This window comes from Variovorax sp. DAIF25 (genome assembly GCF_050711835.1).
GTDB lineage: Bacteria > Pseudomonadota > Gammaproteobacteria > Burkholderiales > Burkholderiaceae_C > Variovorax.
Window position 1 is genome coordinate 2420850 of the sequence record NZ_CP136636.1, and the last position, 227788, is coordinate 2648637.

General features: G+C 69.5%; 199 protein-coding genes, 1 tRNA gene and 3 pseudogenes (2 of these 203 only partly in view). 84 read left to right on the forward strand and 119 right to left on the reverse strand.

All coding sequences use genetic code 11. The features are described 5' to 3' along the window. The 7 genes from badH to R0232_RS11080 form a co-directional block, all read left to right on the forward strand. On the forward strand, positions 1-330 hold the end of the coding sequence (gene badH, locus R0232_RS11050; protein ID WP_296735818.1) for a 2-hydroxycyclohexanecarboxyl-CoA dehydrogenase. 438 nt of this gene lie to the left of the window's left edge; 330 of the gene's 768 nt are visible here — the last part of the coding sequence; its start codon lies beyond the left edge, outside the window; the stop codon is at positions 328-330. Positions 331-364: 34 nt separating this feature from the next. Next, the gene (badI, locus tag R0232_RS11055; RefSeq protein WP_422097655.1) at positions 365-1147 is read left to right on the forward strand and encodes a 2-ketocyclohexanecarboxyl-CoA hydrolase; all 783 of its coding nucleotides are present in this window, start codon (positions 365-367) and stop codon (positions 1145-1147) included. A 22-nt stretch (positions 1148-1169) separates the two neighbouring features. Continuing rightward, the gene (gene aliB / locus R0232_RS11060; protein WP_431512125.1) at positions 1170-2321 is read left to right on the forward strand and encodes a cyclohexanecarboxyl-CoA dehydrogenase; all 1152 of its coding nucleotides are present in this window, start codon (positions 1170-1172) and stop codon (positions 2319-2321) included. Positions 2322-2368: 47 nt separating this feature from the next. Then, positions 2369-4033, forward strand: a complete 1665-nt coding sequence (gene aliA, locus R0232_RS11065) for a cyclohexanecarboxylate-CoA ligase (RefSeq protein WP_431512126.1) — start codon at positions 2369-2371, stop codon at positions 4031-4033. Positions 4034-4089: 56 nt separating this feature from the next. After that, entirely contained in the window at positions 4090-5082 is a 993-nt protein-coding gene (locus R0232_RS11070) for a Bug family tripartite tricarboxylate transporter substrate binding protein (RefSeq protein WP_431512127.1), read from the forward strand. Between the two features lie 16 nt (positions 5083-5098). Further along, a complete protein-coding gene (locus R0232_RS11075) occupies positions 5099-5878 on the forward strand; it encodes an enoyl-CoA hydratase-related protein (protein ID WP_431512128.1) in 780 nt (259 codons plus the stop codon). 89 nt (positions 5879-5967) lie between these two features. Next, positions 5968-7146: an acetyl-CoA C-acetyltransferase gene (locus tag R0232_RS11080; RefSeq protein ID WP_208508608.1), complete on the forward strand. Its 1179-nt coding sequence runs from the start codon at positions 5968-5970 to the stop codon at positions 7144-7146. Positions 7147-7158: 12 nt separating this feature from the next. On the opposite strand, the gene R0232_RS11085 is transcribed toward R0232_RS11080, so the two are convergent. After that, the gene (locus tag R0232_RS11085; RefSeq protein ID WP_431512129.1) at positions 7159-7539 is read right to left on the reverse strand and encodes a hypothetical protein; all 381 of its coding nucleotides are present in this window, start codon (positions 7537-7539) and stop codon (positions 7159-7161) included. 1 nt (position 7540) lies between these two features. Continuing rightward, the gene (locus tag R0232_RS11090) at positions 7541-8341 is read right to left on the reverse strand and encodes a phosphodiesterase (protein WP_431512130.1); all 801 of its coding nucleotides are present in this window, start codon (positions 8339-8341) and stop codon (positions 7541-7543) included. A gap of 136 nt (positions 8342-8477) precedes the next feature. Between R0232_RS11090 and R0232_RS11095 the strand changes: the two genes are divergently transcribed. Further along, positions 8478-10118 (forward strand): long-chain-fatty-acid--CoA ligase, encoded by a 1641-nt coding sequence (locus R0232_RS11095; protein WP_431512131.1) that lies wholly within the window; start codon positions 8478-8480, stop codon positions 10116-10118. A 194-nt stretch (positions 10119-10312) separates the two neighbouring features. Here the strand turns inward: R0232_RS11095 and R0232_RS11100 are convergent, their stop codons facing one another. From R0232_RS11100 to R0232_RS11110, 3 genes are all read right to left on the reverse strand, one after another. Further along, on the reverse strand, positions 10313-11581 hold the full coding sequence (locus R0232_RS11100) for an acyl-CoA thioesterase/bile acid-CoA:amino acid N-acyltransferase family protein (RefSeq protein WP_431512132.1): 1269 nt from the start codon (positions 11579-11581) through the stop codon (positions 10313-10315). 35 nt (positions 11582-11616) lie between these two features. Next, entirely contained in the window at positions 11617-12396 is a 780-nt protein-coding gene (locus tag R0232_RS11105; RefSeq protein WP_431512133.1) for an APH(3')-II family aminoglycoside O-phosphotransferase, read from the reverse strand. Between the two features lie 116 nt (positions 12397-12512). Next, positions 12513-12779, reverse strand: a complete 267-nt coding sequence (locus R0232_RS11110) for a hypothetical protein (protein WP_093343280.1) — start codon at positions 12777-12779, stop codon at positions 12513-12515. Positions 12780-13002: 223 nt separating this feature from the next. Here R0232_RS11110 and R0232_RS11115 point away from each other — a divergent pair, with 223 nt between their 5' ends. From R0232_RS11115 to ligD, 5 genes are all read left to right on the forward strand, one after another. Continuing rightward, the gene (locus tag R0232_RS11115; protein WP_093343278.1) at positions 13003-13272 is read left to right on the forward strand and encodes a hypothetical protein; all 270 of its coding nucleotides are present in this window, start codon (positions 13003-13005) and stop codon (positions 13270-13272) included. Between the two features lie 121 nt (positions 13273-13393). After that, the gene (locus R0232_RS11120; RefSeq protein ID WP_093343276.1) at positions 13394-13621 is read left to right on the forward strand and encodes a hypothetical protein; all 228 of its coding nucleotides are present in this window, start codon (positions 13394-13396) and stop codon (positions 13619-13621) included. Positions 13622-13705: 84 nt separating this feature from the next. Continuing rightward, the gene (locus R0232_RS11125) at positions 13706-14713 is read left to right on the forward strand and encodes a lysylphosphatidylglycerol synthase domain-containing protein (protein WP_431512134.1); all 1008 of its coding nucleotides are present in this window, start codon (positions 13706-13708) and stop codon (positions 14711-14713) included. A 155-nt stretch (positions 14714-14868) separates the two neighbouring features. After that, positions 14869-15471, forward strand: coding sequence for a DUF4142 domain-containing protein (locus tag R0232_RS11130; RefSeq protein WP_431512135.1), 603 nt, complete (start codon positions 14869-14871; stop codon positions 15469-15471). Positions 15472-15484: 13 nt separating this feature from the next. Beyond that, complete coding sequence (gene ligD, locus R0232_RS11135) at positions 15485-18043, forward strand: DNA ligase D (protein WP_431512136.1); 2559 nt, start codon at positions 15485-15487, stop codon at positions 18041-18043. Between the two features lie 18 nt (positions 18044-18061). On the opposite strand, the gene R0232_RS11140 is transcribed toward ligD, so the two are convergent. The 5 genes from R0232_RS11140 to R0232_RS11160 are packed head-to-tail and all read right to left on the reverse strand — an operon-like array spanning position 18062 to position 23257. After that, positions 18062-19288, reverse strand: coding sequence for a porin (locus R0232_RS11140; RefSeq protein WP_431512137.1), 1227 nt, complete (start codon positions 19286-19288; stop codon positions 18062-18064). An 11-nt stretch (positions 19289-19299) separates the two neighbouring features. Then, positions 19300-20271, reverse strand: coding sequence for a quinone oxidoreductase family protein (locus tag R0232_RS11145; RefSeq protein WP_431512138.1), 972 nt, complete (start codon positions 20269-20271; stop codon positions 19300-19302). A gap of 31 nt (positions 20272-20302) precedes the next feature. Continuing rightward, the gene (locus R0232_RS11150; RefSeq protein WP_431512139.1) at positions 20303-21274 is read right to left on the reverse strand and encodes a Bug family tripartite tricarboxylate transporter substrate binding protein; all 972 of its coding nucleotides are present in this window, start codon (positions 21272-21274) and stop codon (positions 20303-20305) included. A 22-nt stretch (positions 21275-21296) separates the two neighbouring features. Beyond that, on the reverse strand, positions 21297-22355 hold the full coding sequence (locus tag R0232_RS11155) for a 3-keto-5-aminohexanoate cleavage protein (protein ID WP_208508896.1): 1059 nt from the start codon (positions 22353-22355) through the stop codon (positions 21297-21299). Positions 22356-22408: 53 nt separating this feature from the next. Next, complete coding sequence (locus tag R0232_RS11160; RefSeq protein WP_431512140.1) at positions 22409-23257, reverse strand: TauD/TfdA dioxygenase family protein; 849 nt, start codon at positions 23255-23257, stop codon at positions 22409-22411. Between the two features lie 156 nt (positions 23258-23413). On the opposite strand from R0232_RS11160, the gene R0232_RS11165 reads away from it, so the two are divergent. Beyond that, the gene (locus R0232_RS11165; RefSeq protein WP_296778501.1) at positions 23414-24406 is read left to right on the forward strand and encodes an AraC family transcriptional regulator; all 993 of its coding nucleotides are present in this window, start codon (positions 23414-23416) and stop codon (positions 24404-24406) included. On the opposite strand, the gene R0232_RS11170 is transcribed toward R0232_RS11165, so the two are convergent. From R0232_RS11170 to R0232_RS11200, 7 genes are all read right to left on the reverse strand, one after another. After that, on the reverse strand, positions 24393-24626 hold the full coding sequence (locus R0232_RS11170; protein ID WP_281081207.1) for a hypothetical protein: 234 nt from the start codon (positions 24624-24626) through the stop codon (positions 24393-24395). The genes R0232_RS11165 and R0232_RS11170 overlap by 14 nt on opposite strands. A 221-nt stretch (positions 24627-24847) precedes the next feature. Further along, complete coding sequence (locus R0232_RS11175; RefSeq protein WP_422097640.1) at positions 24848-25243, reverse strand: ester cyclase; 396 nt, start codon at positions 25241-25243, stop codon at positions 24848-24850. 20 nt (positions 25244-25263) lie between these two features. Continuing rightward, the gene (locus R0232_RS11180) at positions 25264-25722 is read right to left on the reverse strand and encodes a nuclear transport factor 2 family protein (RefSeq protein WP_208508900.1); all 459 of its coding nucleotides are present in this window, start codon (positions 25720-25722) and stop codon (positions 25264-25266) included. Positions 25723-25934: 212 nt separating this feature from the next. Beyond that, positions 25935-27044, reverse strand: coding sequence for a phosphatidate phosphatase App1 family protein (locus R0232_RS11185; RefSeq protein WP_431512141.1), 1110 nt, complete (start codon positions 27042-27044; stop codon positions 25935-25937). Further along, positions 27041-27550, reverse strand: coding sequence for a dihydrofolate reductase (locus R0232_RS11190; RefSeq protein ID WP_431512142.1), 510 nt, complete (start codon positions 27548-27550; stop codon positions 27041-27043). The genes R0232_RS11185 and R0232_RS11190 overlap by 4 nt, the downstream gene beginning before the upstream one ends. 16 nt (positions 27551-27566) lie before the next feature. Then, positions 27567-29441, reverse strand: coding sequence for a M48 family metalloprotease (locus R0232_RS11195; RefSeq protein WP_431512143.1), 1875 nt, complete (start codon positions 29439-29441; stop codon positions 27567-27569). A 33-nt stretch (positions 29442-29474) separates the two neighbouring features. Next, entirely contained in the window at positions 29475-30308 is an 834-nt protein-coding gene (locus R0232_RS11200) for a thymidylate synthase (RefSeq protein WP_431512144.1), read from the reverse strand. Positions 30309-30451: 143 nt separating this feature from the next. Between R0232_RS11200 and R0232_RS11205 the strand changes: the two genes are divergently transcribed. From R0232_RS11205 to R0232_RS11230, 6 genes are all read left to right on the forward strand, one after another. Next, positions 30452-30991 carry a sigma-70 family RNA polymerase sigma factor gene (locus R0232_RS11205; protein WP_431512145.1) on the forward strand — a complete coding sequence of 180 codons (540 nt, stop codon included), beginning with the start codon at positions 30452-30454 and terminating at the stop codon, positions 30989-30991. Then, a complete protein-coding gene (locus tag R0232_RS11210; RefSeq protein ID WP_431512146.1) occupies positions 30988-32004 on the forward strand; it encodes a FecR domain-containing protein in 1017 nt (338 codons plus the stop codon). Before R0232_RS11205 ends, R0232_RS11210 begins: the two co-directional genes overlap by 4 nt. Positions 32005-32117: 113 nt before the next feature. Further along, entirely contained in the window at positions 32118-34544 is a 2427-nt protein-coding gene (locus R0232_RS11215; protein ID WP_431512147.1) for a TonB-dependent siderophore receptor, read from the forward strand. 24 nt (positions 34545-34568) lie between these two features. Beyond that, the gene (gene nthA, locus R0232_RS11220) at positions 34569-35195 is read left to right on the forward strand and encodes a nitrile hydratase subunit alpha (RefSeq protein WP_431512148.1); all 627 of its coding nucleotides are present in this window, start codon (positions 34569-34571) and stop codon (positions 35193-35195) included. Continuing rightward, entirely contained in the window at positions 35192-35851 is a 660-nt protein-coding gene (gene nthB / locus R0232_RS11225) for a nitrile hydratase subunit beta (RefSeq protein WP_431512149.1), read from the forward strand. The genes nthA and nthB overlap by 4 nt, the downstream gene beginning before the upstream one ends. After that, positions 35848-36219 carry a nitrile hydratase accessory protein gene (locus tag R0232_RS11230; RefSeq protein ID WP_413764044.1) on the forward strand — a complete coding sequence of 124 codons (372 nt, stop codon included), beginning with the start codon at positions 35848-35850 and terminating at the stop codon, positions 36217-36219. Before nthB ends, R0232_RS11230 begins: the two co-directional genes overlap by 4 nt. Before the next feature lie 7 nt (positions 36220-36226). Here the strand turns inward: R0232_RS11230 and R0232_RS11235 are convergent, their stop codons facing one another. The 3 genes from R0232_RS11235 to R0232_RS11245 are packed head-to-tail and all read right to left on the reverse strand — an operon-like array spanning position 36227 to position 39131. Then, positions 36227-37264, reverse strand: a complete 1038-nt coding sequence (locus tag R0232_RS11235) for a PDDEXK nuclease domain-containing protein (RefSeq protein WP_208507674.1) — start codon at positions 37262-37264, stop codon at positions 36227-36229. Positions 37265-37290: 26 nt separating this feature from the next. Then, the gene (locus R0232_RS11240) at positions 37291-38727 is read right to left on the reverse strand and encodes an FAD-binding oxidoreductase (RefSeq protein ID WP_431512150.1); all 1437 of its coding nucleotides are present in this window, start codon (positions 38725-38727) and stop codon (positions 37291-37293) included. Continuing rightward, positions 38724-39131 carry a DUF2069 domain-containing protein gene (locus R0232_RS11245; protein WP_093343246.1) on the reverse strand — a complete coding sequence of 136 codons (408 nt, stop codon included), beginning with the start codon at positions 39129-39131 and terminating at the stop codon, positions 38724-38726. The genes R0232_RS11240 and R0232_RS11245 overlap by 4 nt, the downstream gene beginning before the upstream one ends. A 76-nt stretch (positions 39132-39207) precedes the next feature. On the opposite strand from R0232_RS11245, the gene R0232_RS11250 reads away from it, so the two are divergent. Further along, positions 39208-40419, forward strand: a complete 1212-nt coding sequence (locus tag R0232_RS11250; RefSeq protein ID WP_208507649.1) for a YihY family inner membrane protein — start codon at positions 39208-39210, stop codon at positions 40417-40419. 9 nt (positions 40420-40428) lie between these two features. Here the strand turns inward: R0232_RS11250 and R0232_RS11255 are convergent, their stop codons facing one another. After that, positions 40429-40785, reverse strand: a complete 357-nt coding sequence (locus R0232_RS11255) for an Mpo1-like protein (protein ID WP_398498111.1) — start codon at positions 40783-40785, stop codon at positions 40429-40431. A 101-nt stretch (positions 40786-40886) separates the two neighbouring features. Here R0232_RS11255 and R0232_RS11260 point away from each other — a divergent pair, with 101 nt between their 5' ends. Together R0232_RS11260 and R0232_RS11265 are read left to right on the forward strand one after the other, a co-directional pair. After that, positions 40887-41282 (forward strand): thioredoxin family protein, encoded by a 396-nt coding sequence (locus tag R0232_RS11260; protein WP_209541066.1) that lies wholly within the window; start codon positions 40887-40889, stop codon positions 41280-41282. A 46-nt stretch (positions 41283-41328) separates the two neighbouring features. Continuing rightward, complete coding sequence (locus R0232_RS11265) at positions 41329-42000, forward strand: NAD-dependent epimerase/dehydratase family protein (protein ID WP_431512151.1); 672 nt, start codon at positions 41329-41331, stop codon at positions 41998-42000. A 12-nt stretch (positions 42001-42012) separates the two neighbouring features. On the opposite strand, the gene R0232_RS11270 is transcribed toward R0232_RS11265, so the two are convergent. Together R0232_RS11270 and R0232_RS11275 are read right to left on the reverse strand one after the other, a co-directional pair. Beyond that, positions 42013-42819, reverse strand: coding sequence for an alpha/beta fold hydrolase (locus tag R0232_RS11270; protein ID WP_431512152.1), 807 nt, complete (start codon positions 42817-42819; stop codon positions 42013-42015). 4 nt (positions 42820-42823) lie between these two features. Next, positions 42824-44134 (reverse strand): O-acetylhomoserine aminocarboxypropyltransferase, encoded by a 1311-nt coding sequence (locus R0232_RS11275; RefSeq protein WP_431512153.1) that lies wholly within the window; start codon positions 44132-44134, stop codon positions 42824-42826. 145 nt (positions 44135-44279) lie between these two features. On the opposite strand from R0232_RS11275, the gene R0232_RS11280 reads away from it, so the two are divergent. Then, a complete protein-coding gene (locus R0232_RS11280; protein WP_093343237.1) occupies positions 44280-44729 on the forward strand; it encodes a CBS domain-containing protein in 450 nt (149 codons plus the stop codon). 27 nt (positions 44730-44756) lie between these two features. Here R0232_RS11280 and R0232_RS11285 read toward each other — a convergent pair whose 3' ends face one another. The 13 genes from R0232_RS11285 to R0232_RS11345 all read right to left on the reverse strand — a co-directional run bounded on the left by R0232_RS11285 (position 44757) and on the right by R0232_RS11345 (position 61171). Continuing rightward, positions 44757-46310, reverse strand: coding sequence for a sugar ABC transporter ATP-binding protein (locus R0232_RS11285; protein WP_431512154.1), 1554 nt, complete (start codon positions 46308-46310; stop codon positions 44757-44759). Then, on the reverse strand, positions 46307-47410 hold the full coding sequence (locus R0232_RS11290; protein WP_431512155.1) for a strictosidine synthase: 1104 nt from the start codon (positions 47408-47410) through the stop codon (positions 46307-46309). Before R0232_RS11290 ends, R0232_RS11285 begins: the two co-directional genes overlap by 4 nt. After that, on the reverse strand, positions 47410-49524 hold the full coding sequence (locus R0232_RS11295; protein ID WP_431512156.1) for an ABC transporter permease: 2115 nt from the start codon (positions 49522-49524) through the stop codon (positions 47410-47412). The genes R0232_RS11290 and R0232_RS11295 overlap by 1 nt, the downstream gene beginning before the upstream one ends. A gap of 22 nt (positions 49525-49546) precedes the next feature. Further along, on the reverse strand, positions 49547-50569 hold the full coding sequence (locus tag R0232_RS11300) for a sugar ABC transporter substrate-binding protein (protein WP_296778460.1): 1023 nt from the start codon (positions 50567-50569) through the stop codon (positions 49547-49549). Between the two features lie 94 nt (positions 50570-50663). Next, positions 50664-51641, reverse strand: a complete 978-nt coding sequence (locus R0232_RS11305; protein WP_431512157.1) for an ABC transporter permease — start codon at positions 51639-51641, stop codon at positions 50664-50666. Between the two features lie 17 nt (positions 51642-51658). Beyond that, complete coding sequence (locus R0232_RS11310) at positions 51659-53938, reverse strand: AMP-binding protein (RefSeq protein WP_431512158.1); 2280 nt, start codon at positions 53936-53938, stop codon at positions 51659-51661. Between the two features lie 174 nt (positions 53939-54112). After that, positions 54113-55258 (reverse strand): acyltransferase family protein, encoded by a 1146-nt coding sequence (locus R0232_RS11315; protein WP_431512159.1) that lies wholly within the window; start codon positions 55256-55258, stop codon positions 54113-54115. Further along, a complete protein-coding gene (gene blaOXA, locus R0232_RS11320; protein WP_431512160.1) occupies positions 55255-56073 on the reverse strand; it encodes a class D beta-lactamase in 819 nt (272 codons plus the stop codon). Before blaOXA ends, R0232_RS11315 begins: the two co-directional genes overlap by 4 nt. A gap of 110 nt (positions 56074-56183) precedes the next feature. Further along, complete coding sequence (locus tag R0232_RS11325) at positions 56184-56555, reverse strand: VOC family protein (protein ID WP_431512161.1); 372 nt, start codon at positions 56553-56555, stop codon at positions 56184-56186. Between the two features lie 36 nt (positions 56556-56591). Next, entirely contained in the window at positions 56592-57314 is a 723-nt protein-coding gene (locus tag R0232_RS11330; protein WP_431512162.1) for a helix-turn-helix transcriptional regulator, read from the reverse strand. Between the two features lie 44 nt (positions 57315-57358). After that, positions 57359-58984 (reverse strand): phospholipase D family protein, encoded by a 1626-nt coding sequence (locus tag R0232_RS11335; RefSeq protein ID WP_431512163.1) that lies wholly within the window; start codon positions 58982-58984, stop codon positions 57359-57361. A 67-nt stretch (positions 58985-59051) separates the two neighbouring features. Continuing rightward, on the reverse strand, positions 59052-60047 hold the full coding sequence (locus R0232_RS11340) for a Bug family tripartite tricarboxylate transporter substrate binding protein (protein ID WP_431512164.1): 996 nt from the start codon (positions 60045-60047) through the stop codon (positions 59052-59054). An 8-nt stretch (positions 60048-60055) separates the two neighbouring features. After that, on the reverse strand, positions 60056-61171 hold the full coding sequence (locus tag R0232_RS11345; protein WP_431512165.1) for an adenosine deaminase family protein: 1116 nt from the start codon (positions 61169-61171) through the stop codon (positions 60056-60058). A 76-nt stretch (positions 61172-61247) separates the two neighbouring features. Between R0232_RS11345 and R0232_RS11350 the strand changes: the two genes are divergently transcribed. The 6 genes from R0232_RS11350 (at position 61248) to R0232_RS11375 (ending at position 67843) form a co-directional block, all read left to right on the forward strand. Beyond that, positions 61248-62267: a LysR family transcriptional regulator gene (locus R0232_RS11350; protein WP_431512166.1), complete on the forward strand. Its 1020-nt coding sequence runs from the start codon at positions 61248-61250 to the stop codon at positions 62265-62267. A gap of 80 nt (positions 62268-62347) precedes the next feature. Continuing rightward, positions 62348-62707: a hypothetical protein gene (locus tag R0232_RS11355; protein WP_431512167.1), complete on the forward strand. Its 360-nt coding sequence runs from the start codon at positions 62348-62350 to the stop codon at positions 62705-62707. Positions 62708-62843: 136 nt separating this feature from the next. Then, positions 62844-63524 carry an aspartyl/asparaginyl beta-hydroxylase domain-containing protein gene (locus tag R0232_RS11360; protein ID WP_431512168.1) on the forward strand — a complete coding sequence of 227 codons (681 nt, stop codon included), beginning with the start codon at positions 62844-62846 and terminating at the stop codon, positions 63522-63524. Beyond that, positions 63524-65014: a Mur ligase family protein gene (locus tag R0232_RS11365; RefSeq protein ID WP_431512169.1), complete on the forward strand. Its 1491-nt coding sequence runs from the start codon at positions 63524-63526 to the stop codon at positions 65012-65014. The genes R0232_RS11360 and R0232_RS11365 overlap by 1 nt, the downstream gene beginning before the upstream one ends. After that, a complete protein-coding gene (locus R0232_RS11370) occupies positions 65011-66036 on the forward strand; it encodes a hypothetical protein (protein WP_431512170.1) in 1026 nt (341 codons plus the stop codon). The genes R0232_RS11365 and R0232_RS11370 overlap by 4 nt, the downstream gene beginning before the upstream one ends. 91 nt (positions 66037-66127) lie before the next feature. Further along, positions 66128-67843 carry a Mur ligase gene (locus tag R0232_RS11375; RefSeq protein ID WP_431512171.1) on the forward strand — a complete coding sequence of 572 codons (1716 nt, stop codon included), beginning with the start codon at positions 66128-66130 and terminating at the stop codon, positions 67841-67843. A 1-nt stretch (position 67844) separates the two neighbouring features. Here the strand turns inward: R0232_RS11375 and R0232_RS11380 are convergent, their stop codons facing one another. Next, the gene (locus R0232_RS11380; protein WP_431512172.1) at positions 67845-69065 is read right to left on the reverse strand and encodes a polyhydroxyalkanoate depolymerase; all 1221 of its coding nucleotides are present in this window, start codon (positions 69063-69065) and stop codon (positions 67845-67847) included. 131 nt (positions 69066-69196) lie between these two features. Here R0232_RS11380 and R0232_RS11385 point away from each other — a divergent pair, with 131 nt between their 5' ends. Next, the gene (locus R0232_RS11385) at positions 69197-69853 is read left to right on the forward strand and encodes a glutathione S-transferase (protein ID WP_057592442.1); all 657 of its coding nucleotides are present in this window, start codon (positions 69197-69199) and stop codon (positions 69851-69853) included. Position 69854: 1 nt separating this feature from the next. Here the strand turns inward: R0232_RS11385 and R0232_RS11390 are convergent, their stop codons facing one another. After that, the gene (locus R0232_RS11390; protein WP_431512173.1) at positions 69855-70682 is read right to left on the reverse strand and encodes a helix-turn-helix domain-containing protein; all 828 of its coding nucleotides are present in this window, start codon (positions 70680-70682) and stop codon (positions 69855-69857) included. A 122-nt stretch (positions 70683-70804) separates the two neighbouring features. Between R0232_RS11390 and R0232_RS11395 the strand changes: the two genes are divergently transcribed. Next, on the forward strand, positions 70805-71791 hold the full coding sequence (locus R0232_RS11395; RefSeq protein ID WP_057592464.1) for a tripartite tricarboxylate transporter substrate-binding protein: 987 nt from the start codon (positions 70805-70807) through the stop codon (positions 71789-71791). 20 nt (positions 71792-71811) lie between these two features. Beyond that, positions 71812-73149 (forward strand): Rieske 2Fe-2S domain-containing protein, encoded by a 1338-nt coding sequence (locus R0232_RS11400; protein WP_431512174.1) that lies wholly within the window; start codon positions 71812-71814, stop codon positions 73147-73149. Here R0232_RS11400 and R0232_RS11405 read toward each other — a convergent pair. The 6 genes from R0232_RS11405 to R0232_RS11430 form a co-directional block, all read right to left on the reverse strand. Continuing rightward, complete coding sequence (locus R0232_RS11405; RefSeq protein WP_093343195.1) at positions 73129-73476, reverse strand: DOPA 4,5-dioxygenase family protein; 348 nt, start codon at positions 73474-73476, stop codon at positions 73129-73131. The two genes, R0232_RS11400 and R0232_RS11405, sit on opposite strands and share 21 nt — an antisense overlap. A gap of 28 nt (positions 73477-73504) precedes the next feature. Continuing rightward, a complete protein-coding gene (locus R0232_RS11410) occupies positions 73505-74143 on the reverse strand; it encodes a DUF4166 domain-containing protein (RefSeq protein WP_431512175.1) in 639 nt (212 codons plus the stop codon). After that, positions 74140-75207, reverse strand: coding sequence for an SRPBCC family protein (locus R0232_RS11415; protein ID WP_431512176.1), 1068 nt, complete (start codon positions 75205-75207; stop codon positions 74140-74142). Before R0232_RS11415 ends, R0232_RS11410 begins: the two co-directional genes overlap by 4 nt. A 37-nt stretch (positions 75208-75244) precedes the next feature. Next, entirely contained in the window at positions 75245-76177 is a 933-nt protein-coding gene (locus R0232_RS11420; RefSeq protein ID WP_431512177.1) for an SAM-dependent methyltransferase, read from the reverse strand. Between the two features lie 35 nt (positions 76178-76212). After that, positions 76213-76644, reverse strand: a complete 432-nt coding sequence (locus R0232_RS11425) for a thiol-disulfide oxidoreductase DCC family protein (RefSeq protein ID WP_431512178.1) — start codon at positions 76642-76644, stop codon at positions 76213-76215. Positions 76645-76707: 63 nt separating this feature from the next. Further along, positions 76708-77295: a GbsR/MarR family transcriptional regulator gene (locus R0232_RS11430; RefSeq protein ID WP_057592450.1), complete on the reverse strand. Its 588-nt coding sequence runs from the start codon at positions 77293-77295 to the stop codon at positions 76708-76710. A 123-nt stretch (positions 77296-77418) separates the two neighbouring features. On the opposite strand from R0232_RS11430, the gene R0232_RS11435 reads away from it, so the two are divergent. Next, entirely contained in the window at positions 77419-78516 is a 1098-nt protein-coding gene (locus R0232_RS11435) for a PA0069 family radical SAM protein (RefSeq protein ID WP_093343187.1), read from the forward strand. Here the strand turns inward: R0232_RS11435 and R0232_RS11440 are convergent. The 3 genes from R0232_RS11440 to R0232_RS11450 all read right to left on the reverse strand — a co-directional run bounded on the left by R0232_RS11440 (position 78467) and on the right by R0232_RS11450 (position 84572). Further along, positions 78467-79960, reverse strand: coding sequence for an efflux transporter outer membrane subunit (locus R0232_RS11440; protein ID WP_431512885.1), 1494 nt, complete (start codon positions 79958-79960; stop codon positions 78467-78469). The two genes, R0232_RS11435 and R0232_RS11440, sit on opposite strands and share 50 nt — an antisense overlap. A gap of 2 nt (positions 79961-79962) precedes the next feature. Next, entirely contained in the window at positions 79963-81246 is a 1284-nt protein-coding gene (locus R0232_RS11445) for an efflux RND transporter periplasmic adaptor subunit (RefSeq protein WP_431512179.1), read from the reverse strand. A 119-nt stretch (positions 81247-81365) separates the two neighbouring features. Then, on the reverse strand, positions 81366-84572 hold the full coding sequence (locus tag R0232_RS11450) for an efflux RND transporter permease subunit (RefSeq protein WP_208507682.1): 3207 nt from the start codon (positions 84570-84572) through the stop codon (positions 81366-81368). A gap of 520 nt (positions 84573-85092) precedes the next feature. On the opposite strand from R0232_RS11450, the gene R0232_RS11455 reads away from it, so the two are divergent. After that, the gene (locus tag R0232_RS11455) at positions 85093-85539 is read left to right on the forward strand and encodes a DUF2000 domain-containing protein (RefSeq protein WP_431512180.1); all 447 of its coding nucleotides are present in this window, start codon (positions 85093-85095) and stop codon (positions 85537-85539) included. Between the two features lie 13 nt (positions 85540-85552). On the opposite strand, the gene R0232_RS11460 is transcribed toward R0232_RS11455, so the two are convergent. Next, complete coding sequence (locus R0232_RS11460) at positions 85553-86119, reverse strand: N-acetyltransferase family protein (protein WP_431512181.1); 567 nt, start codon at positions 86117-86119, stop codon at positions 85553-85555. Positions 86120-86480: 361 nt separating this feature from the next. On the opposite strand from R0232_RS11460, the gene R0232_RS11465 reads away from it, so the two are divergent. The 4 genes from R0232_RS11465 (at position 86481) to R0232_RS11480 (ending at position 101829) form a co-directional block, all read left to right on the forward strand. Beyond that, positions 86481-87080 (forward strand): hypothetical protein, encoded by a 600-nt coding sequence (locus R0232_RS11465; RefSeq protein WP_431512182.1) that lies wholly within the window; start codon positions 86481-86483, stop codon positions 87078-87080. Between the two features lie 230 nt (positions 87081-87310). Beyond that, complete coding sequence (locus R0232_RS11470; protein ID WP_431512183.1) at positions 87311-90187, forward strand: hypothetical protein; 2877 nt, start codon at positions 87311-87313, stop codon at positions 90185-90187. Positions 90188-90438: 251 nt separating this feature from the next. Further along, entirely contained in the window at positions 90439-97581 is a 7143-nt protein-coding gene (locus R0232_RS11475; protein ID WP_431512184.1) for a hypothetical protein, read from the forward strand. 156 nt (positions 97582-97737) lie between these two features. Next, entirely contained in the window at positions 97738-101829 is a 4092-nt protein-coding gene (locus tag R0232_RS11480) for a prealbumin-like fold domain-containing protein (RefSeq protein WP_431512185.1), read from the forward strand. Between the two features lie 63 nt (positions 101830-101892). On the opposite strand, the gene gnd is transcribed toward R0232_RS11480, so the two are convergent. After that, on the reverse strand, positions 101893-103317 hold the full coding sequence (gene gnd, locus R0232_RS11485) for a decarboxylating NADP(+)-dependent phosphogluconate dehydrogenase (RefSeq protein WP_208507688.1): 1425 nt from the start codon (positions 103315-103317) through the stop codon (positions 101893-101895). A 201-nt stretch (positions 103318-103518) separates the two neighbouring features. Here gnd and R0232_RS11490 point away from each other — a divergent pair, with 201 nt between their 5' ends. Then, a complete protein-coding gene (locus tag R0232_RS11490; RefSeq protein ID WP_431512186.1) occupies positions 103519-104553 on the forward strand; it encodes a helix-turn-helix domain-containing protein in 1035 nt (344 codons plus the stop codon). An 83-nt stretch (positions 104554-104636) separates the two neighbouring features. Beyond that, a complete protein-coding gene (locus R0232_RS11495) occupies positions 104637-105374 on the forward strand; it encodes an alpha/beta fold hydrolase (RefSeq protein ID WP_203205197.1) in 738 nt (245 codons plus the stop codon). Here the strand turns inward: R0232_RS11495 and R0232_RS11500 are convergent, their stop codons facing one another. The 12 genes from R0232_RS11500 to R0232_RS11555 form a co-directional block, all read right to left on the reverse strand. Continuing rightward, positions 105375-105986: a 3'-5' exonuclease gene (locus R0232_RS11500; protein ID WP_093343165.1), complete on the reverse strand. Its 612-nt coding sequence runs from the start codon at positions 105984-105986 to the stop codon at positions 105375-105377. Continuing rightward, positions 105983-106480, reverse strand: coding sequence for a TfoX/Sxy family protein (locus R0232_RS11505; protein WP_431512187.1), 498 nt, complete (start codon positions 106478-106480; stop codon positions 105983-105985). Before R0232_RS11505 ends, R0232_RS11500 begins: the two co-directional genes overlap by 4 nt. Then, positions 106477-106794, reverse strand: a complete 318-nt coding sequence (locus R0232_RS11510) for a YciI-like protein (RefSeq protein ID WP_093343162.1) — start codon at positions 106792-106794, stop codon at positions 106477-106479. Before R0232_RS11510 ends, R0232_RS11505 begins: the two co-directional genes overlap by 4 nt. A gap of 16 nt (positions 106795-106810) precedes the next feature. Then, the gene (locus R0232_RS11515) at positions 106811-107200 is read right to left on the reverse strand and encodes a VOC family protein (RefSeq protein WP_093343160.1); all 390 of its coding nucleotides are present in this window, start codon (positions 107198-107200) and stop codon (positions 106811-106813) included. 23 nt (positions 107201-107223) lie between these two features. After that, entirely contained in the window at positions 107224-107718 is a 495-nt protein-coding gene (locus tag R0232_RS11520) for a GNAT family N-acetyltransferase (protein ID WP_093343159.1), read from the reverse strand. 10 nt (positions 107719-107728) lie between these two features. After that, positions 107729-108604 (reverse strand): S-formylglutathione hydrolase, encoded by an 876-nt coding sequence (fghA, locus tag R0232_RS11525; RefSeq protein WP_431512188.1) that lies wholly within the window; start codon positions 108602-108604, stop codon positions 107729-107731. Then, entirely contained in the window at positions 108601-109509 is a 909-nt protein-coding gene (locus R0232_RS11530) for an alpha/beta fold hydrolase (protein ID WP_431512189.1), read from the reverse strand. Before R0232_RS11530 ends, fghA begins: the two co-directional genes overlap by 4 nt. A 17-nt stretch (positions 109510-109526) precedes the next feature. Next, positions 109527-110633 (reverse strand): S-(hydroxymethyl)glutathione dehydrogenase/class III alcohol dehydrogenase, encoded by a 1107-nt coding sequence (locus R0232_RS11535; protein WP_057594524.1) that lies wholly within the window; start codon positions 110631-110633, stop codon positions 109527-109529. 73 nt (positions 110634-110706) lie between these two features. Beyond that, a complete protein-coding gene (locus R0232_RS11540) occupies positions 110707-111357 on the reverse strand; it encodes a glutathione S-transferase family protein (RefSeq protein ID WP_431512190.1) in 651 nt (216 codons plus the stop codon). Further along, positions 111354-112217 (reverse strand): aromatic ring-hydroxylating dioxygenase subunit alpha, encoded by an 864-nt coding sequence (locus tag R0232_RS11545; protein WP_431512191.1) that lies wholly within the window; start codon positions 112215-112217, stop codon positions 111354-111356. Before R0232_RS11545 ends, R0232_RS11540 begins: the two co-directional genes overlap by 4 nt. A gap of 10 nt (positions 112218-112227) precedes the next feature. Then, positions 112228-112911 (reverse strand): Rieske 2Fe-2S domain-containing protein, encoded by a 684-nt coding sequence (locus R0232_RS11550; protein ID WP_431512192.1) that lies wholly within the window; start codon positions 112909-112911, stop codon positions 112228-112230. Positions 112912-112928: 17 nt separating this feature from the next. After that, entirely contained in the window at positions 112929-114008 is a 1080-nt protein-coding gene (locus R0232_RS11555) for a BMP family ABC transporter substrate-binding protein (RefSeq protein ID WP_431512193.1), read from the reverse strand. Between the two features lie 184 nt (positions 114009-114192). Here R0232_RS11555 and R0232_RS11560 point away from each other — a divergent pair, with 184 nt between their 5' ends. Beyond that, positions 114193-115164: a LysR family transcriptional regulator gene (locus R0232_RS11560; protein WP_431512194.1), complete on the forward strand. Its 972-nt coding sequence runs from the start codon at positions 114193-114195 to the stop codon at positions 115162-115164. A gap of 39 nt (positions 115165-115203) precedes the next feature. After that, positions 115204-115644 carry a type II 3-dehydroquinate dehydratase gene (gene aroQ / locus R0232_RS11565; RefSeq protein WP_057594519.1) on the forward strand — a complete coding sequence of 147 codons (441 nt, stop codon included), beginning with the start codon at positions 115204-115206 and terminating at the stop codon, positions 115642-115644. A gap of 7 nt (positions 115645-115651) precedes the next feature. Here the strand turns inward: aroQ and R0232_RS11570 are convergent, their stop codons facing one another. The 25 genes and pseudogenes from R0232_RS11570 to R0232_RS11690 form a co-directional block, all read right to left on the reverse strand. Next, positions 115652-117226 carry a SpoVR family protein gene (locus tag R0232_RS11570; RefSeq protein ID WP_431512195.1) on the reverse strand — a complete coding sequence of 525 codons (1575 nt, stop codon included), beginning with the start codon at positions 117224-117226 and terminating at the stop codon, positions 115652-115654. Then, positions 117223-118515 (reverse strand): YeaH/YhbH family protein, encoded by a 1293-nt coding sequence (locus tag R0232_RS11575; protein ID WP_093343149.1) that lies wholly within the window; start codon positions 118513-118515, stop codon positions 117223-117225. The genes R0232_RS11570 and R0232_RS11575 overlap by 4 nt, the downstream gene beginning before the upstream one ends. Before the next feature lie 60 nt (positions 118516-118575). Further along, a complete protein-coding gene (locus R0232_RS11580; RefSeq protein ID WP_093343147.1) occupies positions 118576-120498 on the reverse strand; it encodes a PrkA family serine protein kinase in 1923 nt (640 codons plus the stop codon). A 611-nt stretch (positions 120499-121109) separates the two neighbouring features. Further along, positions 121110-122132 carry a hypothetical protein gene (locus R0232_RS11585; RefSeq protein WP_431512196.1) on the reverse strand — a complete coding sequence of 341 codons (1023 nt, stop codon included), beginning with the start codon at positions 122130-122132 and terminating at the stop codon, positions 121110-121112. Between the two features lie 40 nt (positions 122133-122172). After that, positions 122173-123312 (reverse strand): molecular chaperone DnaJ, encoded by a 1140-nt coding sequence (dnaJ, locus tag R0232_RS11590; RefSeq protein WP_057594515.1) that lies wholly within the window; start codon positions 123310-123312, stop codon positions 122173-122175. 120 nt (positions 123313-123432) lie between these two features. Further along, positions 123433-125376, reverse strand: coding sequence for a molecular chaperone DnaK (gene dnaK, locus R0232_RS11595; RefSeq protein ID WP_057594514.1), 1944 nt, complete (start codon positions 125374-125376; stop codon positions 123433-123435). Positions 125377-125500: 124 nt separating this feature from the next. After that, entirely contained in the window at positions 125501-126064 is a 564-nt protein-coding gene (gene grpE / locus R0232_RS11600; protein ID WP_093343144.1) for a nucleotide exchange factor GrpE, read from the reverse strand. 239 nt (positions 126065-126303) lie between these two features. After that, entirely contained in the window at positions 126304-126654 is a 351-nt protein-coding gene (locus R0232_RS11605) for an FKBP-type peptidyl-prolyl cis-trans isomerase (protein WP_057594512.1), read from the reverse strand. A 280-nt stretch (positions 126655-126934) separates the two neighbouring features. After that, positions 126935-127237: pseudogene (locus R0232_RS11610) on the reverse strand (winged helix-turn-helix transcriptional regulator); the annotation flags it as partial. Positions 127238-127432: 195 nt separating this feature from the next. Further along, a complete protein-coding gene (asd, locus tag R0232_RS11615; RefSeq protein WP_208509370.1) occupies positions 127433-128284 on the reverse strand; it encodes an archaetidylserine decarboxylase in 852 nt (283 codons plus the stop codon). 140 nt (positions 128285-128424) lie between these two features. Further along, positions 128425-129414, reverse strand: a complete 990-nt coding sequence (locus tag R0232_RS11620) for a Bug family tripartite tricarboxylate transporter substrate binding protein (protein WP_093343141.1) — start codon at positions 129412-129414, stop codon at positions 128425-128427. Positions 129415-129447: 33 nt separating this feature from the next. Beyond that, positions 129448-130533 carry a lactonase family protein gene (locus tag R0232_RS11625; protein ID WP_431512197.1) on the reverse strand — a complete coding sequence of 362 codons (1086 nt, stop codon included), beginning with the start codon at positions 130531-130533 and terminating at the stop codon, positions 129448-129450. After that, positions 130530-131510, reverse strand: a complete 981-nt coding sequence (locus tag R0232_RS11630) for a Bug family tripartite tricarboxylate transporter substrate binding protein (RefSeq protein ID WP_431512198.1) — start codon at positions 131508-131510, stop codon at positions 130530-130532. Before R0232_RS11630 ends, R0232_RS11625 begins: the two co-directional genes overlap by 4 nt. Before the next feature lie 69 nt (positions 131511-131579). Then, positions 131580-132341 carry an SDR family NAD(P)-dependent oxidoreductase gene (locus tag R0232_RS11635; RefSeq protein ID WP_431512199.1) on the reverse strand — a complete coding sequence of 254 codons (762 nt, stop codon included), beginning with the start codon at positions 132339-132341 and terminating at the stop codon, positions 131580-131582. Between the two features lie 58 nt (positions 132342-132399). Then, positions 132400-134415 (reverse strand): hypothetical protein, encoded by a 2016-nt coding sequence (locus R0232_RS11640; RefSeq protein ID WP_431512200.1) that lies wholly within the window; start codon positions 134413-134415, stop codon positions 132400-132402. An 85-nt stretch (positions 134416-134500) separates the two neighbouring features. After that, a complete protein-coding gene (gene garD / locus R0232_RS11645; protein ID WP_431512201.1) occupies positions 134501-136060 on the reverse strand; it encodes a galactarate dehydratase in 1560 nt (519 codons plus the stop codon). After that, complete coding sequence (locus R0232_RS11650; RefSeq protein WP_431512202.1) at positions 136060-137355, reverse strand: TRAP transporter large permease; 1296 nt, start codon at positions 137353-137355, stop codon at positions 136060-136062. Before R0232_RS11650 ends, garD begins: the two co-directional genes overlap by 1 nt. A 9-nt stretch (positions 137356-137364) precedes the next feature. Then, positions 137365-137853: a TRAP transporter small permease gene (locus R0232_RS11655; protein ID WP_093343131.1), complete on the reverse strand. Its 489-nt coding sequence runs from the start codon at positions 137851-137853 to the stop codon at positions 137365-137367. 157 nt (positions 137854-138010) lie between these two features. Then, entirely contained in the window at positions 138011-138988 is a 978-nt protein-coding gene (locus R0232_RS11660) for a TRAP transporter substrate-binding protein (RefSeq protein WP_093343129.1), read from the reverse strand. 64 nt (positions 138989-139052) lie between these two features. Continuing rightward, complete coding sequence (locus R0232_RS11665) at positions 139053-139943, reverse strand: SMP-30/gluconolactonase/LRE family protein (RefSeq protein WP_431512886.1); 891 nt, start codon at positions 139941-139943, stop codon at positions 139053-139055. Positions 139944-139957: 14 nt separating this feature from the next. Next, positions 139958-140770, reverse strand: a complete 813-nt coding sequence (locus R0232_RS11670; protein WP_431512203.1) for an NAD-dependent epimerase/dehydratase family protein — start codon at positions 140768-140770, stop codon at positions 139958-139960. 13 nt (positions 140771-140783) lie between these two features. After that, positions 140784-141578: a transporter substrate-binding domain-containing protein gene (locus R0232_RS11675; protein ID WP_093343126.1), complete on the reverse strand. Its 795-nt coding sequence runs from the start codon at positions 141576-141578 to the stop codon at positions 140784-140786. 57 nt (positions 141579-141635) lie between these two features. Next, positions 141636-142415: an amino acid ABC transporter ATP-binding protein gene (locus R0232_RS11680; protein WP_281077332.1), complete on the reverse strand. Its 780-nt coding sequence runs from the start codon at positions 142413-142415 to the stop codon at positions 141636-141638. Between the two features lie 19 nt (positions 142416-142434). Beyond that, positions 142435-143091: an amino acid ABC transporter permease gene (locus R0232_RS11685; protein WP_209540986.1), complete on the reverse strand. Its 657-nt coding sequence runs from the start codon at positions 143089-143091 to the stop codon at positions 142435-142437. Next, positions 143088-143837 (reverse strand): amino acid ABC transporter permease, encoded by a 750-nt coding sequence (locus R0232_RS11690; protein ID WP_431512204.1) that lies wholly within the window; start codon positions 143835-143837, stop codon positions 143088-143090. The genes R0232_RS11685 and R0232_RS11690 overlap by 4 nt, the downstream gene beginning before the upstream one ends. Before the next feature lie 114 nt (positions 143838-143951). Here R0232_RS11690 and R0232_RS11695 point away from each other — a divergent pair, with 114 nt between their 5' ends. The 7 genes from R0232_RS11695 to R0232_RS11725 all read left to right on the forward strand — a co-directional run bounded on the left by R0232_RS11695 (position 143952) and on the right by R0232_RS11725 (position 151266). Beyond that, a complete protein-coding gene (locus tag R0232_RS11695) occupies positions 143952-144782 on the forward strand; it encodes a FadR/GntR family transcriptional regulator (protein ID WP_093343120.1) in 831 nt (276 codons plus the stop codon). A gap of 122 nt (positions 144783-144904) precedes the next feature. After that, positions 144905-145894 (forward strand): Bug family tripartite tricarboxylate transporter substrate binding protein, encoded by a 990-nt coding sequence (locus tag R0232_RS11700; protein ID WP_057594498.1) that lies wholly within the window; start codon positions 144905-144907, stop codon positions 145892-145894. A gap of 55 nt (positions 145895-145949) precedes the next feature. Beyond that, a complete protein-coding gene (kdgD, locus tag R0232_RS11705; RefSeq protein ID WP_431512205.1) occupies positions 145950-146861 on the forward strand; it encodes a 5-dehydro-4-deoxyglucarate dehydratase in 912 nt (303 codons plus the stop codon). A 49-nt stretch (positions 146862-146910) separates the two neighbouring features. Beyond that, complete coding sequence (locus tag R0232_RS11710; RefSeq protein ID WP_093343115.1) at positions 146911-147366, forward strand: nuclear transport factor 2 family protein; 456 nt, start codon at positions 146911-146913, stop codon at positions 147364-147366. 16 nt (positions 147367-147382) lie between these two features. Further along, on the forward strand, positions 147383-148369 hold the full coding sequence (locus R0232_RS11715) for a Bug family tripartite tricarboxylate transporter substrate binding protein (protein WP_431512206.1): 987 nt from the start codon (positions 147383-147385) through the stop codon (positions 148367-148369). 58 nt (positions 148370-148427) lie between these two features. Then, complete coding sequence (gudD, locus tag R0232_RS11720; protein WP_431512207.1) at positions 148428-149774, forward strand: glucarate dehydratase; 1347 nt, start codon at positions 148428-148430, stop codon at positions 149772-149774. Positions 149775-149829: 55 nt separating this feature from the next. Then, a complete protein-coding gene (locus R0232_RS11725; protein WP_431512208.1) occupies positions 149830-151266 on the forward strand; it encodes an aldehyde dehydrogenase family protein in 1437 nt (478 codons plus the stop codon). A 145-nt stretch (positions 151267-151411) separates the two neighbouring features. On the opposite strand, the gene R0232_RS11730 is transcribed toward R0232_RS11725, so the two are convergent. Beyond that, complete coding sequence (locus tag R0232_RS11730; RefSeq protein WP_431512209.1) at positions 151412-152611, reverse strand: CynX/NimT family MFS transporter; 1200 nt, start codon at positions 152609-152611, stop codon at positions 151412-151414. Positions 152612-152715: 104 nt separating this feature from the next. Between R0232_RS11730 and R0232_RS11735 the strand changes: the two are divergent. Then, positions 152716-153609, forward strand: a pseudogene (locus tag R0232_RS11735) (LysR family transcriptional regulator); the annotation flags it as partial. Here the strand turns inward: R0232_RS11735 and R0232_RS11740 are convergent. Continuing rightward, positions 153605-155176: a glycine betaine ABC transporter substrate-binding protein gene (locus R0232_RS11740; RefSeq protein ID WP_431512210.1), complete on the reverse strand. Its 1572-nt coding sequence runs from the start codon at positions 155174-155176 to the stop codon at positions 153605-153607. The pseudogene R0232_RS11735 and the gene R0232_RS11740 overlap by 5 nt on opposite strands. A gap of 109 nt (positions 155177-155285) precedes the next feature. Between R0232_RS11740 and R0232_RS11745 the strand changes: the two genes are divergently transcribed. Then, positions 155286-156431, forward strand: coding sequence for an ROK family protein (locus tag R0232_RS11745; protein ID WP_431512211.1), 1146 nt, complete (start codon positions 155286-155288; stop codon positions 156429-156431). On the opposite strand, the gene R0232_RS11750 is transcribed toward R0232_RS11745, so the two are convergent. From R0232_RS11750 to R0232_RS11760, 3 genes are all read right to left on the reverse strand, one after another. After that, a complete protein-coding gene (locus tag R0232_RS11750) occupies positions 156432-157823 on the reverse strand; it encodes an MFS transporter (protein ID WP_398496618.1) in 1392 nt (463 codons plus the stop codon). It lies immediately after the preceding gene. A 128-nt stretch (positions 157824-157951) separates the two neighbouring features. Then, positions 157952-158905, reverse strand: a complete 954-nt coding sequence (locus R0232_RS11755) for a tripartite tricarboxylate transporter substrate binding protein (RefSeq protein ID WP_431512212.1) — start codon at positions 158903-158905, stop codon at positions 157952-157954. 56 nt (positions 158906-158961) lie between these two features. After that, the gene (locus R0232_RS11760) at positions 158962-160089 is read right to left on the reverse strand and encodes a TauD/TfdA family dioxygenase (protein WP_431512213.1); all 1128 of its coding nucleotides are present in this window, start codon (positions 160087-160089) and stop codon (positions 158962-158964) included. Positions 160090-160183: 94 nt separating this feature from the next. On the opposite strand from R0232_RS11760, the gene R0232_RS11765 reads away from it, so the two are divergent. Next, positions 160184-161083 (forward strand): LysR family transcriptional regulator, encoded by a 900-nt coding sequence (locus R0232_RS11765; RefSeq protein WP_057595686.1) that lies wholly within the window; start codon positions 160184-160186, stop codon positions 161081-161083. A 34-nt stretch (positions 161084-161117) separates the two neighbouring features. On the opposite strand, the gene R0232_RS11770 is transcribed toward R0232_RS11765, so the two are convergent. The 6 genes from R0232_RS11770 to R0232_RS11795 form a co-directional block, all read right to left on the reverse strand. Then, positions 161118-162869: an Ig-like domain-containing protein gene (locus tag R0232_RS11770; protein ID WP_431512214.1), complete on the reverse strand. Its 1752-nt coding sequence runs from the start codon at positions 162867-162869 to the stop codon at positions 161118-161120. 226 nt (positions 162870-163095) lie between these two features. Next, positions 163096-164619, reverse strand: a complete 1524-nt coding sequence (locus R0232_RS11775) for an efflux transporter outer membrane subunit (RefSeq protein ID WP_431512215.1) — start codon at positions 164617-164619, stop codon at positions 163096-163098. Positions 164620-164651: 32 nt separating this feature from the next. After that, positions 164652-165770, reverse strand: coding sequence for an ABC transporter permease (locus R0232_RS11780; protein ID WP_093343099.1), 1119 nt, complete (start codon positions 165768-165770; stop codon positions 164652-164654). A gap of 13 nt (positions 165771-165783) precedes the next feature. Then, positions 165784-166914 carry an ABC transporter permease gene (locus tag R0232_RS11785; protein ID WP_431512216.1) on the reverse strand — a complete coding sequence of 377 codons (1131 nt, stop codon included), beginning with the start codon at positions 166912-166914 and terminating at the stop codon, positions 165784-165786. Continuing rightward, positions 166911-168689 carry an ATP-binding cassette domain-containing protein gene (locus R0232_RS11790; protein ID WP_431512217.1) on the reverse strand — a complete coding sequence of 593 codons (1779 nt, stop codon included), beginning with the start codon at positions 168687-168689 and terminating at the stop codon, positions 166911-166913. The genes R0232_RS11785 and R0232_RS11790 overlap by 4 nt, the downstream gene beginning before the upstream one ends. Continuing rightward, a complete protein-coding gene (locus tag R0232_RS11795) occupies positions 168686-169702 on the reverse strand; it encodes an HlyD family efflux transporter periplasmic adaptor subunit (protein ID WP_431512218.1) in 1017 nt (338 codons plus the stop codon). Before R0232_RS11795 ends, R0232_RS11790 begins: the two co-directional genes overlap by 4 nt. Positions 169703-169795: 93 nt before the next feature. Here R0232_RS11795 and R0232_RS11800 point away from each other — a divergent pair, with 93 nt between their 5' ends. After that, a complete protein-coding gene (locus R0232_RS11800) occupies positions 169796-170542 on the forward strand; it encodes a TetR/AcrR family transcriptional regulator (RefSeq protein ID WP_431512219.1) in 747 nt (248 codons plus the stop codon). On the opposite strand, the gene R0232_RS11805 is transcribed toward R0232_RS11800, so the two are convergent. From R0232_RS11805 to R0232_RS11815, 3 genes are read right to left on the reverse strand one after another with little or no spacing between them, the layout of a single operon-like run. Beyond that, a complete protein-coding gene (locus tag R0232_RS11805; protein WP_431512220.1) occupies positions 170520-171899 on the reverse strand; it encodes a phospholipase D-like domain-containing protein in 1380 nt (459 codons plus the stop codon). The two genes, R0232_RS11800 and R0232_RS11805, sit on opposite strands and share 23 nt — an antisense overlap. Before the next feature lie 46 nt (positions 171900-171945). Beyond that, a complete protein-coding gene (locus R0232_RS11810) occupies positions 171946-172611 on the reverse strand; it encodes a glutathione S-transferase family protein (protein ID WP_431512221.1) in 666 nt (221 codons plus the stop codon). A 27-nt stretch (positions 172612-172638) separates the two neighbouring features. Further along, on the reverse strand, positions 172639-173760 hold the full coding sequence (locus R0232_RS11815; RefSeq protein ID WP_431512222.1) for a 5-methyltetrahydropteroyltriglutamate--homocysteine S-methyltransferase: 1122 nt from the start codon (positions 173758-173760) through the stop codon (positions 172639-172641). Between the two features lie 156 nt (positions 173761-173916). Between R0232_RS11815 and R0232_RS11820 the strand changes: the two genes are divergently transcribed. The 8 genes from R0232_RS11820 (at position 173917) to R0232_RS11855 (ending at position 181668) form a co-directional block, all read left to right on the forward strand. Beyond that, positions 173917-175023 (forward strand): Rieske 2Fe-2S domain-containing protein, encoded by a 1107-nt coding sequence (locus R0232_RS11820; protein WP_398496591.1) that lies wholly within the window; start codon positions 173917-173919, stop codon positions 175021-175023. Beyond that, on the forward strand, positions 175020-175796 hold the full coding sequence (locus tag R0232_RS11825) for a GntR family transcriptional regulator (protein ID WP_093343085.1): 777 nt from the start codon (positions 175020-175022) through the stop codon (positions 175794-175796). Before R0232_RS11820 ends, R0232_RS11825 begins: the two co-directional genes overlap by 4 nt. Positions 175797-175831: 35 nt before the next feature. Then, positions 175832-176821, forward strand: coding sequence for a PDR/VanB family oxidoreductase (locus R0232_RS11830; protein WP_431512223.1), 990 nt, complete (start codon positions 175832-175834; stop codon positions 176819-176821). A 163-nt stretch (positions 176822-176984) separates the two neighbouring features. Next, positions 176985-178169: an ABC transporter substrate-binding protein gene (locus R0232_RS11835; RefSeq protein ID WP_093343082.1), complete on the forward strand. Its 1185-nt coding sequence runs from the start codon at positions 176985-176987 to the stop codon at positions 178167-178169. A 164-nt stretch (positions 178170-178333) separates the two neighbouring features. Continuing rightward, complete coding sequence (locus tag R0232_RS11840) at positions 178334-179206, forward strand: branched-chain amino acid ABC transporter permease (RefSeq protein WP_057595671.1); 873 nt, start codon at positions 178334-178336, stop codon at positions 179204-179206. Next, positions 179206-180204 carry a branched-chain amino acid ABC transporter permease gene (locus R0232_RS11845; RefSeq protein ID WP_431512224.1) on the forward strand — a complete coding sequence of 333 codons (999 nt, stop codon included), beginning with the start codon at positions 179206-179208 and terminating at the stop codon, positions 180202-180204. The genes R0232_RS11840 and R0232_RS11845 overlap by 1 nt, the downstream gene beginning before the upstream one ends. Then, positions 180201-180971, forward strand: a complete 771-nt coding sequence (locus R0232_RS11850) for an ABC transporter ATP-binding protein (protein WP_431512225.1) — start codon at positions 180201-180203, stop codon at positions 180969-180971. The genes R0232_RS11845 and R0232_RS11850 overlap by 4 nt, the downstream gene beginning before the upstream one ends. Beyond that, entirely contained in the window at positions 180964-181668 is a 705-nt protein-coding gene (locus R0232_RS11855) for an ABC transporter ATP-binding protein (protein ID WP_261213685.1), read from the forward strand. The genes R0232_RS11850 and R0232_RS11855 overlap by 8 nt, the downstream gene beginning before the upstream one ends. A gap of 27 nt (positions 181669-181695) precedes the next feature. On the opposite strand, the gene R0232_RS11860 is transcribed toward R0232_RS11855, so the two are convergent. The 5 genes and pseudogenes from R0232_RS11860 to R0232_RS11880 all read right to left on the reverse strand — a co-directional run bounded on the left by R0232_RS11860 (position 181696) and on the right by R0232_RS11880 (position 188310). Next, positions 181696-184086 carry a TonB-dependent siderophore receptor gene (locus tag R0232_RS11860; protein WP_431512226.1) on the reverse strand — a complete coding sequence of 797 codons (2391 nt, stop codon included), beginning with the start codon at positions 184084-184086 and terminating at the stop codon, positions 181696-181698. Positions 184087-184230: 144 nt separating this feature from the next. Continuing rightward, positions 184231-185541, reverse strand: a complete 1311-nt coding sequence (locus tag R0232_RS11865; RefSeq protein ID WP_431512227.1) for a sigma-70 family RNA polymerase sigma factor — start codon at positions 185539-185541, stop codon at positions 184231-184233. Positions 185542-185673: 132 nt separating this feature from the next. Then, the gene (locus R0232_RS11870; protein WP_431512228.1) at positions 185674-186402 is read right to left on the reverse strand and encodes a DsbA family protein; all 729 of its coding nucleotides are present in this window, start codon (positions 186400-186402) and stop codon (positions 185674-185676) included. Then, positions 186396-187283, reverse strand: a pseudogene (locus R0232_RS11875) (MBL fold metallo-hydrolase); the annotation flags it as partial. The gene R0232_RS11870 and the pseudogene R0232_RS11875, both read right to left, overlap by 7 nt. Before the next feature lie 121 nt (positions 187284-187404). Beyond that, a complete protein-coding gene (locus tag R0232_RS11880) occupies positions 187405-188310 on the reverse strand; it encodes a LysR family transcriptional regulator (RefSeq protein ID WP_057590428.1) in 906 nt (301 codons plus the stop codon). Positions 188311-188441: 131 nt separating this feature from the next. Here R0232_RS11880 and R0232_RS11885 point away from each other — a divergent pair, with 131 nt between their 5' ends. From R0232_RS11885 to R0232_RS11895, 3 genes are read left to right on the forward strand one after another with little or no spacing between them, the layout of a single operon-like run. Then, entirely contained in the window at positions 188442-189410 is a 969-nt protein-coding gene (locus R0232_RS11885) for a hydroxymethylglutaryl-CoA lyase (protein WP_431512229.1), read from the forward strand. Next, the gene (locus R0232_RS11890) at positions 189407-190609 is read left to right on the forward strand and encodes a CaiB/BaiF CoA transferase family protein (RefSeq protein ID WP_431512230.1); all 1203 of its coding nucleotides are present in this window, start codon (positions 189407-189409) and stop codon (positions 190607-190609) included. Before R0232_RS11885 ends, R0232_RS11890 begins: the two co-directional genes overlap by 4 nt. A 39-nt stretch (positions 190610-190648) precedes the next feature. Next, complete coding sequence (locus R0232_RS11895; RefSeq protein ID WP_431512231.1) at positions 190649-191635, forward strand: tripartite tricarboxylate transporter substrate binding protein; 987 nt, start codon at positions 190649-190651, stop codon at positions 191633-191635. Between the two features lie 12 nt (positions 191636-191647). Here the strand turns inward: R0232_RS11895 and sugE are convergent, their stop codons facing one another. The 5 genes from sugE to dnaG all read right to left on the reverse strand — a co-directional run bounded on the left by sugE (position 191648) and on the right by dnaG (position 199198). Further along, entirely contained in the window at positions 191648-191968 is a 321-nt protein-coding gene (gene sugE, locus R0232_RS11900; protein ID WP_093343472.1) for a quaternary ammonium compound efflux SMR transporter SugE, read from the reverse strand. A gap of 29 nt (positions 191969-191997) precedes the next feature. Next, positions 191998-193134, reverse strand: coding sequence for an HPP family protein (locus R0232_RS11905; RefSeq protein WP_093343066.1), 1137 nt, complete (start codon positions 193132-193134; stop codon positions 191998-192000). Positions 193135-193186: 52 nt separating this feature from the next. Beyond that, the gene (locus R0232_RS11910) at positions 193187-194422 is read right to left on the reverse strand and encodes a multidrug effflux MFS transporter (protein WP_093343064.1); all 1236 of its coding nucleotides are present in this window, start codon (positions 194420-194422) and stop codon (positions 193187-193189) included. A 108-nt stretch (positions 194423-194530) separates the two neighbouring features. Beyond that, positions 194531-196906, reverse strand: a complete 2376-nt coding sequence (gene rpoD / locus R0232_RS11915) for an RNA polymerase sigma factor RpoD (protein ID WP_093343063.1) — start codon at positions 196904-196906, stop codon at positions 194531-194533. A 309-nt stretch (positions 196907-197215) separates the two neighbouring features. Then, complete coding sequence (gene dnaG / locus R0232_RS11920; RefSeq protein ID WP_431512232.1) at positions 197216-199198, reverse strand: DNA primase; 1983 nt, start codon at positions 199196-199198, stop codon at positions 197216-197218. A gap of 86 nt (positions 199199-199284) precedes the next feature. Here dnaG and R0232_RS11925 point away from each other — a divergent pair, with 86 nt between their 5' ends. Further along, on the forward strand, positions 199285-200232 hold the full coding sequence (locus R0232_RS11925) for a YihY/virulence factor BrkB family protein (protein ID WP_093343060.1): 948 nt from the start codon (positions 199285-199287) through the stop codon (positions 200230-200232). On the opposite strand, the gene R0232_RS11930 is transcribed toward R0232_RS11925, so the two are convergent. After that, entirely contained in the window at positions 200180-200938 is a 759-nt protein-coding gene (locus R0232_RS11930; RefSeq protein WP_057590419.1) for a 3-hydroxyacyl-CoA dehydrogenase, read from the reverse strand. The genes R0232_RS11925 and R0232_RS11930 overlap by 53 nt on opposite strands. A gap of 155 nt (positions 200939-201093) precedes the next feature. After that, positions 201094-201648 carry a phasin family protein gene (locus tag R0232_RS11935; protein WP_057590418.1) on the reverse strand — a complete coding sequence of 185 codons (555 nt, stop codon included), beginning with the start codon at positions 201646-201648 and terminating at the stop codon, positions 201094-201096. A 246-nt stretch (positions 201649-201894) separates the two neighbouring features. Between R0232_RS11935 and R0232_RS11940 the strand changes: the two genes are divergently transcribed. Continuing rightward, positions 201895-202350: an acyl-CoA thioesterase gene (locus tag R0232_RS11940; protein WP_093343058.1), complete on the forward strand. Its 456-nt coding sequence runs from the start codon at positions 201895-201897 to the stop codon at positions 202348-202350. A 60-nt stretch (positions 202351-202410) separates the two neighbouring features. On the opposite strand, the gene R0232_RS11945 is transcribed toward R0232_RS11940, so the two are convergent. Both R0232_RS11945 and R0232_RS11950 read right to left on the reverse strand, forming a co-directional pair. Beyond that, positions 202411-202818 carry a hypothetical protein gene (locus R0232_RS11945; protein ID WP_431512233.1) on the reverse strand — a complete coding sequence of 136 codons (408 nt, stop codon included), beginning with the start codon at positions 202816-202818 and terminating at the stop codon, positions 202411-202413. Positions 202819-202866: 48 nt separating this feature from the next. Continuing rightward, positions 202867-203100: a CsbD family protein gene (locus tag R0232_RS11950; protein WP_057590415.1), complete on the reverse strand. Its 234-nt coding sequence runs from the start codon at positions 203098-203100 to the stop codon at positions 202867-202869. 193 nt (positions 203101-203293) lie between these two features. Here R0232_RS11950 and pncB point away from each other — a divergent pair, with 193 nt between their 5' ends. From pncB to R0232_RS11990, 8 genes are all read left to right on the forward strand, one after another. Next, positions 203294-204514, forward strand: a complete 1221-nt coding sequence (gene pncB, locus R0232_RS11955) for a nicotinate phosphoribosyltransferase (protein WP_093343057.1) — start codon at positions 203294-203296, stop codon at positions 204512-204514. Between the two features lie 47 nt (positions 204515-204561). Further along, the gene (locus R0232_RS11960) at positions 204562-205983 is read left to right on the forward strand and encodes a sodium:proton antiporter (protein ID WP_431512234.1); all 1422 of its coding nucleotides are present in this window, start codon (positions 204562-204564) and stop codon (positions 205981-205983) included. Between the two features lie 13 nt (positions 205984-205996). Further along, entirely contained in the window at positions 205997-206977 is a 981-nt protein-coding gene (locus tag R0232_RS11965) for a 2-hydroxyacid dehydrogenase (protein WP_431512235.1), read from the forward strand. 47 nt (positions 206978-207024) lie between these two features. Beyond that, positions 207025-208398 (forward strand): DNA recombination protein RmuC, encoded by a 1374-nt coding sequence (locus R0232_RS11970; RefSeq protein ID WP_431512236.1) that lies wholly within the window; start codon positions 207025-207027, stop codon positions 208396-208398. Next, the gene (locus R0232_RS11975) at positions 208395-209573 is read left to right on the forward strand and encodes an MFS transporter (RefSeq protein ID WP_431512237.1); all 1179 of its coding nucleotides are present in this window, start codon (positions 208395-208397) and stop codon (positions 209571-209573) included. The genes R0232_RS11970 and R0232_RS11975 overlap by 4 nt, the downstream gene beginning before the upstream one ends. A 127-nt stretch (positions 209574-209700) precedes the next feature. Beyond that, the gene (locus R0232_RS11980; RefSeq protein WP_431512238.1) at positions 209701-211239 is read left to right on the forward strand and encodes an MFS transporter; all 1539 of its coding nucleotides are present in this window, start codon (positions 209701-209703) and stop codon (positions 211237-211239) included. Positions 211240-211336: 97 nt separating this feature from the next. After that, positions 211337-211792, forward strand: a complete 456-nt coding sequence (locus R0232_RS11985; RefSeq protein WP_093343048.1) for a hypothetical protein — start codon at positions 211337-211339, stop codon at positions 211790-211792. Positions 211793-211801: 9 nt separating this feature from the next. Continuing rightward, positions 211802-212503 (forward strand): TetR/AcrR family transcriptional regulator, encoded by a 702-nt coding sequence (locus tag R0232_RS11990; RefSeq protein WP_431512239.1) that lies wholly within the window; start codon positions 211802-211804, stop codon positions 212501-212503. Between the two features lie 27 nt (positions 212504-212530). Here R0232_RS11990 and R0232_RS11995 read toward each other — a convergent pair whose 3' ends face one another. The 3 genes from R0232_RS11995 to earP all read right to left on the reverse strand — a co-directional run bounded on the left by R0232_RS11995 (position 212531) and on the right by earP (position 215336). Further along, positions 212531-213397: a TIGR00730 family Rossman fold protein gene (locus tag R0232_RS11995; RefSeq protein ID WP_431512240.1), complete on the reverse strand. Its 867-nt coding sequence runs from the start codon at positions 213395-213397 to the stop codon at positions 212531-212533. A 108-nt stretch (positions 213398-213505) separates the two neighbouring features. Then, positions 213506-214060, reverse strand: coding sequence for an elongation factor P (efp, locus tag R0232_RS12000; protein ID WP_007830687.1), 555 nt, complete (start codon positions 214058-214060; stop codon positions 213506-213508). Positions 214061-214232: 172 nt separating this feature from the next. Then, positions 214233-215336: an elongation factor P maturation arginine rhamnosyltransferase EarP gene (gene earP / locus R0232_RS12005; protein WP_431512241.1), complete on the reverse strand. Its 1104-nt coding sequence runs from the start codon at positions 215334-215336 to the stop codon at positions 214233-214235. Positions 215337-215433: 97 nt separating this feature from the next. On the opposite strand from earP, the gene R0232_RS12010 reads away from it, so the two are divergent. After that, the gene (locus R0232_RS12010; protein WP_431512242.1) at positions 215434-216888 is read left to right on the forward strand and encodes a M20/M25/M40 family metallo-hydrolase; all 1455 of its coding nucleotides are present in this window, start codon (positions 215434-215436) and stop codon (positions 216886-216888) included. 24 nt (positions 216889-216912) lie between these two features. Here the strand turns inward: R0232_RS12010 and ggt are convergent, their stop codons facing one another. Beyond that, positions 216913-218961, reverse strand: coding sequence for a gamma-glutamyltransferase (ggt, locus tag R0232_RS12015; RefSeq protein WP_431512243.1), 2049 nt, complete (start codon positions 218959-218961; stop codon positions 216913-216915). Positions 218962-219107: 146 nt separating this feature from the next. On the opposite strand from ggt, the gene uvrC reads away from it, so the two are divergent. From uvrC to R0232_RS12030, 3 genes are all read left to right on the forward strand, one after another. Continuing rightward, positions 219108-221093: an excinuclease ABC subunit UvrC gene (gene uvrC / locus R0232_RS12020; protein WP_431512244.1), complete on the forward strand. Its 1986-nt coding sequence runs from the start codon at positions 219108-219110 to the stop codon at positions 221091-221093. A gap of 83 nt (positions 221094-221176) precedes the next feature. Next, the gene (gene pgsA / locus R0232_RS12025) at positions 221177-221743 is read left to right on the forward strand and encodes a CDP-diacylglycerol--glycerol-3-phosphate 3-phosphatidyltransferase (RefSeq protein WP_057590401.1); all 567 of its coding nucleotides are present in this window, start codon (positions 221177-221179) and stop codon (positions 221741-221743) included. Then, positions 221740-222624: a DMT family transporter gene (locus tag R0232_RS12030; RefSeq protein WP_093343038.1), complete on the forward strand. Its 885-nt coding sequence runs from the start codon at positions 221740-221742 to the stop codon at positions 222622-222624. Before pgsA ends, R0232_RS12030 begins: the two co-directional genes overlap by 4 nt. Positions 222625-222642: 18 nt before the next feature. On the opposite strand, the gene R0232_RS12035 is transcribed toward R0232_RS12030, so the two are convergent. Further along, on the reverse strand, positions 222643-223590 hold the full coding sequence (locus tag R0232_RS12035) for a LysR family transcriptional regulator (RefSeq protein WP_431512245.1): 948 nt from the start codon (positions 223588-223590) through the stop codon (positions 222643-222645). A gap of 70 nt (positions 223591-223660) precedes the next feature. On the opposite strand from R0232_RS12035, the gene R0232_RS12040 reads away from it, so the two are divergent. The 5 genes from R0232_RS12040 to R0232_RS12060 all read left to right on the forward strand — a co-directional run. Continuing rightward, positions 223661-224575: an alpha/beta fold hydrolase gene (locus tag R0232_RS12040; protein ID WP_431512246.1), complete on the forward strand. Its 915-nt coding sequence runs from the start codon at positions 223661-223663 to the stop codon at positions 224573-224575. Further along, positions 224572-225657, forward strand: coding sequence for a tartrate dehydrogenase (locus R0232_RS12045; RefSeq protein WP_093343032.1), 1086 nt, complete (start codon positions 224572-224574; stop codon positions 225655-225657). The genes R0232_RS12040 and R0232_RS12045 overlap by 4 nt, the downstream gene beginning before the upstream one ends. Positions 225658-225889: 232 nt before the next feature. Beyond that, positions 225890-226162 carry an HU family DNA-binding protein gene (locus R0232_RS12050; RefSeq protein WP_007830705.1) on the forward strand — a complete coding sequence of 91 codons (273 nt, stop codon included), beginning with the start codon at positions 225890-225892 and terminating at the stop codon, positions 226160-226162. A gap of 38 nt (positions 226163-226200) precedes the next feature. Further along, positions 226201-226276 (forward strand) — tRNA-Val (locus tag R0232_RS12055). A gap of 76 nt (positions 226277-226352) precedes the next feature. Continuing rightward, positions 226353-227788 carry the 5' portion of a SurA N-terminal domain-containing protein gene (locus R0232_RS12060; RefSeq protein ID WP_431512247.1) on the forward strand. It continues 484 nt past the right edge of the window, so 1436 of the gene's 1920 nt are visible here — the first part of the coding sequence; the start codon lies at positions 226353-226355; its stop codon lies off the right edge, out of view.

Sequence of the window (227788 nt, forward strand, 5' to 3'; positions counted from 1 at the left end):
GTGGGCTCCTCGGGCGAGGCCGTGTACGCGGCCTGCAAGGGCGGCCTGGTCGCGTTCACCAAGACCATCGCGCGCGAGCATGCGCGCCACGGCATCACCGCGAACGTGGTGTGCCCGGGCCCGACCGACACCGCGCTGTTCGCCGACTACAAGGAAGGCGCGGGCAATCCCGAGAAGCTGATGGAGGCCTTCACGCGCTCCATCCCGCTGGGCCGCATCGGCCAGCCCGACGACCTGCCGGGCGCGATCCTGTTCTTCGCGAGCGACGACGCGGCCTTCGTCACCGGCCAGGTGCTCAGCGTCTCGGGCGGCCTGACGATGAACGGCTGACCCCGGCCCCCTACGGATTCCCAAGGAGCAACACATGCAGTTCGAAGACATCCTCTACGACGTGCGCAACCGCGTGGCGTGGATCACCATCAACCGGCCCGAGAAGATGAATGCCTTCCGCGGCCAGACCTGCGACGAGATCATCCGCGCGCTCAACCGCGCGGGCTACGACCGCGAGGTCGGCGCGATCGTGCTGGCCGGTGCCGGCGAGAAGGCCTTCTGCACCGGCGGCGACCAGTCGGCGCACGACGGCAACTACGACGGCCGCGGCACCATCGGCCTGCCGATGGAGGAGCTGCACGACGCGATCCGCAACGTGCCCAAGCCGGTGATCGCGCGCGTGCAGGGCTTCGCCATCGGCGGCGGCAACGTGCTGTGCACCATCTGCGACCTCACCATCGCCTCCGAGAAGGCCGTCTTCGGCCAGGTCGGCCCGAAGATGGGCTCGGTCGACCCGGGCTACGGCACCGCCTTCCTGGCGCGCGTGGTCGGCGAGAAGAAGGCGCGCGAGATCTGGTACTTGAACCGCCGCTACAGCGGCGCCGAGGCCGTGGCAATGGGCCTGGCCAACGCGGTGGTGCCGCACGAGCAGCTCGACGCCGAGGTGCAGAGGTGGGCCGAGGAGATCTGCGAGCGCAGCCCCACGGCGATCGCGATCGCCAAGCGCAGCTTCAATGCCGACACCGCGCACCAGGCCGGCATCGCGGGCATGGGCATGTACGCGCTCAAGCTCTACTACGACACCGAGGAGTCGCGCGAGGGCGTGAAGGCGCTGCAGGAACGGCGCAAGCCCGAGTTCCGCAAGTACGCGAAATAGCCGCGCAGCGAAGAGCACCGCGATGAACCCCTACATCGACGACGACCTCGCCGCGCTGGCCGAGCATGCGCGCCGCTTCGCCACCGGCCGCGTGGCGCCGGGCTTCCTCGAGCGCGACGCCGCGCGCGTGCTCGACCGCACGCTGATGCGCGAGATGGGCGAGCTGGGCTTCATCGCGCCCGAGCTCGCCGAGGAACATGGCGGCCAGGGCATGGGCTGCCTCGCTGCCGGCGTGATCCACGAGGAGATCGCGCGCGCCGACCTGAGCCTGAGCTACATCAACCTGCTGGCCTCGCTCAATGGCCAGATCCTGGCCGAGCACGGCCGCCCCGAGGTGGCAGGGCCGTGGCTCCAGAAGCTCACGCGCGGCGAGGCGCTGTTCGCGATCGCGCTGACCGAGCCGCGCGGCGGCTCGGACGCGGCCAACCTGCGGCTGCGCGTGGAGCGCGCGGGCGACCACTACGTGATCAATGGCGAGAAGACCTCGATCTCGGCGGCCGACCAGGCCGACGCGGTGGTGGTGTTCGGCCGCACCGGCTCGGTGGAATCGGCCGCGCACGGCGTGACCGCGCTGCTGGTGCCCGCCGATGCGCCCGGCCTCACGCGCAACCGCTTCGACTGCCACGGCCAGCGCGCCATCGGCCGCGGCTCGCTGTTCTTCGAGAACGTGCGCGTGCCGCTCGACCACCGCCTGGGCGACGAGAACAAGGGCTTCGTGCAGGTGATGCAGGGCTTCGACTTCTCGCGCGCGCTGATCGGCCTGCAGGTGCTGGCGGTGGCGCGCGTGGCGCTCGAGGAGACCTGGGACTACGTGGCACAGCGCGAGGCCTTCGGCAAGCCGCTGTCGGCCTTCCAGGGCGTGTCGCATCCGCTCGCCGACTTCGACACCCAGGTCGAGGCCGCGCGCCTGCTGTGCCTGCAGACGCTGTGGCTCAAGGACCGTGGCGCGCCGCACACGGCCGAGGCCGCCATGTGCAAGTGGTGGGCGCCGAAGCTGGCCTACGACGCGATCCACCAGTGCCTGCTGATGTTCGGCCATGGCGGCTACGACCGCGGGCCGATGGAGCAGCGGCTGCGCGACGTGCTGGGCTTCCAGATCGGCGACGGCACGGCCCAGATCATGAAGACCATCGTGGCGCGCACGCGCGCCGGGCGCTCGGCCGTGCCGGCCTGAGCCTGGTCTTGCCCCGGTTTCGCACGACAACGAGGAGACACGACATCATGGAATTCGACGCCGTACTGCTGCCGCCGCGCCGCGCGCGCATGATCGCCGAGGGCCTGTGGCACGACCGCACCATCAACGACGCGCTCGATGCCTGCATCGCGGCCACGCCCGACAAGTTGGCGCTGAGCGCGATGCGCATCGAGGACGGTTCCATCCAGCGCTTCAGCTACCGCGAGCTCGGCCGCATGGCCGACCGCATCGCGGTGGGCCTGTCGCGCCTGGGCGTGGGGCGCGACGACGTGGTGGCCTGCCAGCTGCCCAACTGGTGGCAGTTCACGCTGACCTACCTGGCCTGCTCGCGCATCGGCGCGGTGATCAATCCGCTGATGCACATCTTCCGCGAGCGCGAGCTCTCGTTCATGCTGAAGCACGGCGCGGCCAAGGTGATGATCGCGCCGGCGCGCTTCCGCGGCTTCGACTTCGAGGCCATGGTCACGGGCCTGCAGCCCGAGCTGCCCGCGCTGCGGCAGGTGGTGATCGTGGGCGGCGCGGGGCCGGACAGCTTCGACGCCCTGCTCTCGGGACCGGCCTGGGAAGACGCGCCCGATGCCGCCGCGATCCTCTCGCGCGGCCGGCCCGGGCCCGACGACATCACGCAGCTGATCTACACCTCGGGCACCACCGGCGAGCCCAAGGGCGTGATGCACTCGGCCAACACCACCATGGCCAACATCGTGCCCTATGCGCAGCGCCTGGGCCTGGGCGCGGACGACATGGTGCTGATGGCCTCGCCGATGGCGCACCAGACCGGCTTCATGTATGGGCTGATGATGCCGATCATGCTCGGTGCCTCGGCCGTGCTGCAGGACATCTGGGACCCGAAGCAGGCCATCGCCGCGATCAACGCCGAGCGCGCGAGCTTCACGATGGCTTCCACGCCCTTCCTCTCGGACCTCGCGAAGACGGTGGCCGAGACCGGCACCGAGGTGCCATCGCTCGAGGTCTTTCTCTGCGCGGGCGCGCCGATTCCGGGCGCGCTGGTCGAGCAGGCGCGGCGCGCGCTCGGCGCCAAGATCGTCTCGGCCTGGGGCATGAGCGAGAACGGCGCGGTCACGCTGACACGGCTGGACGACGACGACGAGCGCTCGATCCAGACCGACGGCTGCCCGCTGCCCGGCGTGGAGATCCAGGTGGTCGACGTCGACGGCCGGCGCCTGCCCGCGGGCGAGGTGGGCCGGCTGCTGCTGCGCGCCTGCTCCAACTTCGGCGGCTACCTGAAGCGCCCGCAGCTCAACGGCACCGATGCCGACGACTGGTTCGACACCGGCGACCTCGCGCGCATCGACGAGCGCGGCTATGTGCGCATCGCGGGCCGCACCAAGGACGTGATCATCCGCGGCGGCGAGAACATCCCGGTGGTCGAGATCGAGTCGCTGCTCTACCGCCACCCCGGCATCGCGATGGCCGCCATCGTGGCCTATCCCGACGAGCGCCTGGGCGAACGCGCCTGCGCGGTGGTGGTGCCGCGGCCCGGCTGCCAGGTCGACCTGCCGTCGATCTCGGACTTCCTCAAGGCGCAGAAGGTGGCGCTGCAGTACATCCCCGAGCGGCTGGTGCTGCGCGAGACCATGCCCTCGACGCCCTCGGGAAAGATCCAGAAATTCAAACTGCGCGAGCTGTTGCGCGCGGAAGAGGCGAACGAGGCGGGCACGGCGGGCTGAGCCCGCCGCGGGACCCGAGAACGACAGCACCCCCCAAAACACAACGGAGACAAGACATGGCTATTTCGTTCCTGGCCCCGGCGCGCCTGCGCCGGGCCTTCGTCGCGCTCGGCTGCCTCGCGCTCGCGGGCGCCGCCTCCGCGCAGTCGCCCGCGGCCTGGCCCACCAAGCCGATCCGCGTGGTCGTGGGCTTCGCGCCCGGCGGCAGCACCGACGTGATGGCGCGCATCCTCGCGCAGTCGCTGACCGAGTCGCTGGGCCAGACCGTGCTGATCGACAACAAGCCCGGCGCCAGCGGCAACATCTCGGCCGCCGAAGTGGTGCGCGCCGCGCCCGACGGCCACACCTTCCTGATCGCGCCGACCTCGGTCGAGACCGCGAACCCGTCGCTGTTCAAGTCGACCCTGCTGCCCTCGCGCGACCTGTCGCCGGTGGCGACCGTGGGCCGCACCCAGATGTACCTGGTGGCCAAGCCGCAGATGAACGCGAAGGACGCGCGCGAGCTGGTCGCGCTGGCGCGCGCCAAACCCGGCACCTTCTCGTACGCCTCGGCCGGCACCGGCACGCCGCCGCACCTGGCCTGCGAGCTGTTCAAGCAGGCCACCGAGGTCTCGGCCACCCACGTGCCGTACCGCGGCGCCGCGCCCGCGCTGCAGGACGTGCTCTCGGGCCAGGCCGACTTCGTCTGCGACCCGGGCATCGCCTTCCCGCACATCCGCACCGGCAAGGCCAAGCTGCTGGGCATCGTGAGCGCCAAGCGCTCGCCGTTCTTCCCCGAGGTGCCGACCATCGGCGAGCAGGGCTTCCCGGGCGCCGACCTCGACATCTGGTTCGGCATGTGGGCGCCCAACGGCACGCCGCCCGAGGTGCTGGCGCGCATGAGCCGCGAGATCGGCAAGGCGCTCGCGCAGCCCGCGCTGAAGTCGCGCTATGCCGACCTGGGCGCGGAGCCGGTGGCGATGGACACGCCCGAGTTCCGCAAGCTGCTGGCCGAGGAGGGCGCGGTGCTGTCCGCGCTGATCGCCCGGCAGAAGATCGTGGTCGACTGAACGGGAGCCGGCCCGCATGCAGCTGGAAGCACCGATCCTCGTGCGCACCGAGGGCCGCGTCGGCGTCGTGACGCTGAACCGCCCGCGGCAGATGAACGCGCTGAACGACGCGCTGATGGACGCGCTCGGCGCCGCGCTGCTGGCCTTCGATGCCGATGCCGGCATCGGGGCCATCGTGCTGACGGGCGACGAGCGTGCCTTCGCGGCCGGCGCCGACATCGCGGCCATGGCCGAATGGGACCATGCCGAGGTGGTCGCGCAGGAGTTCATCACGCGCAACTGGGAAACCATCCGCCGCGTGCGCAAGCCCGTGATCGCCGCGGTGGCCGGCTTCGCCTATGGCGGCGGCTGCGAGCTCGCGCTGGCCTGCGACATCGTGCTGGCGGCCGAGTCGGCACGCTTCGCGCTGCCCGAGGTCAGGCTCGCGATGCTGCCGGGCGCGGGCGGCACGCAGCGGCTGCCGCGCGCCATCGGCAAGGCCAAGGCGATGGAGATGTGCCTGGGCGCGCGCGTGCTCGATGCGCACGAGGCCGACCGCTACGGGCTGGTGTCGCGCGTCGTGCCTTCCGCCTCGCTGATGGACGAGTCGCTGGCGCTGGCCGCGCGCATCGCCGGCTTCTCGCTGCCGGCGCTGGTCGCGATCAAGGAGTCGGTCAACCGCGCCTGGGAGTCCTCGCTGTCCGAGGGCATCCTGTTCGAGCGCCGGCAGCTGCATGCGCGCTTCGCGACCGAGGATGCGCGCGAGGGCATGCGGGCCTTTCTCGATCAGCGCGAGCCGGTGTTCCGGCATCGCTGAGCCGCGCCCAAAATCGTCCGATCCGACGACGCCCGCCGTATCCTGGGGGCCAACAATTCCCCGAGTCACACCAAGTCCCAGGAGAACCCATGCCCGAAGCCTACATCGTCGCCGCCGCCCGCACCGCTGGAGGCCGCCGCAACGGCCGCCTGGCCGGCTGGCATCCCGCCGACCTCGCCGCGCAGGTGCTCGACGCGCTGGTCGCGCGCACCGACGTCGATCCCGCCGCCATCGAGGACGTCATCATGGGCTGCGTCGGCCAGGCCGGCGAGCAGTCCTCGAACATCGCGCGCAACGCGGTGCTGGCCTCGCGCCTGCCCGAGTCGGTGCCGGCCACCTCGGTCGACCGCCAGTGCGGCTCCTCGCAGCAGGCGCTGCACTTCGCGGCCCAGGCCGTGATGTCGGGCAGCATGGACGTGGCGATCGCGGCCGGCGTCGAGAGCATGACGCGCGTGCCCATGGGCCTGCCGACCACCTTGCCGCTGAAGAACGGGCTGGGCTTCTACGTCAGCCCCGGCATGCAGAAGCGCTACCCCGGCGTCGAGTTCAGCCAGTTCACGGGTGCCGAGATGATCGCCGCCAACTATGGCATCGCGCGCGCCGAGCTCGATGCCTATGCGCTGCGCAGCCACCAGCTCGCGGCCGCGGCCACGCGCGCCGGCCATTTCGAGCGCGAGATCGTGCCGGTGGCGGTGCGGCTGGCCGATGGCAGCGAGCCCGGCGAGATGCACCTGGCCGACGAGGGCATCCGTGGCGACGCGACGCTCGAGAGCATCGGCGCGGTCAAGCTGATCGCCGAGGGCGGGCGCGTGACGGCCGCGACCGCGAGCCAGATCTGCGACGGCGCCAGCGGCGTGATGGTGGTCAACGAGCGCGGCCTCAAGACCTTCGGCCTGAAGCCGCTCGCGCGCATCCACCACATGAGCGTGATGGGCCACGACCCGGTGATCATGCTCGAGGCACCGATCCCGGCCACGCAGCGCGCGCTGCAGAAGGCCGGCATGAAGATCTCCGACATCGACCTGTTCGAGGTCAACGAGGCCTTCGCGCCGGTGCCGCTGGCCTGGCTGCAGGTGACGGGCGCCGATCCCGAACGGCTCAACGTCCACGGCGGCGCCATCGCGCTCGGCCATCCGCTGGGCGCCTCGGGCACGAAGCTCATGACGACGCTGGTGCATGCGCTGGGCCAGCGCGGCAAGCGCTACGGGCTGCAGACCATGTGCGAGGGTGGCGGCATGGCGAACGTGACGATCGTCGAGCGGCTCTGAACGCGGGCCGCTTCAGCCCAGGCCGTTCCAGTCGCAGCGCAGGCGGTAGCGGCGGCCCGCGAGGGTCAGCGTGCCGCGGGCCTGGGCGATGCGCAGCGTTGCGGTGCGAGACGGCCGGTCGACGCTGGTGCCGCTCGCCTGCACGGTGTGGCGCGCGTAGTCGATGGACCGGCGCCGTGGCGTGAATCGTTCGGATGAAAGATCGCCGTGCTGCTCGCGCGCGACGATCAGCCCGGTCAGTTCGCCGGTCGACAGGCTGAACTGCACCTCCACCGCATAGGGCCGTCCTGCGCAGGACAGGCTGCCGTTGGCGAAGGCCGGCGCGGCGCAGGCCAGCCAGGCGGCCGCGCAGAGGATCGAGGCACGCAGTCCCGCGATGGTCGGCATCCGCATGTCAGGCAAAGGGGTAGGGCCCCTGCATCGGCCCGATGTGGCTCAGGTGGCTCACCATGCCGTGCGCCTCGTCCCACAGGTGCAGCAGGCAGCCGGGCCGGCCCAGGTAGGAGGCCGGTGCCGCGTCGCTCGCGAGCCGCAGCGCGATCTCGGTGGTGGTGCTCGGCGCGCTGCACACCACGGTGCCGGCCCAGCGCCGCAGCATGCCGCGGTGCACGTGGCCGCACAGCACGCGCTCCACGTTGCCGGCCGCGCGCACCACGGCTTCGAGCGGCTCGGTGTCGATGCAGCGGTAGGCATCCATGTACGGAATGCCGCTCATGAACGGCGGGTGGTGCAGCATCAGCAGCGTGGGCCTGGTGCGGTCGGCCTCCAGCGTGCGCTGCAGCCAGGCGAGGCCCTCCGCGTCGGCCAGCCCATGGTGCAGGCCGGGCACGCAGACGTCGAGCGCGACGATGCGCACCGGGTGGTCGTCGATGCAGTAGTGCAGCGCGCCCGTGGCCGGCAGGTAGCCGTGGTCGGCGAAGGCCGCGCGGAAGTGCTCGCGGTGGTCGTGGTTGCCGGGCATCACGAGCAGCGGCACTTCGAGCGCGGCCAGCAGCCGGCGCGCCTGCGCGTATTCCTCGGGCCGGCCCTCGTCGACCAGGTCGCCGGTCAGCAGCACCAGGTCGGGCCGGCGATCGAGCGCATGCAGGTGGGCGATGGCCTCCTCGAGCATGCGGTTGGAATCGACCACGCCCTGGTAGAGCACGCCGGCGGGGCGCACGTGCGGGTCGGAGATCTGGGCGATGAGCATGGACATGGGGCGGGCATCCGGTGGTTTCGCATCATCACGCAGATTCCGTTCCCGCCGCGCGCCCTCAATCGTCCGTTCCGACGATGCCGCCCCGGCGCGCTGCTGCCACGATGCGGCGGCCCCCAGCACAGGAGACGACCCCATGTTCGGATTGATGCAGGACCGCCCGCTCTTGATCTCGTCGCTGATCGAGCATGCCGCCACCTTCCACCCGCACACCGAGATCGTGGTGCGCAGCGTCGAGGGACCGATCGTGCGCACCGACTACGACGCGGTGCACCGGCGCGCGAAGCAGGTGGCCCACGCGATGGCGCAGCTCGGCATCGCCCCCGGCGACCGCGTGGGCACGCTGGCCTGGAACACGCACCGGCACCTGGCGCTGTACTTCGGCGTGTCGGGCGCGGGCGCGGTGCTGCACACCGTCAACCCGCGGCTCTTTCCCGAGCAGATCGACTACATCGTGAACCATGCCGAAGACAAGGTGCTGTTCTTCGACACCAGCTTCGCGCCGCTGGTCGAGAAGCTCGCGCCGGGCCTGCGCTCGGTGCGCGCCTTCATCGCGATGACCGACCGCGCCCACATGCCGGCCATCGACGTGCCGAACCTGCTGTGCTTCGACGAGCTGATCGATGCGCAGAGCGAGGACTACGACTGGCCCATGTTCGACGAGCGCACGGCCTCGTCGCTGTGCTACACCTCGGGCACCACGGGAAATCCCAAGGGCGTGCTCTATTCGCACCGCTCGACCGTGCTGCACTCGCTGATGGAGTGCACGCCCGACACCTTCGGCGTGAACTCGGGCATGACCTTGCTGCTCGCGGTGCCGATGTTCCATGCCAATGCCTGGGGCATGCCGTACGCGGCGGCGATGGCCGGCGTCAAGCTGGTGATGCCCGGCCCGCACCTCGACGCGCAGAACCTCTACGAGCTGATGCGCGACGAGAAGGTCAGCATCTCGCAGGCCGTGCCCACGGTGTGGCTGATGCTGTTCCAGTACTTCGATGCCCATCCCGAACTCGATCCGCGCGCGCTGGGCCTCAAGCGCATCGGCCTCGGCGGCGCCGCCACGCCGCGCAGCATGATCGAGCGCTTCGAACGCGACTTCGGCGCCGACTTCGTGCAGGGCTGGGGCATGACGGAGACCAGCCCGATCGGCGTGATCGGCAACCTGTTGCCCAAGCATGCGGCCTTGAGCGAGGACGAGAGGATCGGCATCAAGATGAAGCAGGGCCGCGGCGTCTGGGGCGTGGCGCTCAAGATCGTCGGCGAGGACGGCCGGCGCCTGCCGCACGACGGCAAGGCCTTCGGCCACCTGCATGTGCGCGGGCCCTGGATCGCGAGCGGCTACTTCCGCGGCGAGGGCGGCAGCGTGCTCGATGCCGAGGGCTTCTTCCCGACCGGCGACGTGGCCACCATCGATGCCGATGGCTATGTGCAGCTGGTCGACCGCGCGAAGGACGTGATCAAGTCGGGCGGCGAATGGATCTCCTCGATCGACCTCGAGAACGCGGCCAGCGCCCATCCGGCGGTGGCCGAGGCCGCGGTCATCGGTATCCCGCATCCGAAGTGGACCGAGCGGCCACTGCTCGTCGTGGTGAAGCGGCCCGGCAGCGAAGTGACCGCTTCGCAGTTGCGCGATTTCCTCGCGCAGCGCGTTGTCAAGTGGTGGCTGCCCGAGGACGTGGTCTTCGTCGACAGCCTGCCGCATACGGCCACCGGAAAGTTGCTCAAGACCCGCCTGCGGGAAATGTTCAAGGGATATGTCGCGACCAAGTCGGTTTGATGACTTGTTCGATTTTTCTGTGGACAACTCTGTGGGTTGTGCGGGGAGCGGATGGGCGAAGCGAGGATTGGCGGGGCTTCCCACCACATTGCCTGTTGAATAGGCAGGGGCTCCCGACCGTGCAAAAAAGACTGCGCCACCCCGCGGTTCCGTCCAAAAAATCGTGGTAGAGCGACGGAAATCCGGGGGCGGTTTCAGCGCTGCAGCGCATCACGCAAGAAGGCGAGCATGCGCGGCCACGAATCGCTGCGCGCCCGCGCATTGCCCTCGGGCGTGCCGCCCATGTCCATCGTTTCGCCGGATATCGCATGGACCGAGCGCGTCATGGTGGTCGGCGCGTTCGGCCAGGCGATCGAATGGCCGGCGCGCGGGTAGCTCAGGTGCTCGGCGCGGTGCGCGAATTTCTTTTCGAGCAGGCGTTGCAGCGCGAAGTCGGCGAGATCGGTCGAAGGCCACAGGCCATCGGCCTCGCCCGAGATCAGCAGCACCGGGCCGTTGATCTTCTCGACCTTGATCGAGCTTCGCTCCAGCAGCGCGGGATCGCGCAGCGGGATCAGGTACCAGTCGAAGCTGTCCTCGTGCGCGAGGCCCTGGGCGACGGCTTCGTCCCATTGCGCGTGCGTGAGCGTCGATGCGAAGGCGATCTCCTCGCCGCCCAGCGTCCATGCGCCATGGCCGCTCGCGGGATAGGCGGGCCACACGATGCCGCTGGGCACATAGCCGATCACGCAGCCGATGGCGGGAAAGTGCGCGCCGAGCAGCAGCGCGAGTTCGCCGCCGCGCGACACGCCCACGGTGCCGATGCGGTCGGCCCGCACGCCGGGCTGCTCGGCCAGCCATTCGAGCGCCGTGCCGAAGTACTCGAGCGGAATGCGGTCGAGCGTGGGCGGCAGGCCGTCGGCCGCGAAGTAGGCCAGCGCGAGCGCGGCGAAGCCATGCGAGGCGAGCAGCGCGGCCATCTCCTGCGACCACGCCAGGCCGCCGTTCGATCCGCCGAGCACGAGCACGGCCGGATGCGGACCCGGGCCCGCGGGTTCGAACAACTGGCCGACCAGGCCGCGTTCCCTGAGCTCCCTTTGACGCACACCGTCGCCGACATACACGCGGCGGATCGAGACCGAGACCGCGCTGCCGTCGCTCTCGCGCACCGCGCTGAGCGTGGCGGTCAGCGGATCGTCGTGCAGGCCCGCGATGCCGCCGACGCGCTCGGGCGGCACCAGCGCGCGCGACCAGAACAGGCCCATCGCGTCGGCGCGCTCGTAGCTGCCCGCGACCGGCGACTGCCGCGCGGGATCGACCGTGCCGCTGGCGTCGGCCACGAAGTAGGCCTCCGATTGCGTCACCTGGTGGCCGAAGCGGTTGCACAGTTGTAGCACGACGCGCTCGCCGGGTGCGAGACCGCGCAGGCGGATCTCCAGCGATTGGTCGACGAGGCACTGCGATGGCAGGGGATCGAATTTCATGCCCGCATTCTCCCCGCGCCACCTTCGGCGCACCTTCAGAAGAACTCGTCGAGCAGGCAGTAGAACGCGATGCGCTCGGCATCGGGCGCGATGCCGTAGCGTTCGAAGAAGGGCGCGGTCCATCCCTCGCCGAGGTTGAAGCCGATGCTGCGCGCGGCCAGCGCGAGGTCTTGCCAGCGGTCGGCCACGCCGACGCGGCCGCAGTCGATGAAGCCCGTGAAGCCGTCGGCCGTTGCCGTCAGGTTCGGCAGGCAGGCATCGCCGTGGGTCACGACGAGGTCTTCGTTCGCGGGCCGCGTCGCGCGCAGTCGCTCGAACAGATCGAGGGCGGTCCAGCCCGCGCGCTCGTCGTCGAAATCGCTCTCGTCGACCAGGCCGGCCACGGCGCGCGCGTGCGCGTCCTCGATCCGGTGTGCCAGGCGATGGTCGAAGGGGCAGGTGGCGACCGGCACCCGGTGCAGCAGGCGCAGCGCATCGGCCATGTGCACGACGATCTCGGCCGGGCGGAACGGGCCCGATGCGAGATCGCGGCCCGGCACGGCGCTCATCAGCAGCCAATGGCGATCGTGTTCGAGGGCCTGGTCGAGCACTGCGGGCGCGGGCAGGTCCTGGCGCGCGAGCCATGCGAGCCGCGCGATCTCGCCCGGCAGTTCAGCGAGGGGCGCCACGGGCTCGGACTTGAGGAACAGGAGTTCGCCATCGGCGGCCTCGATGCGAAACACATCGGCGCCCGATTCGCCGATCGTCTGGCGCTGCCAGTGGGCATCGGCCAGGCGGGCGCGCCAGGCGTGAGGAAAAGGGGGCAGGGGATTCAAGCGCGAAAGGACTCCAGGGCATGGCGCGGATGGCGCGGCACGCATCGTCGTCGCTCGCGCCCGCCTTTTCAAGCAAGCCACCACCGGCCCGCGGGCCGTTGCGCGCTAGTCCTTCGCTAGTCCTTCTTCGGCGCGTCGGCGTCGTCCTCTTCCGCGTGGCCCAGCACGATCTGGCCCTCGGTGACGAAGCGGTCGAACTCGATGCGCGGGATCGCGGCGGTCAGCGGATTGCCGTCCTCGGTCCAGGTCAACACCACGCTGTCGTCCGCGACCAGCGCCTGGCAGACGCCTTCGGGAATGCGGATCTGCGGGCCATCGCCCGCGCGGAACTCGACCACGCCGGCGATGCGGGCGTCGAGGCGTGAAGTGGCGGTGGTATTCATGGTCGTGGAGGTCCTCGGGTTGGAAGTCCAAAGCCTCGCCGAAGACAGGGGGAGGCCCGCGTGGGACGACATCGCCGATGCGCGCAGGCGCAGCGTCGCGAGGCCTTTGGTGTTGTAGGAGAAGTCCTGCATCGGGACTGGATTTCGTCCTCGCGAGCGCGCCCGCGCGAAGCGCTCTAGTCGGCGCGACGAAACAAGATGCAACCCGCTGGAGACAAGAGAGATGAACTTCGAAGGAATCTATTGCTTCGACACCGCCACGGTGCGTTTCGCGTTCTACCCGAACGGTCCGCAGGGCCAGCGCGTGCTGGCGGAGATCACGGAAGACGCGCTGCACGATGAATTCGGCGTGCGCGAGGGCGGCCCCCAGTTGCTCGAGGCCTGCCGCGCCTACTTCGACGCGATCGAGGCCAAGGCCCGGGAGCGTTATCGCGACGAGCCGCGCTGCCTGATCTCGCTGACCTCGGAAGACTTCATCCGCATTCCCCGCTGAGGCGGTCGCTCTCGCGGCGACGGCCCACGGCGCGTGTTGTCCTACGCGCCGGGGCGGGCCGCTTTCCAGAATGGGAGACGCACCGCGTGCTTTCCCTCTCTCTTTCTGGAAGGAGAACCCCATGGCCTCGAAGACCGATACCCGCGACCCCAAGGACACCAGCAAGCCCTTTCCGTTTCCCACCGCCGAGTCGCACGGCAAGCCCGCTCCCGAACACGACAAGCCCACCCACGAGGCACCGAGCGAGGATGCGCTCGACAGCGGCGTGGAGGAATCCTTTCCCGCCAGCGACCCCGTCTCGGTGACGGTCACCAAGGTCAAGCTGCCGCCGGGCAAGGCCGGTGCGTGATCCGGGGCATCGTTCCCGGACTACGCACACAAGCGCTCGCGGCGACTGTCGGGCATCCGGATCGGTCCCGATGATCGGTCCACGATGCCACAGACCGCCGCCACAGCCACACTCTCCCGCGAGGCGGACCACACCGACGCCGCCTCCGTTCCCCAAGGCCTCTGGCGCCGCTGCAAGCGTTGGGCACTGCCCGTGCTCGGCATCGTGGTGCTGGGCCTCTTGCTCTCGCACGCGCACAAGGTCGACTGGGCCGGCGCCTGGCATGCGCTGCAGCGCTATCCGTTGTGGTTGCTGCTCGGCGTGCTCGCGCTCTCGACCGCCAGCCATGCGCTCTACGGCTGCTTCGACCTGCTGGGGCGGATGCACACGCGGCACAAGCTCGCCGCCTGGCGCACCTGGGCCATCGCGGTCACGAGCTATGCCTTCAACCTGAACCTCGGCTCGCTGGTGGGCGGCGTCGCGATGCGCGCGCGGCTCTATGCGCGCGCGGGGCTCGACGAGGCCACGGTGGCGCAGATCGTCGGCCTCAGCCTTGCGACCAACTGGCTGGGCTACGGCCTGCTGGCCGGCGGCCTGTTCGCCGCGGGCGCGATCGACCCGCCGCGCCAGGCGCACCTGGGCGTGGTGGCCTTCCGTGCCATCGGCGTGCTGATGATCGCGCTCGCGATCGGCTACGTGATCGCCTGCGGCGTCGCGCGCGGCAAGCGCTGGACCCTGCGCGGGCGCAGCGTACAGTTGCCCTCGGCGCGGCTCGCGCTGCTGCAGATCTCGCTGTCGGCCTGCAACTGGGCGCTGATGGGCGCGGCGATGTACCTGCTGCTGGGGCAGAAGGTGCCGTACGCGACCACGCTGTCGGTGCTGATGGCGGCCTCGATCGTGGGTGTGTTCACGCCCATTCCCGCGGGGCTCGGCGTGCTCGAGGCCGTGTACCTCGCGCTGCTGTCGGGCAGCGTGCGGCAGGGCACGCTGATGGGCGCGGTGCTGGCCTACCGCGCGCTCTACTACCTGCTGCCGCTGGGCGGCGGGGTGCTGCTGTACCTGATGCTCGAGCGCCATGCATCGAGCCACCCGGCCGCGGCCGAGGCGGGGTGAGCGCGGCGGTGTGCGCCTGGGCTTGTGCGCGCAAGGGGCGACTTCCTACGTTCGCAGTCGCATGGTGGGCGCAGCGTGGTCCCAGGTGGTCATCGCCGGCCCGTGGCGAGCCTTCCGATGGCCTTGTCCTCCCATTGCAGATCGCGAGGTCCGGCATGCATTCCATTTCGACGCTCCGCCATTCGTCCCGAGGACGGGCCTGCGCGATCGCGTGCACCATCGTGCTCGGTGGCGTGGCATCCGTGCCCACGGCCTTCGCGGCCGAACCCGCCGTTCAGATCGCCCAGGCCGGCGCGGTGAGCGCCCCCGACCGCAGCCTGATGACCCTGGCCGCGGGCGCCGGCCTCTACGAGCTCGATGTCTCGAAGCTCGCCGCCTCGAAGGCCGTGAGCGCCGAGGTGAAGGACTACGCGCTGATGCTCGCGAAGCACCACGGCGAATCGAACGAGGCGCTGCGCCAGCTGGCTGCGCGCAAGTCGGTGCAACTGGTGGCCGAGATCCCGGCCGACAAGAAGGCGCGCATCGAGGCGCTGCAGGGCCTGTCGGGCGAGGGCTTCGACCGGGCCTATGTGGACCGCGTCGGCATCCAGGACCACGAGGCCGACATCCGCCTGTTCGAGAACATGGCGCGCGACGCCAACGATGCCGACCTGCGCGCCTTCGCCGAGAAGACGCTGCCGGTGCTCAGGACGCACCTGGACGCCGCGAAGACGATGGCGAGCAACCGGCGGCAGGCGCAGACGCCGGCACCGCAGTGACACCCGCCCCCGCATGGCGCGCACCGCCGCACTGAAGCGCTACAAGGAAAAGCGCAACTTCGACATCACGCCCGAGCCCGCCGAGGGCGGCGAGTCGCTGCCCGGCGCATTGCAGTTCGTGGTGCAGAAGCATTGGGCGCGCAGCCTGCACTACGACTTCCGCATCGAGATCGACGGCACCATGAAGAGCTGGGCCGTGCCCAAGGGGCCGAGCTACGACCCGCACGACAAGCGCATGGCGATGCATGTGGAGGACCACCCGGTGTCGTACAACGCCTTCGAGGGCGAGATTCCCGCGAAGCAGTACGGCGCGGGCAAGGTGATCGTCTGGGACAAGGGTTTCTGGGTGCCGCTGGGCAATCTGCGCAAGGACTACCGCGCGGGCCACATCAAGTTCGAGCTGCATGGCCACAAGCTGCGCGGCCGCTGGGCGCTGGTGCGCATGAAGGCGCGCAAGGAGGGCAGCGGCGATCCGTGGCTCTTGATCAAGGAACGCGACGAGTTCGCGCGCGAGGCCGCGGAATTCAGCGTGGTCGACCAGTTCCCCGACAGCGTGGCCGCGCTCGCGATGCCGCGGGCGAGCACAGTGTCGAAGCCCGCCGCGAAGAAGGCGGCGCGAAAGCGTTCCGAGTGGCCCGAAGAAGCCGTCGAGGCCGAGCCTCCGCCCAAGCTCGCGCCGGTGCTCGCCACGCTGGTCGACGGGCCGCCGCCCGATCCCGGCGACTGGGTCTACGAGATCAAGTTCGACGGCTACCGGTTGCTCGCGCGCATCGAGGGCAAGACGGTGCGCTTGTTCACGCGCAACGGCCACGACTGGAGCGATCGCATGCCGCACCTGGTACGCGCGCTGCAGCGCATGAAGCTGAAGCCGGGCTGGCTCGACGGCGAGATCGTGGTGCTCGACGAGGCCGGCCGCACCGACTTCCAGGCACTGCAGAGCGCCTTCGACAGCACGCGCACCCAGGACATCGTCTACTTCCTGTTCGACCTGCCGTACTACGACGGCCACGACCTGCGGGCCGTGCCGCTGGTCGAGCGGCGCGCGCTGCTCGAGCGGCTGCTCGCCGATCCGCCGCCCGAGATCCGCTTCAGCGCGGTCTTCGACGCACCGCCCGAGGACATCGTGGCCTCGGCCTGCCGCATCGGGCTCGAGGGCGTGATCGGCAAGCGGCGCGGCAGCGCCTACCGCTCGCGCCGTTCGCCCGACTGGATCAAGCTCAAGTGCGCGCGCAGGCAGGAGTTCGTGATCGCCGGCTACACCGACCCGCAGGGCTCGCGCACGGGCTTCGGCTCGCTGCTGCTCGGCGTGCATGACGAACACGGCGAGCTGGTGTTCGCGGGCGGCGTGGGCACGGGCTTCAACGAGCGCTCGCTGGCCGAGATCTTCGCGCGGCTGAAGCCCCTGGCCATCGACCAACGCCCGTTCAAGCAGCGTATCGAGAACGAGCGCCGCGCGCACTGGGTGAAGCCGGTGCTGGTGACCGAGGTCACGTTCTCCGAATGGACGCAGGACGGCCATGTGCGCCACCCGGTGTTCCATGCGTTGCGCGACGACAAGCCCGCGAAGCAGATCGTGCGCGAGGCGCCGGTGCCCGCGCGCGCGGCGGACCGGGAGCAGGCGAAGACCAAGGCGAAGACCCAGACGAAAGGCCCGGCCGCCACCTTGCCCGCGAATTTCAAGGTCTCGAATGCCGAGCGCGTGGTCGATGCGTCGACCGGCATCACCAAGGTCGAGGTGGTGCGCTTCTACGGCCTGGTCGCGCCGCTGATGATGGAGCACCTGCGCGGCCGGCCGGTGTCGCTGGTGCGCGCGCCGCGCGGCATCGGCGGGCAGCTGTTCTTCCAGAAGCATCTCGAGGACGGCAGCATCGAGGGCATCCGCCAGCTCGATGCCGCGCTGTGGCCCGAACATCCCGCGCTGATCGAGGTGGCGGCAGCGCTCGGCCTGCCGGGCGCGGCGCAGATGAACGTGATCGAGCTGCACACCTGGAACGCCGTCAAGTCCGCGATCGACAAGCCCGACCGCATGACCTTCGACCTCGACCCCGGCGAGGGCGTCGACTGGCCCGCGATGCTGCAGGCGGTGGAACTGATGCGCGTGATCCTGGTCGAGCTCGGGCTCGTGCCCTTCTGCAAGACCAGCGGCGGCAAGGGCCTGCACGTGGTGGTGCCGCTGCGCCGCGTGCACGGCTGGGACGCGGTGAAGGATTTTTCGCAGGCCATCGTGCGCCACATGGCGCGCACCTTGCCGCAACTGTTCGTGGCGAAGAGCGGGCCCTCGAACCGCGTGGGCCGCATCTTCATCGACTACCTGCGCAACGGCTTCGGCGCGACCACGGTCAGCGCCTGGTCGGTGCGCGCGCGGCCGGGCATGGGCGTGTCGGTGCCGGTGGCATGGGACGAGGTGCCCGACCTGCGCGGCGGCGCGCACTGGACCTTGCGCGACATCCACACGCGGCTCGATCGCGGCAATGCGCCGTGGGAGGGCTATGCGAAGGGGGCGCGCAGTCCGAATGCGGCGATGAAGATGCTCGGCTTCGACGCGAAGAAGGCCGGCGGCCGCGGGCGCTGACCCGCGGGTCCCGCGCGATCAGAAGGCATGCCGGATGCCGACGTCGTAGCCGGTCGCGCCGCGCGGTTCCATGCCGCCCTTGGTGACGTAGGCCGCCTGCGGAAAGATCGCCGGCAGGCTCAGCACCAGCGGGGTGACACCCATCACGCCCGGATTGTTGTGGCCGTCGCGGATGCCGATGCGCGCCACCGTCGCATAGAGCGCGGTGCGCCTGGACAGGTTGTGCACGTAGCCCAGCGCCAGCTTGTCGACCGAGGCGTTGCCGCCAGGCACGCCGTTGCCGTTGCTGAAATTCACGCGCGCGAACGAGGCGCGCACGAGGCCCGGCCCCACCGGCATGTTGAGGCCGGCGACGAAGCCGTCGTAGCGGTCGGTGGCCCGGCTGCCGAACAGGCCGGCGTCGTCGCGCGCATTCCGCACGCGGGACCATTCGCCGAACAGCTTCACCGCGCCGAAGTCGTAGGAGCCGCCGAGGTTCAGGCTCCTGATCTTCTCGCCGCCGGGCGCGGCGCTCACCAGCGTGCTCTCGCCGTAGCCCAGCGCCACGTCGGCCGGACCGCCGGTCCATCCCACGCGCGCGCCGGCATAGCGGCCGCGCCCGGACGGGCTGTCGCTCGCGTCGCTCGCCTTCACGTTCTCGTGGAAGGCGTACTGCACCTGGCCGTAGAAGCCGCCGAGCCCCGGCGGCAGGAAGTAGCTGAGGGCGTTGCTGGTGCGCAGGTGGCTGTCGGTGCCGGCGGAGAGCGCGCCGTTGAGCAGGCCGCCGGTGGCGAGCGCCCGCGAGGCGGCGAGGTTGCTGTTGACCACGGCGATCAGATTGGTGCCGACGCCGTTGACGCCGAAGGGATCGAACACGCCGTCGTTCCAGAACGAGGCGGTGTAGTCGCGGCCCAGGCGCAACTCGCCGAACGGTCCCGAGAGGCTCAGGGTGGAACGGCGGCCGAAGTTGCCGATGCCGCCGCCGTTGTCGTTGGCCAGCGGCGCCTCGAGCCAGAAGCCGGCCGCGAGGCCGCCGCCCAGGTCCTCGGTGCCGCGAAAGCCCAGCCGGCTGGACGCGTAGCCCGAGGGCGAGAGCGTGGTCTGGCTCTGCCTGACCTGGCGCGGCGCCGCGAGGCCCCAGGACCGGCTGCGGGTGCTGTAGTGGCTGATGCCGGCGTCGACGACGCCGAACACGGTGAGGGCGGATTGCGCGGCGGCACCGCCCGTGGCGGCCAGCAGCGACAGGGCCAGCGTGGTGGTCTTCATGGCGGGCTTCCTCAGGGGACCAGCACGGTCGATCCGGCCGTCTGGCGCGACTCGAGCGCGCGATGGGCCTGCGCCGCATCGGCGAGCGCGAAGCTGCGTTGCGGCTCGCTGACGATGCGCCCGGCCAGCACGTGGTCGAACAGCTCGCGCGCCATCTCGAGCATGTGGGCGCGCGGCTGGATGTAGTGCGCCATCGCCGGCCGCGTCATCCACAGCGAGCCCTTGGCCGCGAGCAGCTGCGAGTCGATCACCACCGAGCCCGAGGAGGTGCCGTTGCTGACCAGCGTGCCGCGTGGCTGCAGGCAGTCCAGCGAATCCATCAGCGTGTCCTTGCCCACCGAGTCGTAGACCACCGGCACGCCGTGGCCGCCGGTGATCTCGCGCACGCGCTCGACGGTGTTCTCGCGCGCGGTCACGATGACGTGGGCGCAGCCGGCGGCCCGGGCGAGCGCCGCCTTCTCGTCGGTGCTGACGGTGCCGATCATCGTGACGCCCAGGGCGCGCGCCCACTGGCAGGCGATCAGGCCGACGCCGCCGGCGGCCGCGTGGTAGAGGATGGTCTCGCCGGCCTGCAGCGGACGGACCTGGCGGAACAGGTACTGCGCCGTCATGCCCTTCATCATCAGCGTGGCGGCGGTGCGGTCGGGGAGGCCCTCGGGCAGCGGGATCAGCACCGCGGCGGGCATCACGCGGACCTGCGAGTAGGCGCCCTGCGGACCGATGAGATAGCCCACGCGGTCCCCGGCCTTGACCTCCGTCACGCCGGGGCCGACGGCCTCCACCACGCCGACCGCGTCCGAGCCCAGCCCGTCGGGCAGCGCCAGCGGATAGCGGCCGGTGCGGAAGTAGATGTCGATGAAGTTGACCGCGATGAAGCTGTGGCGCACGCGCGCCTGGCCGGGACCGGGGTCCGCGACCTCGACGTTCTCGAGCCGCAGGACCTCGGGACCGCCGGTCTCGTGGAAGCGGATGGCTTGGGGCATGGCGATGTCTCCTCGTTGTTCTGGATGGTCTTCAGTTCAGGCGGATGTCGTAGCGCTTGACGATGCCGGCGTTGCGGACGAACTCCTCGCGCAGTGCCTCCTGCGCCTGCACTGGCGTGCGGTCCGCCATCGGCTCGAAGCCGGCGTTGGCCACGCTCGCGCGCACCGCCGGGTTGGCCGCGACCTTGCGCAGCACCGCGTGGATCTTCTCGACCAGCGGCGCCGGCATCTGCGAGGAGGCGATCACGCCGGTCCAGTTGGCGAAGTCGAGCGCCGGGTAGCCCAGCTCGGCGAAGGTGGGCACGGCGGGAAATTCGGGCAGCCGGGCCTGGGTCGCGACCGCCAGCAGCCGGACCCTGTTGGCGGCGATCAGCGGCCGGGCCGTGACCGAGCCGTCGAACATCAGCGGCACCTGGCCGCCCATGACCTGCGCCAGCGCGGGCGCGGAACCGGGGTAGGGCACGTGCTGCATGTCGAGCCCGGCCGCCTGGTTGAGGATGGCGCCCGCGTACTGCGAAGCCGTGCCCGCGCTGTAGGAGGCGTAGGAGACCTGGCCCGGATGGGCCTTCACATAGGCGATCGCCTCCTTCGCATCCCTGGCCGGGAACTGCGGCGAGGCGATCAGCAGCAGCGAGGAGCGCGCCATCAGCGCGACCGGCTGCACGTCCTTGAGCGGATCGAAGCCGCCCTTGAGGACGTGCGGCACCTCGGTGAGCACGTTGCTGGCGGTCATCATCAGCGTCTGGCCGTCGGCCGGCTGGGACAGCAGGTACTTGACGGCGATCGCCCCGCCGGCGCCCGGCCTGTTCTCGACCACCACCGGCTGGCCGATGTCGCGCGAGAGCTGGTCGCCCACGATGCGCGCGAGCACGTCGATGGTGCCGCCCGGCGGCGCGGGAACGATCATCTTGACCGGCTTGTCGGTGTAGGCGTGGGTCCAGGGCGAGCCCAGCGCCGACGCGGCGGCGACGAGCAGGGCGGCGAGATGCGTGAGGCGCGGCATGGCTGCTCCGGTGCGTGGAGGTTCAGGCGGCCTTGCGCAGGAAGCCCTGCTGGCCGCCGTTGCGGTTGGGCGCGAAGCCGTTGGCCCGAAGCGTTTCTTCCACCGTGTCGTGGAACACGCCGATCTGCGAGATCTCGCGCGCCTGTTGCGCGGTCGCGATCGGGCGGCCGAATTCGCGCGCGATGCGCACCAGCTGTTCGACCTGCGCGGCGGTGCCGATCTTGGCGGTGCGCGACTGGTTCCAGAGGTTGTCCTCGGTGCCGCAGCGCACGTGCAGGCCCATGGCGATGCCCATCATGTTGACCGGCAGCACGTTGAGCACCGAGCTCTCCACCGTGAGCACCGCGCCGTCGGGCACCGCGCGCACGAAGTTGGCGAGGTTGTAGATGTTCGGCGCGTCCATGCCGCCGCCGATCGCGACCCAGTTGAGGACCAGCGGGCCTTTGTAGATGCCGCGGCGCATCAGCCGCTCGACCGACTCGAAGCTGTTGATGTTGTAGCACTGGAAGGCGCTCTGGATGCCCGCGGCGCTGAGGCGGCGGATGTGCTCCTCGGCCCAGCCCGGTTGCGCCGGCACCGTCATCTCCTTGTAGGCATTGAAGACGACCGGGTCCTCCATCGAGGTGCCGCGGATGTCGCGCAGGTCGAACTGCTCGAGGATGTTCATCTGCGAGGTGTTGATCGTCACCGTGACCTGGTCCGGCCTGGGGTCGAGCTCGGCCAGCATGTGGCGCGTGTCGTCCGACAGCCACTTGGCGGCCGCGCCCTCGCTCTCGGGCGCGAACGAGATCGAGCCGCCGACCTGGATGATCATCTCGGGCACGCGCGCCCGCACGCCGGCGATCAGCTCGTTGAACTTGGACAGGCGCTTGGAACCCTTGCCGTCGAGTTCGCGTACATGCAGGTGCAGCACGGTGGCGCCGGCTTCGTAGCAGTCCACCGCCTTCTGGACCTGCTCCTCCATCGTCACGGCGATCTCGCCGGGGAAGTCCGAGGGCAGCCAGGACGGTGCGTAGGGGGCGGCGGTGATGATCAGCGGCTGCTGGTTTTCGGGGAACAGGTGACCGTCTAGGAAGTTCATCGAGGGCTCCGGGGATGCGGGTGGTGCGAAGGGGGAAAAGCGGGTCAGGCGGATCAGGCGGTCGGCGTGCCGACGATGCCGGCGCGTTCCATCTTGCGGTGGCAGGGCGGGTAGTCCATCACCGCGTAGTGCTGCGTGGCGCGGTTGTCCCAGATCGCCACGCTGTCGGGCTCCCAGCGCCAGCGCACCTGGTACTCGGGGATGGCGGCCTGGTTGACGAGGTACTGCAGCAGCGCCGACGTGCCCTGCGTGAAATCCTGGCCGTAGCGCACGTTGGCGGGCGTGTGGAAGTTGGTGAAGTGCGTCGTGAAGCCGTTGACGTACAGCACCCGCTCGCCGGTTTCGGGATGGATGCGCACCACGGGGTGCTCCGCGTCGGGATAGCGGGCCTTGAGCGCGAGGCGCTGCGCGATCGGCATCGCCGCGCCGAATGTGCACTCGATGCTGTGGCGGGCGCGCAGCGGCGCGATCAGCTCCTTCACGTGCCCGGGCAGGCGCTCGTAGGCCAGCGCCATGTTGGCCCACATCGTGTCGCCGCCCACGGGCGGGCACTCGACGCAGCGCAGCACGCAGCCCATCGGCGGCGTCTCGCGCCAGCTGGCGTCGCTGTGCCAGCTGTTCTCGTAGCGGTCGTTGGGCGCGTCCGGCGTCTTGTAGATGCGCACCAGCCCCGGGTGCTCCGGATCGCTGCCGGCGACCGGGTGGTCCTCCAGTTCGCCGAAGCGCCGCGCGAAGGCCACGTGCTCGGCCCGGCTGATCTTCTGGTCGCGCAGGAACAGCACCTTGTGCCGCAGCAGCAGCGCCCGGATTTCCTCGAACAGGCCGTCGTCCCGGGCCGCATCGGCCAGGCTGACGCCGCTGAGCTGGGCGCCGATGGCGCAGGTCATCGCTTCGATGCGCATGTCTTGTCTCCGTTCTTTTTTGCGGTCTGCCCGCCCCGGCCTCCGGGGTGCGGGCATGGGGCAACTGTAGGAGCGGGCCCTCGGCGGCGCTTTGCATTCGGTGCCAATCGCTGTGCATTTGATGCCAGAATTCCCGCCATCCTGGAAAGGCTCGGCATGACGGCACTGGTGCGCGCGGCGGCGTTGACGAACTTCTCGGAGGTCGCGCAGGAGCTTGGCCACGACCCCGGCGCGGCGCTGCGCAGGGCCGGGCTGCGCGCCAGGATGCTGCGCGAGCCGGACCAGTTGATCGAGGCCGACCGCGTGGCCCGCCTGCTCGAGGACGCGGCGCGCGACACGGGCTGCGAGTCCTTCGGACTGCGCATCGCCGCGCGGCGCCAGCTATCGAACTTCGGGGTGCTCAGCCTGCTGCTGATGCACCAGCCGACCTTGCGGCAGGTGCTGCTCACGCTGATCGAGCACCTGCACCTGCTCAACGAAAGGCTGGCGATCCAGGTCGAGGACGTCGGCAAGCTGGTGCTGCTGCGCGAGGAACTGGCCGTGTCGGTGCCGGCGCGGCAGTCGATCGAGCTCGCGATCGGCGTGCTCTACCGGATGTGCGCGGCCTTGCTGGGCGACCGCTGGCGGCCCGCCAGCGTGAGCTTCAGCCATGGGCCGCCGGCCGATGCGTCCTTTCATCGCCGCTTCTTCCAGTGCCCGGTCGAGTTCGACGGCAGCTTCAACGGATTGGTGTGCCGCGCGGCGGACCTCGACGTGCCCAATCCGGGCGGCGATCCCGTGCTGGCGGCCTATGCGCGCAAGCTGATCGATGCCGTTCCCGGCGAGCGCGAGCGCTCGATCGACCAGGAGGTGCGCAAGGCCATCTACCTGATGCTGCCGGCGGGGCGGGCCACCTGCAAGTCGGTGGCGCAGGGCCTGGGGCTCAGCATGCGCACCTTGCAGCGCCAGCTCGATGCGCGCGAGCTGACCTTCAAGCAACTGGTCAACGACGTCCGTCAGGAACTCGCGCGGCGCTACGTGGCCAATGGCCGCCACAGCCTGGGCGAGGTGGCGGCGATGCTGGGCTACAGCACGCACAGTGCCTTCACCCGCTGGTTCGGCACCCAGTTCGGTTGTTCGCCCGAAGCCTGGCGTGCTACAGCTCGATGAACGCCGAGGTCGCCTTGTTGAGCGCCAGCATGCCCTTGGCCGTGATGCTCTCGACCTGGGCCAGCTGGCGGATCGCGCGGCCTTGGGGATGGCGCTCGGACGGGGGAATGAAGGCCGTCACGAGGTCCGCGGCGCGCAGCACGCGCAGCTTGTCGATCTCGGCGGGCGCGTGCACGACGTATGGCAATTTCTGCTCGGCGATCGTCCGAAGAAACTCCATGGACATGTGCCTTCTCCTTGAACGTTGATGGCAATGGGTCCGTGACATTGTGCGCAGAAACTCTTAGGACAGACTAAACCCTGCGCCGCTCGTGCCTATGTCAGCTGGCAGTCCGGCAGTACGGAAGCACTCTTTTTCGTAAAGCGTCGCGCGTGGCGCGGCGCTTCGTTTCCAGCGGTGTCGCTTGGGGGCAGGGAGGGGGCTCGGCCGTGGCCGAATCCTCAACCCTGGAGCTGCCGCATCAGCGTCGAGAAGTCCGCGACCTCCCAATGCTCAGCGAGGCGTCCGTCCTCGATCCGGTAGAGCTGGAAGGCCGGCGCATCGATGGTCCTGCCCGTGGCCGCGAGGCCCGCGAAATCGCCGTGGTGCGTTCCGCGTACGGCATTCAGCACCGCCACCTTGTCGCCTTCGGCGACGAGGGCCGAGATCGGCAGCTTCAGATCGGCAAAGGCCGAATGCAGGCCCCTGAAATACTGCTTGAGGGTTTCGCGTCCCCGGCCTTGCCCGGGCAGGTGATCGTCGTAGTCGAGCGCGACGATGTCGTCGAAAACGCCGAAGTCGGCGCTCTCGATGGCGGCGAAGAATCGTTGAACGAGTGCCTTGTTCTTGTCCAGCATGGTTCGTTGCCTCGTTCCCGTCAGAACATGCCATTCGAATTGGCGCGCGGAATATCCGGTGCGAGCCAGGGGGCCGAATTCCCGGGATTGCCCACGGGCTGCAGCGTGTCCCAATGCTCGATCGCTTTTCCGTCAGCATCCATCTTGTAGATATCGACGCCGGCGATTCCCGTGTCTTCCGGATCGTCATTGAAGAGATTCAGGAAATTCACGTGGGCCCACACATGGTCGCCAATGGCCACGATCTTGTGGACCACGACGCGTGCCAGGATGCGTTCCCTGGTGATCTTGCCGAAGAATTTCCCCAGGGCGTCCGCGCCATCGCCGATCAAGGGGTTGTGCTGGACATAGGCGGCGCTGACGAACCGGTGCACAGACTCTTCGGCCTTCTTCTGGTTGATCACCAGGTCGTAGAAGCCCAGGATGTTGTTCTTGTTGCGAACGGCGCGGCTGTCGCTCATGTCGACGAATTCGAGCATGGTTATTTCTCCTTGCATATGAAGCGTTAATCAATTGAAGGAATCCAGAATTACTCTTTTCGAAAGTTTTTCTGGAGACCGTCAACGAAGCTATCACCGCAATTGGCAGGAGGAGATGGCCTATCGGCCGCGTGCACGCATCGACCGTGAGGGCCGTCACGATCGGGCATTGGAATTCTTGTGCACCGCGCGAGCACGCCGCGCGCAAGGCTCTAACGCGCGGCCTGGGTCTGGGCCTGCATCGGCCACGCCGTCGTGTCGGGCGCGATGAGGTGCCACAGCACCGGATCGATGCCCTCGAAGGTGGCGCGGTAGCGTTCCGACAGCCGGCCCTCGCCGGTCACGTCGCGGATCACGATGCCGTCGATGCGCCCGGGGTTGTCGCGGAACACCTTGGCGTAGATCTCGGGATCGGCCTCGCCCGAATCGCCGACCAGCACGAAGCGGCGCTGCGGGAAGTCGGCCAGCAGGCGCGCGATCACGCCGAGCTTGTGCGCGCGCGAATCCTCGTCGCCCGGGATCAGCGTGCGCCAGGTCGTGCTCTCGCGCAGGTGCATGCTGCCCGGCGGAAAACCGGCCTCGCGCACGAACTCCGCGAGCGGCGGATAGAGCTGGATCGGGCTGGCCGACAGGTAGTGGAAGCGCGTGTCGGGCGCACTCGCGAGCGCGCGGTACCAGCCGGCCATGTGGGGCGCGGGCTCGAAGCGGCGCGCGAAGGTGTTGAGCAGCATCTCGCGCCGCTCGCGCACCTGGGTGCGCTTGATGGTGTCGTCGATGTCCGAGATCACCGACAGGCCCTGTGCCGGCACGATCAGCGCGCGGCCGCGGAAACGGTGCAGCAGTTCGCCGGGGCCGGTGACCGCGTGGAACTCGAGCCACTGCTGCGCGGGCGACAGCCGCGGCACCTCGATCACCTGCCGCACGTTGACGCGGCCATCGGCGCCCGAGGGCGGCATGGTCTTGCGCCCGGGGCTGCCGTCGAATTCCACGTCGAACACCTTGCCGTCCTCCGACTCGGCATGGAACAGCGCGGTGCGCTGGTTGAAGCGCAGCTGCGCGGCCGGCGAGAGCTTCTTGAGATTGAGACCGAGGTAGCGCGCGAACGCGGCATTGAGGCCCCAGCGGCGCTCGCGCTCGTAGACCCAGGCATGGATGTCGACCTCGAGCCGGCCGTCGTCGGTGGGCCGCGCGGTGCCGTTCATGAACAGCGCTTCCTCGTCGGGCTCCATCGGCTCGGCCGCCAGCGCGGGCGCGGATGCGAGGCTGCCGGCCGCCAGCGCGGCGCCGGCCAGCAGCGTGCGCCGGCGCAACGCCAGTGTCATGCGCCGGCCGTGACGCGCTCGTACGTCACGAAGCTGAAGGCCAGGCCCTCCTTGGCCGACACGTGCGACTCGCGCTGCGTCTCGCGCCAGGCGCTGGCGTCGAGCACCGGCGCGAAGGCATCGCCCTCGTAGTCGCGCGCGATCTCGGTGACCAGTGCGCGCCGCGCGAAGGGCTCGGCCTCGGCATAGATCTGCGCGCCGCCGATCACCCAGACATCGGGCGCCTCGAGCCGCTCGCAGGCCTCGAGCGCCTCGCGCAGGCTGCCCACGCGCTGCGCGCCCTCGGCCTGCCAGCCGGCCTGGCGCGTGACCACGATGTTGCGCCGCCCCGGCAGCGGCCGGAAGCGCGGCGGCAGCGAGTCCCAGGTCTTGCGGCCCATGATGACCGGCGCGCCCAGCGTGCGCGCCTTGAAGTGCGCCATGTCCTCGGGCAGGTGCCAGGGGATGGTGTTGGCGGCGCCGATGACGCCGTTGGCGGCGCGCGCGAAGATGAGGTTGAGGTTCATGGCAGGCGGGACGTATTCAGAGCGAGTCTATTCTGACCACGTCCACGTTGATCGGCCGCGTGGGCCGGCGGATTTCGCAGCCGGGAAGGCGCGCGAAGCGCTCGAGCAGCGGCGGATGGAAGACCTCGGTGTCGAAGCGCAGCAGGACGCGCGCGAGTTCGTTGTGCGGGAACAGGGTGCGCAGGTAGCTGCCGTAGCGCGCGGCCAGCAGGTCCTCGTCGACCTCGTCGGCCGCCATCAGGTCGTGGCACACGCGCGCCACGAAGATGTTGAGCGTGAAGCGCTGCCCCGCGTCGTTGCTGCGCTCGGTGCGCAGCACCCAGCAGGCGTCGAGCGCGCGGTCCTCGGCGATGGCTTCGAGCAGCAGCGCGCGGGCCCAGGGCGGCGGGGCCGCGAGCTCCTCCTTCAGCAGGTGCTGCCACAGGCCGGTGTCCAGCGATTCCAGCTTCTCGGCCGCGAGGGCGCGGCGCCTGGTGAACTCGCTGAGCTCGGCCTCGCTGCCGTGCAGCTCGAGCTGCGACAGGATCGCGCCATAGCCGGCCACCGCGAAGCGCCGGTCGAGCCGGATCGCGACGCGCACCTGCTCGATGCCTTCGGGCCGTTCGCGCGCCAGCAGCGCGAGGCCCAGCGCGTACTGGGCGGGGGCGTCGTCGGGCTGCGACTGCGCATGCTGGCGCAGGGCCGCGAGGCTTTGTTCGGAGGCGGCGATCTCGTCGTCGGCCTGCAAGCGCTGCAGCGTGTACTGGCGCGGGTCGATGGCGGTGTTGGCCGGATCGGGGCCGGCACGCAGTGCCGCGAGGTGCAGGTGGCGCAGCCGCCATGCCGGCGCGATCTGCTCGGACCAGCGCGCATTGGCGCCATCGAAAGTCTCGCGCCAGAGCGGGCCCAGCAGGCTTTCGCCGGCACAGGGAGCGTCGGTCCAAGAGGGCGGCGCCACCGGCTCGCCGAGCGCGTCGGCCCGTTCGGCCAGCGGTGGATGCGAGTCGTTGCGGCGTGCCGGGCGCCGGCTGCCGGCCTCGAGAGCCGCGGCCTGGCGCGCCGCGGGTTCGTCGCGCAGGCTGTCGGCGACCAGGTCCCAGAAGGCGGCCGGCGGATGGATCGAGGCTGCCTGCAGTTCGTGCAGCCGCGTGCGCAGGCCGTCGCGCATCAACGCATCGGCCAGCTCGAGCCGGGCCAGCGATTGCACCAGGCTGGTGGCGTCGCAGGCGCGCGCGGCCAGCGCGTCGGCCTCGAACTCGCAGGCGCGCGAACGCTGCATCGACAGCCGGATGAAGCGCGGCAGGAAGGCCGAGGCGATCCAGCGCCGCAGCCGGTCGATGCCCGAATCGTGCGCGGGGTCGCTGTCGAGGTAGACGTCCCACTTGGCCCGCACGATGTAGATCCAGTGGCCGAGGCGCCCGTGGTGGCGCGAGAAATGGCCGAGCTCGTGCGCGATCACCGCCAGGGCCTCCTGCGGGCCGAGCAGCCGCAGCAGCGGCACGCCGAGCAGCAAGGTGCGGCGGCCGCCGACCAGCGAGAGGAAGCCGCCCGACAGCCGGGCCGCGGCATTGAGCTCTTCGACCAGCGCCACGCCATGCAGCGGCGGTGCGTCCAGGCGTTCGCGCAGCGCGTCGAGCGCCGCGAACAGCGCCGGTGCCTGCTCGCGGTGCAGCAGGACCGGGGCCGGCGGCGCCGGGGGCTGCACCACCCACCAGGTGCCGAGGACGAAGGCAATGCCCACCACGGTGGCCACCGTCGGGCCGAGGAAGATCGCCTGCAGCAGGATGAGCGGCGCCCACGCGAGCATGGAGGCGCCCACGAAGCTCAGTTCGGCCAGCACGGCCATGAAGGCCAGCGCGGCGCGCGGGCCGGGGGAAGGGGCGGCCGGATGGTCCTGCGCGGCCGTGCTCAAGGGAGCGCCCGGTTCAGCGGGAGGCCACGGGCCTCAGACGGCCACCGGCGCCTTGATCGGGTCGTGGTGCCGGTAGTCCTCGAACGCGAAGTCCTCGTACCGGTAGTCGAAGATCGAGTCGGGCTTGCGCTCGATGCGCAGCGTGGGATAGGGGTAGGGCTCGCGGCTCAGTTGCAGAGCGACCTGCTCGGCGTGGTTGCTGTAGATGTGGCAGTCGCCGCCGGTCCAGATGAAGTCGCCGACGTCGAGGTCGCACTGCTGCGCCATCATGTGCGTGAGCAGCGCGTAGCTCGCGATGTTGAAGGGCACGCCGAGGAAGATGTCGGCGCTGCGCTGGTAGAGCTGGCAGCTGAGCCGGCCGCGCTCGCCGTCGTTCTGCGGCGGCGCCACGTAGAACTGGAAGAAGGCGTGGCAGGGCATCAGCGCCATCTTCGAGAGCTCGGCCACGTTCCAGGCGCTCACGATGATGCGGCGCGAATCGGGGTTGGACTTGAGCGTCTTCACGACCTCGGCGATCTGGTCGATGTGGCCGCCGTCGGGCGTGGGCCAGCTGCGCCACTGCACGCCGTACACCGGGCCCAGGTCGCCGTCCTCGCGTGCCCACTCGTCCCAGATGGTGACGCCGCGTTCCTTGAGCCAGTTGTTGTTGCTCGAGCCGGTCAGGAACCACAGCAGCTCCTGGATGATGGACTTGACGTGCACCTTCTTCGTGGTGACCAGCGGGAAGCCCTCGTTGAGGTCGAAGCGCATCTGGTGGCCGAACACGCTCCTGGTGCCGGTGCCGGTGCGGTCGCTCTTGTACACGCCGTGGGTGTCGACGTGGCGCATGAAGTCTTCGTACTGGGAGCGGATGGGGCGTTGGGTCATGGCGGTGGAGGGCGGCGGCAACGGCGCGCCCGGGACGGCGGGGCTGGAGCCCCGAATCTTATTCGGATGAGGGGCCGGCGGCTGGCCGGGCAGGCCAAGACTATAAGATGAGAACTATTCTCAACATTCCGCAAGCGCAACCCGTGTCCGCCCCGGCCCTCGACGACAGCCTCCAGGTGCTCTACCGCAGCCATCACGGCTGGCTGCAGGCCTGGCTGCGGCGCCGGCTGGGCTGCGCCGAGGATGCGGCCGACCTCGCGCACGATGCCTTCGTGCGGCTGCTGGCCGCGCGGCCGCCGCAGGCGGCGCCGGTCGAGATGAAGGAGCCGCGGGCCTACCTGACGACGGTGGCGCGCGGCCTGCTGATCGACCGCTTCCGCCGTGCCGACCTGGAGCGTGCCTACCTCGCCGACCTCGCGGCGCTGCCGCCGGCGCTCTATCCCTCGCCCGAGGAGCAGCTGCAAGCGGTGCAGGCGCTGCGCGCGCTCGATGCGCTGCTCGCGAGCCTCACGCCCAAGACCCGCGCCGCCCGGCTGCACAGCCGGCTCGACGGCATGACCCATGCCGAGATCGCGGCGCAGCTCGGCGTGTCGGTGCCGCGGGTACGGCAATACCTGGCGACGGCCGCGCGCCGCGGCTACGAACTGCGTTTCGGCGTCGCGCTGCCGGCAGCGTCGGCATGAGCGCGCAGGCCTCGGCCTCGCTGCCGGTGTCCGCGGCCGTGCTCGACGCGGCGATCGGCTGGCAGTTGCGCATGGGCTCGGGCGAGGCCGACGCGCGCGATGCCGAAGGCCTGCGCCGCTGGCTCGACGCCCACGCCGACCACCGGCGCGCCTGGGCCCAGCTCGGCGAGCTCGACGCCCAACTGGCGCCCGCGCGCAGCGAGGCCGTGCGTTCGGCGCTGGTGCGCAGCGGCGCCGCGCGGCGCTGGAAGCAGTCCGCGGGCGTGCTGGGGCTGCTGGCCGCGCTGCTGCTGGGGCTGGTCGCGGTCGACCGCTTCGAGCCGCTGGCCACCCTGAGCGCCGACTACCGCACCGGCACCGGCGAGCGGCTCACCGTGGTGCTGCCCGACCGCAGCGTGCTGCACCTCGACACCCGCAGCGCGGTCGACCTGGCCTTCGATGGCAGCCGGCGCGCGATCGTGCTGCGCGCCGGCGGGATCGCCATCGAGACCGCCCATGGCGACGCGGCCGAGCAGCGCCCCTTCGTCGTGCTGACACCAGAGGGCAGCCTGCGCGCGCTGGGCACGCGCTTCGTCGTGCGCCGGTTCGACGACGGCGCCGGCACCCGGCTCACGGTCACGCAGTCCGCGGTGGCGGCACGGCCGGCCGGCTGCGCGGCCGATCCGGCGCAGGCCTGCGAAGGCGAACGCGTCGTGCAGCAGGGCCAGAGCCTGGAACTGCATGCGGACGGTGCAGGCACCCCCGGCCCCGCGCGCCCCGACACCGATGCCTGGAAGGACGGCATGCTGGTGGTCGACGACCAGCCGTTGTCCGAGGTGGTGGCCGAACTCGCGCGCTACCGGCCCGGCCACCTCGCGGTCGACCCGCGCGTGGCCGGCCTGCGCGTGACCGGCACGCTGCCGCTGGACGACACCGACAGGGCGCTGCTGGCGCTCACCGCGGCGCTGCCGGTCGAGCTGGTGGGCAGCACGCGCTGGTGGCTGCGCATCGAGCCGAGGCAGGCGCCGCGCTGAAGCCTGGATCGGGGCGGCGCCGGATTTTTTTTCGGTCACCCCCTCTCACTTTTCGAAGCTCGTCCGGCAAGCAGGAAGAGAAACCTCGTCCTTCCCCTGCCTGGAGTCCCGTCTTGTCCTCGTCCTTCCCGTTCCGTCCGACCCCGCTCGTCGCCGCGCTGCTGTTCGCCACCGCCATGCCGGCCCTGCTGCCGACGGCAGCACGCGCGCAGGCGCAGGCCGCCCCCATGCTGCGCGACTACGACCTGCCGCCCGGCCCGCTCGGCGCCACGCTCAACCGCATCGCGCGCGAGGCCGGGCTGGCGCTCACGGTCGATGCCACGCTGGTCGGCCAGCGCGCCTCGGCACCGGTGCGCGGCCGCTACGACGCGCCGCAGGCGCTGCGTCGCGCGCTGGCCGACAGCGGCCTCGAGCTGCTGCCGACCGACGCGGGCGGCTACACCGTGCGCGCGGGCGCGCCGGCCGCGCCCACCGCGCCGCAGGTGGTGGCGCCCGCGCCGTCGGCCATGCTCGCCGAGGTGCGCGTGAATGCCGAGCGCGCCGCCGGCGGACCGGCCGACGGCTACATCGCGCGCCACAGCACGGCCGGCACCAAGACCGACACGCCGATCCTCGAGACGCCGCAGTCGATCTCGGTGGTCACGGCCGAGCAGATCGAGGCCCAGCAGCCCACCAGCCTGGTCGACGCCTTCAACTACACGGCCGGCGTGAGGCGCTCGGAAGGCGCCGACCGCACCACCGACTCGTTCGTGATCCGCGGCTTCCAGGCCGGCGCCGGCACGGGCAGCCTCTACCGCGACGGCTCGAAGTTCATGGTCAACGCCTACGACGGCCAGCAGGAGCTCTACGGGCTCGAGCGCGCCGAGGTGCTCAAGGGCGCGGCCTCGCTGCTCTACGGCACGGCCGCGCCCGGCGGCGTGGTCAACACCGTCACCAAGCAGCCCACGGCCGAGCCGCTGCGCGAGCTGGGCGTGGAGCTCGGCAACCGCGACCGCCGCCAGATCAAGGGCGATTTCGGCGGCAAGCTCGACGAGCAGGGCACGCTGACCTACCGGCTCACGGGCCTCGTGCGCGACAGCAACACCTTCATCGACCACGTGCCCGACGACCGGCGCTTCCTGTCGGGCGCGATCCGCTGGCAGCCGAGCGCGGCGACGTCGCTCACGCTGCAGGCCGAGTACCTGCGCAACCGCACCGACTACGTGTACGGGCTGGCCGGCGGCGTCACGATCCTGCCGAACATCCACGGACCGGTGCCGAGCAGCCGCTACACCGGCACGCCGGGGCGCGACCGCTACGCCGGCACCAACACCGCCGTCGGCTACCGCTTCGAGCATGCCTTCAGCGATCGCCTGAAGCTGCGCCACAGCGCGCACGCCTTCCGTTCGGAGGTCGATTTCCCGAGCACCGCCGCTGCCGGCGTGAGCCCCGACGGCGCCAGCTCCACCTTCCATGAGTCCTACGACCGCCGCGACCGCTCGCGCGCGCGCACCACCGACACCTCGCTCGAGTACCGCGTCGACACCGGCCCCGTCGCGCACACGCTGCTGGCCGGCGTGGACACCACCTACCAGTCCTACACCACGCGGCGCGCGTCGCGCGAGATCGCCACGCAGTTCAACTACTACGCGCCGAACTACGTCTACGTCGCGGGTGCGCCGGTGCCGAACACCTACTTCCCCGACATGGCCGGCAACGCCACCGGGCTGTACCTGCAGGACCAGATGAAGATCGCCGGGCGCTGGGTGTTGGTGCTCGGCGCGCGGCACGACCGCGTGACCGACCGTCAGGTGCCGGTCGACGGCGAGACCCCGAACTCGAAGGAGAAGACCTCGGCCACCACCGGCCGCGCCGGCCTGGTCTACCTGGCCGACAACGGCCTCGCGCCGTTCGCGAGCTTCAGCCAGTCGTTCCAGCCGCAGAGCGGTGTCGACCGCATGGGCGCGCGCTTCGAGCCCACGCGCGGCGAGCAGTACGAGCTCGGCCTGCGCTACCAGCCGCGGGGCAGCGACACCCTGCTGAGCGCCGCCGTCTACCAGCTCAGGCAGCAGAACGTGCTGTCGACCGACCCCGTCGACACCGGCTTCTCGGTGCAGACCGGCGAGGTGCGCTCGCGCGGGCTGGAGATCGAGCTGCGCACGCGCATCGGCCGCTCCGCCAGCCTGATCGCCGCCTATGCCTACACCGACGCGCGCGTCACCGCCGACACCACCGCCGCCAACGTCGGCAAGCGCCGCGGCAACGTGCCCTACAACACCTTCTCGGCCTGGGGCGAGTACGACTTCGGCGCGGCCGGCGCGCCGGGCCTGCGCGCGGGGCTGGGCGTGCGCTACGTGGGCGCCTCCACCGGGCTCTACGTGAACGGCATCGTGCCCTCGTACACCGTGTTCGACGCGATGGTGTCGTACGACACGGGCCACTGGCGCTACGCGTTCAGCCTCACGAACCTGGCCGACAAGGCCTACATCGCCTCGTGCACCTACGGCTGCTTCTACGGCGAGCGGCGCAAGGCGGTGGCGTCCGCGACCTACCGCTGGTAGGTCGCAGCGCTTAGCATGAGGGGCATGAGCGAACACACCCACGACCACGGCGATGACCACAGCGAGCTCGATGAGATGGACCTGCGCGTGCGCGCGCTCGAGAGCGTGCTCACCGAGAAGGGCTACATCGAGCCGGCCGCGCTCGACGCGCTGATCGACACCTACCAGACCCGCATCGGCCCGCGCAACGGCGCGCGCGTGGTCGCCAGGGCCTGGGTCGACCCGGCCTTCCGCGACTGGCTGCTGGCCGACGCCACCGCGGCCATCGCCTCGCTGGGCTACACCGGCCGCCAGGGCGAGCACATGGTGGCGGTGGCCAACAGCGACGATCAGCACCACATGGTGGTCTGCACCCTGTGCAGCTGCTATCCGTGGCCGGTGCTGGGCCTGCCGCCCACCTGGTACAAGAGCGCGCCCTACCGCTCGCGCGCGGTGCGCGACCCGCGCGGCGTGCTCGCGGACTTCGGCACCGTGCTGCCCGAGACCACGCGCATCCGGATCTGGGACTCGACGGCCGAGGCGCGCTACCTCGTGATTCCGCAGCGGCCCGCGGGCACCGAGCACCTGGGCGAGGAGGAACTCGCGGCGCTGGTGTCGCGCGATTCGATGATCGGCACCCGGCTCGCCGATGCGCCGGGGAGCCCGGTATGAATTACCAGACCCAGGCCGACCTCGGCGGCCGCACCGGCTTCGGCGCGGTGCTGCCCGAGCCCGAGGGCGAGCTGTTCCATGCCGACTGGGAGCCGCGCGCGCTCGCGCTGGTGCTCGCGATGGGCGCCACCGGTTCATGGAACATCGATGCGAGCCGCGCCGTGCGCGAGACCTTGCCGCACTACCTGCAACTGAGCTATTACCGGATCTGGCTCGCGGCGCTCGAGCGGCTGATGATCGAGCGCGGCCAGTTGTTCGAGGACGAGATCGCGCAGGGCCGCATGCTGCATGCGCCCGCGCCTGTGAAGCGCGTGCTGCATGCGGCCGACGTGGCCGCGGTGCTGGCCAGGGGGGCGCCCACCGAGCGGCCGGCCGCGGCGCCGGCGCGCTTCGCGATCGGCCAGGCGGTGCGCATGCGCGCGGGCCGCGTCGACCATCACACGCGGCTGCCGGGCTATGTGCAGGGGCGGCGCGGCACCATCGAGCGGCTGCATGGCGCGCACGTGTTCGCCGACAGCAACGCGCAGGGCGCGGGCGAGGCGCCGCAGTGGCTCTACACGGTGGTGTTCGAGGAAGCCGAGCTCTGGGGCTCGCAGGCGCAGCGGCTCTCGGTGTCGGTCGATGCCTGGGAAAGCTACCTGGAGGCGGCCGAATGACGCAGTACCCCGACGGGATGCTGGCCCCCGGCATGCCACGCGACGCCGACGGCCCGGTCTTCGGCGCGCCGTGGCAGGCCCAGGCCTTCGCGATGACGCTGGCGCTGCACGAGAAGGGCCTGTTCAGCTGGAGCGAGTGGGCCGAGACCCTGGCCGCGCAGATCCAGGCCGCGCAGGCCGCTGGCGACCCCGACGCGGGCGACACCTACTACCGGCACTGGCTCGCCGCGCTCGAGACGCTGGTGGCGCGCAAGGGCGCGAGTTCGCACGACGAACTGGCGCGCTACCGGGAGGCCTGGGACCACGCGGCCGACCGCACGCCGCATGGGCAGGCGATCGAGTTGCGGCCCGGGGACTTCGGGCATTGACGCTGATTCAGGATCTCCCGCCCAATTCACGCTCGATCTGCTCGATGCTGGGCAGACTCGTTTGCAGTTCTTCGGGCAGGGATTCGATCAACTGGTATTCCGCCACGCCGATGGGCTGAGTCTTGTCGCGCAATGCGTATTCGGCCACCACGGTGTTCTTGCTCTTGCACAGCAACAGGCCGATGGTGGGGTTGTCCTGTTCGGCCTTGACCTGCATATCGACGGCGGTCAGGTAGAAGCTCAACTGGCCGAGGTGTTCCGGCTTGAACTTCTCGGCTTTCAGCTCGATGACCACGTAGCAGCGCAGCTTGAGGTGGTAGAACAACAGGTCGATATGGAAGTCGTCACCGCCGACTTCCAGGTGAACCTGGCGGCCGACGAAGGCGAAGCCCGCACCCAGCTCCAGCAGGAACTGGGTGATGTGCTTGACCAGTGCCGCCTCGATTTCCCGCTCGTTGGCCTCCTGGCCCACATCCAGGAAGTCGAACAGATAGGGATCCTTGAGGGATTGCCGGGCCAGATCGGTCCCTGGTGCGGGGAGGCGGTCGGCAAAGTTGGTGATCGCCTGGCCTTCTCGCTCGAGCAGACGGGTTTCGATGTGGATTTCGAGCGTGGCGCGTGACCAGCCTTGCGCCACGGCGCGCCTGGCATAGGCCAGCCGTTGTTCCGGCTGCTTCATCCTGGCGAGCAAGACCAGGTTGTGGCCCCACGGCAATTGTCCAACAGCCTGTTGGACGATTGCCGCATCCGGCCAGGCGTCGGCGAAGGAGCGCATGTACATCAGGTTGGCGCGGGAAAAGCCTTTCATTTCGGGAAAGGCTGTTCGCAGGTCGTGCGCCAGTCGCTCGATGACCTTGGCGCCCCAGCCTTGCTCGGCCTGCCGCTGCAGGATGTCGCGGCCGATCTGCCAATACAGCAGAACCAGCTCGCGATTGACCGCCAGCGCGGCCCGCTGCCGGGCGCTGTGGATGCGGTTCTTCAACTCGCCCAGCCAGTTGGCGTAGCCTTCCGGGACTGGGTTGAGAGATACGGGTTTGTCGCTGATAAGAGCCCCCGAGTTCGGAAAAAACCTCAGACCCGGATCACCCGCCCCGGATTCAGGATGTTCTTCGGATCCAGCCCGCGCTTGATCGCGCGCATCATCTCGAGCGCCACCGGCGACTTGTGCTTCTCGAGCGTTTCGACCTTGAGCGAACCCACGCCATGCTCGGCCGAGAACGAGCCGCCGAACTTCTCGACCGCCTCGTAGACCAGCGTGTTGATGCGGTCTTCCTCGTTCTTCAGGAAGGCCTTGGTATCGACGTTCTCGGGCGCCTGCACGTTGTAGTGCAGGTTGCCGTCGCCGAGGTGGCCGAAGTTCACCAGCCGCACGCCGGCGATCTCGCGCGCCAGCAGCGCGTCGGTCTCGGTCACGAAGGCCGGGATGCGCGAGACGGGGATCGAGATGTCGTGCTTGATGTTCAAGCCTTCCTCGGCCTGCGCGAGCGGGATGCTCTCGCGGATGTGCCAGAGCTGGTGCGCCTGCGCGAGGTTCTCGGCCACCACGGCGTCGGTCACGCAGCCGTTCTCGAACGCCGTTTCGAGCAGGGCCTCGAAGCGCGCGCGCGCGTGGTCCTCCGATTCGCTGTCGGAGTTCTCGAGCAGCACGCAGTAGGGCACGTTCTCGTCGCCGATGAAGGGCACGCGCAGCTGCGGCATGTGCTTGTCGACCAGGCTCAGCGCGAACTTGCCCATCACCTCGAAGCCCGTGAGGCCCGGGCCCAGCTGCTTGTGGGCCAGGCCCAGCAGCGTGACCGCGTGGTCGAGCGAGGGCACGGCGGCCCAGGCCGTGAGTTGCGCGGCCGGCAGCGGGTAGAGCTTCATCGTGGCGGCCGTGATGATGCCCAGCGTGCCCTCGCTGCCGACGAACAGGTCGCGCAGGTCGTAGCCGGTGTTGTCCTTGCGCAGGCCGCTGGTGCCGTGCCAGATCTCGCCCTGCGGCGTGACCACTTCCAGGCCCAGGCAGAGCTCGCGCGTGTTGCCGTAGCGCACGACCTGCGTGCCGCCGGCATTGGTCGCGAGGTTGCCGCCGATGGTGCAGCTGCCCTCGGCCGCGAGGCTCAGCGGGAACAGGTAGCCGGCCTTTTCTGCGGTCTCCTGCAGGGTCTGCAGGATGCAGCCCGACTCCACCGTCATCGTGAGGTTGGCCGCGTCGATCTCGCGGATGGCGTTGAGCCGTTGCAGGCTCAGCACGACCTGGGTGCCGCTGTCGTCGGGAATGGAGCCGACCGCCAGGCCGGTGTTGCCGCCCTGCGGGATCACGGCGGTGCCGGCCTCGGCGCAGGCCTTGACCACCTCGGCCACCTGCTGCGCATCGGCCGGGCGCACCACGGCCAGCGCCTTGCCGCGCGAGCGCTTGCGCCAGTCCTGTTCGTAGGCCGTGAGGTCGCCCTCGTTGAGCAGGTGGTTGGCGCCGACGATGGCGCGCAGCCGCTCGATCAGGGCGGCGGAAGAAGCGGAAGTGGTCATGGGGTGGAAGCCTCCAGGGGACGGGCGGCGGCCTTGGCGTGGCGCAGCCGCAGGCGGACGTGCCAGGCGCAGGCGACGAAGAGCACGAGGCACAGCAGCACCTCGACCAGCGCGAGCAGCTGGCTGATGCCGTTGGTGTCGCTCCAGGCGCGCACCACGCCCTCGGTGAAATAGAGCCAGACCATCAGGCTGACCCAGCGGTAGGTGTACATGCGGTTCTTCAGCAGGCCGGCCAGCGGGATCGCGAGCGGCAGCACCTTGAGCGCCATCAGCGAACCGCCGGGGCGCAGCGGCGCCAGCCAGAGCTCCCAGGCCAGGCCCAGCACGATCAGGCCGACGAGGCTGCCGACCGCGAGCCAGCGGGTGGCGGCGACGGAGGAGGGCGGGGGCGAGGCGATGGGCACGGGCGGGCGACGGTGAAGAAGGACAGGGGAAGCGATCCCGGGGGCGCCGCGTGGCGAAACGGAAAAGGCGGATGGCATGATACCGGCCATGAATCGTCGTCAGCTCTGGAGGGATCTCTCCCGTTTCCCCTGGCGAAACACCGCCGCGGTGCTCAGCGAGCGTTTTCGCGAAGACCGCCTCGGGCTCACGGCCAGCAGCCTGACCTTCACCACCACCATCGCGATGGTGCCGTTCTTCACGGTGGCGCTCGCGCTGTTCACCGTGTTCCCGATGTTCGCCAAGATGCAGGGCCGCCTGCAGCGCTGGCTGATCGAGAGCCTGATCCCCGAGAACATCGCGCGCCAGGTGCTGGGCTACCTCAACCAGTTCGCGAGCAAGGCCAGCGGCCTGGGGATCGCGGGCCTGATCGTGCTGCTGATCACCGCCATCGCGCTGATCCTCACCATCGACAAGACGCTCAACAACGTCTGGCGCGTGCGTTCGCCGCGCCCCTTCGCGCAGCGGGTGCTGATCTACTGGGCCACGATCACCCTCGGGCCGCTGATCCTGGCGGTGAGCCTGTCCACCACCTCCTACGTGTTCGCGGCCTCGCGCGACGTGGTCGGCGTGAGCGTGGTCAAGCTGTTCTTCGACGCCTTCGAGTTCGTGCTGCTGGCCGCCGGCATGGCCTCGCTCTACCACTACGTGCCCAACACCAACGTGCGCTGGTCGCATGCCTGGGCCGGCGGCGTGTTCGTGGCGGCGGCGATCGAGATCGCCAAGCGGGTGCTGGGTTACTACCTGAGCCTGGTGCCGACCTACTCGGTGCTCTATGGCGCCTTCGCCACCTTCCCGATCCTGCTGGTGTGGATCTACGTGGCCTGGGTCATCGTGCTGCTGGGCGCGGTGATCGCGGCCTACCTGCCGAGCATCCTGACCGGCGTGGCCCGGCGCGGCGGCGGCGCCGGCTGGCCGCTGCAGCTCGCGATGGAGGTGCTGCAGCAGCTCGCCCGGGCCCGCGCGACGCCCGACAAGGGCGTGGGCGCGGCGCGGCTGGTGGCCTCGATGCGGGTCGACGCGCTGCAATTGGTGCCGGTGCTCGAGACCCTGGTGGCGCTCGACTGGATCGCGCCGCTGGCCGAGGACGGCGATGGCGGCGATCCGCGCTACGTGCTGCTGGCCGATCCGTCGACGCCGATCGAGCCGCTGCTCGAGGCGCTCCTGATGCCCAAGGCCGAGCCGCTCGAGGACCTGTGGCAGAAGGGGCCGCTGCGCTCGCTGCGGCTGGGTGACGTGCTATTGATCTAGGAGCAAGGCTCAGATCTTGACCCGCCCCAGCCAGATGTCGCGGTACATCGCCCAGTCGCCCATGAAGCTGTAGAGCGGCCGCTTGAACGAGGCCGGCTTGTTCTTCTCGAAGCCGAAATGCCCGACCCAGGCGAAGCCGTAGCCGACCAGCAGTCCGGCCAGCAGCCACAGCGGATTGAGCGTCAGCACCAGCATCGCGAGGCAGGCCAGCGACAGCGTGGAGCCCGCGAAATGCAGCCGCCGGCAGGTGCGGTTGGCGTGTTCGGTCAGGTAGAAGGGATAGAACTCCGCGAAGCTCTTGAACTGGCGCGGATCGACGCTCGCGGGCGCGGCGCTGCCAGGGGTGGTGGCGGTGGAGGTGTTCATCGTGCGTCTCCTGCGCCCCGGAGGGGCTTTGTCCATAATAGCCACGACCTTCCGGGTGCACCACCCGGGTCTTTCTTCCCCCTTCTGCCCACGTACGAGCCTTGAGCGCCCTGCCTTCCACCCCCGATTCCGCCGCGCCGGCCGGCGGCGCGCCCTGGGTCGTGTGCCTGTGCGCCGAGTGGTGCGGCACCTGCCGCGACTACCGGCCGCTGTTCGAGCAGGTGGCGCGCGCGCACCCCGGGCTGCGCTTCGCCTGGGTCGACATCGAGGACCACGCCGACATCGCCGACGAGTTCGACGTCGAGACCTTCCCGACCCTCCTGGTGGCCGATGCCGCGGGCACGCGCTTCCTCGGTCCGCTGCTGCCGCATGCCGAGACGCTGTCGCGCATGCTGACCGCGCTGCCGGCGCCCCAGCCCTCGAGCCTGCATGCCGAGCTGATGGTGGCGGTGCTCGAGAAGAAGCCCGCGCTCTTTACAGTGCCGCGGGCGGCCTGATCTACTCGGCCTGTCCACACACGCGGCCCGCGGGGCCGGCCCTCCCATGAAAGTCCTCGTCTTCGGCGCCACCGGCATGGTCGGTTTCGGCGTGCTGCGCGAATGCCTGCTCGCTCCCGACGTGGCGGAGGTCGTGGCCGTCGGCCGCCGGCCCAGCGGCCAGCAGCATCCCAAGCTGCGCGATCTCGTGCTGAGCGACATGTACGACTACACGGCGGTCGAGCCGCAACTCACGGGCTTCGACGCCTGTTTCTTCTGCCTCGGCGTGTCCTCGGTCGGCATGAAGGAGGACGCGTACCGGCGCGTGACCTACGACCTCACGCTGGCCGCCGCCACCGTGCTCGCGCGGCTCAACCCGCAGATGACCTTCGCCTACGTGACCGGCTCGGGCACCGACAGCAGCGAGCGCGGCCGCAGCATGTGGGCGCGCGTGAAGGGCGCGACCGAGAACGCGCTGCTGAAGCTGCCGTTCAGGGCCGCCTACATGTTCAGGCCCGGCGCGATCCAGCCGCTGCACGGCGCCAACACGAAGACGCCGCTGTACAAGGCGGGCATCGTGCTGCTGACGCCGCTGTTCGGGCTCGCGCGGCGGCTGTGGCCGCACCTGGTGACCACGACCGAGAACATGGGGCTCGCGATGCTGGCGGTGGCGCGGCACGGGGCGCCCAAGCAGGTGCTCGACCCGGTCGACATCAACGACCTGGCCGCGCGCGGCTAGCGCGGCTTCGCTTCAGCGCGAGACGAAATCCCGCAGCGCGAACAGCACCGCGTCGGGCGCCTCGCTCATCAGCGCGTGGCCCGCGTGCACCGTCACCGTCCGCCCGTCGCGTGCCTTGGCGGCCAGCGCCTTCACGGCGCGCGGCGGCGTCATCTGGTCGGCGTCGCCGAGCAGGAACAGCACCGGGCACTGCAGCTTCTCCATCGCCGCCTCGCCGCCCGCATAGTCGTTGCAGGCCTTGAAGCCGACATGGAACACGTTGACCTCGCGGTTGCTCGCGAGCACGCGGCGCATCAGCGCGCGCGAGCTGCCGTAGAGCCAGGTGCCCGGGCCGAGCGCCGAGGGCGGCGGCGCCAGCAGCGCATGCGAGAAGGTGTTGACCATCGCGATCGCGCGCTGTGGGTCGTTGAGCGAACTCTCGAGCAGCGCCGGCGACACCACCATCGGGTAGGCGCTGCCGACCATCGCCAGGTGCGTCACGCGCTCGGGCGAGCGCGAGGCCGCCTCCAGCGCGATCAGCGAGCCGAAGCTGTGGCCGATCAGCGCCGCCTTCCGCACACCCGCCGCGTCGAGCAGCGCGAGCACGAACTGCGCGGCCTCCTCGACGCTGGCCGGCGGCGGGCCCTCGCTCTTGCAGTGGCCCGGCAGGTCGACCGCGAGCACGTTCCAGCCGTGGTTGGCGAACCAGCGGCTCTGCAGGATCCAGACGCTGTGGTCGTTGAGCACGCCGTGGACGAAGACCACGGTGGGCTTGGCGGCATCGAAGGGCTTGCCGCCCGTGTAGCAGTAGGTGGAATGGCCGTTGACGGTGTAGTGCATGGTGTCAGGCCCCCGCTTTCTCGGCCGCCTTCAGCGCGCGCTTCAGGTCGTCGATCAGGTCGGCCGGATCCTCGAGGCCGATCGACAGCCGGATCGTGCCCTGCGAGATGCCCGCGCCCGCGAGCGCCTCGTCGGTCATGCGGAAGTGGGTGGTGCTGGCCGGATGGATCACCAGGCTGCGGCAGTCGCCCACGTTGGCCAGGTGGCTGAAGAGCTTGAGCGATTCGATGAAGGCCTTGCCCTGGGCGCGGCTGCCCTTGATGTCGAAGCTGAACACCGCGCCCGCGCCGCGCGCGCCGTGGCGCAGCAGCTTCTGCGCCAGGGCGTGGCTCGGGTGCGATTCGATCAGCGGATGGCCCACGCGCGAGACGAAGGGGTGGGTGGCGAGGAACTCGACGATCTTCTGCGTGTTGTCGATGTGGCGCTCCATGCGCAGCGGCAGGGTCTCGATGCCCTGCAGGATCAGCCAGGCGGTGTGCGGGCTCATCGCGGCGCCGAAGTCGCGCAGGCCTTCGCGGCGCGCGCGCAGCAGGAAGGCGCCGACCGTGCTCTCCTCGCTGAACACCATGTTGTGGAAGCCGTCGTAGGCCTGGGTCAGCTCGGCGAATTTGCCCGACTTCTCCCAGTCGAAGCTGCCGCCGTCGACCACCACGCCGCCGATCACCGTGCCGTGGCCCGAGAGGAACTTGGTGGCCGAGTGGTAGACCAGGTCGGCGCCGAAGTCCAGCGGCTTGATCAGGTAGGGCGAGGTCAGGGTGGAGTCGACCAGCAGCGGCACGCCGGCCTCGTGCGCGATCTCGGCCACGGCCGGGATGTCGAGCACGTCGAGGCCCGGGTTGCCCACGGTCTCGCCGAAGAACAGCTTGGTTTCGGGCCGCGCCGCGGCGCGCCAGCCGTCGAGGTCGTCGGGCTTGACGAAGGTGGTCTCGATGCCGAAGCGGCGCATCGTGTAGTGCAGCAGGTTCTGCGAGCCGCCGTACAGCGCGGTGCTGGCCACGATGTGCGAGCCCGCGCCCATCAGCGTGGCGATGGAAAGATGCAGCGCCGCCTGGCCGCTGGCGGTGGTGATCGCGCCGATGCCGCCCTCGAGCGCCGACACCCGCTGCTCGAGCACCGCGTTGGTCGGGTTGCTGATGCGCGAGTAGACGTGGCCCGAGCGCTCGAGGTTGAACAGGGCGGCCGCATGGTCGCTCGACTCGAAGACGAAGGAGGTGGTCAGGTGAATCGGCACCGCGCGCGCGCCGGTCGTGGGGTCGGGCGAGGCGCCCGCGTGCAGCGCGAGGGTGTCGAAACCGGGGTCGGAATAGCCGGGCATGGGGTCCTTTCTGGAGCGGCGCTTTTGGCCGGTTGCGTCCGCTGCGTGACAGCGACAAACCGGGCCGTGGAGGTCGGCGCCGATTGTGGGCTATATTCAAAAAAGGCAGGCCGCCAGGAAAGACAGAGTCCGAGAGGAGCACACGATGAAAGTCACCGACATCCTTCGCGTCAAGGGCAACACGCTCTTCACCATCACGCCAGACGATCTGCTGGCCGAAGCAGTCAAGACGATGGCGGACAAAGACATCGGCTCCCTCGTCGTCATGGAGCATGGCGACCTGGTCGGCATGCTGACCTTCCGGGAAGTGATCGTGGCCATCGTCGCCAACGGCGGCCAGGTCGGCGGCACGCTGGTGCGCAAGGCCATGGACGACGCCCCCGTCACCTGCACCCTCGAAACCGACCTCGACGAGATCCGCCGCATCATGCTCGAGCGCCATGCCCGCTACATGCCGGTGATGGACCGGCGCATGCTGATGGGCGTGATCAGCTTCTACGACGTGGCCAAGGCCGTGGTCGACGCGCAGAACTTCGAGAACAAGATGCTCAAGGCCTACATCCGCGACTGGCCGGCGGAAGACGAGAAGAACTGAAGCGCCGCAACGCGGCGATCGGCGCGGTCAGTGGATGGCCGCGTACATGATCGCCTCCTGCGTCGCCTCGGTGGCCGAGAACTCCGTCACCACCTTGCCCTGCTTGGCCACGAGGATGCGGTCCGACAGCGCCATCACCTCGGGCAGGTAGGAAGAAATCACCACCACCGCCTTGCCGGCGTCGGCCAGCCGGTTGATCTCGGCGTGGATCTCGGCGATGGCGCCCACGTCGACCCCGCGCGTGGGCTCGTCGAAGATCACGATGTCGGGTTCCTGCACCAGCGACTTGGCGATCACCACCTTCTGCTGGTTGCCGCCCGACAGCTCGATCACCTTCACGTCCTTGCCGATGGCGCGCACGTTGAGCAGCCGGCTCCAGTGTTCGCCCACCGAACGCGCCTTCGCGCCCGACACCAGCCCGCGCGCGCCGGCCAGCTTGCCCTGCAGCCCCATGTAGATGTTCTGCGCGATCGACATGGTCTCGAAGAAGCCCTCGAACTTGCGGTCCTCGGTGATGTAGGCGATGCCGTCGCGCACCGCCTGGCGCGCGACCCGGTAGCGCACCGGCCTGCCGCGCAGCAGGATCTCGCCGCCATGGAAGAAGTCGCGCTTGATCAGCCCGGCCACCACCTTGAAGGTCTCGGTGCGGCCCGCGCCCACCAGGCCGAACACGCCCGTGATCTGGCCCGCGAACACCGACAGCGAGTTGTTCTTGACCATCGCCGCCATGCGCAGGTTGCGCACCGACAGCAGGCATTCGCCCTGCGGCCGCACCTGGGTCTTCTTCTGCCCGTAGAGCGTCTGCGAGAGATCGCGCCCCACCATCGCCTGCACGATGCGCTCGCGATCGAAATTCGCCTTGTCGTCGGTCACCACGTGGCGCCCGTCGCGCAGCACCGTGATGCGGTCGGCCAGCAGCAGCGCCTCCTCGAGCGCGTGCGAGATGAAGATCACCGACACGCCGCGCGCCTTGAGGTCGAACACCAGGTCGAAGAAGTACTTCTTCTCCTCGGGCGTGAGGCTGGCCGTGGGCTCGTCGAAGATGATGATGCGCGCCTTGTGCAGCACCGCGCGCGCGATCTCCACCATCTGCTTCTTGGCCGCGCCGAGCATGCCCACGGTGGCGGTCGGGTCGACGTCGAAATTGAGCGACTGCAGGAACTGCTGCGCCGAGATGTAGACGCCGCGCAGCCGGTTGAAGAATGACTCCTGGCCCAGGAACAGGTTCTGCGCCACCGTCATCGTCGGCACCAGGCTGGTTTCCTGGAACACCATCGCGATGCCCTCGTGGCGCGCCTCCAGCGGCGTGCGCAGCTGCACCGGCCGGCCTTCCACCAGCATCTGACCCGCGCTCAGCGGCACCACGCCGGCCATCACCTTGGTCAGCGTCGACTTGCCGGCGCCGTTCTCGCCGAGCAGCGCATGGATCTCGCCGCGGCGCAGCGTGAAGTCGACCGCCTCGATGGCGGGCACGCCCGCGTATTTCTTGGTGGCCTGGCGCAGCTCGAGCATGGTCTCGACCGTGGCGGGCGCGGCCGGCTCGGCGGCCACGGTGTCGGCAGTGGTATCGCGGGCATTCATCGCGCGGCTCCCTGTTCCTCGGCGGTCATGCGCACCCGCAGCAGCCGGCCGCCGCCCTTCGAGGCCGCGAACAGCGCGCCCCCATGCTCGGCCACCGCGGTGATGCCGTGGTGCCGGCCGTCGACCTGGCTGTGCAGCGAAGACACGACCTGGCCCTGCGCATTCACGCGCACCACCAGCCCGTAGGAGCGCGGCGGCGCCCAGGGCTTGAGCACGCCCATCTGCTTGACGCCCGCGCCCTGCAGCGGCTCGAGGAAGCTGTGGCCCGACGAGAGCGCCGGCGCGATCCAGTAGCGCGGATCGATCTCGGCCACCATGCGGCGGCGGTAGGCCTCCTCGCGCAGCACGAATTCCACCAGCTGCGTGCGGCAGACGAAGCAGCTGAGCCAGAAGCCGCCGCCGGCCGCCGCAGCCATGCGCGAGGGATAGCCGGGCAGGTCGGCCACGTGCGGCGCGGTGCCGTTCGGCCCCAGCGCGAGCACGCGGTGCGCCCAGCTCTCGCCGACCAGCACCGTGCCGCCGGCCTGCGGCAGCACGCCGAAGGCATGGCGCAGCCCGGCCGCGAGCTGCTGCGCGGCACCGCCGCCCGGCGCCCAGGCGCAGACGCGGCCGCTCGCGCCGTGCGCCATCAGGTCGTGGCACCAGCGTTCGGGCGCATGCTCGGCCGAGCCCTCGGTGAGCAGCCAGCGCCGGCCGGCTTCGTCCCAGGCCAGCGCATTGACGCAGCGCAGCGCGCGGCCGCCGGCCTCCGCGAGCGTGTGGGCGGTGGCGCCGTCGGGCGCGAGCAGCAGAACCTGCGTGCCGCCGAGCGCCAGCGCGAGCCGTCCGCCGGGGGCCGCGGCCAGCGCCGTGATCGGGCGTTCGAAGCGCCGCACCTCGACGGGCACGCCACCGTCGAGCCGGTACAGCGCAGGTCCGGCCGCGATCCACAGCACGCCGTCGGCCACCGCGAGGTCGTCGATGTCGGCGAGCTCGGCCACCACCTCGGCGTTGTCGAGCGCTCGGTTGGGCTTGAGCACGCCGTCCATCACCGGCACCGTGATGGCGGCGCTGCCGCGTCCGAGCAGGCGGTCGGTGAAACCGCGAAGGGTGTCGAGCATCAGGCCGTCCTCCAGCGCCGTTCGTACTGCACGAAGTCGGGGTCGGCGCCCTCGAGCTTGTAGCGGCCGATGCGGTTGTTCGAGATGCCGCCCAGGTAGAGGTGGCCGCGGTGCTCGCGCATCGAGGTGATCATCGGGTGGTTCTCGCCGCCCAGGTCCCACAGCGTCTCGAGAATCTCGCCGGCCTCGCTGAACTTGAGCACGCAGCCGGTGTTGATGTTGGGGAACAGCCATTCGTCCACCGGCACGCGCGTGGCCATGCGGCGGCGAAAGCCCGGCATGCGCATCGCGAGGTCGTAGGCCGGGCAGCGCATGCCCACCAGCGCGAGCCAGTAGTGGCCGTCGGAGGCGAGGTTGATGTTGTCGGGATAGCCGGGCAGGTTGTCGATCACCATCTGCACCTGGCCGGCCTTCGGCCCGTCGAACCAGTAGCGCTTGATGCAGCAGCCCCAGGTCTCGGCGAACAGGATCGACTGGCCGTCGCTCGCGATCGCGATGCCGTTCGGAAAGCGCAGCCCGCGCAGCACGGTGCGCGTCGAGCCGTCGCGCGGATCGAAGCAGACGATGCGCCCGTTGCCGCGCGCTTCCAGCCCGTCGACCGGCCACTCGTGCATCTCGTAGCGCACCGTGGCCTCGCTGAAGAAGATGCGGCCGTCGTCGGCGATGTCGAGGTCGTCGGCCAGCCGCAGCCGGCTGTCGTCGTTGATCGAGGTCCAGCTGCGGTTGGTCTCGTCGGTCACGCGCTCGACCTTGCGCTCGGGCGTGACGCGGTACAGGCCCATGCCGCCCACGCACACGTGCAGGTTGTCCTCGCGATCGAAGGCCAGGCCCAGCGGCTGGCCGCCGATGTGGGCATAGACCTCCATGCGCTCGTAGTCGGGCGCGAGGAAGCGGATCACGTCGCCATGGCGCGAGCCGGCATAGAGGTTGTCGCCGCGGTCGAGGATCACGTCCTCGGGCGACTCGATGCGGCCCAGGCCGATCAGCGTGACGTCGCGCAGCTTGTTGTTGACCGCGTAGACGCCCGCGCCGTCGCCGCTGCTGGCCGGTGCCGGCGGCAGCGCGAAGTAGGTCGGGCTCACGTAGACCTTGCTGATGATGCGCTGGCGGTTCTTGAGCCAGCGCACGTCGATCACGGCCGCCAGCACCAGGATCGCGGCCAGCACCATGCGGATCACGCCGCCGGGCGCCGACATCGAGGTCAGGCCGTTGGTGATCAGCAGCACCAGCAGCGTGCCGACCAGCGCCTTGGCGACCGAGCCGCGCCCGCCGCCCAGGCTGATGCCGCCGAGCACCGCGGCCGTGAGCACCAGCACCTCCATGCCCACGCCGATGTCGGCGCCGGCCGTGGCCAGCCGCGAGGCGAAGAAGCAGCCGGCCGCGCCGCACAGCGTGCCCGAGGCCACGTAGCACAGCGCCACGGTGCGCCGCACCGCGATGCCGCTGTTGTAGGCCGAGCGGCGCGAGCCGCCGATGGCCATGATGTGCCAGCCCGCGCGCAGCCGCGTGAGCAGCACATGGCCCGCGATCGCCACCGCCGCATAGGCCCAGGCCACGGTCGGCAGGCCCAGCAAGGTGCCGTTGCCCAGGAAGTCCCAGGCCGGCGAGTCGGGCAGCGAGCCCGCGATCGCGGTCGAGTACTGCAGGCTCAGGATCTCGTAGAACGAGCGGAAGATGATCAGCGTGATCAGCGTGGTGAGAAAGGCGCGCAGCCGCAGGTAGCCAATCAGCACGCCGTTGACCGCGCCCAGCAGCGCGCCGACGGCCAGCGTGGCCAGCACCGACGCGCCCATCGGCCACTTCAGCACGTGCATGCACATCAACGCGCAGAAGTTGGTGAGCGCGAAGATGGAACCCACCGACAGGTCGATGCCGCCCACGATCATCACCAGCGCCAGGCCGAGCACGATGAAGCCGATCTCGCCGGCCTGCCGCAGCGTGTCGGCCAGCACCACCGGCGACCAGAAGTTGCCGATCAGCTGGCCCGAGGCCAGCAGCACCGCCACCAGCAGCAGCACCGGGATCGCAGTCTCGGTCCAGCGCTTGGACAGGATCTCGCCGACCCAGTGGTCGGGCCACCAGCGGTAGCGCAGGCGCGTCAGGGTCTCGTTCATCGGTGCGGCTCCGGCGGGGCGGTCACTTGGCGGCGGTGAGCTTCCAGCAGGTGCCGTCGGCACCCGCGTTCTCCTTCGTGATCGGGATCAGCGTGGTGTAGATGTTCTGCTTGGCCGCGCCGGGCTTCATGCCGCCCTGCACCAGCCACTTGATCATGGCGGCCATGTTGGCGGCCTGCGTCGGCACGTCGTAGCTCACGTCGAGGTCGAAGGCGCCCGACTTGACCTGGTCGCAGGCGCCTTTCTGCTCGCCGCCGCCCGAGGTCGCGAGATAGACCTTGCCGGTCAGGCCCGCTTCCTTGATGGCGGCCGCGGTGCCGATGTCCATGCCGTCCCAGAAGCCGACGATGCCGCACAGGTCGGGGTTCTGCTTGAGCACCGTCTGCGTCAGGCCCTTGGCCTTGGCCGCGTCCCAGTCGGCGGCCTGGTTCGACACCACCTTGATCTGCGGGTTCTTCGCCAGCACGTTCTCCACGCCCTTGAGCGTGTAGGCGCTGGTGGCCGCGGTCGGCGCGCCCTGCACGATGGCGATCTTGTTCGACTTGCCCTTGCAGGCCTGCACCACGGCCTCGGCATTGCGCTCGCCCACGTCGACCCAGTCGGCGCCCACGAACACGGTCGAGGGCTGCACCGAGCGCATGTTGATCTGCACCACGTAGATGCCGTCCTCCTCGGCCTTCTTGATCAGCTTGGCGTAGGTCTGCACGTCGGGGTTGTGGATCACGATCACCGCGGGCTTCTCGGCCATCAGCGCGGTGAAGGCCTGCGCGCCGGCGTTGGTGTTCCAGTTGGGATCGCGCGCCACCACCTTCATGCCGGCGGGCTCGAGCTCCTTCTTGAGGCCGTTGTACCAGCCTTGCGCGAGGTCGAAGCCCATGGCCACCGGGATGTAGCCCACGGTCTTGCCGGCCAGCGCCTTCTTGTAGCCGTCGCGGAAGGGCTCGTCGAGGCCCTTGCCCTGGGCGGCCGCGTGTTGCGAGGCGGCCAGCGCCAGCGCGATGCCCGCGAGCTTCGCGGATGCGGCGAGTGTGCGAACGAAGTGCATTGCATGTCTCCTTTTTTCGGTGGTCTCGGATGACGCCAAAATCGCCTGGCGCCCGGCTTCGGAAAACGAGGGGGGCCGCTCGCGGACCCCGGGATCAGATGTCGCCCTGCTGCGCGGTCTCTTCGTTGCGCGGGTTGAGCATGGAGTCGATCAGGATCGCGGCCAGCAGCACCACGCCCTTGACGATGTTCTGCACGGAATAGGAGAGGTCCATGATCGTCATGCCGTTGAGCATGGTGCCGATCAGCAGCGTGCCGATCACGACGTTGAACACGCCGCCGCGGCCGCCCGACAGGCCGATGCCGCCGAGCACCACCACCAGCACCACGTCGTAGATCATGGTGGAGTTGAAGATCCGCGTCGGCATGCTGCTGACCGAGGCCGCCATCACCACGCCCGCGAACAGCCCGATCAGCGCCGCCAGCACGTACTGCAGCAGCACCATCGGCCGCGTCGGCAGGCCGGTGGCGCGCGCGGCGAAGGGGTTGTCGCCGATCGCGTAGACGAAGGCGCCCGCGCGCATGCGGCGCAGGAAGAAGGCCATGGCCGCGGCCGCCACGCCGAACATCACGACCGGTGTCGGCACCCCGGCCAGGGTGCCGCGGCCCAGCCAGGCCGCGGGGTCGAGCGCGGCCGGCCACTGCACCACCTCGAGCTGGAAGAAGTAGGCCTGTCCCAGCCCCGCGAGGAAGAGCCCCGAGGCCAGCGTGGTGAACAGCGACGGCACCTCGGCATAGGCGATCAGCCAGCCGTTGACCAGCCCGAAGGCCAGCGCCAGGCCCAGCGCGATCGGGAAGGCCGAGCCGAGCGGATGGCCGTTCTGCACCAGCTGCAGCAGCAGGCCCGAGGGCACGGCCAGCGCGGCGATCATCGAGATGTCGATGCCGCGGCCGATCACGATCACCGCCATGCCCAGCCCCAGGATGCCGAGGAAGGCCACGTTCTGCACCAGCGTGAGCAGGTTGTCGATCTGCGCGAAGCCCGGCAGGAACGCCGCGAAGCCTGCGAACAGCAGCGCGAACAGCGCCGACACGATGCCCTGCTGCGTGGCCTTGAATTTCTTCGTCGTCATGGTGGGGGCGCCTCGTTTCAGCTCAGGGCCGCATGCAGCGACTGGCGCAGCTCGCGCTTCATGACCTTGCCGTTGAGGTTGCGCGGCAGCGCCTCGGTGCCGATGGTCCAGGTCTCGGGCACCGCGTAGTCCGACAGCCGCTCGGCGCAGAAGGCCTGCAGGGCCGCGGCCTGGGTGCGCTCGTCGAGCTCGCTCACGCAGACGAAGGCATGCACGCGCTCGCCGAGCACCGCGCAGGGCACGCCCACCAGCGCGGCCTCGACGATCCGCGGATGCTCCATCAGCGTGTTCTCGACCGTGGCGCAGAAGATCTTGTAGCCGCCGCGGTTGATCACGTCCTTCTTGCGGTCGAGGATGCGCACGTAGCCGTCGGCGTCCATGCTGCCGATGTCGCCCGAGCGCCAGTAGCCGCCGCGGAACTCGCTGGCCGTGGCCTGCGGGTTGCGCCAGTAGCCAGGCACCACCATCGGGCCCGCGATCCAGATCTCGCCGACCTCGCCGCGTGCCACCTCGTTGCCGTTCTCGTCGACCACGCAGATCTCGCCGCAGGGCACGGCCAGGCCCACGCTGTCGCGGTGCTCGGCCGTCATGCCGGGCGGCATGATGGTCGCGGGCGAGCAGGTCTCGGTGGCGCCGTAGGCGTTCATCAGGGTGAGGCCCGGCAGCCGCGCCGCGATGCCCTCGATGGTGGCGGTGGGCATCGAGGCGCCGCCGTAGGCACCGATGCGCCAGGCCGAGAGGTCGTGCGCCTGCAGGTCCGGCAGCAGCAGGCACAGGTTGTACATGGCCGGCACCATGATCGTGTGCGTGATGCGCTCGGCCGCCGCCAGCCGCGCGAACTCGGCCGCCTTGAACTGCGTCATCAGCACCGCGCAGCCGCGCGCATGCAGCATGGTGTAGAGCTGCGCCACCAGCCCGGTGACATGGCTCAGCGGCACCGCGACGATGCTGCGGTCCGATTCGCCCAGGCTCATCGCGTGCACGAAGTGCATCACCGAATGCGCGATGTTCAGGTGCGTGAGCATCGCGCCCTTGGGCTTGCCGGTGGTGCCCGAGGTGTAGAGCAGCACCGCGAGGTCTTCCTCGGCGGCCGCGTGCGCGCTGGCCAGCGGCTCGGCCTGCATCAGCGCCGTGAAGGATTCGAAGCCCGGCTGCGCGGCGCCGGTGCCGAAGCGCAGGCGCAGCAGCGGCAGCGCCTCGGGCGAAGGCACCAGCGCCTGCAGCTCCTGCGAGCAGACGATCGCCACCGCCTCGGCGTCGGCCAGCGAGAACTCGAGCTCGGCCGTGCGCGCCCGCGCGCTCACCGGCATCGCCACCGCGCCGAGCCAGGCGCAGGCGAACACCGCGATCGCGAACTCGGGCCCGTTCGAGAGGTAGAGCGCCACCCGGTCGCCCGGCCGTACGCCGCGCCGTGCGAGGCCGCCCGCGCACTTGGTGGTGGCATGGTGCAGCTCGCGCCAGCTCAGGCGCAGCGTGTCGCAGACCAGCGCCTCGCCCTCGGGCGAGAGCCGCACCGCGTCGGCCAGCATCTGGGCCACGTTGGCGGGCCGCTCGGCGAAGCAGCGCACCACGCGCTCGTTGAAGTGCACTTCACGTCGCATCTTGGGCATGGAATCTCCCCACTGGGACCACGAGGACGCGGAGCTCTGCGAGGGCCGCAGCTCCGTCGGGGCGCTGAGCACGCCGTGCATGAGCATCTCGATGCAGTGCCGCACGGCATCCTGCAGGCTGCGCGCCGGATGGCTGTCGGGCCGGTACCAGCGGCCGATGCCGCTGAGCGCGCCGACCACCGTGTACGAGGCCATCGCCGCGTCGCCGCGCGCGATCCAGCCTTCGGCCATGCCGGCCTCGATCAGCGCGCGGAACTCGGTGTCGATCTCGCCCTTGAGCGCGCGCAGCTCGCGCCGCCTGGGCTCGGCCAGCGGGTCCTCGCCGACGCGGATCACGCACAGGCCGAAGTCGCTGGTCACGATGCCCGCGTAGTTCTCCATCGCCACGCGCAGCCGCTCGCGCGGCGGCAGCCCGCGCCGCGCCGCCTCGAGGATGCCCGCGCGCAGCGCCTCGAGCCCGCGCTGCACGCACTCGAACAGGATCTGTTCCTTGTTCTCGACGTAGTGGTAGACGGTGGGCTTGGTCACGCGCAGGCTGCGCGCGATGTCGTCGAGCGAGGTGCCCTGGAAGCCCTTGGTCGTGAACAGCCGCGCCGCCGCCAGCAGCACCGCGTCCTTCTTGGCATGGCGGTCCTGCTGCCGCTCTCCGCGGCTTTGCCAAGGCGATTCGACCAGCTCGGTAGACATTCGACTCCTGCGGCGACGACCAGGGACCGATGCCGCGCGGAGGCCGCGTGGCGCATTGAAAACCGGGGGTTACTCGAAAGTACCCTGGTTGACTGGCGCGATTATTCGGAGCGACCGGGAAGGGTGGTTCGGGGAATTTCCCTTAGCTGCGGCGCACCAAAAAAACCGCGGGGTTCAGGCGCGTGAAGCGGACAAGCGGCTTCGCAGCCAGCGGTTCAGGGGCTCGCTGTAGCAGCGCGCGATGGCATCGCACAGCGCCATCGACAGCAGCATGTAGCCACCGAGCAGCCACATCCTGTCGCCGCCGCTCGCGAGCGCGGGCGGAAACAGGGTCCGCAGCAGACCGAGCACGATCAGGTGGAACAGGTAGAGCTCGTAGCTGCGCCGGCCGAACCATCCGAAGGCGGTGGAGAGCCAGCGAAGGCGTGCGGGCGCCGTGCCGTCTGTGGATCGATCGCTCATCGTCGCCAGCAGCACGGCCGTGCCCAGCGCCATCGCCGTGACGCCGAGCACATGGCTCTGCGCGATCGGCCATCGCAGGTAGAGGACGACCATGGCGATCGCCACGGTCCACGACAGCAGCGTCTTGAGTCGCGTGGAGAGAACGACCGAGTCCGCGAGCAGCGCCGTGCAGCAACCGATCGCGATGCCGTCGAAGGCCGCGAAGTAGGCATAGAGGTAGCCGCCTTCGTCGTCCTGGCGATGGAAGCGGTAGACCGGTGCCAGCACCGCGATCGCGAGCCAGAAGGCGATCAGCCGGCGCTCCCGGCGCAGCAGCGCGCAGAGCATCGGGAAGAAGAGATAGAAGACCTCCTCGACCGACAGCGACCACAGCACGCCGAGCGCGTAGTTGGTCCAGCCGTACTTGTCGACCACCACGTTCATCCAGAAGGTCAGCGAGGCGAGGTTGACCAGCCACAGCGGCAACGGGGTCGCGCCTGCCGGCGCCCGGTTCTGGAAGATGGCCACGCCCGCCCAGGCCAGCAGGTTGACCGCGACCAGCAGGAGCAGCAGGCACGGCACGATGCGCGCCACGCGCAGGCCGTAGAAGGCGCGCGCCTTCACGTCCTGCAGCGCGCCCCAGCGGCGCCGCGCGTTCGAGGTGATCAGGAAGCCCGAGATCACGAAGAACATCGTGACGCCGTAGTTGCCGTTGCGCGCCACCGCGCGCACCGCTTCCCAGCCGAAGAGTTGCGACAGCACGGTGCCGTCGAGCCGGTAGGCGATGTTGAAGTGGTGGAACAGCACCAGCAGGATCGCGATGCCGCGCAGCACATCGATGCGCGTGCTGCGCGGCCCGAGGCTCGGTGCCGTCGTCATCTCGCGGCGGAACCGATCAGCGCGGGCAGGGCCGGCAGCAGCGCGTCGCGCGTGCGGACGCCCGGTGTCGTCGCCTGCTTCCGGTCGTCCTGCGTCAGCCGCGCGAACACCACCGTGCGCTCGCCGCGCGTGGCCCAGCCGACATACCAGCCATAGCCATGGGCTTCATCGAGCGAGCCGTCGGCCTTTTTCGGGTAGGCAGCGCCGGTCTTGCCCTGCACCGTCCAGCCCTCGGGCAGCTCGGTCGTCTCCATCGAACGCCGCGTCATCTCGATCGCATGCGGCGATACCGGCAGCCGGTTCGACAGCAGCTTGCGCAGGAACTCGACCTGCTCGCGCGGCGAGATGCGCAGCGAGGAGGCGACCCATGAACGCTCGAGCCCGTTGTGCTTGCCCGGGTCGCCCGATACATCGGCGTTGCCATAGTCGAAGTCCTTCGCATAGCGCGCGAAGCGCTCGGCGCCCAGCGATTCGGTCACCCGCTGCGAGAACCAGAAGACCGACAGCTTGAGCCAGCGCTGCGGATCGGTCGGCTGCTTCCAGCCCTCGACCCAGGCCGGATAGCCTTCCTTGAAGGGCAGCACGGGGTCGTGCTCGTTCTTGAGGACGCCCGCGTCGAAGCCCATTAGCGCGATCGCGATCTTGAAGGTGGAGGCGGGGGTGACGCGTTCGTCGCAGCGGCCTTGCTTCACGATGAACTGGCCGGTGGTCGCGTCAGCGATGGCGGTGCAGAGGGTGCGGGCGTGGGTGGTGGCTGCGAGGGTGGCGAGCAGTGCGAACAGGGCGATGGGCAGGAGGCGAAGCGGACTTTTCATGGAAGGGACGGGGAATGGGTCGCCATCGTAGAAAAGACCGGCGTTCATGTCCTCCGACTGGCAAGCGAGGGACGTCTCGGCCGTAACGCGTGTAACGCCGACGGGCCTCGCTAGCCCGCCGGCCTCGAAAACACGTTCACCAGACTCCCATCCGGATCGCGAAGCAACAGCGACCGGTTGCCCCACGGCATCGTGGTCGGCCGCATCACGACCTCGGCCGCTTCCTCCATGTGCGCCAGCGTGCCCTCGACATCGGCGACCTCGAACTCGAGGATTGCCGAGCGGTTCGATGCGGCCGTCGCGGCCCCGACATTGAAGCGCTGCACGAGATGCTCTTCGGAGATGGCCAGCGTCGCGCCCTCCAGCCGGATCTCCGCGAAGCCGTCGGCCAGCCGGGTGGCCTCGGTGCCCGACAGGCGCGCGTAGAACGCAACGAGGGCTTCGAATTGTTGAGTGACTAGACGCACGGATGCAAACTTCACGCCGATCTCCTGAATGAATGAACGATGGGCGCGAGCTTAGGGAGAGGGCATGTCAGATTCCGGCAGTATCGTGCGGCCGCTTTCCTTCACGCGCTGCTGCCAGGCCTTGAGCAGCGCCTGGCGACGCTGGGGGTAGCGCGCATCGAGCATCTCGGCGGCGACGATGCGGTCGGCGCGGAAGTTGCGGAAGTCGTTGCGCAGTTCGCACCAGGCGCTGAGCACGCGCGACTGCTCGAAGTACACGAGCGCGAAGGGCCAGATGACGCGTTGCGACGCGGTCCCGTCGGGATCGCTGTAGCCGATCCGCAGCTTGTGCTCGGCACGGATCGCGGCGCGCAGCAGATCGGGTTCGACCGCGGCCGGCACGCGCTTCGCTCCCACGGCCACGAGCAGCGCGGAGGCTTCGAGCTCGCGCTTCAGTTCGGGCGGCAGCACGGCGGCGATCTTCGCGAGTGCATCGTTCGCGCCGCCGGACAGGGCCTTGTCGCCGCGGTCGGCCACCCAGCGCAGGCCCAGCGCGAGCGCCTCGATCTCCTCGGGGCCGAACATCAGCGGTGGCAACACGTAGCCCGGCTTGAGCACATAGCCGAGGCCGGGCGAACCTTCGATCAGCGCGCCCTGCGACTGCAGGCTCGCGATGTCGCGGTACAGCGTGCGCAGGCTGATGCCGAGCTGCTCGGCCAGGGCCTGGCCACTGATGGGCCGGCGATGGCGGCGCAGGGTCTGGAGCAGAGCGAGCAGGCGTTCGGAGCGGGACATGCGGGCATGGTAGTGGCCCGTCGCCTGGATGCGGCGCGCGCCGGCTACAACTGGCTCTGCGGAATCAACGGCCCCAGCAGCCTCAGCTTGAAGCGCTGCCACGCCGTCGTCTCGGGTGGCACGTCGAACACGCGCGTGTCGTCGTCCTGGTCCACCCATTCGACGTTTAGGCCCTTCGCATCGAGCCGCAGCCGGTAGAAGCTGCGCGTGTCGGCAAAGCTCTCGAGCTGGCGCGCCATGTCGGGGCTGTCGATGATCAGGCCCAGCTCGGTGTTCAGCCGTGCCGAGCGCGGGTCGAGGTTCATCGAGCCGAGGAAGACCTGGCGATGGTCGACGATGCCGTTCTTCATGTGCAGCGCGCCGGTGCCGTGGCCGAACAGGCCGAGCTTGCCGCGGTGCACGCTCAGCGAGGGGCTCAGCTCGTAGATGTCGACGCCGGCCTCGAGCAGCCGGTGGATGTGCGGCCAGTAGCCGACATAGACCCAGGGCTCGTCGGTGGAGGCCAGCGAGTTGGTGACGAGCTCGACCTGCAGGCCCTCGGCGCGCGCTTCCGCGAGGCTGACGACGGCGGCGTCGGAAGGCACGAAGTAGGGCGACACCATCTTGATGGTGTGCTGCGCGGTCCGGAACCAGCGCACCACGGATTCGGTGACGGTGCCCTTGTTCGAGTTCTCGCGCTCGTTCCAGCCTTGGGTCTTGGTCAGCGGATCGAACAGCACGCGCGCGTCGGCCATGAGCAGCGGGCTCAGCCTGCGCTCGGCCAGCTCGAAGGGCAGGTTCATCATCGGCACCATCTCGAGCGGGATCGAGGCCGGCTCGCCCTCGGTCGCGTTGGGGATGATGCCGTCGGCCGGGATGCGCGGCGCCTGCGGCGGCTTGGCGGTGGCGGTGCGCTCCTCGAAGGCCTGCCGCAGCTGCGCCGACGACAGGCTGCTGCGCGCGATGCGCTGCACGGGATAGACGGCCTCGCTGTTCCAGTAGTGGTCGAAGGCGTCGGAGAGTTCGCGCACCACCGGGCCCGCGGCGAACACGTCCATGTCGATGAAGTTGCTGGCGCTGGCGTTCATCACGTACTCGTCGGCCATGTTGCGCCCGCCGGCCACGGCGGCAGCGTTGTCGGCCACGAACAGCTTGTTGTGCATGCGCCGGTTGATGCGCTCGAAATCCATGGCCGAGGCGGCGAAGCGCGTGAGGTCGCTGCCTCGGCCCGCCGGGAAGGGATTGAACAGGCGCACCTCCACGTTCGGATGGCTGGCCAGCCCGAGCAGCAGGTCGTCCTCGCCGGTGGTGTAGAGGTCGTCCACCAGCAATCGCACGCGCACGCCGCGCGCGGCGGCATCGCGCAGCGCGCGCATCAGGGCGCGGCCGGTGTTGTCGCCGGCCAGCAGGTAGTACTGCACGTCGAGGCTGCGGGTGGCGAGCTTCGCGAGTTCGATGCGGCTGGCGAAGGAGGTCGGGCCGTAGGGCAGCAGGCGAAAGCCCGATGCGTTGCCCGGTGCCAGTGCCTGCTGCGCGATGGCGTTCAGCGGCGTGGTGGCGTAGTCGCCGATCGCGGCGACGGGCGCCTGCGCCACGGGCGGCGGCAGGCTGGCGCAGGCGCCGAGCAGGGCGGGCAGCAGCAGGGCCGCGAGCAGCAGGCGAAGGCGCGGGAGCAGATACGCGGTCGGCATGGGGTCGATCTCCGAAGGCCGGTGACGGTGCGGCGATCGATCATGCGCCATGGCGGCCGCGCCGCGCTCATTCCTTGATGTTGGCGGTCTGCACGATCTTCTGGTTGCGCGCGTACTCGGCCTGCACGAAGCGGCCGAAGGCTTCGGGCGTGCCGCTGCCCGGCAATGCGCCCTGCTCGGCGAGCTTGCCGCGCACGCCTTCCTCCTGCAGCACGGCCTCGAGTTCCTGGTTGATGCGCGCGACGACGGCGGGGGGCGTCTTCGCGGGCGCGAAGATGCCGGTCCAGCTCACCATGTCGAAGCCCTTGAGGCCGGGCATCTCGTCGAAGGTGGGCACGCCGGGCAGCGAGGGCAGCCGCTTGGTGCCGGTGATGCCGAGCGCCTGCAGTCGCTTGCCGTTGACGTGCGGGATGGCGCTGGTGCTCACGAGCATCGCGAGGTCGACCTGGTCGCCGATCACGTCGGTGGCGATCTGCGCGCCGCCGCGGTAGGGCACGTGGGTCACGAAGATGCCGCTGCGCTGCTTGAGCAGTTCCATCGCGAGCTGCAGCACGGTGCCCACGCCCGAGGTGGCGTAGTTGTACTTGCCGGGCGCGGCCTTGGCGAGCTGCACGAAGTCGGCATAGCTCTTCGCGGGCAGGCCGGGGCGCGCCACCAGCACCATCGGCGCGGTGTTGAGCAGGCCGACCGGCGCCAGGTCCTTGAGCGGATCGAAGCGGAAGGCCGAGGGGTTGACCAGCCGGCCGATGGCGATCGCGCTGTCGGGGCCGACCACCAGCGTGTAGCCGTCGGGCGCGGCGGCCACGGCCTTGGCCACGCCGATGGCGCCGCCGGCACCGGCCACGTTGTCGATCACCACCGCCTGCTTGAGCCGCTCGGCCAGCCGCGTGGCGACCAGGCGCGCATTGACGTCGACGCTGCCGCCCGCGGTGTAGGGAACGATCAGCGTGATCGGCTTGGCCGCGGGCCAGGCCGGCTGGGCCGAGGCCATGGTGGGCAGCAGGGCGGGCAGCGTGGCGCAGAGCGTCGCGGCCACGAGCAGGGGACGGCGGAGGTGGTTCATGGCGGGCTTCAGGCGTGGGCTTGGGAAGAGGGCGGCGCATCGCCGAGGCGGCTGCGCAGGTGGTCGAAGGCGTCGCTCCATTGCGCGCGCCAGTCGCGGCGCTGCGTCTCGTCGATCCAGGCGCCGTCGAGGCCGTTGAGCATGAAGTCGCGCAGGTCGTCGAGGCCGAAACCGAAGTCGCGCACCATCATCAGCCAGGCCTGCGTGGGCGTGACCTTGTGCAGGGTCGGATCGTCGGTGTTGGGATGGATGCGCAGGCCCAGGCCCGGCATGCGGCGGATCGGATGGTCGAGCGCCCAGCGCTCGGGCGGCAGGGTGCGCAGGTAGTAGGAGTTGGTCGGCACCACGGTGAACAGCACGCCGCGCTCGGCGCATTCGCGCGCGAAGTCGGGCGCGTCGACCACGGTGTAGCCATGGTCGATGCGGTCCACGCGCAGCACGTCGAGCGCGGTGCGCACGTTGGTCCAGGGCATGCCGAACTCGCCGGCATGCGCGGTGGTGCGCAGGCCGACCTGCCGGGCGCGCGCATAGGCCTCGGTGAAGAGCTCGGGCGGGCGGTCGACCTCGCGGTAGTCGATGCCGATGCCGATCGCTTCGTCGCAGCGGTTCGCTGCCATCCACTCGACCATCTCGAGCGCGGCCGCGGGCGAGGCCTCGCGGTCGATGGCGCCGATCAGCCGACCGTCGATGCCGAACTGCTGCTTCGCATCGCGGATCGCGCGCACGATCGCGCCCTGCGCGAGCGCATAGGGGATGCCCGACACCTGCACCGTGCCGGTCGGGTTCCACGAGAACTCCGCATGGCGCACGTTGTGCTGCGCGGCATCCTGCAGGTATTCGAGCGTGAGCTGGTGCAGGTCGTCGGGGCCGCGCACCAGCTCGGCGTCGAGCGCGCGCAGCACGCGCAGCACGCCCACGGGCTTCTCGCCGCGCGTGTAGAAGCCCTCGATCTCGTCGGCCGCCAGCGGCGAGCCGGCGCGCAGGTTGAGCTGCTTGAAGGTCTCGTGGCGCACGGTGCCGAACAGGTGGCAGTGCAGCTCGACCTTGGGAATGGCGCGCAGCAGGGCTTCGAGGTCGAAGCCGTGGGCGGCGGAAGACGGGCTGGCGGAGGGGCTGGCGGTCATGCGGGCCAGTCTAGTGAGGGCGAGGCGATAAGGAAAATTTTGAATTTCTATAATTTGATTCGCCCGATCTATAAGCATGGCCACCTCCCCGCGCGCTCCCAAGCCCTTGCCGGTGCCCGAACCGGCTGCGTCCTCGCTGCCGCTGCGCGCGCTCACGCTGCGCCAGCTGCAGTGCTTCTCGGTGCTGGTCGAGGAGGCGCACTTCGGCCGTGCCGCGCGGCGGCTGGCCATCACCCAGCCCGCGCTCAGCAATGCGATCAAGCAGGTCGAGAAGCTGCTGGGTGCGCAACTGCTCACGCGCTCCACGCACCGCGTCGAGCTCACGCCGCTGGGCGCCGAGGTGCTGGCGCGCACCGACTTCCTGGTCCACACGGTCGAGGTGGCGCTGCGCGACATCGAGAGCACGGTGCGGCGTGGCCGTGCCTTCGTGCGCATCGGCGTGATCCCCTCGGCCGCCGCGCGCGTGGCCGCGGCTGCGAGCGAGTTCGCGGCGGCGCATGCCGAGCGCCTCGGCGAGGTCGAGCTGTCATGGCGCGACGCGCCCTCGACCGCGCTGCTGGCCGAACTGCGCAGCGGCCAGCTCGACATGGCGGTGGCCGCCATCACCGAGCCGCCGGGCGGGCTCGAATGCGTGGACCTGTTCCGCGACCCACTGGTGCTGGTGGTGCGGCGCGACCATGCGCTGGCCGCGACCGGCGAGACGGACTGGGAGCGCATCGGCCGCGAGCGGCTGGTGCTGTTCGAGAGCGGCAGCATGCCGGCGCTCGGCAATCCCGCGCGCGCCCAGTTCGCGCAGGGGCTCGAGCCCTTGCGCGTGAGCTATTCCGAAACCCTCTATGCGCTGGTGCGCGGCGGGCAGGCGCTGGGGCTGATGCCGCGCCTGTACACGGCCTCGCTGCGCGATCCCGAACTGGTGGTGCTGGCGCTGTCGAAGCCGCGCATCGAGCGCCGCGTGGTGCTGGCCTACCTGCCGGGGCCGATGCGCAACGTGGCGGCGCAGGCGCTGATCGACTTCCTGCGCGAGCGCCTGCCGCAGGCCGGCGAACGGCCGGTGCGGCGGGTCGCCAAGGGCGCGAGAACCCACCGTAAACCGTAGTTCTCAGTGCGCCGAATACCTGCGTAAAGGTCAACGAATTGTTTCTTAGACAGGGTATCTGCCGCTAAGATTTCGCGGTCATGTCTCGCCCGCTCATCGCGCTCGTCCTCGCGGTCCTTCTGTGCTGTCAGGCCGTGGTGGTGTTCGCGCAGATCCTCGTCGAAGCCGGCCTGCATCACGACCTCGTCGCGCAGACGCTGTGGTCGGATGCCTCGGCCTCCAGCGATGACTTTCCGCGCGGCGCGGGCACCTCCGTGTCCGCCTCGGTGTCCACCGACGACACGGACATCGGCCACGGCATCGAGGTCGCGTTCGACGGCTACGCGCTCGAACTGATCGTGCTGCCCGGCGTGCTGCCGCGCTCCTTCGCCTCCTTCTCCTCCTCGACCTTCCTCGCGCCGCCCAAGCGGCCGCCACGGATTTCCGCCTTCCTCGCCTAGGTCCGGCCCCGTGCCCGGATCGCGCTGCCGCTTCGGCGTGCAGCGCCTGCGCAGCCATTGCGCATCGCCCGCGCGCGCGGGCCGGCGCCATCGTCCGCGATGGCCATTCATCCAGAGGAACCGAGGAGAGAGAGCCGTGAACCAATCCAAGGACGTCATGTTCGCCCGGCTGGCGAACTTCAAGATCGACATCGACGCGCTGCGCGCGCATTTCCTGGACCACGTGAAGACGTTGCCGTCGATACCCTACCGAGACAACCGCGTGGACTACATCGGCTGGGCCGTGACCAGCCGCGACGGCACGATAGAGGATGGGATCCGTCGCATCTCCGGTGGCCCGAGCGTGCGCGGCGTCACACCGACCGACGCCTGCTCCGGCTACCTGGGCCGAACGATGGACGCGTTGCTCAATTCCGGCCTGAAGCCCTACCGGGCTCGCATCATGCAGCTCGAGAGCGAGGGCGTGGAGATGCCGCTGCACACCGACGCCAACAAGGAAACCTGGCGACTGCACATTCCGATCATCACCAACCCCAACTGCTTTTTCGAATGGCAGCGTGCCGACGGGCGCATCGAGAGCGTGCACCTGCCGGCCGACGGGTCGGCCTGGCTGGTGCGGGTGGACCTGAGCCATCGCGCCGTCAACCGCAGCAACGAGCCGTCAAATCGGGTTCACCTGCTGATGGGATTGGGCATCACGCCTCCGTTCAGGGCGCTCGCGCAGCCGTGGCTGCCCGCGGACGAGCAGGCCAGCCCGGTCGAACTCGGTGCCTTCTCCGCCAATCCACAGCCTCTCCGGCAACCGATGGCGGCGTGATGACGCAGATGCAAGAGATGCCGCCACCGGTCAGCGCCGCTCCTGGCGGCGCATCCGGCTGGTCGGCCGCCGAGTTCGCCCATGCGGCGGGTGGTCAATGGGTGATCCCGCCAGCGAGCGACGCCTGGCGCGGTTTCGGTATCTGCGTGGAGCCGAGCCAGTTCAGGACCGGGCAGCTCATGCTCGCAGCCGCGGGCGGCGACGGGCTGACGCACGCCGCGATGGCGCGCATGCTCGAGCGCGCGTCAGGCATCGTCGCCCGGATGGACATGGCGCCGGCCTATGCGCGGGCCGGCCTGCCAGTGCTGGCGGTGGCGGATCCACGCGAAGCCATCGCCAGCCTCGCCGGCGATGCGCGTCGCCGCTTCGCCGGCACGGTGGTTGCCGTGACGGGGAGTGTGGGCAAGACCTCGACCGTCGCCATGGCCGCGCATGCGCTGGCCAGCGCGGGCGAGAGCGACCGCAGCCGCACCACCGCCAATTCGCCCCATGGCATCGGCTGGAACTTCGCGTCGATGAGCCGCAGCGCCGCCTTCTGGGTGCAGGAAGTGGCGGTCGCGCGCATGGACGTCAGCAGCCGGCTGATGCAGGCGCACGTGGCCATCGTGACCGCCATCGCGCCGGCCCACATCGGCCGCTTCGGCAGCACGGAAACCATCGCGAAGCAGAAGGCGCAGGTCTATGGCGGCATGGCACCGGGCGGCATCGCGGTCATCAATGCCGACATGCCGGAGTGCGGGATTTTCGAAGCGGCGGCATCGGCCGCGGGCCTGCGGGTGGTGCGTTTCGGCAGCCATCCAGGTTGCGACGCGCGCCTGCTCGGTGTCGAGGGCGCGATGGTGCGTGCCGAGATAGAGGGCACCCGCCATGCCTTCGCGCTGGGTGCGGCGGGACGCCACATGGCGATGAATGCCACCGCCGTGCTGGCGGCCGTGGCGGCGCTCGGGCTGCCGGTGGCGCCCGCGGCGGCGCGGTTCGCGAGCTTCGAACCGCTGCGCGGACGCGGACGACGCCACGATGTGCTCCATGCGGGCAAGCGGGTGCAGGTCTGGGACGAGTCCTACAACGCCAACCCGGCGTCGATGCGGGCGGCGCTGCAGATGCTGCGCGATGCGGGCGACACGGTACCGCCGGCATCGCGCGTGCTGGTGCTGGGCGACATGCTGGAGCTGGGGGGCGCTGCCCAGGGCTTGCATCTCGCGCTCGAGAACGATATCCGCGACCTGCGCCCGGACCGGGTACTGCTGTGCGGCCCGCAGATGCGAGCATTGTGGGAACGCCTGCGGACGGACATGAAGGGCGACTGGTATCCGGACATCGGGGCGCTGCTGCCCGAGGTGGGGGCGTGGCTGCGCGACGAGGACGTGGTGCTCGTGAAGAGTTCCAACGGCACTGGCCTGGCTCGGGTCGTGGGGCTGTTGACGGGCCCGCCCCGAAGCCCGGCGCGGACCATCGAAACCGGCCCGTCGACGGCCGTGCACATCGCGTGAGCGCGCGTTCGCGGGCGCGATGGCTGGCATGCATCGCCGCCTGCATCCTCCTGCCCGCCGCTGCGCAAGAAGCCGCGAGCGCCGATTGCCGCGAAGGGCGCAATGCGGTGCTTTCCGGGCTGAGCCGCAGCCACGTGCGCGAGGAGTTCCGCATCTTCTACGCGCTGGAAGGCCCGCATGCCCTGCCGGACACCCGCGACCTCGACGGCAATGGCGTCCCCGACAAGGTGGAGGACGTGGCAACGCAGCTGGTCGTGGGGCGGCGACTGTTCACCGAGGTGATGGGGCTGACCCATCCGCTGCGCCAGCCGCGCTATGCGCGCGCAGCCTCGATCGACGTGTTCCTGCTGAAGATGGAGAAGGGCAACGGGCTCTCCTACGACGAACCGATGAACTACCGCCTGGACGGCGACGGGCCGGCGGGCCGTTGCGCAACGCGCATCGACCTGCTGAACAGCCATTCGAACCAGAACGTGACGCCGATCCACGAACTCTTCCATCAGTACCAGTACGCCTACACCATGTTCAAGCCGCGCTGGTTCCTCGAAGGAACCGCGCGCTGGGCCGAGCATGCATTGCGCGCGGGGGAGGCGCCGCAGCGGCAACTGCCCGCCACGCCGCAGGCGCTGCGGGAGCAGGTGTTCTCGCAGACCTACGCGACCAGCGGAATGTGGAACCGGATCGCGGCCATCCTCGATCCGGCCGGTCGGATCGATCTTCCGCCGGACCTGGCCCGCGCCACCTACGTGGACGGCAGCCCGGTGGTCCATGACGGCCGGTTGCACGGCGCTGCCTTCGTCAAGGCGCTGCTCGAGGCGCTGGGCCCGCTCGACCACCGGATCGCCGCGCGCAACGGCTGGCGCGTCTTCGGCTGGCGCGAGGACGACCAGCGCTCGTCCGTGAACGACGGCGAAATCTTCAGGCAGGTGCTCCAGGTGGTACGCGACCAGGCCAGGGTGTCGGGCGTGCCCCGCTCCGGAGAGCTGGAGGACTTCCTCGCACTGCAGGCGGCCTTGCCGTGAGGCGCGCAACGGCACCGCACGCGGTCCATCGCTGTCAGTCGCGGGACACCTCGCATATCCTCGCATCCAATGATCTCTCTCCTCGAATTCCATGAGCCTCGGTGAACTGCTGGCCTCGGCCAAGCCCGCGTCGGCCATTGCGTGGGACGAATGCATGGGCGCTCGCGCTGGCGGCGACGACGCCGGCGCGGGCGTGCTGTTCCTGTCGGCCTGCAACGGCAAGGAGCGCGCGCACGTGGTGACGGTGCGCGGCAGGAACTTCGACGAGGTGTGGCGCCGCGGCGCGCAACTGCTGCAGACCTGGCTGCGCAAGCAGAGCACGGCGCCGATCTGGCTGCGCGCGGACGTGGTCCACACGGTGCAGGCGATGCACTGGAAGGGGCTGCAGCAGGCCTTGCTGGCCACCAAGCGCAACTACTTCCGCAGCGGCATCGCCTTCGACGCCGACCTGTCGGTGGCCATGCTCGAGCAGGACATCGGTGCCCATGCCGTGCTCTACGACGGCAAGTTCGACGAGGCCACGCCCAACGCGGCGAACCTCCGGCTGTTCGGCCAGCACCGCTACGGGCGCGAGCTGAGCTGGCCCACCGATCCGCAGCAGCCGGTGTGGGTGTTCGACACGCGCGCCGTGTTCACCGACGGCAAGGAGGCGCACCGCATCGAGCACGAGGGCGTGGGCCGCGGCTACCGCCGGCTGCCGGCCTGGGACGCGGCGCGCGTGCGCCGGATCGTCGAGACCAGCACCGCCTACCTCGCGCGCCAGGTCAAGAGCTCGGGCGCCTACCACTACGGCTGGTTTCCCTGCTTCGACCGCACCATTCCCACCTACAACGCGCTGCGCCACGCGAGCTCGACCTATGCGCTGATCGAGGGCTGGGAGCTGACGCGCAAGCCCGAGCACAAGGCGGCGATCGACCGCGCGCTGGGCCACCTGACCGGCGAGCTGATCCGGCCCGCCACCTTGCCCGATGGGGCGCAGGCCGCGTTCCTGGTCGATATCGAGGACGAGATCAAGCTCGGCGGCAATGCCGTGTGCCTGCTCGCGATGGTCAAGTACACCGAGCTCACGGGCGATCGGAAGTACCTGCCGCTGATGGAGCAGCTCGCGCTCGGCATCCTGCACATGCAGGACCCGGCCAGCGGCCGCTTCGTGCACGTGCTCCACCATCCGGACCTGCGCGTGAAGGAGGAGAACCGGATCATCTACTACGACGGCGAGGCCGCCTTCGGACTGATGCGGCTGTACGGCCTGACGCGCGACGAGCGCTGGCTGCGCGCGGTGGAGAAGGCCTTCGCGCACTTCATCGAGGCGCGCCACTGGGAGGCGCACGACCACTGGCTCAGCTACTGCGTCAACGAGCTCACGCTGTACCGGCCGGAAGAGCGTTATTTCCGCTTCGGCCTGGACAACGTGCGCGACCACCTCGAGTTCGTGCTCAACCGCATCACCACCTTCCCGACCCTGCTCGAGCTGATGATGGCGGCGCAGAAGATGGTGACGCGGCTGCAGGCCGACCCCGCGCATGCGCACCTGCTCGAGGGCTTCGACATCGAGAAGTTCTACCGCGCGCTCGAGCAGCGCGCGCGCTACCTGCTGAGCGGGCACTTCTGGCCCGAGCTCGCGATGTTCTTCCGCAATCCGCAGCGCATCGTGGGCAGCTTCTTCATCCGCCACCACAGCTTCCGCGTGCGCATCGACGACGTGGAGCACTACCTCTCGGGGTACGTGGCGTACTGGAAATACCTGGAGGCGGGAGGGCGACCGGCGCAGCCGGCCGCGGTGGAGGCCGCGCTGCCGCAGCCGTAGCTCAGTGCAGCTCGGCCGCTGCGTGGATGGTTTCGCGCACGCGCGGATAGATCTGGGCGTTCCACTTGCTGCCGCTGAACACGCCGTAGTGCCCCACGCCGGCCTGCAGGTGGTGGGCCTTGAGGTAGGGCCGCACGCCGGTGCAGAGGTCTTGTGCGGCCACTGTCTGGCCCACCGCGCAGATGTCGTCGCGCTCGCCCTCGACCGTGAGCAGCGCGGTGCGGCGGATCGCGGCCGGGTTCACGGTGCGCTCGCCCACGGTGAGCTGGCCGCGCGGCAGGTCGTAGGTCTGGAACACGCGCTCCACGGTCTCGAGGTAGAACTCCGCGGGCAGGTCGTTGACCGCCAGGTACTCGTCGTAGAAGTTGCCGATGGTGTGCGCCTTCTCGAGCTCGCCCTCGACCAGGTGGCGGTACATGTCCTCGAACTGCTTCTTGTGGCGCTCGGGGTTCATGCTCATGAAGGCCGCGAGCTGCAGGAAGCCCGGGTACACGCGCCGCATCGCGCCCGCATGCGGCCACGGCACGTGGCTGATGAGGTTGCGGCGGAACCAGTCGATGGGCCGGTCGGTGGCGAGGCGGTTCACCGCGGTCGGGTTGATGCGGCAGTCGACCGGCCCGGCCATCAGCGTGAGGCTGCGCGGGGTGGCGGGGTTGTCGTCCTCGGCCATGAGCGCGGTGGCGGCCAGCGCGGCCACGCAGGGCTGGCACACCGCCACCATGTGGACGCCGGGGCCGACGGCCTCGAGGAAGGCCATGAGTTGCAGCGTGTAGTCGTCGAGGCCGAAGCGGCCTTGCCACAGCGGCACGTCGCGCGCGTTGTGCCAGTCGGTCAGGTAGACGTCGTGGTCGCGCAGCAGGGTGCGCACGGTTTCGCGCAGCAAGGTGGCGAAATGGCCCGACAACGGTGCAACCAGCAGCACGGGCGGGTGCGTGGGATGGTCGCCGTCCTTCCTGAAATGCAGCAGGGTGCCGAAGGGCGCGCTCAGCGCCACCTCCTCGTGCACCGCGACCTCGTCGCCGTCGACCGGCACGCTGGCGATGCCGTAGGGCGGCCGGCTGTGGGTGAGCCGCATGCGCGAGAACACCTCGCACTGCGCCGCCAGCCGCCGCTGCATGGTGCGCTCGCTGCCGTCCTGCCAGAGCGCGCGCGCCATGTACTGGGAGGCGAGCCGCAGCGGGGAGAGCAGGTCGGCCTGGTTCTGGTAGACGCGGTAGAGCATGGTTGTGGTGCGTTGCAGTGGCAGAGGCAAGTTGCGGGCCAAGGCCGGGCGCACCGGGATGGAACGGGTGGCACAGGGCTTGCACGTCGCAGGCCACCGGCGGCGCTTGCCGGCACCAAGGAGCACACCCGATGGCCAAACCCGTTCTCACCATCAGCAGCAAGAACTACGGCGCGTGGTCGCTGCGCGGCTGGCTGATGTGCAGGCTGGCGGGCCTGGACTTCAGCGAGAAGATCATCCCGCCCGACGACCCGGCCATGAAGGCCGAGATGCTGCTGCTGTCGTCCTCGATGCTGGTGCCCTCGCTGCAGCATGGCTCGGTCAAGGTGTGGGACACGCTGGCGATCGGCGAGTACCTCAACGAGATCAAGCCCAAGGCCGGCCTGCTGCCCGCCGACGTGGCGGCCCGCGCCCACTGCCGCGCGATCTGCGGCGAGATGCATTCGGGCTTCGCGGCCATGCGCGGCGCGCTGCCGATGAACATCAAGGCCCGTTTCAAGAACTTCAAGGTGTGGTCGCGCGCGCAGGCCGACATCGACCGCATCGTGGCGATCTGGCGCGAATGCCTCAAGGCCTACGGCGGCCCCTACCTCTTCGGCGAGCAGCCGGGCATCGCCGACGCGATGTACGCGCCCGTGGTCACGCGCTTCCTGAGCTATGACGTGGCGCTCGACAGCGCCTGCACGGCCTACTGCAAGCGCGTGATGGAACTGCCCGCGATGAAGGAATGGGTGGCGGCGGCGAAGCAGGAGCCCGACGAGATCGACGAGCTCGACGCGGAGTTCTGATTCAGCCCGGGGGCGGCGCCGGCTCGAAGCCGGCCTGCCGCAGCTTGCGCTCGATGCCCTGCGCGGCCGCCTGCAGGTCGGCCAGGTGCTGCGCCACCATCTCGCGCTCGCTGCGCACCGAGGGCAGCCAGGCGCAGCTGATGCAGCCAACCACGCGCTCGTCGAGTCGTACCGGCACCGAGATGGCGCCGAAGCGGTCGGGCGAATCCATGCTGGTGGCGGTGGGGTCGCGCGACACGTAGCCCTGGGCGCGCGCGTTCGCCACCATGCGGCGCACGTTCTCGGGCCGCCGCGCGTCGCGGTCGACCTGGTGCGGCGAACGCGCGAGCGCCGCGAGGAGCTGGCGCCGTTCGTCCTCGGGGCAGAAGGCAAGGTAGCAGCGCCCGAGCGATGACATCAGCATCGGCGGGCGAAAGCCCAGCACCCGGTAGTTCACGGCCAGCCCGTTGATCGGGCGGTGCGCGTCGAGGATCAGCATCGCGCTGCCGTCGCGCACGCCGAGGTCGGTGGGCCAGGGCACCTTGCGCTGCAGCGTGGCGCGCGGTTGCGCCGCCAGCGCCGACAGCCGCGCGCGCCACTCGACGAGCGGACCCGGGGCGCCGGCGGCGGAGGTCGGCACGTAGCGCTTCTCGAGTTCGTTGCGCTCCACCCAGCCGGCCTGCTGCAGCGTCTTGAGGATGCGCAGCAGCGTGGCCTTCGACAGCCCGGTCTGGCGGCTGAGTTCCGACAGCGTGGCGGCCGAGGAGCGCTGGATCGCGAGCATCACCTCGAGCCCGCGGCGCAGCGCGTCGATGGATTTCACGCCCTGCGCGCCCTGGGTGTCCGACATGCCGCGGCCTCCGAAGTGGTTCACTCAGTGAAACTATATCTTCTGGCCCCGCGCCCGGCTTCCTACATTGCACTGGCCCCGATCCCGTGGCTCCACGCACAGGCAAGAAAGGAAAGCCCATGATGAATCCACTCCGGCGCCGGACGATGGCGGCCGCGACGCTGTTCTCGGCGCTGAGCGCGTTCGCCGCCACCGCCACCGCCGAGACCTGGCCCGCGCGGCCGATCACCATCGTCGTGGCCTACCCGGCCGGCGGCGACACCGACGCCATCGCGCGCACCTATGCCGAGAAGCTGTCGCAGCGCGTCGGTCAGCCGGTGCTGATCGACAACCGGCCCGGCGCGAGCGGCATGATCGGCAACGCCTGGGTGGCGAAGGCGCCGGCCGACGGCTACACGCTGCTGTTCACGCCCAGCACCTTCCCGATCGCGCAGCACGTGCTCAAGGCCGGGCCCGGCGTGGCGCACGACGTGGTCAGGGACTTCACGCCGATCGTGAAGACCGGCGACATCCCGCTGCTGCTGGTGACGGCGCCCTCGACCGGCCTGCAGAGCGCGACCCAGCTCGTGGCCGCCGCGAAGGCCGGGCGCGCGCTGACCTACGGCACGCCGGGCGCGGGCTCGCCGATGCACATCGCGGGCGAGCTGTTCAACCGCGACGCCGGCATCGCGCTCGTGCATGCGCCCTATCGCGGCGTGGCGCCGGTGGTCAACGATGCCCTGGGCGGCCATGTGAGCGTGGGCTGGATCACGCCCGGTGCCGTGGCCAGCCACATCGCGGCCGGCAAGCTGCTGCCGCTCGCTGTGGCGCAGCGCCAGCGCGCGGCCCTGCTGCCCACGGTGCCCACGCTGTACGAGCTCGGCTGGCGCGACGTGGACCTGAACGCCTGGATGGGCCTGCTCGGGCCGCGGGCGATGCCCGAGGCGATCGTGCAGGCGCTCAACGCGCACTTCAACGAGATCCTCCGCATGCCCGAGGTGCAGGCGCGCATGGCCACGCTGGGCATCGAGCCGGTGGGCGGCGCGCCCGCCGTGCTGGCGCGGCAGATCGCGCAGGACGACCAGCGCTTCGGCCGGCTCGTGCGCGAGTTCGGCATCCGTGCGGATTGACCAGGAACCAGGAGACGACGATGCTGAGCGAAGAGAAGAACCGCCTGCTGACCGAAGTGGGCCCCGGCACGCCGATGGGCGACTACCTGCGCCGCTACTGGCACCCGGTCGCCGGTGCGAGCGAGTTCGATGCGCAGGCGGTCAAGCCGCTGCGCATCCTCGGCGAGGACCTGGTGCTCTACAAGGACCTCGGCGGCCGCTACGGGCTGGTCGACCGGCGCTGCCCGCACCGCAATGCCGACATGGCCTACGGCTACGTCGAGCAGTGCGGGCTGCGCTGCAGCTACCACGGCTGGCAGTACGACGCGGGCGGGCAGTGCGTGCACCAGCCCTTCGAGGAGACGCTGGACCCGGGCGCGCGCATGCGCCGCAGCACGCGGATCAAGGCCTACCCGGTGCAGGAGAAGGCCGGCCTGCTGTGGGCCTACATGGGGCCGCAGCCCGCGCCGCTGCTGCCCGACTGGGAGCTGTTCAACTGCGCCAACGGCTTCGCGCAGGCGGTGTTCGCCGAGATCCCGTGCAACTGGTTCCAGTGCCAGGAGAACTCGATCGACCCGGTGCACTTCGAGTGGACGCACAACAACTGGACCACGCGGCTGCAGGGCGAGGAAGGTCCGTACGTGCCCACGCACCTGAAGCTCGCGTTCGAGGAGTTCGAGCACGGCTTCGTCTACCGGCGGCTGCGCGGCGGCGAGCGCGAGGACAACCCGATGTGGACCGCGGGGCGCGTCACGCTGTGGCCCAACGGCTTCTTCCTCGGCCATCACTTCGAATGGCGCGTGCCGATCGACGACCACCACACGCTGAGCGTGCTGTGGGTGTTGAGCCGCGTGCCGACCGAGCAGGAGCCCTATGTGCAGGAACGCATTCCGTCGTGGTACGGGCCCACCCGGGATCCGGTCACGGGCCGCTGGATCACCAGCCACGTCGCCAACCAGGATTTCGCCGTGTGGGTGGGGCAGGGTGCCGTCACCGACCGCACGCGCGAGAAGCTCGGCCAGAGCGACAAGGGCATCGTGATGATGCGGCGCCGCTTCTTCGAGGAACTGGAGGCGATGCAGGCCGACCCGGCGCACGAGCCCAAGGGGCTGATCCGCGATCCGCAGAAGAACCGCGACGTGTTCCTGCCCTCGGCCTGTCGCGAGGAGATGGCCAAGGGCCTGCCGCGCCGGGAGCTCGCGGCGCATCCGTTGCTCGGCCCCTATCTCAAGGATTTCTTCGGCCAGGCCGGGCAGCCCGAGGCGGTGCGCGCGGCCTACGAGCAGGCGATCGGGCAGAAGGTGGAGGGGGCGCGCTTCTTCAAGGTGCACGGCGCGGCGGAGGACGCGCCGTCCCGGTCAGTGCCGGAACATCCTTAGGTCGAGCGCGCTCTCGTTGCCCAGCCACATCGCGTGGTCGGTGTGGTCGGCGAGGTCGTTGCCGGTCACGCCGTGCACGAACACGTCGAGGCCGTCGCGGTGGCTGTCGAGCCAGCCGATGACCGCGTCGAACTCGGCCGCGTCGAAGGCGAGCTGGCAGCTCCAGTGCGGATGCGGGCCGACCGGGCGCTCGTGCACCCGGCCCACCACCACCATCAGCTCGCGGCCCGCCTGCTCGCACAGCGCGCGGGCCTGGGCCACGGTGGCGGGGCCGAAATAGACGTGGGCGTGGTACTGCGGGTAGAGGTTCTCGGGGCGGCGCGGCATGGTGGGGCGATTGTGGCGCCGGCGCGGATCACCTGGGGCCGGGAAGGTCGTCGGGCAGGCGGAAGCTGCCGCTGTAGCGGAACACGTCGCCGAACCAGCGGTGGCGCAGCAGCATCCGCATGCTGAAGGCGTCGGGGTCGCGCGGGTCGGGCCGCTCCTCGACATAGGCCGTGCCCATCAGCAGGCCCAGCGGCAGCGGGATGCGCAGGCCGGCCACGCGCCAGATGTAGCCGCGGTCGCGGAACACCAGCGCACCGTCCTCGGCGCTCACCGCCAGGCGCATGCCGATACCGAAGCGCACGTACTCGATCACCAGCGCGCCGTCGGCCGCGTCGTGCTCCATGTGCGAGCGGAAGTGGAAGGGCGCGCGGCCCGCGAAACGGAAGATGCGGTCCCAGTAGAGGTGCGGGTCGTCGGGCCGGCAGCGGTAGTGGACCTCGATCGGCACCTCGCGCCCGGTGTAGGGCACGAGGGCGCCGAACAGCCGGCCGAAGGGCATCAGCAGCGCGGCCCAGGGCGCATGGTGGACCTCGTGCATGGTGCCGCGCACGCAGACGTGGTCGTTCGAATGCGGGGCCATCGTGTAGTGGCGGCGGATCGCGTCGCCCAGCCGGTCCCAGGCGGGGCCGAGCGCTTGCTGGAAGACCGGGCGGGTGTCCTTGTTCATGGACGGATCATGGCGCCTGCCGTGGCCGTGCCTTCGCTGCGGGCCTTGTAGAAACGCAGGATGTTCTCGGACGCGTCGTCCAGCAGCAGGTGCATGACGCGGTCGGCGTACCAGTTGAAGCTGGTGCTCAGCCGCCACGAGACCTCGACGCGCAGCTCGGTGCCGCCGTCGCGCGGGGTCAGCGTGTAGGTGGCGTCGCGCAGGTCGAAGTACTGGCCGCCGATCATCACGTGGTCGTCGAGCGCGCCGGCGGGAAAGGAGTCGGGCGAGAAACGGAAGCGCCATTGCAGCCGGCGGTTGGGCTGCCAGTCGGTGATGACCTCCTCGAAGTGCACGTTCTTCTGCCACTGCACCTGGCGCACGCGGCCCTCGGGCGTGTCGACCGTGACGCCCGACACCGGCATCGGCACGCCGACCTGGTAGGCCCAGGCGCCGTCGACCTCGGCGGGGCGGATGTCGCGCGCGGCGTTGAGCTCGTGCCACACGCGTTCGGCCGGCGCGGCGATGAAGAGCGTGCGCGAGGTGTTCGAGAACCGGTCGGGGTTGGGCAGGTTCGGCTCGATGGCACCGAGCACCAGCGGCAGCAGCGCGAAGCCGTAGAGGGTCTGCTTCGGCCAGTGGGTGATGCGGCACACGATGCCCATGGCCAGTCCGCCGATGCTGCCCATCACCGCGAACAGCGGCACGATGAAGGCGGCGCAGATCAGGCCCTCGATGAACACCGCCAGCGTGCCGCCGACGAACAGCGCGGCCGCCACCCAGGGCGCCCAGAGGTAGTAGCCCCAGCTGCGCCGCTCGATGCGCTCGGCCATGTAGACCGTGACCGCGCCGCACAGCGCTGGCGTCAGGTAGACGAAGGAGCCCAGCATGGCCGAGTAGAGCTGGCCGGGGCCGCCGCTGAAGATCAGGCGCAGCACCAGCGCCATCGCGGCGCCGATCCCCATCGGCCAGAACCAGCCGAAGGGCATGCCGTGCACGGGCTTCCTCGCCGGCGGCTCGTCGCTCGCGGCCGGTTCGATGGGCGCCAGCTCGACGAGCCGGCTGTCTTCGGGATCGGTGTGCATGGAAGTCCTCTTCTCCTCGGTGCGTTTGTTCGTGTGTTCAGTCGGCGCGCCGCGTGGCGCTGACCATGCAGTAGTCGAAGTCGCGCCAGAACAGGCCCAGCGCGAGCGCGCAGTAGCTGGCCACGATGTGCTTGCGGCGCCACGGGCTCAGGCGTCCGCGCGCCTTCCAGAGTTCGGCCAGCGTGAAGCGGGTGGCGAGCGCGGGGATGTGCAGCGCGCTCGGCGCGACGCGCCAGCGCAGCGAGCGCAGGTCGATGTCCTCGAAGCCGTGTTCGCGCAGCGCGGCCACGAAGTCCGCGCGCACGGCGAGCGTCGGCACGGCCCAGCTGTCGGCCCACAGGCGGTGCAGCCAGCGCGCGAGGCGGCCGGGCTCGCGGCGCAGCAGGAAGCCGTCGACCACCACCAGCCGCGCGCCGGGCTTGAGCAGGCGCGCGGCCTCGCGCACGAAGTCGGCCTTGGCGGTGCCCTCGGCGTAGCAGGCGCTCTCGAGCGCCCAGGCGCCGTCGGCCTGCGCGGCCGGCAGGCCGGTGCGCGTGTAGTCGGCCTCGAGGTGCGCCATGCGGTCGGCCACGCCGGCCTGCGCGTCGAGGCGCGCGGCGATGCGGTTCTGCACCGGCACGTTGGTGACGGTCACGGCATAGAGACGGCGGTCGTCGCCCACCAGCGTGCGCGCGGTGGCGCCGGCGCCGCAGCCCAGGTCGAGCACGCAGTGGCGGCCGTCGGCCGTGGGGCGCTCGCCGAGCCGCAGCGCGCGGCCGACCTCGCGGTTCATCTCGACCAGCATGCCTTCGCGGCGCAGCGGATTCAGGCCCGCGCGCCAGTAGCCGAAGTGCATGTTGTAGCTGGGGCTCCAGGCGCCGTAGTCGGTGGCGACCTCGGTGAAGTAGTCCTGCGTGTCGGCACGGCTGACCGGGGCCGAGGCATCGGCGGTGTGCGGCAGGCGGAAATCGGGCTGGAAGACGCTGGGCATGCGATGAACTCCTCGTGGGGAAGGCGGTGCGGGTGTCAGAGCCGGCACTGGCCGTCGGCGCAGGTGCGCGAGGCCTTCGCGGCCGGGCCGGCGAGCAGGGTCACGAGCCAGCCGGGCAGGCGCTGGCGGTTGCGCGCCAGCGCGGCATAGGCGCGATCGGCCAGCGGCGCGACCAGCGGCAGGTCGAGCAGGGGTCCCCCGTTGGGCAGGCCGACCGCCTCGCGGCAGGCGCGGATGGCGGGCACGCCGACCTGCACGCGGCCGGCGGCATCGACCACGTGGATCGCGGTCATCAGGGCCTCGCGCGGCGCCGGGCCGGCATCGAAATCCGGCGGCGAGCAGTCGACCAGAACGAGCCGCGCGGCCGCGTCGCGCGCCTTCATCGCGCCCATTTCGGCGCTGCACAGGCGGCAGGTGGCGTCGTAGTAGACGGTCAGCGGGTAGGCGATGGCGGTGGGACGGGGCATGGTGTTCTTTGTTCTCGATATTTCTGTCAAAAGAGAAATTGATGGGCAAAAAAAGAGCCGACCTCAGATCATCGGCAGGCTCGCATGGTGGGCGTCGGGATCGTCCTTGCCGGTGGCGGGCGCGGGCGCATCGCCGCGAACGAACTTCTGCACGCTCGCGCCCAGCGTCAGCACCTTGTCGAGCGTGCCGGGCGACAGCCGCAGCATCTCGTCGGCCCAGGTCGCGAGCTTGGCCATCAGGTCCATGGTGGAGCGGATGCGGTCCTGCGCATCGGCCGATTCCTTCTGGAAATCGGGGCTCGCGACGATCTCGCGCAGCACGCGGATGGTGGGATCGAACTCGCGTTCCTTGCGCTCGCGCACCACGGTGCGGAACAGCTCCCAGACGTCGACGCTGGTCTCGAAGTAGTCGCGCCGGTCGCCCAGCATGTGGGTGACGCGCACCAGGTTCCAGGCCTGCAGTTCCTTCAGGCTGTTGCTCACGTTGGAGCGCGCCACGCCCAGCGTGTCGGACAGCTCCTCGGCATGGATCGGCTTGCCGTGCACGAACAGCAGCGCATGGATCTGCGAGACGGTGCGGTTGACGCCCCACATGGAGCCCATCTCGCCCCAGTGGAGGACGAACTTGCGTTGGATGTCGGTGAGTTCCATGCGCTGGAGTCTAGGACTTCCGAAATTTCTGTCAAGAAAGAAATAGAAAAATCGCCGTGGCCCGGTGGAATGGTGAAATACTGTATGTTTAAACAGTGATCCGATCCGCGAAGGAGTTGCGCCATGCCACCCGCCGCCTACATCCCCATCCAGGCCATCAAGGGCCGCGGCGCCGCCACGCGGCTCGCGCACCGCTTCTCGAAGGACGAGCGCGATGCCTTCGACGATGGCTGGGGCACGCTCGAGGAGAACGCCGCCGAGGCCGACGAGCTCGAGCCGCTGGCCACCGAGGTGCGCTTCGAGGACGTGAAGTCGGCGATGAACGAGAACGACTCGCCCGACATCTACTTCGACCGCTCGATCAACCCCTACCGCGGCTGCGAGCATGGCTGCATCTACTGCTTCGCGCGGCCCACGCACAGCTACCTCAACCTGTCGCCGGGGCTGGACTTCGAGACCAAGCTGATCGCCAAGCGCAACCTGGTCGAGGTGCTGCGCCGCGAGCTGGGCCGCAAGAGCTACCGGCCCAGCCACATCGCGATCGGCACGGCCACCGACTGCTACCAGCCGATCGAGCGCGAGCTGCGCATCACGCGCTCGCTGATCGAGCTGCTGTCGGAGGTCAACCACCCCTTCGGGCTGGTGACCAAGTCCAGCGCGATCGAACGCGACCTCGACCTGATCGCGCCGGCCGCCGCGCGCGGCCTGGCGGCGGTGTACGTGACCGTGACCACGCTCGACGGCGAACTCGCGCGCAAGCTCGAGCCGCGCGCCGCGGCGCCGCACCGGCGGCTGCGCACCATCCGCACGCTGGCCGAGGCCGGCGTGCCGGTGGGCGTGAGCGTGGCGCCACAGATTCCGTTCGTGACGGAAGACATGGAGCAGGTGCTCGAGGCGGCCTGGGAGGCGGGCGCGCGCAGCGCCTTCTACACCATGATCCGGCTGCCCTGGGAGGTGGCGCCGCTGTTCAAGCAATGGCTGGCGCTGCACTACCCGCAGCGCGCGGACCGCATCATGGCGCGCATCCACGACGTGCGAGGCGGCAAGGACTACGACGCCGACTTCGCCACGCGCATGAAGGGCACCGGCCTGTGGGCCGACCTGCTGCGCCAGCGCTTCGAGAAGGCGACCGCGCGCATCGGCTTCAACCGCGAGCGCATCGCGCTCGACCTCAGCGCTTTTCGGCCACCTGGCGCGCCGGGGCAGGGCAGCCTGTTCTAGATGCGAGCGCGGCGTCCGCGTTGCCGTCGCCGCACCAGTCGCCGCCCAGCGCCTTCACGAGGAACACCGAGGTCAGCAGGCGCTGGCCCTGCAGCTGCGCGGCCTGGCGCTCCACCGTCAGCAGCGACTGCTGCGCGGTGATCACGTCGAGGTAGGTCGAGGCACCGCCCTCGTAGCGGCTGTTGGCCATGTCGAGCACGCGCCGCGCGGCCGCCACGGCCGACTGCGCCTGGGCGGTGGCGCGTTCGAGTGCCGCGAGGCCGTCGATGCCGTCCTGCACCTCCTGCATCGCGGTCAGCACCACGCGGCGGTAGTTGCCGACGGTGGCGTCGTAGCCGGCCTTCGCGAAGTCCACGCCCGCGCGCACGCGGCCGCCGTCGAACAGCACCTGCGTGGCCGACACGCCGACCGACCACAACAGGCTCGGCGCATCGAACAGCGATTCGATCAGCCGGCTGTCGACGCCGACCGTGGGCGCGATCAGGATGCTCGGATAGAAGGCCGCGGTCGCCACGCCGATCTGCGCATTGGCCGCGGCCATCGCGCGTTCGGCCGAGGCCACGTCGGGCCGGCGCTCGAGCACGTCGGAGGGCACGCCCAGCGGCACCGCGGGCGGGCGGATCTCGCGCAGGTCGGTCGCCAGCGCGAACGAGGGCGCGGGCGTGCCGGTCAGGGTGGCGAGCGCATGCTCGTACTGCGCGCGCTGCTTCTTGAGCACGTCGACCTGCGTCAGCGTGGTCTCGAGCAGCGCCTGCTGCTGCGCCACGTCGAGGCCCGAGACGGCGCCCAGGTCGTGCCGCGCCGTCACCAGCTCGAGCGCGCGCCGCTGCAGCGCGATCGAGCGCGTCAGCACATCGAGCTCGATGTCGGTGGAGCGCAGGTTGAAATAGCTGCTCGCCACGTCGGCCGACAGCAGCAGCCGCGTGTTGGCGAGGTCGGCCGCCGACTGCTCGGCCGAGGCGCTCGCGCCTTCCACGCTGCGCTGCACGCGGCCCGCGAGGTCGAGCTCGTAGCTGGCGTTGAGCGAGAGCGCGAAGTCGTTCTGCACCGTCGAGGCATTGGCGGTGTTGTAGTTGGTCAGCGGCCGGTTGGCCGAGATCTTGAGCCGCGAGGCACGCGTGCCCAGGCCGAGCTGCGGATACTGCGCGGCCGAGCTCGAGGCCAGCGTGGCGCGCGCCTGCGCGAGCCGCGCGCCGGCGATGGCGAGCGTGGGGCTGCCGGCCACGGCGCGGTCCTGCAGCGCATCGAGCTGCGCGTCGCCGTAGCGCTTCCACCACGGGCCCTTGTCGGCGATGTCGTTGGGCGTGCCTTCGCGCCACGGCGCCTCGAGCTTCCAGCTCACGGGCAGCGGGGTTTCGGGCGCCTTGTAGTCGGGGCCGACCGCGCAACCCGCGGCCAGCATCACGGCGGCGAGCGCGATCGCCGCGAAGGCGGGACGGCGCATGCTCACGCGGGTTCCTTCTTGGCCGCCGCCGGTGCTGCAGCCGGTGCCACGCCGGGCTTGGCGCCATCGGCCGGCGCATCGGGCGCCACCGCGACCACGTCGCCATCGGCCAGCGAGTCGGAGGGATTGAGCACCATGCGGTCGGTGCCCGCGAGCCCGTCGACCACCTCGACGTTCTCGCCGTAGTTGCGGCCCAAGGTCACGGGGCGCAGGCCGACGCGGCCCTGTGCGTCGACGATCGCCAGCCGCGTGCCCTCGGCACGGAACAGCAGCGCGTTGGCCGGCACCGTGAGCGTGCCGCTCGCGGCCAGCGGCAGCTCGACCTGCACGTAGGCGCCCGGCAGCAGCGCGCCGTCGCGGTTGGGCAGCGAGACCTCGACCTGCATCATGCGCGTCGTGGTGTCGATGGCGCCCGCGGTGCGCGCGACCTGGCCGCTGAACTTCTGGCCGCGCAGCTCGGCCTGCGTCACCACCACCGGCTGCCCGGCCTTCACGAGCTGGGCATAGGCCTGCGGCACGTTGATGTACACGCGCAGCGGATCGGTCTGCGCCAGCACGAACAGCGCGCGGCCCGCGCCGCCACCGGCGCCGGCATCGATCAGGTCGCCGGTGTCGACGTTGCGCCGCGTGATCACGCCGGCGAAGGGCGCGACCACGCGCTTGAAGCCCTCGGTCTGCCTGAGCCGCTGCACGTTGGCATCGGCGGCCGCCACGTTGGCGGTGGCCTGCGCGACGGCGCTGCGGCGCTCGTCGAGGTCCTGCTGCGAGACCACGTCCTTCTTGCGCAGGTTCTCCCAGCGCGCGGCCGTGCTCTGCGCGAGCTCGAGGCCCGAGGCCGCCTGGTTGCGCGCGGCGATGGCCTGCGACAGCTGCTGGTCGATCTCGGGCGTCTCGATCTCGGCCAGCAGCTCGCCCTTCTCGACGCGGCTGCCGATGTCCTTGGTCCAGCGCTTGAGGTAGCCGCTGGCGCGCGCCGAGATCGGCGACTGCACGTAGCCCTGCAGCGTGCCCGGCAGCGCCAGCTTCTGGCCCGCGGTGGGCGTGCGCGGCAGCGCGGTCTGCACGTACTGCTTGGCGTGCTCGACCGTGCTGGCCTGCAGCTCGCGCGCGTTGGCGATGCGCACGAACACCGTGCGCGCCGCGCCGAGCGCCAGCAGCACGAGCACGATCAGCACCAGCCAGCGGGTGCGCCGCACGATCTGGCGCCGCCGCAGCAGCTCGGGGCCGTCGCCGTCGTCGGCGGCGATGGGGTGGATGGCCAATGCCGAATGGCGTTGCTCTGTCATGCGCTATACGGCGCGGGGCCGTTTCCGTGGCGGGCCGCGCGGCCGTGGGAGGGCTGGGTGCGCGGCAGGTACAACAAGTCGAACATGGTCTCGAGACGGTCGGATGGCGCGGGCATCGCTCAGTGCTCCTGCGCGGTGGCGCCGGCCGGCGGATGGGCGCCGCCGCCGTGCGCGGCGCGCCGGTGCGCGAGCCAGCTGTGCACGCCCGCATAGACCGCGGGCACGAAGAACAGCGTCGACACCGTCGCGAACAGCAGGCCGCCGATCACGGCGCGGCCCAGCGGCGCGTTCTGCTCGGCGCCTTCGCCCAGGCCCAGCGCCATCGGGATCATGCCGATGATCATCGCCAGCGCCGTCATCAGCACCGGGCGGATGCGGGTGGCGCCGGCCTCGAGCGCAGCCGACAGCGGCGGAATGCCCGCGGCCAGCCGCTCGCGCGCGAAGGACACCATCAGGATCGAGTTGGCCGTGGCCACGCCCATGGTCATGATCGCGCCCGTGAGCGCCGGCACGCTCAGCGTGGTGCCGGTGATGAACAGCATCCAGGCGATGCCGGCCAGCGCGGCGGGCAGGGCGGTGATGATGATCGCGGCGTCGAGCCAGGACTGGAAGGTCACGACGATCAGCAGGTAGACCAGCACGATCGCCATCGCCAGGCCCACGCCCAGGCCGATGAACGAGGACTGCATGGTCTGCACCTGGCCGCGGATGTCGACGCGGCTGCCGCGCGAGAGCTTGGGCCGCATCTCGTCGACCAGCGCCTGCACCTTGCTCGCCACGCTCGCGAGGTCGGTGCCCTGCACGCTGACGTAGACGTCGATCACCGGCGCGATGTTGTAGCGCGACTGGATCGCCGGCTGGCGCGCCGCGCGCGCGTCGACCAGGTTGCCCAGCAGCTGCTGCGCCCCGCCGGCCGCGGCCGCGCCGCCCGCGCCCACCGGAATGTTGAGCAGCGAGTCGAGTGAGTCCACGTTGTACTGCGGCGTCTGCACCGCGATGCTGTAGACCACGCCGTTCTGCGGATTGAGCCAGTAGGCCGGCGCCGTCTGCGAGCTGCCCGACAGCGCGATCAGCACGTTCTGCCCCACATTGGAGGCGGTCAGGCCGTACTGCTGCAGCCGCGAGCGGTCCATCGTCAGGTCCACCGAGGGCCCGTCGAGGCGCTGGTGCACGTGGGCGTCGACCGCGCCCGGGATCTGCCGGATCGCCTTGGTGAGCTCGGCCGCGCGCGCCGCGTTGCCCGCGATGTCGTTGCCGCTGAACTGCACGTCGATAGCCGCCGGCAGGCCGAAGTTGAGGATCTGCGTGACGATGTCGGCCGGCTGGAAGAAGAACTCGATGCCCGGGAAGCGCTTGGGCAGCTCGGCGCGCAGCGTGGTCACGAACTCCTCGGTCGGCCGGTGGCCGTCCTTCAGCGACATCAGGATCTCGGCGTCGAAGGTGCCGATGGTGCCGGCATTGCTGTACGACAGGTTGATGCCGCTGTTCGGCACGCCGAGGTTGTCGAGGATGGTCTCGAGCTGGTCGGGCGGCACCAGCTCGCGGATCGCGGCCTCCACCTGGTCGGTGAGGCGCGCGGTCTCCTCGATGCGGGTGCCGGTGGGCGCGCGCATGTGCAGCCGGATCTGGCCGGCGTCCACGGTCGGGAAGAAGTCGCGGCCCAGTGCCGGATAGAGCAGGCAGGACAGCAGGCAGAAGCCGAGGAACACCGCGATGAAGCCGCCGCGGCGCGACAGCAGGGCCGACAGCAGCAGCGTGTAGGCGCGGCGCACGCGCTCGAAGCGGCGGTCGAAGGCGCGGTACACGCGCTGCAGCGCGCTCGGCCTGGCGTTCTCGTCGGCCTGCTGGCCATGCACGCCGCCCATCAGCAGCATCACCAGCGTGGGCACCAGCGTGCGCGACAGCAGGTAGGAGGCCAGCATCGCGAACACCACGGCCTCGGCCAGCGGCACGAACAGGAAGCGCGCCACGCCCGAGAGGAAGAACATCGGCACGAACACGATGCAGATGCACAGCGTGGAGACGAAGGCCGCGTTGCCGATCTCGCCGGCGCCGACCTCGATCGCCTCCTTGAGCGGCGTGCCCATGTGCAGGTGGCGCTCGATGTTCTCGATGGTCACGATCGCCTGGTCGACCAGGATGCCGACCGAGAGCGCGAGCCCGCCCAGTGTCATCAGGTTGAGCGTTTCTCCCAGGCCGTAGAGCACCAGGATCGAGGCCAGGATCGACAGCGGGATGGTCAGGCCGATGATCAGCGTGCTGCGCCAGTTGCCGAGGAACAGCAGCACCATCGCGGCGGTGAGCGCGGCGGCCAGGATGGCTTCGAACACCACGCCCTTGACGGCCGCCTTCACGAACACCGACTGGTCGAACAGCGGCGTGATCTTGATGTCCTGCGGCATGGTCTGCGCCGCCACCGGCAGCATCGCGCGCAGATTGGCCACGATGTCCAGCGTGGAAGCGCCGCCGTTCTTGAGCACCGACAGCAGCACGCCGCGCACGCCGTCCTGGCGCACCACGTTGGTCTGCGGCGAGAAGCCGTCGCGCACGTAGGCCACGTCGCGCACGTAGACGGTGGCGCCGTTCACGGTGCGGATCGGCAGGTCGTTGAGGCCCGCGATCGCATCGGGCGAGCCGTTCATGCGCACGCCGTACTCGGTGGCGCCGAACTTGGCGGTGCCCGAGGGCAGGATCAGGTTCTGCGTATTGATCGCGTTCACCACGTCCGACGGCGACAGGCCGCGCGCCTGCAGCGCCTGGGTGTCGAGGTCGACCGAGATCAGCCGGTTCTTGCCGCCGTAGGGAAAGGGGATCGCCGCGCCGGGCACCGTGATGAGCTGCGGGCGCAGCTGGTTCACGGTGGCGTCGAACAGGGAGTTCTCAGAGCGCGTGGGGCTCGACAGCGCGAGCTGGATCACGGGCACGCTCGAGGCCGAGTACTTGATCACCAGCGGCGGCGTGATGCCCGGCGGCAGCTGCCGCACCTGGGCCTGCATCGAGGCCACCACCTGTGAGATCGCCATCTCGATGTTGGCGGTGGGCTGGAAGAACACCTTGATGATCGACACGCCCGCCAGCGACTGCGATTCGATGTGCTCGATGTCGCTGACGGTGGTGGTCAGGCCGCGCTCCACCTGGCCCGAGATGCGCTGGCCCATCTCCTGGGCCGGCAGGCCGGTGTAGTTCCAGATGACCGACACCACCGGGATATTGATCTCCGGAAAGATGTCGGTGGCCATCCGCAAGAGGACGAAGGGCGTGGCCAGCACGATCAGCATCGCCATGACGATGAAGGTGTACGGACGACGCAACGCGAGCTGAACCATGGACGGGTCTCTCTGCTTCCGGCGAAAAAAGGTTTCGCATCATAAGGAAGTAGTTTTAAGTTTGTTTAACTTGGTTACTTGGCCCCTTTGGTGCGCTTTGGAGGGCGGTTTGGGCGCGCCCGGTGGGTGGGGAAGGGCGACGCATGGAGCGTGCCGGGCGGGGTGACGACGGTCTGAGATTGTTTTGAGCGGTACTCAATAAATGGCGTCCTGGATTCTGCAGTATGCTCAGATGACCGTCATTTGCTCGCGATGTATGATTGAGTGAAGCTCAAAATAATGCTCCATTTCGACAGTCGAACCCTTGCGCCCCGCGGCGGACCCGCCGACCGGCACGTCGAAAGCCTGCTCGCCGTCGCGAAGAAAGTCTTCGCCGAAATGGCTTCGAGGGCGGCACGCCGGCCGAGATCGCGCAGCGGTCCGGGGTGTACGGAGCGACCGTCTTTACATACTTAGTTAGGCATTGACCGCACCGCCGCGGCCGGCTTCCCGATTTCCTTCCCTCCTTCATCCTCCCCTCATGAGCCAGACCGATCCCTCTCCCGCCGCTGCCGCGCTGCCCGAGCGCTGCGTCATCGTCGTCGACGCTTCGCTGCCGCCCGGCCTGGCCGCCAATGCCGCGGCCGTGGTGGCGCTGACCGTCGGCCAGCGCCACCCGGGCCTGGTCGGCGCGCCGCTGGTCGATGCCTCGGGGCAGGCGCATCCGGGCCTGATCCCGATCGGCATCGCGGTGCTCGGCGCCTCGCAGGACGAGCTCGCGGCCGTGCGGCAGAAGGCGCTCGCCAACACCGAGTGCGACGTGATCGACTTCCCGGTGCAGGGCCAGCAGACCACCAACTACGCGGCCTTCCGCGAGGCGGTGGCGAGCGTGCCGGCCGAGGCGCTGCGCTACGTGGCGGTCGGCTTCGTCGGCGAACGCAAGCCGCTGGGCAAGGTGGTGTCGAAGCTGGGGCTGCTCGGGCAGTAGCGGCCCGCAGCGCTCAGGGTGCCGGGGCGTCGAGCGCGAGGCGCAGCCGGCTGACGTTCGGATTGCCCGCATCGCGCTGCACCTTGAAGCCCAGCCTGCGCGCCAGCGCGATCATCGCGAGGTTGTCGTAGAGCGTGATGTCGGCCAGCTGGCGCACGCCCGCGTCGCGCGCCGCCGCGATCAGCACGCGCATCAATTTCTCGGCCAGGCCGTGGCGCTGCCAGGCATCGGCGATCACCACCGCGAACTCGGCCACCTCGGCCGTTTCGGGCGTGTCGCCGCGCACGTAGCGCACCACCCCCATCTGCTGCTCGGCGCCATCGACCTCGGTGGTGGCGATCAGCGCGAGCTCGCGCGCGTAGTCGATGTGGGTCATGCGCCAGAGCTCGTCGGGCTGCGGCTTGCGCGGCGAGAGCAGGCGGTGGTAGCCGGTGCGGTCCGACAGGCCCGCGACGAAGGCCGTGTGCATCGCGAGATCGTCGGCATGGATCGGGCGGATGCGCACCGCGCGGCCATCGCGAAGCCGCCAGTCTTCGACGAGGTGCGCCGGATAGGCGCCGGGTTCGGCCGTTGCTGCCATGGCCGCCGTTGTGCCACGGCGGCGAGTCGCGGGTCAATGCGGTCGATCCCCCGGCTGACCCGAGACACACTTGGTCTCAAAAAAAAGAGAGTGAATGCTCTCAAAAAACCACAAAGCACAAACTTGGTGCGTGAACAAGTTAATGCTTTTTGCGTGTTTCTTGTTGGATAGGCGACTCAATGGCCGATCTCAGAGATGAATGCTCGATGGAATGGAGAATAATTGTTCATTCTCTTTTCTGGCGTGAGAAGATGTTGCAGCGACGTCTTGCGAGCGCCGGTTGGTTTTTCAATCTTGCGGAAGGCTGAGGTCGTTCATGTCTATCAATGGTGCGTTTCGTTTGAATTCGTTTGTCGGACCCGTGGCCCGGCTGACCGTGCGGCTGAGCCTGGGGCTCGGCGTGGTCATCGCGCTGAGCGGAGGCGGCCTGGCCTCGGCGCAGGGCGTGCAGGCCGCGCCCGTGGTGGCTGGGGTGGCCCAGGACAAGGGCGTGGCCGTGGTGCTCAAGCAGTCCAAGGTCATCAAGGACCCGCAGGGGAAGGAACAGCTGGTGGAGGCCGCCTCGGTCAAGCCGGGTGACATCCTGGAATACACGGCGACCTACACCAATCACACGGGTCGCAGCGTCAGCGGCCTGGTGGCCAATCTCTCGATTCCCGAAGGGCTGGAGTACCTGCCCAAGACCGCGAAGCCCGGCGCGACGCTGGTCAAGGCGGCGACCAAGGAGGGTGTCTTCGCGGCCGAGCCGCTGACGCGCCAGGTGAACGGCAAGGCGGAACCGATTCCCTATGCCGAGTACCGCGCGCTGCGCTGGGAGCTGGGCCAACTGCCCGCCAAGGGCGTGACCGCAGTCACGGCGCGCGCCAAGGTCGAGGAGGTGGTGCCTCCCGCCGCACCCGTTGCTTCTGCTGCCTCCGCGGTGGCAACTGAGCCAGCGAAGGCCGCGCGCGCCGCACGCTGAGCCCGCGCCGTTGACGGCCCCCGGCCTCGCGCCGCGCTGAGGGCCGGTTCTCTTTCTTTCCCCGCCCGTTTTTCTTGCCGGTTTCCGTTCGTGGAAATCGCCGGCCGGGGTGCGTTCGTCTTTTTTCAGACCCTTAACCACAGAGGAGAAACCCCGTGATTCCTACCTTGTCAGCCCGTCGTGCCGGCCATGTGCCGCGCGCGCTCTGGGCGGGCGCCGCAGCTCTGACCATGAGCTTCCTTTTTGGAAGCTCCGATGCGCTCGCTGCGGCTCCGCCTGCCAACACCATCATCGGCAACCAGGCTTCGGCCACCTACCTCGATCCGAACGGTGCCAGCCAGCTCGCGACCTCGAACCTCGTGCAGACGACGGTGCAGCAGGTCGGCTCGTTCAGCCTGGACGGCCGGACCACGGTCACCACGGACGTGATCAACAAGAAGATCGGCGCCGCGGGTGCGATCGTCTATGCGCCCCACGTGCTGACCAACACCGGCAACGGCGCCGACAAGTTCACCATCACGATCGACACGACCACGGCACCGCCGAACGGTTTCTCGAAGATCGAGGTGTTCGCCGATGCCAACGCCGACGGCGTGCCCGACAGCACCAATGCACTGTGCTCGGTCACGCCGGGCGCCGTCTGCACGGTGCCCGCGCAGACGGTCGCGGGCGGCAACGGCACCTTCCCGTTCGTCGTGGCGTACTCGATCCCGAGCACGGCGACGGCGGCCAACTTCACGTCGCCGCAGCCCGCGACCATCAACGCGGTGCCCGCCACGCTCGACCTGTACGAGCTGGCGAACCAGAAGGTGGCCGACCTCGACAACGTGGTGCTCACCACCGACGCGGCCTTCAACGCCTCCAAGAGCCTGAGCGTTCCCGCGGTCAGCTGGGTCGCCAACGGCGGTGTCTGGCCCGCGGCCAGGACCAGCGGTCCGCGTTCGGCGGCCTCCTGCCCGGCAACGATCGCCGGCGCGACGTCGAACGATCCGAACTGCCTCTACACCACCTACACGCTGCGTTTCAACAACACGGGTGGCGCGGCCGGCAAGTTCTACATGGCCGATACCTTGCCGAGCGGCTTCACCTACGTGCCGGGTTCCGCGGTCTGGAGCAGCGCGCCCGGTACCGCGCTGGGTGACGGCGCGGGCGGCGATCCGGTCGGCATCGACTTCCTGGCCGACGGCCAGCGGCTGAGCTTCCTGGTGGCCTCGCTGCCCCCGAACGTGACGCAGACCGTGAGCTTCGTGGTGTTGATCAACAGCACCGCCGAAGTCGGTGGAACGACCACGACCAACAAGGCCGAGTACGTTCCGACCAAGGTGCCGGACGACAAGACGACCACCAACCCGCCGACCGACCCGACCACGCCGACCAACCCCTCGCCCTTCGAGGTGTCGGGCAGCTACGGCATCGTGCTCGGCTCCACGCACGCCTCGGCGAGCCCGGTCGCGTCGAAGGACGCCACGGCAGGTACGCCGCTCACGACGGATGCCGACCAGACGACCCTGGCCTCCGGCGTCGCGGGCTCCACGGTGAAGTTCCCGCAGACGGTGTTCAACACCGGCAACGCGGACGACACGGTGAATCTCACGGCCGACGTCAGCCGGTTCCCCGCGGGTTCGACCTTCCGCTTCTTCGCCGACGGTGGTTCCGCGCCGCTGATCGACACCAACAACGACGGCATCGTCGACACCGGCCCGATCCGGCCCGGCCAGAACGTCAGGATCGTGCTGGCGGTCACGCTGTCGGCGCCCACGCCGCTGCCGAGCGGACCGTTCGAGGCCATCATCCGCGGTACCTCGACCAAGGACAGCACCAAGTTCGACGCCACGCGCGACATCCTGACGAGCCTGATCGGCGTGCTGGTGGACATGACCAATACCGCCAGCGGTAACGGCACTTCCGGCAACACCGGCAACGGCGACGTGGGCACGGGCCCGAGCCCGACCCCGACGACCACGACGACGACACCGGCCGGTACCCCCGCCGTCTTCAACCTGTTCATCAGGAACAACGACACCAAGGACAACGCCTTCAGCCTCGCGGCGAGCCAGACCAACAACTTCCCGGGCAGCCTGCCCAGCGGTTGGACGGTGAAGTTCGTGGCCGGCGGTGCCGCCTGCTCGGCGAGCGGGATGACGACGGTGAACGTGGCTGCCGGTGCGCAAGTGGCGGTCGATGCCTGCGTGACGCCGCCCGCGTCGCAGGCGTCGGTCGACGCTCAGCTGATCTACTTCCAGGTGAAGTCGACCGGCCCGACCTCCACCGGCGCCGTGGCGATCGACACCAAGCTCGACGCGGTGAAGGTGATCGCGGCCGACACCTACGGTGCCACGCTGACGCCGAACAACGAAGGCCAGGTCGCTCCCGGCGGCTCGGTCATCTACGCCCACACGCTCACCATCACCGGCGCGCAGAGCTGCGGCACGCAGTTCAACATCAAGGCGGTCCTGCCGGCTGCGGACGTGACCGCAGGCTGGACCACCGCGCTGTACATGGACAACAACGGCGACGGCCAGATCGATGCCGGCGACACGCTGGTGGGCGCGAACGGCCAGGTCGGCCCCACGGTGGACCTGAGCGGTGGCAAGGCGCACAAGCTGCTCGTCAAGGTGTTCGCACCGGGCGGCGCGACGGCCGGTGCCACCGACACGGCGACCGTGACCGTGACCTTCCCGGACCAGGCGAAGTGCGGTACGCCCTCGGCGACCGACATCAGCACCGTCATCTCGGGCCAGATGCGCCTGATCAAGCTCCAGGCGAAGGACGAGGAGTGCAAGGGCACCATCGTGCCGAGCTCGTCGGCGGCACTCACGGTGAAGCCGGGCCAGTGCATCGTCTATCGCATCGTCGCGACCAATGAAGGCGCCTCGCCGGTGACCAACATGTCGATCAACGACGCGGTGCCGGCCCATACGAGCCTGACGGCCGCGCCGGACGGCGCGCAACCGCCGGACCAGTGCGCTTCCGCGGGCGTGACGCCGGCCTTCGCGCAAGCGAACTACGCCGCGACCCCGACGTCCGTGTCCTGCGGCAGCGCGACCAACACGGTCGCGCCCGGCGGCAAGGCCACGCTGACCTTCTCGGTGAAGGTCAACAAGTAAGCGTCGGCTGAACGATGGGATCGGCGGGCTTCGGCCTGCCGGTTCCTTCTTCCTTCCAAGGCTGTTCGCCTTTCCCTTGCGTCCTCGTGCGAAGGCGCAAGGGAAAGGGAGCCCCCGTTCGTCTCCCTTTCCTTTTTTCTTCCGGCCCGTTGCCGGGTTTTCCAAGAGTTCACCGCATGTTGTCGACTTCCAAGCTCAGAGGCTCCAGCCTGCGATCGTGGCGCGGATTCGCTGCCGCGCTCGCCGCAGGCATGGTGTTTCTGCTCGGCGGCATGGCACAGGCGAATGCCGCGGCCGCGCCGGGCGGCACGGTCATCCGCAGCATCGCCACCGGCACCTACGTGCCCGGCGGCATGGCGCAGACCGAGACCATCTCCTCCAACGAGGTGATCGCCACCGTGCTGCCGGTCGAGGCGCTGATGCTCACGCAGGACCAGACGCTCAGCCGCCCGCCGGGCAGCATCGTCACGCTGAACCACCTGCTGACCAACACGGGCAACGTCGCCTCGAGCTACACGATCGCGCTGGCGAACAACGCGGCCGGCTGCGCCGCCGACACGCTCGACCTGTCGGCGCTGCGCGTGCTGCGTGACGCCAACAACAACGGCGTGTCCGATCCCGTCGACCCGGTGCTCGCGCTCGACAAGCCGGGCGCGCTGGCGCTGAAGCCGGGCGAGGCGGCCGCGCTGCTGGTGCAGGGCACGATCCCGATGGTGGCGCGCGGCACGGCCTGCCTCGGGCTGACGGCCACCACCGCGCTGCAGCGCCTGCAGGCCAGCAACCGCGACACCGTCGTCGTGGGCGATGCGGCGGCGCTGAGCCTCGTCAAGTCGGCGAGCTACCCCGGCTTCGTCGTGCCGGGCCAGACGCGCATCGACTTCACGGTGTCGGGCACCAACATCGGCGCGCAGGATGCGAAGCCGAGCGGCATCGTGGCGCCGACCAACACACCGCTGCTCGTGGACCGCGTGCCGATGGCGCTGGTGTTGATCCGCGACAAGGTGCCCGAAGGCACCCAGTACATCGTGGGCTCGCTGCAGACCGCGGCGGCCGGCGCGATCAAGCTCTATCGCTTGCCGGGCGACGCGGAGTTCAGCTACCGCAAGGAGCGGGCAGAAGACGCCTCGGTGATCGAGGTCGCGATCGGCATTCCCGCGCCGCTGGTGCGCAACGGATCGATCGCGATGCAGTTCGCCGTGAAGGTCAACGCCGACCATGGCGACGACATCCGCAACACGGCCCAGGGCCAGTACGACGATGGCACCGGCCCGGCGACCGCCCCGTCGAACACGGTGGTGATCACCACCAGCCAGGCGCGCATCGGCGTGGCGAAGGCCGCCTCGGCGCCGCGGCTCAACCAGGGCGCGGACGGCAAGCCCGACGGCACCGCCAACGTGCGCTTCCGCGTCAACCTGCGCAACTACGGCGCCTCGTGGCTCTACGACGCGCAGGCCACCGACCTCATGGAAGGGCCCGGCGAGACCCAGTTCGGCAGCTACACGGCCGCGGCCGTGCCGGCTGCGAACCAGTACACCATCGTGCCGGGCTCGGTCGCGATCGTGCCGGCGCCCAGCGGCAACGGCGGCGGCCTCGTGGCGGTGGCGAACCCCGCGTTCAAGGGCACGGCGAACGCGCAGAAGCTGCTGGCCGAGGGCGCCGTGCTGCCCGCGGGCGCGCAGGTCACGGTCGAGTTCGAGGCGCGCATCAACTTCACGGGCCGCACCGGCACCCTGCTCAACAGCGTGAAGGCCTCGGGCGCGTTGTCGGCCGGCGGCGCGGCCGTCGCCTTCGACGATTCGATGAATGGCGACAACCCCGACCCCGACGGCGACGGCAATCCCGGCAACAACAGCTTGCCCACGCCGGTGTCGACGCAGTTGCCGACGCTGCTGCTGAGCAAGCAGGCCTCGATGGCGCGGCGCGTGGCGCCGGGCGTGTTCGAGCTCGACTACGTGCTCAAGGTCAGCAACATGGGCGCGGCCGCCGCGCCGAGCCTGCGGCTGATCGACAACCTCAACTGCAGCTTCGACATGGACAAGGCCGAGGGCCAGATCGCGTCGTGGGAGCTGGTGGGGCGGCCGAAGGTGGCGGGCGGCCGCCTGGTGGCGGCGCCGGGCTTCACGGGCCGGGCCACGTGCAACCGCGCGCACCACGACAGCGCCGATCCGTTCCAGTTCCCCACCGAGGTCGCGCTGAGCCTCACGGACGGCAGCCGCGCGCTCGAGGCCGGCCAGAGCGAGCAGTTGAGCTTCACCGTGCGGGTCACCGAGAAGCCGGCCGCGATCGGCAGCCGGGTCGCGCTGAACAACAAGGCCTGGGCCGCGGCCTTCGAGCAGAACACGGTCAACGTCACGCCGCGCTCGGTGGTGGCCGCCGCCATGGCCACGGTCCGGTCGCTGCTCGTCGATCCGCAGGGCGTGGTCTACAACGCGCTCACGCGCCAGCCCGTGGCCGGCGCGGTGGCGACCTACGCGCGCCAGTCGTGCAGCAGCGGCGCGACCACGCCGATCACCGCGGCCGAACTCAACGGCGGCACCTCCGGCCTCTACACCTTCAACCCCGACGGCAGCGTCTCGATGAGCACCGGCGCCGATGGCGCCTACCAGTTCCACATGCAGCCGCCGCCGGCCGGCGCGATGTGCAGCTACGGCCTGAAGGTGGCGCCGCCCGCGGGCAGCGGCTACGTCGCACCGTCGCAGCTCCTCCCCGCGACCGCCGGCAGCTTCGCCAGTTGCGGCGCCGTGGTGCCCAACCCCGCCGCGCCGCAGAACGGCGAACCCACCACCCACTACCTCCAGCTGCGCACCGGCACCCACAACGACGGCTCGGCGTGCGAGGTCGCGAACAACCACATCCCGCTGGACCCCGGCAACATCCTGGGCCTGGTGTTGCGCAAGGACGGCAGCAAGCGGCAGGCCGAGTTCGGCGACTTCGTCGACTACGCGCTCACCGTCACCAACAAGACCGGCTTTCCCGTCACCGGCGTGACCTTGAGCGACACGCTGCCGCCGGGCTTCGCCTACGTCGCCCACAGCGCGCGGCTCAATGGCGCCATCGTGCCGAATCCCGCGGGCGGCGCCGGCCCGGGGCTGCGCTTCGACTATCCCGCGTTGGTCATCGCGCCCGACCAGTCGGCGATGGTGCGCTACCGCGTGCGCATCGGCGTCGGTGCGCCGACCGACGGCGACGCGATCAACCGCGCGCGCGCCAGCTCGGGCCCGATCCAGTCGAACCTCGCGAGCTGGACGCTGCGCGTCACCGGCGGCGTGTTCGCCGACGACGCCTTCGCCTTCGGCAAGGTCTACATGGACTGCAAGCGCGACGGCAGGCAGCAGGGCGCCGACGAGATCGGCGTGCCGGGCGTGCGGCTGTACCTGGAGGACGGCACGCATGTCGTGACCGACGTCGAGGGCAAGTGGAGCCTCTACGGCCTGAAGCCGGTGACGCACGTGCTGCGCGTGGACCAGCTCACCTTGCCCGCGGGCGCGCGCCTCGAGATCCTCGACAACCGCAACGCGGGCGCGCCCGAGAGCCGCTTCCTCGACCTCAAGAAGGGCGAGTTCCACAAGGCCAATTTCGTCGTCGCCAACTGCGACGACAAGGCGGTGCTCGACGACGTCGCGGCACGGCGCGCCGCGATCGCAACCAAGCCCGACACCGAGGCCGAAGCCCAGGTGCGGCTGCGCCTCGATCCCGAGGGCCGCGTGGTGCCGGCCGGCGATCTGCGCGGCCTGCCGGCCTCGGGCCAGGCGCTGGCCGGCGGCAGCACGGGCACGGTGCAGACCACCTCCGTGCCGCTGATCGCGCTGCCCGCGCCGCCGGCCAACCCGAGCACCTTCGTCGGCGGCGCCGGCGGCTCCATGGGCGGCACGCTCGGCAACCAGCTCGGTGCCAATGCGCCGCTGGGTGGCACGCCGTCGACAAGTCCCGCCGGCAGCCTGTTCGCGCCGGTCGGCGGCACCCCGCCCGCGCGCCCGATCGGGCTGGGCGGCGCGATGCTCGAGCCGCGCAATGTGCCCTTGCTGGCGCCGGCCGCGCCGAGCCCGGTGGAGCTCGAAACCCTGCTGCCGCAGATCGAGAACAACGCGCTGGGCTTCATCGACCTGAAGGACCGCGACACGGTGGCCGGCACCTCGATCAACGTGCGTGTCAAGGGCAGCGATGCGGCGGGCTTCCGCCTCAGCGTGAACGGTGCCGCGGTGGAGGATCGCCGCGTGGGCAAGAAGTCGCAGCTGCCCTCGAAGCAGCTCGCGGCCTGGGAGTACATCGGCGTGACGCTCAAGCCCGGCGCCAACACGCCGCGGCTCGAGGCCGTGGACGGCTTCGGCAACCTGCGCGGCGAAGCGCGGGAGATCACCGTCGTCGCGCCCGACAGGCTCTCGGCGATGGAGATCGACCTGCCCGAATCGGCCCAGGCCGACCTGCGCACGCCCATCGTCGTCACCGTGCGGCTGACGGACGCCGCCGGCGTGCCGGTCACCGCGCGCACCCAGCTCACGCTGGAGGCCGACCGCGGCCGCTGGCTCACCGAGGACCTGAACCCCGAGGAACCCGGCACCCAGGTCTTCATGGAAGGCGGCCGCGCCGAGTTCCGGCTGCTGCCGCCCGGCGAGCCCGGCGACGCGCGCATCCGCGTCACGGCCGCGAACCTGGTCAAGGAAGTGCGTCTCGCGCTGACGCCCGAGCTGCGCCCGATGATCGGCGTGGGCATCGTCGAGGGCGTGCTCGACCTCACCAGGCGCGGCAAGCTGCCGCTGGGCGCGATGCCGGCCGGCGCGGCCTTCGAGTCGGAGCTCACGAGCCTCGGCAGCGAAGGCGGCAGCAGCCGCGCGGGTGGACGCGCCGCCTTCTTCTTCAAGGGCGCGATCAAGGGCGAGTACCTGCTGACCGCGGCCTACGACTCCGACAAGCAGCGCAAGGGCCGCCTGTTCCGCGACATCCGGCCCGACGAGTTCTATCCGATCTACGGCGACTCCTCGGTCAAGGGCTTCGATGCGCAGAGCACGCAGAAACTCTATGTGCGCATCGACAGGAACCGCTCCTACCTGCTGTACGGCGACTTCACCACCACCAGCAGCACCGAGGTGCGCAACCTGAGCCAGAGCAACCGGTCGCTCACGGGCCTGAAGCACGTCTACGACGACGAGCGCGTGCGCGCCACCAGCTACGCCTCGCGCACCGCGCAGACGCAGCAGGTCGAGGAGTTCCGCGCCGTCGGCACCTCGGGGCCGTACTACCTGAGCGGCAGCAACGGCGAGTTCGTCGAGAACAGCGAGCAGGTCGAGATCGTGGTGCGCGACCGCAACCAGCCGAACATCGTGCTGCAGCGCACGGGGGTCACGCGCTTCGTCGACTACACGGTCGAGCCGCTGACGCGCCGCATCCTGTTCACGCGCGCGATCGCCTCGGTCGACCAGAACCTCAACCCGCAGTCGATCCGCGTCACCTACGAGGTCGACTCGGGCGGGCCGAAATTCACCGTGGCGGGCGTCGACGTGCAGCTCAAGGTCGCCGAGACCGTGCAGGTCGGCGTGGTGGTCAGCACCGACCGCAACCCCGAGAACAGGCGCAAGCTGCAGGCGGTCACGGGCATCGCGCGCATCGGCGAGAACACCACCGTGGCGGGCGAAGTCGTCAAGACGCAGTCCGACGAGAAGGGCAGCGGCCATGGGGCGCGCATCGAGGCGCGCTACCAGGACGAGAAGCTCGCCGTGGTGGCGCTCGCGACCAGGACCAGCGAGGGCTTCGACAACCCCGGCGCGAGCTCCTCGGCGGGGCGCACCGAGGCTTCGGCGCGTGCCGAATACCGCATCGACCCCACGCTGGCCGTGCGCGCCGAGGCGCTCTACAGCAAGGACGCCGCGCAGACGGACGAGCGCAAGGGCCTGACCCTGAGCGCGCAGAAGAAGCTCGGCGAGCAGACCGCGGTGGAAGTGGGGCTGCGCCATGGCCAGAGCAACGAAGCGATGGGCTCGAACTCGGGCTTCGACTACGGCCAGATCTCCACCTACAACGCGCAGACGAGCAGCAGCATCGGTGCCAACAGCGTGACCGTGCTGGGCGCGGCCGTGGCCGCCAACGGTGTCGACGCGCAGACCCTGACCACCCTGCGCGCGCGGCTGTCGACGCAACTGCCGTGGGTGCCGAACGCACAGCTCTTCATCGAGGGCGAGCAGGACCTGAAGCACAGCGACAAGCGGGTGCTGGCCATCGGCGGCAACTACGCCGTGACCGACAAGACCCGCGTCTACGGGCGCTACGAACTGATCTCCTCGCTCTACGGCCCCTATGCGCTCGACAGCGCGCGGAACAACAACACCGGCATCGTCGGCATCGAGAGCAACTACATGGAGGGCGGTCGCGTGTACAACGAGTACCGCCTCGCCGACGGTGCCGACGGCCGCGGCGTGCAGGCCGCGATCGGCGTGCGCAACACCGTCAAGCTCACCGAACGCATCAGCGTGACCGGCGGCATCGAGCACACGCGCAACCTGGGCGGCTACGCCAACAGCGGCAACAACGGCACCGGCTATGCGGGCGGGCTCGGGCAATCGACCGCCGTCACCAGCGGCATCGAGTACATGACCGACAGGCTCAAGACCAGCGGCGTGTTCGAAGTGCGCCGCGGCGACGACGCCAACACGCGGCTGTTGAGCGCGGGCTTCGCCTACAAGCTCGATCCTTCGTGGAGCCTGCTGGCGCGCAGCATCATGAGCAGCAGCGAAGGGCAGGGCAGCAACGCCGGCAACGAGCGCCACCTGCAGCGCCACCAGATCGGCGTGGCTTATCGCCCGGTGGACGACGACACCTGGAACGCCCTGGCGCGCTACGAGCGCCGCTCGGAGAACGTGGTGGGCGCGGGCAACGCGGCCGGTGCGCTGCAGGGCAGCAGCGTGTTCGGTGCCGACAACGGCGCCAGCCTGCCGGGCAGGACCAGCGCCGACATCGTCTCGGCCCACCTCAACTACAACCCCGCGCCCGGGCGCGTGGTGATGGCGCGCTACGCGGGCAAGCTCAGCCGCATGAGCGACGGCCTGCTCGCGAGCACGTACTGGGCGCATCTTGTGCAGGCGCGCTACACGCAGGACATCAACCGGGACTGGGACTGGGGCGTGCAGGCCGGCCTGCTCTACGGCAAGGGCGGCGGGTTGCAGAAGACCTTCGGTGTCGAGCTCGGCTACCAGGTCTACAAGAACCTGTGGCTGTCGGCGGGCTACAACTTCGTGGGCCTGAACGACCGCGACCTCACGGCCAACGAATACACGAGCAAAGGGGCCTACGTGCGGCTGCGCTTCAAGTTCGACGAGACCACGCTGGGCTTCCCGTCGACGGGCGGGGCCGCTTCCGCACCCGCTGCGAGCCGGGACGCCGGGCGTTCGAACGAGGCGCAGTGAGCCCATGGCCGCTTCTCGGAAGACGTTGTCAACATGGATCAAAGCGCCGGATCGGCTGCGCGTCGATCACGGATGGTGGTTGGGAAACATATGAATTGGCGTTCTGCACGATACCGCGCAAGCACTTCCGAACATGGCGCGACCGCCCCTCGGGACGTGGCGTCGACCCTGCAGCGCATGGGGCGCCGCGGGATGGCCCTGGCCGTGTCTTGCGCGGCCCTCGTCAAATCCGCGCCACGCGCCCTGCTGCTGATGGTGCTCATGATGTCCGCCACGGTGCAGGCCCATGAGCAGATGGGTCCCACGGACGCGTCGGGCCTTCGGGCGACCATGCCGTCCGGTGTCACGGTCACGGTGACGCGGTCCGATCCAGGTTCGCTCTGGACGCTGCCAGGCTACCGATTCCGCGCCAATGCCGCTCCGGCTTCAAGCTTTTCCCCGAGCGGCGTGCCCACGGTCGCCACGGATGGATACGGCACGTTCTATCTGCTTTCCTATAACCCTTCTGACCCTTCTTCTCCTTACGGGCCTCGTCAATCATCAGCCCCGAACGCCAGTTTTCCAATGGGGACGGTGACGGTCACCTTCAGCCGCCCGGTGAAGAATCCTCGGCTGCACTTTGCCTATATGGGCACTTTTTACCCTTGGGTACGCCGTGACGCTACCGTCGGATTCTCGTTTGCCTCTCTGCAGTTCGAGCTGATGAACGGAGCGACGGGCGGCAGCGGCGATCTGACCGTGTTCGGCTCCAGCTTGAAGGTCCAGGACGTGAATGGCGCGGCTTCGCAAGGTCTGCGCATACGGCCGGCGAGCGATCGGGCTACCGAGGGCTGCAGTCCCTATGCAGACAGTGCTGGTTGCGGGACCGTCCTTTTCAACGGCACCTATACGCAGCTGACCTTCAAGGTCGACCTCAACAGGACCGCTTGTGATGATGGCTGCATCATTGCGCCAGGATCAGGGGGAGCGGAAGGTGATCCGGAGCCCTTGCCTGCGGGATGGGCGCCAAGGGTCTACGACGAGACCATGTTCGCGGTCAGTTTCGACGAGGACCTCGGCGACGCGCCGGCCAGCTATGGCGGTGCGGGCCATGCCTTGGGCTCGGGGCTCACGCTCGGGCCGGATGTGACGCTGGATCAGCCCGCAAAAGTCTATAACGACCTCGTCGCCGCCACCGACCTCGCCGGCCCCGCCGCGGATCGCGACAGGGATGACGCGCTGCCTGGCGGCCTTGCCAATGTCATCGGCAGCGAAGCCGCCCATGAGATCAAGAACATTCCCGTCAGCGGCAACACGGCCGCCGCCAACCTGTGCGGCTGGATCGATTTCAACCGCGACGGCGTTTTCAACGATGCGACCGAGCGCGCCTGTACCGTGGTGCCCCCAGGCGCCGCGAGCGGCAACCTCCGATTCACCGTGCCTCCCGGTGCGGGCTATGTGGCGGGCAAATCCTATGCGCGGCTGCGGCTGAGCTATTCCCCCCTGCCCAGTGCCAGGGGCGGTGCCGACAGCGGCGAGGTCGAGGACTACCGCATCACGCTGATGCCGCGCGTGCGCCTGGCCAAGAGCCTGGTACCGGACTCGGATGCCGGCAGGTTCGATCTCGCCATCGACCCCACGATCCGGCCCGATGGCACGACCGGCACGGCGACCGTGGCCGGTGCCGGCCATGGCGGCGCCGTGCCCAGTGCCAGCGGCTTCGCGACCGTCGACCTCGGCGCCCAGATCACCGTCAGCGAAACGGCGGCCGCCGGTACGGTGGGGCGCTACCAGTCGTCGCTGCGCTGCGTCGACCGTGCCGGCAACGCAGTCCTGACCCTGCCGGACGCCATGAGTGGCAAATTCACCGCCATGACCGGTGCCAGTACCAGTGGCAATGACACGCCGGCTACGCAGAAGAACATCGACGAGACCGACATCGTCTGCACCTTTTCCAACACCCGCGTGGCGACTTTCAACTTCGGAAAATCCATCGGCAGCGCGGCTGAATCGCCCGCCCCCAGCTTTGGCTTCTCCTTCTCGGGGGTGAGTGGGGCCGTTGATGAAACGATCACGGTTCCTGTGATTCCCAGCCTCTATGGCGCCGGCTCGGAGAACTGGTCGCAGGGGGTTTTGCCAATCACCCCGGGAGCCGATGTGGTGGTCACGGAAAAGACCGTCTACGCAGGCTGGCCGCTTTATGCATCCACATCGCCGGAAGGTGGGTGCAAGGACCTGAATGCGGGGGTCGACGGCAACACCAATCCATTCGACGTCTCCGTTCCGTGGAGGGTCGAAGGAAACAAGTTCACGCTGGATAAGAAGTACGTTCTTCCGAACTCGAACTTCAAGTGCACCATCTTCAATTACCGGCCTTCCTTCGGATTGATCAACCGTATCGTCGGTGCTCCGTTCGACGCGGGAAAATTCGATCTGAACTTCTCTGGCGTCAATCTCCAGACTTTCAGCGAGACGGGGACTCCCTCGGTGAAGGACGTGGGTGACAGCGGGCAAACGGGCCGGTTGGGCATCGACGTCAACACGACGATGAGCTTCAAGGCGGCGGCCGGAACCGGAACCTCCCTGGACAACTATGTCCAGACCTTCTCGTGCGAGGGCTACGAAAAGCTGCCGTCGAGCAACCTGGCCAATCCGTCCAGGGGCGTCTACACCATGACCTCGCCCGCGGCCACCGTCACGGACATCGATGTCCGCGAGAAGATGTGCACGGTGACCCACACCGTCAGGCCGCGCGTGCGCATCGTCAAGAACTCGTTGGGCGGCACCGGCACCTACGACTTCCGACTCACGGGCACGGTGGTGGCGAACGCCACCGACAGCGTGACCACGAGCGAGTCGAACGTGCCCATGCCGTCGAAGACCGCGCACCACCTGGGCACGCCGGGCACGGCCGTCAGCATCACCGAAACCGCGGTGCCCGATGCCACGACGCAGTCGGTCTGCGTGAACGGCGCGAGCCGCACCGTCGTCGGTACCGGCACGGTGGCGCTTTCCGCCGCCGACATGTCGGCCGGCGCGCTCTGGACCTGCACCTTCACCAACACCCATGCCCGCGTCAGCACCATCGTGAGCGGCCGCGTGTTCCTCGACAACGGCACGGGCGGCGGCACGGCCAACGACGGCGTGGCCAACGGCGGCGAGGTGCCGCAGCGCGGCGTGAGCGTGCGACTGACCGACTGCGCCGCCGCCGTGCACGCGAGCGCGGTCACCGACGCGGCGGGCAACTACACCCTGCCCGTGCCCGACGGCATGGCGAAGGGCGCCGCGATGTGCGTGGAGGAGTTCAACAACCCCGCCGCGCGCGTGTCGACGGGCGCCTCGGTGGGCCGCGTGGCCCTGCCGTCGGGGGCCGCGGTGGCCGCCGGCACGGACACCTACACCTACACGCGCACCGGCACGCCCGATCGCATCGCGTTCGCGTGGAACGGCGTCGGCCATGCCGAGCTGAACTTCGGCGACGTCGACAACGGCAGCTTCGCCGCCGACGGGGCCAAGACCGGCATGCCCGGCAACAGCGTGACCTATGGCCACGGCTTTGCCGCGGGCACGGCCGGGAAGGTGCGCTTCGGCATCGCGAGCGAGACTGCCACCCCCGATGTCGGCGGCTGGAGCGTGCAGATCTTCGCCGACACGGGCTGCACCGGCAGCCTGCAGCCCGGGGCGGCGCAGCTCTATCCGCCGGCGGGCGCGGGCCAGGCCGTGGCCTTCGAGGGCCGGGTGTGCGTGATCGTGAAGCAGTTCATTCCGGCGGCTGCGCCGCTGGGTGCCTACAACAAGGTCGTGGTGCAGGCCGAGTTCGACTACGCCAACGCCTCCCCGGCACTCAACGGCCGCTACACCCTTCAGGACATCACGACCGTGTCCGATGTCGCGCTGGAACTGCGCAAGGAGGTGCGCAACGTGACGCAAGGGGTTTTGACCTTCGGCCTGAACAACCGGGCCAAGCCGGGCGAAACGCTGGAGTACCGGATCACCTACACCAACAACGGCGACGCGCCGATCCGCAACCTCGCGGTGAACGACACCACGCCGGCCTACACCAGCTTCGTCGGCGCGACGGCGGGGGAGACGCCCGCGACGCTGACGGGATGCATGAAGAACACGCCGGCGAATGCCGCGCCGGCGCCGGCGGTGGCGTGCACCGAGGCACAGCCTGCCGGCAAGGCCGGGCCGGTCGACTGGCGCTTCAACGGTTTCGTGGCGCCGGGCGGATCCGGATCGGTGCTGTTCCAGATCAAGGTGGATTGAGGCGGGCCGCCGAGGGCCCGCCGCAGGAGGACGGGCCCTCGGCGTTCGAGAAGGACACGGCCCTCAGCCGATGACTTCCGGCCACTCCGTGTGGAAGAACTGCCCCTCGGGCTTGTCCACGCGCTCGTAGGTGTGGGCGCCGAAGAAGTCGCGCTGCGCCTGCAGCAGGTTGGCGCTGAGGCGCTCGGTGCGGTAGCTGTCGTAGTAGGCCAGCGAGGCGCTGAAGGCCGGCACCGGGATGCCGTTGCTCACGGCCAGCGCCACCACCTCGCGCCAGTTCTGCTGGGTGCGGTTCAGCAGGTCCTTGAAGAAGGGATCGAGCATCAGGTTGGCCAGCGCCGGATCGGTGCGGAAGGCGTCGGTGATGCGGTTGAGGAAGCGCGCGCGGATGATGCAGCCGCCGCGCCAGATCGCCGCGATGCGGCCGAGGTCGAGGCCCCAGCCCTTCTTGTCGCCCATGGTCTTGATGAGGTCGAAGCCCTGGGTGTAGCTGATGACCTTGGAGGCATAGAGCGCGTCGTGCACCTTGGCCACCAGCGCCTTCTTCTCGAGCGAGAGTTCGACCTTCGGGCCCTGCAGCAGCTTGCTCGCGCCCACGCGCGCCTTCTTCTGCGACGACAGCACGCGCGCCTCGACGGCGGCGTTGATGGTGCTGATGACCACCGCGTTCTCGGCCGCGTTGATCAGCGTCCACTGGCCCGTGCCCTTCTGGCCGGCCTTGTCGAGGATCACGTCGACGATGGGCTTGCCGGTTTCCGGGTCCTTCTGCTCGAGCGCCTTGGCGGTGATCTGGATCAGGTAGCTCTGCAGCTCGCCGTCGTTCCACTCGTTGAAGATCGCGGCCATCTCGTCGGTCGTGAAGCCGGCGGCCTTGAACAGGCTGTAGGCCTCGCAGATCAGCTGCATGTCGCCGTACTCGATGCCGTTGTGCACCATCTTCACGTAGTGGCCGGCGCCGCCCGGGCCGATGTGGATCACGCAGGGCTCGCCGTCGACCTTGGCCGCGATGCTCTCGAAGATCGGCTTCATCACCTCCCAGGTCGAGGCCGGGCCGCCCGGCATGATCGACGGGCCCTTGCGCGCGCCTTCCTCGCCGCCCGAGACGCCCGCGCCGATGAAGCGCAGGCCCTTGCTCGAGAGGTAGGCGTCGCGGCGCTCGGTGTCGGTGTAGAGACTGTTGCCGCCGTCGATGACGATGTCGTCCTTGTCGAGCAGCGGGATGAGCTGCTCGATCACCTGGTCGACCGGCGCGCCGGCCTTGACCATGATCTGGATCTTGCGCGGCTTGGCGAGGCTCTGAACGAATTCCTCGAGCGTCTTCGCACCCACCAGCTTCTTGCCGGGGTTGGCGGCGATGAAGGCCTCGGTGGTGGCTTCGGTGCGGTTGTAGACGCTGACCTGGAAGCCGCGGCTTTCCACGTTCAGCACGAGGTTCTGGCCCATCACGGCCAGGCCGATCAGTCCGAAGTCGCTTTTGTTGGTGGTCATGGCCTGGGTGTTTCCTTCCTTGTGCGCACGCCGGCGGCGGCCGGTGCGCGGGGTTGATGCAGCAGGCCATTGTGCCGACCGCCCGCCGGCCGCGCCGTCAGCCGCCGCCTATAACCGGACCGCCTTCCCGGGCGAGCCCGCTTGGCAAGCCCCGCCGGCTTCGGTATGTTGCAGCCGACCCATCCACGGGGAGAACCCTCCATGCCCACCCAGCCCCACGCCGAAGCCCATCGCCCGCCGGCCGCGATCGAGCGCTGGTCCACCGACGCGGTGTCGCCCGCGCAGCGCCTGGACTACTGGGTCGGCGCGGTCTGCGAGGGCTTCCTCGAGATGGAGGTGACCAGCCCGCAGGCGCGGCATTTCGACGCCACGCTCGAATCGGCGCCGCTGGGCACGCCGGCGCTCGGCATCGGCGTCAACCGCGTGCGCGGCAGCGCGCAGGACGTCTACCGCACGCGCCGCGCGATCGAGCGCAGCCGCAGCAACTTCTACTACCTGCTGTGCAAGACCGACACCGCCTGGAGCGTCGAGCAGGAAGGGCGCAGCGCGCGCATGCTGCCGGGCGACGCGGTGCTGGTCGATTCGCGGCGCAGCTATGCCTTCCACTTCGTGCAGTCGGCCGACACCATCTCGCTCGAGCTGCCCACGGCCTGGGTCGAGTCCTGGCTGCCCGACGCGCCGGGCCAGCTCGCCTGCCGCATCGACGGCAGCGCGGGCTGGGGCAGCGTGCTGAGCCGCTTCGTGCAGCAGCTCACCCCCGAGGCCGCGAGCGCGCCGCCGCTGCCGCCGCGCCTGCTGGCCGACCAGCTCGGCGGGCTGCTCGCGCTGGCCACCGGGCCGGGCGTGGCCGCGGCGGTGGAACCGGGCGCGCGCGCCGCGCTGCGCCGGCGCGTGCTCGAGGCCACGCGCGAGCGCCATGCCGAGCCCGGCCTCACGGCCGAGGCGGTGGCGCGCGACCTCGGCATCTCGCAGCGCAGCCTGCACCGCTGCCTGGCCGAGCGTGGCGAAGGTAGCGAAGGCGGCACCACCTTCGCCACCGCGCTGCTGGGCTTTCGCATGCAGGCCGCGCGCCGCATGCTGGGCGACGCGCGCTTCGACCGGCTGGCCGTGGCGGAGATCGGCTTTCGTGTCGGTCTGCGCGATGCCTCGCACTTCGTGCGCCTGTGCCGCCAGCAGCTGGGCGCCACGCCGGGCGCGCTGCGGCTGGCGCGAATCGGCCATCGCGCTGGCGGCTAGCGGCCAGCGGCGGCGCAGCGGGATTTCTACAGTCGCTGCGTTCGATCGCCAGCAACCCGCATCCACCCAACGAGGAGACCCCCATGTCCGACACCTATGTCCTGATCCACGGCGCCTGGCACACCGGTGCCGAAATGGAGGCCGTCGCGAACGGCCTGCGCGAGGCCGGCCACACCGTGCACTGCCCCACGCTCGCGGGCAACCGGCCCGGCGACGACCGCGCGAAGATCGGCCTGGCCGACGCGATCGATTCGGCGCTGCAGTACATCGAGGAGAAGAATCTCTCGCAGCTGCGGCTCGTGGGCCACAGCTATGGCGGCATGGTGATCACGGGCGTGGCCGACCGCCTCGCGCAGCAGCCGGGCAGGATCGCGCGGCTGGTCTACGTGAATGCCTTCGTGCCGCAGCCCGGCGAGTCGCTCAACGACATGGTGCCGCCGCACTATGTGGCGCTGTTCGACGCGGTGGCGGGCGCCAACGACCAGGCCGTGACGCTGCCCTTCGAGATCTGGCGCGATGCCTTCATCAACGACGCCGACATGGCGCTCGCGCGCTCGGCCTACGAGCAGCTCAACCCGCACCCGTACCGCACCTTCACCGACAAGATCGTGCTGAGCCAGCCCATGGCCGCGCTGCAGGTGGGCAAGTCCTACGTCAACTGCCAGCAGGACATCGCGCTGCCGCACAGCCTGCCGTGGCATCCGCGGCTGTCGGAGCGGCTGGGCCTCTTCAGGCTGGTCGAATGCCCGGGCAGCCACGAGATGTTCTTCTCGAACCCCAAGCGGCTCGCGCAGGCGATCCTCGAGGCGGGGCGCGACTGATCAGTCGCGCGGCAGCAGCGCGTCGAACACGCGGATCGACGCATAGGCGTCGTTGGCCGCATAGCGCAGCTGCGCCTCGCTGAGCCGGTGGCTGGCCCAGTTCGAGGTCGTGGCCTTGCGCGACTTGGTGAAGCGCTGGCCGAACACCAGCGCCACGGCGGTCTTCACGCCGACCGAGCGGCGGTAGCCGCGGCGGCGGAACTCGTCGTCGATGTCGTAGACCGCGCGCGGCTCCACCTTGAGCTTCTGGCGGATCAGCGAGAGATCGCTCGAGAGGCCGAAGCCCACCTTCCGCAGCGCCTCGGAGCCGATCAGCGCGCCCAGCACCTCGTTGCAGTCGCTGCGATGCAGCTGGAACAGCCACGCGGTCTCGCGCGTGGCGAACTGCACCAGGTGCGGGCCGGTCGAGACCTCGTTCTTGGCGAAGGTGGGCTTGGACTCGGTGTCGAAGCCGACCACGCCCGCGGCCAGCAGCGCGGCGGCCGCGCGCTCGGCATCGTCGCGCGTGGCGACCAGCACGATGTCGTTCAGGCCCAGGCCCTCGAAGGGTTCGAGCAGCGCGATCTCCTCGCGCTCGGGCAGCGGGGGCAGGGGTGTGCGCGGTGCGTTCAACGGGGGGCCGCCTTCCGGGCCGTCTTCGCCGGCGCGGTCTTCTTCGCGGCGGTCTTCCTGGCCGGTGCAGCCTTCTTCGCGGCGGTTTTCTTCGCCGCCACCTTTTTGGTGGGCGCCTTCTTCGCCGCCGCCTTCTTCGCGGCGGCCGCCTTGCGCATCGCCTTCGGCACCGTGCCCGAGCGCAGCGCGGCCTCGTAGGCGCGCCGGCCCCACAGGGCCGCTTCCTCGCGGTCCTCGAACAGCTCGGGCGGCGCCTCGCGGTAGGACATCGGCATCTGCTGGCCCTGCCGTTCGTAGGTGAAGGGGGCGAGGTTCAGGCGGTCGAAATGCGCGGCGCTCTCGGCGTCGGACTTGAGGTAGAGGGTGTCGCGTATCACCAGCGCGAACATGCGGCCCTCGTGGTAGATGCCGAAGCCGCTGAACATGCGGCGGATGTCGATGCGGCCGAAGCGCTCGAAGGTCTCGTGCAGGCTGTCGGCGAAGGCGTTCTTCATGGCGTGCCGCCCGCGGCGGGCCGCACCGGCGTCGAGGCCTGCGCGCCGACCACCGTGTTCCAGGCCTTCACGCGCCAGCCGGTCACGATGCCGTTCGTCACGTAGGGATCGGCCTTGGCGAAGGCCTCGGGCACCGCGGGCGAGGCGGCCTCGAACAGCAGCAGCGCGCCGTCGGGCGGGTTGCCGGTGGCGCCGCCGAGCAGCAGCTCGCCGCGTTCCACCGCCTGCCAGGCCAGCGCCAGGTGCGCATCGCGGAATTCGCCGCGGCGCTCGAGGTAGTCGGGCGCGGTGTCGTAGATCAGCAGGTAGTGCATGGGGTGTTCGTGGGGTTCAGGCCGTGATCTCGATGCGGTTGCCGTCGGGGTCGAGCACCACGCTCTCGTAGTAGCCGTCGCCGGTGCGGCGCGGGCCGTCGAGCAGCGGGTAGCCGTCCGCCTGCAGCCGGCGGCTCAGCGCGTCGACCGCTTCCTCCGAGCCCACGCTGATCGCGAGATGGGTCCAGCCCATGCGCTGCGCGCCGGGCTCGGCCGTCACCGGAGAGAGCGTGCGGGTGGTCATGGCCTCGATGCGGGCGCCGTCGCCCAGGCTCAGGAAGCAGGAGGCGAAGCCCTTCGCGGGATTGACGTAGCCCTCGCCCGCGGCGGCGCCGAAGTAGTCGACATAGAAGCGCTTGCAGCGTTCGAGGTCGGTGGTCCAGAGGGCGATGTGGTCGATGCGCATGGTGAAGAAGACGGCGAATGGGTTCAGGCCTTGCGCCAGGGCGCGCGCGCCGGGTACCAGTGGTAGCTGATGCGTTCGCGCCCGCTGGTCGGATGGCGGTCGACCGTGCCGCGCGCGAGGCCGTAGCGCTCGTAGAAGCGCTGGGCCGCGGTGTTGGTGAGCGCCACGTGCAGCCGCCAGCCGGTGGGCATGCGCACGCAGGCCTCGTCGAGCAGTGCCTGGCCCAGGCCCTGGTTGCGCAGGTGCGGATCGACGAACAGCTGCGCCACGTACTCGCGCCGGTCGTGCAGCACCATGAAGGCCAGCGCCTGCGCGTCGCGCTCGGCGATCACCACCTCGGCCGGCGCGACGAACTCGGTGCGCACGCGCTGCAGCCAGTGGGCGATCGGCTCGATCACGGGCGTGCCCGGATGCGAGGCCGCCCAGGCCCGGCGCCAGATGCCGGCGAGCACCATGTTCTCCTCGGCCGCGCCATCGCGCAGTCGCAGGTGGAAGGCGGGCGTCTGGGCGTCGGACATGGCCGTTCGTTCAGCCGCGCAGCACCTGCGCGTGGTGCGCCAGGTGGTCGGCCATGAAGCTCTGGATGAAGTAGTAGCCGTGGTCGTAGCCCGCGTGGCGCCGCAGCGTGAGCGGCTGGCCGGCGGCGAAGCAGGCGGCCTCGAAGGCTTCGGGATGCAGTTGCTCGGCGAGGAATTTGTCGGCCAGGCCCTGGTCGACCAGGATGCCGTGCGGATAGGGCGCCGCGACCTGCGACTGCATCAGCGCGCTGGCATCGTGCGCGAGCCAGGTCGCGCGGTCGTCGCCGGGTTCGCCGAGGTAGCCGCGCAGCGCCTTGTCGCCCCAGGGGCACTGGGTGGGCGCGCAGATCGGCGCGAAGGCCGACAGCGAGAGGAAACGCCCCGGATGGCGCAGCGCCAGCGTGAGCGCGCCGTGGCCGCCCATCGAGTGGCCGAAGATGCCCAGGCGCGCGGTGTCGATCGCGAACTGGCGGCCCACCAGCGGCAGCAGCTCCTGCACGATCCAGCTCTCCATGCGCCAGTGGGCGGCCCAGGGCGCCTCGGTGGCGTCGAGGTAGAAGCCGGCGCCGATGCCGAAGTCCCAGCTCGCGTTGGCGCCCGGCAGCGCTTCCACGGCCGCGCCGCGCGGGCTGGTGTCGGGCGCGATCAGTGCCAGGCCGAGGCTGGCGGCCATGCGCTGCGCGCCGGCCTTGATCGCGAAGGTCTCCTCGTTGCAGGTCAGGCCCGCGAGGTACAGCAGCGCCGGCACGCGCTCGTTCGCCGCCTGCGGCGGCAGGTAGACCGAGAAGCGCATCGGCAGGCCGATCTCGTGCGAGGCCTGTTCGTAGAAGCCCTGCACGCCGCCGAAGCAGTGGTGCTCGGACAGGGTCTTGAGCAGATCGGTCATGCGGCGCCCCGCACCAGTTCGAGCACCGCGTCGGCGAAGGCGCGCGGCGCCTCCTGCGGCAGGTTGTGGCCCACGCCCGGCACCAGCCGGTGCGAGCGCGGTCCGCTGAAGCGCGGCGCATGCGCCGATGCGTCGGCCGGCGGTCGCACGCCGTCGTCGATGCCGTCGAAGGTGATCGCGGGCACGCGGATGACCGGCTGCGCGGCCAGTTGGCGATCGATGTCGGCGTAGGCCGGATCGCCCGCCACCAGGCCGAAGCGGTGGCGGTACGAATGGATCACCACCTCCACGAAGTCGGGATGGTCGAAGGCCGCGGCGCTGCGCTCGAAGGTGGCGTCGTCGAAGCGCCAGGTCGGCGACCACAGCTTCCACAGCAGCTTCGCGATGGCCTTGCGGTCCTTCAGCAGGCCGGCGCGGCCGCGCTCGCTGTGGAAGTAGTACTGGTACCAGAGGCTGTGCTCGTTCTCGGGCGTGTCGGGCTCCATCGCCCTGGCGATGTTCTGGATGTTGTAGCTGTTCAGCGAAACCAGCCCCGCGCAGCGCTCGGGCCACAGGGCCGCCACCACGCAGGCGGCGCGGCCGCCCCAGTCGTAGCCGGCCAGCACGGCGCGATCGATCTCGAGCGCATCGAGCAGCGCCAGCAGGTCGGCGCCGAAGGCCGCCTGTTCGCCCGAGCGCGGCGTGTCCTTGCTCAGGAAGCGCGTGCCGCCGTAGCCGCGCATGTACGGCACGATGGTGCGGCAGCCCTCGGCCGCGAGCAGCGGCGCGACCTCGGCGTAGGTGTGGATGTCGTAGGGGAAGCCGTGCATCAGCAGCACGGGCGGTCCGTCGGCCGGGCCGCTCTCGTGGTAGGCGACCTCGAGCACGCCGGCTTCGATGCGGCGCAGGGGCTCCATGCGTTCCATGGTCGGCACCCGCGGCGTCAGTAGAGCACCACGCCGCGGATCGACTCGCCGCGCTTCATGAGGTCGAAGCCGTCGTTGATCTTCTCGAGCGGCATGGTGTGGGTGATCAGGTCGTCGATGTTGATCTTGCCTTCCATGTACCAGTCGACGATCTTCGGCACGTCGGTGCGGCCGCGCGCGCCGCCGAAGGCCGAGCCTTCCCACTTGCGGCCGGTGACCAGCTGGAACGGCCGCGTGCTGATCTCGGCGCCCGCTTCGGCCACGCCGATGATGATGCTGCGGCCCCAGCCCTTGTGCGTGCACTCGAGCGCCTGGCGCATCACCTTGGTGTTGCCGATGCACTCGAAGCTGTAGTCGGCGCCGCCGTCGGTCAGCTGCACGATGGCGTCGACCACGTTCTCGGTGTCCTTCGGGTTGATGAAGTGCGTCATGCCGAACTTGCGCGCCATGGCCTCGCGCTCGGGGTTCAGGTCGACGCCGATGATCTTGTCGGCGCCCACCATCTTCGCGCCCTGGATCACGTTCAGGCCGATGCCGCCGAGGCCGAACACCACCACGTTGGCGCCGGCTTCCACCTTGGCCGTGAAGATCACCGCGCCGATGCCGGTGGTGACGCCGCAGCCGATGTAGCAGACCTTGTCGAAGGGCGCGTCCTCGCGGATCTTGGCCAGCGAGATCTCGGGCGCGACCGTGTAGTTGCTGAAGGTGGAGGTGCCCATGTAGTGGGCGATGGGCTTGCCGTCGAGGCTGAAGCGGCTGGTGCCGTCGGGCATCAGGCCCTTGCCCTGGGTGCCGCGGATCAGCTGGCACAGGTTGGTCTTGCGCGACAGGCAGAACTTGCACTGGCGGCATTCGGGCGTGTAGAGCGGGATGACGTGGTCGCCCTTCTTGAGGGTGGTGACGCCGGGGCCGACGTCGACCACGATGCCTGCGCCTTCATGGCCGAGGATGGCGGGGAAGATGCCTTCGGGGTCGGCGCCCGACAGGGTGTAGTAGTCGGTGTGGCAGATGCCGGTGGCCTTGATCTCGACGAGCACTTCGCCGAACCGGGGGCCGTCGAGGTCCACGGTTTCGATGGTCAGGGGGGCTCCGGATTTCCAGGCGACGGCGGCTTTGGTTTTCATGGCGTGTTCGGGGGGAAAGGGGGGAGGAGGGAAGGAATGGGGGCCGGAAGACGGCGCGAGGCCCCAAGGATACTCAGGCGGGGCCAGCGGGGAAGATACCCGACATGCCGATGAACCCGGGCAGGTGTCGGAAATCCCAGACCCAGTGTCGCAGGGCGGGATATTCGTCGAGCGAAATGCCGCCTTCGCCGGCCAGCGCCACGTAGGGGAAGCAGGCCAGGTCGGCGATCGTCGGCTCGGCCGCCGCGGCCAGCCAGCGCTGGCCGGCGCTGGCCTGCTCGGCCAGGTGGTCGTCGAGCACGCGGAACACGGCGCGCGCGCCGGCGCGGCAGGCCTCGATGTCGAGGTGGCGGTAGCCCAGCGCGTCGTGCAGCCGCGCGGCCGAGGCGGTGCGCGTGATCTCGTCGGCCGTGGCGAGCCACATCGCGACCTGGCCGCGCAGCTTCGGATCGTCGGGGTACCAGCGCCGCCGGGCGTCGTGGCGGCTCGCGAGGTAGACCAGGATGGCCTGCGCGTCGCGCAGCACGAAGCCCTCGTCCTCGATCACCGGGATCTGGCCGAGCGGGTTGAGCTGCGCGAGGAACGCGGCCGACTTGTGCGCGCGCCCCGGGTAGAAATCGACCGGCACGGCCTCGTAGGGAACGGCCAGCCAGGCCAGCAGTTGCCGCACCTTGAAGCAGTTGCCCGAGAGCGGGTAGTCGTGGAGCCTGAGCAGCGTCGTCATGCGGCGGCCCTCGTGCCGAAGCGCATGCCGCGTTCGCGCAGCCAGCGGCGGTAGGTGACGGAGGTGGTGTCGCCGCGCGTCGGCGTCTCGGCGCGGCCTTCGAGCGGCATGCGCTTGAAGGCATGGTTCTCGAGGATCGGCTTGTCCTGGCCGAAGATGGTGTGCTGGAACGCGATGAGCTCGGCCTCGCTCGACACATCGTCGAAGTAGGCCAGCACCGTGTGGGCGATCACGTGCTCGTCGTCGAGCGGCTGCAGGAACAGGCCGATCGCGTCCTGCGCCTCGGGCCGCAGGCTCGACTTGTAGAGCATGGCCGAGAAGGGCTGCATCACGCGGTAGGTGTAGCGCACGTCGGCGCCGCTGTCGTGCGCGGCCGAGGCGCGCGGCTGCCAGAAGCGGCAGTCGGTGGCCCAGATCTCGCCGGTGGCGGGCTCGATCGCCACCTCGTACCGGGCGACCTCGGTGTGCGGCACCTTGCCGAGGTAGTCGGCATGCACGAAGGGAAAGTGCGCCATGTCGAGGAAGTTCTCGATCACGCGCAGCCCCGACACCGCGACGCCGATGCCGCCGCAGTCGACGAGGCGGCGCCCGGGCTCGGCGTATTCCGGAAACGCGAACAGCGGGCGCGCGGGCCGGCCGCTGGGGCAGACCCAGAGGTAGCCGTAACGCGATTGCACGGAGAGCGGCTGCGTGCCGAGCCGGCATTGCGGCGTGCCGTCGGCCTCGGCCCACAGCGAGAGCGCGGCGCCGAGCAGGCAGGTGCCGTAGGGCTGCCGCTGCGAGCGGCCGGCGAGCGCGCTCGCGGGGCCGACGACCAGCCAGTCGTCGAGCATGTTGGGATCGTCGGTGACGAAGGGCATCGTGCTTCCTTCAGGTCTCGGGTTGTTCGATGTCGCCGCGCAGGGTTCGCGCGGCCGCGTGCAGGGTCTTCATGGCCTCGGAGCCCGGGGCGGCCTCGGTCCACAGGTGGACGAAAGCCAGTTGCGCTTGCGCGTCGAGCAGCAGCGCGACGGTCGGCGTGCCGCCGAGCGTGCCGCGCCAGGCGCCCGGGGCGGCGCCGGCCGCGAAGCCCAGCCGTGGGAGTGCCTCGCGCACCTGTTGCGCACCGGCGCGCAAGGTCAGCGTGCGGCAGAAGTGCCAGCCGGCCGGCACGGTATCGGCCAGTGCCTGCGGCGCGGGCGGCGGCGCGTCGCCCTCGTGCGCCAGGTTCACCCACAGCATGCCCGCCGCGTCGACCGCGCCGAACACCCTGGCGCAGACGTTGCGCGGCGCGGGCATCGCCGGATGGGCGGGAATGCCGACGCACTGCCCGTTGCCCGCGGCGTACTGCCAGCCGTGGTAGGCGCAGGAGAGGCGGTTCTCGACCACCTGGCCCAGCGTGAAGCGCACGCTGCGGTGCGGACAGCGGTTCTCCCAGGCCTGGGCCGCGCCGTCGGCCGAGCGCCAGAGCGCGAGCTCCTGGCCCTCGGCGAAGCCGGCGACGATGTTGGCGCCGGGGCGCAGTCCGGCCGAAGGGGCGACGGGGTGCCAGGGGGCGGCGATGGGATGCGTCATGGGGTTCTCCATGGCCTTCAACGCGAGCCGCCCACCACGCCCTCGGCGAACCAGTCCATCCGGCCGAGGTCCGCGTCGGCGACGCGGGCGCCCGCCGCCACGCGGACCGCGCCCTTCTGGTCCTTGATGGGGCCGGCGAACACCTGCAGCTTGCCGCTGGCGATGTCGCGCTCCTTCGCCTGCACGAGTTCGGCGACGTCCTTCGGCACGCGCGGGCCCATTGGCGCCATCTTCACCACGCCGTCGCCGATGCCGCCGAGGTAGAGGCCGGGCTTCCAGCTGCCGGCCATCACCTCGCGCGCTACCCGGGTGTAGAAGCCGCCCCAGTGGTGGGTGACGCCGGTGAGGTAGTTCCTGGGCGCGTGGTTGCGCATGTCGGAATGGAACGAGATGGCGCCCACGCCGCGCGCCTCGGCGGCGGTGGTGACCGCGGGCGTGTCGGTGAAATGCGTGAGCACGTCGGCGCCCTGGTTCATCAGCGCGACCGCGGCGTCGCGCTCCTTCGGCGGGTCGAACCACGAATTGACGAACACCACGTGCACCATCGCCTTCGGGTTGACGCTGCGCGCGCCGAGCGCGAAGGCGTTGAGATACCACATCACGTCGGGCACCGGGTGGGCGCCGACGAGGCCGATGATGTTGGAGCGCGTGGTCTGGCCCGCCACGATGCCCGCGAGGTAGCCGCCCTCGTGCCAGCGCGCGTTGTAGCCGCCGAAGTTCTTCGCGGTCTGGTAGCCGCTCGCGATCAGGTACTGGATGCCGGGGTTGTCGTTGGCGACCGTGAGCATCGGCTTCATGTAGCCGAAGGAGGCGCCGAAGATCAGCTGGCAGCCGTCGGCCGACAGCTCGCGCGCCACGCGCTCGGAGTCCGGGCCTTCGTTGGTGTCGGGCACGGTGCGCACGCTGACCTGGGCGCCGAGGTTCTTCTCGAGCTCGCGCCGGCCGAGGTCGTGCTGGTAGGTCCAGCCCGTGTCGCCGACCGGGCCCAGGAAGACGAAGCCGATCTTGAGCGGGCCGGCGGCCCAGGCGCTGCGCAACGGCAGCAGGGAGGCGGCAACGCCGGCGGAAAGCAGGGTGCGTCGGGCAGGGCTGTGCATCGGGGGTTCTCCTGTCGTGGGGAGTGGGGCTCGGGTCTCGAGGGCTCGAGGGGTGGCGGGGCATGGCATAGCATTCGCTACGCCCGCGCAGACCGTACCGTTTCCCGCCCTTCGATGAAAGCCACATGCCGAGACGCAACTTTTCATTTCTGAAACGGCCGACCCTCGCCGACAGGGAGCGCGCGTGACCGGCATCGACCTGGCGCTGGTGCAGGCCTTCGTGCTCGTCGTGCAAAGCGGCAGCCTCACGCGGGCCGAGAGCCTGTCGGGGGTTTCGAAGGCCACGCTGAGCCGGCAGCTCACGCGGCTGGAGGAACTGCTGGGCGCGCAACTGCTGATGCGCAGCTCGCGCCGCATCACCGCGACCGAGGCGGGCCGCGCCTTCTTCGTGCGCTGCGAGGACCTGCTCGGCGAGGTCACGGGCCGGCTCGAGACGGCGCGCACCGAGATCCAGGAGATCACCACCGGCGTGTCGGGCAGCCTCTCGCTGCTGTCGGACACCCAGTTCGGCACCTCCTTCGTCTGCCACGTGGTGAAGCTGTTCCTGGAGTCGCATCCCAACGTGCGCTGCCAGCTCGACGTGGCGAGCCGGCCGAACGCGCCGGGCATCGGCGACGTGGACTGCTACGTGTGCTCGGAGCCGCCCGACGCGCCGAACCTCGTCGCCAAGCTGCTGGGCCAGCTCAACCACGGCCTCTATGCGAGCCCGCAGTACCTCGAGCGCCAGGGCACGCCGCGCACGCCCGACGACCTGGCGGCGCACCGCGCGATCGTGATGAAGGAGGCCGCGGGGCCGTCGCAGGTGCTGCTGGTGTCGGGCGCGTCGGGCCGCCATGCCTACCGACCCGAACCCGCCTTCGAGACCAACGACCACTGGGTGATGAAGACCTTCTGCATCGACGGCCTGGGCATCGCGCTGCTGCCGGCCTTCTTCGTGCGGCCCGAACTGGCGCAGGGCGTGCTGGTGCCGGTGCTGCCGCAGTGGCAACCGCAGCCGCGGCGCATCTACTGCGCCTACCAGCGGCAGCGCTACATGGGTCAGAAGCTGCGCGCCTTCGTCGACCTGATGGCGCGCTGCGTGGTCGACATCGACTCGTACAACTACTACGTCGGCTCGTCCACGGCCCGGCGGGGCAGGGCGGGTGCCAGACCATAATGGCGGCCCGTCCGACGCGTGCTGCCAGCCCGATCCATCATGAAGAAAATCCTCGTCCTCAACGGCCCCAACCTCAACCTCCTGGGCACGCGCGAGCCCGAACAGTACGGCCGCGACACGCTGGCCGACGTGGAGCGCCTGTGCCATGAAACGGGCGCGAAGCTCGGCGTGGCGATCGAGTGCCGCCAGACCAACCACGAAGGCGTGCTGGTCGACTGGATCCAGGAAGCGGGCCGCGAGGTGGCGGCCGGCACCATGCTCGGCGTGGTGATGAACCCGGGGGCCTACACCCACACCTCGATTGCGCTGCACGACGCCATCAAGGGCGCGAGCGTGCCGCTGATCGAGCTGCACATCTCGAACGTGCACGCGCGCGAGGAGTTCCGCCACCGCTCGTACATCTCGCCGGCGGCGCGCGGGATCATCGTGGGGCTGGGCGTGAAGGGCTACACCCTGGCGATCGCCGCGCTCGTGCCCTGAACCTCGGCTAGTACAGCGCCCGCGGCGCCGAGGCCTTCCAGCTGCGGCTGATGCGGCCCTGCGCATCGACGCTCTCGAGGTGCACGTCGAAGCCCCACAGCCGCGCCACGTGCTTGAGCACCTCCTCGGCATCGTCGTGCAGCGGCAGGCTGTTGCGCTGGGTGTGGCGCAGCGTCAGCGAGCGGTCGCCGCGCATGTTGACGTTCCAGACCTGGATGTCGGGCTCGCGGCTGCCGAGGTCGTACTGGCGCGACAGCGATTCGCGCAACGCCTGGTAGCCGCTGTCGTCGTGGATCGCCGAGACCTCGAGCTCGGATTCGCTCTGGTGGTCGCGGATCGCGAACAGGCGGAAGTCGCGCATGGTCTTCGGGCTCAGGAACTGGCCCACGAAGCTCTCGTCCTTGAAGTTGCGCATCGCGTAGTCGAGCGTGGCCACCCAGTCGCTGCCCGCGAAGTCGGGGAACCAGCGCCGGTCCTCGTCGGTGGGCTTCTCGCAGATGCGGCGCAGCTCGGTGTACATCGCGAAGCCGAGCGCGTAGGGGTTGATGCCGCTGTAGGCGCGGTGGCCCACCGGCGGCTGGAAGATCACGCCGGTGTGCGAGCTCAGCCACTCCATCATGAAGCCGTCGTCGAGCTGGCCGCGGTCGTACATGGTGTTGAGCAGCGTGTAGTGCCAGAAGGTGGCCCAGCCCTCGTTCATGACCTGGGTCTGGCGCTGCGGGTAGAAGTACTGCGCGATCTTGCGCACGATGCGCACCACCTCGCGCTGCCAGGGTTCGAGCAGCGCGGCGTTCTTCTCGATGAAATAGAGCAGGTTCTCCTGCGGCTCGAGCGGAAAGCGCGGCGCCGATTCCGAGCCGGCGTTCTGCTCGCTGCGCCGCGGCAGCGTGCGCCAGAGGTCGTTGACCTGCTGCTGCATGTGGCGCTCGCGCTCGGCGCGCTGGGCACTCTCCTGCGCCAGCGAGCGCTTCTGCGGCCGGCGGTAGCGGTCCACGCCGTAGTTCATCAGCGCATGGCAGGAGTCGAGCAGCTTCTCGACCTCGTCCACGCCATGGCGCTCCTCGCATTCGGCGATGTAGTGCCGCGCATAGACCAGGTAGTCGATGATCGAGGACGCATCGGTCCACATGCGGAACAGGTAGTTGCCCTTGAAGAAGCTGTTGTGGCCATAGGCCGCGTGCGCGATCACCAGGGCCTGCATGGCCATGGTGTTCTCTTCCATCAGGTAGGCGATGCAGGGATCGGAGTTGATCACGATCTCGTAGGCCAGCCCCATGTGGCCGCGGCGGTAGTTCTTCTCGGTGGCGATGAACTGCTTGCCGTACGACCAGTGCCTGTAGATCATCGGCATGCCCACGCTCGCGTAGGCATCCATCATCTGCTCGGCCGTGATGATCTCGAGCTGGTTCGGGTAGACGTCGAGGCCGTAGCCGCGCGCGGTGCGCGCGATCTCGGCGTGGTAGCGCTCGATCAGGTCGAAGGTCCAGTCCGAGGGGCTGGGCAAGCGCTCGAGCTTGCCTTGCGGGATGGTGGCGGCGGTCGGCAGCGGCGGTGCCGAAGGAGGGCGATCGGCGGTGGTCATGCGCTGGCTCCTTCCTTCTTGAACAGGTCGCGGAACACGGGGTAGATGTCGCTGGCTTCGGACACCTTGCGCATCGCGAAGTTGGGCTCGATGCCCTCGAGCTGCGCGTATTCCTGCCACAGGTTCTGCTCGGTCTCGGCCACCTGCACGTAGGCGTAGTAGCGCACCTTCGGCAGGATGTTCTCCTCGAGCAGCTGGCGGCAGCGCCCGCTGTCCTGGTGCCAGTTGTCGCCGTCGCTGGCCTGCGCGCCGTAGATGTTCCATTCGCCGCTGGGGTAGCGCGCGCGCACGATCTCGTCCATCAGTACCAGCGCGCTCGACACCACGGTGCCGCCGGTCTCGGTGGCGTGGAAGAACTCGTCCTCGCTGACCTCCTGCGCCTGCGTGTGATGGCGCAGGAACACCAGGTCGATGGTCTCGTAGTGCCGCGTGAGGAACATGTACAGCAGCATGAAGAAGCGCTTGGCCATGTCCTTGCGCGCCTCGTCCATCGAGCCCGAGACGTCCATCAGGCAGAACATCACGGCCTTGGCGCTGGGCACCGGCGTCTTCACGCGGTTGCGGTAGCGCAGGTCGATCGGATCGATGTAGGGCACGTGGCGCGCGGTGCGACGCAGCTCCTCGATGCGTGCCTCGGTCTCGGCGATCTCGTTCTGGATGAAGGGCTGCGTGGCCTGCGGATGCGCCCTCAGGTGCAGCAGGTGCGCCTCGAGCCGGCGCAGTTCCTTGCGCGGTTCGCCGCCGAGCGCGATGCGCCGGGCCAGCGCGCCGCGCATCGAACGCACCACGTGCAGGTTGTTGGGCGTGCCGTCGCTGGTGAAGCCCGCGCGGTGGCTCTTCCATTCGGGCACGTCGGCGATCTGCGTGCGGATCAGGTGCGGCAGCGCGAGATCGTCGAAGAACACGCGCATGAACTCCTCGCGCGTGAGGTGGAACACGAAGTCGTCGTTGCCCTCGCCGCTGTCGCTGGCCTCGCCGCTGCCCGAGCCGCCGCCCTGGCCGCCCTCGGGGCGCTTGATGCGGTCGCCGCGCACGTACTCCTGGTTGCCCGGGTGCACGTACTCGCGGTCGCCGCCGCGCGCATGGCCGAACACCGGCTCCGACACATCGTGGCGCGGCAGCGTCACATCCTCGCCCTGTTCCAGTTCGCGGATGTTGCGGCCGCTCACGGCCCGCCGCACCGCCTCCTGGATCTGGCCGCGGTAGCGCCGGAGAAAGCGCTCGCGGTTGCCGATGGACTTGTTCTTGCCCGAGAGCCGGCGGTCGATGATCTGCTGCAGGATGGCCACGATGGTTTCAAAGCTCCTTGCAAAACGATGGGCGTTGGCGTGCTCCGTTGGCGGTGCGCGCTACGAGCTCTTGCGCACGCGCAGGTACCACTCGCACAGCAGGCGCACCTGCTTGGCGGTGTAGCCCTTCTCGACCATGCGCGTGACGAAGTCCTCGTGCTTCTTCTGCTCGTCGGCGCTGCTCTTGGTGTTGAAGCTGATCACCGGCAACAGCTCCTCGGTGTTGGAGAACATCTTCTTCTCGATCACCGCGCGCAGCTTCTCGTAGCTGGTCCATGCCGGGTTGCGGCCGTTGTTGCCGGCCCGCGCGCGCAGCACGAAGTTGACGATCTCGTTGCGGAAGTCCTTCGGGTTGCCGATGCCGGCCGGCCGCTCGATCTTCTCGAGCTCGCCGTTGAGCGAGGCGCGGTCGAAGACCTCGCCGGTGTCCACGTCGCGGAACTCCTGGTCCTGGATCCAGTAGTCGGCGTAGGTCACGTAGCGGTCGAAGATGTTCTGGCCGTACTCGCTGTAGCTCTCGAGGTAGGCGGTCTGGATCTCCTTGCCGATGAACTCGGCATAGCGCGGCGCCAGCAGCTCCTTGATGTAGCTGATGTACTTCTGCTCGACCTCCTGCGGGAACTGCTCGCGCTCGATCTGCTGCTCGAGCACGTACATCAGGTGCACCGGGTTGGCGGCGACCTCGGAGCTGTCGAAGTTGAAGACCTTGGAGATGATCTTGAAGGCGAAGCGCGTGGAGACGCCGCTCATGCCCTCGTCGACGCCCGCGTAGTCGCGGTACTCCTGGATCGACTTGGCCTTGGGGTCGGTGTCCTTGAGGTTGTCGCCGTCGTAGACCTGCGACTTGCTGAAGATGCTCGAGTTCTCGGGTTCCTTGAGACGCGTGAGCACCGACAGCTGCGCCATCATGCGCAGGGTTCCGGGTGCGCAGGGCGCCTGGGCCAGCGAGGAGTTGCGCACCAGCTTCTCGTAGATCTTGATCTCCTCGGACACCCGCAGGCAGTAGGGCACCTTGACGATGTAGATCCGGTCGAGGAAGGCCTCGTTGTTCTTGTTGTTGCGGAAGGCCTTCCACTCGCTCTCGTTGCTGTGGGCCAGCACGATGCCGTCGAAGGGGATCGCGCCGAAACCCTCGGTGCCCTTGAAGTTGCTTTCCTGCGTGGCGGTCAAAAGCGGGTGCAGCACCTTGATCGGCGCCTTGAACATTTCCACGAACTCGAGCAGGCCCTGGTTCGCGAGGCACAGGCCGCCCGAGTAGGCGTAGGCGTCCGGGTCGTCCTGGGCATAGGTCTCGAGCTTGCGGATGTCGACCTTGCCGACCAGCGAGGAGATGTCCTGGTTGTTCTCGTCGCCCGGTTCGGTCTTGGCCACCGCGATCTGGCGCAGCACCGACGGGTAGCGCTTCACCACCTTGAACTGGCGGATGTCGCCGCCGTACTCCTCGAGCCGCTTGACGGCCCAGGGCGAGAGGATGCGCTGCAGGTAGCGGCGCGGGATGTTGAATTCCTTCTCGAGGATCTCGCCGTCCTCGGCCGCGTCGAACAGGCCGAGCGGCGATTCGTTCACGGGCGAGCCGTGGATCGCGTAGAAGGGCACGTGCTCCATGAGCTGCTTGAGGCGCTCGGCGATCGAGCTCTTGCCGCCGCCGACCGGGCCCAGCAGGTAGAGGATCTGCTTCTTTTCCTCCAGGCCCTGCGCGGCGTGGCGGAAATAGGACACCACCTGCTCGATGGCCTCCTCCATCCCGTAGAACTCCTTGAACGCCGGATAGATCTTGATGACCTTGTTGGCGAAGATGCGCGAAAGGCGGGAGTCGTTGCGGGTGTCGACCAGTTCGGGGTCGCCGATGGCCTTGAGCATGCGCTCGGAAGCCGTGGCATAGGCCATCGGATCCCGTTTGCAGAGTTCCAGGTAGTCCTGCAGTGAAAGGACCTCTTCGCGAGTGCGCTCGTAACGCGCTGCAAAGTTGCTGATCACATCCATGGTCACGCCTCCGTCAAGTCAGCGGGCCTTTAAAGCCCGAAATCCTGCAGTCCGAAAGCGTCGCATCTTTTGAAAAAGGTGTGGCCGCCCAGGGCTGCATGCCTTGGAAAACTCCCTTAAACACAATCTGCACAATCAGCATAAAGCAAAGAGTGCACCCAGGAAATAGTTGTTAATTCAGAACCACAGTCACGAGTAAAGTTCAACAAAAAATTCGTGCACGAGTTTGCGAATTCCAGCTAAATTCCCAGGTTCCGCAAACGGGTTCGGGTAAACCAGTTTGCCAGTGAAAATACCTATGGCAATCGACATATGCGTCCTTTGCGTGTTTTAACGGCAAGCACCTCCTATTGAGCCCACTGACTCAAAAAAACAACGCTGTCCTTCAATAACGCGGCAGCTCCCGTTTGGGTTTATTGCACATTCAAAAAATATCTAAAAGCAATCTACGCGCCATCTTTTGATGAGCAGCGCGCGCGCCGCGGCGTGGGAAAGCGCGCCAGTTGCGAGTCGGAGGGAAGCGGGAGAAGACGCCGTTGTGGTGCGTGGCACCGAAGACGTTCGAGAAGCACCGTTTGCGTGCGCGGCCGCAAACCAAAGGGTTACGAGGCTCAGGCCAGCGGCAGGACGCGGCGCGCCACGGTGTAGCCCAGCGAAATCTCCTCGCCGGGCGCGTGCTCGCAGAAGTCGGGGTCGTGCCAGGCGCTCGCGAGCGGCAGCCAGCCCGAGAGAAAACCGGCGCCGCCGCAGATGGCGCAGCCGCCATCGCCGCCGCGCGTGAGGCCGCGTTGCGCGGTCAGTTCGTACTTGTAGGGGTCGGCCGCGATTTGCAGGCCCCAGGCGTTGGGCAGTCGGTGGAATTCCCAGTCGCTGGCGAAGCCCGCCGCCGGTTTCTCGAGCTGGCCCGCGGCCCGCACCCATTGGCGGCGCCATTCGGCTTCCTCGGGGCTGGTGTCGGTGGGGTAGCGGTCCATCGGCGCCTCGTCGCCCCAGCGGAAGAAGCCGCGCGCACCGGCCGCGCACAGGTGCTCCCATTCGTCGGGGCTCGGCAGGCGGAAGCCCTGCGCGGCGAAGCCGTCGGCGACGAGCGCATGGCTCAGCGCGTCCTCGTCGGCCTGCCAGGCGCTGACGCGGCCATCGGGCGCTACCTCGACCCGGGTCACGATGTCCGCATGCTCGGTCACGCCGCGTGGGTGCTCGGCCAGCAGCGCCCGCACCTTCTCGCCCGCGGGATCGACGGGCTGCCAGCCGACCTCGGCATGAAGGGTCTCGGCCAGCAGTGGCGGCAGCGCCACCTCGCGCACGCGGGCGCTGCGCGCGGCCAGGTAGTCGGCCAGGCTTTCCTCGAGGCCGTATTCCTCCGCCATGCCCTGCCAGCTCTCGTGCATCGCGGGCGTGGACCGCCAGCCGCCGACGTCGAAGCCCAGCATGGCCGGGCCGCCCGGAATCAGGGAGAAGAGGGCGCCGCCGGCCGTGTACTGCGCCACCTCGTGCGCGACATCGCCGAGCGCGAAGCGCCGGATGCCGTCGAAGGCGAAGCCCGCGGGCAGCTGCGCCGCCAGGTCCCGCGCGGCGGCTTCACGCTGCGCCGCGGTGGCGCGGCGCCAGGCCGCGAGTTCGTCGAACAGGGCCATGGATCGGAGTGCGGTGGATCGGAGCGCGCGCCGCGCGTCCTCAGCTGAAGAATTCCTTGGCCTTGTCGAACCAGCCCTTGTCGGTGGGGCTGTGCTTCTCGCCGCCCTTCTTGAGCGACTCGTCGAGCTCCTTCAGCAGCTTGCGCTGGTGCTCGGTGAGCTTGACCGGCGTCTCGACGCGCACGTGGCAGTAGAGGTCGCCCGGGTAGCTCGAGCGCACGCCCTTGATGCCCTTGCCGCGCAGGCGGAACTGCTTGCCGCTCTGCGTGCCGTCGGGAATGTCGATGGCCGCGTTGCCCTTGAGCGTGGGCACGTTGATCTCGCCGCCGAGCGCCGCGGTGGTGACGCTGACCGGCACCACGCAGTGCAGGTCGTCGCCGTCGCGCTCGAACAGCTCGTGCTTCTTGAGCCGGATCTCGATGTAGAGGTCGCCGGGCGGGCCGCCGTTGGTGCCGGGTTCGCCGTTGCCGGTGCTGCGGATGCGCATGCCGTCGTCGATGCCGGCCGGGATCTTCACTTCCAGCGTCTTGTTGTTCTTGATCTTGCCCTGGCCGTGGCAGGTCGCGCAGGGCTCGGGAATGATCTTGCCGCTGCCGTGGCAGGTCGGGCAGGTCTGCTGCACGCTGAAGAAGCCCTGGCGCATCTGCACCGCGCCCGCGCCGTGGCAGGTGGTGCAGGTGATCGGCTTGGTGCCCGGCTTCGCGCCGGTGCCCTTGCAGGTGCCGCAGTCGTCCCAGCTCGGGATGCGGATCTGGGCTTCCTTGCCCTCGGCCGCTTCCTCGAGCGTGATCTCCATCGCGTAGCTCAGGTCGCTGCCGCGGAACACCTGGCGCCCACCGCCGGCACGGCCGCGGCCACCGCCGCCGAACACGTCGCCGAAGATGTCGCCGAAGGCTTCCGCGAAGCCGCCGAAGCCTTCCGCACCCGGGCCGCCGCGCATGTTGGGATCGACGCCGGCGTGGCCGTACTGGTCGTAGGCCGCGCGTTTCTGGCCGTCCGACAGCATTTCATAGGCTTCCTTCACCTCCTTGAACTTGGCCTCGGCGTCCTTGCTGGTGTCGCCGTGGTTGCGGTCCGGGTGGTGCTTCATCGCGAGCTTGCGATAAGCCTTCTTGATTTCGTCGTCGCTCGCGTTCTTGGGAACGCCGAGGGTTTCGTAGTAGTCGCGTTTGGTGGCCATGGCAGGTTCGATCGGGCGGCGGGGCGGTCTTCAGGTCTCTTCGGGAACGGGGATCGATCGAAGCGAGAAAGGCTGGAGCACCCTTTCAGGTGTTCCAGCCCCGTTCGACCGAGCGGACGCTCAGTCCTTCTTCTTGACTTCCTTGACCTCGGCGTCGACCACGTTGTCGTCGGCCGGGGCGCTGCTCGCAGCTTCCGCGCCAGCCGAGGCACCCGGGCCGCCGGCGGCACCGGCCGCGGCCTGCGCGTCGGCGTACATCTTCTCGCCGAGCTTCTGGCTCGCGGTCATCAGCGTGTTGGTCTTCTCTTCGATCGCGGCCTTGTCCTCGCCCTTGACCACGTCCTCGAGTTCCTTGATCGCGGTCTCGATCTTTTCCTTCTCGCCGGCGTCCAGGCTGTCGCCGTGCTCGCCCAGCGACTTGCGCACGCTGTGAACCATGGCCTCGCCCTGGTTGCGGGCCTGCACCAGCTCGACCTTCTTCTTGTCCTCGGCCGCGTTGAGCTCGGCGTCCTTCACCATGTTCTGGATCTCGTCCTCCGACAGGCCCGAGTTCGCCTTGATGGTGATCTTGTTTTCCTTGCCGGTGCCCTTGTCCTTGGCGCCGACGTGCAGGATGCCGTTGGCGTCGATGTCGAAGCTCACCTCGATCTGCGGCGTGCCGCGCGAGGCCGGCGGGATGCCCTCGAGGTTGAACTCGCCGAGCAGCTTGTTGCCCGCGGCCACTTCGCGTTCGCCCTGGAACACCTTGATCGTCACGGCCGGCTGGTTGTCCTCGGCGGTCGAGAAGGTCTGCGCGAACTTGGTCGGGATCGTGGTGTTCTTCGTGATCATCTTGGTCATCACGCCACCCATGGTCTCGATGCCCAGCGACAGCGGGGTCACGTCGAGCAGCAGCACGTCCTTGCGGTCGCCCGAGAGCACCTGGCCCTGGATGGCGGCGCCGACGGCCACGGCCTCGTCGGGGTTCACGTCCTTGCGCGGGTCCTTGCCGAAGAAGGCCTTGACCTTGTCCTGCACCTTGGGCATGCGGGTCATGCCGCCGACCAGGATCACGTCGTTGATGTCGCTCACGCTGATGCCGGCATCCTTGATGGCCAGGCGGCAGGGCGCGATGGTGCGCTCGATCAGCTCGTCGACCAGGCTCTCGAGCTTGGCGCGCGTGAGCTTGATGTTCAGGTGCTTCGGACCGGTGGCATCGGCCGTGATGTAGGGCAGGTTGACGTCGGTCTGGGCGCTGTTCGACAGCTCGATCTTGGCCTTCTCGGCCGCTTCCTTCAGGCGCTGCAGCGCGAGCACGTCCTTGCTGAGGTCGACGCCCTGTTCCTTTTTGAACTCGCCGATGATGTAGTCGATGATGCGCTGGTCGAAGTCCTCGCCGCCGAGGAAGGTGTCGCCGTTGGTCGACAGCACTTCGAACTGCTTCTCGCCGTCCACGTCGGCGATCTCGATGATCGAGACGTCGAAGGTGCCGCCGCCGAGGTCGTACACGGCGATCTTGCGGTCGCCCTTGTCCTGCTTGTCGAGGCCGAAGGCCAGCGCCGCGGCGGTGGGTTCGTTGATGATGCGCTTGACGTCGAGGCCCGCGATGCGGCCGGCGTCCTTGGTGGCCTGGCGCTGGGCGTCGTTGAAGTAGGCCGGCACCGTGATCACGGCTTCGGTCACGGCTTCGCCGAGGTAGTCTTCGGCGGTCTTCTTCATCTTGCGCAGGATGTCGGCGCTGACCTGCTGCGGCGCCATCTTCTTGCCGCGCACTTCCACCCATGCGTCGCCGTTGTCGGCCTTGGCGATGGTGTAGGGCATCAGGTCGATGTCCTTCTGCACTTCCTTTTCCTCGAACTTGCGGCCGATCAGGCGCTTGATCGCGTACAGCGTGTTCTTGGGGTTGGTGACGGCCTGGCGCTTGGCCGAGGCACCGACCAGCACTTCACCGTCTTCCTGGTACGCGACGATCGAAGGCGTGGTGCGCGCGCCTTCCGAGTTCTCGATCACGCGCGTGGTGTTGCCTTCCATGATCGACACGCACGAGTTGGTGGTGCCGAGGTCGATGCCGATGATCTTTGCCATGTTCTGTACTCCTGAAACCTGAAAAATATGTTGTTATGAACTTGTGGATAACCCGGGTCTATTCAAGGGAAGAGACGGGGTTTTCCTGTGGAATTCGTGTGGACGGGGAGAAGGGCGCAGCGGCTTACTTCGGGGCGCTGACGGTGACCAGCGCGGGGCGCAGCACGCGCTCGGCGATGGTGTAGCCCTTCTGCAGCACGCCCACCACGGTGTTCGGTTCCTGGTCGGCGGGCACCACCGAGATCGCCTGGTGCTGGTGTGGATCGAACTTGCTGCCGGGAGCCGGTGCGATCTCGATCACCTTGTTGCGCTCGAGCGCGCTCTTGAGCTGGCGCAGCGTGGCTTCGGCGCCTTCGCGGATCTGTTCGGGGGTGGCGTCCTTGATGGCGAGACCGGCCTCGAGGCTGTCGGTCACCGGCAGCAGGCTCTCGGCGAAGGCTTCGACCGCGAACTTGCGGGCCTTGGAAATCTCGTCGTCGGCGCGGCGGCGGGCGTTCTGCACGTCGGCCTGCGCGCGCAGGTACTGGTCGGCCAGTTCGGCGTTCTTGGCCTGCAGGGCGGCGAGCTCGCCCTGGGCCGCGGCCAGCGCATCCGCCTCGTTGGCGGCTTGCGCGGCCTCCAGCTCTTCAGGGCTGGGTTCGCCGTGCAGGGTTTGCGAATTCGGGGCGGATTGTTGCGGATCGGACATCTTTTGAAGCGGATTGATCGATGGGCTGGAAACAAACGATTGCGGGCCAGTTGGGGCCCGCCGGAGGCTTTTCAAGCGAAAAAATGCGGCCGAAAAGGCCGCACGGGCATGAAAGATGGCCCCCGAGCTCCCTCACTCCGTGAGGTCGCTGCCCCCAAGTGGGCGTTTTCCATCTTGGGGCGGCCCGGCGATGAAAAAGGCCCTTCGCAGGGCCTTCGAGCCGACGGGCCCGCGCTCGATCAGTGGGTGTCGAGCAGCTCGACGTCGAACTTCAGGGTGGCGTTCGGCGGGATCACGCCGCCGGCGCCGCGGGCACCGTAGCCCAGCGAGGCCGGGATGATGAGCGTGCGCTGGCCGCCGATCTTCATGCCGGCCACGCCTTCGTCCCAGCCCTTGATGACCTGGCCGGCGCCGAGCGAGAACGCGAACGGGTCGTTGCGGTCGCGGCTCGAGTCGAACTTGGCGCCCTGCACGCCGTCGTTGTAGAGCCAGCCGGTGTAGTGCACGTGCACGTGGTGGCCGGGCTTGGCTTCCGCGCCGTCGCCGACGACGGTGTCTTCGTATTGCAGGCCGGAGGGAGTGGTGGGCATGGTGAACGCTCCTTGCGTCGGTATGTTCGCGAGATGAAAGAAGGGCATCGATCCGGGGATCGAAGGCGCGGAGTTTACCGAGGCCGGCGGACGGCGCTTGCCGGACGGGGCGCCGCCGGGTTCAGTCCGAGATCGGCGGCGGGATCGGCGATGAGGGCGGGGAGGGCGGCGGCGAGGCGGGCGCAGGCAGCGGCGGCGAGGCCGGCTGCGGCGCGGGCGCGACCGATGGCGCCGAGGCGGAGGCCGCAGGCGGCACCGCGGCGGCCGGTTGCGCCGCCGCCTTCTTGGCCTGGCCGAGCTGCCACTTGCTCGCGAAGGCCTGCAGGTCGGACAGCCGCTTGAGCAGGTCCTGGCCGCTGAGCGTGAGGCTGTAGCCGTCGCCGCCGTGGCTCACCACGCCGGCTTCGCGCAGTTCCTTGATCCGGGTGTTGAGGGTGTTGGGAGTGATGCCGCCGACGCTGTCCTGCAGCAGCCGGAAGGTCTGGGCATGGCCGTCGCGCAGGGCCCAGAGCACACGCAGCGCATAGCGGGCCTCGAGCAGCGCGAGCAACTGGCTGATGGCTGCGTTTTCCTTGGAACTCATCGTCATCATCTCCTCTGCGATCTGTGCTGCGCGGGAGGCCGGCTGGTGGGCAGTGCCTCGGCCTCGCTCTTTTTTGATGGTTGGCGGACCGCTGTCCGGCCTTCGCTCCGGCCGGGGACTATAGCTCAAATGATTACGATGCTACTAGTTTTATAGCTGTGGGCGTACGCTGCATGCGGCTCCAGAGACAAAGCGTCACATCTTTGAAAAATTCGCCATGGCTTCGCCCAGCCGGATGGCGCGCGCAGGCGCCCATTCGGAATTGAAGGCCACCGCGGGTGCGGGGAACAGCATGACGACGGTCGAGCCGAGCAAGAAACGGCCCATCTCCTCGCCCTTGCGCAGCGCGATCTGCCGGTCGTCGTAGCGCCATTCGCGCAGCTCGCCCCCGCGCGGCGGGTTGACCACGCCGTGCCACACGGTCGCCATGCTGCCGACGATGGTGGCGCCGACCAGCACCAGCACGAAGGGGCCGTGGGCCGATTCGAAGACGCAGACCACGCGCTCGTTGCGCGCGAACAGCCCCGGCACGCCGCGCGCGGTGGTCGGGTTGACCGAGAACAGCTCGCCCGGCACGTGGATCATGCGCAGCAGCCGCCCGTCGCAGGGCATGTGGATGCGGTGGTAGTCGCGAGGGCTCAGGTACAGCGTGGCGAAGCTGCCGTGCGCGAACTGCGCCGCGAGCGCCGCGTCGCCGCCCACCAGGGCCGTGGTGCTGTAGTTGTGACCCTTGGCCTGGAAGATCTGGTCGCCCTCGATCGCACCGAACTGGCTGATCGCACCATCGACGGGACAGATCAGGTCGGCGTCGGCGAGCGGGCGCACGCCGGGCTTGAGCTCGCGCGTGAAGAACTGGTTGAAGCTCTTGTAGTGCGCGATATCGGGTTCGAGCGCCTCGTTCATGTCGACGCCGTATTTGTCGACGAAGCGCCGGATGATCCAGGTGGTGACCGCTCCCCGCTCCTTGCCCGCGACCCAGCCGGCGAAATTGGTCAGTGCCTGCTTGGGGAACAGGTATTGGGGCAGGACAGCGGAGCGATCAGACACGTGCGGAGCTTCTGGTTCTTTGATGGGAGGGGCATTCTATAAAGCGGGCCCGGCCCGGGGCGTAGGAAACTTCCCTCGGGATTTCGCGGGGACGAATTGCGCGGAATTTCCCGGCCGCGCGGCCGCTGGGCGTTTTTCCGCTACTCGGCCTTGATCCCCGCCGCCTTGATCACCTGCGCCCATTTCTCGACCTCGGCCTTCTGGAAGGCCGCGATCTGCGCCGTGCCCAGGTCGGTGGGCTCCATGCCGAAGCCCTTGAGCTTGTCCTGCATCTCCGGTGTCGCGAGGATGGTGCGGATCTCCGTGTGCAGCCGCTGCACCACCGGCGCGGGCGTGCCCGCGGGCACGAAGATCGCCTGCCACGAGACCACCTCGAAGTCCTGCAGGCCCGCGATGCCCGACTCGGCCACCGTCGGCACGTCGGGCATCGAGGCCAGCCGCTTCGCCGAGGTGACGGCGATCGCGCGCAGCTTGCCGCTCTGGATGTGCGGGCCGGCCACCACCGTAGTGTCGAACATCATGTCGACCTGGCCGCCGATCACGTCCTGGATCGCCGGGCCGCTGCCCTTGTAGGGGATGTGCGTGAACTTCACGCCCGACTTGTAGGCCAGCAGTTCCAGCGCCAGGTGCTGCGAGGTGCCGGTGCCGGCCGAGGCCGACGAGAGCCCGCCCGCCTTGGCCTTGCTCGCTTCGAGCACGTCCTTGAGCGTCTTGTGCGGGCTCGCCTGGTTCACCACCAGCACCACCGGGTTGGTGCCGATCAGCGTGACCGGCGCGAAGGACTTCTGCGGGTCGTAGCCCAGCTTCGGATAGAGGCTCACGTTGATCGCGTGCGAGCTGATGGTGCCGCCCACCAGCGTGTAGCCGTCGGGCGCGGCGCGCGCGCCGATCTCCGAGCCCACGCTGCCGCCGGCACCGCCCTTGTTGTCGATGATGACGCTGGTGTTGAGCACCGGGCCGAGCTTCTGGCCGATCAGCCGGCCCAGCACGTCGGTGGTGCCGCCGGCCGGGAAGGGCACGAGGTAGGTGATCGCCTTGCCCGTCGGCCAGCTGCCCTGGGCGAAGGCATGGGGCAGGGCGGCGAGCAGCGGCGTGGCGAAGGCGCTGCGAATGAGGGTGCGGCGTTGCATGGCGATGTCTCCTTATGGTTGTGGCGAAAGGGTTCAGGGCAGATCGACGATCTCGATCCAGTTCGGGTTCTTGCCCACCGCGAGCCGTTGCGCGGTGCCGAGCGCGCCGGTCGCGGCATCGATGGTGTGCAAGGTCAGGCCGTGCGAGTCCTGTCCGGCCGCGATCAGGTAGCGCCCGCTCGAATCGATCGCGAAGCCGCGCGGCGTCTTCTCGGTCGGCGTCTGGCCCAGCGGTTGCAGCCGGCCGCTCGCCGCGTCGACCCGGAACGCCGACAGCGTGCTCGAGGTGCGCTCCGAGGCGTAGAGATGGCGGCCGTCGGGCGTGAGGTGCAGGTCGGCGGCCCAGGGCTTGCCCGCGAAGCCAGCGGGCAGCGTGGTCGTGCTCTGCTCGAGCTTCAGCGTGCCGCGCTCGGCATCCCAGGCGTACACGTGCAGCGCCGCGTCGAGCTCGTCGAGCAGGTACAGGTGGCGCTGCGCCCGGTCCCAGACGAAGTGGCGCGGCCCGGCCTGCGCCGCGGTGCGCGTGAGCGGCTGATCGTTCGGCGAGAGCAGGCCCTTCTCCGCATCGAAGCGCCAGGCCGAGAGGTTGTCGCCGCCCAGGCTGGTCGCGAGCACGAAGCGGTTGTTGGCGTCCGCATGGATCGCGTGCGCGTTCGGCGCGGTCTGCACCAGCTGCTGGATCGCGCCCACCGTGCCGTCCTTGCCGATCGCGTTGACCGAGATCTTGCCGCCCTGGTAGGAGGCCGCGAACAGCCAGCGGCCGCTGGCGTCGAGGTCGATGTTGGCCATGCTGTCGGCCAGCGGTGCCTCGCCGAGCTTCTGCAGCCGGCCGGTGGCGGCGTCGATGGCCAGCGTGGCCACGCGGAACGGCTGCGAGCGCAGCGCCGCGTAGAGCAGGCGCTTGTCGTGGCTCACCGCCATCGGCATCACCGTGCCGCCGACGGCGAGCGTCTGCACCGGCGCCAGCGTGCCCTTGTCGCGGTCGAGCGCGAGCACCGAGATCTCCTGGCTGTCGGCGTTCGCCACGTAGACCCAGGTCGCGGCCTGGGCCTGCCACACGGCCGCCGACAGCAGCGCGGCCGCGGCGAAGCGACGCGCGCGGTGCGTCGTTGTGCTCATGGCTTGATATTGAGCTTGGTGATCAACGCCTTGAAATAGGCGTTGTCCTTGGCCAGCGTCTCCTTGAAGGCCGCGCCGTCGGTGTAGACGTAGCCGAGGTTCTGCTTGTCCATCACCTCGTGCATCAGCGGCTCGGCCGCTGTCTTGGCCGTGATCTCGCGCAGCCGCGCCATCACCTCGGGCGGCGTGTTCTTCGGCGCGCCCAGACCGCGCCAGGTGCCGATCGTCAGGTCGATGCCGCGCTCCTTCGCGGTCGGCACCTTCTCGAAGCCCTTCACGCGCTGGTCGGCCATCACCATCAGCACCTTGAGCTTGCCGCCCTGCACATGGGTCGTCACTTCGGCCGGGCTCACGGCCACGGCGTCGATGTGGCCGCCGAGCAGCGCGAGCACCGCGGGCGCCGCGCCCTGGAACGGGATGTGGCCGAACTTCGTGCCGGTCTTGTCCTCGAGCGCGGCCGCGGCCAGGTGCCAGATCGAGCCGTTGCCCGAGTTGCCGACGTTCACCTTGCCCGGGTCCTTCTTCGCTGCGGCCAGGAAGTCCTCGATCGTGTTCCAGGGCGAGTCGGCCTTCACCGTGATCGCGGCCGGGTCGGCATTGAGTTGCGCGATCGGCTGGAAGTCGTCGTAGTTGAACTTCGCCAGGCCCAGGTGCGGCAGCGTGAGCAGCTCGACCGTGAGCACCGCGAGCTTGTAGCCGTCGGGCTTGGAATTGATCACCTCGGTCCAGCCGATGGCGCCGCCCGCGCCGGGGCGGTTGACGATCACGATGGGCTGCGAGATGTGCTTGCGGCTCGCGTCCGCGAAGGCGCGCGCCAGGCCGTCGGTACCGCCGCCGGGCTGGTAGGGCACCAGCAGCTCGATGGTGCGGTTCGGATAGTCGCCGGCCTGCGCCGAGGCCGTGGCGGCCAGGCCCAGCGAGAGCGCGGCCGTCGCCGAGAGGGCGGCGAGGCCGCGGAGGAAGTCGTTTCTGTTCATGCTGTCTCCAGTGGTTGTTGTCGATCGAAATCCATGCGCGCCCTGAGAGGGCGCCGTCGCTCAAAAAACTCAGGGCATGTACTGCCCGCCGTTCACCTCGATGACCTGCCCCGTGACATAGCCCGAGAGCTGTTCCGAAGCGAGGAAGAGAAAGGCGCCCACGCACTCCTCGGGCTCGCCGAGGCGGCCCATCGGGATGCCGGCCCTGAAGTTCTCGAGCATCGCGGGGGTGGAGAAGCGGTCCTGGAACGGCGTCTGGATCACGCCCGGCGCCACCGCGTTGACGCGGATGCGGTCGCCCACCAGTTCCTTGGCCAGCCCGTGGGTGGCCGTGCTCACGAAGCCCTTGGCGCCCGCGTAGAGGTAGGCGGCGGGGCCGCCGCCGGTGCGCGCCGCGACCGAGGTCACGTTGATGATGTTGCCGCTGCCCTGCTGGCGCATCAGCGGCACCGTCTCGCGGCAGAAGGCGAGCACCGAGCGCGCGTTGACATGCAGCACCTCGTCGAACAGCGCATCGTCGAACTCGGCGATCAGCACCCGCTTGACCAGGCTGCCGGCGTTGTTCACGAGCACGTCGATGCGGCCGAATTCGGCGGCGGTGCGCTGCACGCAGTCGCGGATCGCGGCCGTGTCGCGCACGTCGGCCTGCACCGCGAAGGCGCTGCCGCCGGCGGCGCGGATGGTCTCGACCACCTGGTTCGCGGCGTCGGCCGAGCTGTTGTAGTGCACCGCCACGCGCATGCCGCGCGCGGCGAAGGCGATGGCCACCGCGGCACCGATGCCGGTGCTGGCGCCGGTCACGAGGGCGGTCTTGTTCCTGAGGTCTTCCATGGGGCTTGTCGTCTTTGGAGAAAAAAGCCCGGCCGTCTCGCGGCGGCCGGGCGGGGGGTCACTTGGGTGCGATGCCCGCCACGCTCGGCGAGCGGTACTTGAGCACCCACTTGATCGTGAGCGGCGCGGCCAGGCTGAAGGCCGGCGTGCTGCAGCGGATGCTGGTCTTCAGCGCGCCGGTCGGCGTGTTGTAGTCGACGTTCTCGCGCACGTCGACCGCCGCGCAGTCCTGCAGGCCCTCGACCTCGAAGCCCTGCACGTCGCCGTTCGCGAAGGCGAAGCGGTTGCCGCCGAGCGCGCTGGCGCCGTCGGAATAGCTGCCGAACTCGAGCTCGAGCTTCGCGATGTCGAGCGCGGCCGATGGCGTGTAGGTGTCGACGCGCGTGATCCGGCCGGGCTCGAAGGTGTAGCGCGTGCGCGAGGTGATGCGCGTGTCCTTGATCGGGTCGTTGCCCGAGGTGGCCCGGTCCATCGCATCCTGGTCGTAGCTCACGGTGAGCACCTGGCCGGCCTCGGCGATCTTCAGGTTCTTCTGGTAGGCGGCGGGGATCAGCGGCTGCGAACCGGTCGCCACGGTGAAGCGCGGCTGCAGCTGCGGCCACTGGGTGTCGGCCACGCCCGAGAGCATGTTGTAGGAGTGGGGGATCGCGAAGTAGGGGTTGGTGTGGTGGTAGGTCTTCGCACCGTTGACCACCGGCAGGCTGATCACGCGCAGGCCGTCGCGGTAGGTCACCAGGCCGCGGTCGTAGGTCGAGGCACCGCCGTCGAAGCCCGCGAACTTCGTGAGCGTGGCGCGCGGCTGCCTGTCGAGGTAGGCCAGGAAGGTCTGCGTCGACACCGGCGCCTTCTGCGCGTAGCCGGCCGACTTCCAGAGGTTGTTGGTGTAGATCAGCTGGTGCGACAGGCTCAGGTTCTCGCCGAGCACGCGGTCGATGCCGCGGTAGCTGTCGACGCGCCGGCCCTTCTGCCACATGTTGAGCGAGCCGAGCTCGGCGTCGTACCAGAACTCCACGTACTTGGCCGTGACGCGCGTGGCGAAGGCATAGGCGATCTGCTTCTCCTCCTCGTTCAGCACGTTCATGTGCTCGGCCGCCGACAGCACCTCGGCGAAGGCCGTGTCGGCATAGCCCGCGAGGCTGCGGCCGTAGTCCACGCCGTTGCCGGCCGGGTTCAGCCGCACCTTGATCACGTCCACGGACTGGCGCAGCCAGCCCTTGAGCGAGGCCTCGTCCTCGGCCGACACCGTCATGCCGGTCTCGATCAGCCGCTGCATGATCTCGCCGATCAGCAGCACGCTGTAGCGGTCGAAGCGCCCGCTGCCGTCGGTCTCGTCGGAGAAGCCGAAGGCCGAGAAGGTCTTGTAGTGGTTGATCATCTTCTGCAGCAGCGCCTCGCTGGCCTCGGGGCCTTCCCAGCCCATGAGGTGGCGCAGGCGCGCGATGCTGAAGGCCACGCCGTAGTAGTTGGTCGGCAGCCCGATCAGCGAATAGTCGGCCGGGTTGACGAAGGCGGTCCAGTTGAGTTTGGTCTTGAGCTTGTCGAGCGTGGCCGGCGAGATCGCGGCGCCGCTGCCCTCGAGCAGCCCGGCCTTCTTGAGCTTCCAAAGCGCCGACATGTAGTAGTAGATGCCCCAGCTGTCGTTGGTCACGTCGATGGTCGCGTCGGCGATCTCGCGGTAGCCGTCGATGTACTCGCGGTACTTGGGGTCGGAGCTGGGCGTGTTCAGCAGGATGTAGGAAAAGCCGATCGCCACCTTGCCGGGCAGGAACTTGTCCTTGCTGCCGGGCGCGAACACCTTCTGCCCCAGCAGCACGGTGTCGAGCTTCTGCGTGCGCACCTGCGCGAACAGGCGCTCGATGGTGGGCAGCAGGTGGCTGCTCACGATCTCGTCCATCGGCGTGTTCGACAGCTTCGGCTGGGCTGCCTGCACCTCGGGCGGCACGGGTGTTTCGGGCGGCGGGTTGTTCGCCGCGGGCGGCAGCGGCACGAAGCTCGCGCCACCACCGCCGCCGCCACACGCGGCCAGCAGGGCGGCGCCTGCGATCATGCTCGCCACCAAACGGGTTCTTTGCATCCTCGGTCTCCTCTCTCGGTTGAAAGAAGGACGCCCGGCCCCCTTTGCCGGGTCGTCCGGAATACCCGCGCCTGCCTCTTTTTTTTCAGGTCACGGGAGCCGGGTTGAAGAGCACCAGCGCGTTGTGCAGCTGCCAGTGCTCGGCCCAGGTTTTCTTCCGGCCGCTGGCGACGTCGAGCATCAGGCGGAACAGCTCCCAGCCCACCTCCTCGATCGTGGCGTCGCCATCGGCGATGCGGCCCGCGTTCACGTCCATCAGGTCGTGCCAGCGGCGCGCGAGGTCGCTGCGCGTGGCGACCTTGATGACCGGTACCTCGGCCAGCCCGTAGGGCGTGCCGCGGCCCGTGGTGAACACGTGCAGGTTGATGCCGGCCGCGAGCTGCAAGGTGCCGCAGATGAAATCGCTGGCCGGCGTGGCGGTGTAGATCAGGCCCTTGTGCGTGGCCTTCTCGCCGGGCGCGAGCACGCCCGAGATCGGCGCCGAGCCCGACTTCACGATCGAGCCCATCGCCTTCTCGACGATGTTCGACAGGCCGCCCTTCTTGTTGCCGGGCGTGGTGTTGGCGCTGCGGTCGACGCGGCCCTTGCGCAGGTAGTCGTCGTACCAGGCCATCTCGCGGATCATGGCCTCGGCCACCGCGGGCGTGCTGGCGCGCGCGGTGAGCTGGTCGATGCCGTCGCGCACCTCGGTGGTCTCGGAGAACATCACGGTGGCGCCCGCGCGCACCAGCAGGTCGGTGCAGAAGCCCACGGCCGGGTTGGCGGTGACGCCCGAGAAGGCGTCGCTGCCGCCGCACTGCACGCCCACCACGAGTTCGCTCGCGGGCACGGTCTCGCGCCGGCGCGCGTCGAGCCGCGCGAGGTGCTGCTCGGCCTGCCGCATGACCGAATCGATCATCGACATGAAGCCCACGTGTTCGTCGTCCTGCAGGCAGACCACGTCGAGGTCCGCATCGCGGCCATCGGCGATCGGGATGCTGCCAGGCGGCAGCAGGCGCTCGGGCTGCAGCTTCTCGCAGCCCAGGCTCACCACCATCACCTCGCCGCCGAAGTTCGGATTGAGGCTGATGTTGCGCAGGGTGCGGATCGGCACGATCGCGTCGGGCGCGTCGATCGCCACGCCGCAGCCGTAGCCGTGCGCGAGCGCGACCACGTCGTCGACGTTCGGGTACTTGGGCAGCAGCTCGCGCTTGATGCGCTGCAGCGCGAATTCGGTGACGCCGGCCACGCACTGCACCGTCTGCGTGATCGCGAGGATGTTGCGCGTGCCCACCGAGCCGTCGGCATTGCGGTAGCCCTCGAAGCTGAAGCCCTCGAGCGGCGCCATCGGCGGCGGCCTGACGGTGGCGATCGGCAGGCCGTCGAGCTCGGGCGCGGTCGGCATGCGCATCACGCGCTCGTGCACCCAGCTGCCGCGCGGCAGCGCCTTCTGCGCATAGCCGATCACCACGTCGTAGCGCCGGATCGCATCGCCCTCGGCGAGGTCGGCCAGCGCCACCTTGTGGCCCTGCGGCACGTTGTCCACCAGCGCGAGGCCGTCGGCGAACACCGCGCCGGCCTTCAGGCCGCCGTCGTTGGCGACGATGGCGACGTTGTCCGTCGGATGGATGCGGATGTACAGCGGCGGACGCACGGGCTCGGTCATCAGCGCACGACCATGAACATGCTGGGCAGCCAGGTCGAGAAGGCCGGCACGAAGGTCACGACACCGAGCGCGAAGATCAGCGCGCCGTAGAACGGCCAGATGGTGCGCATCACCTGGCCCACCGACACGCCGCCGATCGCGCAGCCCACGAACTGGGTGGTGCCCACGGGCGGGGTGTTGAGGCCGAGCGCGCAGTTGATCAGCATCACCACGCCGAACTGCACCGAGCTCATGCCGTAGTGCTGCGCGATCGGCAGGAAGATCGGCGTGCACAGCAGGATGGTGGCCGCCATGTCGAGGAAGGTGCCGAGCACGAACAGGATGATGTTGATCAGCAGGAAGATCATCCACGGCGTGGTCGTGACCTGCGACAGCATCTGGCCCGTGAGCTCGGCCACGCCGTAGAGGCTGATCAGGTAGCCGAAGGTGCTCGAGATGCCGATCAGCAGCAGGATCACGCCGGTGGTGCGCACCGCCTTCGAGGCCGCCTTGATGAAGTGCTCCCACTTCAGCGTGCGGTAGACGCAGATCGTGAGCGCCAGCGCGTAGAGCACCGCCACGGCGGCCGACTCGGTCGCGGTGAACACGCCCGAGAGAATGCCGCCGAGGATCAGCACCACGATGAACAGGCCCGGCAGCGCCGCGGCGAGCGAGCGCCAGACGATGTCCCAGCCCGGGAAGGTGCCCGCGGGATAGCCGCGCTTGACCGCCACCAGGTAGGCGGCCGCGAGGTTGCTGAGCGTGAGCACCGCCGCCGGCAGCAGCGCCGCGAGGATCAGCGCCGCGATCGACACCTTGCCGCCCGCGGCCAGCGAATAGATGATCAGGTTGTGGCTGGTGGGCATCAGCGCGCCGACCAGGGCCGCGTGGGTCGTCACGTTGACCGCGTAGTCGGCGTGGTAGCCCTCCTTCTTCATCATCGGGATCATCACGGCGCCCATGGCCGAGACGTCGGCCACGGGCGAGCCCGAGACGCCGCCGAACAGCGTGCAGGCCACCACGTTCGACATGCCGAGGCCGCCACGCACGTGGCCCACCAGGGCGCGCGCGAAGTTGACGATGCGGTCGGCGATGCCGCCGTACAGCATGAGTTCGCCCGCGAAGATGAAGAACGGGATCGCGAGGAACGAGAAGATGCCCATGCCCGAGGTCATCTGCTGGAAGCCGACCGCCAGCGGCAGGCCTTCGTAGAGCAGGGTGGCGAGCGCGGACAGGCCGATGGAGAAGGCCACCGGCACGCCGAGCAGCAGGAACAGCGTGAACGAGAGGCAGAGGATGAGGAGCGGGATCGTCATGATGGCGGCTTATCCCCAGGCGGGTTCGACTTCGCGGCCCTGTGCGAGCGCGATGAGGTGTTCGATGGAAAACAGGACGATCAGCACGCCCGAGACGGTGGCGGGAACGTACTTCCAGCCTTCGGAGATCCACAGCGTGGGCAGCCGGTAGTCCCAGACCGAGGCGGCCAGCTCGGCGCAGTTCCAGGCCATGGCGGCGCCGAAGATCAGGATCAGCGCGTGGATCAGGTATTCCATCTTCAGCCGCAGCCAGTCGGGCGCGAGCACGAGGAAGGATTCGAGGCCGATGTGGCCGGCGTCGCGCACGCCCACGGCCACGCCGAGCATGGTGACGTAGAGCACCAGCAGCAGCGCCAGGCTCTCGGCCCAGGTCGGCGTGTTGTTGAGCACGTAGCGGCCGAACACCTGCCAGCTCACCGCGCAGATCACCGCGACGAGTCCGAGGATGCCCAGCCACATGCAGGCACGCGCGAGCGTGCGGCAGAGTTTGGTGTACATACGATGTGAAGCCTTCTGTCGTCCTCCCTCCCCCTGTGGGGGAGGGTTGGGGTGGGGGCGCCGGGCGGCGGCAAGCGCGCGGCGATGGATGCGCCCGCTGCCCCCATCCCTGCCTTCCCCCAGCGGGGGAAGGAGCCAATTCAGCAAACCGGTCCGGTTACTTCGTGTCCTGCACGCGCTTCACGAGGTCCTTGAGCTTCGCGTCGGTGATGAACTTGTCGTACACCGGCTTCATCGCGGCCTGGAACGGGGCCTTGTCGACCTCGATGATCTCGGCGCCGCCGGCCTTCACGGTGGCCAGCGACTTCACCTCGCGCTCTTCCCACTGCTTGCGCATGTAGGGCACCGACTCCTTGGCGGCCTGGCGGATCCAGCCCTGCTCCTCGGTGGAGAGCTTGTCCCACACGCGCTTGGAGAACAGCAGCATCTCGGGCGCCATCGAGTGCTCGGTCTTGCTGTAGTACTTGGCCACCTCGAAGGCGCGCGCGCTCTCGTAGGTGGGGTAGTTGTTCTCGGCGGCGTCGATCAGGCCGGTCTTCAGGCCGGTGTAGACCTCGCCCATGGGCATCGGCGTGGCGTTGGCACCCATCGCTTCGAGCATCGAGACCCAGAGGTCCGACTGCTGCACGCGCACCTTCAGGCCCTTCATGTCGGCGAAGCTGCGCACCGGCTTCTTGGCCGTGAACATCGAGCGCGCGCCGCTGTCGTAGTAGGCCAGGCCGACGAAGCCCTGCTTCTCGCAGGACTTGAGGATCTCCTCGCCGATCGGGCCGTCGAGCACCTTGTGCAGGTGGTCGACCGAGCGGAACAGGAAGGGCATGGTGGGCACCTGCGTCTCGGCGCAGATGTTGTTCATCGGGGCGATGTTCACGCGCACCATCTGCAGCGCGCCGATCTTGGTCTGCTCGATGGTGTCCTTCTCGCTGCCGAGCGCGCTGTTGTTGAAGACCTTGATGCTGTGCTTGCCGCCCGACAGCGCCTTGAGGCGCTCGCTCATGAACTTGACGGCGGTGACGGTGGGGTAGTCGTCGGGATGGATGTCGGCCGAGCGGAACTCGGTGGCGCTGGCGGCCAGGGTGGTCAGCATGGCCGCGGCGCCGACTGCAAGTGCGATGAGTGTCTTCTGGAGTTTCATGTCTGTCTCGTCCTCTGATCGTTGGTTGTCGTGAAAATGAAAGCGCAAAGACTCAGGTACCCAATCAAGTGCCGTACATCGGCTCGGGAAACCCCGTGACGCCCGGCCGCAGCGCGAACACCCCGCCGGCCAGCGACTGGTCCGACAGGTCGGTGTTGCCCGGCCGGATCGATGTGACGAACAGGGTGTCGAGGCCCGCGCCGCCGAAGGCGCACATCGCGGGCTTCTTCACCGGCACCGCGAGCGAGCGGTCGAGCCGGCCCCCGGGCGTGAAGCGGTGGACCAGGCCGGCGTCGTTGCCGCAGATCCAGTAGCAGCCCTCGGCATCGATCGCGGCGCCGTCGGGGCGGCCGGGCAGGGGCTTCATGTCGACGAACAGGCGGCGGTTCGACGGCGTGCCGCTGGCGGTGTCGTAGTCGAAGGCCCAGACGGCCTGCACGCTCGGGTGCGAGTCGGAGAGGTACATCGTGCGGCCGTCGGGGCTCCAGGCCAGGCCGTTGGGCACGATCAGGTCGTCGAGGCGAAGGGCGGCACTCGCATCGCCCTGGCCATGGCTGTAGAGGCGGCCGACGCGCGCGCCGGCGGCCATGTCCAGCAGCATGGTGCCGGCCCAGAAGCGGCCCTGGCGGTCGCAGCGGCCGTCGTTGAAGCGCATCGCGGGAGCCGCGTGCTCGACCGGCGCGACCGACGTGGCGGCCAGCGTGCCGTCGGCCCGTGGCTCGAGAGAGAACAGGCCGCTCTCCAGGCCCGCGATCCAGGTGCCGGGCCGGTCGGCGCGCGGCGCGATGCAGGCGATCATCTCGGGCGCGGTCCAGCTGGCATGGCCCTCGGTGGCATGCCAGCGGTGCAGCGCGCGCGCCGGGATGTCGACCCAGTAGAGCGCCTGTTCGGCCGCCTGCCAGACCGGACTTTCGCCGGTGCCGTTGCGCGCGTCGAGAACGAGTTCGGCCTGCATGCTGGGCGTGCCGCTCAATCGCCGAACGGGCCCTGCGCCGTGAAGGCGCCGCCCTGGTAGATCGCGTTGGGATCGGTGGGGGCCACCGGCGGCTGCTGCTCGACCTTGTCGCGGAACACCTCGGAGCCGTCCTGCGGCACGAAGCCCAGGTGCGCGGCCGCGCTGTTGTCCCACCACACGTCGCGGTTGGCCGACATGCCGTAGACCACCGTGTGCTTCACGCCGGGCGTGAACAGCGACTTCTCGATCAGCGTGGTGAGGTCGCGGTAGCTGAGCCAGGTGCTCATCATGCGGCGGTTCACCGGCTCGGGGAACGAGGAGCCGATGCGGATGCTCACGGTCTCGATGCCCCAGCGGTCGAAGTAGAACTGCGCCATGTCCTCGCCGAAGGACTTCGACAGGCCGTAGTAGCCGTCGGGCCGGCGCGCGGCATGGGCGTCGATGTGCTCGTCCTGCCGGTAGAAGCCGATCACGTGGTTCGAGCTCGCGAACACCACGCGCTTCACGCCGTGGCGGCGCGCGGCCTCGTAGACGTTGAAGATGCCCTTGATGTTGGCCTCGAGGATCTCCTCGAACGGCCGCTCGACCGACACGCCACCCAGGTGGACGATGGCATCGCAGCCCTCGACCAGCGCATGCACCGCGGCCTTGTCCGCGAGGTCGCAGGGCACCACTTCCTCGCTCGCGTCGGCGGCCGGCGCGAGCGCCGCGATGTCGGACACGCGCAGCACGCCCGCGCAAGGCTTGAGCCGTTCGCGCAGCACCTTGCCGAGGCCGCCGGCCGCACCGGTCAAAAGCAGCCGGTCGAGTTTCTTGTTCGATTCCATCCGTCGCTCGTCCTTACAGCTTGGTGATGCGTTCCGGGAGATCGCGGCCGTGGTACTTCTTGTAGATGGCGTTGAGCTTGCCGTTCTTCTGGTTCGTCACGACCCAGTTGTTGATCCACTCCTTGAGCTTGGGCTGCTCCTTGTTGAGCGCGATGCCCAGGTCGAAGTCCTTCTGCGAGAACTTCAGCTCGAGGTTCTTGGCCGGGGCCTGCTTGATCATCTCGCTGAGGTTCGAGGGCGTGCTCGAGAACAGATCGATCTGGCCCGTGACCATCGAGGTGATCAGCGTGGCGTCGTCCTCGTAGCGCACGATCTCGGCACCCTTGGCCTGTTGCGTGGTCAGCGTGTCGTTGACGGTGGCGCGCGTCAGCCCGATGCGCTTGCCGTTGAGGTCGGCGTAGTCGGCGACCTTGATGCTCTTGGGGCCGCCCACGATGATGCTGATGACGGCGTAGGGCGTCGAGAAGTCGACCACCTTCTCGCGCTCGGGCGTGATCGACAGGTCGGCCACCACGATGTCGGCGCGCTGCGCCTGCAAGGTGGGCACGCGCGCGGCGTTGGTGACCGAGACGATCTCGAGCTTCACGCCCAGGTCCTTGGCCAGTTGCGTGGCAGTGTCGACGTCGGAACCGGTGGGCTGCAGGTTGGCGTCGGCGAAGCTGAACAGCGGCGTGCCCATGGCGATCGCGACGCGGATCTTGCCGGCCTTCTTGATGTCGTCGAGCTGGTCGGCCATGGCGGCCTGTGCCACGCCGGCCACGAGGGCCAGCGCGATGCAGCTGCGGGTGAAGGCTTTGCCGAGTTTCATGAATATCTCCTGGTGTGGTTTGGTATGGGAGTAAAGAGAAAGACCCGGGCTGCCTGTCTACAGCCCGTTGTTCAGGAAGGCATGCAGCTCCGGCGTGCGGGGCGCGTCGAGCATCTCGCCGGGGCCGGTTTCCCACACGGTGCCCTGGTGCATGTAGATGATCCGGTCGGCCACGCGCTTGGCGAAGGCCATCTCGTGCGTCACCAGCAGCATGGTCATGCCGCCGGCCGCGAGGTCCTCCATCACGCGCAGCACCTCGCCGGTGAGCTGGGGGTCGAGCGCCGAGGTCACCTCGTCGAACAGCATGACCTTGGGCGACATCGCGAGCGAGCGCGCGATGGCCACGCGCTGCTGCTGGCCGCCCGAGAGCTGCTCGGGATAGGCGTCGGCCTTCTGCTTGAGGCCCACCTGGTCGAGCACGCGGATCGCGACCTCGGCGGCCTCGCCGCGCGAGAGCTTCTTCACGTGGCGCAGCGCCAGCATGATGTTCTCCTGCACCGTGAGGTGGGGGAACAGGTTGTAGCTCTGGAACACGATGCCGACCTCGAGCCGCAGGCGCTTGAGGTCGACCGCGGGATCGTCGACGCGGATGCCGCAGACCTCGATGCTGCCGCGGTCGATCACCTCGAGCCGGTCGATGCAGCGCAGCGCCGTGCTCTTGCCCGAGCCGCTGGCGCCGATGATGGCGATCATCTCGCCCTTGGCGACCTCGAACGAGACGCCCTTGAGCACCTGGTTCGCGCCGAAGCTCTTGTAGACCTGGTCCAGGCGCACGATGGGCGAGGAGCCCGGGACCTGCGCGGCACCGCCGCCGGCTACGCCGACGCTGGCCTCCATGAAGGGGGTGCGCAGGGATTCAACGATTGGCGACATTGAGCTTCTTCTCCATCGCTTCGCTCCAGCGCGACAGCGGATAACACAGGGCGAAATAGAAAGCGCCGACCAGGAGGAAGACCAGGAAGGGCTGGAAGATGGTGTTGTTGATGATCTGGCCGGCACGCGTGAGCTCGACGAAGCCGATCACCGAGGCCAGCGAGGTCATCTTGATGATCTGCACCAGGAAGCCGACCGTGGGCGGCAGCGACAGGCGCACCGCCTGCGGGATGATCACCAGGCGCAGCGTCTGCCAGCGCGTGAAGGCCAGGCATTCGGAGGCTTCCCACTGCGGCTTGGGCATGGCCTCGACGCAGCCGCGCCAGATGTCGCCGAGGTAGGCGCTGACGTAGATCATCATCGCGATGCCGGCCGCGATCAGCGAGGGCAGCGCGAGGCCGTAGACCGAGAGGCCGAAGTAGACGATGAACAGCAGGATCAGCAGCGGGATGCCCTGGATGCACTCGATGTAGACCAGCGCGAGCCAGCGCAGCCACGGCCGCGGCGAGATGCGCGCGAGCATCAGGCCGAAGCCGCCGATGGCGCCGAGCGCGAAGGCGATGGCCGAGAGCACCAGGGTCCAGCCGATGGACTGCACCAGGTACATCAGGTGCGTGAAGGTGAAATGACCAATGCTCATGCCGCGCCTCCGTGGATCGCGACGGCGGCGGCGCCCGCGGCCGGCTGCGCCTTGCCGGCCTGCGCGGCCGCGCGGCGCACCACGCGGCGGCGGCGGAACATGTACTCGCCGAGCGCCCAGGTCACGAGCTTGATGAACAGCGACAGCACCAGGTAGAGGGCAGCGACCACGATGTAGGTCTCGAGCGAGCGGAAGGTGTCGGACTGCACGGTGTTGGCGATCGCCGTGAGCTCCTCGGCCGAGATCTGCGAGGCCATCGCCGAGGCCTGCATCATCAGCAGGAACTGGCTCGTGAGGGCGGGGTAGACCTTCTCGATCGAGGGCTGCAGCATCACGTGCCAGCCGATGCGCCACTTCGACAGGCCCAGGCATTCGGCCGCCTCGATCTGCCCGCGCGGCACCGACTCGAGGCCGGCGCGGATGATCTCGGCCGCGTAGGCCGCGATGTTGATCACCATCGCCAGCACCGCGGCCGCGAAGGTCGGCATGCGCAGGCCGAAGCTCGCGAGGCCGAAATACAGCAGGAAGATCTGGACCAGGAACGGTGTGTTGCGCACCACCTCGATGTAGATCGAGCAGGCGCGCGACAGGGGCCGGATGCGGCTGCGCTTGGCGAAAGCCACCAGCGTGCCCACGCAGACGCCGATCAGCACGGCCAGCGCGGTCATCTTCAGGGTCAGCCATGCCCCGTTGACGAACACGGGCCAGTACGATGCCAGCGGAGAGAAATCGAGCGAATACTTCATGTGAATGCCGCTTCGACGAGAACACCCGCAGAGGTGCGAAGGCGGCGATCTGGCAGGTTTTGAGTGATAGGTTATCTGTTGTCGTACAACTGATGGGAGATTATGATCGTGGGTATGGACCAGACGACTGCGGGTAATCCCTTGGTTTCCGATGCGCCGGAAGCCGGTGTTTCCGCCTCGAAGGGCGGCAGCGCCTTCGTGGGGCGGCCGCGCCAGCGCGCGCGCGGACTGGCGCACGGGCTGGTGGAAGACCTGGGCGAGAAGATCCGCAGCCAGGTGCTGCGGCCGGGCGACAAGCTGCCGACCGAGTCGGCCATCATGCAGGCCTATGGCGTGAGCCGCACCGTGGTGCGCGAGGCGCTGTCGAAGCTGCAGGCCGGCGGGCTGGTGGAGACCCTGCATGGCGTCGGCACCTTCGTGCTGCAGCCGCGCCCGGGCGGGGTGTTCCGGCTCGAGCCGGGCGAGATCGCGACCTCGGTCGACGTGCTGGCCGTGCTCGAGCTGCGCATCAGCCTCGAGACCGAGTCTGCCGGGCTGGCCGCGAGCCGCCGCACCGAGGAGCAACTGGTCGCGATGCGCCAGGCGCTCGACGATTTCGAGCACAACGTGACGGTCTCGGGCGACACCGTAGCGCCCGACTTCCGCTTCCACCTGCAGATCGCCCAGTCGACCGGCAACCCCTATTTCGCCGACATCATGCGGCACCTGGGCACGACGATCATCCCGCGCACCCGCATCAGCGCGATCCGCCACCAGGAGGGCGGGGCCTACCTCAGCCGCGTCAACCGCGAGCATGAAGAGATCTATGCGGCGATCGCGCGGCGCGACCCCGAGTCGGCCCGCGCCGCGATGCGCATCCACCTGACCAACAGCCGCGAACGGCTGCGCATGGCGCAGGAAGCGGCGCAGAAGAAGGCCGAAGCGGCCAAGTCCTCCGATAACTAGTCCATTGAACCCCTTTCGGGGTCCGTGATGCTGGACAACTTGTTTTTCTAGTTGTACGATGACTGATAACTCGCAAGACCAACGAGCGAGGCATCGACCATCGAGACAACTGGAGGCAGAGGATGACCATCAAACGCCGCGGCGCGCTCAGCGCCGCACTGGCCACGACGTTGGCCGCAAGCCTGCCGGGGTTCGCCCTGGCGCAAGCCGGCACCGCCGGCTGGCCCGCGAAGCCGCTGCGCATCGTGGTGCCGTACCCGCCCGGCGGTTCGTCGGACATCATCGCGCGCGCCATCAGCCAGCCCTTGTCGGAAGCGCTGAAGCAGCCGGTGATCGTCGAGAACAAGCCCGGTGCCAACGGCAACCTGGGCGCCGACTTCGTCGCCAAGTCCGCACCCGACGGCTACACGCTGCTGTTGTGCGACGTGGGCGCGCTGGCGATCAGCCCCTCGGTCTACACCAGGCTGTCCTTCGATCCGTCGAAGGACCTGCGCGGCGTGACCATGCTGGCCTATTCGCCGCACCTGCTGGTGGTGCATCCGTCGGTGAAGGCCAACAACCTCAAGGAACTGGTCGCGCTCTCGAAGACCTCCGAGCTCAATTTCGCCGTGACCGCCACCGGCAGCGCGCCGCACCTGGCCGGCGTGGCGCTCGAGCGCGCCAGCGGCGCCAAGTGGACCTACGTGCCCTACAAGGGCGGCGTGCAGGCGGTGCAGGACACCGTCTCGGGCCAGACCCAGGTGCTGATGAACGGCATGCTCGCCACCCTGCCGCAGGTGCAGGGCGGCCGCCTCAAGGTGCTGGGCGTGTCCAAGGCCACGCGCATGCCGCTGATCGGCGACGTGCCGACCATCGCCGAGCAGGGCGTGCCCGGCTACGAATCGGGCACCTGGCAGGGCGTGCGCGTCGCGCGCGGCACGCCCGAGGCGATCGTGCAGCGTCTCAACAAGGAACTGATCGCCGTCATCCGCACGGCCGACATCCGCTCGCGGCTCGCGGGGCAGGGCGCCGAGGTGGTGACCATGACCCCGGCCGAGGAGGAGCGCTTCTTCGACAAGGAACGCGCGCGCTGGGCCAAGGTGGTGGCCGACGCCAGCATCAAGCTCGACTGAACGCGCTCGCCGCTTCCAACCCTTTCTTCATTTCTTTCACTGGACGTTTTCTTCGATGAACCCGCAAGAACTCAAAAACATCATGGGCTCCGGCCTGCTCTCGTTCCCGCTGACCGACTTCGATGCCAACGGCGACTTCGACCAGAAGGGCTACATCGAGCGCCTCGAATGGCTCGCGCCCTACGGCGCCAGCGCGCTGTTCGCGGCCGGTGGCACGGGCGAGTTCTTCTCGCTGACCGGCGAGGAGTACCCCGGCATCATCCAGACCGCGGTCGACACCTGCCGCGGCAAGGTGCCGATCATCGCGGGCGCCGGCGGCCCCACGCGCTTCGCGATCCAGTGCGCGCAGGCGGCCGAGAAGGCCGGCGCGCACGGCATCCTGCTGCTGCCGCACTACCTGACCGAAGCCGGCCAGGACGGCATCGCCGCGCACGTCGAGGCCGTGTGCAAGAGCGTGAAGTTCGGCGTGATCGTCTACAACCGCGCCACCAGCCGCCTCAAGCCCGACACGCTGGCGCGCCTGGCCGAACGCAACCCGAACCTGGTGGGCTTCAAGGACGGCGTGGGCGACATCGAGGCGATGGTCGCCATCTACCAGAAGATGGGCGACCGCTTCGCCTACCTGGGCGGCCTGCCCACGGCCGAGGTCTATGCCGCGGCCTACAAGGCCATGGGCACGCCGGTGTATTCGTCGGCCGTCTTCAACTTCATCCCGAAGACCGCGATGGACTTCTACAACGCCGTCGCCAACGACGACCTGCCGACCCAGCACCGCCTGCTGAAGGACTTCTTCATGCCCTACCTCGAGCTGCGCAACCGCGTGCCGGGCTACGCCGTGAGCATCGTCAAGGCCGGCGCCAAGATCGTCGGCCACGACGCCGGCCCGGTGCGCGCGCCGCTGACCGACCTCAAGCCCGACGAGGTCGCGCAGCTCGCCGCGCTGATCGAGAAGCTGGGCCCGCAGTAAGCGGCGGCGCCGTCGAACAAGAAACACATACAACACCGGAGATGACGACATGCTGAAGAAACTGTTCCTCGTTGCCGCCGCCGCGGCGCTGTTCTCGGGCTGCGCCAACGTCATGCCCACGGGCGGCGGCAGCGCCTCCGATGCGGCCGACGTGGCCGCGGCCGCCGAGCGGCTGCGCATCGCGATGGTCGACCCGACCCGTCCCGCGCTGTCGGCGCTGGTGGCCGACGAGCTCAGCTACGGCCATTCGGGCGGCAAGGTCGACACCAAGGAAAGCTTCATCGCCGACCTGCTCGACGGCAAGTCCGACTTCGTGACCATCACCATCACCGAGCAGACCGTGAAGGTGGTCGATGCCCGCACCGCCATCGTGCGCCATGCGCTGGCCGCCGACACCAACGACTCGGGCAAGCCCGGCAAGGTGGCGCTGAAGATCCTCGGCGTGTGGCAGAAGCAGGGCGGCGACTGGAAGCTGCTCGCGCGCCAGGCCGTGCGCGCTTCCTGATCCGCGGAAGGCACGCATGAAGCGCAGAGCATTGCTCGCGGCCGGCCTGGTCGGCCTGGCCGGTGCGGCCTGGCTGCCGATGGCCGCGTCCGCACAAGGTGACTGGCCGCTGCAGAAGCCCGTGACCGTCATCGTGCCGTTCCCCGCGGGCGGCTCCACCGACATGGTGGCGCGCGCGCTGGCGCTGCAGCTGCAGACGAAGCTCGGCGGCAGCTTCGTGGTCGACAACCGGCCCGGTGCCACCGGCACCATCGGCACCGGCTTCGTCAAGCGCGCGGCGCCCGACGGCTACACCCTGCTGGTGTCTTCGCTCGGCGCCTTCGTCGTCACGCCGCACCTGCAGAAGAGCGTGCCCTACGACGCGACCAAGGACTTCGACTACATCAGCGTGCCGGTGCAGGCGCCCAACGTGCTGGTGGCCAATGTCGCGCGGCCCGAGAAGACCGTCGACGAGGTGCTCGCGCTGCTGCGCAAGACACCGGGCAAGGTCTCGTTCGCGAGCTCGGGCAACGGCTCCTCCGATCACCTGTCGGCCGAGCTGTTCTGGCAACAGACGAAGACCGAGGGCGTGCACGTGCCCTACAAGGGCGGTGCGCCGGCGGTCAACGACCTGCTCGGCAACCAGGTCGACTTCTCGTTCCAGAACGTCAATGCCGTGCTGCCGCACATCCGCGCCGGCAAGCTGCGCGCCATTGCCGTCACCGGCGACAAGCGCTCGCCCGTGCTGCCCGAGGTGCCCACGCTGGCCGAGGCCGGCGTGAAGGGCGCCGAGGTCTATTCGTGGCAGGGCGTGGCCGCGCCGCGCGGACTGTCGCCGGCCACGAAGAAGAAGCTGGCCGATGCCGTGGTGGCCGCGATGCAGGATCCCGAGACCAGGAAGCGCATGCTCGAGCAGGGCCTCGAGATCGTCGCGAGCACGCCCGAGGAATTCACCGCCTTCCAGGCGCGCGAATGGACGCGCTGGAAGACCCTGATCGACACCCGGCACATCACCGCCGATTGATCACGCCGATTGACAAGGGCCCCGCGGGCCCGCAGCCTTCAGAACCGACGCCAAAGCCATGACGCTCCCGGACTCCCGTTCCTCCACCCCCGTCGTCACCGAGATGCAGGTGATCCCGGTCGCGGGCCGCGACAGCATGCTGATGAACCTCAGCGGCGCGCACGGTCCCTTCTTCACGCGCAACCTGCTGATCCTCACCGATAGCGCCGGGCGCACCGGCGTGGGCGAGGTGCCCGGCGGCGAGAAGATCCGCCAGACGCTCGAGGACGCGCGCGCGCTGGTCGTGGGCCAGCCCATCGGCAACCACAACGCCGTGCTCAACGCCATGCGCCGCGAGTTCGCCGCGCGCGACAGCGGCGGGCGCGGCCTGCAGACCTTCGACCTGCGCGTGACCATCCATGCGGTCACGGCCGTCGAGGCCGCGCTGCTCGACCTGCTGGGCCAGTTCCTCGAGGTGCCGGTGGCGGCGCTGCTCGGCGAGGGCCAGCAGCGCGATGCGGTGCAGATGCTCGGCTACCTGTTCTACGTGGGCGACCGCGCGAAAACCGACCTGCCCTACGACAGCGACCCGGGCGCCGATAACGACTGGTTCCGCCTGCGCCACGAAGAGGCCATGACCCCCGAGGCCATCGTGCGCCTGGCCGAGGCCGCGCATGCGCGCTACGGCTTCACCGACTTCAAGCTCAAGGGTGGCGTGCTGCGCGGCGAGGAGGAGGTGGAGGCGATCCGCGCGCTGCACGAGCGCTTTCCGCAGGCGCGCGTCACGCTCGACCCCAACGGCGGCTGGCTGCTGGCCGACGCGGTGCGGCTGTGCCGCGACCTGCATGGCGTGATGGCCTATGCCGAGGACCCGTGCGGTGCCGAGGGCGTGTTCTCGGGCCGCGAGGTGATGGCCGAGTTTCGCCGCGCCACCGGCCTGCCCACGGCCACCAACATGGTCGCCACCGACTGGCGCGAGATGGTCCACAGCCTGTCGCTGCAGTCGGTCGATATCCCGCTGGCCGACCCGCACTTCTGGACCCTGGCCGGTTCGGTGCGCGTGGCCCAGCTGTGCCAGGCCTGGGGCCTGACCTGGGGCTCGCATTCGAACAACCACTTCGACGTCTCGCTGGCCATGTTCACGCACGTGGCGGCCGCCGCGCCGGGCAAGGTCACGGCCATCGACACGCACTGGATCTGGCAGGACGGCCAGCGCCTGACGAAGGCGCCGCTGCGCATCGAGGGCGGCTTCGTGAAGGTGCCCACGCGCGGCGGCCTCGGCGTCGAGCTCGACATGGACGAAGTCAAAAAAGCTCATGCGCTCTACTTGAAGCATGGCCTGGGCGCGCGCGATGATGCGCAGGCGATGCAGTACCTGATCCCCAACTGGCGCTTCGACAACAAGCGGCCCTGCATGGTCCGCTGAGACCGCCGGCCTGACCCCTCATTCCGTTCTTTCCGCAGCAACAAGGATGCATTCCATGCAGAACCACGACAACCTGATCGGCGGCGAATGGCGCGCCGGCGCGAGCTACAGCCCCAACGTCAACCCCAGCAACCTCGGCGACGTGCTGGGCCACTACACGCAAGGCGACGCGAGCCATGTCGAAGCGGCCGTGGCCGCCGCCACCGCCGCCTTCCCGGCCTGGGCCACGGGCAGCGTGCAGGCACGCTCCGACGCGCTCGACAAGATCGGCAACGAGATCCTCGCGCGCAAGGAGGAACTCGGCACGCTGCTCGCGCGCGAGGAAGGCAAGACCAAGGCCGAAGGCATCGGCGAGGCCACGCGCGCGGGCCAGATCTTCAAGTTCTTCGCGGGCGAGTGCCTGCGCCTGTCGGGCGAGCTGCTGCCCTCGGTGCGGCCCAACATCGGCGTGGAGATCACGCGCGAGCCCGTGGGCGTGGTCGGCCTGATCACGCCGTGGAACTTCCCGATCGCCATTCCCGCCTGGAAGATCGCGCCCGCGCTGGCGTTCGGCAATTGCGTGGTGCTCAAGCCCGCCGACCTGGTGCCGGGCTGCGCCTGGGCGCTGGCCGAGATCATCAGCCGCTCGGGCATTCCGGCCGGCGTGTTCAACCTCGTGATGGGACGCGGCAGCGTGATCGGCGATGCGCTGGTCAACCACCCGGGCATCCATGCGATCAGCTTCACCGGCTCGGTGGGCGTGGGCCGCAACATCGCGGTGCAGTGCGTGAAGAACGGCAAGAAGGTGCAGCTCGAGATGGGCGGCAAGAACCCGCAGGTGGTGCTCGACGATGCCGACCTCGCGCAGGCGGTGGAGCTGAGCACGCAGAGCGCCTTCTACTCGACCGGCCAGCGCTGCACGGCCTCGAGCCGGCTGATCGTCACCGAGGGCATCTATCCGAAGTTCATCGCGGCGATGAAGGAACGCATGGCCAAGATCAAGGTCGGCGACGCGCTCGCGCAGGGCACCGACGTGGGCCCGGTGTCCTCGAAGTCGCAGCTCGAGCAGGACCTGGAGTACGTCGACATCGGCAAGGCCGAGGGCGCGGTGCTGGCGGCAGGCGGCGAGCGCCTGAAGCTGGCGACCGACGGCTACTACATGTCGCCCGCGCTGTTCAGCGAATCGGCCGCGGCGATGCGCATCAACAAGGAAGAGATCTTCGGCCCGGTGGCGAGCGTGATCCGCGTGAAGAACTACGAGGAGGCGCTGGCCACGGCCAACGACACCGAGTTCGGCCTGTCGGCCGGCATCGCGACCACGTCGCTCAAGTACGCCACGCACTTCAAGCGCCACAGCCAGGCCGGCATGGTGATGGTGAACCTGCCGACCGCGGGCGTGGACTACCACGTGCCCTTCGGCGGTCGCAAGGGTTCGAGCTACGGTCCGCGCGAGCAGGGGCGCTATGCGCAGGAGTTCTTCACCACGGTGAAGACGGCCTACACGCTGGCCTGAGGCCGTCGAAGGCGGGGTCGGGCAGCCGAACGCAGAGGTCGCGAAGGTTACGCAGAAGTCGCAGAAGGAAAACCAAAAAGGGTTTTCTCTGCGACTTCTGCGTTTCTTTTGACTTCCTTCTGCGTTCGGCTGTCCGATCCCGTTTTCAGCGCAACCCCCGCAACCCCATCGCCACCCACAGCCCCGCCACGCTCGCGAGCGCCACGATCGCGGCGGCGGCCGGCCAGCCCAGCGCCTCGACCGCGCCGCCGACCAGCACCGGGCCGATCATCTGGCCGACGTTGTTGCCGGTCATCAGCAGGCCGACCGTGAGCGGCGCGAGCCGCGATTCCGGCGCGGCCCGTTCGGCCGAAGCCAGCAGGGTCGCGGGCAGCAGCCCGCCGGCGCCCGAGAACAGCAGGCACAGCACGAAGGTCGGCAGCGCCGCCAGGAGCGGCAGGAAGATGCCGAGCGCGGCGATGCCCATGGTGGCGGTCGCGATCGCCACCAGCAGCCAGCGCGGCGTGCCGCGCGCCAGCAGCAGGCCGGCCGCGAGGTTGCCGCCCACGTTCGCGAGGCAGGCCAGCGCGCTCAGCAGCCCGGCCGTGGCCACGCTCGCGCCCATGCGCTCGATCAGCAGCACCGGCAGGAAGTTGAACAGCGCGAAGAACTGCAGGCTGTAGATCGCGAAGGACAGCGCGAGCCGCAGCGGCGCGGGCGCCGCAAGCGTGCGGGTGGTGTCGCCCGCGATGTCGCGCCACGACAGCCGGCGCGCGTCGCGCTCCCCGCGCGGCACGGCCGCCAGCACCAGCGCCAGCAGCACCAGCGCGAGCAGGCCGTTCGCGAGCCAGAAGCCGCGCCAGCCCTCGAGCACCGAGCCGACGAAGAACGCGATCGCGATGCCGACCGGCATGAAGCAGCTCCAGATCGAGAAGGCCAGGTCCTTGGCCGCGGGCGCGACGATGCGCTGCAGCAGCGCGGGCCCGGCGATCACGATCAGCAGGAAGCCCAGGCCCTCGACCACGCGCGCGAACAGCAGCGCGGCCAGGCTGCCGGCGAGTGCGCCGATGGTGCTGCCGACGGCCAGCGCCAGCAGGCCGGCCGCGAGCAGCCGGCGGTCGCCCGCGCGCGCGATCCAGGCGCCGACCGGAATGGCGCCGAGCACGCCGAGCAGCGAGAACACCGCCATCAGCCAGCCGACCGCCGACAGGCCGAGCCCGAAGTCCTCGCGCAATTGCGGCACCGCGATCGCGACCTTGCCGACCTGCAGCGCGGCGATCACGCCCGCGGCGACGACCAGGGCGACGCCGGTCCAGGCGGTGGTGGTGGCGGCGGAGGAGGGCAGCGGCGCGGGCGTGGAGTGCATGGGCGCCAGTCTGGCCTTCGAATCCGATCGATGAAAGCAAATAATATCGGTCGACTTCATCGATCGAACCGATCGGGTTGCGTTGCTCGAACGAGGAGAAGCCCATGCTGGATGCGCTCACGCTGTCCCAGATGCAGATGTTCGCGGTGGTGGCCGAGGCGGGCAGCTTTCGCGCGGGCGCGGACCGGCTGCACCGCGTGCAGTCGGCCGTGAGCCAGGCCGTCGCCAACCTCGAGCAGCAGCTGCAGGTGCTGCTGTTCGACCGCTCGGGCCACAAGCCGGTGCTCACGCCCGCGGGCCGGGCGCTGCTGGGCGACGTGCGTCAGATCCTCGCGAAGGTCGATGCCTTGCGCGCCCGCGCGCAGGGGATCGAGCAGGGCATCGAGCTCGGCCTCTCGATCGCGGTCGACACGCTGTTCCCGATCGACCTCGTGGCGGTCGCCATCCGCGGCGTGCACGCGGTGCATCCGGGCATCGCGATGCGCATCGAGTGCGGCTCGATGGGCGCGCCGGTCGAGGCGCTGCACAGTGGCCGCTGCGAGCTCGCGATCTCGGCCTTCTCGCAGCTCGACGAGCGCATCGCGCGCGAATTCCTGATGCCGCTGTCGATGGTGGCGGTGGCGGCCGCCGCGCATCCGCTGGCGATGCTCGCGAGGAAGAAGGCCCGCGGCTCGCTCGACGACGCGGCCGCGCGGCATCTGCAGATCGTGGTGGAGGATGCGAGCGCGCTCAGCGCGGGCCAGGACTTCGACGTGCTCTCGCCCACCACCTGGCGCGCGGGCGACATGCAGATCAAGCTCGCGTTGCTGCGCGCCGGGCTCGGCTGGGGAAAGATGCCGTCATGGCTGGTGGCGGCCGACATCGCCGCGGGCACGCTGGTGCAATTGCCGGTGGGCCGGCTCGGCGTGGACGGCGAGACCGGCCACCGCGCCTACTTCTGCCACCGCGCCGACAAGCCGCTGGGTGTGGGCGCGCGGCTGCTGCGCGAGAGCCTCAAGGCACTGTCGATGCCGGCGGCGCGCGCCGGCGCCGGCGCAGCCAGAACTCCACCAGCTCGAACACGCCCTCGCTCAACAGTGCCAGCGCCGCCGCCGGCAGCGCGCCCGCCACGAGCAGCTCGCGGTCGTTGAGCGCGAGCCCGGTCACGATGCGTTCGCCGAAACCGCCCGCGCCGATGAAGGCCGCGATGGTCGCGGTGCCGATGGCGATCGCCGTGGCGGTGCGCACGCCCGCGAGCAGCGTGGGCAGCGCCAGCGGCAGCAGCACCAGCCGCAGGCTCTGCTTCGAGGTCATGCCGAGCGCGGTGCCGGCCAGCCGCAGGCCGTTGGGCACCTCGGCCAGGCCGGTCACGGTGTTGCGCATGATCGGCAGCAGCGAATAGAGCGTGAGCGCGATCAGCGCGGGCAGGGTGCCGATGGCGCCGAGCATCGAGATCAGCACCGCGAGCAGCGCCAGCGAGGGCACGGTCTGCATCAGGCTCGCGACGCCCAGCACCAGGGCGCGCAGCCGCAGGTGCGGAAACACCAGGATCGCGATCGGCACGCCGATGAGGATGGCCACGCCCACCGACAGCGCCACCAGCAGCAGGTGCTGGCGCGCGAGCTGCCAGAGGTCGGGGCCGAAGAGCTTGGCCGTGAAGCCGCGCCGCGTGTCCTGCGGCGCCGCGCCGTCCTTGCCGGCGCTCGCGAGGAAGTCGCGCGCGATGGTGTCGAAGGGCACGCTCTGCAGCTCGGCGCGCGCGTTCATCGCGATCATCGCGTGCTCGTCGACGCGGCCCTCGAGCTTCTGCAGCGCGGCCCAGGCCTTCGGCAGGCGCTGCGGCAGGTCGAGCTTGTAGAGCACCACCGCGTCGTAGCGCGGGAAGTACTGGCGGTCGTCCTCGAGCACGCGCAGGCCCAGGTGGTCGATCTTGGCGTCGGTGGTGTAGATGTCGATCACGTCGACCTGCTTCGCGCCGATCGCGTCGTAGGCCAGGCCATGGTCGAGGCCGGTGGGCGTCTGCGTGAAGCCGTAGCGCGCGGCCAGGCCCTTCCAGCCGTCGGCGCGGCCGATGAATTCGTTCGACAGGCCGAGCTTCAGCTCGGGATGCTTCGCGAGGTCGCCGAGGCTGCGCAGCCCGAGCCGGTCGGCATCGGCCGCGCGCACCGCGAGCGCATAGCCGTCGTTGAAGCCCAGCGGTATCGCCACGCCCAGGCCCAGCGGCGCGAGCGACGCATTCATCTGCTCGCGCGTGGCCGCGGGCGAGCCCTTGAGGATCTCGAGCGCGATGGTGCCGGTGTATTCGGCATAGAGGTCGATCGCGCCCGAGCGCAGCGCCTCGTAGACGATGGCCGTGTTGCCCAGGCCCTGGCGCACCACCGGCTTGTTCGCCAGGTGCGGCGCGGCGGTCTGCGCGAGCAGCTCGGCCAGGATGTACGACTCGGTGAAGCGCTTGGAGCCGACGCGCAGCGTGCCGTCGTCGGTGGCCGCGCGGGCCGGTGCCGCCAACCACAGGCAGGCGATGGCCGCCAGCAGCACGAGCACGAGGGGCAGCGCGACGCGCCGGAGGGAGTGGGGCGGGTGCATCGCGGCCAGTGTATAGACAAGCCCGCGCGCGGCGTACCCGTCGGCGTCCTACAGCCTGCCGTGCGCGGCGCCGATGCGGCGCGGCCCTTGGCGCGGCCACACTGGGTCCATGAAGAAGTCCACGACCGCGACGACCGCGAAGAAGAAGCCGAAGTCCGAACCGGCTACGCCGAAGAGCAAGCGCAAGGCCGGCGATCCGTCCGCGTCGCGCATCGATCTCCCCGGCCCCGACGTCCACGGCCTGCGCGAGCTGCCCAAGCTGCAGGTCGACGGCTACAGCCTGCAGTTGCGCGACAACGAGGGCTTCGTTGGCGACCAGGCGAGCCAGACCGCGTTTCGCGCATTGCTCGAGCGCTGGCGTCGCAAGCACCGCAGCGACGGCACCGATCCGCTGGGCCTGCGGCATTCGCGCGACATGAGCAAGAAGGAGCTCGATCGGCTGCTGCGCGGGCAGAAGGTCAGCGACGCGGCCAACGTGATGCACAGCGCGATCGGCGAGTTCGCGCAGGAACTCGCGGCCGTGATCCAGCGCTTCCTGCATCAGCCTTCATGGGAGAAGGTCGAGCGCATCGTGGTGGGCGGCGGCTTTCCCGAGAGCGAGGCCGGCGAGCGCGCGATCCTCGAGGCCGGCGCGATCCTCGAGGAGATGGGCGTGCACGTGCAGCTCGGCCGGCTCTCGCACGAGGTCGACGACGGCGGGCTGATCGGCTGGGTGCACCTGACGCCGCCCGAGATGCTCAAGAAGCACGACGCGATCCTCGCGATCGACATCGGCGGCACCAACGTGCGCTGCGGCATCGTGAAGACGCGGCACCGCAAGGCGCGCGACTTCTCGCTCGCGAAGGTGGTGCGCCGCGAGAAGTGGCGCCATGCCGACGAGAAGCCCAGCCGCACCAACTTCGTCGAGCACGTGGCCGGCATGCTCGAGGACATGGTGCGCTATGCCGAACGCAAGAAGATCCGGCTCGCGCCCTTCATCGGCATCGCCTGCCCGGGCCTGATCCGCAAGGACGGCTCGATCGCGCGCGGCGCGCAGAACCTGCCGGGCGACTGGGAGAGCGAGAACTTCCACCTGCCGAGCGCGCTGTGGCGCCGCATGCCGATGATCGGCTCGGGCCCGACGCTGGTGCTGATGCACAACGACGCGGTGGTGCAGGGCTTGAGCGAGTTGCCGTTCATGCGCGATGTCGGCCACTGGGCGGTGCTGACGATCGGCACCGGGCTGGGCAACGCCAGCTTCACCAACCGGAAGTAGTTAGACCGCCAGCGCCCGCCGCCGGAGCCGCATGAAGCTGAACACGGCGGCGCTCGCCGCGCACGCGGTGCCCAGCCACAGCGCGTACACCGCGCCATTCGTGCTCGACACATGGAAGCAGGCCGCCACCAGCGCCGCGCCCGAGGACTGGCCCAGCAACCGCACCGTGCCGACCATGCCGCTGGCACCGCCGCTGCGCGAGGCCGGTGCCGATCCCATGATGGCGCGCAGGTTCGGCGACTGGAAGAAGCCGAAGCCCGCGCCGCACAGCGCCATGCGCCAGACGATGCCGGCCACCGTGGGGTGCGGCGGCAGCAGCGCCAGCGACAGCAGGCCCAGCGCGAGCAGCGCCAGCCCTACGCCGCAGAGCATGCCCGACTCGTAGCGGTCCGACAGGCGCCCGGCCACGGGGGCCATCGCGGCCACCACCAGCGGCCACGGCGTGATGAGGAAGCCGGTCTCGACCTGCGAGTAGCCCAGCAGCGCCTGGAACAGGAAGGGCAGCGAGATGAAGGCCAGGGCCTGCGCCGCGAACGAGCACACGGCCGTGGCCGCCGACAGCGCGAACACGGGATTGCGCAGCAGGTCCACGGCCAGGATCGGCGCCGGGTGCCCGGACTGGCGCTTGAGCAGCCAGGCCAGCAGCCCGAAGCCCAGCACCGCCTGCACGACCACCGACTCGACGGTGGCCTGGTGCGCGGCCTCGGTGAGCGTGGAGGCCAGCAGCGCGAGCGCGGCGGCGCACAGCAGCGCGGCCAGGCCGTCGAAGCCGTGGCCGTGGCGCTCGGTGGCCGGCAGGAAGCGCAGGCCGTAGAACACCGCCACCGCGCAGATCGGCACGTTGATCAGGAACAGCCAGTGCCACGAGCCCAGCAGCAGCACCAGCGATGCCGCCGTGGGCCCGCCCGCGAAGGCCAGCCCCACGACGAGCGCGTTCACGCCCAGCCCGCGCCCCAGCATGCCCGAGGGATAGATGACGCGCACCAGCGCGCCGTTCACGCCCATCACACCGGCGGCGCCCAGGCCTTGCACCACGCGCCAGCCGACCAGCGCGGGCAGCGAATCGGCCAGGCCGCAGCCCAGCGAGGACACGGTGAACAGCACCAGGCCCCAGAGGAACACGCGTCGGTGGCCGAGCACGTCGCCGAGCGCCGCGGCCGGCAGCAGCGCGGCCACCATCGCGAGCTGGTAGCCGCTGACGACCCAGGTCGAGGCCGCCTCGCTCACGCGCAGTTCGTTGGCGATGGTGGGCAGGGCGGTGTTGGCGATCGCGGTGTCGAGGCTGGCCACGCACACGCCCAGCATGACGGCGAGCAGCGAACCGAAGCGTTCGTGGGCCGGCAGGCCCGGGCCGACCGCATGGATCTCTTGACGGGAAAACAGGGAGGCCATCGCTCGCGGAAAGAAGAGTGCTGCGGCGTCCGGCGACGCCGTGGGAGGATGCGAAGGCTAGTCTTAAGGGGAAACCCTTGCAGGCGCTCGGAGAAGCGCGTCGCGGGCCCGCGGCGCCCGCCCGCCGCTCATTCGGGCTTGGCGCCCGTGGCCGCCACCACCTTGCCCCAGCGCGTGATCTCGCTGCGCACGAAGGCGCCGAACTCGTCGGGGCCGGTGCCCATCGGCACCAGGCCTTCGTCCCTGAAGCGCGCGCGCATGAGCTCGGAGCCCAGCGCGGCGCGCGCGGCGTCGGCGATGCGCGCCACCAGCGGCGCGGGCATCTGCGCCGGCCCGAACAGGCCATACCACGAGCTGTACGCATAGCCGGGCAGCACTTCCGCCACGGCCGGCACGTCGGGAAAGGCAGCCAGGCGCTTCTCGCTCGTCACGCCCAGGGCCTTGAGGCGCCTGGCCTTCACGAGCTGCTGCACCGTGGCGACACCCGCGAAGGCCAGGTCGATCTGCCCCGCCACCACGTCGGCGATGGCCGGGCCGGTGCCCTTGTAGGGCACGCCCACGATGTCGATGCCCGCGTCGCGCTTGAGCATCTCGCCCGCGAGGTGGTTGGCGCTGCCCATGCCCGCGATCGCCACGTTGAGCTTGCCGGGCTCGCGCCTGGCCAGCGCGATCAGCTCGCGCACGTCGTTGGCCGGGAGCGTGGGCCGTGCGATCAGGATGGCCGGCAGGCTGGCGATGCCCGCGAGCGGCGTGAAGTCCTTCTGCGGATCGAAGGGGAGGCTCGGGTACAGCGAGGCATTGATGGCGTGGCTGGTGTAGCTCAGCAGCAGCGTGCTGCCGTCCGTGGGCGCCTTGGCCACGGCCAGCGCCGCGATGTTGCCGGCCGCGCCCGGGCGGTTCTCGACGATGAACTGGTGGCCCAGGCGCGTGGTGAGCTCCTGCGCCAGCGCGCGCGCCACGATGTCGGTGCCGCCGCCGGGCGTCGCGCCCACGAGCAGGCGCGTGACCTGCTGCGCGCGAACGCCGAAGCTCGCGAGGGCCAAGGCGCTGGCGCCCGCGGCGATGAATCTGCGTCGAAGCATGCTTGTCTCTCTTTCGTTGTCATCGGGGGCCGGGCCGGCCGGTGCCGGCGCGCGGTTCAGGCCAGGGCGTCCGCCGCCAGCCGTTTCGGCCGCCAGGGCTCGAGCCGCATGTTCAGGGCCCGGGCCTGCCGTTGCTCGTAGGCCAGGAACTCGGAGGTGATCGCGTTGCCGCGAACGCCGCCGCGCACCGCGCCGGCACGCACGTCGCCGTAGTACTCCTCGAAGGCAGCGGGCAGCGGTTGCGACGAGGGGATCGCGAGCCACAGGCGCAGCAGGTGGCGCTTGTCGTCGGGCGCCTCGAAGTCCTCGAAGGGCGTGCGCGAATGCAGGGTCACGTAGTTGTTGAGCAGCTGGAGGTCGCCGCGCTCCAGGGTCATCGAATAGCAAAGCAGCGGGCTCGGCATCAGCTCGTCGAGCAGGTCGAGGGCCTCGACTTGCTGCGGCGTGAGGCGCGGCACTTCGGGGAAGTCGCGTTGTGCCGCATCGGTGTTCTTGCGGTTGGTACGCGCGGCGAAATGCACCGGGTCGCTGCCGAAGATCGGGCAGCGGTAGAACGGCGGCTGCGACGGATCCTGCGTGCCCTGGTAGCTGTGGAAGAAGGGCTGCTGCAGCACCGGGATCAGGTCGGGGCGCAGGCGCTGAACCTCGTCGCGCAGCCGGATCGAGCTGATGACCTTGCTGGTGCCGCCGCTCTTGGCCGTGCGCCGGCACAGCAGGCCCACCACGTCGCACGAGTCCTGGTGGAAGTCGAGGCCGGCGCTGGTGTTGTAGCCGCGGCCGCCCTTGACCTTGTAGTCGCCGCCTTCGTCGCGCACGTCGTTCATGACCTGGCTGGCGCGGTTCTGCGTGCGGCCGACGCCCATGTGCAGGCTCATGCCCCAGTAGGCGGTGCGCGTCTCGTCCTCGCTCCATTCGTCGACCGGGAAGCCCTTGAGCAGGCACATGCCCCAGCGGCCCTGCGTGGTCGCGACGGCGCGGGCCAGCGCTTCGCGCGAGGCCGCGGGCAGCGGGAAGTCGGCCTGCGTCATCGAGAGCAGCGGCTTGCCGAGGGCGGCCGCATGCCGCAGCGCCGAGCGGAAGCCGTCGACCTCCGTCTCGCTGAGGCGCTGGATCCAGGAGCTGTCCTGGCGTACCTCTTCGGCGGTCCAGGCGAGAGGGGCGGCGGCGGGTTGCGTGTCTTTCATTCGATCGGGTCCTCGGGTGTCGTGCCAAAAAGTCTAGGACCGCGCGATGCAAAGAAAAAGCGACACTATTTCAAGTCTTAGATAAGGAAATTTGATGAAGATCGATGCCTTCTCCACGCTCGACGCCGTGCTGCGCGGCGGCACCCTGGCGGCCGCCGCGCACGAGATGAACCTCACGCCCAGCGCCATCAGCATGCAGATGAAGCAGCTCGAGGCCTACCTGGGCCAGCCGCTGTTCGACCGCTCGGGCCTGCAGGTCAAGCCGATGAAGCTGGCGCACGAGGTCTCCTCGGTCATGCGCGATGCGCTGCAGCAGCTCGAGTCGCTGCGCAAGCGCGCGACCGTGAGCATCGAGGGCAGCGTGCGGCTCGGCGTGATCGAGTCGATGCAGCCCATCGTGCTGCCGGCCACCATGCGGCTGCTGCGCGAGCGCTATCCGCGGCTGGAGCTGCGCCCGGCGCGCGGCCGCAGCGCGTCGTTGATCGCGGCGGTGAAGGCCGGTGACCTCGATGCGGCGCTGGTGGCGCAGCCCGAGAGCGGCGGTTCGGCGCGGCTGCGCTGGCAGCCGATGCTGCGGCGCGAGCTGGTGCTGGTGGCGCCGCCCACGGCCACCGAAAGCTCCGTGGCCGCGCTGTTCAAGCAGTACGACTGGATCCGCTACGACCGCTCCACCGTCACCGGCACGCTGGCCGCACGCTTCGTGAGTACGCAGGTGCGAGAGAAGCGCGGCACGCTGGAGTTCGACAGCACGCCCGCCATCGTGGCCATGGTCAGCGGCGGCCTCGGGATCTCGGTGGTGCAGATCGCGGACCCGGGGCTGGTGGCCACCTACCCGGTGCGCATCGTGCGGCTCGGCCGCGGCGCGCCGATGCTGCAGCTGTCGCTGGTCACGCGCAAGACCGACGATGACAGCCGCACGCTGGCGGCCATGCGCGAGGCCATGCACACGGCGCTGATGACGGCGCAGCGGCAGCGCAGCGACCGGGGCATGTAGGGTTGCGCTACAGGTCCTCGGGCCGCAGGCCGCCCTACAAGTCCTCGGGCCGCAAGCCGCCCTCGACGCGCACCCCGCCCGACACGGCCGCGATGTTGCCGGCCGCGTCCGAGGCGCGCACCTCGATCACCGCATGGCCCGCACGCGAAGGTGTCCAGGTGCAGGCGTAGGGCGCGGCGCGCAGCGTGCAGACGGTGCGGCCGTCGGCGATGAACTTGAGCTCGGCCACCGCCACGTTGTCGGCCGCGCTCGCGGCCAGGCGCAGCGGCAGGCCGGCCGCTGCGGTCGGCGGCGCGACGAAGGCCACGGCGGGCGGCAGCGTGTCGGCCGGCGGGTTGACCATCACGTTGGCCGAGGCCACCGCCGTGTTGCCGGCCGCGTCCATCGCGATCACGCGGATGGTCTGCATGCCCGGCGCGGTCGGCGTCCAGCTGCAGGTGTAGGGCGGCGCGGTGAAGCTGCAGATCGGCAGGCTCTGCGCGCCCATCACCTTGAGGCCCCACACGCCCACGTTGTCGACCGCCACCGGCGCCAGCGTCACCGGCTGGCCCACGGTGGCCATGGCCGGCGCGGCCAGCGAGACCACCGGCCTGTGCTCGTCGGGCAGGCCCAGCGGCAGGTCGATGGAGAACATGGCCTGGCCGCGCACCGCCTTCTGCTCGAAGGCATCGAAGATGGTGAACCAGCTCGCGCCCGGCGCGCGGCCCGGTGCCTGCGCCTTGACCAGCAGGTTGGTCTTGCCGACCGCGAAGCAGGTGAAGCCGCAGCGCCAGTCGAAGACGAAGCGCCCGCCCGCGTCCGACACGCCCTGCGCGATCGGCTCCAGCGGCTTGCCCGCGCCCGGATCGCGCCACACCCAGACCTGTGCGCCGGGCAATGCCGCTCCGCCCTCGCGCTCGCTCACGCGCACCTGGGTGGCGGTGGTGCCGGCCATGAATTTCGAACTGCCGAGCTTGGGCCAGTTGCTCCAGTCGGTGTCGAGGTTGGCCTTGGTGCCCTCGGTGAAGCGGATCATCTCGAGCGTGGCCACGCGGTTGGCCGTGGGGTCGAAGCGCTCCTCGAACACCGTGCCCAGCAGCGGGTCGAGCCGCCAGTGCTGGCGCGGCCACCAGTAGCGGTCGGCGGGCTTCGTGAGGTCGAGGTCGGCCTTGGGCGCGACGTCGGTGGTGTCGGCCACCGCGATCGCGTTGTAGTACTCGCCCGAGCCGGCGCCGAACACGTGCTCGAGCTCGTGCAGCAGGGTCTTGAGCTGGCGCCCGAGGTAGTCCTTCTCGGTCGACTCGACGGCGCCGGGCGCGATGGCACGCGACAGGCGCAGCGGGTCGTGGATCGCGGTCCAGTTGAGGTTCCAGGTCGCGCCGCGCGCCGGAAAGGTCCAGCTCATCGTCAGGCCGCCATGGCTGTAGCCGCGCGTCGACTTGTTGATGCAGACCGCGATCTCGCCGTTGACCAGGCCGTTGAGGCTGCACTGCGGCGCCTGGGCCGGCGCGATCCATTGCAGGTCGGCGGCGGGATCGAAGCCGAAGCCGCGCACCGATTCGCGCGTGAAGACGGTGTTCACGTCGGCCACGTACTGCGCCAGCCGCCGGCCGGCCTCGGCGCCGCCGATCTCGGCCGCGAGCTGCGGATCGACGAAGAACTTCAGCCGGTGGACGCTGGCGGTGCCGCGGCCGATCTCGTCGAGCACGACCGCGCCCGAGGGCGATGCGACCAGCAGGGCCACCGCCCCCAGCAGGGCGGCGCACAGCCGGCGTGCACCGGCTTGCAGCGAGGAGAAGGCTCGCATCGGTCTTCCCCGCGGCGGGGGCGCAAAGCGCGAACGGTCGGCGCCGGGAGCCGGCCGTTCGCCGTGCGCGACCCCCGTCGGGCGGCCCTGCGATGCAGGGGGTGCCGGGAGTGCCGATCGGGCCGCGCCTCAGGGGCGCGCGGACAAAACCCATCCGTCAACTACCGAAACCGGTAGTAATTCTAGATGGATTGTGTGTTTGTGTTTCAAACGTTGTTGCAATGTATCAAATTGGCGGCCCCGATGCCGCCGCGGCGACCGCTTCCTCGGGCGGCGCGCTGCCCAGCGCCTTGCAGACCGCGACCCAGTCCACGGCCAGCCGGCTGCGGCTCTGGGCCCGGTCGCGCTGGGCCTGCAGCAGGGTGCGGCGGGCATCGAGCGCCACGCCGAAATCGGTGAGACCGCCCGCGTAGCGCGCCTGCGCGAGCGCCAGCGCATCGGCGCTCTCGCGCTCGCGCTCGGCCAGCTCGGCCTGGCGGCGGCGTTCGGCCGCATAGGCGCTGAGCGCGCCATCGATCTCGTGCCAGGCCTTGAGCACCGTCTGCTGGAAGGCCACCGCCGCTTCCTGCTGCTGCAGCTCGCGCAGGGTCACGGTGCTGCGGCGCCTTCCCATGTCGAAGATCGGCAGGCTCAGCGAGGGGCCGACCTGCCACTGCCGGCTGCCCCAGTCGCCGAAGCGCTCGTGGCCCACCGATTCGTTGCCGAAGCTCGCGCCCAGCGTCACGCGCGGATAGAGCTCGGCCACCGCCACGCTCACGCGCGCGGTGGCCGCATGCAGCTGGGCCTCGGCCGCGGCGATGTCGGGTCGACGGCGCGCGAGTTCGGCCGGCAGGCCCAGCGCGAGTTCGGGCAGGGCGCGGTCTTGCGCGGTGGCATCGGCCGGCGCCGCGAGCTCGGTATTGAGCGCGCCCGGCGCGGCGCCGAGCAGCAGCGTGATCTGGTTCATCGCCTGCGCTTCCTGCTGCAGCAATGCCGGGATGCGGCCGCGCAGCTCGGCCAGCAGGCCGCGCTGGCGCACCGGGTCGAGCTCGGTCACGAGGCCGCCGCGCGCGCGGGCCTGCACCAGCTCGAGCGACTCGCCGGCGGCCGCGAGGTCGGCGCGCGCCAGCTGCAGTTCGCGCTGGCTGCCGCGCAGCTCGACGTAGTTGCGCGCGACCTCGGCCTGCACGCTGAGCTGCGCCTGCCGCAGCAGCGCGGCCGAGGCGGCGCTGTCGGCATCGGCGGCCTCGACCGCGCGCCGCACGCGGCCCCAGAGGTCGATCTCCCACGAGGCGTCGAAGCCGGCCTGGTAGAGGTCGAAGGGTTGCGACAGCGAGCGGATCAGCTGCTCGCGGTTGCTGGCCGAAGAACCGATCGCGTCGATCATGCGCGTGGCCGCGCCGCTCTCGCTCTGCCGCTGGCGGTTGACGCCCGCGCGCGCATCGAGCTGCGGCCCTTGCTGCGCCGCGGTGGCGCTGCGCTGGGCGCGGCTCTGCGCGAAGCGCAAGGCGGCCGTCTGCAGGTCGTGGTTGGCCGCGAGCGCGCGCGCCTGCAGGCGCTCGAGCAGCGGATCGCCGAAGGCCTGCCAGTCGCTGGGGGCGGCCGAGGTGCCGGCGCGCCGCTCGGCGCCCAGCAGCGCATCGGCGCCGCCGTGCCAGGCCGACCAGTCGGCGGGGGCCTGCGGCTCGGCGGGCCGATGGTCGGGGCCGACCGCGCAGCCCGACAGCGCGAGGGCGAGCACCAGCGGCGCGAGGGCATGAGGGATGGACATGTCTTCTTCTCCAGACGTGGGATGGCGCGCGTTCAGGCGAGCCGGTTCCGGAACAACCAGGCGGCGAGTGGCAGCGTGACCACGGCGATGACCGAGAGCGGAATGAGATTGGCCGCCACCGTCGAGAGCCCGACGCCCTCGAGGTAGACGCGCTGCACCAGGTCGATCGCGAAGCGCAGCGGATTGGCCAGCGTGGCCATCTGCAGCAGCTCGGGCATGTTGCGCACCGGCGTGGTCAGGCCCGACAGCAGCATCATCGGCATCAGCAGCACGAAGGTGTAGAGCATGGCCTGCTGCATGTTGGCCGACACGGCCGAGATCGACAGCCCGATGCCCACGCTCGCGACGGTGAAGAACACCAGCCCGGTGTAGAGCGTGAACAGCGAGCCCGCCATCGGGATGCCGAACCAGAAGCGCGCCACCAGCAGCACCAGCGAGGACTGCACCAGCCCCACCAGCACCGGCGGCAGCGCCTTGCCGACCATGATCTCTAGCGGCGACATCGGCGTCACCAGCAGCTGGTCGAAGGTGCCCTGTTCGCGCTCGCGCGCCACCGACAGCGCGGTCAGCAGCAGCGTCTGCACCATGCTGAGCGCGGCGATCATGCCGGGCAGCAGGTTCCAGCGCGTCTCGAGGTTGGGGTTGAACCAGGCGCGCGACTCCACGGCCAGCGGCGCCGGCGCCAGGCCCGCGCGGCTGCGCAGCTCGGCGTTGTAGCGCTCCACCACCGCGCCCACGTAGCCCGCGGCCGAGCCCGCGGTGTTGGAGTTGCGCGCATCGAGGATCAGCTGCACCGGCGCGCGCTGGCCGGCCGCGAGCCGCTGCTCGAAGTCGGGGCCGAGCTGCACCACCAGCAGCGCCTTCTGCGTGTCGATGACCTCGCGGATGTCGGCCTGGGTGCGCAGCGTGGCGACGCGGTGGAACACGCCGGTGCCGTCGAGCCGCGCGACCAGCTCGGTGGCCGCGCCGCCATGGCTCTGGTCGAGCAGCGCATAGGGCACGTTGCTGAGGTCGTAGGTGGCGGCATAGCCGAAGATCAGGCTCTGCATCAGCGCCGGCACGACCAGGATCACGCGGCTCGCGGGGTCCTTGAGGATCGCGAGCAGTTCCTTGCGACAGAGGTTGGCGATGCGCAGCAGGAAGTCGAGCATGGTGCGGGTCCTTTCAGTCCAGGCGCTTGCGCGTGACCGCGCGCGCCAGCGCCAGCAGGCCCACCGCATAGGCGGCGAGGATGGCGCAGTCGCGCCAGATCAGCGGCCAGACGTCGCCCGCGAGGAACAGCGTCTTGACCAGTTCCATGAAGTAGGTGGCCGGCAGCGCATGCCCGATCACCTGCACCGCCAGCGGCGTGTTGCGCAGGTCGAACAGGAAGCCCGACAGCATCATCGAGGGCAGGAAGGTGGCGATCAGCGCCACCTGGCTGGCGAGGAACTGGTTGCGCGTGACCGAGGAGATCACCAGGCCCAGGCTCACCGCCACGACCAGGTAGAGCATCGAGCTCAGCACCACCACGACCAGCGAGCCGTACATCGGCACCGCGAACAGGAAGCGCGCGGCCAGCAGGCACAGCGCCAGCCCCAGCATGCCGACCGCGAAGTAGGGCACGATCTTCGCCAGCAGGATCTCGACCGGCCGCACCGGCGTGACGAACAGCGCCTCGAGCGTGCCGCGCTCCCATTCGCGCGCCATCACCAGCGCGGTGAGGAAGGCGCCGACCAGCGTCATGATCAGCACGATCAGCCCCGGCACCAGGTACCAGGTGCTGGTGTTGGCGGCGTTGAACCACATGCGCTGCTCGACCGTCACGCTGCCGATGGCGGGCGCGGCGCTGGCGTCGCCGCCGCGATCGGCCTGCCGCAGCGCCGACTGGCCGATGGCCGCGTTGAGGTACTGCAGCACGATGGTCGCGCGGCCCGCGTCGGCGCCGTGCACGATCACCTGCACGCGCGCCTGGCCGGCCGCGAGCGCGCGCGAGAAGTCCGAGGGCACGCGCACGATGGCGTCGATGCGGCGCTCGCGCATCAACCGTTCGGCCTCGTGCATCGAGGCCAGCGGGATCGGCGCGAGCGTGGGCGAGAGCTGCAGCCCGGCCATCGCCTCCTGCGCACCGGGCGAGGCGTCCTCGAACACGATCGCCACCGGCGCATGCTTGACGTCGAGCGACATGCCGTAGCCGAAGATCAGGATCAGCACCATCGGCAGCAGGATGCCGATCGCGAGGTTGCTGCGGTCGCGCAGCAGCTGGCGGAACTCCTTGCGCGTGAGCGAGACCAGGCGGGACCAGAAGCCGCTCATGGCTGCACCTTCTCCTTCCGTGCCTTCTCGACGATGCCGATGAAGGCCTGCTCCATGTCGATGCGGCGCGCATCGTGCTCGCCGTGTTCGTCGCCCAGCGCCTGCGCGCGCACCTCGCGCGGCGTGCCGATGGCCAGCAGCCGGCCCGCGTCCTGGATCACGATGCGGTCGCAGTACTCGGCCTCTTCCATGAAGTGGGTGGTGATCACGACCGTGGTGCCGGCCTCGGCCAGCGCGGTGATGCGGCGCCAGAACTCGCGTCGCGCGAGCGGGTCGGCGCCGCTGGTGGGCTCGTCGAGGAACAGGATCTCCGGCTCGTGCAGCAGGCCGGTGGCCATCGCCAGGCGCTGGCGGTAGCCGCCGGGCAACTGGCCGCTGGGCGCGTCGATCTCGCGCGCCAGGTCGAACTGGCGCAGCACCGCGTCCATGCGTTCGCGCAGTCGCTGGCCGCGCAGGCCGTAGGCGCCGCCGAAGAACTCGAGGTTCTCGCGCACGCTGAGGTTGCCGTAGAGCGCGAACTTCTGCGAGACGTAGCCGATGCGCCGGCGCGCCTGCGCGCGCGCATGGCGCAGGTCGACGCCGGCCACGCGCAGTTGCCCGCCGCTGGCCGGCAGCAGGCCGCAGAGCATGCGGAAGGTCGTGGTCTTGCCCGCGCCGTTGGGGCCCAGCAGGCCGAAGATCTCGCCGCGGCGCACGCTGAAACTGGTGCTGGCGACGGCGGTGAAGTCGCCGAAGCGGCGTACCAGGTCCTTGACCTCGATGACGGTGTCGCCGGGCGTGGAGGAGGAGGGCACCAGCTGCCGCGCGATCGGCTCGGCGGGCTTCGGCGCCGGCTCTTCCTGCGTGCGCAGCAGCGTCATGAAGCCGTCCTCGAGCCGCGGCGCCACGGGCTCGGCGGCCGCGCCATCGAGCAGTTTGTCGATACCTGCCTCGTCCGCGTTGTCGCGCCGCACGAAGCGCACTTCGCCGCCTTGCGGGACCGCGTCCACGATCTCGGCGCGCGCATCGAGCAGCCGCGCCTGCAGCCGCCGCGGCGGCTCGCCGGCCGGCGGCGCCGCCACGAAGCACAGGCCCTGCGCGCGGTCGCGGATCTCTTCGGGCGCGCCTTGCGCCACGAGCCGTCCCTCGCGCAGCACGAACACGCGCGCGCAGCGCTCGGCCTCGTCGAGGTAGGCGGTGCTCACGATGACCGAGAGCTTCTCGTCGTCCACCAGCTGCTGCACGATCTGCCACAGCTCGCGCCGCGACAGCGGATCGACGCCCACCGTGGGCTCGTCGAGCAGCAGCAGCTCGGGCGAGCGCACCAGCGTGCAGGCCAGCCCGAGCTTCTGCTTCATGCCGCCCGAGAGCTTGCCCGCGGGCCTGTCGGTGAAGCGGCCGAGGTCGGTCATCTCCATCAGCCGGCCGTAGCGTTCGCGCCGCTGCTCGCGCGGCACGCCGTGCAGGTCGGCATAGAGGTCGAGGTTCTCCTGCACGCTGAGGTCGTCGTAGAGGCCGAAGCGCTGCGGCATGTAGCTGATGCGGTCCTGCACCGCCTGCGGATCGGTGGCCACGTCGATGCCGAGCACGCGCAGCTCGCCGGCATCGACGCGCAGCAGGCCGGCCATCAGCCGCAGCAGCGTGGTCTTGCCGGCGCCGTCGGGGCCGACCAGCGCGGTCAGCGTGCCGGGCGGCACCTCGAGCGCGATGTCGTCGAGCGCGTGCACGGTCTTCTTCGTGGGCTTGACGACGAAGCGCTTGTGCAGGCCGCGCGCGAGGACGGCAGGGGCGTTCACTTGCCGGCCGTTCCGGAGGACGCGAGCCGCAGCGTGACGGTGGCCGGCATGCCCAGCCGCAGCCGGTCGTCCCTATCGTCGACCATCACGCGGATCTCGTAGACGAGGCTGCTGCGCAGCTCCTCGGTCTGCACGGTCTTGGGCGTGAACTCCGCCACCGAGGCGATGTAGCCCACCTTGCCCGCGATCGCGCGATCGGGCTGGCTGTCGGTTGTCACGCTGGCTTCCTGCCCGGCCTGGATGCGGCCGAGGTCGGGCTCGGCCACGTAGGCCCGCACCCACTTGGGATCGGTGATCGCGAGCGTGAAGGCCGGCCGCTGCGGCGAGGCCATGTCGCCGGGCTCGAGCAGCCGCGCGCGCACCACGGCGTCGATCGGCGCCTTGAGCTCGGCCTCCTCGAGCTCGTGCTTCATCAGCGCGAGCTCGGCGCGCGCCGCCTCGAGCTGGGCCTGGGCCTGGCCGATGTCCTCCTTGCGCGGCCCGCTCACCACCAGTTGCCGCGCCTTGCGCGCGTTGTCGAGCTGGGCCTGCGCGACCTTGCGCCGCGCCTGCGCGCTCTCGAGGTCCTGCTGGCTCACCGCGCGGCCCGCGGTCGACTGGCCGATGGCCTGCAGCCGCGCGAGCTGCTGCGCCGCGAGTTCCGCATCGGCCTGGGCGGCGCTCACCTGGGCTTCGGCCTGCGCGATCTCCTCGGGCCGGCTGCCGGTCTTCAGCCGCAGCAGCGCCTGTTCCTGCACGCCGATGCGCGCCTGCGACTGCGCCACGCGCAGCGCCAGGGTGCGCGTGTCGAGGCGGCCGATGACCTGGCCCGCGCGCACCCGGTCGCCCTCGCGCACCGCGAGCTCGGCCACGCGCTCGCTGCCGCTGAAGGCCAGCGACACCTGGCGCAGGTCGACGTTGCCGTAGAGCACGATGCGGTCGGACGGTGCCGGCGAGCGGCCGAAGTACCAGGCACCGGCGGCCGCGGCGGCCAGCACGACGACGGCGAGGGCGATCAGGGGTTTCTTGGTCATGGCGTTTTTTGGCGAAAGCGGAAGGAGCGCCTGGATCGTATCAAATTCAAATTTGAATTTGAAGTAGGCCGGAAGTTGGGGTAGGCTCGCGCCATGGCCAGCCGCTCCCGTTCTCCTCGTTCGACCGCTTCCTCCGCACCGCCCGCCGCCGAGGCCGAACCGGCCGTGCGCGCGCCGCGCACCGACGGCAACACGACCCGCGCCCACATCCTCGAGACCGCGGGCCGGCTGTTCGCCGAACGCGGCTTCGCGGCCAGCACCAGCAAGGAGATCTGCACCCGCGCCGGCACCAACATGGCGGCGGTCAACTACCACTTCGGCGGCCGCGACGGCCTCTACGAGGCGGTGCTGGTCGAGGCGCACCGCCAGATCGTCAGCGTGGACGAACTGGTGGCGCAGGCGGGCAGCGGCGCCGATCCGCGCGAGCGGCTGCGCGCCTTCCTCGGCCACCTGGTCGAGATGGGCCACCAGCCGCAGGCGCCCTGGGGCTTTCGCGTGATGCTGCGCGAGGCGCTGTCGCCGTCGAGCGCGATGCCCGTGCTGATCCAGAAGGCGGTGCTGCCCAAGGCCAAGGTGGTGCGCGGGCTGATCGGCGAGATCATGGGCCTGCCGGACGACCATCCCTCGGTGCAGCGCAGCGTGATGTTCACGGTGCTGCCGTGCATCGTGATGATGGTCGCGCCCAAGGAGCTGGGCCAGCGCGTGCTGCCCGCGGTGCGCGACACCGAGGCGCTGGTCGACGACCTGATGCGCTACGTGCTCGCGGGCCTCGACGCGGTGGCGCGGGAGGCGGGCGGCCAGCAGGCCGCCGCGCCCGTCAAAGCTGGAAGGCGACGGTGAGCAGCAGCCCCTCGGCCACGTCGCGCAGAAGGCCCGGGCGCCGCGCGCGGTAGGCCTCGCCGGCCGAGGCCGTGGTCTCGATCCACTCGGCCAGCCATTCGATCTCGTGCTCGCCGTAGAACACGACATTGGCCTCGTGGTTCAGCAGCAGGCTGCGCAGGTCGAGGTTGATCGAGCCGCACATCGCGAGCTGGTCGTCGACCACCACCGCCTTGGCATGGGCCATGAACGGCAGCATGCGAAAGCTCACGCCCGCGCGCGCCAGGTCGCGCATGGCGCGCGCGCGCACGAAGTCGGCCAGCCGGTGGTTCGACTGCGCGGGGATCGCGATCGTGACCTGCACGCCACGCCGCGCGGCCAGCCGCAGCGCGTCGCGCAGGCCGTCGCCGGGCACGAAGTAGGGCGTGATCGCTAGCAGCCGATGCTCGGCACGGAAGCAGGCGTCGATCAGCAGCGCATGCGCGGTGTCCTCGGTCTGGTCGGGGCCGCTCGGCAGGAACTGCGCCATCGCGGCACCCGGGCCCTCGGGCACGTCCTCGGCCGTGATGGCGCGCGGCTTGCGGCTGCGCACCGAGGCCCAGTCGTGGTCGAACTGGCGAGCCGCGGCGGCCGCCACGCTGCCGCGCAGGTCGAACGAGAGATCGTGCCAGGCCTCGGGATGGGCGGCGTCGCCATTGAAGTATTCGCAGGCGAGGTTGCGCCCGCCGGACCAGAGCCAGCCGTCGTCGGCGATGGTGAACTTGCGGTGGTTGCGCAGGTTGCGCGGCCCGATGCGGCGCAGGCTGAAGAAGGGCCGGAACACGGCCACCTCGCCGCCGGCCGCGCGCAGCGGGTCGAAGTGGTGGCGCGGCAGCGTGAGCGCGCCGAAGCCGTCGAGCAGCACCCGCACCTTGATGCCCTCGCGCGCGCGCCGCGCGAGCCGCTCGATCACCGAGCGGCCGAGTTCGTCGTTGCCGATGATGAAGGTGCAGACGTCGAGCCGTTCGCGCGCGCCGTCGATCACCTCGAACAGCGCGAGCCGCGCATGCTCGCCGTCGGCATGCAGCCGGATCGCGCTGCGTCCGGGCGGCGCCAGGCCGAAGCTCTCGATCAGGTCGGCCGCCCAGTGGCCGGCCGGCGCCGAGCGCGGCGGCCGCGCCGAGCCCGCGGGGCGCAGCTTGCGCTGGCCGAACAGCAGGTACATCGGCAGGATCAGGTAGGGCAGCAGCACCAGGCCCATGACCCACGCGATGGCGGTGGTGGGCGCGCGCTGCTCGCGACGCGCGCGGGTGGTCAGCACGTAGACCAGCAGCGCGAAGGTGACGACGAGGAAATGCTGGGACGGAGAGGGAAGCCAGTCGAACCCGTTTTTCGGCATGGACCGATGATGCCTGAGCCCGCCGCGCGCCGCCGCGCTTGCCCCCTCAGCGCCGAAGGAAGGCCGGCACGCCGCGGCCCTGCGAGGCCAGGAAGTCCATCATCGGATCGACCACCGCGCGCACCGCGGGCCGCTCGCCCACGCGGTCGCGCCAGGCCACGAGACGCGGCGTCTCGTCGGTCATGCCCGCGCCCTTGCGGTCGGCGAACACATGGGCCATGTAGAACGCGATGTCGGCATAGCCGTAGTCGCCGGCCAGGAACGCGCGGCCGTCGGCCAGCAGGGTGTCGAGCTGGCCGTAGAAGCGCGCGCAGGCGGCGCAGGCCTCCACCGCGGGCGGGCTCTGCATCGCCTCCTGCAGGCCGAAGAGCCTGACCACCTGCGGGAAGAAGACCTCGTCCGAGCGGTGCTCGAGCTGGCGCGCGCGGGCCCGCGCGGCTGCTTCGGCGGGCCACAGCGCGGGCTGCGGATGCCGGTCCTCGAGGTACTCGAAGATCTGGGTCGAGTCGAACAGCTCGACCGCGTCGTCGATCAGCACCGGCACCTGGCCCTTGGGGTTGATGCGCAGCACCTCGGGGTGCCTGGGGCGGTAGTTGTCGTCGCGGTCGAAGGGCACCATCACGAGCTCGAAGGCGATGCCCTTCTCGAGCGCCGCGATCTGGACCTTGGCGCCGAACATGCTGAGGGGGCCGGAGAAGATGTGGGTCGTCATGGCCCCGAGTTCAGCAGAAAGCGCGGCTCAGGTCGATCCCCAGACCTCCTGCGCGGTCTCGACCACCAGCCGCAGCTTGGCGCGCTGCGCCTCGACCGCGATGTTGTTGCCGTGCACCGTGCTCGAGAAGCCGCACTGCGGCGACAGCGCGAGCTGCTCGAGCGGCGCGTACATGGCGGCGTTCTCGATGCGGCGCTTGAGCTCGTCCTTGTCCTCCATCTGGCCGAACTTGGTGGTCACCAGGCCCAGCACCACGGTCTTGCCCTTGGGCAGGAAGCGCAGCGGCTTGAAGTCGCCCGAGCGCGCGTCGTCGTACTCCATGAAGTAGGCGTCGAGGTCCATCTCCTGGAGCAGCGCCTCGGCCACCGGCTCGTAGTTGCCGGCCGCGGCATGGGTGCTCTTGAAGTTGCCGCGGCACAGGTGCATGGCCAGCAGCATGCCCGGCGGTTTCTGCGCCACCACCTTGTTGATGAAGGCGGCGTAGCGGTGCGGCAGCTCGTTCGGGTCGTCGCCGCGCTTGCGGGCCGCCTCGCGCATGTGCTCGTCGCAGAGGTAGGCGAGGTTGGTGTCGTCCATCTGCACATAGGTGCAGCCGGCCGCGGCCAGCGAGCGCAGCTCGTCGCCATAGGCCTGGGCCACGTCGTCGTAGAACGCGGGATCGAGCTCGGGGTAGGCCTCCTTGCTGATGCCGGCGCGGCCGCCGCGGAAGTGCAGCATGGTCGGCGAAGGGATCGTGACCTTGGGCGTGCGGCCGGCCGAGACCTGGCTCCTGAGGTACTCGAAGTCGGCCAGCTGGATGTTCTTGACGTGGCGCACCTTGTCGATGACGCGCATCGCGGGCGGTGCCAGTTCCTCGCTGCCGTCGGGCTTGCGGATCGTGACCGGGATGTCGGTCTTCACGCCGCCGAGCTGGTCGAGGAAGTCGATGTGGAAATAGGTGCGGCGGAATTCGCCGTCGGTGATGCTCTTGAGGCCGATGTCTTCCTGGAACTCGACGATCTCGGCGATGGCCTTGTCCTCGACCGTGCGCAGTTGCTCGGGCGTGATCTCGCCCTTGGCCTTCTGCTCGCGGGCTTCGAGCAGGTATTGGGGACGCAGGAAGCTGCCCACGTGGTCGTAGCGGGCGGGCAGGGTGGCGTGCTGGGACATGAGGATGGAACTCCGGCTTGTCTGAACGAAAGAGGTGGAACGGAACATCGTATCGCCTTGTGTGGCGACGTCGATGTGTACAAAGGGATCGGTGTTTTCCCTTGATTCGGCCGAATCGGCTGGAAATTCTCGTATTTCTGTATACATTGAGTATCCATGGACACGCGATCGCCCCATTTCCCGCTCAACGCCTGGTATGCCGCCGCCTACGACGTGGAGGTGCGGCATGCGCTGCTGCCGCGCACCGTCTGCAACCAGAAGCTGGTGCTGTTCCGCCGCACCGACGGGCAGGTGGCCGCGCTCGAGGACGCCTGCTGGCACCGGCTGCTGCCGCTGTCGATGGGGCGGCTCGAGGGCGATGAACTGGTCTGCGGCTACCACGGCCTGGTCTACAACAGCCAGGGCCGCTGCACCCACATGCCGAGCCAGGAGACGCTCAACCCTTCCGCCTGCGTGCGCAGCTTCCCGGTGGCCGAGAAGCACCGCTTCATCTGGATCTGGCCCGGCGATCCGGCGCTGGCCGACCCCGCGCTGGTGCCCGACATGCACTGGAACGACGACCCGGCCTGGGCCGGCGACGGCAAGATGATCCGCGTGAACTGCGACTACCGGCTGGTGGTCGACAACCTCATGGACCTGACGCACGAGACCTTCGTGCACGGCTCCTCGATCGGCAACCGCGAGGTGGCCGAGGCGCCCTTCGTCGCCACCCATGGCGACCGCTCGGCCACCGTCACGCGCTGGATGGAGAACATCGAGGCGCCGCCGTTCTGGGGCGGGCAGATCCGCCATGCGCGCGGCTACGCGGGCAAGGTCGACCGCTGGCAGATCATCCGCTTCGAGGCGCCGTGCACGGTCAACATCGACGTCGGCGTGGCCGAGGCCGGCAGCGGTGCGGTGCCGAAGAACGGCAACCCGGGCGACCGCGGCAAGGGCGTCAACGGCTACGTGCTCAACACCATCACGCCCGAGACCGACAAGACCTGCCTCTACTTCTGGGCCTTCGCGCGCAACTACTGCCTGGGCGAGCAGCGCCTCACGCACGAGCTGCGCGAGGGCGTCTCGGGCATCTTCCGCGAGGACGAGCTGGTGCTCGAGGCGCAGCAGAAGGCGATCGACGAGCATCCCGACCACCGCTTCTACAACCTCAACATCGACGCCGGCTCGATGTGGGCGCGGCGGCTGATCGACCGCATGGTCGACAAGGAGCGGCCCGCGCGCGCCGCGATCCCGATCCGCGTCGACCAGCGGCAGGCCGCATGAAGGTCGCCGCCAGCAGCAGCGCCGGCGAGCCCGGCGACAGCGGCGCCTCGCAGGCCGTGAAGGCGCAGCTGCGGCTGCGCGAGATGATCCTGGCCGGCGAGCTGCCGGGCGGCGCGCGCATCGCCGAGGTCGCGATCTCCGAGCAGCTCGGCGTGTCGCGCACGCCGGTGCGCACCGCGCTGATGCGGCTCGAGCAGGAAGGCCTGCTCGAGGCCCTGCCCAACGGTGGCTATGCGGTGCGCACTTTCTCCGAACGCGACGTGGCCGATGCGATCGAGCTGCGCGGCACGCTCGAGGGCCTGGTCGCGCGGCTCGCGGCCGAGCGCGGCGCGGCGCCGGTGGTGCTGCGCGAGGCGCGCGGTTGCCTGCAGCGCATCGACGAGCTGCTGCGCGAGCCCGCGCTCGACGACGCCGCCTTCTCGCGCTACGTGACGCACAACGAGCGCTTCCATGCGCTGCTGTGCGAGATGGCCGGCAGCCCGGTGATCGCGCAGCAGCTCGAGCGCGTGGTCAACCTGCCGTTCGCTTCGCCCTCGGGCTTCGTGATCGTGCAGGCCAATTCGCCGGCCGCGCGCGACATGCTGGTGATCGCGCAGGACCAGCATGTGCAGGTGCTCGATGCCATCGAGTCCGGCGAGGGCTCGCGCGCCGAGGCGCTGATGCGCGAGCACAGCCGCATCGCGCGGCGCAACCTGCGCGAGGCGCTGCACGGCGCGCCCACCGAGCAGCAGCGTCCGCTGCCCGGCGTGCAACTGATCCGCCGCCGCGGCTGAGCGGCTTCCTTCTTTTTCCCGGTCCTGGTTCTCCGATGAAAAGCGATCTCCAATGGATGCAGGCGCAGGTGGTGGCGCTGCGCGACCTCACGCCCACCGTGCGCGAATTCGAGCTGCGGCCCGAGGCGGGCACGGCCGGCGGCCACGAGCCCGGTGCCCATCTGCAGGTGCAGGTGACGAGCGCGCAGGGCCAGTTGCAGACGCGCTCGTATTCGCTCGTGGGGCAGGGCGAGCAGGGCGGCTGGCGCATCGCCGTCAAGCGGCTCGACGACGGCCGTGGCGGTTCGCTCGCGATGTGGCGGCTGGCCGTCGGCGACCGCCTGCAGGTCAGCGCGCCGCAGAACCACTTCGCGCTCGACCTGTCGGCGCCGGGCTACCTGCTGGTGGCGGGCGGCATCGGCATCACGCCGCTGGTGGGCATGGCGCAGCGGCTGAGCGCGCATGCGCGGCGCAGCGGCGTGCCGCTGGCCATGCACTACGGCGCGCGCCATGCGGGCGAGTTCGCCTACCTCGACGAGCTGCGCGCATCGCTCGGCGACGAGAAGCTGCAGACCCACGAAGGCGCCGCGGCCATCGACCTCGCGGCCGCCATCGCCGCGCTGCCCGCGGGCGGCCAGCTCTACACCTGCGGCCCGGCACCCATGCTCGAGGCCGTGCAGCGCGCCTGGGCGGCGGCCGGCCGCGCCGCGGCCGACCTGCGCTTCGAGACCTTCGGCAGCAGCGGCCGGCTGGCCGCGCAGGCCTTCACCGTGCGCGTGCCGCGGCACGACCTCGCGATCACCGTGCCGGCCGACTGCTCGCTGCTCGATGCGCTCGACGCCGCCGGCGTGCAGACCCTGTGGGACTGCCGGCGCGGCGAATGCGGGCTGTGCGCGATGGACGTGCTGGCGGTCGACGGCGAGATCGACCACCGCGACGTGTTCCTCAGCGCGCACGAGAAGCAGGCCACCACCCGCATCTGTGCCTGCGTGTCACGCGCGGTGGGTACGCTCACGCTCGATTCCGCGTACCGCGCGGACGCCTGACCGGCACCGATCCACCCCGTTGCGCGATCATCGCGCAGTTCATTTGTCTATCGCGCAACAAAGCGCCGCGCGGGCCCGCGCCTAGGTGAAGGCCCGCGACAAGGAATGTTGCAAAGTGTTGAAAAATAGGCCGATTCCGCTCGTCGCCCCCAAAGGAGAACTCATGCAAAGGCGTCAACTCATCCAGTCCGCGAGCCTCGCCGCGCTCGCGCTTTCCGGCGCGCTGTCCGTGACGGCCGCCCAGGCCCAGGACAACAAGTTCAAGATCGGCCTGATCCTGCCGATGACCGGCCAGTCGGCGTCGACCGGCCGCCAGATCGAGGCCGCCGCGCGCCTGTACATGGCGCAGAACGGCGACACCGTGGCCGGCAAGAAGATCGAGCTGATCGTCAAGGACGACACCGGCCTGCCCGACGTCACCAAGCGCCTGGCGCAGGAACTGGTGGTGAACGACAAGGTCAACGTGCTCGCGGGCTTCGGCCTGACGCCGCTGGCGCTCGCGGTGGCGCCGATCGCCACCCAGTCGAAGACGCCGCAGGTCGTGATGGCCGCGGCCACCTCGAGCATCACCGAGGCCTCGCCTTTCATCGTGCGCAGCGGCTTCACGCTGCCGCAGGTGTCGGTGCCGATGGGCGACTGGGCGCCGAAGAACGGCATCAAGACGGTGGTCACGCTGGTCAGCGACTACGGCCCCGGCAACGACGCCGAGAAGTTCTTCAGCGAGCGCTTCGCGCTCAATGGCGGCAAGGTGATCGACAAGCTGCGCGTGCCGCTGCGCAATCCCGACTTCGCCCCCTTCCTGCAGAAGGTGCGCGACGCCAAGCCCGACGCGCTGTTCGTCTTCGTGCCCTCGGGCGCGGGCGCGGCCGTGATGAAGCAGTTCCTCGAGCGCGGCATGGACAAGGCCGGCATCAAGCTGATCGCCACCGGCGACGTGACCGACGACGACCAGCTCAACGACATGGGCGACGGTGCGCTCGGCGTGGTCACCTCGCACCACTACTCGGCTGCCCATCCCTCGGCCGCCAACAAGAAGTTCGTCGAGGCCTTCGAGAAGGCCAACCCCAAGCTGCGCCCCAACTTCATGGCCGTGGGCGGCTACGACGGCATGCGCGTGATCTACGAGGCGCTCAAGACCAGCAAGGGCCAGGGCGGCGGCGAGGCGCTGCTGGCCGGCATGAAGGGCCAGGTCTTCGAGAGCCCGCGCGGCCAGGTGCTGATCGACGCCCAGACCCGCGACGTGGTGCAGGACGTGTACCTGCGCAAGGTCGAGAAGAAGGACGGGCAGCTCTACAACGTCGAGTTCGACGTCATCAAGGGCGTGAAGGACCCGGGTAAAGCCAAGTAAGGTCCGAACGGCCGGGCCCCGGCCGTTCGGAGCCCCCGACCGTTCGGCCTGAGCCTGTCGAAGGCTTGCGCAGGAGGCGCCCCGGCTTCGACAGGCTCAGCCTGAACGGTGGGGGCGCGAATCCGAAACGGCGATAGAGAGAACCGGCGGTTTTCAGAACTCCCATGCTCACCATTCTTTTCGACGGCATCGCCTACGGCATGCTGCTGTTCGTGCTCGCCGTGGGGCTGGCCGTCACGCTGGGGCTGATGAACTTCATCAACCTCGCGCACGGTGCCTTCGCGATGGCGGGCGGTTATCTCACCGTGTTCGCGATGCAGAAGTTCGGCGTGCCGTTCATGCTGTGCCTGCCGCTGGCCTTCGTGGTCGTGGCGCTGGCCGGCGCGCTGCTCGAGCGCACGCTCTACCGGCCCATGTACGGCAAGCCGCACCTCGACCAGGTGCTGTTCTCGATCGGGCTGGCCTTCATGGCGGTGGCCGCCATCGACTACTTCGTGGGCTCCTCGCAGCAGAACGTGCAGCTGCCCGAATGGCTGCGCGGGCGCACCGAGCTCGGCGACGGCGCGCTGATGCTGGGCATGGGCCACTACCGGCTGTTCATCATCGCGGTCTGCGCGGTGCTCACCGTGGTGCTGCAGCTGATCCTCTCGAAGACCCGCTTCGGCAGCCGGCTGCGCGCCGCAGTCGACGACCCGCGCGTGGCCGCGGGCCTGGGCATCAACGTCAACGTGGTGTTCCTGCTGACCTTCGCGGTCGGCTCGGGGCTCGCGGGGCTGGGCGGTGCGCTCGGTGCCGAGATCCTCGGCCTCGACCCGACCTTCCCGCTCAAGTACATGATCTATTTCCTGATCGTGGTCTCGGTCGGCGGCACCTCGTCGATCACCGGGCCGCTCGCGGCCGCGCTGCTGCTGGGCATCGCCGACGTGGCCGGCAAGTACTTCATTCCGAAGATGGGCGCCTTCACCGTCTACCTGCTGATGATCCTGATCCTGATGTGGCGCCCGCAAGGCCTGTTCACGCGCAAGGGGGGCCGCTGATGGGCGCGCCTTCTTCTTCCTCCTCCGACTTCCAGTCGCCGCTGCTGCGCAAGGCGCGCTGGCATCCGGTCGAGTTCGTGGCGTGGGCCGTGGCCTTCGCGCTGCCGCTGATCACGCCCTCGCACTCGCTGCTGGTCAACGAGATCGCCATCGTCGCGCTGTTCGCGATGTCGCTCGACCTGATCCTCGGCTACACCGGCATCGTTTCGCTGGGCCATGCGGCCTTCTTCGGCTTCGGCGCCTATGCCGCGGCGCTGTTCGCCAAGCTGGTGATGCCCGACCCGACCGTGGGCCTGCTGTTCGCCATCGTGCTGTCGGCGCTGCTCGGGCTGGTGGCCAGCGTCACCATCCTGCGCGGCAGCGACCTCACGCGGCTGATGGTCACGCTCGGCACCGCGCTCTTGCTGCTCGAGCTCGCCAACAAGCTCGACTGGCTGACCGGCGGCGCCGACGGCCTGCAGGGCGTGGTGATGGGGCCGGTGCTCGGCCTGTTCGAGTTCGACCTCTACGGCCGCACGGCCGCCTGGTATTCGCTCGCGGTGATGCTGGTGCTGTTCCTCGTCATGCGCCGGCTCGTGCATTCGCCCTTCGGCGCCACGCTCAAGGCGATCCGCGACAACCGGCTGCGCGCCATGGCGATCGGCATCCCGGTGGTGTCGCGGCTGGCCGTGATCTACACCGTGGCGGCCGGCGTGGCCGGCGCCGCGGGCGCGCTGCTCGCGCAGACCACCGGCTTCGCCTCGCTCGACGTGCTGGCCTTCGACCGCTCGGCCGACGTGCTGCTGATGCTGGTGATCGGCGGCGTGGGCTGGCTCTACGGCGGCGTCGCGGGCGCCATCGTCTTCAAGCTGCTGCAGACCTGGCTGTCGTCGGTGACTCCGCAGTACTGGATGTTCTGGATCGGCCTGATCCTGGTGCTGCTGGTGCTCGTGGGCCGCGATCGTCTGCTCAAGCCCTGGACCTGGTTCGGTGCCGGCAAGAAGGGCGGTGCGGCATGACCGACACCGTGCTTTCCACCCACGGCCTGGTGATGCGCTTCGGCGGCATCACCGCCACCAACAACGTCTCGATGGAGCTCAGGCGCGGCGCGCGCCATGCGCTGATCGGCCCGAACGGCGCCGGCAAGACCACCCTGATCAACCAGCTCACGGGCGTGCTCACGCCCTCCGAGGGTCGCATCACGCTGCTCGGCGAGGACATCACGCGCCTCGCGCCGCACAAGCGCGTGGCGCGCGGGCTGGTGCGCACCTTCCAGATCAACCAGCTGTTCGACTCGATGACGCCGCTCGAGACGCTGGCGCTGGTCGTGTCGCAGCACCAGGGCATCGGCGCGCAATGGTGGCGCCCGCTCGGCGCGACCAAGGCGGTGGCCGAGCGCGCGGGGCAGCTGCTCGAGCAGTTCCACCTGGCCGATGTGGCGCACCAGCAGACGAAACATCTGGCCTACGGCAAGCGCCGGCTGCTCGAGATCGCGATCGCGCTGGCCTGCGAGCCGCGCGTGCTGCTGCTCGACGAACCCGTGGCCGGCGTGCCCGCGGGCGAGCGCGAGGAGCTGCTGCAGACCGTGGCCGCGCTGCCGGCCGACGTGTCGGTGCTGCTGATCGAGCACGACATGGACCTGGTGTTCAGCTTCGCCGACCGCATGACGGTGCTGGTCAACGGCACCCTGCTGACCGAGGGCGATCCCGAGGCCATCGCCAACGACCCGCGGGTCAAAGAGGTCTACCTCGGCCATGGCCAGTCCGCGGAGGCCGCCCATGTCTGAGCTGCTGCGCATCGAGAACCTCAGCGCCGGCTACGGCGAGGCCGTGGTGCTGCACGACGTGTCCTTCGCGCTCGGCGAGGGCCGCACGCTCGCGCTGCTGGGCCGCAACGGCACGGGCAAGACCACGCTGATCAACACCCTCGCGGGCGCCACGCGCCAGCACGGCGGCAGCATCGCGCTCGGCGGCCAGGCGCTGCACCGGCTCGCGCCGCACCAGCGCGCGGCCGCCGGCATCGGCTGGGTGCCGCAGGAGCGCAACATCTTCAAGTCGCTCACCGTGCACGAGAACCTCACGGCCGTGGAGCGGCCCGGGCCGTGGAATCCGCGCCGCGTCTACGAGATGTTCCCGCGCCTGGCCGAGCGCAAGACCAACCTCGGCACCCAGCTGTCGGGCGGCGAGCAGCAGATGCTGGCCGTGGGTCGCGCGCTGGTGCTGAACCCGAAGCTGCTGCTGCTCGACGAGCCGCTCGAGGGCCTGGCGCCGATCATCGTGGAGGAGCTGCTGCGCGCCATCCGCCGCATCACGCGCGACGAGGGCCTGGCCGCGATCGTGGTCGAGCAGCATCCGCAGGCGATCCTCGCGATCTCCGACGAGGCCGTGGTGCTCGACCACGGGACCATCGTGCATGCCGACAGCGCGGCCGCGCTGCGCGCGCAGCCGCAGGTGCTCGATCGCTTGCTGGGCGTGGCGCGCTGAGTCGCGTGCCCGCGCGCGTTCGGGCGTTCAGAACTGGTACTTCGCGCTCGCGACCACCGCGCGGTCGCTGCCGGGGTAGTACTTGCCGTAGGCCCGCGAGGCGGCGTACTGCCGGTTGGCGAGGTTGGTGGCGCTCAGCGCGAAGCGCCACGGGCCGCGCTTGTAGTGCACGGTGGCATCGATCAGCGCCACGCCGCCTTCCGACGAGGTGTTGCCCACGTCGTTCCAGCGCTTGCCGATGTAGCGCAGGCCGCCGCCGAAACCGAAGCCGTTGCCCAGCGTGTAGTCGAGCCAGAGCGAGGCCGTGTTCCGCGGCACCTGGATCGGCGTCTTGCCGCGCTCGGTGGCGTTGGCGCTCTCGCGCACCTTGGTGTCGAGCCAGGTGTAGGAGGCCGTGAGGTTCAGGTCGCGCGCCAGCTCGGCCTTGGCCTCGAGCTCGAGGCCGCGCGAGCGGATGCGACCGATCTGGCGGGCCTCGAAGGTGTTCTGGTCGTAGGTCACGACGTTGGACTTGCGCACGTCGAACAGGGCCGCGGTGAACAGCGAGCGCGCGCCCTCGGGCTGGAACTTGAGGCCGGCCTCCACCTGCTTGCCGCGGCTCGGGCGGAAGGGCTCGTTGTTCAGGTCGACGCCGCTGGTCGGCATGAAGGATTCCGAATAGCTGAGGTAGGGCGCCCAGCCGTTGCCGACCAGGTAGCTCAGCGCGGCGCGGCCGCTGAACCGGTCGTCGGTCTGAGTCGTGCGGCCGCTCTTCAGGCGGTCGAAGGTGGTGGACTTCACGTGGTCCTGCCGGCCGCCGAGCGTGAGCAGCCAGTGCGGGCCGAACTTGACCTGGTCCTGCGCGTAGACGCCGAGCTGCTCGGTGGTCTGGGTGAAGTTGCTGTCGGGCTGCATGGGCTCGGCGATCGGCAGGCCGTTGACCGGAAAGCGCAGGTCGAGGCTGGGGGCCGGCCCCGAGAACTGCTTGGCCGTGTACCGCACGCGCGACCAGTCGACGCCGAACAGCAGCGTGTGCTCGACATCGCCGGTGCGCACGCGGCCCTGCAACTGCGTGTCGGCGGTCCACTGGTTGACCCACTCGGGGGCGAAGCGGGCCGTGCGCCGCAGCGTGTAGCCATCGGGCGCGAGGTTCACCACCACGTGGTGCTTGTCGGTGTCGAAGCCGAAGTAGCGCATGTTCTGGCGCACCGTCCAGTTGTCGTCGAGATGGTGTTCGAACAGGTAGCCGAGCGAGGATTGCTGCTGCTTGATGCGGCTGTAGTTCGGCTCGCCCTGGATCAGGCCGGTGTCGCGGCCGCGTGCGTCGGTCACGTTGAAGGTGTCGTCGCTGGCGTCGCTCTTCAGGAACTCGCCGAGCAGCGTGAACGAGGTGGCGGCCGAGGGTTGCCAGCGCAGCGAGGGTGCGAGGTAGCTGCGCTTGACCTCGGCGGGCGCGCCGTTGGGGTAGCGCTGCTGGCTGTCGCTGTCGAGCTCGACGCCCACCAGCCGGTAGCTCAGCGTGTCGCTCAGGGCGCCGCCGAGGTCGACCGCGAGCTGCTTGCGCTGGAAGCTGCCGTACTGGACCTCGATCTCGCGCGTGGTCGTGGTGCCGGGCATCTTGCTGACGCGGTTGATGATACCGCCGGCGTCGCCCAGGCCGAACATCACCGACGAGGGGCCGCGCAGCACCTCGACGCGCTCGAGGCCGTAGGGCTCGGTCAGCGAGTAGGCGGGCAGCAGCATGCCGTCGCGGTACATGGCGTTGCCGGCCGTGGCATCGAAGCCGCGCAGCAGCAGCCAGTCGATGCCGCGGGCGTCGTAGCCCCAGTTGCCGGCCACCACGCCCGGCGCGTAGCGCACGGCTTCCATGATGGTCTGCACGCCGCGGGCCTCGAGTTCCTCGCGCCCGATGACGGACAGCGACTGCGGCACCTCGACGATCGGCGTGTCGGTCTTGGTCGCGGTCTGGCTGCGCCGCGCGACATAGCCCGGCACCGGGCCGAGGCCGGTCTCGCGCTCGGCGGCGGCGTTCACGGTCACGGTCGGCAGCGCGGCGCCGGTGGCATCGCGCGCCTTCTCGATCACCAGCGTGCTGCCCGTCACGCGGCCGGCCAGCCCGCTGCCCTGGAGCAACTGCGCGGCCGCGGCGTGGACCGCCAGGCTGCCCTGGACCGGCTGTCCGCGCAGCCCCTGCAGCAGCGCCGGGGCGGCCAGCAACTGCAGGCCGGCCTGGCGCGCGAACTGGTTCAGCGCCTGGTCCAGCGGCTGCGCGGGGATCGAGAAGGCCACGACGGCGGCGCCCGCCATGGCTTGGGCGTCGACGGCGGCCGGGCTGTTCTGGGCCCAGGCGCCCGTGCCGGCCTGGGCGACCAGGGACAGCGCGGCGGCGGCGACCAGATGGCGTCGAAGGGTGGGGGCGGGACGGTGGCGGGAAGGCATGCGGTTCTCTGGCTTCGGGTCGGGTTCATGAATTCCCCGGGCTTCCGCGTGGCGGATGTTCCGGGCTCCATGGACTGATACGAGCGAGCGGCGGCGATCCCTCACGCGCGGCGCCAAAAAAAACGCGGCGAGCGAAGCCGGCCTTCAGGAGGGCCGGCGTTCGATGACCAGGGCGCGGTCGGCCCCGTCGTCTTCGCGCACGCGCACCGGCAGGCTGCGCGGCAGCAGCCGCAGCCAGGCGCCAGCCTCGGCGATGCGCACGCGGCCGAACACCGGGAGCTGCGCGGCCTCGGGCGCCACGCGCAGCGGGCGCGGGCTGTAGCGCGCCAGGCGCTCCACCACCTCGGCCAGCGGCTGGCGGTCGAAGTCGAGCCAGCCTTCGCGCCACGGCGCGACCGCGGCCGGGCCCGCCGGATGCGAGGTGGAGAGCGGCCGCACCGGATCGATGAAGGCGCGGTCACCCGCGCCCAGGGTGCGTTCCTCGCCGCCGGCGCTGCGCACCCGCACCTGGCCCGATTCGACCGCCACGCGCACGCCGCCGTCCTGCAGCGCGACCTCGAAGCGCGTGCCGAGCACCGTGATCTCGTGGCCCAGCGCATGGACCACGAAGGGTCGCGCCTCGTCGCGCGCCACCTCGAAGAAGGCGCTGCCGGCCAGCAGTTGCACGGTGCGGCGCGTGGCGTAGTAGACGACCTCGGCGCGGCTCGCGGCATCGAGCGTGAGCTGGCTGCCGTCGGGCAGCGCCTGGGTCCGGATGCGGGCGATCGGGGTCGACAGCAGGGCGCTGTAGCCCGGCACCCACTGGCGCCATGCCTGCCAGAGCGTGGCGCTGCCGACACCCAGGCCGCAGACGCCGAGCAGCGCCGACAGCGCGCGGCGCCGGCCGGTGCGCGCGGGCGCCGCCTCGCCGCGCCAGCGGTGCAGCGCGGCCTCGACGCTGTCGAGCGCCCGCATCACTTCGCGCTCGACGGTCTTGACCGACACGCCATGGCGCAGCGCCAGCTCGGCATGGCAGGCGCCCTCGAGCCGGTCGGCCAGGAAGATGTCGCGGCTGCGCGGCGGCAGCGCGCGCAGCGCGGCATCCACCGCGTCGAGCGCCTGCCGGTGGGCGACGCCGTCGGCCACGTCGCGCGCGCTGGGGCCGTGGGCGGCCGGTTCCGCCTCGATGTCGACGGCCGCCGGGCTGAAGCGCTCCGCGCTGCGCTGGCGGCGGCGCAGGTGGTCGATGGCGATGTTCTCGGCCACGGCGTAGACGTAGGCGCGCGCGGCGCCTTCGTGCGGCGCGGTCTCGGTCTCGCGCGTCTCGGCGCGCTCGGCCAGCCGGACCCAGGTGTCGTGCGCCAGCTCGCGCGCATCGTGCGTGCTGCCGGTGCGGCGCGCGATGAACCGCACCAGCTCCTGGTAGCTGTCCTGGAAGGCTTTCAGCAGCGGGCTGGGGGAGAGTTGGGCGGACATGGGAAGGGGGATGGCGCGCGGATCGCCGGCGGATTATTGTCGAGAATAGTTCTCATTTGTCCGCGAAGCCTCCGAATTCAGCGCTTCCGCGACGAAACACGGCCGCCGGCTGTCCAGGCCGGCGGGCGGTTTTCAGATCGCGCAGCCGTCGGGGCCGCAGCTGCCCAGGGTCGGATTTCCCGGCGCGGACGGCGCCGCGAAGCTCGCGAGCTGCGCCTTCCATGCGTCCGGCCGGCCCAGCCACGGGCCGATGTCGACCCGGCTCGCGCCGCCATCGGGCCGCGCGAGCACGAAGGTCGGAAAGCCCTGGCCGCCCGCGCGGCGCAGCAGCGCGCGGCTGGCCTCGATGTGTTGCGCAGTCGCCTCGCCCGAGAGCCGCGCGAAGGCCGCGGCGAAGGCTTCGCCGTCGAAGCCCAGTTCCACGGCCAGCGCCTGCAGCACCTCGGCATCGGCGATGCGCCGGCCCTCGGCGTAGTGCGCGCGCTGCACGCGATGCGCCATGTCGAGCGCGCCGCCCGCGCGCAGCGACTCGGCCGCGAGGATCGCGGTGGTCGGCGGCTCCGAGTCCATCACGGCCGTGCCGTCGCGCAGCAGGCCTTCGAAGTAGGCCTCGCCGAAGGGCTGGCCCGTGAGCTCGGCGATGCGGCGGTCGTGCGGCAGCACGTAGTCGCGCCATTGCGGCGTGATGGCGCGGCGATTGGCGCCGGTCATCATGCCGCCGCCATGCAGTTCGACCCGCAGGCCCGGCACCTCGCGCGCCGCCTCGACCAGCGGCGCGGCGGCATAGCACCAGCCGCACAGCGGGTCGAAGATGCAGTGCAGGGTGGCGCCGTCGTGGCTGCCCGGGTTCATTGCGGCCATTTCATCTCTCCCTTGATGACCTTCGCGCTCAGTTCGAGCGAGGAGGCGTCTTCCAGCTTGGGGTAGCGCTTCTTCATCGCGGCGATCAGCGCGGCCGAGTCCTTGGCCTTGGCGGCCTCGGTCTCGAAGGCCTGCAGGTAGGCGCGCGTGAAGTTCACCGAAGCGAGCGTGGAGGGCGTCGAGCCGTCGGCGTTCGGCAGGTAGTGGCCGGGCACCACGGTCCTCGGCTTGAGCGCCGCGATGCGGTCGAGCGTGCGGCGCCAGTCGCGGCGCGACTCGGGCGTCTGCGTGTCGGCCACCCACAGGTGGATGTTGGCCGACACGGGCACGCCGCCGACCACGGTCTTGAGCGAGGGAATCCAGGCGACGGTGCGCGCGGGCGTGGGACCGACGACCTGGATCTTGCGGCCCTCGAGCTCGATCGTGTCGCCCGCGAGCGGCTCGGGCACGACCAGCGACTGCGGCGCGTTGTCCTTGAGGATCGGGCCCCAGTGGGCCAGCTTGCCGTCCTTCGAGGCCTGGATCGCTGCCACGGTCTGCGGCGTGGCGACGATCTTCGCGTCGGGGAAGGCGGCACGGATCACGTCGAGGCCGAAGTAGTAGTCGGGGTCGCTGTGGCTGATGTAGACGGTGGCGAGTCTGCGGCCGCCGGCCTGGATCTTCTTCACCAGCGCCTGCGCGTCGTTGCGCTGGAACTGGGCGTCGATCAGCACGGCCTCCTTCTCGCCCGAGACGATGCTCGAGGAGACGGGAAACAGCGAGGCCGCGCCCGGGTTGTAGACCTCGAGCCTCAGGGGCGCGGCGGATGCGGCGATGCCGAAGGTGGGGAAGGTCGAGAGGGCGGAGAGCGCGGTGGCGGCGAGGAAGCTGCGGCGGAACATGGCGATTCTTTCTGCGGATGAGGGTGTGACAGGTGAAGCCCGCAGTGTGGATTGCGCCGAACGAAACAAAAACCGGCTCCCGCGCAAAGGATCGTTTCGAAATCCGGACGAATGAACCGGCTCAGTCGCGCCGCGCCAGCTTCTCGAGGTGCGCCACCAGCAGCTGCGCCGCGGGCGAGAGCGAGGCCTCGTCGCGAAAGCAGATAGCGAAGCGGCGCTTCGCCCACGGGTCGGCCAGCGGCATCAGGCACAGGCCGTAGGCCGCGGTGAAGGGCTGCGCCACCTCGGCCGGCACCACGCTGATCGCGAGGCCGGCGCGCACCACGCGCAGCGCGGCGTCGAAGTTCGACACCAGCACGCGGTGCACCAGCGGCTTGCCCGCGGCCGTGGCCTCGCGCGCGAGCAGCAGCTGCACCGCGCTGAGCGCGGGCATGCCGACGAACTCGTGGTCGAGCAGCTGCTCGAAGCGCACCTCGCGCATCCGCGCCACCGGGTGCGAGGGATGCGCCACCACCGCGAGGTGGTCGCTGCGGTAGTCGCGCCGCTGCAGGCCCTCGAGGTCGGCCGCGTCCCAGCACAGGCCGATCGAGGCCACGCCCTCGCGGATGCCGCGCACGATCTCGGGGCTCACGCGCTCTTCCATGTCGACGCGGATGTTGCGGTGCGCGGGGTCCTGCAGGAAGTCGGCCACGTCCTCGGCCAGCGACTCGGCCATCACCGAGGCCGAGGCCAGCATGCGCACATGGCCGCGCATGCCGCCGGCATAGGCCGCCATGTCACGCTCGATGCGGTTGACGCTGCCGAGCATGGCGCGCGCATGCTCGAGCAGGGTTTCGCCGGCGGCCGTGGGCACCACGCCGCGGCGGCGCCGCACGAACAGCGGCGTGCCGAGCGTGTCCTCGAGCTGCGCCAGCCGCTTGCTGATCGCCGAGCCGACGATGCTGGCCTGAGCGCCGGCGCGCGCGATGCTGCGGGTCTCGCAGACCGAGACGAACAGGCGCAGGGTGGTGAGGTCGAGGTCGCGCATGGCGTCGGCTCCGTGGTTTTCGTGGTGTTCCGATTCGGAACGGATCGGCTTCCGAAATATAGCTTCTGCATCGAATCGGAAAGTCTAAGAATGACGCCGATTCCAGACACCCATCCCACGGAGACACCGCCTTGACCGAACCTTCCGCCCCGGCGCGCCCGCACGCCTTCCTGCCGCCGCGCGCCACCGTGCGCGAAGTGGGCCTGCGCGACGGCCTGCAGAGCGTCGCCCGCACCCTGCCCACCGCGCACAAGCGCGAATGGATCCGCGCCGCCCACGCGGCCGGGCAGCGCGAGATCGAGGTCGGCTCCTTCGTGCCCGCGCGGCTGCTTCCGCAACTGGCCGACACGGCCGAGCTGCTGGCCTTCGCGAAGACGCTGCCGGGCCTGTTCGCCTCGGTGCTGGTGCCCAACCTGAAGGGCGCCGAGCGCGCCATCGAGGGCGAGGCCGACCTGCTGGTGGTGCCGCTGTCGGCCAGCCATGCGCACAGCCTCGCCAACCTGCGCAAGACGCCCGACGAGGTGGTGGCCGAGGTCGGCCGCATCCGCGCCGCGCGCGATGCCGCGGGCTCGAGGACGCTGATCGAGGGCGGCGTGGGCACCGCCTTCGGCTGCACGCTGCAGGGTCCCGTGGCGCCCGAGGAGGTGCTGCGGCTGATGCAGGCGCTGCTCGACGCGGGCGCCGACCGCGTGAGCCTGGCCGATACCGTCGGCTATGCCGACCCGGCGATGGTGCGCCGCCTGTTCGAGCGCGCGCGGGCCATCGCGGGCGAGCGGCTGTGGTGCGGCCATTTCCACGACACGCGTGGGCTGGGGCTGGCCAACGTCTATGCGGCGCTCGAGGTCGGCATCGCGCGTTTCGACGCCTGCCTGGCCGGCATCGGCGGCTGCCCGCATGCGCCGGGCGCCAGCGGCAACGTCGACACCGAGGACCTGCTGTTCATGCTGCAGAGCATGGGCGTGGCCACGGGTGTCGACCTGCGGCAGCTGCTCGCGCTGCGCGGGCGCGTGGCGCAATGGCTGGATGGCGAGACGTTGCAGGGCACGCTGTGGCGCGCGGGCTTCCCGAAGACCTTCGCGCAGGAAGAGGTGGCGGCATGAGCGCCCCCGAAGAGAAGCGCCTGCCGCTGGCCGGCATCCGCGTGGTCGAGTTCACCCACATGGTGATGGGCCCGACCTGCGGCATGGTGCTGGCCGACCTCGGCGCCGAGGTCATCAAGGTCGAGCCGATCGAGGGCGACCGCACGCGCCAGCTGCTGGGCGCGGGCGCGGGCTTCTTCCCGATGTTCAACCGCAACAAGAAGAGCATCGCGCTCGACCTGCGCCATGCGCAGGGGCTCGAGGCCGCGCTGCGCCTGTGCGCCGGCGCCGACGTGGTGGCGCAGAACTTCAAGCCCGGCACCATGGGGAAGTACGGCCTCGACTATGCCGCGCTGCGCCGGCTCAACCCGCGGCTGGTGTACGTCAACCACACGGGCTTCCTGCCCGGCCCTTACGAGCACCGCACGGCGCTCGACGAGGTGGTGCAGATGATGGGCGGGCTGGCCTACATGACCGGCCGGCCCGGCGACCCGCTGCGCGCGGGCACCAGCGTCAACGACATCATGGGCGGCATGTTCGGCGCCATCGGCGCGATGGCCGCGCTGATGCAGCGCGGCCAGACCGGCGAGGGCCAGGAGGTGCATTCGGCGCTGTTCGAGAACAACGTGTTCCTGGTCGGCCAGCACATGCTGCAGTACGCGATCACGGGCCAGGCCGCGGCGCCGATGCCCGAGCGCATCTCGGCCTGGGCGCTGTACGACGTGTTCACCGTGAAGGACGGCGAGCAGATCTTCCTGGCCGCGGTCAGCGACGCGCAGTGGCAGAGCTTCTGCGATGCCCTGGGCTTCGACGACCTCAAGGCCGACCCGGCGCTGCGCACCAACAACGACCGCGTGCGGCTGCGCCCGACCCTGCTGGCGGACCTGCGCGCGCGGCTGGCTTCGCGCCCGGCCGCCGAGCTGTCGGCGCTCTTCGAGGCGCGCGGCCTGCCGTTCGCGCCGATCGTGCGGCCCGAGGACCTCTACGCCGATCCGCACCTGCTGGCCACCGGCGGCCTGGCCGACATCCGCCTGCCCGACGGCGAGCGCGCGGGCCAGACCGCGCAGACCACGCTGTTCCCGATCACGCTGGGCGGCGAGCGCCTGGGCGTGCGCCTCGATCCGCCGACGCTGGGCCAGCACACGCGCGAGCTGCTGGCCGAGCTCGGCTACGGCGAGGCGCAGATGCAGGCGCTGCTCGACGACGCGGCCGTGGCCTAGGCCGGTTTTTTCTTCCCCACTACAACGAGAGACAAGACGATGCGCAACCCACTGCCTTCCTTCATCAACCGCCGCGCGCTGCTGGGCCTGGGCGCCGGCGCGGCCGCGCTCGCCGCCTGGCCCGCCTGGGCGCAGGGCGACCGGCCCGTGCGCTTCATCCTGCCGATCAGCGCGGGCTCGGGCGTGGACGCCATCGTGCGCGCCGCCACGGTCGCGCTCGGCAAGGCCTTCGGCCAGCCGGTGGTGGTCGAGAACCAGCCGGGCGCGGGCGGCATCACGGGCACCTCGACCGTGGTCAAGGCCGTGCCCGACGGCTTCACCCTGGGCATGGTGTCGAACAACCACGTCATCAACCCGGCGGTGTTCAGGAAGATGCCCTTCGACCCGATCGCCGACGTGACGCCGATCAGCGTGGTGGGCGCCACGCCGCTGGTGCTGGCGGTGAACCCGAAGCTGCCGGCGAAGAACGTGAAGGAGCTGGTGGCGCTGCTGCGCGCCAAGCCCGAGGGCTACAACTACGCTTCCTCGGGCAACGGCACCATCATCCACCTGGCCGGCGAGATGTTCATGGACGAGGCCGGCGTGAAGGCGCGGCACATTCCCTACAAGGGCACGGGCCCGATGGTCACCGACATGATCGCGGGCCAGGTCGAGATGGGCGTGGTGGCGCTGCCGGCCGTGCAGCCGCACCTGAAGAGCGGCGCGCTGCGCGCCATCGGCCTGTGCGGCCCGGCGCGCTCGCCGGCCGCGCCCGAGATGCCGACCATCGCCGAGCAGGGGCTGCCGAACTACGTGGTCGAGGGCTGGTTCGCGGTGATCGGGCCCGCGAAGATGCAGGCGGCCGAGGTGCAGCGCGTGCACGATGCCGTGGCCGCGGCCTTCGCGAGCGCCGAGGTGCGCGAGGCCATGGACAAGCAGGGCAACCTCATCAAGCCCACCACGCCCGAGCAGGCCGCGGCCTATTTCCGCAGCGAGGCGGCGCGCTACGCGGCGCTGGTGAAGAAGGCCAACGTGGTGCTGGAGTGAGCGCGCGGGCGCTCAGTGCGCGCTCGTGAGCTTCAGGCCCAGGATGCCCGCGACGATCAGCCCGACGCAGACCAGCCGCGCGGCATTCGAGGGTTCCTGGAACAGCACGATGCCCAGCACCACGGTGCCGACCGCGCCGATGCCGGTCCACACCGCGTAGGCCGTGCCCACCGGCAAGGTGCGCATCGCCCAGCCGAGCAGCACCACGCTGAGCGCCATCGATGCGATGGTGCCGACCGAGGGCCAGAAGCGGCTGAAGCCCTCGGTGTACTTGAGGCCGATGGCCCAGCCCACCTCGAGCAGGCCGGCGAAGAACAACACGATCCAGGCCATGCGCATGCCTCCTTGAAGAAAAAGGGGAGTCAGTTCCCGGGCCGCACCGCGCTGTAGAGCGCGCGCACGAAATCCGACTGGGTGATCATGCCGGCCAGCCGCTTCTCGGCGTCGATGATCGGGATGTGGTGGTGGCCGCCCTCGGAGAACAGCGGCACCAGCTCGACCACGGGGCGGTCGGCGCTGGCCACGCGCACCTGGCGCGTCATGATCTGGCCCACCACCTCGGGCTTGTTCGACACCACGGTGCGGGTGGCGCGGATGAAGTCGCGCAGCCGGCCCGCGATGCCTTCGTGGTGCGCCAGGTCGAGCTGGCGGAAGAAGTCGGCCTGCGTGACGATGCCCACCACGCGGCGCGTGCGGTCGACCACCGGCAGCGCCTTGATGCGGCGCTCGTGCATCAGCGCCCAGGCCTCCTGCAGCGGCGTGCCGAACTCCACCGTGATCGGCGTGCGCGACATGATGTCGTCGCAGTGCAGCGTGCCGAGCCGCCGCTTGTAGCTCTCGAGCTCGGTCTGCTGGATCAGCGACTCGAGGTCGTCGCGGCTGATGTCGAGCACCTGGTTGTAGCGCGCCAGCACGGCATCGATGTCGGCCTGGCTGAAGCGCGCGTCGGCGCGCGGCGGCTGCGCCACCTGCACGTGCGGATAGCGCCGGCCGGTGAAGCTGTTGTAGGCCGCGCCCGCGAGCACCAGCAGCAGCGAGTTGACGAAGAAGGGGAAGAAGGCCGACGACAGGTGCGTGGTGTGGGTGAGCACCGCGAGCAGCGCCGCGGCGCCGCCCGGCGGATGCAGGCAGCGCGCGACGAACATCAGGCCGATGGCGCCGCCGACCGCGACCGCGGCGGCCACGGCCGGGTCGGGAATCCAGTTGACGCTGGCGATGCCCACGATGGCCGACAGCGTGTTGCCGCCCACCACCGACCAGGGCTGCGCGAGCGGGCTGGCCGGCACCGCGAACACCAGCACCGCGCTGGCGCCCAGCGGCGCGATCAGCCACACGGCATTGCCGCCGAGGGTCTGCGCGATCCAGCGGCAGATCAGCGCCGTGATCAGCAGCCCGAGCGCCGCGCCGCCCATGGCGCGCAGGCGCTCGCGCGCATCGACGGTGGTGCGGCCCGGCAGCCAGGCGCGCAGATAGACGAGGAGCTTGTTGGCGGAGGACATGCGGATCGAAGAGTGTCTCTGTGTTGTTCTTGTTCGTTCGCCTGCCGCCGCTTCAGCCCTCGTGGGCGACGCGCCGTCCGATGTCGGGCCAGCGGCCGTGCAGCCAGACCCAGGCCACCAGGCCGATGGCCAGCATCAGGGTCGAGGTCAGCGCGAGCGCCAGCGTGGAATGCATCACCAGCGGCGCCACCGCGCCGGCCACGATGCCGTTGGCGGTGGAGCCGATCACCGCCTGCAGCGAGGAGGCCATGCCGCGGCGTTCGGGATGCAGGTCGAGCACCAGCAGCGTGACCACCGGCACCATCAGCGCCCAGCCGAAGGCGAACACCGCGAGCGGCCACAGCGCCCAGGCCACGTGGGCCTGGAAGAAGGTGTTGGCGATCACGTTGACCACCGAGGTCACCAGCATGATCAGGAAGCCGTCGCGGATCTGGCGCTTGGGCGCCACCTTGCCGGCCATGCGCCCGCTGGCGCGCGCGCCGAGCATGATGCCGCCGATGGTCAGCAGGAAGAACCAGAAGAACTGCTGCGGCTGCAGCGCGAGGTGGTCGCCGAGGAAGGCCGGCGCCGCCAGCACGTAGAGGAACATGCCGTTGAAGGGCACGCCGCTGGCGAAGGCCAGCAGCAGGAAGCGCGGGTCGGAGCACAGGTCCCAATAGCCGCGCAGCAGGTGGCGCACGTGGAAGGACTGGCGGTGCGAGGGATGCAGCGTCTCGGGCAGCAGCTTGTAGTTGGCGGCGAACAGCACCACGCCCACGGCCACCAGGAACCAGAACACCGCGTGCCAGCCCGCGTGCACGAACAGGAAGCCGCCGACGATCGGCGCGATGGCGGGCGCCACGCCGAAGTAGATCGTGACCTGGCTCATCACGCGCTGGGCCTCGGCGGGCGGGAACATGTCGCGGATCACCGCGCGCGAGACCACGATGCCCGCGCCGGTCGACAGGCCCTGCAGGCCGCGGAACAGCACCAGCTGCGTGATCGTCTGCGACAGCGCGCAGCCCAGCGAGGCCAGCGTGAACACCGCGAGGCCCCACAGCACCACCGGCCGACGCCCGAAGCTGTCGGACAGCGCGCCATGGAACAGGTTCATGAACGCGAAGCCGAACAGGTAGGCCGAGAGCGTCTGCTGCATCTCGGCCGGCGTCGCGCCGATCGAGCGCGCGATGCCCGAGAAGGCGGGGATGTAGGTGTCGATGGAGAAGGGCCCGAGCATGCCGAGCACCGCGAGCAGCACGGCCAGCGCCCAGCGCGGGGCTTGCCAGAGTTTGTCTGCATCGGGATTCATGATGAGGATTGCTCCATTCTTCTTATCTTTGCATCTGTCGCAGAGGGGCCCAAAAAAGAAAGCGCCCTTGCGGGCGCCTCCTTGTCGGGGAAATACCGGGAGACCGGCTCAGAGCGTATCAATAAAGCTGCGCAGCTTGTCCGAACGCGACGGATGCTTGAGCTTGCGCAGGGCCTTCGCCTCGATCTGGCGGATGCGCTCGCGCGTCACGTCGAACTGCTTGCCGACTTCTTCCAGCGTGTGGTCGGTCGACATCTCGATGCCGAAGCGCATGCGCAGCACCTTGGCTTCGCGCGGCGTCAGCGAGTCGAGGATGTCCTTGACCACGTCGCGCAGACCCGCCTGCATCGCGGCCTCGATCGGGGCCGTGTTGCTGCTGTCCTCGATGAAGTCGCCCAGGTGCGAATCGTCGTCGTCGCCGATGGGGGTTTCCATCGAGATCGGCTCCTTCGCGATCTTCATGATCTTGCGGATCTTGTCTTCCGGGATCTCCATCTTGGCGGCCAGGATGCCGGCGTCGGGCTCGAAGCCGAACTCCTGCAAGTGCTGGCGCGAGATGCGGTTCATCTTGTTGATGGTCTCGATCATGTGCACCGGGATGCGGATCGTGCGCGCCTGGTCGGCGATCGAGCGCGTGATCGCCTGGCGGATCCACCACGTGGCGTAGGTCGAGAACTTGTAGCCGCGGCGGTATTCGAACTTGTCCACCGCCTTCATCAGGCCGATGTTGCCTTCCTGGATCAGGTCGAGGAACTGCAGGCCGCGGTTGGTGTACTTCTTGGCGATCGAGATCACGAGGCGCAGGTTGGCCTCGATCATTTCCTTCTTGGCATCGCGCGAGGACGATTCGCCCTCGTTCATGCGCTTGTTGATGTCCTTGAGCTCGGTCAGCGGCACCACCACGCGCGACTGGATGTCGGCCAGCTTCTGCTGCAGTTCCTGCACTGGCGGGATGTTGCGCGCGAGCACGGCGCTCCAGGGCTTGCCGGCGGCGGCCTGCTTCTCGACCCACTTGAGGTTCAGCAGGTTGGAGGCGATGCGGTTGCCGTTCTTGTCGAAGCCGCTGAAGTCGCGGATGAACTCGTCCTGCGGGAAGCCGCACTTGTCCACGATGATGCGGCGCAGCTCGCGTTCCTTCTTGCGCACGTCGTCGACCTGGGTGCGCACGAGGTCGCACAGGCGCTCGATGGTGCGCGCGGTGAAGCGGATGGTCATCAGCTCGTCCGACAGGGACTGCTGGGCCTTGGTGTACGAGGGCGTGCCGTAGCCTTCCTTGTCGTAGACCTTGTGCACCTTCTCGAACATCTCGGCGATGCGGTCGAAGCGCGAGAGGGCCTCGTTCTTGAGTTCCTCGAGCTTCTTGGTCAGGGCCTTGGAGCCGCCCTTGCCGTCGTCGTCGTCTTCCTCGTCGAATTCGTCGAAGTCTTCCTCGGCCACGTAGTCGTCGGCCTCGTTCGGGTTCGAGAAGCCGTCGACGATGGTCGAGATGACGACCTTGCCTTCACGGATCTCGGCGGCCAGGCGCAGGATCTCGGCGATGGTGGCGGGGGAGGCCGAGATGGCCTCCATCATCGCCATCAGGCCGCCTTCGATGCGCTTGGCGATCTCGATTTCGCCTTCGCGGGTCAGCAGTTCGACCGTGCCCATTTCGCGCATGTACATGCGAACCGGGTCGGTGGTGCGGCCGAATTCGCTGTCCACCGTGGAGAGAGCCGCTTCGGCTTCTTCTTCCGCTTCCTCCACCGTGGTCGCGGTGGGGGCGGTGTTGTTCAGCAGCAGGGTTTCGGCGTCGGGGGTCTGCTCGTAGACGGCCACGCCCATGTCGTTGAGCATGGTGACCACGACTTCCATGGTCTCGGCGTCGACCAGCTTGTCGGGCAGGTGGTCGGAGATTTCGCCGTGCGTCAGGTAGCCGCGGGTCTTGCCCAGCGTGATCAGGGTCTTCAGGCGCGAGCGGCGCTTGGCGAGGTCTTCCTCGGACAGCACGGTCTCGTCGAGGCCGAATTCCTTCATCAAGGCGCGTTCCTTCGCCTTGCTGATCTTCATGCGCAGCGGCTTGACCTTCTCTTCGGTCGTCGCCACGGCCGCCACCGGCTCGTCACCGGCCAGGTCGTCCTCGATGTCCGACAGGTCGACGTCGCTCTCGGGCGCATCCTTGTCGGCCTTGGGCTTGCGGCCACGCTTGGCGCCGGTGGCGGGCGCGGCGGCAGCGGTGCTGGCGGCCTTGGGCGGGCGGCCGACCTTCTTGGCGGCGGGGGCGGCAGCGCCTGCCGCAGCCGTCTTGGCGGCTGTCTTCTTGGTGTCGTCGGTGGTGGTCGTCGATTTCGTGGGCACGGTTTTCACTTTCGTTGCGGCTGCCGCCTTTGACGCGGCTGCACCCGTCTTAGTTGCCGGCAAAGCGGCTGCTTTCAACGGTTTTTCGGCTGCAGGCTTGGCGGCGGCGCTTTTGGCGGGTGAAGGAGCAGGCTTCTTTGAACTGGGCATACGACCTCGTTACAACAAGAATGGACAAGCGGGATCACACGAAATCACACGGGCGCGGTCCGCGAAGACAGCGCCGCCAGCCCGGCACAGCCGGACAGGAACAATTGGGCAAAAGAGGAATAAATCCTCAATAGGCAAGATGTCGGGCGATCATTTGGTGTGCAGTCCTTGCGGTTATTGGCCCTTTCCAGCGGGGTTGCCGTGGAGTGCGTTGCGCGAGGGGCCGGTCCGGAGGTGCTGCTGTCGCTCTTGCCGATTTCGCCAGTTGCGAAGCCCTACATTATAGCGTCTTGCGCAAATTTCAAGCAATTACACCGTCTTCGGACGCATGCGGGCGCGCAATTCGAGCCGCCGCGCCTCGAGCGCCTTGTAGCGTTCGAGCGCCTTCGGGTCCTTGCCGACGGCCGCGATGGCCTCGCTCTGCTGGAACTTGAGGCGGTCGTCGAGCATGAAATCGAGCACGCTGCCCAGCTCGCGGGCGGCTTCGGCCAGCAGATCGTTCTCGCTCGCTTCCGGATCGGCGGGGGCGCCGCCTTCCGAGGCCGTCATCAGCTTGTCGGCCAGCGCCTCGAACTCCTGGCCGCGCATGCCTTCGCGCAGCGCCGCCCACGGCTGGGCGCCGTGCTCGTGCAGCTGGCTGTCGAGCCAGGTGAACAGGGCGCCGTGCGGCCCGGGCAGTTCGCACAGCATCAGGTGCACCTCGTGCGACAGCGGCTCCCACTGCGCCATGTTGGCGAGCAGCAGGCGCACCGCGATGTCGGGCCGGCTCAGCGGCTGGCTGCGCCCGCGCATCGGTTCACGCGGCGGCTCCTTGCGGCCGAAACGCTTGTTGAATGGCCGCTTTTTGCTATCGTTTTCGTAGTAACGCTCGCGCTCTTCGTAGACCGGCGGTTCGGGGAAGTAGCCGTCGTCGTCGGGCGGGCGTTCCTGGCTGCGCTCGGCCTGGCGCGAGGCGCCGCCGCCGCGCGGTGCCGCCGCCGTGGCCCAGAGGTCCGACAGCGCGGCCGCGTCGAGCTGCACCAGCGTGGCGATCTCGCTCAGCAACTGGCGCTTGAGGGCCCCGTCGGGCAGCGCGCTCCAGAGCGGGCGCACGTTGCTGCTCATGTGGGCGCGGCCCTCGGCGGTGCCGAGGTCGCAGCCCTCGCGCGCGGCCTCGATCATGAAGCGCGACAGCGGCGTGGCCTCCTGCACGAAGCGCGCGAAGGCCTCGGCACCGAACTCGCGGATGAAGCTGTCGGGATCGTGCTCGGCCGGCAGGAACAGGAACTTGATGCTGCGCGTGTCGGTGGCATAGGGCATGGCGCCGTCGAGCGCCTTGCGCGCCGCGCGGCGGCCGGCGGCGTCGCCGTCGAAGCTGAACACCACCGACTCGGTGAAGCGGAACAGCTTCTGCACGTGCTCGGTGGTGCAGGCCGTGCCCAGCGTGGCCACCGCGTTCGGGAAGCCGAGCTGGGCCAGCGCCACCACGTCCATGTAGCCCTCGGTGACCAGCGCGTAGCCGCGGTCGCGGAACGCCGCGCGGGCCTCGTAGAGGCCGTAGAGCTCGCGGCCCTTGCTGAAGACCGGGGTCTCGGGCGAATTCAGGTACTTGGGCTTCTCGTCGCCGAGCACCCGGCCGCCGAAGCCGATGCATTCGCCCTTGACGTTGCGGATCGGGAACATCACCCGGTCGCGGAAGCGGTCGTAGCGCTTGGCCTCGCTGGCCTCGACCTGGCCGTCCTCGGTGTTGACGATCACCAGGCCGCTCTCGGCCAGCAGCGGGTCCTCGTAGTCGGGGAACACGCCCGCGAGCGTGCGCCAGCCCGGCGGCGCGTAGCCGATGCCGAACTGCTTGGCGATCTCGCCCGAGACGCCACGGCCCTTCAGGTAGTCGATGGCGCCGGGCGCCTGGCGCAGGTGCTTGCGGAAGGCGTCGCCGGCCTTCTCGAGCACGTCGGTCAGCGTGGCCTGCTTCTGGCGCTGGCTGGCGGCGCGCGCGCGTTCGGCCGGCGAGGCGTCGTCTTCCGGCACCTGCAGGCCGTACTGGCCCGCGAGGTCGTGCACGGCCTCCACGAAGCCCATGCCGGCATGCTCCATGAGGAAACCGATGGCGTTGCCGTGGGCGCCGCAGCCGAAGCAGTGATAGAACTGCTTGGTCGGGCTGACCGAGAAGGAGGGCGATTTCTCGCCGTGGAAGGGGCACAGCCCCATGAAATTGGCGCCGGCCTTCTTGAGCTGCACGTAGCGGCCGACGATTTCCACCACGTCGGCGCGCGCGATGAGTTCCTGGATGAATGAAGCGGGGATGGTCATGTAGGCGGGGAGCGGCAAATCATACGCAAGCCGCGGGTCCCCCGCGACCCGACGGCATACTGGCGGCGACCGACCACCCCGCCCGCATGACGACGATCAATCCGCTGAAACACGCCGCCCCGCTGCTGCGCCACCCGCTTCGCTTCGGCTGGGACGCCCTGAAGGAGTTCCGCGCCAACCAGGGGCTGCTGCTGGCCGGTGCCGTGGCCTATTACGCGCTGCTGTCGATCGTGCCGCTCTTGATCGTCAGCGTGATCGCGCTGTCGCACGTGATCGACCAGGCCGAGCTGCTGCGCACCATCGGCCGCTACCTCGAATGGCTGCTGCCGGGGCAGTCGAAGGCCATCGTGGCCGAGCTCTCGAGCTTCCTGGACCACCGCGACGTGCTCGGGCCGGTGCTGCTGGTGACGATGGTGTTCTTCAGCTCGCTGGCCTTCAGCGTGCTCGAGAGCGCGATGGCGGTGATCTTCCACCACCGCAAGGCCGACCACAAACGCCATTTCCTGGTGTCGGTGGCCATGCCCTACGTCTACATCCTGTGCCTGTGCGTGGGGCTGCTGCTGGTCACGCTGGTGTCGGGCGCGCTGCAGCTCGTGGGGCAGGAGAGCGTCGACCTGCTCGGGCGCAGCTGGTCGCTGTCGGGCGTGTCGGGGCTGCTGCTGTACCTGCTGGGGCTGGGCGGCGAGATCTTCATGCTGACCTCGCTCTACCTCGTGATGCCGGCCGGGCGCATGTCGCTGCGCCACGCGCTGCTGGGCGGCATCACCGCCGCGCTGCTGTGGGAGGCCACGCGGCGGATCCTGATCTGGTACTTCTCGACGCTGTCGCAGGTGAACGTCGTCTACGGCTCGCTGACCACGGCGATCGTGGTGCTGCTGAGCCTGGAGATCGCGGCCACGCTGGTGCTGCTGGGCGCCCAGGTGATCGCGAACTACGAGCGCCTGGACCGCACCGGCAGCGCCAAGCCGCCGCGTGCGCCGCTCAGCGGGGCGGGAGTCGAATCGCTCCGTCCAGCCGAATCACCTCGCCGTTGAGCATGTCGTTCTCGATGATGTGCTTGGCGAGTTTCGCGTAGTCGGCGGGGGTGCCCAGGCGCGAGGGGAAGGGCACGCTGGCGGCGAGTGCGTCCTGCACTTCCTGCGGCATGCCGAACAGCATGGGCGTGCCGAAGATGCCGGGGGCGATCGTCATGTTGCGGATGCCGTTGCGCGCCAGGTCGCGCGCGATCGGCAGCGTCATGCCGACCACGCCGCCCTTCGAGGCGCTGTAGGCGGCCTGGCCGATCTGGCCGTCGTAGGCCGCGACCGAGGCGGTCGAGATCAGCACGCCGCGCTCGCCGGTGGCTTCGGGCTCGTTCTTGCTCATCGCGTCGGCGGCCAGCCGGATCATGTTGAAGCTGCCGATCAGGTTGACCGTGACGGTCTTGCTGAACACCGCCAGCGCGTGCGGGCCGTTCTTGCCCACGGTCTTCTCGGCCGGCGCGATGCCGGCGCAGTTGATCAGGCCGACCAGCTTGCCGAGCTGCAGCGCGGCCGCCACCGCGGCCTGGCCGTCGGCTTCCTGGCTCACGTCGCACTTCACGAACACGCCGCCGATGTCGCGCGCGACGGCTTCGCCCTTGTCGGCCTGCATGTCGGCAATGACGACCTTGGCGCCGTTGCCGGCCAGCATGCGTGCCGCGCCTTCGCCGAGGCCCGAAGCGCCACCGGTCACGATGAAAACCTTGCCGTCGATCTGCATGTAGGAGTCTCCTGAGGAAGAAAAGCCTTGCATTATCGAAGACGGCCCGGTGCGCGACTGTTTCGGCGCGCGCATAAAAAAAGGCCCCGTCCGAAGACGAGGCCCTGAATTGGATCCGTGAGGACCCAAGGAGACAACTGGTGGTGGTCGGCGGCTTAGCGCTTGCGCGACGAAGCGGTCGCGGTCTTGGCAGCGGCGACGGCTTGCGTGGACACGGCGTTGAAGTTGGCTTCGGCGACGTCCGACGCTTGCTTGACGGCCTTTTGCACCGATTCGAAAGCGTTGTTGGCGGCGGCGACGGCGCTCTTCAGCACGGCGACGGCGGTTTCCGAACCGGCGGGAGCGTTCTTCGAAGCGCTGTCGACCAGACCGACGAAGGCTTGCTGGGCTTCGCTGGCCTTCGATTCGAAGGCCTTGGTGAATTCGGCGCCGGTGCCTTGGGCGATTTCGTACAGGTGACGGCTGTAGGCGGCGGTCTTCTCGGCCAGGGGCTGGAACAGGCTGGCTTGCAGCGTCAGCAGTTCTTGCGCGTCCTTCACGCTCAGGGCGGCCTGGGCGGTGGTGGCGGCTTCGGACAGGGCGGCCTTGGAGGCGGTCACGTTGAGTTCGACGAGCTTCTCGACGCCTTCGAATGCCTTGGTGGTCAGGCCGAACAGGGTTTCGAGGTTGGCTTTTTGGGCGGCGAGGATCTGGTCAGCGGTCAGGGCCATTTGGAATCTCCGGAAGGGATGATGGTTGGTCTATTCACGTTGCGCTGCGCCTCGTCGGCTTTGTTGCGGTGCAGCATGGGCTCAAGTATAGGCAGCTGAAATCTCCGGGCAAGGGGTTTTTGTTGCTTTGCAGCAATTTAGAAGCGGCTTTCTAAACCGGGGCGGCCGGCCTTGAAACGCGATGGCGGCCGCGGGTGTCGCGCAGTCGCCTGGAGCCGGCGAGGGCCGCTGGCAGAATCTCGCGCGATGACGACGCCTGCCTCTCCCAGCCCCAAGCCCGTGCCGCAACCGCGCGCCAGTTACCCCGTCTTCCGCAGCATTCCCACGCGCTGGATGGACAACGACATGTACGGCCACGTCAACAACGTCGTCTACTACAGCTGGTTCGACACGGCGGTGAACGCGCTGCTGATCGAGCGCGGCGCCCTCGACATCCACCAGGGCTCGACCATCGGCTTCGTGGTCGAGACGCAGTGCAACTACTTCGCGCCGCTCGCCTTCCCGCAGACCGTCGAGGCCGGCATCCGCGTGGCGCAGGCTGGCCGTTCCAGCGTGCGCTACGAGGTCGGCCTGTTCGCGCAGGGTGCCGACACGGCGGCGGCCCAGGGGCATTTCGTGCATGTCTACGTCGACCGCACGACCCAGCGGCCGGTGCCGCTGCCCGAGGCGCTGCAGCGCGTGGTCGATTCGCTGCGGGCCTGAGCCTCAAGAGAAACGGCGCCCCTCGAGGCGCCGTTGTCGTTGCGAGGTAAGAGAAGCGGCTTACTTCTTGGCCATCGCCTTGATGTCGGCCTTGCCCTTGTCCTCGTCGGCCTTGGCCTGCTTCACGCAGGCGGACTTGGCATCGCCGGTCTGGTCGTCGCACTTTTCCTTCGCGACTTCATAGGTGGCCTTCACCTTTTCCTCGGCCACCTTGCGGGCGTTGCTGTCGCTGGGCTTGAACTGCTGTTCGAGCTCGGCCTTGGCGACGTTCTCCTTGCCCTTGGCTTCCTTCTGGCAGACGTCCTTGGCGTTGTCCTTCAGCGTGTCGCACTGGGTCTTGGCGACCTTGTAGTCGGCCTCGATCTTTTCCTTGGCGACCTTGTGCTCGTCCTTGTTCATCTGGGCGCCGGCCTGGGTGGCGACGAAGCAGGTGGAGGCGAGCGCGAACATGAGCAGGTGTTTTTTCATTTTGGAGTTCTCCTAGTCGATGGATGAGGGAAAGCGGAAGTCAGGACCTCAGTAGCGTTCGAACCAGAGCGCGTCGGGCGTGCGGCCGTCGCGCGACTCCCAGTCCTTGACCTGCTTCTCGGCCTCGTCGCGGCTGATGCCGTGGCGTTCCTGGATGCGGCCCAGCAGTTGGTCGCGCTTGCCGGCGATGACGTCGAAGTCGTCGTCGGTCAGCTTGCCCCATTGCTCCTTGACCTTGCCCTTGAGCTGCTTCCAGTTGCCTTCGATGGTGTCCTTGTTCATGCGAATCTCCTTGAGAGGTTGATTCGGCGGTCCGTTTTCGCCGCCGTGAAGACACTGTCTCCAGGCGCATTCACCCCAGTGGTAGGACGTGCAGTGCAGGGTCCGTAGGCACAGGCCGACGGGGGCCGTGATAATCGAGCGGCGCCCGAAAAACTTCGGGCCGGGACGACAGAGAGACAACGCGCGCCGCACCATGATCATCCACAGCCTGCTCGACACCGACCTCTACAAGTTCACCATGATGCAGGTCGTGCTGCATCACTTCCCGGGGGCACGCGTCGAGTACCGCTTCAAGTGCCGCAACCCCGGCGTCGACCTCGCGCAGTTCGCCAGCCAGATCCGCGAGGAGGTGCGCAGCCTCTGCTCGCTGCAGTTCCGCGATGCCGAGCTGGCCTACCTGCGCTCGATGCGCTTCATCAAGAGCGACTTCATCGACTTCCTCGGGCTGTTCAGGCTCAACGAGAAGTACATCAACATCATTCCCCAGCCCTCGGGCGAGCTCGAGATCCGCATCCAGGGGCCGTGGCTGCACACCATCCTGTTCGAGATCCCGGTGCTGGCGATCGTCAACGAGGTCTACTTCCGCAACACGCAGAAGCGCCCCGACCTCGACGAGGGCCGACGCCGGCTCGAGATCAAGATCGCGCAGCTGCAGGAGGCCGGCCTCGGCGACCTCAAGATCGCCGACTACGGGACGCGGCGCCGCTTCTCGAAGGACTGGCACGAGGAGGTGCTGCGCACCCTCAACGCGCGGCTCGGCGCGGTGACCTCGCCGCCCTCGAGCTCGCAGCCCGGCGGCCGGCTGCCGCAGCTCGCGGGCACCAGCAACGTGCTCTACGCGATGAAGCTCGGGCTGATCCCGCTGGGCACCATGGCGCACGAATACCTGCAGGCCTGCCAGGCGCTGGGCCCGCGGCTGCGCGACAGCCAGATCTTCGGCTTCGAGAGCTGGGCCCGCGAGTACCGCGGCGACCTGGGCATCGCGCTGTCCGACGTCTACGGCATGAGCGCCTTCCTGCGCGACTTCGACCTGTACTTCTGCAAGCTGTTCGACGGCGCGCGCCACGACAGCGGCGATCCGTTCCAGTGGGGCGAACGCATGATCGCGCACTACCTCGCGAACCGCGTCGACCCGCGCACCAAGACGCTGATCTTCAGCGACGGCCTCACGGTGCCGCGCACCATCGAGCTCTACCAGCAGTTCCGCGGCCGCTGCCAGCTGGCTTTCGGCATCGGCACCAACCTCACCAACGACCTGGGCTACGAGCCGCTGCAGATCGTGATCAAGATGATCCGCTGCAACGACCAGCCGGTGGCCAAGCTCTCGGACACCCCGTCGAAGAACATGTGCGAGGACGAGAAATACCTGGCCTACCTGCGCCAGGTGTTCGAGATCGAGCAGCCTGCCGCCTGATGCGGATTCCGGCGACGGAACCGGGGGCTCTGGTACGGTACGGCCCCATGAAGACCACGATGCGTCCCGCGGTGTCGATGGCGCTGGCGACGCTGGCGTTGCTCGCTCCCGGCCTGGTCCTGGCGGCGGACTTCGACGGCAGCACGATCTCGCCGCTGTGGGGCGTGCCCTTCGCGGGCATCCTGCTGTCGATCGCCTTGCTGCCGCTGCTGGCGCCGGCCTTCTGGCATCACCACTACGGCAAGGTCGCGGCCGCCTGGGCGCTGGCCTTCCTGCTGCCCTTCGCCGCCACCTTTGGTGCATCGCTCGCGGGCGGGCAACTGGTGCATGCGCTGGTGGCCGAGTACATCCCGTTCATCCTGCTGCTGACCGCGCTGTTCACGGTGGCCGGCGGCATCCACATCCGCGGCAACCTGCGCGGCTCGCCGGGGCTCAACACCGCCATCCTCGCGATCGGCGCGGTGCTCGCGAGCTTCATGGGCACCACCGGCGCGTCGATGCTGCTGATCCGCCCGCTGATCCGCGCCAACGACGACCGCGTGCACCGGGTGCACGTGATCGTGTTCTTCATCTTCATCGTCTCGAACGTGGGCGGCTCGCTCACGCCGCTCGGCGATCCGCCGCTGTTCCTCGGCTTCCTCAAGGGCGTGAGCTTCTTCTGGACCGCGCAGCACATCCTGCTCGACACGCTGTTCGTGCTGGCCGCGCTGCTGGGGCTGTTCTATTTCATCGATCGCCACTACTTCCGCAAGGAGGGCGTGCTGCCGGTCGACCCCACGCCCGACACGCGGCGCCTGGGCTTCGACGGCGCGCTCAACTTCTGGCTGCTCGCGGGCGTGGTGGCGCTGGTGCTGCTCAGCGGCTTCTGGAAGTCGCCGCTGCGCTTCGACGTCTTCGGCACCGAGGTCGGCCTGCCGGGGCTGGTGCGCGACGCGGGGCTGATCGTGCTCACGCTGGTCTCGCTCGCGATCACGCCGAAGGCGGTGCACGCGGCCAACCAGTTCGAATGGGGCCCGATGGCCGAGGTCGCCAAGCTGTTCGCGGGCATCTTCCTGACCATCGTCCCGGTGATCGCGATGCTCAAGGCCGGCACGCAGGGACCGTTCGGCGCCGTCGTCGCGGCGGTCACGCGGCCCGACGGCCAGCCCGACCCGGCGATGTACTTCTGGGCCACCGGCATCCTCAGCTCCTTCCTCGACAACGCGCCGACCTACCTGGTGTTCTTCAACACCGCGGGCGGCGATCCGCTGACGCTCATGACCACCCATGCGGCGACGCTCGCGGCCATCTCGGCCGGCGCGGTCTTCATGGGCGCCAACACCTACATCGGCAACGCGCCCAACCTGATGGTCAAGGCCATCGCCGAGAGCCGCGGCGTGCGCATGCCGAGCTTCTTCGGCTACATGGCCTGGTCGATGGCCATCCTGCTGCCGCTGTTCGTCCTCTCCACCTTCCTTTTCTTCCGCTAGCGAGACAAAGCCCATGAGCAAGCCCAAGATCCTGGTCGCCCGCGCGATCTTCCCCGAGACCCTCGAGCGCCTGGCGCAGCATTTCGAGATCGAGTCGAACCAGTCCGACGAGAGCTGGACCAGGGAGCAGCTCGCCGCGAAGCTGCAGGGCAAGCAGGGCGCCTTCACCACCGGCAGCGAGCGCATCGACGCCGCGCTGCTCGACGCCTGCCCCGACCTGAAGATCTGCGCCAACATGGCCGTGGGCTACAACAACTTCGACGTCGACGCGATGGCCGCGCGCGGCGTGGTCGGCACCAACGCGCCCGACGTGCTGACCGAGACCACCGCCGACTTCGGCTTCGCGCTGCTGATGGCCACCGCGCGCCGCATCGCCGAGAGCGAGCATTTCCTGCGCGCCGGCAAGTGGCAGAAGTGGAGCTTCGACATGTTCGCGGGCTCCGACATCCACGGTGCCACGCTGGGCATCATCGGCATGGGCCGCATCGGGCAGGGCATCGCGAAGCGCGGCGCGCACGGCTTCGGCATGAAGGTGATCTATCACAACCGTTCGCGGCTCGACGCCTCGCTCGAGGCCGAATGCAAGGCCACCTACGCGAGCAAGGAAGAGCTGCTCAGGACCGCCGACCACGTGGTGCTGGTGGTGCCGTACTCGGCCGCCTCGCACCACACCATCGGCGCCGCCGAACTCGCGCTGATGAAGCCCACCGCCACCCTGGTGAACATCGCGCGCGGCGGCATCGTCGACGACGCGGCGCTGGCCGTGGCGCTGCGCGAGCAGCGCATCGCCGCCGCGGGGCTCGACGTGTTCGAGGGCGAGCCCAAGGTCCATCCCGACCTGCTGACCGTGCCCAACGTCGTGCTCACGCCGCACATCGCGAGCGCCACGGTGCCCACGCGCAAGGCCATGGCCGGGCTCGCGGCCGACAACCTGATCGCCTTCTTCACGGGCAAGGGCCCGCTGACGCCGGTCACGCCGGTGGCCGCCAGGTAAGCCATCCCCGTCGAACAAAAAAGAATAGAAAGCGCCCCGCGATCCCCTTGGAACTCACCGACTTGATTCTTCTGGCCCTGGCGGTCGTGGCCGTCATCCAGCTCGTGCTCCTCGTCTGGCTGCTGGCCCGCCGGCCGCCGCCGCCCGATCATGGCGAACTGCTCGCCGCCAACGAGCGCACCGAGCGCGAGCTGCGCCGCGAGATCGCGGAGAGTTCGCGCGGCGGACGGCAGGAAACCGCGCAGGCCTTCGCCACCTTCCAGCAGTCGCTGGTGATGCAGGGCGCCGAGGCCACGCGCACGCAGAACGCCCAGCTCGATGCCTTCGCGCTGCAGCTAGCCGCGCTGCAGAAGACGCTGGCCGACACGCTGGCTTCGCAGCTGCAGGGCCTGTCGGAATCGAATGCGCGCCGTCTCGCCGAGGTGCGTGCCACGATGGAAAGCCAGCTCACGCAACTGCAGCAGGGCAATGCCGCCAAGCTCGACGAGATGCGCAAGACCGTCGACGAGAAGCTGCAGAGCACGCTCGAGGCGCGCCTCGGTGAGAGCTTCCGGCAGGTGGCCGAGCGGCTCGAGCAGGTGCACAAGGGGCTGGGCGAGATGCAGACGCTGGCGGTCGGTGTCGGCAGCCTGCAGCGCGTGCTGACCAACGTGAAGACGCGCGGCATCTTCGGCGAGGTGCAGCTCGAGGCGCTGCTCGAGCAGGTGCTCACGCCCGAACAGTACGCGCGGCAGGTCGAGACCAAGCCGCGCAGCGGGCAGCGGGTGGACTTCGCGATCCGCTTCCCGGGCCGCGGCGACGAGGGCGCGCCGGTCTGGCTGCCGATCGATGCCAAGTTTCCGCGCGACGACTACGAGCGCCTGATCGAAGCCCACGAGCAGGCCGACGCGGTGGCCGCCGAACTCGCCGCCAAGGCGCTCGAGGCGCGCATCCGCGCCGAGGCCAAGTCCATCGCCGAGAGCTACCTCGCGGCGCCGCACACCACCGATTTCGCGATCCTCTTCCTGCCGGTCGAGAGCCTCTATGCCGAGGTGCTGCGGCGTCCGGGCCTGATGGACGCGATCCAGCGCCAGCACCGCGTGACCCTGGCCGGCCCGACCACCTTGCTCGCGATGCTCAACAGCCTGCACATGGGCTTTCGCACGCTGGCGCTCGAGCGCCAGGCCTCCGAGGTCTGGAAGGTGCTGGGCGCGGTCAAGACCGAGTTCGAACGCTATGGCGAGTGGGTCGAGCGCGTGAAGGAACAGGTGGCGAAAGCCTCCGACACGCTCGACAAGGCCGATACGCGCGCCAGGCAGATGCGCCTGGCGCTGCGCAAGGTCGAGGCGCTGCCCGAGGGCCAGGCGCAGGCGCTGCTGCCGCCGCTGGCCGCGGGCGCCGAAGGCATCGACGCCGATCCCGACAGCGGCGGAAAGCCGTGAAGGGCAGCGAACTGCTGCGCGTCATCGGCGCGCAGGTCTGCCTCCACGCCACCATGGCCGGCATGCGGCTGGCCACGCCGCTGCTGGCGCTGCAGCAGGGCTACAGCGCGGCGGCCGTCGGCGTGCTGATCGCGCTGTTCGCGCTGACCCAGGTCTTCCTCGCGCTGCCGGCCGGGCGCTTCGCCGACCGCCACGGCTTCAAGCGGCCGCTGCTGCTGTCGGTGATCGCGGCCTCGCTCGGCGCGGGGCTGGTCTGGGCGTTCCCGGTCTTTCCGGCCATGTGCGTGGCGGCGCTGCTGACCGGCGGCGCCACCGGCGCGACCGTGATCGCGCTGCAGCGCCACGTGGGCCGCTCGGCCACCACACCGACCGAGCTCAAGCGGGTGTTCAGCTGGCTCGCGATCGCGCCCGCGGTGGCGAACTTCGTCGGCCCGTTCCTGGCCGGGTTGCTGATCGACCACGCGGGCCGCGCGGCGGCCGACATGCTGGCCTTCCGCGTCTGCTTCGCCGCCATGGCGCTGCTGCCGATCCTGTGCTGGCTGATGGCGCGCGGCGCGCACGAACCGCCGCCCACGCCGCCGTTGCCCGGGGCCGTGCCTACGCGCGCCTGGGACCTGCTGCGCGAACCGATGTTCCGCCGCTTGCTGTTCGTGAACTGGCTGCAGTCCTCGAGCTGGGACGTGCATGCCTTCGTGCTGCCGGTGCTGGGGCACGAGCGCGGCATCAGCGCCTCGGTGATCGGCTCGATCCTCGGCGCCTTCGCGATCGCGGCGGCCGTGATCCGCATCGTGCTGCCGGCGATCGCCTCGCGCGCCTCCGAGCGCAGCGTGATCCTCAGCTCGACCCTGGTCACGGTCTGCGTCTTCCTGGTCTACCCGCTGCTGCCGACGGCCTTGAGCATGGGCGTGTGCTCGGTGGTGCTTGGCTTCGCGCTCGGCGCGGTGCAGCCGATGGTGATGAGCATGCTGCACCAGATCACGCCGCACAGCCGCCATGGCGAGGCGCTGGGGCTGCGGCTGATGACCATCAATGCCTCCAGCGTGGCGATGCCGATGCTGTTCGGCTCGCTGGGCGCGCTGATCGGCATCGGCGGCGTGTTCTGGGTCGTGGGCGGGGTGGTGGCGCTCGGCGCGCGCGCGACCTGGGGCTTGCAGGTGCGGGAGGAGGGGCACTGAACGGCCCGAAGCCACTGCCGCCTTCCGGGAAACCCTGATCCAAATAAGATCAATTCTCATCTGATTGACAAGATAGTGACTTGAAGTCAGTATCGCCGCCTCTTCAACGAATCCCGAAGGCGGTCCCATGGACTCCCCATCCCGGGCGGCGATCGACGATCCGCGCCGCCGGCTCGCGCTCGTCGCCGCGGTCTATCTCGGCAGCTTCATCGCCACGCTCGACGTGAGCATCGTCAACGTCGCGCTGCCCACCCTGCAGCGCGCGCTCGCCACCGACCTCGCGGGCCTGCAGTGGGTGATCGACATCTACGCGCTGTGCCTGTCGGCCTTCATGCTCTCGGCCGGTCCGCTCGGCGACCGCTACGGCCGCAAGCGGGCCTGGCTGGCCGGCGTGGTGGTGTTCACCGTCGGCTCTGCGATGTGCGCGATGGCCGGCAGCTTGAGCACGCTGCTGGCCGGCCGCGCGGTGCAGGGCATCGCGGGCGCGCTGCTGATCCCGGGCGCGCTGTCGATCCTGGCCCATGCCTTTCCCGAGCCGGCGAGCCGCGCGCGCGTGATCGGCGGCTGGTCCTCGTTCACCGCCATCTCGCTGATCCTCGGGCCGATGCTCGGCGGCCTGCTGGTGGACCACACGGGCTGGCAGAGCATCTTCCTGATCAACCTGCCGATCGGCCTGCTGACCGTGGGCCTGGGGCTCTGGGGCATCCGCGAGACCTCGCACCCCGAGCATGCGGCGCTCGATCCGGCGGGGCAGGTGCTCAGCGTGCTGTGGCTCGGCGCGCTGACCTTCGGGCTGATCGCGGCCGGCGAGCACGGCTGGCTGTCGGGACGCACCACGGTATCGCTGGCGCTGGCCGCGCTCGGGCTCGTGCTGTTCCTGGCGGTGGAGGCGCGCGTGCAGCGGCCGCTGCTGCCACTGGGCCTGTTTCGCGACGCGCGTTTCTCGGTCACCAACTTCGCGTCCTTCGTGCTGGGCTTCTCGGCCTATGCGAGCCTGTTCTTCTTCTCGCTGTTCCTGCAGCAGGTGCAGGGCTGGTCGGCCACCGACACCGGCTGGCGCATGGTGCCGCAGTTCGTCGCGACCGGCATCGTGTCCTCGCAGTTCGGCCGGCTGTCGCGGCGCCATGGCGTCCATGCGCTGATGGTGGCGGGCTACGGCCTGATCGGCGCCGCGATGCTCGCGATGACGCTGCTCGCGGCGGACACGCCCTACGTGGTGCTCGCGCTGCTGTTCGTGGTGCTGGGCGTTGGCACGGGGCTCGCGGTGCCGGCCACCAGCACGGCGGTGATCGCCTCGGTGCCGGCGCAGCGCTCGGGCATGGCCTCGGCCACGATGAATGCGCTGCGCCAGGCCGGCATGCTGATCGGCATCGCGCTGCTCGGCACGCTGATGAGCGGCCGCGCCACCGCGCTGCTGGCGGCGGCACTCGAGCGCAGCGGCCTGCCGGCGGCGCGCGCGCAGGAGATGGCGGTGGCCGCCGTGGCGCGGCACGACACCGCCGCGCTGGGCGCGCTCGATCCTTCGCTGGCCCATGGCCTGGTGTCGGGCGCGCTGGCCGGCGGCTTCCACGCGGCCGTGGCCTGTGCCGGGCTGGCCGGCCTGCTGGCGGCCGGGCTGCTGCTCGGCGTCAGGCCGCGCACCGCCGCGCTGCCGGCCCGCGCCTGAGGAGCTTCTCTCCATGCCCGCCGCGCGCGTGCCGCTGCGCCTGTCCGCGCGTCGCCTTCCCGTTCTTCGTTCCCGGACTTTCATCAAGGAGTTGTCCATGATCCATCACGAACTCGGCCAGTGGCCGCTGGTCATCAGCGTGTCTTCGGGGTTGCAGACCCTCGAGGACATGCAGGTCTTCACCGAGGACTGGAACCGCTGGCTCGACCGTGGCGAGCCTTTTGCTTCGCTGCGCGTGTTCGCCGACGCCGATGCGCTGGTGCATCCCGAGGGCAGCGCGCAGAGCGCGAAGCAGTGGCTGCAGGCGCGCGGTGCCGACATCCGGCGCCATATGATGGGCATGGCCAGCGTGGTGCCGCCCGATCAATACGAGAAAATCCGCAAGATGAATGTCGAGAAGCTCTTCGGCGTGCCGGCCGACACCTTTGCGCGCACCGACGAGGCCATCGCCTGGCTCGGCGAGCGCGTGCTGGCGCCGCGCGGCCTGGCGCTCGACGCGGCCGCGGTGAACGCGGCCATCGCGGCGGCACGTGCCGCCGCAGCCACAACCTGAGGGAACCGAATGACGACGGGGCGCCGCAACATCACTTCTTCCACGCCCGATGCGGCGGACCCGTCACCGCCTTCGGAGGCGTCCGAACCGCGCCGTCGCGTCAAGGCGCCCGAAACCCGCGCCGCGGCGCTGATGGACGCGGCCGAGCGGCTGTTCATCGAGAAGGGCATCGCCACCACCAGCATCGACGACATCGCGGCCGGCGCGCAGGTGGCCAAGGGCACCTTCTATCTGTACTTCCCGTCGAAGGAGGCGCTGCTCGGCGCGCTGCAGCAGCGCTTCGTCGACAGCTTCTGCGCGCGGCTGCAGGAGGCGATGGACCGCCACCGTCCCGAGGACCACCATGGCCGCATCAAGGCCTGGGTCGAGACGGGGCTCGAGACCTACCTCGACAACGTCGCGCTGCACGACGTGGTGTTCCACGAGTACCGGCCCGAGGACCGGCGCATGCGCAACGACAACGCGGTCATCACGCAGCTGGTCGGCCTGCTCAAGCATGGCGACGCGGCCGGCGTGTGGGAGGTCGAGGACCCGACGCTCACGGCCGTGATCCTGTTCAATGCGCTGCACGGCGTGGCCGACGATGCCGTGGCCATGGGCCTCGCGACCGGGCCGGGGCCCGAGCGGCGCCGGCGTGCCAAGGCGCTCACGCGCTTCTTCGAGCACGCGCTGCGGCCCGATGACGACGATGGCGACGACGAGGCCGCCTAGTCGAGGCGCGGTCCGCGCCCGCTCGGATCAGAGCTTGTAGAAGCGCTTGATCGCTTCCCACGCGTCTTCGGGCGCGTCCACGTACTCGAAAAGCTTGACGTCGCCGGGCGAGATCACGCCTTCGTCGACCAGGAAGTCGAAGTCGATCAGGCGCTTCCAGTAGTCCGAACCGAACAGCACGATCGGCACCGGCTTCGACTTGCGCGTCTGCACCAGCGTGATCACCTCGAACAGTTCGTCGAGCGTGCCGAAGCCGCCCGGGAACGCCACCAGCGCCTTCGCACGCATCATGAAATGCATCTTGCGGATCGCGAAGTAGTGGAACTTGAAGCTCAGCGCGGGCGTGACGTAGGGATTGGCCGCTTCCTCCATCGGCAGCGCGATGGCCAGGCCGACCGACAGGCCGCCGGCCTCGTGCGCGCCGCGATTGGCCGCCTGCATGATGCCGGGGCCGCCGCCGGTGCAGATGAAGAGCTTGTCCTGCGGCTCCTTGTTCTCGCTGTGGCGCGCGACCAGCTTGCCGAAGGTGCGCGCCTTCTCGTAGTAGTGCGAGCTGCGCGCCAGCCGGCGCCAGCGCTCGGCCGCGGCGGTGTCGCCGGCCTTGTCGGCCTCGACGATCAGCGCGGCGGCTTCTTCCTCGCTGCGAAAGCGCGCGCTGCCGAAGACCACGATGGTGTTCTCGATGCCGTGGACGCGCTGCTCGAGGTCGGGCTTCATCAGCTCGAGCTGCATGCGCACGCCGCGGGTTTCGCGGCGCAGCAGGAACTCGGGATCGGCGAAGGCGATGCGCGAGGGATCTGGATCGAGCGGCAGCCCATGGTCGGCATGGGCCTGAAGCGTGGCCCAGGCATCGGCGAGGCGCTTGTCGTGGAGGTCGTGCGTGCTGTTGGTCATAAGGATGGGATTGTGCAGCGCGGGATTCGTTGCGTGCGGCGGGCCGCAAAGACAAAAGGCTCCTTGCGGAGCCTCTTGCGGGTGGTGGTCAGCCGGGGAAAGCGAGGCTCAGACGCGCTTGCGGTATTCGCCGGTGCGCGTGTCGATTTCGATCTTGTCGCCTTGCGAGACGAACAGCGGCACGGGCACTTCGAAGCCGGTGGCGATCTTGGCGGGCTTCAGGACCTTGCCCGAGGTGTCGCCCTTGACGGCCGGCTCGGTCCAGGTGATTTCGCGCTCGACGCTGGTCGGCAGTTCGACCGAGATCGCCTTGCCGTCGTAGAACACCACTTCGACGGCCATGCCGTCCTCGAGGTAGTTCAGGGCGTCGCCCATGTTCTCGGCTTCGACTTCGTACTGGTTGTAGTCGGCGTCCATGCAGACGTACATCGGGTCGGCGAAGTAGGAGTAGGTGCAGTCCTTCTTCTCGAGCACGATCTGGTCGATCTTGTCGTCGGCCTTGAAGACCACTTCGGTGTTGAAGTTGGCGATCAGGCTCTTCATCTTCATGCGCACGGTGGCGCTGTTGCGGCCGCCGCGGCTGTATTCGGTCTTGAGCACGACCATCGGATCCTTGCCGTGCATGATGACGTTGCCGGCGCGGATTTCTTGAGCGATTTTCATATCAGGGTCTCTGGATGTAAGCCGCTCGGTGCGCGGGACTTCCAGAATCCGGGCAGGAGTGCCGGTTGGAAAAAGCCCCGCGGTACATGTCCCGCGGCAGGTTCAGCGGAGTGCATCTCGAACCCCCAGGAATTTCCCAGGATCCGGGCCGAAATCCGCAAAGCCCGCTATTTTAGCTTTTTCCGGCGACGAAATGCTGCAGTTGGGTCACGAGATCGTCCTGCGCGAGCAGGCGCTCGCGCCCTCGGGTCACGGCAAGACGCCATTTTTCGCCGATGTCGGCGAGCGACAGGGACGCGTTGCCGAAGCCGTTCCAGGCTTGGTGGAAGCGCCGCATCGAGGCCGGCGCTTCCAGCCAGTCGAGCCAGGCGTTCAGCTTCACGTGGTGCGCGTCGTCGTCCTGCGCATAGATCTGCCAGACCAGCGGCGCGCCGGCCCAGAGGGCCCGCACCAGCGAATCCTCGCCGCGCACGAAATTCAGGTCGCAGGCCCAGAGCAGGTGGTCGAAATCGGGCTGGTCGAGGTGCGGCAGGTATGAAATCGATAGCGCACTCGCCTGGCTGGGCGAGCGTTCGAGCCATGGTGCGCTCGAAAGACAGGCCTTGACGGCCTCGGTCGCCCGCCCCGGCGTCACCAGCAGCCGGGTCGGCGTGCCGTCATCGGCCAGTTGCGCCAGCAGCGCGGCCAGGGCCGGCGGCTCGTAGCAGAACAGCGACACCAGGCGTTCGCCTTCGCGCCAGGGCAATTGCCGTTGCGCCAGCCAGGCAGCGCGATCGAAGGCCGCGCGCCGCCGGGCCAGGTCCGGTTCGCGCACCAGGCCGCCGGTGGCCTCGGTGAAGCCTGGATAGAAGAAGCGCTTGGTGAGCCCGGCACCCGGCTCCCTGAAGACCGGCGAGGGCAGGCCATGCAGCCGCTCCACATAGGGTTCGGCCGAGAGGTATTCGAGGTTGATCCAGGCGCGCGGGGCACCGTCGGCGGCCGAGGCCGCGGCGAAGCGCGCGATCAGCGCGGGCGCCGGGTCGCAGCCGAAGGCCTCGATCAGCACCTGGGGCGCCGGCTCGGCCGCGGCCGCGCCCACCGCGGCCGGGTCGCTCCAGTCGATCACGCGCACGCCCGCGCAGCCTTCGGGCGCCATCCAGGCCAGCGCGCTGGCGTCGTCGACCCAGAGCCGCACCCGTTCGCCGAGGCCGGCGAGCTGGCGTGCGAGCCGCCAGCAGACGCCGAGGTCGCCATGGTTGTCGATGACCTTGCAGAAGATGTCCCAGTCGCGTTGCATGGCCGCGAGTGTGCACCTTGCGCCTTTCTTCTGAATGGCCCTCGCGCGGGGCCGTCGCTATGCTGGCCGCACACCACAACCACAACGGAGAGAGCGAATGAGCCTGAAGAAGAACCGAGCCCGCCATCCCGGCGCCGCCTTGCCCGCGACCTCGCGACTGCGCACGTTGCGCAGCGCGCTGGCCCTGTCCCTCGCGCTCGGCGGCCTCGCCACGGCGGCGGCCCAGACGCTCACGCCGCAGCAGCAGCGCTTCCGCGAGATCTACAAGGAGCTCATCGAGGTCAACACCACCCACTCGGTGGGCGACAACACGCAGGCCGCGCGTGCGATGGAAAAACGACTGGTCGAGTCGGGTTTCGCGCCCGCGGACATCCAGATCCTCGAGCCCTTCCCCAAGAAGGGCAACCTCGTGATGCGCTTCAAGGGCGACGGCTCGAAGAAGCCGTTGCTGCTCTTGGCTCATATCGACGTGGTCGAGGCCCGGCGCGAGGACTGGAAGACCGATCCGTTCAAGCTGCAGGAGTCGGGCGGCTACTTCACGGCGCGCGGTTCCATCGACGACAAGGCCATGGCCTCGGCGCTGGTGTCCGTGCTCGGCCAACTGAAGCAGGAGGGCTTCAAGCCCAGCCGCGACATCATCCTCGCGCTGACCGCCGACGAGGAACGCGGCGATGCGCTGAGCAACGGCGCCTTCTGGCTCATCAACAACAAGCCCGAGCTGCTGCAGGCCGAGTTCGGCATCAACGAGGGCGGCGGCGGCGAACTGCGCAACGGCAAGCCGAACCTGCACCGGCTGCAGGTGGCCGAGAAGATGTACACCACCTACATGCTCGAGGCGCGCGACGTCGGCGGCCACAGCTCGGTGCCGACCAAGAACAACCCGATCTACGCGCTGTCGGCCGGCCTGGAGCGGCTCGGCAACTACGCCTTCCCGATCAAGCTCGCCGACGTCACGAAGACCTATTTCGCGCGCAGCGCGCCCTTCGCCACCGGCCAGCTGGCCGAGGACATGCGCGCCGTCGGCACCGGCAACCCCGACGCCGGCGTGCTCGAGCGCATGACGGCCAACCCGGCCTACAACGCCCAGCTGCGCACCACCTGCGTGGCGACCATGGTGCAGGCCGGCCATGCCGAGAATGCGCTGCCGCAGTCGGCCAAGGCCACGGTCAACTGCCGCATCCTGCCGCACGACGATCCCGACGAGGTCGAGCGCCTGCTGACCCAGGCCGTGGGCAACGACAAGATCGTGGTGCGCAACCTCGGCAAGCCGCTGCGCAGCCCGGCGTCGCCGCTGCAGGGCGACCTGGTGAAGACGGTGGAGCGGCTGACCGAGCAGATGTGGCCGGGCGTGCCGGTGATTCCCGCGATGAGCACGGGCGCCACCGACAGCCGCTTCCTGCGCAATGCCGGCATTCCGATGTACGGCGTGACCGGCATGTTCCTCGAGCCCTCGGATGCGCGCGCCCACGGGCTGGACGAACGCATCGAGATCCAGCGGCTCTACGACGGGCGCGAGTTCCTCTACCGGTTGGTGAGCGAACTCGCGAAGTAGGCGTCGCCGGGCTTCGGGCCCGGATCAGGGCGTGAAGGTATCGCCGAGCACGATGCCTTCGCGCCGCGGATCGGCGCCGCCCGTGAGCACCGACTGGCCACCGACGTTGGTGCGGATGATGGTGCTGATGCCGCTGGACTGGGCGCCGAAGTTCACCGTGTGGCCGAGCGCGCGCAGGCCGGTGATCAGTGGGTCGTTGTTGCCCGAGTTCGAGGTGTCGATGGCTGGGTGCTCGCCGCCCACGTTGGTGGTCACGCTGTTGGTGGCGCCGAAGTCGACCAGCGAGGTCGCCTGTTGCGCATCGAGGCCCCAGTCGAGCGCGCCGACCACGGTCTTCACCACGTACTGGATGATCGTGCCGCCGCCCGGCGAGCCGGTGCCCATCACGAACTCGCCCATGCTGCCGTCGGTGTTCTTCTTGAACACCAGGGTCGGCGCCATCGTGCTGCGCGGACGCTTGCCCGGGGCGACGCGGTTGGCGACCTTGATGCTCGGGTCGGTGGTGTCGTTCGGGTTGGCCGAGAAGTCGGTCAACTGGTTGTTCAGCATGAAGCCCTGCGTCATGTGGAACGAGCCCAGCGTGCTCTCGACCGTGGTCGTCATCGTCACCACGTTGCCCTGCTTGTCGACCACCGTGAAGTGGGTCGTGCCATGCTCCTCGGTCTTGTCGATGCCCAGCGGCACGCTGCCGAGGTCGCCGGCCGCGGCCACGCCCATGCTCTTGGACAGGCTGATCAGGCTGGCCCGCTTCTGCAGGTACGGCTTGTTGAGCATCGTGTCGGCCGAGCCGCCGGGCAGCGGGATGAAGTCGGTGTCGGCCACGTACTTGTCGCGGTCGGCGTAGGCCAGGCGTTCGGCCTCGCTCACCAGGTGCACGCCCATCACGCTGGGCTTGCCGCCTTCGATGTCGATCGCGCTGGGCTTGTACAGGCTCAGGTTGAAGGTCTCGAGGATGCCGAGCGCCTGCACCACCGCGATGCCGCCGGACGAGGGCGGCGACATGCTGCAGACGTAGTAGTCACGGTAGGTGCCGCAGACCGGGTCGCGACGCTTGGCCACGTAGTTGGCCATGTCGGCCATGGTCGTCACGCCGGGCGTGATGGCCGAGCCGTCGTTGGCCGCGGTGGTGATGCCGATCTTGTCGACGATCGCCTGCGCGAGAGGGCCGGTATAGAACGCGTTGGCGCCCTCGTTGGCGAGCGTGGTCAGCGTCTTGGCGTAGGCCGGGTTCTTGAGCTTGGTGCCCAGGGCCTTCGGGGTGCCGTCGTCGTTGAAGAAATAGGCGGTTGCGTCGGCGTCGCGCTTGAGGTTGGAGGCCGACGAGGAGATCGCTGCGGCCATGCGGCCACCGATGGGGAAACCATCGGAGGCCAGCGTGATGCCGTAGCTGAAAAGGTCCTTCCATGGCAGCTTGCCGTGGTCCTTGTAAGCGACGTCGAGCATGCGCACGGCGCCCGGCGTGCCGATCGAGCGACCGCTGGCGCGGGCGTTGGGCTTGGGCGCTCCACTGGCGGAATCGGTCTGCACCGCGTAGCGCAGGTAGTTCTCGGTGGCCGCGGCGGGCGCCATCTCGCGTCCGTCGTAGGCCTGCACCTTCTTGGTCTTCGCGTCGTAGTGCAGCATGAAGGCGCCGCCACCCAGGCCGCTGGACTGCGGCTCGACCAGCCCTAGCACCGCCTGCACCGCGACCGCGGCGTCGACCGCGCTGCCGCCGGCCTTGAGGACGTCGCAGCCCGCGCGCGTGGCCAGCGGATGGTTGGCCACCACCATGTAGTTCTTCGCGTAGACCAGCTTGTGGCCGACCACGTAGCCCGAGGCCGGTTCGGGCGCGGCCGGATCGCCGGGATCGCCCGAGCCCACCACCACCTGCGTACCGCCGTCGCCGATCAGGCAGCCCTTGTCGGCTGCGGGCGGTGGCGGCGGGGTGTTGGCTGCGTTGATGGCGGCGATCGTCGCGATCAGCGCGGCGTTGTCCTGGCCGCCACCGCCGCCGCCGCCGCAACCGGCCACCGTCAATGCCAGCGCCAGGGGCGAGAGCGCCCACCAGGCGCGCGACTGGATCTTCTTCGTCATGGAGAGAGTTTCCCGAGTAGTTGTGTTGAAACGAGACGGGCGCTCCTCGCGCCCGCAACCATCATCAGCACATTTCATTCCACCCACCACGGGGTTTGCGCGCAGGCGCGCCATGGGGCCGCGCGCCGCGCGCCACAATAGCCGCCATGTCAGACGTGCATTCCGATCAACTGCTCAGCGAAGTGGCGGCCCTGCCGCAGCTGCCGGGCGTCTACCGCTACTTCGACGCCGGTGGCGCCGTGCTCTACGTGGGCAAGGCGCGCAACCTCAAGAAGCGGGTCGCCAACTACTTCCAGAAGAGCCACGGCGGCACGCGCATCGGCCACATGATCTCGAAGATCGCGCGCATGGAAACCACCGTGGTGCGTTCCGAGGCCGAGGCGCTGCTGCTCGAGAACAACCTCATCAAGACGCTCAAGCCGCGCTACAACATCCTGTTTCGCGACGACAAGAGCTACCCCTACCTCAAGATCGCCTCGCACCAGTTTCCGCGGCTGGCCTACTACCGCGGCGCGGTCGACAAGAAGCACCGCTACTTCGGGCCGTACCCGAGCGCCTGGGCCGTCAAGGAGTCGATCCAGCTGCTGCAGAAGGTGTTCAAGCTGCGCACCTGCGAGGACACGGTCTACGCCAACCGCACCCGGCCCTGCCTGCTCTACCAGATCAAGCGCTGCACCGGTCCCTGCGTGGGCCATATCTCGACCGAGGCCTACGCGCAGGACGTGGCGAGCGCCGAGGCCTTCCTGCGCGGCGACACGCAACTGGTGCTCACCACGCTCGAGCAGCGCATGACCTCGCATGCCGAGAAGCTGGAGTTCGAACAGGCGGCCGAGCTGCGCAACCAGATGTCGGCGATCTCGCGCGTGCTGCACCAGCAGTCGATCGAGATCGCCTCCGACAAGGATGTCGACATCCTCGCGGTCAAGGTGCAGGGCGGCAAGGCCTGCGTGAACCTGGCGATGGTGCGCGGCGGCCGTCATCTGGGCGACCGGCCCTATTTCCCGGTGCACGTCGAGGATGCCTCGTTGATGCAGCACGGTGAACTCGACAACGACGAGGGCGAGGGCGCCGCGCCCGCCGTCACCGATTCGGTCGAGGTGCAGGTGCTCGAGGCCTTCATCGCGCAGCACTACATCGACGTGCCGGTGCCGGCCACCTTGGTGCTCAGCGAAACCGTGGGCCGCGAGCTGATCGAGGCGGTGTCGCTGCAGTCGGGCACGCGCGTGACGGCGGTGTTCCAGCCGCGCGAGCAGCGCCGCCACTGGCTCGAGATGGCCGAGAAGAACGCCAGCCTGCAGCTGGCGCGGCTGCTGGCCGAGGAGGGCTCGCAGCAGGCCCGCACCCGCGCGCTGGCCGATGCGCTGGAGCTCGCGAGCGACGACCTCGACAACTTCCGCGTCGAGTGCTTCGACATCTCGCACACGGCGGGCGAGGCCACGCAGGCCTCGTGCGTGGTGTTCGAGCACCACGCGATGCAGAACAAGGAATACCGCCGCTACAACATCGACGGCATCACGCCCGGCGACGACTATGCGGCGATGCGCCAGGTGCTCCATCGCCGCTACGGCAAGCTGGCCGAGGCGATGGCCGCCGAGACCGAGGCGCTGCCGCCCGGCGATGCCGAGAGCGAAGGCGCCGAGGGTGTCGAGGGTGCCGCGGCGCCGGCACGGGCCCGGGGCGCGCGCATGCCGGAGCTGGTGCTGGTCGACGGCGGCAAGGGCCAGGTGTCGATGGCGCGCGAGGTGTTCAGCGAGCTGGGCCTGCCGCTGTCGCTGATCGTCGGGGTCGAGAAGGGCGAGGGCCGCAAGGTCGGCCTCGAGGAACTGGTGTTCGCCGACGGCCGCGAGAAGGTCTACCTGGGCAAAGATTCGGCGGCGCTGATGCTGGTGGCCCAGATCCGCGACGAGGCGCACCGCTTCGCCATCACCGGCATGCGCGCCAAGCGCGCCAAGGTGCGCGTGGGCGGCAGCCAACTCGAGGACATCCCGGGCATCGGCCCGAAGCGCCGGGCCCGGCTGCTGCAGCGCTTCGGCGGCATCCGCGGCGTGGCGGCGGCGAGCGTGGAAGACATCGCCTCGGTCGAGGGCATCGCCTTCGATCTGGCCGAGGAAATCTACCGTGCGCTGCACTGAAGCCGGCGGCGCGGAAGCGGGGCGCCGGCACGGCTTTGTCCCCGTTCTCGATTCCGGCGTTTTCGCGTGACACAATCGAGCGCATGTTCTGGACCCTGCCGACCATCATGACCTGGACGCGCATCGTCGCGATCCCCCTGATCGTCGGCGTGTTCTACCTGCCCATCGCCGACCCGATGCGCAATGTGATCGCCACGGTCATGTTCATCGTGTTCGCGGCCACCGACTGGCTCGACGGCTTCCTGGCGCGCAAGCTCAACCAGACCTCGGCCTTCGGCGCCTTCCTCGACCCGGTGGCCGACAAGTTCCTGGTCTGCGCCTCGCTGCTGGTGCTGGTGCACCTGAACCGGGCCGACGTGTTCGTGGCGCTGATCATCATCGGCCGCGAGATCGCGATCTCGGCGCTGCGCGAATGGATGGCCCAGATCGGCGCCAGCAAGAGCGTGGCGGTGCACATGATCGGCAAGGTCAAGACGACCGTGCAGATGGTCGCGATCCCGTTCCTGCTCTACGACGGGCAGCTGTTCGGCTTCATCGACACTGGCCTGTGGGGCCAGTGGCTGATCTGGGTCTCGGCCGTGCTCACCGTGTGGTCGATGGTCTATTACCTGCAAAAGGCCATTCCCGAGATCCGGGCCCGGGCCAAATGAGCGCCGCCTCAGCCCGCGAGGCGGGCTGGTTGCGGGCCATGCCCGCGGTCTTCGTGCTGATCTGGAGCACGGGCTTCATCGTCGCGCGCTACGGCATGCCGCATGCGCCGCCCTTCAAGTTCCTGGCCGTGCGCTTCGTGCTCTCGTTCCTCTGCTTCGGCCTGTGGGTCGCGCTGGCGCGCGTGGCCTGGCCTTCGACCCGGGCGCAGTGGGGGCACCTCGCGGTCACCGGCATCCTGATGCAGGCCGGCTACCTCGGCGGCGTCTGGGCCGCGGTGCGCGCGGGCATGGGCTCGGGGCTGGTCGCGCTGCTGGTCGGCATCCAGCCGGTGCTGACCGCGATCTGGATGTCCTTCAACGGCGGGCGCGTGTCGCCGCGGCAGTGGCTGGGTCTCGCGCTGGGCTTCGCGGGGCTGGTGCTGGTGGTGTGGCGCAAGCTGGGCGACGGCTCGGAGGTCAATGCCGAGACCATGAGCCTGGCGCTCATGGCGCTCGGGGCGATCACCGCGGGCACTCTCTATCAGAAGCGCTTCGTCGCGCCCTGCGACGTGCGCAGCGCCAGCGCGGTGCAGATGGCGGCGGCCGTGGTCGTGACCTTGCCGTTCGCGCTGCTCGAGCCCGAGGCCATCGCGTGGAACGCGCATTCGATCGGCGCGATGGCCTGGTCGGTGCTCGCGCTGTCGCTGGGTGGGAGTTCGCTGCTCTACATACTGATCCAGCGCGGCACCGCGACCGCGGTCACGAGCCTGCTCTACCTGGTGCCGCCTTGCACGGCCCTCATGGCCTGGCTGCTGTTCCGCGAGCAGATCACGCTGGCCACGCTGCTGGGCACGGCGCTCACGGCGGTGGGCGTGAGCCTGGTGGTGCGCGCGGCCCGCTGAGGCGCGAGGGGCGTTCGCCTAGCGCGCGGGCTTCCAGGGCTCGCCACGAAAGCGTTCGGCCAGGTGGTCGACCAGCAGCCGCACCCGCCGCGGCGTCTTCGGCCGCCAGGGCGCGATCCAGTGGATGTCGGCATCGGGCATCGCGTACTGCGGCAGCACCCGCACCAGCGCGCCCGAGGCCAGTTGCGGCGCGATGTCCCAGAGGCTGCGCAGCATGATCCCGTGGCCCGCCAGGCACCAGTCGCGGACCATCTCGCCCGAATTGCTCGACAGCGGCCCCTGCACCCGCACGCGCGCCGTGCTGCCGTCGCGGCCGTGCCGCAGCGACCACAGCGCGTATTCCTGCCGATGGATCTCGCCGTTCTCGCGCGCGACCAGGCAGTCGTGCGTGGCCAGGGCCTCGACGCTCGTCGGCGTGCCGCGGCGCGCGAGGTAGGAGGGCGCGGCCGCCAGCACGCGCTGGTTGCGCGCGATGCGGCGCGAGACCCAGTCCGAGGCGTGGCGCTGCTGCACCGCCCACAGCCACAGCGCACCGTCGTAGCCTTCGGCGCCCAGGTCGGGCAGGCGCTCGGTCAGTTGCAGCTCGATGCGCAGGGCTGGATGGCCGGCCTGGAATTCCGCCAGGGCCGGACCGAGCCAGCGCCGGCCGAAGCCGAAGGTGGCGGCCAGCCGCACCGCGCCCGTGAGTTCGTTCTGGCGCTCGCCGAGTTCGCCCTCGAGCGCCGCGAAGCCTTCTAGCAGCTGCTTCGCATGCCGGCACACGGCCTCGCCCTCGGCCGTGACGCTGAGCCGGCGCGTGGTGCGGTCGAACAGCCGCTGGCCCAGCCGCGCCTCGAGCGCGCCGAGCCGCTTGGTGACCACCGAAGGCACGACGTCGAGCGCGCCGGCCGCGCCCGCGAGGCTGCCGTGTTCGCGGATGGCGAGCGCCAGTGCCAGGTCGCCGCGCTCCAGTGCCAATGAATTCATGCCAGAACGGAAAGTATGAATTGGCCGATTGTTGCTTGATGGACCCGGGTGCGCAACGCACAATCGCCGCGTGACCGCCTCCTTCCTCGACTTTCCCGTCTTCGACATCGAACGCGATGGCGTGCGCGTGCATGGCCGCATCGGCGGCAGTGGGGCACCCCTGCTGTTGCTGCACGGACACCCGCAGACGCACGCCATCTGGCACCGTGTCGCGCCCGCGCTGGCCGAGCGCTTCACCGTGGTGGCGATCGATCTGCGCGGCTACGGCGATTCGGGCCGGCCCGCGGCCGATGCCGCGCACGAGAACCACGGCAAGCGCGCGATGGCGCTCGATGCGATCGCGGCGATGCGGCACCACGGCTTCGAACGCTTCGGCGTGCTCGCGCACGACCGCGGCGCGCGCGTGGCGCACCGGCTCGCGGCCGACCATCCAGCCGCGGTCGAACGCATGCTGCTGCTCGACATCGCGCCCACGCTCGCCATGTACGAGCACACCTCGGAAGCCTTCGCGCGCGCCTACTGGCACTGGTTCTTCCTGATCCAGCCGCCGCCGCTGCCCGAGGCGCTGATCGCCTCCGATCCGGTGCGCTACGTGCGCAGCGTGATGGGCGGGCGCCACGCGGGGCTCGCGCCCTTCGCGCCCGAGGTGCTCGCGGAGTACGAGCGCTGCGCGGCCATTCCGGGCAGCGCCGAATCCATCTGCGAGGACTACCGCGCCTCGGCCGGCATCGACCTCGATCACGACCGCGCCGACATCGCCGCGGGCGCGCGGCTCGCGATGCCGCTGCGCGTGCTGTGGGGCGCGCACGGCGTGGTCGGACACGCCTTCGACGTGCTGGCGCTGTGGCGCGAGCGCGCCGACCGGGTCGAGGGGCATGCGCTGCCCTGCGGCCACTACGTTCCCGAGGAGGCGCCGGGCGAACTGCTCGCCGAGGCACTCGACTTCTTTGCACCGCTCATCCCATCGGAAGGACCCAGACCATGACCACCCACAGAATCGCAGTCATCGCCGGCGACGGCATCGGCAAGGAAACCACGCCCGAGGGCGTGCGCGTGCTCGATGCGGCGGCGCGCAAGTTCGGCATCGACCTGAAGTTCGACCACTTCGACTTCTCGAGCTGGGACTACTGCGAGAAGCACGGCAAGATGCTGCCCGACGACTGGAAGGACCAGATCGGCGGCCACGATGCCATCTTCTTCGGCGCGGTCGGCTGGCCCGAGAAGATCGCCGACCACATCTCGCTGTGGGGCTCGCTGCTGCTGTTCCGCCGCGAGTTCGACCAGTACATCAACCTGCGTCCCGCGCGCCTCATGCCCGGCATCGTCGCGCCGGTGGTGCGCCGCGACGGCTCGCCGCGCCAGCCCGGCGAGATCGACATGTACATCGTGCGCGAGAACACCGAGGGCGAGTACTCGAGCATCGGCGGGCGCATGTACGAAGGCACGCCGCGCGAGATCGTGGTGCAGGAGACCGTGATGTCGCGCGTGGGCGTGGACCGCGTGCTCAAGTTCGCGTTCGAGCTCGCGCAGTCGCGGCCGAAGAAGCACCTGACCAGCGCCACCAAGTCGAACGGCATCTCGATCACCATGCCCTACTGGGACGAGCGCGTGGCCGAGATGGCGAAGGCCTATCCGGGCGTGACGCTCGACAAGTTCCACATCGACATCCTCACCGCGCACTTCGTGCAGCGGCCCGACTTCTTCGACGTGGTGGTGGCGAGCAACCTGTTCGGCGACATCCTCTCCGACCTGGGACCTGCCTGCACCGGCACCATCGGCATCGCGCCGAGCGCCAACCTCAACCCCGAGCGCACCACGCCCTCGCTGTTCGAACCGGTGCATGGCTCGGCGCCCGACATCGCGGGCAAGGGGATCGCCAACCCGATCGGCCAGATCTGGTGCGGCGCGATGATGCTGGAGTTCCTCGGCCACAAGGACGCGCACGACGCGATCCTGTCGACCATCGAGAAGGTGCTCGCGCCCGGAAGCGGTGCGCCGCGCACACCCGATATCGGTGGCAAGGCGAGCACCAGCGACCTCGGAAAAGCGATCGCCGAGGCCTTGTGAGACGGCTGCGGCCCCGGCGGAAAAAGGTCTTCGCGAAACGCCCCTAGAATCGCGCGCTCCGCTGCGCCGCACGGGCTGATGTCGTATTGACACCCCGCAGGCCAGTGGTTGTAATCCCCGATGGCAGCGCGCTGCCGGGGCGTCAGGCCTGCCAAGCTTCTGCGTCGCACCACGTCGCGACCGACTCGCCAGCCGACGAAAGCCGACCAACTTTTTTCTACAAGGGGCCCTTGTGAACAAGACCGAACTGATTGAGCACATCGCAAAGAACGCCGATATTTCCAAAGCAGCCGCCACGCGCGCGCTCGAATCCACCATCGGCGCCATTCGTACAACGCTCAAGAAGGGCGGCTCCGTGTCGCTCGTCGGTTTCGGTACTTTTGCAGTCGGTAAACGTGCGGCCCGTACGGGTCGCAATCCCCGCACCGGCGACGCGATTAAAATCAAGGCCGCCAAGATTCCGAAGTTCCGTCCCGGCAAGGCCCTCAAGGACGCGTTGAACTAAGTCGACGACGAGAACTCGGAAGAAAAGTATTCCCGGTGGGGTGCTTAGCTCAGCTGGTAGAGCGGCGCCCTTACAAGGCGTAGGTCGGGGGTTCGAGCCCCTCAGCACCCACCACCACCCGATGCAAAGGCGAACAACGGTTCGCCTTTTTTATTGCCGTCCGACAGCCACCGCATGAGAGTGTTCAAGCATGTTTGATTTCTTCCGCAAGTACAACAAGATCATGATGATTGTCTTGTTCTTGCTGATCATCCCGTCGTTCGTGCTGTTCGGCGTCGAGCGCTACCAGGGCTTTTCCAAGGACGAGGCCGTCGCGCATGTCGATGGCGCCAGCATCACGCGGCCCGAATGGGATGCGCAGCATCGCGTGGAAACCGACCGCATCCGCCAGCAGTCGCCCAACGTCGACCCGCTGGTGCTCGACTCCGATGCGCTGCGCTACGCCACGCTCGAGAAGATGGTTCGCGACCGCGTGCTGACGGTGGCGGCCAACAAGGCCAACATGACGGTCTCCGAGGAACGCCTCTCGCGCATCTTCGCGCAGGATCCGGGCCTCGCGACCTTCCGCACGCCCGAGGGCAAGTTCGACCGCGACGCCTTCCAGCGCGTGACCGGCCGCACCCCCGAGCAGTACGAGGCCTCGATGCGCGCCGAACTCGCCACGCAGCAACTGCTGCTGGGCGTGTCGGGCACCACCTTCACGCCGCCCGCGCTGGCCGCCGCCACCATCAACGCGTTCTACGAGCAGCGCGAGATCCAGGTGTCGCGCTTTGCGCCCGAGGGCTTCGCGTCGAAGGTCACGGTCAGCGATGCCGACATCGAGACCTACTACAAGGACCACACGTCGCAGTTCCAGGCGCCCGAGCAGGCGAGCATCGAGTACCTGCTGCTCGACCTCGAAGCGGCCAAGAAGAACGTGACTGTCAACGAGGCCGAGCTCAAGAGCTACTACGACCAGAACACCTCGCGCTTCGGCACCAAGGAAGAACGCCGTGCGAGCCACATCCTGATCACCGCGGCCGCCAGCGCGCCGGCCGCCGATCGCGCCAAGGCGAAGGCCAAGGCCGAGCAACTGCTGGCCGACGTGCGCAAGGCGCCCAACACCTTCGCCGATGTCGCGCGCAAGAACTCGCAGGACCCGGGCTCGGCAGAGAAGGGCGGCGACCTCGACTTCGTCACGCGCGGCGCGATGGTCAAGCCTTTCGAAGACGCGATGTTCGCGTTGAAGAAGGGCGAGATCAGCAACGTCGTCGAGACCGAGTTCGGCTATCACATCATCCGCCTGGACGACATCAAGCCCGCCGTGGTGCCGCCGTTCGAGCAGGTGCGTGCCACCCTCGAGAACGACTACCGCGCCCAGCAGGCCACGCAGGAGTTCGCCAAGGCTGCCGAGACCTTCACCGATGCGGTGTACCAGCAGCCCGATAGCCTGAAGCCGGCGGCCGAGAAGCTCAAGCTCACGATCCAGACCGCGACCAATATCGGCCGCACGGCCGCGCCCGGTGCGACCGGGCCGCTCGCGAGCCGCAACTTCCTGAGCGCGCTGTTCTCGCCCGATTCGCTGAGCCGCAAGCAGAACACCGAAGCGATCGAGGTCGGCACCAACCAGCTCGCCTCGGGCCGCGT

Coding starts and splice junctions, on each gene's coding strand:
- R0232_RS11460 (WP_431512181.1), bottom strand. CDS start 86,119: ATGGCAGCAACGGCCGAACCCGGCGCCTATCCGGCGCACCTCGTCGAA.
- R0232_RS11700 (WP_057594498.1), top strand. CDS start 144,905: ATGACCATCAAACGCCGCGGCGCGCTCAGCGCCGCACTGGCCACGACG.
- R0232_RS11825 (WP_093343085.1), top strand. CDS start 175,020: ATGAAGGTCGCCGCCAGCAGCAGCGCCGGCGAGCCCGGCGACAGCGGC.
- R0232_RS11585 (WP_431512196.1), bottom strand. CDS start 122,132: ATGGCCCTGTTCGACGAACTCGCGGCCTGGCGCCGCGCCACCGCGGCG.
- R0232_RS11740 (WP_431512210.1), bottom strand. CDS start 155,176: ATGCACCCGCCCCACTCCCTCCGGCGCGTCGCGCTGCCCCTCGTGCTC.
- earP (WP_431512241.1), bottom strand. CDS start 215,336: ATGCAACGCGACTGGGACATCTTCTGCAAGGTCATCGACAACCATGGC.
- R0232_RS11450 (WP_208507682.1), bottom strand. CDS start 84,572: ATGGTTCAGCTCGCGTTGCGTCGTCCGTACACCTTCATCGTCATGGCG.
- R0232_RS11350 (WP_431512166.1), top strand. CDS start 61,248: ATGGCCACCTCCCCGCGCGCTCCCAAGCCCTTGCCGGTGCCCGAACCG.
- R0232_RS11745 (WP_431512211.1), top strand. CDS start 155,286: ATGAAGAAGTCCACGACCGCGACGACCGCGAAGAAGAAGCCGAAGTCC.
- R0232_RS11505 (WP_431512187.1), bottom strand. CDS start 106,480: ATGAAGAACGCCTTCGCCGACAGCCTGCACGAGACCTTCGAGCGCTTC.
- R0232_RS11120 (WP_093343276.1), top strand. CDS start 13,394: ATGGCCTCGAAGACCGATACCCGCGACCCCAAGGACACCAGCAAGCCC.
- R0232_RS11950 (WP_057590415.1), bottom strand. CDS start 203,100: ATGAACAAGGACACCATCGAAGGCAACTGGAAGCAGCTCAAGGGCAAG.
- R0232_RS11190 (WP_431512142.1), bottom strand. CDS start 27,550: ATGAACCTCAACCTCATCTTCGCGCGCGCCGCCAACGGCGTCATCGGC.
- pgsA (WP_057590401.1), top strand. CDS start 221,177: ATGTTCTGGACCCTGCCGACCATCATGACCTGGACGCGCATCGTCGCG.
- R0232_RS11650 (WP_431512202.1), bottom strand. CDS start 137,355: ATGACGATCCCGCTCCTCATCCTCTGCCTCTCGTTCACGCTGTTCCTG.
- R0232_RS11285 (WP_431512154.1), bottom strand. CDS start 46,310: ATGAATGCCCGCGATACCACTGCCGACACCGTGGCCGCCGAGCCGGCC.
- R0232_RS11165 (WP_296778501.1), top strand. CDS start 23,414: ATGACGGCACTGGTGCGCGCGGCGGCGTTGACGAACTTCTCGGAGGTC.
- R0232_RS11080 (WP_208508608.1), top strand. CDS start 5,968: ATGCCCGAAGCCTACATCGTCGCCGCCGCCCGCACCGCTGGAGGCCGC.
- R0232_RS11910 (WP_093343064.1), bottom strand. CDS start 194,422: ATGAATCCCGATGCAGACAAACTCTGGCAAGCCCCGCGCTGGGCGCTG.
- R0232_RS11180 (WP_208508900.1), bottom strand. CDS start 25,722: ATGCTCGAATTCGTCGACATGAGCGACAGCCGCGCCGTTCGCAACAAG.
- R0232_RS11365 (WP_431512169.1), top strand. CDS start 63,524: ATGACGCAGATGCAAGAGATGCCGCCACCGGTCAGCGCCGCTCCTGGC.
- R0232_RS11840 (WP_057595671.1), top strand. CDS start 178,334: ATGCTCACCATTCTTTTCGACGGCATCGCCTACGGCATGCTGCTGTTC.
- R0232_RS11070 (WP_431512127.1), top strand. CDS start 4,090: ATGGCTATTTCGTTCCTGGCCCCGGCGCGCCTGCGCCGGGCCTTCGTC.
- R0232_RS11660 (WP_093343129.1), bottom strand. CDS start 138,988: ATGAAACTCCAGAAGACACTCATCGCACTTGCAGTCGGCGCCGCGGCC.
- R0232_RS11850 (WP_431512225.1), top strand. CDS start 180,201: ATGACCGACACCGTGCTTTCCACCCACGGCCTGGTGATGCGCTTCGGC.
- R0232_RS11605 (WP_057594512.1), bottom strand. CDS start 126,654: ATGCCCACCACTCCCTCCGGCCTGCAATACGAAGACACCGTCGTCGGC.
- R0232_RS11405 (WP_093343195.1), bottom strand. CDS start 73,476: ATGCCGCGCCGCCCCGAGAACCTCTACCCGCAGTACCACGCCCACGTC.
- aroQ (WP_057594519.1), top strand. CDS start 115,204: ATGAAGAAAATCCTCGTCCTCAACGGCCCCAACCTCAACCTCCTGGGC.
- R0232_RS11895 (WP_431512231.1), top strand. CDS start 190,649: ATGCGCAACCCACTGCCTTCCTTCATCAACCGCCGCGCGCTGCTGGGC.
- R0232_RS11305 (WP_431512157.1), bottom strand. CDS start 51,641: ATGACGACGAAGAAATTCAAGGCCACGCAGCAGGGCATCGTGTCGGCG.
- ligD (WP_431512136.1), top strand. CDS start 15,485: ATGGCGCGCACCGCCGCACTGAAGCGCTACAAGGAAAAGCGCAACTTC.
- R0232_RS11780 (WP_093343099.1), bottom strand. CDS start 165,770: ATGCTCGACTTCCTGCTGCGCATCGCCAACCTCTGTCGCAAGGAACTG.
- R0232_RS11250 (WP_208507649.1), top strand. CDS start 39,208: ATGATACCGGCCATGAATCGTCGTCAGCTCTGGAGGGATCTCTCCCGT.
- R0232_RS11530 (WP_431512189.1), bottom strand. CDS start 109,509: ATGGAACGCATGGAGCCCCTGCGCCGCATCGAAGCCGGCGTGCTCGAG.
- R0232_RS11455 (WP_431512180.1), top strand. CDS start 85,093: ATGAGCCAGACCGATCCCTCTCCCGCCGCTGCCGCGCTGCCCGAGCGC.
- R0232_RS11985 (WP_093343048.1), top strand. CDS start 211,337: ATGATCCATCACGAACTCGGCCAGTGGCCGCTGGTCATCAGCGTGTCT.
- R0232_RS11490 (WP_431512186.1), top strand. CDS start 103,519: ATGCCCACCCAGCCCCACGCCGAAGCCCATCGCCCGCCGGCCGCGATC.
- R0232_RS11140 (WP_431512137.1), bottom strand. CDS start 19,288: ATGAAGACCACCACGCTGGCCCTGTCGCTGCTGGCCGCCACGGGCGGT.
- R0232_RS11995 (WP_431512240.1), bottom strand. CDS start 213,397: ATGACCAACAGCACGCACGACCTCCACGACAAGCGCCTCGCCGATGCC.
- dnaK (WP_057594514.1), bottom strand. CDS start 125,376: ATGGCAAAGATCATCGGCATCGACCTCGGCACCACCAACTCGTGCGTG.
- R0232_RS12010 (WP_431512242.1), top strand. CDS start 215,434: ATGAGCCTGAAGAAGAACCGAGCCCGCCATCCCGGCGCCGCCTTGCCC.
- R0232_RS11795 (WP_431512218.1), bottom strand. CDS start 169,702: ATGACCAAGAAACCCCTGATCGCCCTCGCCGTCGTCGTGCTGGCCGCC.
- R0232_RS11515 (WP_093343160.1), bottom strand. CDS start 107,200: ATGCGCATCGACCACATCGCCCTCTGGACCACCGACCTCGAACGCTGC.
- efp (WP_007830687.1), bottom strand. CDS start 214,060: ATGAAAATCGCTCAAGAAATCCGCGCCGGCAACGTCATCATGCACGGC.
- R0232_RS11175 (WP_422097640.1), bottom strand. CDS start 25,243: ATGCTGGACAAGAACAAGGCACTCGTTCAACGATTCTTCGCCGCCATC.
- R0232_RS11750 (WP_398496618.1), bottom strand. CDS start 157,823: ATGGCCTCCCTGTTTTCCCGTCAAGAGATCCATGCGGTCGGCCCGGGC.
- R0232_RS11100 (WP_431512132.1), bottom strand. CDS start 11,581: ATGAAATTCGATCCCCTGCCATCGCAGTGCCTCGTCGACCAATCGCTG.
- R0232_RS11695 (WP_093343120.1), top strand. CDS start 143,952: ATGGACCAGACGACTGCGGGTAATCCCTTGGTTTCCGATGCGCCGGAA.
- gnd (WP_208507688.1), bottom strand. CDS start 103,317: ATGACCACCAACAAAAGCGACTTCGGACTGATCGGCCTGGCCGTGATG.
- R0232_RS11125 (WP_431512134.1), top strand. CDS start 13,706: ATGCCACAGACCGCCGCCACAGCCACACTCTCCCGCGAGGCGGACCAC.
- R0232_RS11495 (WP_203205197.1), top strand. CDS start 104,637: ATGTCCGACACCTATGTCCTGATCCACGGCGCCTGGCACACCGGTGCC.
- nthB (WP_431512149.1), top strand. CDS start 35,192: ATGAATTACCAGACCCAGGCCGACCTCGGCGGCCGCACCGGCTTCGGC.
- R0232_RS11330 (WP_431512162.1), bottom strand. CDS start 57,314: ATGTCCCGCTCCGAACGCCTGCTCGCTCTGCTCCAGACCCTGCGCCGC.
- R0232_RS11290 (WP_431512155.1), bottom strand. CDS start 47,410: ATGCTCGACACCCTTCGCGGTTTCACCGACCGCCTGCTCGGACGCGGC.
- R0232_RS11855 (WP_261213685.1), top strand. CDS start 180,964: ATGTCTGAGCTGCTGCGCATCGAGAACCTCAGCGCCGGCTACGGCGAG.
- R0232_RS11815 (WP_431512222.1), bottom strand. CDS start 173,760: ATGTCCCAGCACGCCACCCTGCCCGCCCGCTACGACCACGTGGGCAGC.
- R0232_RS11150 (WP_431512139.1), bottom strand. CDS start 21,274: ATGCCGCGCCTCACGCATCTCGCCGCCCTGCTCGTCGCCGCCGCGTCG.
- R0232_RS11345 (WP_431512165.1), bottom strand. CDS start 61,171: ATGACCGCCAGCCCCTCCGCCAGCCCGTCTTCCGCCGCCCACGGCTTC.
- R0232_RS11315 (WP_431512159.1), bottom strand. CDS start 55,258: ATGACGACGGCACCGAGCCTCGGGCCGCGCAGCACGCGCATCGATGTG.
- R0232_RS11075 (WP_431512128.1), top strand. CDS start 5,099: ATGCAGCTGGAAGCACCGATCCTCGTGCGCACCGAGGGCCGCGTCGGC.
- badI (WP_422097655.1), top strand. CDS start 365: ATGCAGTTCGAAGACATCCTCTACGACGTGCGCAACCGCGTGGCGTGG.
- R0232_RS11865 (WP_431512227.1), bottom strand. CDS start 185,541: ATGTCCGCCCAACTCTCCCCCAGCCCGCTGCTGAAAGCCTTCCAGGAC.
- R0232_RS11230 (WP_413764044.1), top strand. CDS start 35,848: ATGACGCAGTACCCCGACGGGATGCTGGCCCCCGGCATGCCACGCGAC.
- aliB (WP_431512125.1), top strand. CDS start 1,170: ATGAACCCCTACATCGACGACGACCTCGCCGCGCTGGCCGAGCATGCG.
- R0232_RS11145 (WP_431512138.1), bottom strand. CDS start 20,271: ATGCCCCAAGCCATCCGCTTCCACGAGACCGGCGGTCCCGAGGTCCTG.
- R0232_RS11940 (WP_093343058.1), top strand. CDS start 201,895: ATGACGACGCCTGCCTCTCCCAGCCCCAAGCCCGTGCCGCAACCGCGC.
- R0232_RS11690 (WP_431512204.1), bottom strand. CDS start 143,837: ATGAAGTATTCGCTCGATTTCTCTCCGCTGGCATCGTACTGGCCCGTG.
- R0232_RS11620 (WP_093343141.1), bottom strand. CDS start 129,414: ATGCAACGCCGCACCCTCATTCGCAGCGCCTTCGCCACGCCGCTGCTC.
- R0232_RS11670 (WP_431512203.1), bottom strand. CDS start 140,770: ATGGAATCGAACAAGAAACTCGACCGGCTGCTTTTGACCGGTGCGGCC.
- R0232_RS11880 (WP_057590428.1), bottom strand. CDS start 188,310: ATGCGCGACCTCGACCTCACCACCCTGCGCCTGTTCGTCTCGGTCTGC.
- R0232_RS11800 (WP_431512219.1), top strand. CDS start 169,796: ATGGCCAGCCGCTCCCGTTCTCCTCGTTCGACCGCTTCCTCCGCACCG.
- R0232_RS12045 (WP_093343032.1), top strand. CDS start 224,572: ATGACCACCCACAGAATCGCAGTCATCGCCGGCGACGGCATCGGCAAG.
- R0232_RS11715 (WP_431512206.1), top strand. CDS start 147,383: ATGAAGCGCAGAGCATTGCTCGCGGCCGGCCTGGTCGGCCTGGCCGGT.
- blaOXA (WP_431512160.1), bottom strand. CDS start 56,073: ATGAAAAGTCCGCTTCGCCTCCTGCCCATCGCCCTGTTCGCACTGCTC.
- R0232_RS11440 (WP_431512885.1), bottom strand. CDS start 79,960: ATGCGCCGTCCCGCCTTCGCGGCGATCGCGCTCGCCGCCGTGATGCTG.
- R0232_RS11110 (WP_093343280.1), bottom strand. CDS start 12,779: ATGAATACCACCGCCACTTCACGCCTCGACGCCCGCATCGCCGGCGTG.
- R0232_RS11635 (WP_431512199.1), bottom strand. CDS start 132,341: ATGGAAGACCTCAGGAACAAGACCGCCCTCGTGACCGGCGCCAGCACC.
- R0232_RS11410 (WP_431512175.1), bottom strand. CDS start 74,143: ATGAACAAGGACACCCGCCCGGTCTTCCAGCAAGCGCTCGGCCCCGCC.
- R0232_RS11085 (WP_431512129.1), bottom strand. CDS start 7,539: ATGCGGATGCCGACCATCGCGGGACTGCGTGCCTCGATCCTCTGCGCG.
- R0232_RS11890 (WP_431512230.1), top strand. CDS start 189,407: ATGAGCGCCCCCGAAGAGAAGCGCCTGCCGCTGGCCGGCATCCGCGTG.
- R0232_RS11200 (WP_431512144.1), bottom strand. CDS start 30,308: ATGACCCAACGCCCCATCCGCTCCCAGTACGAAGACTTCATGCGCCAC.
- nthA (WP_431512148.1), top strand. CDS start 34,569: ATGAGCGAACACACCCACGACCACGGCGATGACCACAGCGAGCTCGAT.
- R0232_RS11630 (WP_431512198.1), bottom strand. CDS start 131,510: ATGAACAGAAACGACTTCCTCCGCGGCCTCGCCGCCCTCTCGGCGACG.
- R0232_RS11395 (WP_057592464.1), top strand. CDS start 70,805: ATGAATCCACTCCGGCGCCGGACGATGGCGGCCGCGACGCTGTTCTCG.
- R0232_RS11185 (WP_431512141.1), bottom strand. CDS start 27,044: ATGACACTGGCGTTGCGCCGGCGCACGCTGCTGGCCGGCGCCGCGCTG.
- R0232_RS11990 (WP_431512239.1), top strand. CDS start 211,802: ATGACGACGGGGCGCCGCAACATCACTTCTTCCACGCCCGATGCGGCG.
- R0232_RS11445 (WP_431512179.1), bottom strand. CDS start 81,246: ATGACAGAGCAACGCCATTCGGCATTGGCCATCCACCCCATCGCCGCC.
- R0232_RS11400 (WP_431512174.1), top strand. CDS start 71,812: ATGCTGAGCGAAGAGAAGAACCGCCTGCTGACCGAAGTGGGCCCCGGC.
- R0232_RS11540 (WP_431512190.1), bottom strand. CDS start 111,357: ATGACGACGCTGCTCAGGCTCCACGACTACCCGCTCTCGGGCAACTGC.
- R0232_RS11785 (WP_431512216.1), bottom strand. CDS start 166,914: ATGAGCGGCTTCTGGTCCCGCCTGGTCTCGCTCACGCGCAAGGAGTTC.
- R0232_RS11730 (WP_431512209.1), bottom strand. CDS start 152,611: ATGCACTCCACGCCCGCGCCGCTGCCCTCCTCCGCCGCCACCACCACC.
- R0232_RS11640 (WP_431512200.1), bottom strand. CDS start 134,415: ATGCAAAGAACCCGTTTGGTGGCGAGCATGATCGCAGGCGCCGCCCTG.
- R0232_RS11255 (WP_398498111.1), bottom strand. CDS start 40,785: ATGAACACCTCCACCGCCACCACCCCTGGCAGCGCCGCGCCCGCGAGC.
- R0232_RS11685 (WP_209540986.1), bottom strand. CDS start 143,091: ATGAGCATTGGTCATTTCACCTTCACGCACCTGATGTACCTGGTGCAG.
- R0232_RS11555 (WP_431512193.1), bottom strand. CDS start 114,008: ATGCACAGCCCTGCCCGACGCACCCTGCTTTCCGCCGGCGTTGCCGCC.
- R0232_RS11765 (WP_057595686.1), top strand. CDS start 160,184: ATGAAGATCGATGCCTTCTCCACGCTCGACGCCGTGCTGCGCGGCGGC.
- R0232_RS11270 (WP_431512152.1), bottom strand. CDS start 42,819: ATGCACTACACCGTCAACGGCCATTCCACCTACTGCTACACGGGCGGC.
- gudD (WP_431512207.1), top strand. CDS start 148,428: ATGACGCTCCCGGACTCCCGTTCCTCCACCCCCGTCGTCACCGAGATG.
- R0232_RS11265 (WP_431512151.1), top strand. CDS start 41,329: ATGAAAGTCCTCGTCTTCGGCGCCACCGGCATGGTCGGTTTCGGCGTG.
- kdgD (WP_431512205.1), top strand. CDS start 145,950: ATGAACCCGCAAGAACTCAAAAACATCATGGGCTCCGGCCTGCTCTCG.
- R0232_RS11425 (WP_431512178.1), bottom strand. CDS start 76,644: ATGCCCCGTCCCACCGCCATCGCCTACCCGCTGACCGTCTACTACGAC.
- R0232_RS11160 (WP_431512140.1), bottom strand. CDS start 23,257: ATGCGCATCGAAGCGATGACCTGCGCCATCGGCGCCCAGCTCAGCGGC.
- fghA (WP_431512188.1), bottom strand. CDS start 108,604: ATGACCGATCTGCTCAAGACCCTGTCCGAGCACCACTGCTTCGGCGGC.
- R0232_RS11930 (WP_057590419.1), bottom strand. CDS start 200,938: ATGCAGATCGACGGCAAGGTTTTCATCGTGACCGGTGGCGCTTCGGGC.
- R0232_RS11960 (WP_431512234.1), top strand. CDS start 204,562: ATGAAGACCACGATGCGTCCCGCGGTGTCGATGGCGCTGGCGACGCTG.
- R0232_RS11095 (WP_431512131.1), top strand. CDS start 8,478: ATGTTCGGATTGATGCAGGACCGCCCGCTCTTGATCTCGTCGCTGATC.
- R0232_RS11935 (WP_057590418.1), bottom strand. CDS start 201,648: ATGGCCCTGACCGCTGACCAGATCCTCGCCGCCCAAAAAGCCAACCTC.
- R0232_RS11655 (WP_093343131.1), bottom strand. CDS start 137,853: ATGTACACCAAACTCTGCCGCACGCTCGCGCGTGCCTGCATGTGGCTG.
- R0232_RS11420 (WP_431512177.1), bottom strand. CDS start 76,177: ATGCCCAGCGTCTTCCAGCCCGATTTCCGCCTGCCGCACACCGCCGAT.
- uvrC (WP_431512244.1), top strand. CDS start 219,108: ATGTCAGACGTGCATTCCGATCAACTGCTCAGCGAAGTGGCGGCCCTG.
- R0232_RS11965 (WP_431512235.1), top strand. CDS start 205,997: ATGAGCAAGCCCAAGATCCTGGTCGCCCGCGCGATCTTCCCCGAGACC.
- R0232_RS11545 (WP_431512191.1), bottom strand. CDS start 112,217: ATGCCCTTCGTCACCGACGATCCCAACATGCTCGACGACTGGCTGGTC.
- R0232_RS11775 (WP_431512215.1), bottom strand. CDS start 164,619: ATGTCCATCCCTCATGCCCTCGCGCCGCTGGTGCTCGCCCTCGCGCTG.
- R0232_RS11810 (WP_431512221.1), bottom strand. CDS start 172,611: ATGACGACCCACATCTTCTCCGGCCCCCTCAGCATGTTCGGCGCCAAG.
- R0232_RS11335 (WP_431512163.1), bottom strand. CDS start 58,984: ATGCCGACCGCGTATCTGCTCCCGCGCCTTCGCCTGCTGCTCGCGGCC.
- R0232_RS11710 (WP_093343115.1), top strand. CDS start 146,911: ATGCTGAAGAAACTGTTCCTCGTTGCCGCCGCCGCGGCGCTGTTCTCG.
- R0232_RS11170 (WP_281081207.1), bottom strand. CDS start 24,626: ATGGAGTTTCTTCGGACGATCGCCGAGCAGAAATTGCCATACGTCGTG.
- R0232_RS11820 (WP_398496591.1), top strand. CDS start 173,917: ATGGACACGCGATCGCCCCATTTCCCGCTCAACGCCTGGTATGCCGCC.
- R0232_RS11535 (WP_057594524.1), bottom strand. CDS start 110,633: ATGAAAACCAAAGCCGCCGTCGCCTGGAAATCCGGAGCCCCCCTGACC.
- R0232_RS11755 (WP_431512212.1), bottom strand. CDS start 158,905: ATGCTTCGACGCAGATTCATCGCCGCGGGCGCCAGCGCCTTGGCCCTC.
- dnaG (WP_431512232.1), bottom strand. CDS start 199,198: ATGACCATCCCCGCTTCATTCATCCAGGAACTCATCGCGCGCGCCGAC.
- R0232_RS11310 (WP_431512158.1), bottom strand. CDS start 53,938: ATGTCTACCGAGCTGGTCGAATCGCCTTGGCAAAGCCGCGGAGAGCGG.
- R0232_RS11830 (WP_431512223.1), top strand. CDS start 175,832: ATGAAAAGCGATCTCCAATGGATGCAGGCGCAGGTGGTGGCGCTGCGC.
- R0232_RS11580 (WP_093343147.1), bottom strand. CDS start 120,498: ATGGATGTGATCAGCAACTTTGCAGCGCGTTACGAGCGCACTCGCGAA.
- R0232_RS11845 (WP_431512224.1), top strand. CDS start 179,206: ATGGGCGCGCCTTCTTCTTCCTCCTCCGACTTCCAGTCGCCGCTGCTG.
- R0232_RS11770 (WP_431512214.1), bottom strand. CDS start 162,869: ATGCGAGCCTTCTCCTCGCTGCAAGCCGGTGCACGCCGGCTGTGCGCC.
- R0232_RS11155 (WP_208508896.1), bottom strand. CDS start 22,355: ATGAACTTCCTAGACGGTCACCTGTTCCCCGAAAACCAGCAGCCGCTG.
- R0232_RS11860 (WP_431512226.1), bottom strand. CDS start 184,086: ATGCCTTCCCGCCACCGTCCCGCCCCCACCCTTCGACGCCATCTGGTC.
- R0232_RS11725 (WP_431512208.1), top strand. CDS start 149,830: ATGCAGAACCACGACAACCTGATCGGCGGCGAATGGCGCGCCGGCGCG.
- R0232_RS11385 (WP_057592442.1), top strand. CDS start 69,197: ATGGCCAAACCCGTTCTCACCATCAGCAGCAAGAACTACGGCGCGTGG.
- R0232_RS11680 (WP_281077332.1), bottom strand. CDS start 142,415: ATGGAGGCCAGCGTCGGCGTAGCCGGCGGCGGTGCCGCGCAGGTCCCG.
- R0232_RS12030 (WP_093343038.1), top strand. CDS start 221,740: ATGAGCGCCGCCTCAGCCCGCGAGGCGGGCTGGTTGCGGGCCATGCCC.
- R0232_RS11240 (WP_431512150.1), bottom strand. CDS start 38,727: ATGACCACTTCCGCTTCTTCCGCCGCCCTGATCGAGCGGCTGCGCGCC.
- R0232_RS11470 (WP_431512183.1), top strand. CDS start 87,311: ATGAGCTTCCTTTTTGGAAGCTCCGATGCGCTCGCTGCGGCTCCGCCT.
- ggt (WP_431512243.1), bottom strand. CDS start 218,961: ATGACGAAGAAGATCCAGTCGCGCGCCTGGTGGGCGCTCTCGCCCCTG.
- R0232_RS11375 (WP_431512171.1), top strand. CDS start 66,128: ATGAGCCTCGGTGAACTGCTGGCCTCGGCCAAGCCCGCGTCGGCCATT.
- rpoD (WP_093343063.1), bottom strand. CDS start 196,906: ATGCCCAGTTCAAAGAAGCCTGCTCCTTCACCCGCCAAAAGCGCCGCC.
- R0232_RS11835 (WP_093343082.1), top strand. CDS start 176,985: ATGCAAAGGCGTCAACTCATCCAGTCCGCGAGCCTCGCCGCGCTCGCG.
- R0232_RS11300 (WP_296778460.1), bottom strand. CDS start 50,569: ATGCACTTCGTTCGCACACTCGCCGCATCCGCGAAGCTCGCGGGCATC.
- R0232_RS11390 (WP_431512173.1), bottom strand. CDS start 70,682: ATGTCGGACACCCAGGGCGCGCAGGGCGTGAAATCCATCGACGCGCTG.
- R0232_RS11510 (WP_093343162.1), bottom strand. CDS start 106,794: ATGCACTACCTGCTGATCTACGACACCGCGCCCGACTACCTCGAGCGC.
- R0232_RS11980 (WP_431512238.1), top strand. CDS start 209,701: ATGGACTCCCCATCCCGGGCGGCGATCGACGATCCGCGCCGCCGGCTC.
- R0232_RS11295 (WP_431512156.1), bottom strand. CDS start 49,524: ATGAACGAGACCCTGACGCGCCTGCGCTACCGCTGGTGGCCCGACCAC.
- dnaJ (WP_057594515.1), bottom strand. CDS start 123,312: ATGGCCACCAAACGCGACTACTACGAAACCCTCGGCGTTCCCAAGAAC.
- R0232_RS11430 (WP_057592450.1), bottom strand. CDS start 77,295: ATGGAACTCACCGACATCCAACGCAAGTTCGTCCTCCACTGGGGCGAG.
- R0232_RS11805 (WP_431512220.1), bottom strand. CDS start 171,899: ATGCCGAAAAACGGGTTCGACTGGCTTCCCTCTCCGTCCCAGCATTTC.
- R0232_RS12035 (WP_431512245.1), bottom strand. CDS start 223,590: ATGAATTCATTGGCACTGGAGCGCGGCGACCTGGCACTGGCGCTCGCC.
- grpE (WP_093343144.1), bottom strand. CDS start 126,064: ATGTCCGATCCGCAACAATCCGCCCCGAATTCGCAAACCCTGCACGGC.
- R0232_RS11210 (WP_431512146.1), top strand. CDS start 30,988: ATGAGCGCGCAGGCCTCGGCCTCGCTGCCGGTGTCCGCGGCCGTGCTC.
- R0232_RS11665 (WP_431512886.1), bottom strand. CDS start 139,943: ATGCAGGCCGAACTCGTTCTCGACGCGCGCAACGGCACCGGCGAAAGT.
- pncB (WP_093343057.1), top strand. CDS start 203,294: ATGATCATCCACAGCCTGCTCGACACCGACCTCTACAAGTTCACCATG.
- R0232_RS11550 (WP_431512192.1), bottom strand. CDS start 112,911: ATGACGCATCCCATCGCCGCCCCCTGGCACCCCGTCGCCCCTTCGGCC.
- R0232_RS11475 (WP_431512184.1), top strand. CDS start 90,439: ATGGTGTTTCTGCTCGGCGGCATGGCACAGGCGAATGCCGCGGCCGCG.
- R0232_RS11760 (WP_431512213.1), bottom strand. CDS start 160,089: ATGAAAGACACGCAACCCGCCGCCGCCCCTCTCGCCTGGACCGCCGAA.
- garD (WP_431512201.1), bottom strand. CDS start 136,060: ATGACCGAGCCCGTGCGTCCGCCGCTGTACATCCGCATCCATCCGACG.
- R0232_RS11415 (WP_431512176.1), bottom strand. CDS start 75,207: ATGCACACCGATCCCGAAGACAGCCGGCTCGTCGAGCTGGCGCCCATC.
- R0232_RS11355 (WP_431512167.1), top strand. CDS start 62,348: ATGTCTCGCCCGCTCATCGCGCTCGTCCTCGCGGTCCTTCTGTGCTGT.
- R0232_RS11115 (WP_093343278.1), top strand. CDS start 13,003: ATGAACTTCGAAGGAATCTATTGCTTCGACACCGCCACGGTGCGTTTC.
- R0232_RS11520 (WP_093343159.1), bottom strand. CDS start 107,718: ATGTCCGACGCCCAGACGCCCGCCTTCCACCTGCGACTGCGCGATGGC.
- R0232_RS11905 (WP_093343066.1), bottom strand. CDS start 193,134: ATGTCCTCCGCCAACAAGCTCCTCGTCTATCTGCGCGCCTGGCTGCCG.
- R0232_RS11945 (WP_431512233.1), bottom strand. CDS start 202,818: ATGAAAAAACACCTGCTCATGTTCGCGCTCGCCTCCACCTGCTTCGTC.
- R0232_RS11675 (WP_093343126.1), bottom strand. CDS start 141,578: ATGAAACTCGGCAAAGCCTTCACCCGCAGCTGCATCGCGCTGGCCCTC.
- R0232_RS11925 (WP_093343060.1), top strand. CDS start 199,285: ATGACGACGATCAATCCGCTGAAACACGCCGCCCCGCTGCTGCGCCAC.
- R0232_RS11275 (WP_431512153.1), bottom strand. CDS start 44,134: ATGCCCGGCTATTCCGACCCCGGTTTCGACACCCTCGCGCTGCACGCG.
- sugE (WP_093343472.1), bottom strand. CDS start 191,968: ATGGCCTGGATCGTGTTGTTCTTCGCCGGCCTGCTCGAGGTGGGCTGG.
- aliA (WP_431512126.1), top strand. CDS start 2,369: ATGGAATTCGACGCCGTACTGCTGCCGCCGCGCCGCGCGCGCATGATC.
- R0232_RS11570 (WP_431512195.1), bottom strand. CDS start 117,226: ATGACCACCGCCGATCGCCCTCCTTCGGCACCGCCGCTGCCGACCGCC.
- R0232_RS11380 (WP_431512172.1), bottom strand. CDS start 69,065: ATGCTCTACCGCGTCTACCAGAACCAGGCCGACCTGCTCTCCCCGCTG.
- R0232_RS11340 (WP_431512164.1), bottom strand. CDS start 60,047: ATGAACCACCTCCGCCGTCCCCTGCTCGTGGCCGCGACGCTCTGCGCC.
- R0232_RS11870 (WP_431512228.1), bottom strand. CDS start 186,402: ATGGCCGCAATGAACCCGGGCAGCCACGACGGCGCCACCCTGCACTGC.
- R0232_RS11090 (WP_431512130.1), bottom strand. CDS start 8,341: ATGTCCATGCTCATCGCCCAGATCTCCGACCCGCACGTGCGCCCCGCC.
- R0232_RS11625 (WP_431512197.1), bottom strand. CDS start 130,533: ATGAGCACAACGACGCACCGCGCGCGTCGCTTCGCCGCGGCCGCGCTG.
- R0232_RS11130 (WP_431512135.1), top strand. CDS start 14,869: ATGCATTCCATTTCGACGCTCCGCCATTCGTCCCGAGGACGGGCCTGC.
- R0232_RS11435 (WP_093343187.1), top strand. CDS start 77,419: ATGCCACCCGCCGCCTACATCCCCATCCAGGCCATCAAGGGCCGCGGC.
- R0232_RS11280 (WP_093343237.1), top strand. CDS start 44,280: ATGAAAGTCACCGACATCCTTCGCGTCAAGGGCAACACGCTCTTCACC.